At 59.5% G+C, this 230,686-nt stretch carries 199 protein-coding genes, 1 tRNA gene and 1 pseudogene (2 of these 201 cut by a window edge); 81 read left to right on the forward strand and 120 right to left on the reverse strand.

The genetic code is table 11. The features are described from left to right. The 10 genes from G4923_RS01385 to G4923_RS01430 all read right to left on the reverse strand — a co-directional run. A protein-coding gene (locus G4923_RS01385) for a flagellar basal body P-ring protein FlgI (protein ID WP_025327534.1) crosses the window boundary here: on the reverse strand, positions 1 to 272 show its 5' portion. Its footprint begins 826 nt before the window's first position; only the first 272 of its 1,098 coding nucleotides appear in the window; the start codon lies at positions 270 to 272; its stop codon lies off the left edge, out of view. A 61-nt stretch (positions 273 to 333) separates the two neighbouring features. Next, positions 334 to 1,005, reverse strand: a complete 672-nt coding sequence (flgH, locus tag G4923_RS01390; RefSeq protein ID WP_106886360.1) for a flagellar basal body L-ring protein FlgH — start codon at positions 1,003 to 1,005, stop codon at positions 334 to 336. A 26-nt stretch (positions 1,006 to 1,031) separates the two neighbouring features. Beyond that, positions 1,032 to 1,820 (reverse strand): flagellar basal-body rod protein FlgG, encoded by a 789-nt coding sequence (flgG, locus tag G4923_RS01395; protein WP_033131136.1) that lies wholly within the window; start codon positions 1,818 to 1,820, stop codon positions 1,032 to 1,034. A gap of 93 nt (positions 1,821 to 1,913) precedes the next feature. Then, the gene (gene flgF / locus G4923_RS01400; protein WP_111910120.1) at positions 1,914 to 2,660 is read right to left on the reverse strand and encodes a flagellar basal-body rod protein FlgF; all 747 of its coding nucleotides are present in this window, start codon (positions 2,658 to 2,660) and stop codon (positions 1,914 to 1,916) included. Between the two features lie 146 nt (positions 2,661 to 2,806). After that, entirely contained in the window at positions 2,807 to 4,165 is a 1,359-nt protein-coding gene (gene flgE / locus G4923_RS01405; protein WP_106886358.1) for a flagellar hook protein FlgE, read from the reverse strand. Between the two features lie 10 nt (positions 4,166 to 4,175). After that, positions 4,176 to 4,910 carry a flagellar hook capping FlgD N-terminal domain-containing protein gene (locus G4923_RS01410; RefSeq protein WP_163135149.1) on the reverse strand — a complete coding sequence of 245 codons (735 nt, stop codon included), beginning with the start codon at positions 4,908 to 4,910 and terminating at the stop codon, positions 4,176 to 4,178. Between the two features lie 105 nt (positions 4,911 to 5,015). After that, positions 5,016 to 5,435 carry a flagellar basal body rod protein FlgC gene (gene flgC, locus G4923_RS01415; protein ID WP_005329775.1) on the reverse strand — a complete coding sequence of 140 codons (420 nt, stop codon included), beginning with the start codon at positions 5,433 to 5,435 and terminating at the stop codon, positions 5,016 to 5,018. Continuing rightward, on the reverse strand, positions 5,435 to 5,833 hold the full coding sequence (gene flgB, locus G4923_RS01420) for a flagellar basal body rod protein FlgB (protein WP_005329774.1): 399 nt from the start codon (positions 5,831 to 5,833) through the stop codon (positions 5,435 to 5,437). The genes flgC and flgB overlap by 1 nt, the downstream gene beginning before the upstream one ends. Before the next feature lie 62 nt (positions 5,834 to 5,895). Further along, a complete protein-coding gene (locus G4923_RS01425) occupies positions 5,896 to 6,720 on the reverse strand; it encodes a CheR family methyltransferase (RefSeq protein WP_005329773.1) in 825 nt (274 codons plus the stop codon). A 17-nt stretch (positions 6,721 to 6,737) separates the two neighbouring features. After that, positions 6,738 to 7,649: a chemotaxis protein CheV gene (locus G4923_RS01430; RefSeq protein WP_025327540.1), complete on the reverse strand. Its 912-nt coding sequence runs from the start codon at positions 7,647 to 7,649 to the stop codon at positions 6,738 to 6,740. A gap of 237 nt (positions 7,650 to 7,886) precedes the next feature. On the opposite strand from G4923_RS01430, the gene flgA reads away from it, so the two are divergent. The 3 genes from flgA to G4923_RS01445 all read left to right on the forward strand — a co-directional run bounded on the left by flgA (position 7,887) and on the right by G4923_RS01445 (position 9,320). Continuing rightward, a complete protein-coding gene (gene flgA / locus G4923_RS01435) occupies positions 7,887 to 8,492 on the forward strand; it encodes a flagellar basal body P-ring formation chaperone FlgA (protein ID WP_316044153.1) in 606 nt (201 codons plus the stop codon). Between the two features lie 94 nt (positions 8,493 to 8,586). Further along, positions 8,587 to 8,907: a flagellar biosynthesis anti-sigma factor FlgM gene (flgM, locus tag G4923_RS01440; protein WP_163135153.1), complete on the forward strand. Its 321-nt coding sequence runs from the start codon at positions 8,587 to 8,589 to the stop codon at positions 8,905 to 8,907. After that, positions 8,904 to 9,320: a flagella synthesis protein FlgN gene (locus tag G4923_RS01445; RefSeq protein WP_163135156.1), complete on the forward strand. Its 417-nt coding sequence runs from the start codon at positions 8,904 to 8,906 to the stop codon at positions 9,318 to 9,320. The genes flgM and G4923_RS01445 overlap by 4 nt, the downstream gene beginning before the upstream one ends. Positions 9,321 to 9,353: 33 nt before the next feature. On the opposite strand, the gene yfcE is transcribed toward G4923_RS01445, so the two are convergent. Beyond that, the gene (gene yfcE, locus G4923_RS01450) at positions 9,354 to 9,908 is read right to left on the reverse strand and encodes a phosphodiesterase (protein ID WP_163135158.1); all 555 of its coding nucleotides are present in this window, start codon (positions 9,906 to 9,908) and stop codon (positions 9,354 to 9,356) included. 10 nt (positions 9,909 to 9,918) lie between these two features. Continuing rightward, the gene (locus G4923_RS01455; protein WP_163135159.1) at positions 9,919 to 11,556 is read right to left on the reverse strand and encodes a peptide ABC transporter substrate-binding protein; all 1,638 of its coding nucleotides are present in this window, start codon (positions 11,554 to 11,556) and stop codon (positions 9,919 to 9,921) included. 300 nt (positions 11,557 to 11,856) lie between these two features. On the opposite strand from G4923_RS01455, the gene G4923_RS01460 reads away from it, so the two are divergent. Next, positions 11,857 to 12,768 carry a DMT family transporter gene (locus tag G4923_RS01460; RefSeq protein WP_163135161.1) on the forward strand — a complete coding sequence of 304 codons (912 nt, stop codon included), beginning with the start codon at positions 11,857 to 11,859 and terminating at the stop codon, positions 12,766 to 12,768. A gap of 186 nt (positions 12,769 to 12,954) precedes the next feature. Here the strand turns inward: G4923_RS01460 and rsuA are convergent, their stop codons facing one another. Further along, the gene (gene rsuA / locus G4923_RS01465) at positions 12,955 to 13,647 is read right to left on the reverse strand and encodes a 16S rRNA pseudouridine(516) synthase RsuA (protein ID WP_041206053.1); all 693 of its coding nucleotides are present in this window, start codon (positions 13,645 to 13,647) and stop codon (positions 12,955 to 12,957) included. Between the two features lie 174 nt (positions 13,648 to 13,821). On the opposite strand from rsuA, the gene G4923_RS01470 reads away from it, so the two are divergent. Then, the gene (locus G4923_RS01470; protein ID WP_163135163.1) at positions 13,822 to 15,009 is read left to right on the forward strand and encodes an HD-GYP domain-containing protein; all 1,188 of its coding nucleotides are present in this window, start codon (positions 13,822 to 13,824) and stop codon (positions 15,007 to 15,009) included. Here the strand turns inward: G4923_RS01470 and G4923_RS01475 are convergent. Continuing rightward, entirely contained in the window at positions 15,006 to 15,194 is a 189-nt protein-coding gene (locus tag G4923_RS01475; RefSeq protein ID WP_005331455.1) for a hypothetical protein, read from the reverse strand. The two genes, G4923_RS01470 and G4923_RS01475, sit on opposite strands and share 4 nt — an antisense overlap. A gap of 215 nt (positions 15,195 to 15,409) precedes the next feature. On the opposite strand from G4923_RS01475, the gene G4923_RS01480 reads away from it, so the two are divergent. Both G4923_RS01480 and G4923_RS01485 read left to right on the forward strand, forming a co-directional pair. Next, positions 15,410 to 16,303 (forward strand): EamA family transporter, encoded by an 894-nt coding sequence (locus tag G4923_RS01480; protein WP_163135165.1) that lies wholly within the window; start codon positions 15,410 to 15,412, stop codon positions 16,301 to 16,303. A 137-nt stretch (positions 16,304 to 16,440) separates the two neighbouring features. After that, positions 16,441 to 18,246: an extracellular solute-binding protein gene (locus tag G4923_RS01485; RefSeq protein WP_205596953.1), complete on the forward strand. Its 1,806-nt coding sequence runs from the start codon at positions 16,441 to 16,443 to the stop codon at positions 18,244 to 18,246. A gap of 86 nt (positions 18,247 to 18,332) precedes the next feature. Here the strand turns inward: G4923_RS01485 and G4923_RS01490 are convergent, their stop codons facing one another. Both G4923_RS01490 and G4923_RS01495 read right to left on the reverse strand, forming a co-directional pair. Continuing rightward, on the reverse strand, positions 18,333 to 18,725 hold the full coding sequence (locus G4923_RS01490; protein ID WP_005331447.1) for a DUF2750 domain-containing protein: 393 nt from the start codon (positions 18,723 to 18,725) through the stop codon (positions 18,333 to 18,335). Positions 18,726 to 18,819: 94 nt separating this feature from the next. Further along, on the reverse strand, positions 18,820 to 19,377 hold the full coding sequence (locus G4923_RS01495; RefSeq protein ID WP_042649464.1) for a hypothetical protein: 558 nt from the start codon (positions 19,375 to 19,377) through the stop codon (positions 18,820 to 18,822). Between the two features lie 248 nt (positions 19,378 to 19,625). On the opposite strand from G4923_RS01495, the gene G4923_RS01500 reads away from it, so the two are divergent. Next, complete coding sequence (locus tag G4923_RS01500; protein ID WP_025327553.1) at positions 19,626 to 19,874, forward strand: TIGR02647 family protein; 249 nt, start codon at positions 19,626 to 19,628, stop codon at positions 19,872 to 19,874. Here G4923_RS01500 and G4923_RS01505 read toward each other — a convergent pair. The 7 genes from G4923_RS01505 to G4923_RS01535 form a co-directional block, all read right to left on the reverse strand. Then, positions 19,861 to 20,157, reverse strand: coding sequence for a hypothetical protein (locus G4923_RS01505; protein ID WP_163135410.1), 297 nt, complete (start codon positions 20,155 to 20,157; stop codon positions 19,861 to 19,863). The genes G4923_RS01500 and G4923_RS01505 overlap by 14 nt on opposite strands. Before the next feature lie 95 nt (positions 20,158 to 20,252). Further along, positions 20,253 to 20,462 (reverse strand): cold-shock protein, encoded by a 210-nt coding sequence (locus tag G4923_RS01510; protein WP_005331438.1) that lies wholly within the window; start codon positions 20,460 to 20,462, stop codon positions 20,253 to 20,255. Positions 20,463 to 20,667: 205 nt separating this feature from the next. Then, positions 20,668 to 21,768 (reverse strand): dihydrolipoamide acetyltransferase family protein, encoded by a 1,101-nt coding sequence (locus G4923_RS01515; protein WP_139744487.1) that lies wholly within the window; start codon positions 21,766 to 21,768, stop codon positions 20,668 to 20,670. Positions 21,769 to 21,862: 94 nt separating this feature from the next. After that, positions 21,863 to 22,849 carry an alpha-ketoacid dehydrogenase subunit beta gene (locus tag G4923_RS01520; RefSeq protein WP_163135169.1) on the reverse strand — a complete coding sequence of 329 codons (987 nt, stop codon included), beginning with the start codon at positions 22,847 to 22,849 and terminating at the stop codon, positions 21,863 to 21,865. A 68-nt stretch (positions 22,850 to 22,917) separates the two neighbouring features. Next, positions 22,918 to 24,015, reverse strand: coding sequence for a pyruvate dehydrogenase (acetyl-transferring) E1 component subunit alpha (gene pdhA, locus G4923_RS01525; RefSeq protein WP_163135171.1), 1,098 nt, complete (start codon positions 24,013 to 24,015; stop codon positions 22,918 to 22,920). Between the two features lie 261 nt (positions 24,016 to 24,276). Further along, a complete protein-coding gene (gene astE / locus G4923_RS01530) occupies positions 24,277 to 25,293 on the reverse strand; it encodes a succinylglutamate desuccinylase (protein WP_111910133.1) in 1,017 nt (338 codons plus the stop codon). 273 nt (positions 25,294 to 25,566) lie between these two features. Then, positions 25,567 to 25,776, reverse strand: coding sequence for a DUF1127 domain-containing protein (locus tag G4923_RS01535; protein WP_005331430.1), 210 nt, complete (start codon positions 25,774 to 25,776; stop codon positions 25,567 to 25,569). A gap of 523 nt (positions 25,777 to 26,299) precedes the next feature. On the opposite strand from G4923_RS01535, the gene G4923_RS01540 reads away from it, so the two are divergent. After that, the gene (locus G4923_RS01540) at positions 26,300 to 27,193 is read left to right on the forward strand and encodes a DNA replication terminus site-binding protein (RefSeq protein WP_163135173.1); all 894 of its coding nucleotides are present in this window, start codon (positions 26,300 to 26,302) and stop codon (positions 27,191 to 27,193) included. Between the two features lie 119 nt (positions 27,194 to 27,312). On the opposite strand, the gene G4923_RS01545 is transcribed toward G4923_RS01540, so the two are convergent. From G4923_RS01545 to rfbB, 34 genes are all read right to left on the reverse strand, one after another. Next, positions 27,313 to 31,155, reverse strand: a complete 3,843-nt coding sequence (locus G4923_RS01545; protein ID WP_163135175.1) for a DEAD/DEAH box helicase — start codon at positions 31,153 to 31,155, stop codon at positions 27,313 to 27,315. A 217-nt stretch (positions 31,156 to 31,372) separates the two neighbouring features. Then, the gene (locus G4923_RS01550; protein WP_163135177.1) at positions 31,373 to 32,026 is read right to left on the reverse strand and encodes a YceH family protein; all 654 of its coding nucleotides are present in this window, start codon (positions 32,024 to 32,026) and stop codon (positions 31,373 to 31,375) included. 172 nt (positions 32,027 to 32,198) lie between these two features. After that, positions 32,199 to 32,651 carry a glycine zipper 2TM domain-containing protein gene (locus tag G4923_RS01555; RefSeq protein WP_139751828.1) on the reverse strand — a complete coding sequence of 151 codons (453 nt, stop codon included), beginning with the start codon at positions 32,649 to 32,651 and terminating at the stop codon, positions 32,199 to 32,201. Between the two features lie 177 nt (positions 32,652 to 32,828). Beyond that, complete coding sequence (locus G4923_RS01560; RefSeq protein ID WP_163135179.1) at positions 32,829 to 34,556, reverse strand: PglL family O-oligosaccharyltransferase; 1,728 nt, start codon at positions 34,554 to 34,556, stop codon at positions 32,829 to 32,831. An 86-nt stretch (positions 34,557 to 34,642) separates the two neighbouring features. Continuing rightward, the gene (locus G4923_RS01565; RefSeq protein WP_163135181.1) at positions 34,643 to 36,727 is read right to left on the reverse strand and encodes a YjbH domain-containing protein; all 2,085 of its coding nucleotides are present in this window, start codon (positions 36,725 to 36,727) and stop codon (positions 34,643 to 34,645) included. Continuing rightward, positions 36,724 to 37,413, reverse strand: a complete 690-nt coding sequence (locus G4923_RS01570; RefSeq protein ID WP_163135183.1) for a capsule biosynthesis GfcC D2 domain-containing protein — start codon at positions 37,411 to 37,413, stop codon at positions 36,724 to 36,726. The genes G4923_RS01565 and G4923_RS01570 overlap by 4 nt, the downstream gene beginning before the upstream one ends. Before the next feature lie 62 nt (positions 37,414 to 37,475). Next, positions 37,476 to 38,147 carry a YjbF family lipoprotein gene (locus G4923_RS01575; RefSeq protein WP_163135185.1) on the reverse strand — a complete coding sequence of 224 codons (672 nt, stop codon included), beginning with the start codon at positions 38,145 to 38,147 and terminating at the stop codon, positions 37,476 to 37,478. A gap of 70 nt (positions 38,148 to 38,217) precedes the next feature. Then, positions 38,218 to 38,523: a hypothetical protein gene (locus tag G4923_RS01580; RefSeq protein WP_204356787.1), complete on the reverse strand. Its 306-nt coding sequence runs from the start codon at positions 38,521 to 38,523 to the stop codon at positions 38,218 to 38,220. 100 nt (positions 38,524 to 38,623) lie between these two features. Further along, positions 38,624 to 40,801: a polysaccharide biosynthesis tyrosine autokinase gene (locus tag G4923_RS01585; RefSeq protein WP_163135186.1), complete on the reverse strand. Its 2,178-nt coding sequence runs from the start codon at positions 40,799 to 40,801 to the stop codon at positions 38,624 to 38,626. Positions 40,802 to 40,863: 62 nt separating this feature from the next. Continuing rightward, positions 40,864 to 41,292 (reverse strand): arsenate reductase/protein-tyrosine-phosphatase family protein, encoded by a 429-nt coding sequence (locus tag G4923_RS01590; RefSeq protein WP_163135194.1) that lies wholly within the window; start codon positions 41,290 to 41,292, stop codon positions 40,864 to 40,866. Positions 41,293 to 41,357: 65 nt separating this feature from the next. Beyond that, positions 41,358 to 42,473, reverse strand: a complete 1,116-nt coding sequence (locus G4923_RS01595) for a polysaccharide export protein (RefSeq protein ID WP_338120425.1) — start codon at positions 42,471 to 42,473, stop codon at positions 41,358 to 41,360. A 103-nt stretch (positions 42,474 to 42,576) separates the two neighbouring features. After that, on the reverse strand, positions 42,577 to 43,386 hold the full coding sequence (locus G4923_RS01600) for a glycosyltransferase (protein ID WP_163135198.1): 810 nt from the start codon (positions 43,384 to 43,386) through the stop codon (positions 42,577 to 42,579). A 6-nt stretch (positions 43,387 to 43,392) separates the two neighbouring features. After that, a complete protein-coding gene (locus G4923_RS01605) occupies positions 43,393 to 44,310 on the reverse strand; it encodes a glycosyltransferase (RefSeq protein WP_163135201.1) in 918 nt (305 codons plus the stop codon). Continuing rightward, positions 44,310 to 45,080: a glycosyltransferase family 25 protein gene (locus tag G4923_RS01610; RefSeq protein ID WP_205596943.1), complete on the reverse strand. Its 771-nt coding sequence runs from the start codon at positions 45,078 to 45,080 to the stop codon at positions 44,310 to 44,312. Before G4923_RS01610 ends, G4923_RS01605 begins: the two co-directional genes overlap by 1 nt. Further along, the gene (locus G4923_RS01615) at positions 45,070 to 46,215 is read right to left on the reverse strand and encodes a hypothetical protein (protein ID WP_163135203.1); all 1,146 of its coding nucleotides are present in this window, start codon (positions 46,213 to 46,215) and stop codon (positions 45,070 to 45,072) included. The genes G4923_RS01610 and G4923_RS01615 overlap by 11 nt, the downstream gene beginning before the upstream one ends. A 64-nt stretch (positions 46,216 to 46,279) precedes the next feature. Continuing rightward, the gene (locus G4923_RS01620; RefSeq protein WP_163135205.1) at positions 46,280 to 47,446 is read right to left on the reverse strand and encodes a CDP-glycerol glycerophosphotransferase family protein; all 1,167 of its coding nucleotides are present in this window, start codon (positions 47,444 to 47,446) and stop codon (positions 46,280 to 46,282) included. Between the two features lies 1 nt (position 47,447). Further along, complete coding sequence (locus G4923_RS01625) at positions 47,448 to 48,683, reverse strand: oligosaccharide flippase family protein (protein ID WP_163135207.1); 1,236 nt, start codon at positions 48,681 to 48,683, stop codon at positions 47,448 to 47,450. Between the two features lie 98 nt (positions 48,684 to 48,781). Continuing rightward, positions 48,782 to 49,408: an SDR family NAD(P)-dependent oxidoreductase gene (locus G4923_RS01630; protein ID WP_163135209.1), complete on the reverse strand. Its 627-nt coding sequence runs from the start codon at positions 49,406 to 49,408 to the stop codon at positions 48,782 to 48,784. Continuing rightward, positions 49,405 to 49,890, reverse strand: a complete 486-nt coding sequence (locus G4923_RS01635) for an FAD synthase family protein (protein ID WP_205596944.1) — start codon at positions 49,888 to 49,890, stop codon at positions 49,405 to 49,407. The genes G4923_RS01630 and G4923_RS01635 overlap by 4 nt, the downstream gene beginning before the upstream one ends. Before the next feature lie 74 nt (positions 49,891 to 49,964). Beyond that, the gene (locus G4923_RS01640; protein WP_240455237.1) at positions 49,965 to 50,981 is read right to left on the reverse strand and encodes a sugar transferase; all 1,017 of its coding nucleotides are present in this window, start codon (positions 50,979 to 50,981) and stop codon (positions 49,965 to 49,967) included. Positions 50,982 to 51,743: 762 nt separating this feature from the next. Further along, positions 51,744 to 53,729: a nucleoside-diphosphate sugar epimerase/dehydratase gene (locus G4923_RS01645; protein ID WP_163135213.1), complete on the reverse strand. Its 1,986-nt coding sequence runs from the start codon at positions 53,727 to 53,729 to the stop codon at positions 51,744 to 51,746. After that, complete coding sequence (locus G4923_RS01650; RefSeq protein ID WP_163135215.1) at positions 53,726 to 54,751, reverse strand: MraY family glycosyltransferase; 1,026 nt, start codon at positions 54,749 to 54,751, stop codon at positions 53,726 to 53,728. The genes G4923_RS01645 and G4923_RS01650 overlap by 4 nt, the downstream gene beginning before the upstream one ends. After that, complete coding sequence (locus G4923_RS01655) at positions 54,751 to 55,707, reverse strand: NAD-dependent epimerase/dehydratase family protein (RefSeq protein WP_163135217.1); 957 nt, start codon at positions 55,705 to 55,707, stop codon at positions 54,751 to 54,753. The genes G4923_RS01650 and G4923_RS01655 overlap by 1 nt, the downstream gene beginning before the upstream one ends. Then, entirely contained in the window at positions 55,707 to 56,474 is a 768-nt protein-coding gene (locus G4923_RS01660; RefSeq protein ID WP_240455238.1) for a glycosyltransferase family 2 protein, read from the reverse strand. Before G4923_RS01660 ends, G4923_RS01655 begins: the two co-directional genes overlap by 1 nt. 32 nt (positions 56,475 to 56,506) lie before the next feature. Beyond that, a complete protein-coding gene (locus G4923_RS01665) occupies positions 56,507 to 57,592 on the reverse strand; it encodes a glycosyltransferase family protein (RefSeq protein ID WP_163135221.1) in 1,086 nt (361 codons plus the stop codon). Further along, on the reverse strand, positions 57,589 to 58,698 hold the full coding sequence (wecB, locus tag G4923_RS01670; protein WP_163135223.1) for a non-hydrolyzing UDP-N-acetylglucosamine 2-epimerase: 1,110 nt from the start codon (positions 58,696 to 58,698) through the stop codon (positions 57,589 to 57,591). Before wecB ends, G4923_RS01665 begins: the two co-directional genes overlap by 4 nt. A gap of 4 nt (positions 58,699 to 58,702) precedes the next feature. Then, positions 58,703 to 60,712 (reverse strand): glycosyltransferase, encoded by a 2,010-nt coding sequence (locus G4923_RS01675; protein ID WP_163135225.1) that lies wholly within the window; start codon positions 60,710 to 60,712, stop codon positions 58,703 to 58,705. 46 nt (positions 60,713 to 60,758) lie between these two features. Beyond that, positions 60,759 to 62,180 (reverse strand): glycosyltransferase, encoded by a 1,422-nt coding sequence (locus G4923_RS01680; RefSeq protein WP_163135227.1) that lies wholly within the window; start codon positions 62,178 to 62,180, stop codon positions 60,759 to 60,761. Between the two features lie 17 nt (positions 62,181 to 62,197). Then, positions 62,198 to 63,445 (reverse strand): ABC transporter ATP-binding protein, encoded by a 1,248-nt coding sequence (locus tag G4923_RS01685; RefSeq protein WP_240455239.1) that lies wholly within the window; start codon positions 63,443 to 63,445, stop codon positions 62,198 to 62,200. Positions 63,446 to 63,485: 40 nt separating this feature from the next. Further along, positions 63,486 to 64,313 carry an ABC transporter permease gene (locus G4923_RS01690; protein WP_205596945.1) on the reverse strand — a complete coding sequence of 276 codons (828 nt, stop codon included), beginning with the start codon at positions 64,311 to 64,313 and terminating at the stop codon, positions 63,486 to 63,488. A 71-nt stretch (positions 64,314 to 64,384) separates the two neighbouring features. Then, positions 64,385 to 64,930: a dTDP-4-dehydrorhamnose 3,5-epimerase gene (gene rfbC, locus G4923_RS01695; protein WP_163135231.1), complete on the reverse strand. Its 546-nt coding sequence runs from the start codon at positions 64,928 to 64,930 to the stop codon at positions 64,385 to 64,387. 61 nt (positions 64,931 to 64,991) lie between these two features. Next, positions 64,992 to 65,870 (reverse strand): glucose-1-phosphate thymidylyltransferase RfbA, encoded by an 879-nt coding sequence (rfbA, locus tag G4923_RS01700; protein WP_163135233.1) that lies wholly within the window; start codon positions 65,868 to 65,870, stop codon positions 64,992 to 64,994. A gap of 112 nt (positions 65,871 to 65,982) precedes the next feature. Beyond that, complete coding sequence (gene rfbD, locus G4923_RS01705) at positions 65,983 to 66,870, reverse strand: dTDP-4-dehydrorhamnose reductase (protein WP_163135235.1); 888 nt, start codon at positions 66,868 to 66,870, stop codon at positions 65,983 to 65,985. A gap of 29 nt (positions 66,871 to 66,899) precedes the next feature. Further along, positions 66,900 to 67,955: a dTDP-glucose 4,6-dehydratase gene (gene rfbB / locus G4923_RS01710; RefSeq protein WP_163135237.1), complete on the reverse strand. Its 1,056-nt coding sequence runs from the start codon at positions 67,953 to 67,955 to the stop codon at positions 66,900 to 66,902. Between the two features lie 447 nt (positions 67,956 to 68,402). Here rfbB and G4923_RS01715 point away from each other — a divergent pair. The 3 genes from G4923_RS01715 to G4923_RS01725 all read left to right on the forward strand — a co-directional run bounded on the left by G4923_RS01715 (position 68,403) and on the right by G4923_RS01725 (position 72,389). Next, positions 68,403 to 69,565 (forward strand): IS3 family transposase gene (locus G4923_RS01715; protein ID WP_163135240.1). Its coding sequence is split into 2 segments (ribosomal slippage): positions 68,403 to 68,658 and positions 68,658 to 69,565, totalling 1,164 coding nucleotides; the frame shifts between segments, so codons are not numbered across the junction. Between the two features lie 767 nt (positions 69,566 to 70,332). Further along, positions 70,333 to 71,007 (forward strand): response regulator, encoded by a 675-nt coding sequence (locus G4923_RS01720; RefSeq protein WP_025327574.1) that lies wholly within the window; start codon positions 70,333 to 70,335, stop codon positions 71,005 to 71,007. Further along, positions 71,007 to 72,389: an ATP-binding protein gene (locus G4923_RS01725; RefSeq protein WP_025327575.1), complete on the forward strand. Its 1,383-nt coding sequence runs from the start codon at positions 71,007 to 71,009 to the stop codon at positions 72,387 to 72,389. Before G4923_RS01720 ends, G4923_RS01725 begins: the two co-directional genes overlap by 1 nt. A gap of 387 nt (positions 72,390 to 72,776) precedes the next feature. Here G4923_RS01725 and glk read toward each other — a convergent pair whose 3' ends face one another. After that, positions 72,777 to 73,745 (reverse strand): glucokinase, encoded by a 969-nt coding sequence (gene glk / locus G4923_RS01730; protein WP_163135242.1) that lies wholly within the window; start codon positions 73,743 to 73,745, stop codon positions 72,777 to 72,779. Positions 73,746 to 74,093: 348 nt separating this feature from the next. Here glk and G4923_RS01735 point away from each other — a divergent pair, with 348 nt between their 5' ends. Both G4923_RS01735 and pyk read left to right on the forward strand, forming a co-directional pair. After that, positions 74,094 to 74,948: a MurR/RpiR family transcriptional regulator gene (locus G4923_RS01735; protein ID WP_167402227.1), complete on the forward strand. Its 855-nt coding sequence runs from the start codon at positions 74,094 to 74,096 to the stop codon at positions 74,946 to 74,948. A 161-nt stretch (positions 74,949 to 75,109) separates the two neighbouring features. Beyond that, a complete protein-coding gene (gene pyk / locus G4923_RS01740) occupies positions 75,110 to 76,549 on the forward strand; it encodes a pyruvate kinase (protein WP_106886329.1) in 1,440 nt (479 codons plus the stop codon). A 66-nt stretch (positions 76,550 to 76,615) separates the two neighbouring features. Here the strand turns inward: pyk and G4923_RS01745 are convergent, their stop codons facing one another. The 4 genes from G4923_RS01745 to psrA all read right to left on the reverse strand — a co-directional run bounded on the left by G4923_RS01745 (position 76,616) and on the right by psrA (position 83,915). After that, on the reverse strand, positions 76,616 to 77,650 hold the full coding sequence (locus G4923_RS01745; RefSeq protein ID WP_163135244.1) for an efflux RND transporter periplasmic adaptor subunit: 1,035 nt from the start codon (positions 77,648 to 77,650) through the stop codon (positions 76,616 to 76,618). 14 nt (positions 77,651 to 77,664) lie between these two features. Further along, entirely contained in the window at positions 77,665 to 80,727 is a 3,063-nt protein-coding gene (locus G4923_RS01750) for an efflux RND transporter permease subunit (protein WP_163135246.1), read from the reverse strand. Positions 80,728 to 80,889: 162 nt separating this feature from the next. Beyond that, positions 80,890 to 83,214 (reverse strand): acyl-CoA dehydrogenase, encoded by a 2,325-nt coding sequence (locus tag G4923_RS01755; RefSeq protein ID WP_106886327.1) that lies wholly within the window; start codon positions 83,212 to 83,214, stop codon positions 80,890 to 80,892. A 47-nt stretch (positions 83,215 to 83,261) separates the two neighbouring features. Then, the gene (gene psrA / locus G4923_RS01760) at positions 83,262 to 83,915 is read right to left on the reverse strand and encodes a TetR family transcriptional repressor PsrA (RefSeq protein WP_139744455.1); all 654 of its coding nucleotides are present in this window, start codon (positions 83,913 to 83,915) and stop codon (positions 83,262 to 83,264) included. Positions 83,916 to 84,378: 463 nt separating this feature from the next. Here psrA and G4923_RS01765 point away from each other — a divergent pair, with 463 nt between their 5' ends. Next, a complete protein-coding gene (locus tag G4923_RS01765; protein WP_106886325.1) occupies positions 84,379 to 85,119 on the forward strand; it encodes a phosphatase in 741 nt (246 codons plus the stop codon). Between the two features lie 86 nt (positions 85,120 to 85,205). Continuing rightward, a tRNA-Thr gene (locus G4923_RS01770) sits at positions 85,206 to 85,281 on the forward strand. A 246-nt stretch (positions 85,282 to 85,527) separates the two neighbouring features. Here the strand turns inward: G4923_RS01770 and G4923_RS01775 are convergent. From G4923_RS01775 to G4923_RS01790, 4 genes are all read right to left on the reverse strand, one after another. Continuing rightward, positions 85,528 to 86,523 (reverse strand): sulfate ABC transporter substrate-binding protein, encoded by a 996-nt coding sequence (locus G4923_RS01775; RefSeq protein ID WP_106886324.1) that lies wholly within the window; start codon positions 86,521 to 86,523, stop codon positions 85,528 to 85,530. A gap of 341 nt (positions 86,524 to 86,864) precedes the next feature. Then, positions 86,865 to 88,280 (reverse strand): efflux transporter outer membrane subunit, encoded by a 1,416-nt coding sequence (locus G4923_RS01780; protein ID WP_163135248.1) that lies wholly within the window; start codon positions 88,278 to 88,280, stop codon positions 86,865 to 86,867. After that, positions 88,273 to 91,422: an efflux RND transporter permease subunit gene (locus G4923_RS01785; protein ID WP_059168624.1), complete on the reverse strand. Its 3,150-nt coding sequence runs from the start codon at positions 91,420 to 91,422 to the stop codon at positions 88,273 to 88,275. The genes G4923_RS01780 and G4923_RS01785 overlap by 8 nt, the downstream gene beginning before the upstream one ends. Positions 91,423 to 91,439: 17 nt before the next feature. Then, positions 91,440 to 92,633 (reverse strand): efflux RND transporter periplasmic adaptor subunit, encoded by a 1,194-nt coding sequence (locus tag G4923_RS01790; RefSeq protein ID WP_163135250.1) that lies wholly within the window; start codon positions 92,631 to 92,633, stop codon positions 91,440 to 91,442. A 152-nt stretch (positions 92,634 to 92,785) separates the two neighbouring features. On the opposite strand from G4923_RS01790, the gene G4923_RS01795 reads away from it, so the two are divergent. The 3 genes from G4923_RS01795 (at position 92,786) to G4923_RS01805 (ending at position 95,490) form a co-directional block, all read left to right on the forward strand. After that, a complete protein-coding gene (locus G4923_RS01795) occupies positions 92,786 to 93,427 on the forward strand; it encodes a TetR family transcriptional regulator (RefSeq protein ID WP_059168626.1) in 642 nt (213 codons plus the stop codon). A 99-nt stretch (positions 93,428 to 93,526) separates the two neighbouring features. Further along, positions 93,527 to 94,195 carry a class I SAM-dependent methyltransferase gene (locus G4923_RS01800; protein ID WP_163135252.1) on the forward strand — a complete coding sequence of 223 codons (669 nt, stop codon included), beginning with the start codon at positions 93,527 to 93,529 and terminating at the stop codon, positions 94,193 to 94,195. Between the two features lie 116 nt (positions 94,196 to 94,311). Beyond that, entirely contained in the window at positions 94,312 to 95,490 is a 1,179-nt protein-coding gene (locus tag G4923_RS01805) for a dicarboxylate/amino acid:cation symporter (protein WP_025327613.1), read from the forward strand. Between the two features lie 74 nt (positions 95,491 to 95,564). On the opposite strand, the gene tesB is transcribed toward G4923_RS01805, so the two are convergent. From tesB to rnm, 6 genes are all read right to left on the reverse strand, one after another. After that, positions 95,565 to 96,428, reverse strand: a complete 864-nt coding sequence (tesB, locus tag G4923_RS01810) for an acyl-CoA thioesterase II (protein ID WP_139744958.1) — start codon at positions 96,426 to 96,428, stop codon at positions 95,565 to 95,567. Positions 96,429 to 96,633: 205 nt separating this feature from the next. Continuing rightward, entirely contained in the window at positions 96,634 to 97,557 is a 924-nt protein-coding gene (gene rluB, locus G4923_RS01815) for a 23S rRNA pseudouridine(2605) synthase RluB (RefSeq protein ID WP_103244558.1), read from the reverse strand. A 111-nt stretch (positions 97,558 to 97,668) separates the two neighbouring features. Then, on the reverse strand, positions 97,669 to 98,241 hold the full coding sequence (gene scpB / locus G4923_RS01820; RefSeq protein ID WP_163135254.1) for an SMC-Scp complex subunit ScpB: 573 nt from the start codon (positions 98,239 to 98,241) through the stop codon (positions 97,669 to 97,671). Positions 98,242 to 98,334: 93 nt separating this feature from the next. Continuing rightward, positions 98,335 to 99,231, reverse strand: a complete 897-nt coding sequence (locus tag G4923_RS01825; protein WP_205597008.1) for a segregation and condensation protein A — start codon at positions 99,229 to 99,231, stop codon at positions 98,335 to 98,337. Continuing rightward, positions 99,224 to 99,844, reverse strand: a complete 621-nt coding sequence (locus tag G4923_RS01830; protein ID WP_103244556.1) for an L-threonylcarbamoyladenylate synthase — start codon at positions 99,842 to 99,844, stop codon at positions 99,224 to 99,226. Before G4923_RS01830 ends, G4923_RS01825 begins: the two co-directional genes overlap by 8 nt. Before the next feature lie 138 nt (positions 99,845 to 99,982). After that, positions 99,983 to 100,864, reverse strand: coding sequence for an RNase RNM (gene rnm, locus G4923_RS01835; RefSeq protein ID WP_163135256.1), 882 nt, complete (start codon positions 100,862 to 100,864; stop codon positions 99,983 to 99,985). A gap of 421 nt (positions 100,865 to 101,285) precedes the next feature. Between rnm and G4923_RS01840 the strand changes: the two genes are divergently transcribed. The 11 genes from G4923_RS01840 (at position 101,286) to G4923_RS01895 (ending at position 113,149) form a co-directional block, all read left to right on the forward strand. Further along, on the forward strand, positions 101,286 to 102,923 hold the full coding sequence (locus G4923_RS01840) for an anthranilate synthase component 1 (protein ID WP_163135258.1): 1,638 nt from the start codon (positions 101,286 to 101,288) through the stop codon (positions 102,921 to 102,923). Next, positions 102,916 to 103,515, forward strand: coding sequence for an aminodeoxychorismate/anthranilate synthase component II (locus tag G4923_RS01845; protein ID WP_163135260.1), 600 nt, complete (start codon positions 102,916 to 102,918; stop codon positions 103,513 to 103,515). Before G4923_RS01840 ends, G4923_RS01845 begins: the two co-directional genes overlap by 8 nt. A 9-nt stretch (positions 103,516 to 103,524) precedes the next feature. Further along, positions 103,525 to 104,538 (forward strand): anthranilate phosphoribosyltransferase, encoded by a 1,014-nt coding sequence (gene trpD / locus G4923_RS01850; protein ID WP_163135262.1) that lies wholly within the window; start codon positions 103,525 to 103,527, stop codon positions 104,536 to 104,538. Continuing rightward, entirely contained in the window at positions 104,535 to 106,034 is a 1,500-nt protein-coding gene (trpCF, locus tag G4923_RS01855) for a bifunctional indole-3-glycerol-phosphate synthase TrpC/phosphoribosylanthranilate isomerase TrpF (protein WP_240455240.1), read from the forward strand. The genes trpD and trpCF overlap by 4 nt, the downstream gene beginning before the upstream one ends. A gap of 197 nt (positions 106,035 to 106,231) precedes the next feature. Beyond that, positions 106,232 to 107,425, forward strand: coding sequence for a tryptophan synthase subunit beta (trpB, locus tag G4923_RS01860; RefSeq protein ID WP_163135267.1), 1,194 nt, complete (start codon positions 106,232 to 106,234; stop codon positions 107,423 to 107,425). Beyond that, positions 107,422 to 108,228: a tryptophan synthase subunit alpha gene (trpA, locus tag G4923_RS01865; protein ID WP_163135269.1), complete on the forward strand. Its 807-nt coding sequence runs from the start codon at positions 107,422 to 107,424 to the stop codon at positions 108,226 to 108,228. The genes trpB and trpA overlap by 4 nt, the downstream gene beginning before the upstream one ends. A 1,490-nt stretch (positions 108,229 to 109,718) precedes the next feature. Next, positions 109,719 to 110,327: a DUF4365 domain-containing protein gene (locus G4923_RS01870; protein ID WP_163135271.1), complete on the forward strand. Its 609-nt coding sequence runs from the start codon at positions 109,719 to 109,721 to the stop codon at positions 110,325 to 110,327. Beyond that, positions 110,324 to 111,484: a hypothetical protein gene (locus G4923_RS01875; protein WP_163135273.1), complete on the forward strand. Its 1,161-nt coding sequence runs from the start codon at positions 110,324 to 110,326 to the stop codon at positions 111,482 to 111,484. Before G4923_RS01870 ends, G4923_RS01875 begins: the two co-directional genes overlap by 4 nt. A 318-nt stretch (positions 111,485 to 111,802) precedes the next feature. Further along, positions 111,803 to 112,114 carry a hypothetical protein gene (locus G4923_RS01885; protein ID WP_163135275.1) on the forward strand — a complete coding sequence of 104 codons (312 nt, stop codon included), beginning with the start codon at positions 111,803 to 111,805 and terminating at the stop codon, positions 112,112 to 112,114. A 108-nt stretch (positions 112,115 to 112,222) separates the two neighbouring features. Continuing rightward, complete coding sequence (locus G4923_RS01890; RefSeq protein WP_163135277.1) at positions 112,223 to 112,666, forward strand: hypothetical protein; 444 nt, start codon at positions 112,223 to 112,225, stop codon at positions 112,664 to 112,666. Positions 112,667 to 112,822: 156 nt separating this feature from the next. Continuing rightward, the gene (locus G4923_RS01895) at positions 112,823 to 113,149 is read left to right on the forward strand and encodes a hypothetical protein (protein ID WP_163135280.1); all 327 of its coding nucleotides are present in this window, start codon (positions 112,823 to 112,825) and stop codon (positions 113,147 to 113,149) included. On the opposite strand, the gene G4923_RS01900 is transcribed toward G4923_RS01895, so the two are convergent. Then, a complete protein-coding gene (locus G4923_RS01900; protein WP_163135282.1) occupies positions 113,143 to 113,679 on the reverse strand; it encodes a metal-dependent hydrolase in 537 nt (178 codons plus the stop codon). The genes G4923_RS01895 and G4923_RS01900 overlap by 7 nt on opposite strands. Positions 113,680 to 113,959: 280 nt before the next feature. On the opposite strand from G4923_RS01900, the gene G4923_RS01905 reads away from it, so the two are divergent. The 3 genes from G4923_RS01905 to G4923_RS01915 all read left to right on the forward strand — a co-directional run bounded on the left by G4923_RS01905 (position 113,960) and on the right by G4923_RS01915 (position 115,894). Further along, a complete protein-coding gene (locus G4923_RS01905) occupies positions 113,960 to 114,253 on the forward strand; it encodes a helix-turn-helix domain-containing protein (RefSeq protein ID WP_232301917.1) in 294 nt (97 codons plus the stop codon). Then, positions 114,237 to 115,553: a HipA domain-containing protein gene (locus G4923_RS01910; RefSeq protein WP_205597007.1), complete on the forward strand. Its 1,317-nt coding sequence runs from the start codon at positions 114,237 to 114,239 to the stop codon at positions 115,551 to 115,553. The genes G4923_RS01905 and G4923_RS01910 overlap by 17 nt, the downstream gene beginning before the upstream one ends. 98 nt (positions 115,554 to 115,651) lie before the next feature. After that, entirely contained in the window at positions 115,652 to 115,894 is a 243-nt protein-coding gene (locus tag G4923_RS01915; protein ID WP_042040288.1) for a DUF3297 family protein, read from the forward strand. Between the two features lie 357 nt (positions 115,895 to 116,251). Here the strand turns inward: G4923_RS01915 and G4923_RS01920 are convergent, their stop codons facing one another. Continuing rightward, a complete protein-coding gene (locus tag G4923_RS01920; protein WP_163135284.1) occupies positions 116,252 to 116,740 on the reverse strand; it encodes a DMT family transporter in 489 nt (162 codons plus the stop codon). Positions 116,741 to 116,807: 67 nt separating this feature from the next. On the opposite strand from G4923_RS01920, the gene G4923_RS01925 reads away from it, so the two are divergent. Both G4923_RS01925 and G4923_RS01930 read left to right on the forward strand, forming a co-directional pair. Beyond that, the gene (locus G4923_RS01925) at positions 116,808 to 117,734 is read left to right on the forward strand and encodes a LysR family transcriptional regulator (protein WP_240455241.1); all 927 of its coding nucleotides are present in this window, start codon (positions 116,808 to 116,810) and stop codon (positions 117,732 to 117,734) included. Between the two features lie 148 nt (positions 117,735 to 117,882). Continuing rightward, positions 117,883 to 118,986 (forward strand): YdcF family protein, encoded by a 1,104-nt coding sequence (locus tag G4923_RS01930; RefSeq protein ID WP_163135419.1) that lies wholly within the window; start codon positions 117,883 to 117,885, stop codon positions 118,984 to 118,986. A gap of 155 nt (positions 118,987 to 119,141) precedes the next feature. On the opposite strand, the gene G4923_RS01935 is transcribed toward G4923_RS01930, so the two are convergent. The 7 genes and pseudogenes from G4923_RS01935 to cyoA all read right to left on the reverse strand — a co-directional run bounded on the left by G4923_RS01935 (position 119,142) and on the right by cyoA (position 126,067). After that, the gene (locus G4923_RS01935; RefSeq protein WP_103244539.1) at positions 119,142 to 119,510 is read right to left on the reverse strand and encodes a DUF1428 domain-containing protein; all 369 of its coding nucleotides are present in this window, start codon (positions 119,508 to 119,510) and stop codon (positions 119,142 to 119,144) included. Positions 119,511 to 119,567: 57 nt separating this feature from the next. Further along, positions 119,568 to 120,929, reverse strand: a complete 1,362-nt coding sequence (locus G4923_RS01940) for an MFS transporter (protein ID WP_163135286.1) — start codon at positions 120,927 to 120,929, stop codon at positions 119,568 to 119,570. Between the two features lie 189 nt (positions 120,930 to 121,118). Continuing rightward, entirely contained in the window at positions 121,119 to 122,012 is an 894-nt protein-coding gene (cyoE, locus tag G4923_RS01945) for a heme o synthase (RefSeq protein WP_106886300.1), read from the reverse strand. A gap of 10 nt (positions 122,013 to 122,022) precedes the next feature. Then, positions 122,023 to 122,352, reverse strand: a complete 330-nt coding sequence (locus G4923_RS01950) for a cytochrome o ubiquinol oxidase subunit IV (protein WP_025327639.1) — start codon at positions 122,350 to 122,352, stop codon at positions 122,023 to 122,025. Then, positions 122,353 to 123,000, reverse strand: a pseudogene (locus G4923_RS01955) (cytochrome o ubiquinol oxidase subunit III); the annotation flags it as partial. Further along, positions 122,969 to 124,945 (reverse strand): cytochrome o ubiquinol oxidase subunit I, encoded by a 1,977-nt coding sequence (gene cyoB, locus G4923_RS01960; RefSeq protein ID WP_163135290.1) that lies wholly within the window; start codon positions 124,943 to 124,945, stop codon positions 122,969 to 122,971. The pseudogene G4923_RS01955 and the gene cyoB, both read right to left, overlap by 32 nt. Positions 124,946 to 124,948: 3 nt before the next feature. After that, positions 124,949 to 126,067 carry a cytochrome o ubiquinol oxidase subunit II gene (gene cyoA, locus G4923_RS01965; protein ID WP_163135291.1) on the reverse strand — a complete coding sequence of 373 codons (1,119 nt, stop codon included), beginning with the start codon at positions 126,065 to 126,067 and terminating at the stop codon, positions 124,949 to 124,951. A gap of 142 nt (positions 126,068 to 126,209) precedes the next feature. On the opposite strand from cyoA, the gene G4923_RS01970 reads away from it, so the two are divergent. After that, on the forward strand, positions 126,210 to 126,452 hold the full coding sequence (locus G4923_RS01970) for a hypothetical protein (protein WP_163135293.1): 243 nt from the start codon (positions 126,210 to 126,212) through the stop codon (positions 126,450 to 126,452). A gap of 114 nt (positions 126,453 to 126,566) precedes the next feature. Here the strand turns inward: G4923_RS01970 and G4923_RS01975 are convergent, their stop codons facing one another. Further along, positions 126,567 to 127,010 carry a carboxymuconolactone decarboxylase family protein gene (locus G4923_RS01975; RefSeq protein WP_163135295.1) on the reverse strand — a complete coding sequence of 148 codons (444 nt, stop codon included), beginning with the start codon at positions 127,008 to 127,010 and terminating at the stop codon, positions 126,567 to 126,569. A 120-nt stretch (positions 127,011 to 127,130) separates the two neighbouring features. On the opposite strand from G4923_RS01975, the gene G4923_RS01980 reads away from it, so the two are divergent. Then, positions 127,131 to 128,039: a LysR family transcriptional regulator gene (locus G4923_RS01980; protein ID WP_163135297.1), complete on the forward strand. Its 909-nt coding sequence runs from the start codon at positions 127,131 to 127,133 to the stop codon at positions 128,037 to 128,039. A gap of 91 nt (positions 128,040 to 128,130) precedes the next feature. Here the strand turns inward: G4923_RS01980 and G4923_RS01985 are convergent, their stop codons facing one another. Together G4923_RS01985 and G4923_RS01990 are read right to left on the reverse strand one after the other, a co-directional pair. Next, the gene (locus G4923_RS01985; protein ID WP_163135299.1) at positions 128,131 to 128,460 is read right to left on the reverse strand and encodes a DUF3634 family protein; all 330 of its coding nucleotides are present in this window, start codon (positions 128,458 to 128,460) and stop codon (positions 128,131 to 128,133) included. A gap of 93 nt (positions 128,461 to 128,553) precedes the next feature. Next, positions 128,554 to 129,522 (reverse strand): nucleoside hydrolase, encoded by a 969-nt coding sequence (locus tag G4923_RS01990; protein ID WP_163135301.1) that lies wholly within the window; start codon positions 129,520 to 129,522, stop codon positions 128,554 to 128,556. Between the two features lie 265 nt (positions 129,523 to 129,787). Between G4923_RS01990 and G4923_RS01995 the strand changes: the two genes are divergently transcribed. Beyond that, on the forward strand, positions 129,788 to 130,345 hold the full coding sequence (locus G4923_RS01995) for a HutD family protein (RefSeq protein ID WP_163135303.1): 558 nt from the start codon (positions 129,788 to 129,790) through the stop codon (positions 130,343 to 130,345). 32 nt (positions 130,346 to 130,377) lie between these two features. On the opposite strand, the gene G4923_RS02000 is transcribed toward G4923_RS01995, so the two are convergent. Then, positions 130,378 to 130,581, reverse strand: a complete 204-nt coding sequence (locus G4923_RS02000) for a hypothetical protein (protein WP_106886293.1) — start codon at positions 130,579 to 130,581, stop codon at positions 130,378 to 130,380. A gap of 209 nt (positions 130,582 to 130,790) precedes the next feature. Next, positions 130,791 to 131,231, reverse strand: coding sequence for an azurin (azu, locus tag G4923_RS02005; protein WP_139744933.1), 441 nt, complete (start codon positions 131,229 to 131,231; stop codon positions 130,791 to 130,793). Positions 131,232 to 131,532: 301 nt separating this feature from the next. Between azu and G4923_RS02010 the strand changes: the two genes are divergently transcribed. Then, complete coding sequence (locus tag G4923_RS02010; protein ID WP_163135305.1) at positions 131,533 to 132,570, forward strand: FAD:protein FMN transferase; 1,038 nt, start codon at positions 131,533 to 131,535, stop codon at positions 132,568 to 132,570. Positions 132,571 to 132,612: 42 nt separating this feature from the next. On the opposite strand, the gene G4923_RS02015 is transcribed toward G4923_RS02010, so the two are convergent. Further along, entirely contained in the window at positions 132,613 to 133,038 is a 426-nt protein-coding gene (locus G4923_RS02015) for an Hsp20/alpha crystallin family protein (RefSeq protein ID WP_163135307.1), read from the reverse strand. A 257-nt stretch (positions 133,039 to 133,295) separates the two neighbouring features. On the opposite strand from G4923_RS02015, the gene G4923_RS02020 reads away from it, so the two are divergent. The 7 genes from G4923_RS02020 to G4923_RS02050 all read left to right on the forward strand — a co-directional run bounded on the left by G4923_RS02020 (position 133,296) and on the right by G4923_RS02050 (position 142,846). Next, positions 133,296 to 134,942, forward strand: coding sequence for a tetratricopeptide repeat-containing response regulator (locus G4923_RS02020; RefSeq protein WP_111910192.1), 1,647 nt, complete (start codon positions 133,296 to 133,298; stop codon positions 134,940 to 134,942). A 59-nt stretch (positions 134,943 to 135,001) separates the two neighbouring features. After that, positions 135,002 to 135,964: an ion channel gene (locus G4923_RS02025; protein ID WP_163135309.1), complete on the forward strand. Its 963-nt coding sequence runs from the start codon at positions 135,002 to 135,004 to the stop codon at positions 135,962 to 135,964. A gap of 113 nt (positions 135,965 to 136,077) precedes the next feature. After that, positions 136,078 to 136,884: an exodeoxyribonuclease III gene (gene xthA / locus G4923_RS02030; protein ID WP_106886287.1), complete on the forward strand. Its 807-nt coding sequence runs from the start codon at positions 136,078 to 136,080 to the stop codon at positions 136,882 to 136,884. A gap of 183 nt (positions 136,885 to 137,067) precedes the next feature. Next, complete coding sequence (locus G4923_RS02035) at positions 137,068 to 137,508, forward strand: hypothetical protein (RefSeq protein ID WP_163135311.1); 441 nt, start codon at positions 137,068 to 137,070, stop codon at positions 137,506 to 137,508. A 297-nt stretch (positions 137,509 to 137,805) separates the two neighbouring features. After that, complete coding sequence (locus G4923_RS02040) at positions 137,806 to 139,323, forward strand: efflux RND transporter periplasmic adaptor subunit (RefSeq protein WP_163135312.1); 1,518 nt, start codon at positions 137,806 to 137,808, stop codon at positions 139,321 to 139,323. Next, positions 139,320 to 142,448, forward strand: a complete 3,129-nt coding sequence (locus G4923_RS02045; protein ID WP_163135315.1) for an efflux RND transporter permease subunit — start codon at positions 139,320 to 139,322, stop codon at positions 142,446 to 142,448. Before G4923_RS02040 ends, G4923_RS02045 begins: the two co-directional genes overlap by 4 nt. 44 nt (positions 142,449 to 142,492) lie before the next feature. Continuing rightward, positions 142,493 to 142,846 (forward strand): copper-binding protein, encoded by a 354-nt coding sequence (locus tag G4923_RS02050; protein WP_163135317.1) that lies wholly within the window; start codon positions 142,493 to 142,495, stop codon positions 142,844 to 142,846. Between the two features lie 69 nt (positions 142,847 to 142,915). On the opposite strand, the gene G4923_RS02055 is transcribed toward G4923_RS02050, so the two are convergent. From G4923_RS02055 to G4923_RS02105, 11 genes are all read right to left on the reverse strand, one after another. Beyond that, positions 142,916 to 144,610, reverse strand: a complete 1,695-nt coding sequence (locus tag G4923_RS02055) for a pyridoxal phosphate-dependent decarboxylase family protein (protein ID WP_163135318.1) — start codon at positions 144,608 to 144,610, stop codon at positions 142,916 to 142,918. 173 nt (positions 144,611 to 144,783) lie between these two features. Next, a complete protein-coding gene (locus G4923_RS02060; protein ID WP_163135420.1) occupies positions 144,784 to 145,800 on the reverse strand; it encodes a lipoate--protein ligase in 1,017 nt (338 codons plus the stop codon). A gap of 213 nt (positions 145,801 to 146,013) precedes the next feature. Continuing rightward, positions 146,014 to 147,213 carry an ABC transporter permease gene (locus G4923_RS02065; RefSeq protein WP_163135320.1) on the reverse strand — a complete coding sequence of 400 codons (1,200 nt, stop codon included), beginning with the start codon at positions 147,211 to 147,213 and terminating at the stop codon, positions 146,014 to 146,016. A 63-nt stretch (positions 147,214 to 147,276) separates the two neighbouring features. Continuing rightward, a complete protein-coding gene (locus G4923_RS02070) occupies positions 147,277 to 148,485 on the reverse strand; it encodes an ABC transporter permease (protein ID WP_163135322.1) in 1,209 nt (402 codons plus the stop codon). Further along, positions 148,486 to 149,175, reverse strand: coding sequence for an ABC transporter ATP-binding protein (locus G4923_RS02075; protein WP_163135324.1), 690 nt, complete (start codon positions 149,173 to 149,175; stop codon positions 148,486 to 148,488). It lies immediately after the preceding gene. Then, entirely contained in the window at positions 149,168 to 150,307 is a 1,140-nt protein-coding gene (locus tag G4923_RS02080; RefSeq protein ID WP_163135326.1) for an efflux RND transporter periplasmic adaptor subunit, read from the reverse strand. The genes G4923_RS02075 and G4923_RS02080 overlap by 8 nt, the downstream gene beginning before the upstream one ends. A gap of 82 nt (positions 150,308 to 150,389) precedes the next feature. After that, positions 150,390 to 153,551 carry an efflux RND transporter permease subunit gene (locus G4923_RS02085; protein ID WP_163135327.1) on the reverse strand — a complete coding sequence of 1,054 codons (3,162 nt, stop codon included), beginning with the start codon at positions 153,549 to 153,551 and terminating at the stop codon, positions 150,390 to 150,392. Beyond that, a complete protein-coding gene (locus G4923_RS02090) occupies positions 153,544 to 154,578 on the reverse strand; it encodes an efflux RND transporter periplasmic adaptor subunit (protein ID WP_163135421.1) in 1,035 nt (344 codons plus the stop codon). Before G4923_RS02090 ends, G4923_RS02085 begins: the two co-directional genes overlap by 8 nt. A 41-nt stretch (positions 154,579 to 154,619) precedes the next feature. Next, positions 154,620 to 155,066 (reverse strand): YeeE/YedE family protein, encoded by a 447-nt coding sequence (locus G4923_RS02095; protein ID WP_163135329.1) that lies wholly within the window; start codon positions 155,064 to 155,066, stop codon positions 154,620 to 154,622. A 13-nt stretch (positions 155,067 to 155,079) separates the two neighbouring features. Further along, positions 155,080 to 155,493 (reverse strand): YeeE/YedE family protein, encoded by a 414-nt coding sequence (locus G4923_RS02100; protein WP_163135331.1) that lies wholly within the window; start codon positions 155,491 to 155,493, stop codon positions 155,080 to 155,082. Next, positions 155,490 to 155,804 (reverse strand): ArsR/SmtB family transcription factor, encoded by a 315-nt coding sequence (locus G4923_RS02105; RefSeq protein ID WP_163135333.1) that lies wholly within the window; start codon positions 155,802 to 155,804, stop codon positions 155,490 to 155,492. The genes G4923_RS02100 and G4923_RS02105 overlap by 4 nt, the downstream gene beginning before the upstream one ends. A gap of 92 nt (positions 155,805 to 155,896) precedes the next feature. On the opposite strand from G4923_RS02105, the gene G4923_RS02110 reads away from it, so the two are divergent. The 3 genes from G4923_RS02110 to G4923_RS02120 all read left to right on the forward strand — a co-directional run bounded on the left by G4923_RS02110 (position 155,897) and on the right by G4923_RS02120 (position 157,759). Continuing rightward, positions 155,897 to 156,082 (forward strand): YgaP family membrane protein, encoded by a 186-nt coding sequence (locus tag G4923_RS02110; protein WP_106886276.1) that lies wholly within the window; start codon positions 155,897 to 155,899, stop codon positions 156,080 to 156,082. Positions 156,083 to 156,447: 365 nt separating this feature from the next. Continuing rightward, positions 156,448 to 156,813 carry a hypothetical protein gene (locus G4923_RS02115; protein ID WP_163135335.1) on the forward strand — a complete coding sequence of 122 codons (366 nt, stop codon included), beginning with the start codon at positions 156,448 to 156,450 and terminating at the stop codon, positions 156,811 to 156,813. Between the two features lie 217 nt (positions 156,814 to 157,030). Then, on the forward strand, positions 157,031 to 157,759 hold the full coding sequence (locus G4923_RS02120) for an MgtC/SapB family protein (protein WP_025327670.1): 729 nt from the start codon (positions 157,031 to 157,033) through the stop codon (positions 157,757 to 157,759). Between the two features lie 69 nt (positions 157,760 to 157,828). Here G4923_RS02120 and G4923_RS02125 read toward each other — a convergent pair whose 3' ends face one another. The 8 genes from G4923_RS02125 to grpE all read right to left on the reverse strand — a co-directional run bounded on the left by G4923_RS02125 (position 157,829) and on the right by grpE (position 168,776). Further along, positions 157,829 to 158,839, reverse strand: a complete 1,011-nt coding sequence (locus G4923_RS02125; protein WP_163135337.1) for a substrate-binding domain-containing protein — start codon at positions 158,837 to 158,839, stop codon at positions 157,829 to 157,831. Positions 158,840 to 158,866: 27 nt separating this feature from the next. Beyond that, the gene (locus G4923_RS02130) at positions 158,867 to 160,282 is read right to left on the reverse strand and encodes a glycoside hydrolase family 32 protein (protein ID WP_163135339.1); all 1,416 of its coding nucleotides are present in this window, start codon (positions 160,280 to 160,282) and stop codon (positions 158,867 to 158,869) included. Then, on the reverse strand, positions 160,282 to 161,646 hold the full coding sequence (locus G4923_RS02135; protein WP_163135341.1) for a sucrose-specific PTS transporter subunit IIBC: 1,365 nt from the start codon (positions 161,644 to 161,646) through the stop codon (positions 160,282 to 160,284). Before G4923_RS02135 ends, G4923_RS02130 begins: the two co-directional genes overlap by 1 nt. Positions 161,647 to 161,728: 82 nt before the next feature. Further along, a complete protein-coding gene (locus tag G4923_RS02140) occupies positions 161,729 to 162,685 on the reverse strand; it encodes an aminoimidazole riboside kinase (RefSeq protein ID WP_205597003.1) in 957 nt (318 codons plus the stop codon). A 115-nt stretch (positions 162,686 to 162,800) separates the two neighbouring features. Then, positions 162,801 to 164,291: a carbohydrate porin gene (locus G4923_RS02145; protein ID WP_205597002.1), complete on the reverse strand. Its 1,491-nt coding sequence runs from the start codon at positions 164,289 to 164,291 to the stop codon at positions 162,801 to 162,803. Positions 164,292 to 164,553: 262 nt separating this feature from the next. Continuing rightward, a complete protein-coding gene (gene dnaJ / locus G4923_RS02150; protein ID WP_042649830.1) occupies positions 164,554 to 165,681 on the reverse strand; it encodes a molecular chaperone DnaJ in 1,128 nt (375 codons plus the stop codon). Between the two features lie 253 nt (positions 165,682 to 165,934). After that, on the reverse strand, positions 165,935 to 167,866 hold the full coding sequence (dnaK, locus tag G4923_RS02155) for a molecular chaperone DnaK (RefSeq protein ID WP_163135343.1): 1,932 nt from the start codon (positions 167,864 to 167,866) through the stop codon (positions 165,935 to 165,937). 334 nt (positions 167,867 to 168,200) lie between these two features. After that, positions 168,201 to 168,776: a nucleotide exchange factor GrpE gene (gene grpE, locus G4923_RS02160; RefSeq protein ID WP_042649832.1), complete on the reverse strand. Its 576-nt coding sequence runs from the start codon at positions 168,774 to 168,776 to the stop codon at positions 168,201 to 168,203. Positions 168,777 to 169,040: 264 nt separating this feature from the next. On the opposite strand from grpE, the gene nadK reads away from it, so the two are divergent. Beyond that, a complete protein-coding gene (nadK, locus tag G4923_RS02165) occupies positions 169,041 to 169,925 on the forward strand; it encodes an NAD(+) kinase (protein ID WP_106886269.1) in 885 nt (294 codons plus the stop codon). A gap of 39 nt (positions 169,926 to 169,964) precedes the next feature. On the opposite strand, the gene G4923_RS02170 is transcribed toward nadK, so the two are convergent. Further along, positions 169,965 to 171,125 carry a GGDEF domain-containing protein gene (locus G4923_RS02170; protein ID WP_163135345.1) on the reverse strand — a complete coding sequence of 387 codons (1,161 nt, stop codon included), beginning with the start codon at positions 171,123 to 171,125 and terminating at the stop codon, positions 169,965 to 169,967. A gap of 323 nt (positions 171,126 to 171,448) precedes the next feature. On the opposite strand from G4923_RS02170, the gene recN reads away from it, so the two are divergent. The 8 genes from recN to G4923_RS02210 all read left to right on the forward strand — a co-directional run bounded on the left by recN (position 171,449) and on the right by G4923_RS02210 (position 182,809). Beyond that, positions 171,449 to 173,113, forward strand: a complete 1,665-nt coding sequence (recN, locus tag G4923_RS02175; protein ID WP_163135347.1) for a DNA repair protein RecN — start codon at positions 171,449 to 171,451, stop codon at positions 173,111 to 173,113. Between the two features lie 781 nt (positions 173,114 to 173,894). After that, positions 173,895 to 174,788, forward strand: coding sequence for a DHHA2 domain-containing protein (locus G4923_RS02180; protein WP_163135349.1), 894 nt, complete (start codon positions 173,895 to 173,897; stop codon positions 174,786 to 174,788). Positions 174,789 to 175,175: 387 nt separating this feature from the next. Then, positions 175,176 to 175,616, forward strand: coding sequence for a universal stress protein (locus G4923_RS02185; RefSeq protein ID WP_163135351.1), 441 nt, complete (start codon positions 175,176 to 175,178; stop codon positions 175,614 to 175,616). A gap of 247 nt (positions 175,617 to 175,863) precedes the next feature. Then, entirely contained in the window at positions 175,864 to 177,027 is a 1,164-nt protein-coding gene (locus G4923_RS02190) for an efflux RND transporter periplasmic adaptor subunit (protein ID WP_163135353.1), read from the forward strand. Next, entirely contained in the window at positions 177,024 to 179,084 is a 2,061-nt protein-coding gene (locus G4923_RS02195; RefSeq protein ID WP_163135356.1) for a MacB family efflux pump subunit, read from the forward strand. The genes G4923_RS02190 and G4923_RS02195 overlap by 4 nt, the downstream gene beginning before the upstream one ends. Positions 179,085 to 179,086: 2 nt before the next feature. Continuing rightward, complete coding sequence (locus G4923_RS02200; protein WP_240455242.1) at positions 179,087 to 180,502, forward strand: efflux transporter outer membrane subunit; 1,416 nt, start codon at positions 179,087 to 179,089, stop codon at positions 180,500 to 180,502. A gap of 133 nt (positions 180,503 to 180,635) precedes the next feature. After that, complete coding sequence (locus G4923_RS02205) at positions 180,636 to 181,442, forward strand: siderophore-interacting protein (protein WP_163135358.1); 807 nt, start codon at positions 180,636 to 180,638, stop codon at positions 181,440 to 181,442. Positions 181,443 to 181,702: 260 nt separating this feature from the next. After that, complete coding sequence (locus G4923_RS02210) at positions 181,703 to 182,809, forward strand: 3-deoxy-7-phosphoheptulonate synthase (protein ID WP_163135360.1); 1,107 nt, start codon at positions 181,703 to 181,705, stop codon at positions 182,807 to 182,809. A gap of 476 nt (positions 182,810 to 183,285) precedes the next feature. On the opposite strand, the gene G4923_RS02215 is transcribed toward G4923_RS02210, so the two are convergent. Then, a complete protein-coding gene (locus tag G4923_RS02215) occupies positions 183,286 to 183,693 on the reverse strand; it encodes an H-NS family histone-like protein (protein ID WP_025327689.1) in 408 nt (135 codons plus the stop codon). 393 nt (positions 183,694 to 184,086) lie between these two features. Next, the gene (dsdC, locus tag G4923_RS02220) at positions 184,087 to 185,031 is read right to left on the reverse strand and encodes a DNA-binding transcriptional regulator DsdC (RefSeq protein ID WP_163135362.1); all 945 of its coding nucleotides are present in this window, start codon (positions 185,029 to 185,031) and stop codon (positions 184,087 to 184,089) included. Between the two features lie 230 nt (positions 185,032 to 185,261). On the opposite strand from dsdC, the gene dsdX reads away from it, so the two are divergent. The 3 genes from dsdX (at position 185,262) to G4923_RS02235 (ending at position 188,449) form a co-directional block, all read left to right on the forward strand. Continuing rightward, positions 185,262 to 186,599 (forward strand): D-serine transporter DsdX, encoded by a 1,338-nt coding sequence (gene dsdX, locus G4923_RS02225; RefSeq protein ID WP_163135363.1) that lies wholly within the window; start codon positions 185,262 to 185,264, stop codon positions 186,597 to 186,599. A gap of 16 nt (positions 186,600 to 186,615) precedes the next feature. Further along, on the forward strand, positions 186,616 to 187,947 hold the full coding sequence (locus tag G4923_RS02230; protein ID WP_163135364.1) for a D-serine ammonia-lyase: 1,332 nt from the start codon (positions 186,616 to 186,618) through the stop codon (positions 187,945 to 187,947). 325 nt (positions 187,948 to 188,272) lie between these two features. Further along, positions 188,273 to 188,449 carry a hypothetical protein gene (locus G4923_RS02235; RefSeq protein ID WP_106886258.1) on the forward strand — a complete coding sequence of 59 codons (177 nt, stop codon included), beginning with the start codon at positions 188,273 to 188,275 and terminating at the stop codon, positions 188,447 to 188,449. Positions 188,450 to 188,533: 84 nt separating this feature from the next. Here the strand turns inward: G4923_RS02235 and icd are convergent, their stop codons facing one another. Together icd and G4923_RS02245 are read right to left on the reverse strand one after the other, a co-directional pair. After that, positions 188,534 to 189,787, reverse strand: a complete 1,254-nt coding sequence (icd, locus tag G4923_RS02240; protein ID WP_106886257.1) for an NADP-dependent isocitrate dehydrogenase — start codon at positions 189,785 to 189,787, stop codon at positions 188,534 to 188,536. A gap of 190 nt (positions 189,788 to 189,977) precedes the next feature. Further along, entirely contained in the window at positions 189,978 to 190,853 is an 876-nt protein-coding gene (locus G4923_RS02245) for a helix-turn-helix transcriptional regulator (RefSeq protein WP_162520191.1), read from the reverse strand. Between the two features lie 129 nt (positions 190,854 to 190,982). On the opposite strand from G4923_RS02245, the gene manA reads away from it, so the two are divergent. Both manA and G4923_RS02255 read left to right on the forward strand, forming a co-directional pair. Beyond that, positions 190,983 to 192,182 (forward strand): mannose-6-phosphate isomerase, class I, encoded by a 1,200-nt coding sequence (gene manA / locus G4923_RS02250; RefSeq protein ID WP_163135365.1) that lies wholly within the window; start codon positions 190,983 to 190,985, stop codon positions 192,180 to 192,182. Between the two features lie 162 nt (positions 192,183 to 192,344). Beyond that, the gene (locus tag G4923_RS02255) at positions 192,345 to 193,436 is read left to right on the forward strand and encodes an alpha/beta hydrolase (protein WP_163135366.1); all 1,092 of its coding nucleotides are present in this window, start codon (positions 192,345 to 192,347) and stop codon (positions 193,434 to 193,436) included. Between the two features lie 100 nt (positions 193,437 to 193,536). Here the strand turns inward: G4923_RS02255 and G4923_RS02260 are convergent, their stop codons facing one another. After that, positions 193,537 to 193,686, reverse strand: coding sequence for a hypothetical protein (locus tag G4923_RS02260; RefSeq protein ID WP_106886253.1), 150 nt, complete (start codon positions 193,684 to 193,686; stop codon positions 193,537 to 193,539). 673 nt (positions 193,687 to 194,359) lie between these two features. Between G4923_RS02260 and G4923_RS02265 the strand changes: the two genes are divergently transcribed. Next, positions 194,360 to 196,261, forward strand: a complete 1,902-nt coding sequence (locus G4923_RS02265) for a PTS fructose transporter subunit EIIC (RefSeq protein WP_163135367.1) — start codon at positions 194,360 to 194,362, stop codon at positions 196,259 to 196,261. 230 nt (positions 196,262 to 196,491) lie between these two features. Here G4923_RS02265 and G4923_RS02270 read toward each other — a convergent pair whose 3' ends face one another. The 4 genes from G4923_RS02270 to G4923_RS02285 all read right to left on the reverse strand — a co-directional run bounded on the left by G4923_RS02270 (position 196,492) and on the right by G4923_RS02285 (position 204,754). Beyond that, positions 196,492 to 198,813: an Ig-like domain-containing protein gene (locus tag G4923_RS02270; RefSeq protein ID WP_163135368.1), complete on the reverse strand. Its 2,322-nt coding sequence runs from the start codon at positions 198,811 to 198,813 to the stop codon at positions 196,492 to 196,494. Between the two features lie 275 nt (positions 198,814 to 199,088). Further along, complete coding sequence (locus G4923_RS02275; protein WP_163135369.1) at positions 199,089 to 199,946, reverse strand: aldose 1-epimerase; 858 nt, start codon at positions 199,944 to 199,946, stop codon at positions 199,089 to 199,091. Further along, on the reverse strand, positions 199,943 to 201,394 hold the full coding sequence (locus G4923_RS02280) for a sugar porter family MFS transporter (RefSeq protein ID WP_163135370.1): 1,452 nt from the start codon (positions 201,392 to 201,394) through the stop codon (positions 199,943 to 199,945). The genes G4923_RS02275 and G4923_RS02280 overlap by 4 nt, the downstream gene beginning before the upstream one ends. An 81-nt stretch (positions 201,395 to 201,475) precedes the next feature. Then, on the reverse strand, positions 201,476 to 204,754 hold the full coding sequence (locus G4923_RS02285; protein ID WP_163135371.1) for a DUF5107 domain-containing protein: 3,279 nt from the start codon (positions 204,752 to 204,754) through the stop codon (positions 201,476 to 201,478). Between the two features lie 119 nt (positions 204,755 to 204,873). Between G4923_RS02285 and G4923_RS02290 the strand changes: the two genes are divergently transcribed. Both G4923_RS02290 and G4923_RS02295 read left to right on the forward strand, forming a co-directional pair. Continuing rightward, complete coding sequence (locus G4923_RS02290) at positions 204,874 to 206,088, forward strand: ROK family transcriptional regulator (protein ID WP_163135372.1); 1,215 nt, start codon at positions 204,874 to 204,876, stop codon at positions 206,086 to 206,088. 130 nt (positions 206,089 to 206,218) lie between these two features. After that, a complete protein-coding gene (locus G4923_RS02295; RefSeq protein ID WP_163135373.1) occupies positions 206,219 to 206,500 on the forward strand; it encodes a hypothetical protein in 282 nt (93 codons plus the stop codon). A gap of 544 nt (positions 206,501 to 207,044) precedes the next feature. Here G4923_RS02295 and G4923_RS02300 read toward each other — a convergent pair. Continuing rightward, positions 207,045 to 207,917, reverse strand: a complete 873-nt coding sequence (locus G4923_RS02300; RefSeq protein WP_163135374.1) for a LysR substrate-binding domain-containing protein — start codon at positions 207,915 to 207,917, stop codon at positions 207,045 to 207,047. A 98-nt stretch (positions 207,918 to 208,015) separates the two neighbouring features. On the opposite strand from G4923_RS02300, the gene G4923_RS02305 reads away from it, so the two are divergent. The 15 genes from G4923_RS02305 to pgl all read left to right on the forward strand — a co-directional run bounded on the left by G4923_RS02305 (position 208,016) and on the right by pgl (position 228,014). Beyond that, positions 208,016 to 208,429: a hypothetical protein gene (locus G4923_RS02305; protein WP_080741044.1), complete on the forward strand. Its 414-nt coding sequence runs from the start codon at positions 208,016 to 208,018 to the stop codon at positions 208,427 to 208,429. A 975-nt stretch (positions 208,430 to 209,404) separates the two neighbouring features. Next, entirely contained in the window at positions 209,405 to 211,309 is a 1,905-nt protein-coding gene (locus G4923_RS02315; protein ID WP_163135375.1) for a fructose-specific PTS transporter subunit EIIC, read from the forward strand. A gap of 453 nt (positions 211,310 to 211,762) precedes the next feature. Beyond that, positions 211,763 to 213,169, forward strand: coding sequence for a hexose-6-phosphate:phosphate antiporter (uhpT, locus tag G4923_RS02320; protein WP_163135376.1), 1,407 nt, complete (start codon positions 211,763 to 211,765; stop codon positions 213,167 to 213,169). 226 nt (positions 213,170 to 213,395) lie between these two features. Continuing rightward, positions 213,396 to 213,701 carry a PTS fructose transporter subunit IIB gene (locus tag G4923_RS02325; protein ID WP_106886241.1) on the forward strand — a complete coding sequence of 102 codons (306 nt, stop codon included), beginning with the start codon at positions 213,396 to 213,398 and terminating at the stop codon, positions 213,699 to 213,701. Then, positions 213,702 to 214,469, forward strand: a complete 768-nt coding sequence (locus tag G4923_RS02330) for a PTS sugar transporter subunit IIA (RefSeq protein WP_163135377.1) — start codon at positions 213,702 to 213,704, stop codon at positions 214,467 to 214,469. It begins immediately after the preceding gene. A gap of 119 nt (positions 214,470 to 214,588) precedes the next feature. After that, positions 214,589 to 215,536 carry a pseudouridine synthase gene (locus tag G4923_RS02335; RefSeq protein ID WP_163135378.1) on the forward strand — a complete coding sequence of 316 codons (948 nt, stop codon included), beginning with the start codon at positions 214,589 to 214,591 and terminating at the stop codon, positions 215,534 to 215,536. After that, positions 215,533 to 216,000 carry an NUDIX hydrolase gene (locus G4923_RS02340; RefSeq protein ID WP_163135379.1) on the forward strand — a complete coding sequence of 156 codons (468 nt, stop codon included), beginning with the start codon at positions 215,533 to 215,535 and terminating at the stop codon, positions 215,998 to 216,000. Before G4923_RS02335 ends, G4923_RS02340 begins: the two co-directional genes overlap by 4 nt. Before the next feature lie 319 nt (positions 216,001 to 216,319). After that, positions 216,320 to 217,426, forward strand: a complete 1,107-nt coding sequence (mnmA, locus tag G4923_RS02345; RefSeq protein WP_106886237.1) for a tRNA 2-thiouridine(34) synthase MnmA — start codon at positions 216,320 to 216,322, stop codon at positions 217,424 to 217,426. Between the two features lie 23 nt (positions 217,427 to 217,449). After that, a complete protein-coding gene (hflD, locus tag G4923_RS02350) occupies positions 217,450 to 218,061 on the forward strand; it encodes a high frequency lysogenization protein HflD (RefSeq protein WP_025327710.1) in 612 nt (203 codons plus the stop codon). A gap of 190 nt (positions 218,062 to 218,251) precedes the next feature. Then, positions 218,252 to 219,622: an adenylosuccinate lyase gene (gene purB / locus G4923_RS02355; protein WP_163135380.1), complete on the forward strand. Its 1,371-nt coding sequence runs from the start codon at positions 218,252 to 218,254 to the stop codon at positions 219,620 to 219,622. Between the two features lie 152 nt (positions 219,623 to 219,774). Beyond that, complete coding sequence (locus tag G4923_RS02360; protein ID WP_163135381.1) at positions 219,775 to 220,905, forward strand: ribosomal protein uL16 3-hydroxylase; 1,131 nt, start codon at positions 219,775 to 219,777, stop codon at positions 220,903 to 220,905. A 380-nt stretch (positions 220,906 to 221,285) separates the two neighbouring features. After that, positions 221,286 to 222,698, forward strand: a complete 1,413-nt coding sequence (gene pykF / locus G4923_RS02365) for a pyruvate kinase PykF (protein WP_025327713.1) — start codon at positions 221,286 to 221,288, stop codon at positions 222,696 to 222,698. A 148-nt stretch (positions 222,699 to 222,846) separates the two neighbouring features. Further along, positions 222,847 to 226,167, forward strand: a complete 3,321-nt coding sequence (gene mscK, locus G4923_RS02370; RefSeq protein ID WP_163135382.1) for a mechanosensitive channel MscK — start codon at positions 222,847 to 222,849, stop codon at positions 226,165 to 226,167. Between the two features lie 130 nt (positions 226,168 to 226,297). Further along, on the forward strand, positions 226,298 to 226,906 hold the full coding sequence (locus tag G4923_RS02375; RefSeq protein WP_025327715.1) for a LysE family translocator: 609 nt from the start codon (positions 226,298 to 226,300) through the stop codon (positions 226,904 to 226,906). A gap of 97 nt (positions 226,907 to 227,003) precedes the next feature. Next, positions 227,004 to 228,014, forward strand: a complete 1,011-nt coding sequence (gene pgl / locus G4923_RS02380; RefSeq protein WP_163135383.1) for a 6-phosphogluconolactonase — start codon at positions 227,004 to 227,006, stop codon at positions 228,012 to 228,014. Positions 228,015 to 228,086: 72 nt separating this feature from the next. Here pgl and G4923_RS02385 read toward each other — a convergent pair whose 3' ends face one another. The 3 genes from G4923_RS02385 to G4923_RS02395 form a co-directional block, all read right to left on the reverse strand. Continuing rightward, the gene (locus G4923_RS02385; RefSeq protein WP_106886231.1) at positions 228,087 to 228,653 is read right to left on the reverse strand and encodes a lipid-binding SYLF domain-containing protein; all 567 of its coding nucleotides are present in this window, start codon (positions 228,651 to 228,653) and stop codon (positions 228,087 to 228,089) included. A 248-nt stretch (positions 228,654 to 228,901) separates the two neighbouring features. Continuing rightward, positions 228,902 to 229,642 carry a dienelactone hydrolase family protein gene (locus G4923_RS02390; RefSeq protein ID WP_163135384.1) on the reverse strand — a complete coding sequence of 247 codons (741 nt, stop codon included), beginning with the start codon at positions 229,640 to 229,642 and terminating at the stop codon, positions 228,902 to 228,904. Between the two features lie 157 nt (positions 229,643 to 229,799). Then, on the reverse strand, positions 229,800 to 230,686 hold the 3' portion of the coding sequence (locus G4923_RS02395; RefSeq protein ID WP_162520060.1) for a uracil-xanthine permease family protein. The gene runs 352 nt beyond the window's last position; the window shows 887 of its 1,239 coding nt (coding positions 353-1,239); the start codon falls outside the window, past its right edge; its stop codon occupies positions 229,800 to 229,802.

The following is a 230,686-nucleotide window of genomic DNA, read 5'->3' on the forward strand; positions in this document are numbered from 1 at the left end:
GCGTGAATGGCCACGGGCGCCACGTCCTTGATCTTGGGCTTGATGTTGTCCGGCACCTTGATGCCGAAGTTGTTGAGCATGGTCCTGAAGGTCTGCTCGGTGAAGGCGTTGTTCTTCTCGCCCGTGCCGGGCAGACCCACCACCAGACCGTAGCCGATCAACTGGTTGCTGCGCACCCCTTCCACCGAGCTGAGATCCTTGATGCGGGAGGCGTGCGCCAGCCCAAGCGGCAAGATACAGCACAGCAGGCCGAGCAAACGGAGTCGGTTCATGACATCTCCTAACTAAACCATTCCGGCTCCGGGTCGCCACTGACGACCCGGAGCCCGAGTATTAAATGGGCCACCAGGGACCGTTGAAGAAGCTGGTCAGCCACCCCTGTTCCTGGGTGTTGGCCAGATCGCCGGTGCCGCCGTAATGGATGCGCGCATTGGCGACCCGCTGGGACGAGACGCTGTTCTCCGAACTCACGTCCTCCGGGCGCACCAGACCGGTGATGCGGATGTATTCGTTGCCGTTGTTGAGCATGATCCACTTCTCGCCGCGCACCAGTAGGTTGCCGTTCGGCAATACCTTGATCACGCTGACCGAGATGTTGCCCTGCAGGCTGTTGCTCTGATCCGCCTTGGCCTGGCCCTTGAACGCGCTGCTCTGGCCGATGGAAGCCGACAGATCATAGGCGCCTGCCGTCACCGGCACCCCGCCCAGAGTGACGGGTTCCAGCTCCATCTTGTTGTCCTTGCCGCTCTGGGTATTGGCCTTCTTCGACGCCGAGGTCGATTCCGCCAGCTCTATGGTGATGATGTCACCCACTCTATGGGCCTTGATGTCCGAGTAGATGCCGTTGACCTGTTCGGGCTGGAAAATGGCCCCGGTCGGGCGTACCGACACCGGCTCCGACTCGCCATACACGGGGGCGAATTCGGGGTCGTCGGGTCTGGCGGTATTGGGGGTGCTGGTACAGCCTGCCAGTGTCAGCAGGCCCAGCATCCATAGGGCTTTCATCATGGGCCTCCGCTTATGTTTCAGGATTAGGTGCGTTGGGTCAGGAAGGACATCATCGAGTCTACTGCCGAGATGACCTTGGAGTTCATCTCATAGACGCGCTGGGCCTGAATGAGGTTCACCAGCTCCTCGGTCACGTTGACGTTGGAGGTCTCCAGCATCCCCTGCTTGACGACCCCCAGGCCGTCCGCACCGGCCGTGCCCTGGATGGGGGCGCCGCTCGACTGGGTCTCGAGGAACAAGTTCTCCCCCATGGGTTGCAGGCCGGTCGGGTTGACGAAGTCGGTGGTGTTGATCTGGCCCACCACCTGGGACTGGCCATCCCCCTTGAGCTGGACGGACACCTGGCCATCCTCCCCCACCGTCACGCTCTGGGCATTCTCGGGGATCTGGATCTCCGGCTGCAGCGGGTAGCCGTTGCCCGGGGTGACTATGGTGCCCTCGTCATTGAGGGTGAACTGGCCGTTGCGGGTGTAGGCCGCGCTGCCGTCCGGCAGCTGGATTTCGAAGTAGCCGCGGCCGCTTATCATCAGATCCAGGGAGTTGTCCGTGGTCTGGACGTTGCCCTGGCTGTGGTTTTTCTGGGTGGCGACCACCTTGGCCCCCGCCCCCAGCATCAGGCCGGAGGGCAGCTCGGTATCCGCCGAGGAGCGACCACCCGGCTGGTTGATGTTCTGATAGAGCAGATCCTCGAAGATGGCGCGGGCCTTCTTGTAGCCCACTGTGCTGGCGTTCGCCAGGTTGTTCGAGGTGACCGAAATGTTGGTCTGCTGGGCATCGAGGCCGGTCTTGCTGATCCAGAGTGCAGGATTCATTTCATCTTCCTTAATTAGCGGATCTAGGGTGCAGGGTCATGTCATCTTTTGATGTGCGAATCCAGAGTGCAGAGTTCATGTCATGCTCCTTGATTAGCTGATACGCAGCAGCTGGGTTTGTGCCTCGTCATTCTCCTCGGCGGTCTTCATGATCTTGACCTGAGTTTCGAACTGACGTTGCAAGCGAATAAGGTTGGTCATCTCGTCGACCACGTTGACGTTGCTTCCCTCGAGGGAGCCGGCGATCAGGCCCACCTCGGCAGAGGCTGCCTCCTTCTGGCCATCCTTGCGACGAAACAGGCCATCCTGGCCCTTCTCCACCGCATCGCTCGGCGGATTGACCAGCTTGATGCGCTGGAAATCCTCCGGCAGGTTGGCGGCGGCACCCTCGGGACGGCCGCTGATGGTGCCATCCCGGTTGATCTCGATCTTCTCCATGGGCAGCGGCAGCACTATGGGCTGACCGGCGTCATCCACCACGTTGAGCCCGGTGGAGGTCTGCAGATTGCCGGTGGCATTGAGCTGCAGATTGCCCATGCGGGTATAGGCCTCTGCCCCATTGGGATCCTGCACCGCAATCCAGCCCTGGCCGTCGACGGCGACGTCAAGATCCCGCCCCGTGGTCTGCAGCAGGCCGTGCTGCAGATTCTGACCCGGCCGCTCGGTCATGGCGAACACCCGCGTGGGCAGTCCTTCGCCAAACGCCTGCATGCTGCGCGCCTGCTCGAAGTCAGACTTGAAGCCTATGGTGTTGGCGTTGGCCAGGTTGTTGCCACGCACAGCCAGGCTGTTCATGTTCTCCTTGGCCCCGGACATGGCGATATAAAGCAGGTGATCCATGGGATCCTCCGTCAAACAGATGACTCTCGCAGGACAACTGCAAATTGAGTGCCAAGAGATATGGGAAGGGCGAAACAGCGGAGGAAAAAACGCCGCGCCGGAAACGACAAGGGGCGCATGAGCGCCCCTTGCAACCGCGAAAAACCTTAGCGGATCTGCAGTATGTTCTGCTGCAGTGAGCTGTTCACTTCCAGCGAACGGGAGTTCGCCTGGAAGTTGCGCTGGGCGGTGATGAGGTCCACCAGCTCAGTGGTCAGATCCACGTTGGACTGCTCCAGGGCCGACGACTTGATGGAGCCGAAGGTGCCGGAGTTCGGGGTGCCCGGCAGGGCATCACCGGAGAGCAGGGACTGGCGCCAGGAGGTGTCCCCCACCTGGGTCAGCCCCTGGGAGTTGGCGAACTTGGCCATGGCCACCATGGCCACCTTGACGGTGGTGGCGTTGCTGTAGGTCGCCGAGACTATGCCGTCTGCGGTGATTTCAACCTTGGTCAGCCGGCCGACGGTGGAGCCGTCCTGGGTCAATTTGTTGACCTCGAACGGCGAGGCGTACTGAGTCACTGTACCGAGCTTGAGCTCGATCTCCTGGGTGCCATCGGCGCCATTGTTGATGATGCCGGCGCCCGGGGTGCCCAGCGGCTCTGTCTTGATGATGGCCGGCGTGGTGGGGGTCTGCATCTTGCCGGAGGCATCGAAGGTGACGCGGGCGCTCAGGGGGGCCTGGCTCAGGCCGGTGGCCATGGTGGTGGCGGCACCACCCACGACGTCGATGGGCTTGTCCCCTTCATACATATACATGCGCCAGGCCGTCGGGCTCGCAGGCTGGGTCAGGTTCGCGGGATCAGCTTCCTTGACGAAGTACTGGGTGATGGTGTGCGGCTCCCCCAGGGAGTCGTAGACCACCACAGAGGTGGAGGAGGAGTAGGTGCTCGAATCCTTGGGGTCGAACTTGGAGGCATCGGCGGCGCCATTGCCCGCCGCCAGCGGCGAGGCGGTGGACGGCAGGTTGAAGCTGGCCTCTATCTGCGAGGTCTGGACCGGCTCACCGGCCTTGTCCGGGATCTGGATGGGCTTGGTCGCGTTGATGCTCACCGCCTTGGGAGTGCCATCAGAGTTGATCTCGTACCCCTGCAGGTAACCGCCGGAGTTGCTGACCATGTAGCTGCTTTCGTTGAGCTTGAAGGCGCCGGAGCGGGTGTAGCTGCGATCCAGGTTGGTCAGGCCATCGGAAGTCACGAAGAAGCCGTTGCCCTGGATGGCGAGATCCAGCGCGTTGTTGGTGAATTGCAGCGCCCCCTGATGGAACTGCTGCGCCACCGCCCCCGTCGCCACCCCGTTGCCGACCTGGGTCTTGGCGTTGACGAAGATGGAGTTGGCGTAGACGTCGGCGAACTCGGCGCGGGACTCCTTGAAGCCGGTAGTATTGACGTTGGCAATGTTGTTCGCGGTGACGTTCAGGTCTTTTTGAGCCGCATTGATGCCGCTGAGGGCATTGTTGAATGACATGTCTTTCTCCTTACACTGCGTTAGGGGTCGGCGTCGGTGTCGCAGTCGACTTGCCGGTCGTCCCGCCAATTTCCAATACGTCGGTCAGATAGATGCCACCCAGTCCCTTGAGCTTGAGGGTGCTGGGGTTGGTGCTGGTGCCCAGGGTGACGCTCTCCACCTTGGCATAGGTCAGGGCCGGCACGCTCTCGGACTTGCCATTGACGGTGGCGTGCGCCTCTATCGAATACTTGCCGCTCTTGGCCAGGTTGCCGTCCTTGTCCTTGCCATCCCACTCGAAGGCCACATTCCCCTTCTGGTCTCCTTCGATGGAGAACTCCTTGATCACCTGACCGCTTTCGTCCTTCACCGTCACCTTGACGTTGCTGCCACCGTCCCCGGTGGCGATGACGCCGGAAAGGGTGCTCCCCTTCTCCAGATAACCGGTGTTGGAGGGTATGAGCACGTTCTGACCCACCAGGGCTGAAGCCTGCAGCGCCTGGCTGGAGGTCATCAGGCTGTTGAGGCTCTCCATCTGAGTGGAGAGGCTGCTGATCCCCTGGGACGTCGACATCGAGGTCATCTGGGAGAGCATCTGGGCGTTATCCACCGGCTTGAACGGATCCTGGTAGGAGAGCTGCATGGTCAGCAGCTTCAGGAAAGACTCCTGATCCAGCTCCTTCTTCTGGGTCGGGGTGTTGGTGGTATTGGTCTGGGCGGACGACGTCCGGTTGACCCCCAGCAGGCTGTCATAGGTATCTGCCACTTATGATTCCCCCTCTGTCCGGGTTTGCCGGGCGCCGTACAGGTCGAACCCATGGTCGCGGTCATGCAGACCGTCACTGATCTCTCTCATCCGGGTTCACCTCTATCAGGACTTACCGAGGCCGAGCGTCTGCTGCAGCATCTTCTTCGCCGCATCCGCCACCTGGACGTTGGTCTGGTAACTGCGGGAGGCGGCTATCATGTCCGCCATCTCCTCCACCATGTTGACGTTGGGCTTGAAGATGAAGCCATCCTTGTCCGCCATGGGGTGATTCGGGTTGTACTCCTTGAGCAGCGGCGCATCACTCTCGACGATGCCCTTCACATCCACCCCTACCGAGGCCTGCTTGTCTGACATGGCCTGATCCAGCTGGGCGGCAAAGACTGGCCGCCTGGCATGGTAAGTTTTTTCCACGCTGGAGCTGACGCTGTCGGCGTTGGCCATGTTGCTGGCCACCGTATTGAGGCGGACGGACTGCGCGCTCATGGCAGAGCCTGCAATGTCAAAGACCTTGAACAAACTCATTACTGATCTCCTTTCAATGCCTTGAGCAGGCCGCTTATCTTGCCATTCATGAATTCGAGGGAAGCCTGGTACTCGAGGCTGTTGCGCAGGAACTCGCTGCGCTCCTGTTGCACATCTACCGTGTTGCCGTCACCTGTATCCGGTTGCAGGGGGTTGCGATACTGGGTCGACCCGGGGGCATCCATCTGCAAGGCGAAATGCTTCTCGCTGGTGGTGGACAGCCCGAACCCTTGCTGGCTCTGGGCATCCTGCAACGCCTGGGAGAAGTTGATGTCACGGGCCTTGAAGCCCGGCGTATCCGCGTTGGCAATGTTGCTCGATAACACCTCCGCACGCTTGGCGCGAACGCTCAGCGTGTACTGGTGAACACCGAATGCCTTGTCGAATGAAATTGCCATAGCGCACCTCCTGCTTCACGAATGTTTAGCAAGAGGTGTGCCAAAGAGGGACGAGGGGGGAGTTATTTGACCTTGTAGACGATACCGGGGTTGCAGCGGATCATCTCGAACTTGTCGGTGAGGCCCGCCAGGGACTCCGAGGCCCCCAGCATCAGATAGCCGCCAGGATTGAGGCTGCTGGCGAACTGGTTGAGGATCTTGGACTTCACCTCAGGCGCAAAGTAGATGAGCACGTTGCGGCAGAAGATGATGTCAAACTTGCCGAGCAGGCTGTAGCTCTCCAGCAGGTTCAGGGGCCGGAAGCTGGTCAATTTTCTGACACGCTCAGATACCCGCATCTTGTTGTCGCCGCAGGGCTCAAAGAACAGCCGCTTGCGCTCGGGTGACAGACCGCGAGCCAGTGCCAGGCTGTCGTAGACCCCTTCCTTGCACTGGTTGAGCATGGTGCTGGAGATGTCGGTCCCCACTATCTGCACCCCGCCCGGCAAGGTGCCGGGACGTTTGACCTGCTGCTCCAGCGCCGTCATGGCGATGGAGTAAGGCTCCTGCCCGGAGGAGGAGGCCGCAGACCAGATCTTGATGGGACGACCACTCTTGCCGAGCTCGGGGAAAATCTTGTCACTCAGCAGCTGGAACGGGTAGGTATCGCGAAACCACAGGGTTTCATTGGTGGTCATGGCATCGACCACGGCCATCTTGAGCTCCCGTTCACGCACGTTCATAGCCCGGGTCACCAGTTCAGACAGACTCTCGATACCAAACTGAGTCATCAAGGGCGACAGACGGCTCTTGACCAGATACTGTTTGTTGTCACCCAGCACTATGCCGCTCTGCTGCGCCAGAAAATTGCTGAATTGCCTGTATAAGTCGTCCGAAAGTGTCTTCATGCAGTTGTTCTTCTTTATTAGAGAGCGCCTTGTACGGCCTTGGCCAATTCATCAGGCTGGAATTTGGCAATGAAGTTGTTCGCGCCAACTTTCTGCACCATAGCCTGATTGAACACCCCACTGAGGGATGTGTGCAGGATAACATGCAAATCCTTGAGGTTGGGATTGTTGCGGATCTCGGCGGTGAAGGTGTAGCCATCCATCTCCGGCATCTCGATGTCGGAGATGACCAGGGCAATCTGATCGAGGATCGGGCCCTGCTTGGCCATCTCCAGCAGCATGTTGAGGGCCTCCCGTCCATCCTTGGCCAGCACGCACTGCACCCCTATGGCCTCCAGCGCCCGCTGTACCTGCTTGCGCGCCACCGAAGAGTCGTCGGCGACCAGCACAGGACGGCCGTGGGGATTGCGCTCCACGCTGGCTTCCACCAGCTCGGCACTCACCTCGGTGGAGACCGGCGAGATCTCGTTGAGAATGCGCTCCACATCCAGGATCTCCACCAGCTCGCCATCCACCTCGGTCACCGCCGTCATGTAGTTGATGCGACCGGCGCCCTTGGGGGGCGGCAGTATGGACTCCCAGTTCATGTTGATGATGCGCTCGACCGAATGGACCAGGAACCCCTGAACGGATCTGTTGTACTCGGAGATGATGATGAAGCACTTGGAGATGTCCTGGATGGGGCGCTTGCCCATCGCCATGCTGAGATCGATCACCGAGATGGTCTGGCCGCGAATGTGCGCCACACCGCGAATGCAGGAGTTGAGCTTGGGCATGACGGTCAAGGGAGGGCACTGCAGCACCTCACGTACCTTGAATACGTTGATGCCAAATCTTTGACGTCCGTTGAGACGAAACAGCAGCAGCTCCAACCGGTTTTGTCCCACCAGCTGGGTCCGTTGGTTGACCGAGTCCAGAATACTCGCCATAAACACTCCCTAAAAAAACGCTTGGCACTGATCGTGCATGTTGTGTGTGCATGCACATTGGCTTGCATCAGACTATCGATGTCTCGACAACCGAAATCTGCAGCAAGCATAGTTAACTGCGATGGTGTACGTGAACAACTTATCGACCGGTAAGCAAAAATGATTAATAGACTTTTCCTCATCTTACTGCCGTTTTGCAGCCTCTCTCACGCCATGGCATCCGAGGTGACCGACTATCTGCAGGAGCAGGCACAGACGTTCGTCCTCGACCAGCTGGATGTTCCCCTCGATGCCCAGGCCGAGGTGACCGCCGGCACCATAGATGAGCGCCTCCCCCTGAACCACTGCGAAGAGGGGCTGACTATCTCCCTTCCGGCCAAGATGGAGATCCGCCGCAACACCACCGTTTACCTCAAATGCGAGGGAGACAAACCCTGGGATCTCTATCTCCCGGTGCGGGTCAGCATCCAGAAACCCTATGTCACCGTCGCGGCTCCCGTAGCCAAAGGGGACATACTGAGCGAGTCCATGCTGACCCTGGCCTACCAGGATCAGACCCTGATCCGCGGTGACTATCTCACCGACCCGGCCTCCCTTATCGGGGTGCGCAGCAAGCGTGAACTCAAGCCGGGCCAGCCCATCAGGCTCACCCAGGTCTGCGTGGTCTGCAAGGGGGACCAGGTCACCCTGAGTGCGGAAAACAGCAGCATGCAGATCAAAACCATGGCCCGAGCCTTGCAAGATGGCAGCTTCGGAGACATGATCAGGCTCGTTAACATTCGTTCGGGCAGAGCGGTGCAGGGCCAGGTGAGTGCCGTCGGCTCTGTGGTGGTCACATTCTGACTGCTTTATTAATGCAGCAATTTTTTTCTAAAGTTCTGACCGCCGTCACCGATAAACAGGTAAGCGAACAGCAAAGCAGACGAAGGTAAACCGTATGGCTATCAACAATATCAACAACTTGGCAAACAGCCGGTTGCAAAACAGTGGGACCAGTCAAGGTGTAGCCACCAAGTCCGCGACCTCTGCCGAAAGCAATCGCGCGGCGACCGTCAAGACCGACTCTGTCTCCTTGACCAGTGAGGCGCAGCAATTGCAACAGATGCAGAAGTCCCTCAACACCGCCTCCACCGGTAACGAGAGCCGCGTCGAAAGCCTGAAGAAGGCCGTGGCCAGTGGTGAATACAAGGTCAACAGCGAAGCCGTGGCCAGGAAGATGTTCAGCTTCGAAGCGGATCTGGACAAACGGCTGGGATGATGGAACTGCCTTCGCTGCTGCACGCCCAGGACGACAACCTCTCCCAGATGCAAGGTTTGCTGGCAGAGGAATTTGACCTGCTCAAGGCACACCGGGCCCTGGCCTTGCCGGCGCTGGCCGAGCGCAAGCAGCAACTGCTTGAGGCCATAGAGACCCTGGACAAGAGATTGGCCGAGCTGCCCGATCTGCAGCAACAACTCGGCGCCTTCCCGACCCAGTTGCAGGCCCTGCAAGCCAAGCTGGAAGCCTGTCAGGAGCAGAACAACCTCAACGGTCGGCTGCTCGAGCTCAGCATCATCTCCAATCGCCGCCTGGCGAGCTTTCTCAGCAAGTTGCGAGACAGCAACTCCCTGACCTATGACGCCAAGGGCAATACCCGGTCCGGTACCCGCTCCCTGGGGATCAAGGCCTAATTCTCTCTCCTTCCTTCTCTTGATACCCTGCCGTCAGAGCACCAGTTCCATCAGCCTTGCTCCATCGCGGCAGGCATGAATGCTCATGACGCCATCCTCATAACGGCCATAGCTGGCCGCCCATTCTCCCCTCGGAAAGCAGATGGAACCCGGGTTCACCAACACCAGTTCCCCTTCTTGCCGCGCTTCTCGTCGCAATACGGGCAGGTGGGTATGGCCGCTGATGAAGAGGCTGCCCGCCGGCAGGGGCACCGCCTCGGGATCATAGAGATGTCCATGGCTGACGAACCAGCGCCGCCCGTCCACCAGCAGCTGGTTGTAGGGGGCCGTGATGGGGAAGTGCAGCAGCATCTGATCCACTTCGGAATCGCAGTTGCCCCGCACCGCCATGATCCGGGGGGCCAGCTGGTTGAGCCGCGCCGCCACGGCGGCAGGATCATAGCCCGCCGGCACCGGATTGCGCGGGCCGTGGTTGAGCAGATCCCCCAGCAACAGATAGTGATCCGGCTGCCAGGGTGCAAGCTGCGCCAGCACCTGCTCCAGGGCAGGCAGGCTACCGTGCAGATCGGAAATGATGGCTATCTTCATCGCGCACTCCTCATGGCTGGCTGAAGTAGAGATCCTTGGTGGCGATCGCCCCCTTCAGGTTGCTGCTCGGCAGGCCGCGCAGGGCGGGGTCCACCAGCCTCATCTGGTTGTAGTGATAGACGGGGATGACAGGCATCTCCTCCATCAGCAGCTGTTCGGCCTTGCGGTAGAGCCCGCTTCGGGCGGCGCCATCCAGGGTGTCCGCGGCCTGCTGCAACAGGCCGTCGAAGGCCGGGTTGCAGTAGCCGCTCTCGTTCTGGGGATCCTGACAACGGAAACTGCCCAGCATGGACGAGGGCTCGACATAGTCACCAAACAAGAAGGAGCGAGCCAGCATGAAGTCGCCGCTGTCCTTGGCCACCTGATAGGCATTCCACTCCATGTTGTTGAGGCTGACCTCCACCCCCAGCGGCTTCCACATGGCCGCGACCGCCAGGGCCAGCTTCTTGTGGTTCTCCGAGGTGTTGTAGGTCAGTGTCAGCTTGAGGGGGTGGGCACTGTTGTAGCCCGCCGCCGTCAGCAGGGCGGCAGCCCTGGCCAGACGGGTCGGCATGTCCTCTAGGGCCAGCGCCGAACCCAGCTCTTCGTAATCCGGCATGCCGGGCAACAGGGACCAGGCCGGCCGCTCCCCCTGGCCGCTCACCTTCTCGGTCAGCAGGCGGCGATCTATGGCCATGGAGAGCGCCTGACGCACCCGCACATCCTGCAGCTCGGGGCGGCGCAGGTTGAAGGTATAGAGGTAGGTGCCCAGCAACGGCAGACCCCAGATCCGCTCCGGGGTCTCTTCCATGGTCTTCTGGTAATACTCCAGCGCGACCTTGTTGGTGAGCTGGATCTCCCCCGCCTCGTAGCGCAGCCGCTCCGCGTGCTGGGAAGCCAGGGGCAGATAGGTCACCCGCTGGATCCGGGTGTGGGCATCATCCCAGTACTGGGGATTGCGCTCGGCTTCGATACGCTCGTTCGGCACCCAGTTCACCAGCCGGTAGGGGCCGTTGCTGACCAGCTTGCCAGGCTGGGTCCACTGCTTGCCAAACTGGGTGATGGCCCGCTCGTTGACCGGCACGAAGGGACGCTGGCTGATGAGCTGCAGGAAGTAGGGCACGGGCCGCTCCAGGGTCACCTTGAGGATCTGATCGCTCTCGGCCTCCACCCCCAGGGCATCGAGATCGAGGGCACCGGCATAGATGGACTGGGCGTTGTTGATGCCGGTCGCCAGCAGGAGACCGGCGGAGGGCGAGGCCTGTGCCGGGCTCAGCAGACGCCGCCAGGCGTAAACGAAATCCCGGGCGGTGAGCGGCTCGCCGTTGGACCATTTGAGTTGCGGACGCAGGAAGAAGCGCCACACCAGGCCATCCTCGCGGGTCTCCCAGCGCTGGGCCTGAGCCGGTACTATCCTGCCCTGCCCATCCTCGCTGACCAGCCCCTCGAACAAGTCCACCAGCACCACCTCCCCCGGGAAACCGGAGCGGATCTGGGCAGGGTCGAGGGACTCGGGTTCGGCGCCGTTGCCCTTGACCAGGGTCTGTCTGTCGGAGAGCGCAGGCTGCTGCACCACTGTGGTCGCCTGCAACGGCGGCGCCAGCATCAGTCCGAGCAGCAAGGGAGAGAGCCAGCGACGGGCTGGCCGGGCGGCGAAACGGTAAAGCATGACATCAACCTCGTTCAATTCACTTTATTTCAAGAAGGGGAAGGCCGGCGGCGCGCCTTAAAACGAATGCATGATGCCGCGCTTGTTATCCCCGAAGACGCCCCGTATTGTATCGGGCTTGCCCGGCAGATGGAGTCTTTCGGGCTATTTTTTTCAGGGGATTTTTCCCAACTATCAGCCATGGGTGCGCAAGATCGCCTGAGGGCCCCCTCGACCCGCCTCGCATGAAGGCAAGTCAGGCCGCCATGGCGCTCGATACTGGCATCAGCCCGGCTGATTTTTACCGTTTCAGGGGTCTTTATGGGGTATGAGTGGCTGGCGCTGGCAGCGGCCAGTTTATGGGCGATCGCCGCCCTGATTTCCGTCAAACCGGCGCGCCATCTGGGGGCCTTTACCTACAGTCGCTGGCGGATGTTCCTGGTCAGCCTGATGCTGGCCAGCGCCAGCCTGGCCACGGGCGGCTGGCAGACCCTCACCGAGAGCGCCCTGCCACTGCTGGCGTTGTCGGGGCTCATCGGCATCTTCGTCGGTGACACCGCCCTGTTCGCCTGCATGAACCGGCTGGGCCCCAGGCGCAGCGGCTTGCTGTTCTCCTGCCATGCGCTCTTCTCCGCCCTGCTCGGGCTCTGGCTGTTCGGGGAACAACTCGGTGGCTGGCGTCTGGTGGGGGCCTTGCTGGTGCTGGCCGGGGTCATGCTCGCCATCCTGTTCGGCCGCCGTGGCAACCCGCAGCAGGCCCAACAGCACAACGAGTGGGAGCAGGTGCGCGGCCACCTCGCCGTCGGCATCGCGCTCGGCCTGACCGCGGCCCTGTGTCAGAGCCTGGGGGCCATCATCGCCAAACCGGTGATGATGGCTGGCAACGTGGACGCGGTGAGCGCCTCCGGCATCCGCATGGGGAGCGCCCTGCTGGCGCACTGTGCCCTGCGGGTGCTGCGGGTGCCGCTCGCCATGCCGCACAACCCGATCAACCGCCAGGTGCTGGGCATGATAGGCATCAACGGTTTCCTGGCGATGGCGCTCGGGATGACGCTCATCCTGGTTGCCCTGCGCCAGGGGGACGTGGGCATGGTGGCCATCCTCTCCTCCACCACCCCGGTCATACTGCTGCCCCTGCTGTGGTGGCACTCAGGGATGCGCCCTGCCCTGCCCGCCTGGGCCGGTGCCCTGCTGGCCACCCTGGGCACGGCCATGGTATTGGGAGCGGGGTAAGTCGGGGGCTGATGTTGGGCTTAGCTTAGCTTCGCGCCAACCTACGCCCAATCCTCAGGATCGTCCGAACAGGCTTCGCTATTCAAACCTACAAAATTCAATTGGTTCTGCAGGTTCGATTAGCCGCGTCGCGGCGTAATCGGACGCGGTAACATCATTGCGAACGTTCGCCGTCGGATGGCGTGATTAAAACTGGGCCACTTCCTCGGCGGTCAGCTCCCGGTATTCCCCCGGAGCCAACTCGTCGTCCAGGCCGAGCGCCCCGATCCGCTCCCGATGCAGCCCTATCACCTTGTTGCCGATGGCGGCAAACATCCGCTTCACCTGGTGGTACTTGCCCTCGTGAATGGTCAGCCTGGCCTCGCACTCCCCCAGGATCTCCAGCTGGGCGGGGCGGGTCTTGTCGGTCTCGTTGCGCAGGTAGACGCCATCTTCAAACAGCGAGATGGCCTCTTCGCTCACAGGGTCGGCCAGCCAGACATGATAGGTCTTGGCACACTCGTGGCGCGGCGAGGTGATGCGGTGGGACCACTTGCCATCGTCGGTGATCAGCACCAGGCCAGTGGTATCGAGATCGAGCCGGCCCACCACGTGCAGCTTGCCCATGGCGGGCTCATCCAACAGGTGGAAGACGGTGGCGTGATCGGGGTCCTCGTTGGAGCAGACATAGCCTTCCGGCTTGTGCAGCATGAAGTAGCGATTCTGTTGATTCAGGGTCAAGGTCACGCCATCAAACTCGATCAGGCTCTGCTCATTGATGTGGAAGGCGGGCTGCTTGACCAGGATACCGTCCACCATCACCTCCCCCTGACGGATCAGCTTGCCCGCCTGGGAACGGGTCAAATCGGAGCAATCGCAAAGAAATTTATCGAGCCGCATGCACAAAACCTCGGAATCCAACGTTATCAAGGGGCGTCATTATATAGGCCGGCCCCCACAACGCCAGCACTAAGGGAGAAGTTAGGTAGATGGCGCCTGACGCCATGATGTGCCAGTGATAGACTGCCGACAGAGCGCCGACACCACGCATAATAATAATCCCAGGAAGCCACCATGAAGCCGACTCAGCCTCATCCCGTCATCCCCGTCAACCAGTTGCAACCTGGCATGTACGTGCTAGCCATCGCCAGCCAGACCGGCGCCATGGAAATCGCCCAGACGGGGCTGGTGACCAACCGTCAGCAGGTGGATGCGCTGATCCGGCGCGGCGTGCTGACGGTGCGGGTGGATCTCGCCCGCAGCAAGCTGCCCGGGATAGAGCAGGTCGTCTCCCCGAGCCCGGCCCACAGCGCCGGCTCGGCGCGTCCAGCAGGCAGTGGCGAAGGGCGCGAGCTCAAGATCCGCCGTCTCTATCAGGAGGCGCGCGAGCTGCAGGGCAAGTTCATTCGCCACCTCAAGGCCGGGGAACCCATCGACATCACCCCGCTGGCGGCGGTCGCCGAGGAGATGGTGGACACCATGTTCACCCATGGCGACGCCATGCTCTGTCTGGCGCGGATCCGGGCCAAGGATGCCTACCTGATGGAACACTCCATGAACGTGGCCATACTGCTGGCGAACTTCGGCCGCTATCTCGGGCTTGAGCGCAACGTGCTCAAGGAGCTGACCCTGGGCGGCCTGCTCCACGACGTGGGCAAGATCATGACTCCGGACGAGGTGCTCAACAAGCCGGGCAAGCTGACCGACGAGGAGTTTGGCGTGATGCGTCAGCACGTGGTGCACAGCTACGACATCCTCAGCAATACCGCCGGCATCACCCCCACCATGCTGGAGGTGGCCGCCAACCACCACGAGCGCCTCGATGGCACCGGCTATCCCCAGCGGCTCAAGGGGGAACAGCTATCCCTCTATACCCGCATGAGCGGCATCGTCGATGTCTACGATGCGGTGACGGCAGACAGGGTCTACAAGCAGGGGATGCAGCCGACCCAGGCGTTTCGCATCCTGCTCAAAGGCATCGATCAGCACTTTGATGCCGAGCTGGTCACCAAGTTCATCAAGTGCATGGGGGTCTATCCGGTGGGCACCCTGGTGCAGCTCTCCAACCAGCGGCTGGCGGTCGTGATGCAACGCAACGAACAGCAACCGCTCAAGCCGGTGGTCAAGGTGATCTATCACGCCACCCAGCGCCACTACCTAGAAGTGCAGTGGCTGGATCTCGCCAGAAACGGGGGGCAGGAGAGCATAGAGAACACGGTCGATCCCAAGGAGTTTGGCATCAACCTGGCCAACTTCGTCTAGCGAGCCTGGGACTCAGGTGCCTGCTCGCGGCAATAGCGGAGGAGGAACTCCTCATCCAGCGGGGAGAGATCGAAGCGGACGCAGGCCTCTTCGATGGCCCGGATGTCGTGTTCATGGTGTTCGCTGAGCCAGCGTACGGCGCGGCGCAGATCCTCACCATGGGGCAGCAGGGTATGGTCGCTCATGGTACACCTCCAGTCAGCCATAGAAACCCGCCCGTCACATCGGGCGCTCTCCTACTAGCTTAGTCCTCCCCCGACATGCCGCCCTCTCCTCCCGAACCACCCGGCGCGATCGCACGCCACCCAGCTTGCGGCTTGACGCCGACCACCCCATCGAGGGTATGCTCGTTCCCTTCCGGCGCCATCTCATGGCTCTGCTTCTCACACAAGGACGCTGTATGCAAGCCAAGGACAAGTGTCTGGCCGCCCTGGTCATTCTCTGCTGGGGACTCAACTTCGTGGCGATCAAATGGGGGCTGGAGGGCATACCGCCGCTGCTGCTGGGGGCGCTGCGCTTCGTCGGCGTTGTCTTCCCCGCCATCTTGCTGGTGCCCAGACCCGCCATGCCCTGGCGCTGGCTGCTGGCCTATGGCGGTGCCATCAGCCTGGGGCAGTTTGCCTTCCTGTTCTGTGCCATGAAGTTCGGCATGCCGGCGGGCATGGCCTCCCTGGTGCTGCAATCCCAGGTGGTGTTCACCCTGCTGTTCGCCATGATCTGGCTGGGAGAGCGTTGGCAGCCCCACCACTGGGTGGCGCTGCCGCTGGCGGGGGCCGGCCTCTATCTCATCGCCACCAACGGCGAGGGCAACCTGACCCTGCTCGGCTTCGTGCTGACCCTGTGCGCCGCCGCCTGCTGGGGCCTTGGCAACGTCATCAATCGCCAGATTGGGCTGCGCTATCAGACCTCATTACCCAGCCTCATCGCCTGGGGCGGCCTGGTGCCCATAGTGCCCTTCTTCGCGCTCTCCTGGCTGTTCGAGGGGCCCGATGTCATTGCCACCAGCCTGCTCAACTTCAGCTGGCAGGGGCTCTTGTGCGTGCTCTATCTGTCGCTGGTCGCCACCTGGCTTGGCTACGGCCTCTGGGGGCGGCTGCTGATGCGCTATCCGGTGGCCCAGGTGGCGCCACTCTCCCTGCTGGTGCCCTGCGTCGGCATGGTGGCGGCCGCCCTGCTGCTCGATGAGCACCCCACGACCCTGCAGTGGCTGGGCTCGGGCCTGGTGCTGCTCGGCTTCGTGGTCCATCTGCTGGGCGGAAAAATGAGGCTGTTCAAGGCACAAGCCGAACATTGACCTCGATGGGGAAACTTCCCATGATGGATCAGGCCCTCACGGGCCTCACAGCTTGACCCCGGCCGGACGCCAACCATCAGGAGAGCAAGGACATGCTGCACAGTTCACCCTCGGTCATCCCCACTTTGCCGCGTGTCATGCGGGTCGCGGCCATGATGCTCCCCCTCTGCTGGAGCGCCTTCGGCTGGAGCGCCACCCTGCCGGCGGATCTCAAGTGGGAGAGCAACGACACAGACCCCGTCTATGCCGATCCACAGGCCAAACGGGGCGGCACCTTCCGTGACTTCATGTCGAGCTTCCCGCTCACCTTGCGCAAGTACGGGCCTGACTCCAACGGCAGCTTCGCCGGTTACGTCCGTGAAACCAATCTGCCCCTGCTCGCCACCCATCCGGTGACCGGCAATCCCATCCCCATGCTGGCCAACCAGTGGGCCTTCGGCGCCGATCACAAGACCCTCTATTTTCGCCTCAACCCCAGGGCACGCTGGTCGGACGGCCAGCCAGTCACCGCCGATGACTGGCTCTTTACCCTCAAGATGATGCGCAGCAAGGAGATCAACGATCCCTGGTACAACAACTACTACAGCACCCAGATAAGCGAGGTGACCAGGTTCGACGATCACACCCTCGCCATCACCAGCGGCACCGAGAAGAGCCGGGAGGATTTGCTGGAATCCCTGCCGTTCAGCCCGGAGCCGAGCCATGCCATCCAGCTCACGGCCAACTGGGTCAAGGAGTACAACTGGAAGGTGCTGCCGGTCACCGGTGCCTACCAGATTGGCGAGCTGAAGAAGGGCAAGTCGGTCACCTTCAACCGGGTCAAGGATTGGTGGGGTGACGGGGAGCGCTACTTCCAGCACCGCTTCAACCCGGACCGGATAGAGATCAAGGTGCTCAGGGATCAGAACATCGCCTGGCAGCACTTCCTGCGTGGCGATCTCGACAGCTTCCCGCTGGTGATGCCCAACTGGTGGCACGACAAGAGCAAGACAGCCGAATTCGAGAAGGGCTATATCGAACGGCTCTGGTTCTACAACCAGACCCCGCAGTCCCCCATGGGGCTTTACCTCAACACAGCAGACCCCCTGCTCAAGGATCTCAATGTGCGGCTCGGCATCCAGTACGCCCTCACCCTCGACAAGATGATCGCCACCCTGCTGCGGGGAGACTACCAGCGCCTCAACAGCTACGGCTCGGGCCAGGGGGCCTTCACCAACACCGACATCAAGGCACGCCCCTTCGATCCCAAGATCGCACGGGACTACTTCGCCAAGGCGGGCTTCACCAAGACGGGGCCGGATGGCATCTTGCAAAACGACAGGGGCCAGCCCCTCTCCCTCAGCATCACCTACACCACGGCCGAGCATGCCCAGCGCCTGACCCTGCTGCGGGAAGAGGCGAAGAAGGCGGGCCTCAATCTGGAGCTGAACCTGATGGATGCCTCCGCCGGCTTCAAATCCATGCTGGAGAAGAAGCATCAGAGCGCCTGGATGGCCTGGAGCAGTGGCCGCTATCCCGCCTACTGGGAGCACTTCCACAAGGTCAACGCCAACAAGCCCCAGACCAACAACATCATGAACCTCGATGACGACGCCATCTCGGCCCTGGTGGAGCAATATGACAAGGCCTTCGACTTCGGCAAGAAGGCCGAGCTCTCACGGCAGATCCAGCAGCGGCTCTATGAGCTGGCCAGCTTCGTCCCTGCCTATCAGGTCCCCTATACCCGGGCAGGCGCCTGGCGCTGGATAAAACTGCCCAAGATCCCGGCAACCCCCCAGAGCGATCTGCTCTACTGGCCCCTGGATGGCGCCAACTCGGGCTACAGCTTCGGCGGCCTGTTCTGGATTGACGAGGAGCTGAAAGCGGAGACGAAAGCCGCCATCAAGCAGGGCAAGACCTTCCCTCCCGTCACCCTGATCGACACCCGCTATCAAAAGCCCTGAGCCCTCTCCACGCTCTGGCTCGACACAAACAAAAGACCCCGCACTGTGGCGGGGTCTTTTTTGTGGCAGCAGCGCCTGGGCGGGACTTAGCCGCGCTTGGCCTGCTTTTGCGCGATGGCGTCGGCCACGTCGGCCGGATCCAGCACTATGCCTTCCTGCTCCGGGGTCGGGAACACGGCCACGCAGAGCTCGTCCTGCTCCATGCCGTCGACCCAGCGATCCAGCCACACCTTGAGGGTGATGGACTGCGGCTTGCAATCTGCCCACTCGCCTTCGGCCCACGCCTTGGCGTATTCCGGATGCGGCCAGACCGGGATGCAGTCTTCGTCTTCGGTGGTCAGCATCATGACGCCGTGCTCGTCGGTCAGAACAAACAGCTCTTCGTGCTCGACCAGCTTGCTGATGAAGTGATCAAAGCGGTAGTCGGCGTTCAGTTGCAGCGCGGCATTGCGCTCGGTGTCGCTAAGTTCATAGCTCATTGGTCAAGTCTCTCATTCAATAAAGGGCGACATGTTCACATCTTGCTGGCGCCTTGTCCAGCAAGAGTGCTCAGTCACTCCTGTTTCGGCTATCTCAGCCCAGCACCGGGGTCACCAGGGTGATCTCCGCCGTCTCGCAGAAACGCTGGCGCAGCCAGTAGGCGGACTCCACCTCCACGAAGCAGAGCTGATCCCGACCGGCCCAAGCCCCTGCCATGATCTGCTCGAAGCGTCTCTGCTGCTGCTGCTCCCAGGCGACCGCCAGCTTGGAGCCATGGGCTTCATCCACCACCCCACGGCGCAGCTCGAACAGGTTATCGGTGATCGGGCTGTTGATCTTGCCAGGGCTGTGCCAGTACATCAGCAGGTTGTCCAGCATCTCTTCGTCATAACTCGCCAGCGCGTCCAGCTCGGGAGTCTCACCCTGGCCGCCAGCCCCGAAATCGCACCATCCTGCCGCCAGAGGGGCCAGACTCTGCGCCTCGTGCCCCTTGGCATGTTGGCGCAGGGCGGTGACATCTGCCCCCTTGATGGATGGCAGCCAGAGATCCCCCTGATGCTCATCGAGCAAGGGGAGCAACAAGGAAGGTGCATAAACAGGAAAGCGGGGACCTAGGGTGTGCAGCAGAGATACCAGTGTGACAGTGATCATGAGACGCGCCTTGAGCTGGAAGACCTGGGTTCATACCTGGCCAGGGGGACAAAAGAGAGACTATTCTACCATGTTTGCCGGCACGCGGACTCTGCTCGTCCAACCAGCCGGGGCATGACGCTTCCGGCCAAAAAAGCAGCGTTCGGGCAACCCCGGCCCAGACAAAGCCCAATACTTTGAGCCAGCGCCCACTAAAGTCAAACCGGGAATGCTAGTTTGCATACATCTTTAGCGTAAGGAGTGCATCCATGAGTGGGATCGACCAGGTTTCTGACGATTTTGTGAATGAGCTGAAAATACTGGCATGCTTTGATCCGGCAAACATGAGTCTGGGGATCAAGTTACGCAGCGACATGTCTGAAGAGTTGTGCCTCGCGGCGCAGCGTCTGCATCAACAAGGCATGATCAGTGCCGTCGATGGTGGCTATCTGACCCCCTTCGGCATGACCATGCTGGAGCATCTTCAACACCTGCTGGTGGCGCTCAAGCCGAATTGAGTTCCTGCGGCGCCCAGAGCGAGAAGTTGAGCAATTCCCAGCGCTTTCCCTGCCGCAGAAGACAAGCAAACAACAAAGGACCTTCGGGTCCTTTTACCTTGCCATCGATCAACCACTCCCCCGCCCGCTTCGGGACAGGCTGTGCCTTGATCTCCTCGGGCTGCTCAGCCTTGCCCAAACGGACCTGCACGAATTGCTGGCACACTGTCACGGCCTCGTTTGCCGCGGGATCCGGCACGGGAGTATTGGCAAGCGCCATGGTCAACAAGAGTGATGGGAGCATGATGATGGTCATTGGCAAAGGTGACTTATGAATATGCCATAAAACAAAAAGCCGTGGCACCAGAGGTACCACGGCTTTCTTAAATTCTGTAAGAATTACAGAGCAGTTACGTTCTCAGCCTGCGGGCCTTTCTGACCTTGGGTCACGGAGAACTGTACGCGCTGACCTTCAGCCAGGGTACGGAAACCGTTACCGCTGATAGCGCTGAAGTGAACGAAAACGTCCGGGCCGTTTTCTTGCTGGATGAAGCCAAAACCTTTGGTTTCGTTGAAAAACTTAACGGTACCGGTGATCATGTTAGACATATCTTTAACCTGTATTCAAAATAATTACTTATGCTTTTCAGCGGATAAAGCTCAAAAACGGGATTAACTTATGAACAACAGGAAAAGATGCAAAACATCATATTCATTGACATAACTAACGCCCTTTCAAGCTGGTTTAGATTATACGTGCCTTTGTCGATTACGCAACCAAATTTGCACCCCGCCGGGGGCAGGGTGCAATCACTTACGCATCCGCCGCTTCCAGTGCCTGAACCAGGGCTTTGAGGAAGCGCGCCGCCTCTCCGCCGGTACAGGCTCGGTGGTCAAATGTCATCGACAAGGGCAGTGCCCGGACCGGTCGTGCCTCCCCATGGATGAAGACCACTTTTTCGAACAGCTTGCCCGCCCCTATGATGGCCACCTGGGGTGGCGTGACGATAGGACTGGCATAACGGCCTGCAATGGCGCCGAAGTTGGTGAGGGTGATGGTCGCCCCCTGCAACATCTCCCGCGGCACGGCGCGCGCCTTCACATCGGCGATCATCCGATCAAGCCCGTGCCGAATGTCCGCCCTCTCCCGCTCGGCCACGTTCTCCATCACCGGCACATAGAGCCCGTGTTTGGAGTCGACGGCAATGGCCACGTTGACTTCCTTGAACAGCCTCCTCGACAGGGTATCACCGTCAAACCAGGCATTCATGGAGGGCTCGGCACGACAGGCCACCCCGATGGCCTTGATGAGGCGCACCGTCACGTCTTCGTCTGCCCGCCAGTGACGCAGGTCCACCTCGTCGGTGATGCTGACCGGCACCACAGTCTGATGGGAGTGCTCCATCGCCTTGGCCATGGCCCGGCGCGAGCCCTTGAGGAACTCGTTGCCGCTGCTCTGCAACGCTTCGAAGGCGCTCTGCACATCCTGCTCGGTCACCATGCCGGCACTGCCAGTGCCTTTGAGTCTGTCGATGTCCAGCCCCAACTTTTGCGCCAACAGACGCACCGCCGGCATGGCCTGCACCAGGGCGCCACCGGGCGCCATGGCACCCACTACGAAGTGATCCTCGATGTGCTGTTGATGGGCGCTGACCTTGCCCACCACGGTGCCGTCGTCCTCACCCCCCTCAAACTCCACCAGGGGGGCGCCGATGTGGAGTATGTCTCCCTCCTGGCCGCACAGCCTGGCGATCACCCCCGCCACCGGCGAGGGCACATCCACCAGTGCCTTGGCAGTTTCCACCGACAGCAGCACCTGATCGACACTCACGGTGTCGCCGGCACTGACCTTCCATTCGACTATCTCGGCCTCGGCCAAGCCTTCGCCCAGATCCGGTAATTTGAAAAATTTCATGACCAGTTCTCCATCCGCGGGAACATCACCAAAGGTTGACCGACTTCATGGCTCTTCCTTGCTCGGGCGCCTGGGCGCCAACAGTTGAGAAACGTCATAGCCACTTGTTCTCCATCAGTTGGTGAGCCGCATCCGCGATATCCTGCTCGGTGATGAGGTAATACTCCTCGTTGCGATAGTAGGGAACGGCGGCATCCACCCCGGTGAGCCTTCTTGGCGGCGCCTTGAGGGAGGTCAACGCCTCCTCGGTGACCCGCGCCACTATTTCGGCGCCCACCCCGAAACTGCCGCACGCCTCGTGCACCACCAGCAGACGCCCGGTCTTGCGCACCGAGGCCAGGATGCTCTCCATGTCCAGCGGCTTGATGGTGGCAAGATCCAGCACTTCACACTGGATGTCCTGCTCCGCCAGCAGGGCGGCGGCTCTCATCACCTCCTGGATGCAGGCCCCCCAGGCGACCACGGTGAGATCCCGTCCGGGCCTCAGGGTGAAGCAGACATCCAGCGGCAGGCCGACGCCGTCATCCACCACGTCCGACTTCATGGAGCGGTAGATGCGATCCGGCTCGAAGAACATCACGGGATCCGGGTCGCGGATGGCGGAGAGCAGCAGACCATACGCGCGCTTGGGGCTGGAGGGGATCACCACTCGCAGCCCGGGAATATGGGCGAACAACGCCTCCACGCTCTCGCTGTGGTGCTCCGGCGAATGGATGCCGGCGCCATAGGGAGAGCGGTAGACGAGAGGACAGGAGAGCCGACCACGGGTGCGATTGCGCATCCGCGCCGCCTGGCAGATGATCTGCTCCATGCCGGGGAAGATGAAGCCCTGGAACTGGAACTCGGCCACGGGCTTGAGTCCCTGGGTGGCCATGCCGACCGCCACCCCGGCGATCAGCCCCTCGGCGAGCGGGGTGTCTATCACCCGCTTGAAGCCGAACTTGTCGCGCAGGCCCACGGTGGCGCGAAACACCCCGCCGTTGACCCCCACATCCTCGCCGAGCACCACCACGTCAGGGTCTCGCTCCATCTCATGATGCAGCGCCAGATTGATCGCTTCGAGCAGCGTTATTTCACTCATGCAGCCTCCCCGGACCCAGAACCATCTCGTGATGCAATGTCAGGTGAATCGCATCGCGCAGTGTCATGTCACTCATGGCGTGTCTCCCCGCCGCGCTGCTGCATGCCCTTGGCGATGATGCGCTGACGCTGGGCACGGTACTCCCTCGGCAGCTCGGCAAACTGGTAATCGAGCAGGGTTTCCGGCGCCTGCGGCGCCATGCCTTCATAGGCTGCCACGGCACGCTCGATCTCCCGGCTCGCCTCCGCCAGCAACGCCTGCTCCTGATGCTCGTCCCACCAGCCCTGATCGGCCATGAACTGGCGCAGCCGCTTGACCGGCTCCTTGGCCCAGGCGGCTTCCACCTCGGCGGCCTCGCGATAGCGGGTCGCGTCATCGGCAGTGGTGTGATCCCCGAGCCGGTAGCTGACGGCTTCGATAAGCGTCGGCCCCTTGCCGCTGCGGGCCCGCTCCATGGCGACGCGGGTCGCCTCATAGACGGCCACCACGTCGTTGCCGTCGACCTGCAGGCTGCGAACTCCGGCCCCTATCCCCTTCTGGGCCAGGGTCGGTGCGCTCGACTGCAGCTTGCGCGGCACCGAGATGGCCCACTGGTTGTTGTTGATGATCATCACCATGGGGAGGTGCCAGACGCCGGCGCAGTTGAGCCCCTCGAGAAAATCTCCCTTGGAGGTGCCGCCATCGCCTATGGTCACCACGGCGACCCTGGGCTGGTTGCGCAGCTTGAAGGCGGCAGCTATGCCGGCGGCATGGGTGATCTGGGTGGCGATGGGGACGCAGATGGGCAAGTCTTCCGACAACTCGCCATCGGCCTTGTAGAAGACACTGCCCCGCTCATCCCCGCCCCAATATTGCAGGTTCTGCTCCATGGGCACGCCCCGCACATAGAGGGTGGGCATGTCCCTGTAGTAGGGTACATAGACATCCTCCGGCCGCATGGCGAGACCGACCCCAATCCCCACCGCCTCAGCCCCCAGATGGGAGGGAAAGGTGCCGAGCTTGCCGGTTCGCTGCAGTGCTATCGCTTTCTTGTCGTAACTGCGCACCATCACCATGTTGCGGTAGAAGGTGTGCAGCATCGCCTTGTCCAGCCAGGTCGGCAGTGTCGCGACCGGGCGCCCCTCCTCATCGAGGTAACGAAGGAAGGGGATGTCGACATGGGTCATAACTGGCTCCTTGCCGTTGTCAGCGTCACCACCATGAGGTGACCCTTAGAATGTAAATAATATGTTAATCAAAGGACAAGGTGATTCAGTCAGGTAAGACCAGTAGAAACTTCTTTAATTTCAGAAAGAAGATGAGATTTTCGGCGAGCAGAAACGAAGAAGGGAGCCCTTTCGGGCTCCCTGTCAGGGCGAGTTCGGGATCACGTCCATCCTGGCCACGCCGCCTGGGGCGCAGGGTTGACGTGAAAAGATAGGCTCAGATCACTCCCACAGACGGGTCGGCACCACCAGCAGCATGGTCCGCTGGCCGATGGCCACGTTGGCATTGGGGAAGACCACCGCCTCCCGCGCTTTCTCTACCCTGTACTGCCGATCCCCGTCTTCCGCCAGCACAAACCCCTGGGGAAATTCGGTGAAATTGTCCACATCGCTGGCAAACAGGAAACGAAACGCGGCCGTTTGCTTGTTGATCACCCGATCGATGGCAAAAATCGTGAAGTCATCCGCCCGCCAGGGCTCAAGCACCACCTCATCCTGGGTCACCAACTCCTGCAACGCCTGACGCGCCTCGATGAAGCGGGTCATGTCGTTCTCGCCAAAGGGGCGCACCTTGCCGAGCTCCACCGTGAAGGCATGGGCGCCATGCTGATGCGAGCTGTAATAGCTGAAGGTGGTGGTCGGGCCGCTCGAGAGCAGTATGGTGCGCACCCCGCAGGCCCCGAGGAACTGCACCTGCTCCTTGCAGTGCGGCCGCTCGTGGGGGAAGGGGTAGACCGCAAACTTCTCGTGGCGGGAGCCGCGAATGGCGGTGTGCAGATCGTAGTGATAACGGGGCCGGGCGGGATCGGCGAAGAAGCGGCTCACATACTGCTCCAGGCGCATGGCGCGAATGCGCTCCCTGTTGCACAGCCCCTCCCCCTTGCTGTGGGCTCCAGAGAAGAGCCGGTTCATGTTCTCCTCCACCTCGCGCGCGCCCTGATTCATGGCGGCCGGGTTGCCAAAGAGGAAGAGCACCCGGTGGCGGGCCTGAAGCTCCCCGCCGAGCAACCGGGTCAGCAACTGGTTGCAGATCTCGATGGGGGCAGTCTCGTTACCGTGAATGCCGCAGGAGAGCACTATGTCCTTGCGCCCGCCAGGCGACTCACCCATGGGCTCCAGGCAGAGCACGCCGGTGTCCCACACGCTCACCCGGGTGCCGTTGGCCAGGTCGAAGGCAAAGGGCTCAAGCTGCCACTCATGGCGGCGGGTCAGGGCCAAAAAGTCATGCTGGGGAATCATCCATCTCACCCTCTTGTCTGGAATGCTATGGCCGGATTATACGCAAGGCAGGCGGGCTTAAAATCAATTTTTAAACAAATTCAAACAGTAAGGATACAAAGTTGGCGAGGGATGATGACAACTCGTGCCACAGGGGGCAAACAGAAGGAAAAACAGACAAGGGGAAATGACAGGAAGCGGTAACAAGGTAAGAGTCAGGCCCGTTTGAGGGCGAAAAACATCAGGCGGAGCAGTTCAGATCAGCAAGAAAACGAGGCATCCATGCCTGGTATATCAACCACGCCAGAACGGCTTGGTGGTCTCTTGATAGCGGTCAGCTTCGTTCAGACCGATGTCCTTGAGCAGGTAGGCGGGCAGCTCGGAGAGCTGGCGACGGCTGCGGCTGCGTTCCAGCCAGGTCAGGACGGTCATCTTGACGCGAGCAACCAGATTCGATTCGCTGGAATCCTGGTAACCGGCTTCGGTATAAGTCATGTTGGCCATGATATGGCTCCTCTCTCTAGTTCTGCGCAAGGCTCGGATTTGATGCGCAAAGCTTAGTCAGGGCGAGGAGGCGCCTCAATTGACGAATTTTGATACATGAGATTAGTAAAAGTAATGGTTGATCTCGCCATGGGGTAAAATACAACTGATTGATTTATATGTAAAATCCTGACCAGATATTCCCTCCCCCAGCCGTGCAGCATTTTCTCCTGCCCCATCGGCTTCTAACTATGCAGTTTCCCACGTTAGCTATGCAGAGCCCGAGTTCGAGGCAGAACGCGATCCCCCCTGCCGCACCGCCAATTGTTAACCATTGGATCACTTAAAGATCGTTATTTAACAGGATGATACAGACAGGCAACCCCCGAAAGGCGGCCACGGCTGCCGCCCCCGGACGGCACTTGAAAGGCGGCACTTGGCGCCTTTCCGTCATGCTGGTATGGTTATTTATACAGTAGTTTAATCATACCCCCTGATCGCCGCCTTTAGGGCGACGGATTGAGGGAACACACAGGATATGCCGATGGACACCTTTACCCCCACCGCCGCCCTGCGTCAACAGATGGACGCGCTGGAAGACGCCCTTGCCCGTCTCGCCAGACAGCTCGGCCAGCTCGAGTTGCTGGAGGCCCATGTCTATCCCCTGCCCGCCGTACCGCAAGGGGAAGAGCATGATCCCATCGAGGCCATAGAGGTGGGTTATCTCTCGGACGAGGCGGCACTGGCCGCGGCCTTGACGGCCTTTCAGGATCACAGCGCCCGCCCCGGCTGCTCCACCAAGGCGACTCACCGCCTGCCTGGCTGGTTGCGCTTCCCCGCCGCCAGCGCCCCCTTGCTGCACCCACTGCTCGACGAGATCAACGGCCACAAGCTCGCCTTCAAGGCCCTGGTGCAGGCCGCCGGCGGGCGAGACGAGAAGTTCGAGCTGGTGCACAGCGCACTGCCCGGGGTCATCACCCTGCAGGTCTATCGCAAGCTGACCCTGCTCACCGGAGAGCTGCATTCCCTTGGTTTCACCTGGGCCGACAAGCAGAGCATCAGCCGCATCAGCCGCGAGCAGGTGCTGGAGATGCTGGAGCGCAGCCGCCGCTATGTACCGGCGCTCTCCAGCAACGAGGAGTGGAGCAAGATGGTGGATCAGGAGGTGTATGACATTCGCCGCCTGCCCGCGGATGCGCAGCTGCGGATCCGCCGACCGGTCAAGACCCACCCCATGATCAACCTGCTCTGGCAGGACAGGGAGCCCCGCAAGCAGCAGCTCAAGGCGAGCCTGCCCCTGCTGCTCTGCTCGGACAACCCGCCCAGCGTCACCCACCTCGGTCACTATCCACCCAAGCTGCGCCAGGCGCGGCGGGATCGCAAGATTGGCGGCGAGGCCATCATAGAGCGGCTGCACCTCTATCGCTATCAGGGCTAGCGCCTCTTAACCGTACCCATGAGAGGGGCCCCAGACGCGGGCAATAAGCCCCTGAAACAGAGAAGGGGGATGGTCACCAGGACCATCCCCCTCTCGTATACAGGCAGGCTGCACCTCTCCTAGCTCATCAGCAGGGCACGCAGGCTCTCCACGTCCAGGCCGCGCACCTCGGACTGGCCGCTCAGCAGGCCATCGGCCAGGGCCCGCTTCTCGTCGTGCAGCGCCACTATCTTCTCCTCCACCGTCTGCTCGCACACCAGTCGATAGACTGTCACCGGCTGGGTCTGGCCCATGCGGTGCGCCCGATCGCTCGCCTGATCCTCCACCGCCGGGTTCCACCAGGGATCCAGGTGCAACACTGTATCGGCCTGGGTCAGGTTGAGGCCTGTGCCCCCCGCCTTGAGGCTGATGAGGAACAGGGGAACCGGTTCATGACGAAAACGCAGTATGGACTCCTGGCGGGACTTGGCGGAGCAGCCCCCGTCCAGATAGCAGTAGTCCCATTTTTTGAGCTCGATGCGGGCTCGCAACAGGCTCAGCAGATCGACGAACTGGCTGAACACCAGCACCCGGTGGCCGCCATCGATGGCTTCCTCCAGGAGCGCCATGGCCTCGTCCAGCTTGCTGCTGGTCTGGGACCACTCCGGCATCACCAGCTCGGGGGAGCAGCAGAGCCGCCGCAAGCGGGTCAGGCCGCTCAGCACGTGCATCAGGGCGCGGCCATCGGCGCTTTGCACCTGCTGGACCACCTCGCGTCTGGTCGCCTCGTAGAGCTGACGTTCCTCGGGGGAGAGACTGATGTGGTGGATGATCTCGGTCTTGTCCGGCAGCTCGGTCAGCACCTGCTGCTTGAGGCGGCGCAGGATGAAGGGGCTGATCACCGCCCGCAGCAGCGCCATGTGCTGGGGATCCTTGACCGCCTTGCCGAAGCGACGCTTGAACTCGCCGAGGCTGCCGAGCAGGCCCGGGTTGATGAAGGTGAACAGGCTCCACAGCTCACCCAGATGGTTCTCGATGGGGGTGCCGGAGAGGGCCAGGCGAAAATCCCCCTCGAGCTGGAACAGCAGCTTGGCACGCTGGGTGCCGGCATTCTTGATCTGCTGCGCCTCGTCCAGCACCATGCTCGCCCAGCGGCGGGACTTGAGGGACTGGGCCAGACTGCCGAGCATGCCGTAGTTGACCAGGATGATCTGGCCCGCCTTGGCCTCCTGGATCAGGGTCTCCCGCTCGGCGGGATTCTCGAACACCACCACCTCCAGCTCGGGGGCGAACCGGGTCACCTCCTCCTGCCAGTTGGTGACCACGGACTTGGGCACCACTACCAGAGCGGGGCCGAGGTGCTGGCGCATGCGCAGCACCATCAGCGCCTGCAGCGTCTTGCCAAGACCCATGTCATCGGCGAGACAGGCGCCAAAGCCATGGTGGGCCAGGGTCGCCATCCAGCGCACCCCGTCCTTCTGATAGTCCCGCAGCGCCGTCAAGAGCTCGGGGGCACACTCCACCTCCTGCTGCCACTCCTGCTGCAGGGAGTGCCAGGCATCATCCCCGGCCGTGGTTACCGCCGACAACAGGCGAGCCAGGGGATAGGCCAGCTTGTTATTGATGCGCTGCTCGGTGTCCAGCATGGCCCCCAGCATGGTGAGGCGCTCCACCAGCTTGTCGCTCAGCATCAGGCTGGTCTTCTCGTCGAGCTGAACGGTGCGCTGGCCCGGGGTCAGCTGGCGCAGGATGAGGCGCAGATCGAGGATCTGGTGCTCGTCCAGCGCCAGCGCCCCCTCCACCTGGAACCAGTCCTGGCGACGCTCGATGCGCAGGCTCAGGGCCGCCTCATCGAGGCTCTTGAGACGGGCGCTGTCCTGATGCCAGTGAACGACCACTCCGGCGTCCACCAGCTCGGGCAGCGCATTGACCAGGGTCAGTGCCTGCTCACCGTCCAGCTTCCATTCGTTGCCCGGCAGGCCGATGGGCAGCTGGTTGCGCAGCAACTGGGCCTCGGCCTTCTCGGCAGCCAGATCCCGTTGCCAGTAGTGATAGTCCCTGACGCCCTGGCGCACTATGGCCTCCCCCTTGCCAAGGGGCAACGGCGGCAGCTCCCCCTCCCGGGTCACCAGCTGGACCAGCAGCTGACCATCCTGCCAGTCCAGCTGGACCGAGGGCACTCCGGGCCAGGGGGTCAGTTCGGCATTGCCACTGAGCCCCTCGACCTGGCTGTGCCAGGGCAGCTCGGGAATGGCGTCCAGGGTGCGTTGCAGCTCGGCGAGCCCATCCGCTGGCAGCAGCGGAATGGATTCCAGCGCAGGCAGTCTGTCCAGCAGGGCCTGCGGGGTCAGGATGAGCTGCCACAGATCCTGGGCAAGCGGCACTATGTGCGCCCCTCGCGCCGCGGCGGCCGGGCTCAAAACGGCGCTCATGCCATGCTCGGTGGCGACCACCTGCAGCAAGGGGGCGCTGATGGCCAGTTGCAGCTTCTGCCCCTTGGCGTTGAACAGACGTGGATGGCTGGCCAGGGGAGCCCAGGCATCCCGCGGCAGCTTGCTCATGCCCCTTGGCAGCGTGCGCACCAGGGCCCAGTCCGCTTCGTCGAGCAGGGCGGCATACTGGGTGGAGAGCAGGGCAGGATCGACCCGGCGCCCGGCGGTCCACTCCCCCTTGGTGCTCTGCTTCTGGATCTTGCACTCGAGCTCGGGCCCTTCCGCATGGAGCAACCATACCAGCCGCTCCTGCGCCTTGCGCACGCCGCTGGAGCGCCCCAGCCCCTGCAGCCAGTTGAGCCAGCTGGCCGAGGCGGGGGTCTTGTCCTCGTCCTCTGCGTCGCTGGCCGCCTCGGGGGCCGGGGTGGCACGCAGTTGCTGCAACGGGGGGCGCTCGGCCCCCTCTCCCAGCAAGAGGCGCAACAGATCCTGGCAGAAGGCCATCAGGCGATGACGGGGCTCGGCCTCCAACACATGGGAGAGATCCCACTTGTGCAGTATGGCCACCTGGGGGCTCTGCTCGCCGTGGCGCGCGAGGGCGCAGAGATCCAGCCAGAGGTAGCCCCAGTGGAGCTCCTCCAGCGGCAGTTGCAGGGTATCGAACAGGCCTATCGCCTGACCGTGGCGATCACCGGCCCACTGTCCCAACAGATCCGAAAGCAGGGGGAAATGGTTGCCAAGGCTGCGTTGCCACTTCTTGCGCTGCTCGCTGGCGAGCACGGGATCGGCCTGCTGCAGCCAGCCAAGCCAGAGCAGGGCGCTGAACATCCTGGGCCAGGGCTCTTGCGCCGCCGCGGCCTGCCACTGTCCCAGTGCGCCGAGCAGCCGCTCCGCCAGGGGCTGTTCATCCCCCCGCTCGGCCAGTTGCTGCAGGGCCGGCCAGTGAGTGGTCACCTCGCCGGCCAGCGGGCCGCAGAGCCAGTCCCACTCGCTGGCCAGCGCCTCAAGCCGGCTTGCCAGCGCAGGGGCGCAGGCCGCGGTCACGGACGCCAGCGGCCAGTGCGCTTCGGGCTCGGCATCAAGCAGGGTCTGCAGGGCGAAGTGTTCCAGCAACAGTTGTTGCCAGGCGGGGCTTGAGCCCGGCAGCAGGCGGTGGGCATCGGGCAGGTCCAGCAGGCTCAAGAGATCCGCGCTCTGGTAGTAGGCGGGGATCTGCCCCGCCTCCCCCAGGCAGAGTTCGCGCACCACCCCTTGTGCCATCTCCTGACCCGTGACCGAGGGGACCCGGGTCCAGTCTGGCATGGGGCAGGCGCCTCCCCGCACCGCCAGGATCAGGGTCAGGGTGCCCTCCGCCGTCAGGCTCCACTGTTGCTCGTTGCGCAGCCGTATCAGTCCCTGTTGCTGCAACTGGTTCAGCGCGTCCGTCAGCGCCTGCCCGGGCGAGCGCTGCGCGTACAGCGTATCTTGCAAATAACGGGTACTGGCGGCGCGCTGCAGTTGCAGCTCGCTGAGCAGGGCATGGCAATCCGAAGAGAGGGTGAAGGCTGACATCAGAACTCGCGGGCAGGTGCAAAGGCGGAATTTTAACGGGAAAGCGGCGGCGGCTCGACCCTTAACCGCGAATTAGTACAAAAAAAGCGGCCAGGCTCATAAAAGCGGGGACAGGGGGCCGTCGGACCATCCTCTGCGAGGCGCTCTGCGGGCGGCCAACGGGGCATGAAAAAAGGCGCCGCAGCGCCTCTTGATGGGGTAAGCAAACTCGCTGAATTCAGCCTTCCAGGTGCGCCAGACGGGCCGCAAGGGCCTGCAACTGCGACTTGAGGCGCTCAACTTCCTCTTCCAGCTGGCTCAGGCGATCGGCGGCAGGAGAGGCATAGCTGCTGGCGGGGGCGGCCTCGGCCAGGGCTTCCAGATCGATCTCGCCACCAAACAGGTGGGCATAGCGGGATTCCCGCTTGCCCGGCTCCCGGGGCAGCTTGACCACATAGGGGCCCCGCTCGACCAGCGCGGCCAGCACCGCATCCACCTCGGTCACATCGTCGAAGCTGCACAGCCGGTTGGTGCGCGAGCGCAGCTCGCCCGGGGTCTGGGGGCCCCGCAGCAAGAGCTCGCAGATAATGCCGAGCTCCTGGGCGCTGAACTTCAGTTCACCGAACTCGGTGTTGCAGAAACGGTGCTGATAGCGGGGCACCCGGGCATTGAAGCCGGCGGTGTTGACCACCAGACGGCGGCGGATCAGCTCGTCGATGACGGCGCGGATATCCAGCTCGGCGAGCTCGAGCACGGGTTCGCGGTTGCTCTTCTGGTTGCAGGCATTGACCAGTGCATTGAGAGAGAGAGGGTACTGATCCGGCGTGCAGATCTCTTTCTCTATCAGGCAGCCGATCACGCGAGCCTCTAATGGGCCTAGTACTATCTCCATTTCATACTCCCTTGCCAAACAAGACGTTAAGACGGTTATCTTAGCCAAGGTGCTCTCGCCGTCCAGCACTGAACCGCATTTTTGCGAGCCGATGAAACCCTTGATGAAACATCGTACAATCCGGCCGCAACCAGGGGGCTAGCCCCTGGCATCATACCGCCAGGCAACCCCCCTAGACGGACTTGTCGACCCGGGTATCCGTTCCCGTGGTCAGGATGCGCACCTTGTCCCCCTTGTTGAACGTGAGCGCGGGCTCCTGATCCTGCACGACGTTGAGCAGTTTTCCCGCCTCGGTCTTGATCAGCAGCTCGACCGTCTGCTTGCCCTGCACGCTCTGCTGGTTGCCCTGACGGCGACGGGAAGCCTCGGCCCCCGCCACTGCCCCCACAGTGGTGGCGACTGTCTGACCCGAGCCACCACCAAATTGGCTGCCGACGGCCGCCCCCAGGGCCGCGGCCCCTATGGTGCGAAGTGGCCGGGTTCCGCCTTGCTGGGGCGCCGCCTCCTGGGTCAGGATGCGGCTCTCTTGCACCGTGCCGTATTCCACCTGGGCGCTGGTGCCTGCCAGGGCCGGTGTGCCCATCAGAATGAGCAGGCTGGTAACCATGAATGCAATCTTCTTCACTATGTCGACTCCGATGACGACTGAGACCCGATGGCGCCGGCACCGCACCTGCGCGGTCCCGCCATCCCCATTCGGGAGACTACACCGCCGATCCTGACTGTGAGCTTGCCTGAGGTGGAAATGATCACGGCCGCAAGGCGGCCGTGATGGGAGAAGGGAAAGCGGTGCCCGGCCCGCTCATGAGGAGGGCTTGGGCTCCAGGGTCGCGGCGACCGACTTGGCCGCCGAGGCGGTGAGCAAGGGCTCACCCGGATAGAGCATCAGCGCCTGGGTGAGCAGGCGGCTGGCCTCTTCGGTCCGCCCCAGCGCATTGAGGGCAATCACCATGTTGGCGTAGATGTTGGCCCTGGGGGTATGACGCACGAACGCCTGCCCCCAGTCGAGATAGGCTTCCAGTTCTGCCTTGTTGTTGGCCTGCAAGCCCACCATCAGGCGCACCGCGTTGACGTCGAACTCCACCCGGGTCAGCCAGGCCATGGGGTTGACGATGTCGAGCAGCAACGCAGGCTGCTTGTAGCCGCCGCGCTCATACTTGGTCACCACCCAGGCGGTATGCAGAGCCGTCAGCATGAAGGGGACGACGATCAGGGGAATGCCAATGGCCAGGAAACGCAGTAAGAGCCAGGGGCGGTAGACATACTCCCGCCAGTTGGCGTGGCCAGCCGTTCCCCCCTCCTCCACTTCCGCATCCAGCACATGGATGAGCAGCAGCAGCGCCCACCACAGGGCGATGGCGTGGTAGAAGGGATACTCGGTCTGGGTGTGCAGCAGTATGGGGATCACCAGCGCCAGCAAGGCTGCCCCCTTCACCCAGCCAGCCCTACCCAGTCGCCACAGCAGAGCCCCGCCCATCAGCGCCATGCCGAGCATGGGGGCGAGCCCCCCTTCCACCGCCCAGTAGAGAAACTCGTTGTGGGGGTGATCCAGGTTGTACTCGATCTGCACCATGGCGGGATTGAGCGCCTTGTCCGCCATGTAATGCTGGAGGAACACGGACTCGAAACTGCCATAGCCCCAGCCGCTCCAGGGCACCTCGGCGATAAGCTTGGCGGCATAAGGCCAGTAGATGGATCTCATGCCTCCGGACTGATATATCTCCAGCCCCCGCCTGGCCCCCGCCATCCAGTACTGGGATGCCAGCCCGAGCGCTATGCCCAGCCCAACCAGCCCCAACACCCGGCCCAGCTGCCGCTCGCGATGCAACTGCGGCAGCAGCAGGATCAGAGCCAAGGCCCCGCCCAATTGGCCCACCCGGGACTGCAGTACCACCAGCAGCAAGGCGGTCGCCAGGATCACGGCATGACGCAGCCCCTTGAGCCAGTGGTTGGCGTGCCCCCGCATCTGAAGCCAGATCGCCAAGGCAAGCCCGGTCGCCATAAAGGTCGCCATCACGTTGGGTTGCTGGAAGATGCCGTAAGGGCGATTGGTCCGGGTGTCGTAGCCTATCCAGTTGCCCGGTACCAGCAGGTAGTACTGCACTAGGCCGAGCAACGCCTCTATGGCCACCGCCCCCAGCAGCAGGTAGAGCAGCCGATCCCGCATCTGACGGTCCAGTCGCCATTGATAGAGACAAGCGAGAAACAGCAGGCCGGCAAACAGCCCCAACAGGCGGGGGATAGCGTAATCCTTGAGCTCGAAGCCCGGATAGGCCATGGGCAGCAGCAGCAGCAAGGCCCCCAGCCACAGGACCGTCAGCAGCGGCGAGACCACCAGCCGCTGGCTGAGGGTGACCTGCCACAGTCCCAGCGCCATCACCAGGCTCGCGAATATCCAGCCCCAGGCGTTGAAGGGCAGATAGAGCCCGGCCCCGCCCGGGTTGTGCATGAAAAAGTGCATGCCCAGCAGCCAGTACAAGACCGATGTTCCCCAAAAAACCTTATGAACCAAACTGCACTCTCTTCCCATCTATGCCTCATCATGCATAAAAAAGCCGTGACAGTGAAAACACTATCACGGCTCATCAGACTAGCGAATCAATACCGAGAAAGGATTTACAACGGCAGGCGTTCAGTCATGTCATACAAGGTATGACTACGGCTGAGCATTTGCCCCCCATCTCTTGTCAGAGGAACCCACCCAATGGTTCCTTTGGATGTGGTGGGGCGAATCAACATGAGATCAAAGGGAATCGTGATGTAAATGCCTTTGGTGAAACTGCCTTCCCCATACTCTTCGGCCGAAACATCCGTCAAAGTTGCGTATGCACCCATCACAATCCCGGAGTCAAAGCGCTTGGAGAAATCAAAAGTGGCACCCAGGTCACCAGCCAGATAGCGTCCGACAGCTACCTTGGCGGTGACATTGTCCATGAAAGGCAACTGCCAATAGCCAGTCAGGTGACCTGTTGCGACATCGTAGTCAGCCATCTTCAGGGTATTGTTCCAATCACGCTGCTTGACCCAGTTAGTATCCAGCCCCAGAGCCCATGACTGACCGAAAGGACGATAAAGCACCTCTCCCCCGACCCCGGCGTACATCATTTCCAGATATCCACCGTATGCCTGGCCATACCACTCCTGACCAAATTGCTCCATATGGGTTAACTGGAGATTATTCAGCAGGACATTGGACGAGTCGACATACTCTCTCACCCAGGTTCGCACTCTCGGCAGTGCATCAGTGTCTGCTGGTGGTGTCTTGTAATTAAATTTGTCGTAGTTATTAGCGATATTGAAGAACAACGTACCCTGTAGCCAGTCTTTATCAGTAAGGCGCAGCTCGCTATTGGCATTGATACCGATCTGATACATATAAAATGATTCAGGACCACCGAAAGATTGGGTCAGGGTAGGATCAAATGAATAAGAGAACCACTCTGGTTCAGATTGGTAGCGAACATCCCCCTGAACAGGGTCTGGCACTTTTTGATGATCTACTGCCACCGTCTCCTGCCCAAGGATCTGGGGCTGGTTAGCCTTTCGTACAGAATCAAGATCAATCACTGTCTCTTGCAGCTGGAAGTCACGCTGGCGTTCGATGACTCTCAATTCGTCGATAGTCTCAGGCAGATGGTTAACCGCAACCAAAGCCGTACGGTCGAGAGCTTCTTGCTGGTCTCTGTATTTATGCTGTTGTCCCAGCAAGGTTACAGTATTCTGTCCACTATAAAGTGATGCCGAATTCCAACCAGCATTGCTTTCAAACTGCCCCGCCATTCCTGACCAATCGACCTTAGAGGTATCAGCTGGGACCTTATTCTCTGAATATACAGGGCGTGGTTCATCCAAATGATTCTGGCGTAGATCATTAAAATTGGTACGAAGAGTGACACCCCACATCAGAGTGTTTCCTCTCTGATAACTAAGATGAGTGTCCATATAATCAAACAGGCGATAAACAGCACCTATATTGATGGGTGATGAATGGTCTATTTTCCCGGCAAATTCATTACTATAATCATTACCATCATATTCCAATTTTAACCTAAGTGGCTGCCAAGGCGTTTGGTATTCCACACCACCAAACAATGCAGCATTGCCATGAAACATATTCCCAGTTTCAAACTTACCACCACCACTGGAATAACTACCATCGCGGGAGCACCAATCATCCTTCCACTCGCAAAAAGGATTAGTGATATTTCCGCTCTCTCCCATATTCCCCCAGCCCATGCCAAGGGTGAAGTCAAACGGGCCAACACGTTTGCTGCCAACAACATACTCGCTGTCAAACAATCCCGTTCCCATCAGGTCACGGAATCCCAGAGAAATATTCGGAATCCAGGTAGACTCTTCCAGCAACCTGACTTTGACATCCATTCCTTTGTCTTTGTAAGTCTGGTCACCACTGAAATCGGGGTTTGCACTATAGAGGCGGGTTCTCACATCGGTATAACGCAGCGTGGCCTCAAGCCAGTCGAACGGCTGCACTGACATGGACCAGCGACGGTACTGATCATCATCAAAATAATTGACACTGAATTCACCCGTCTTAGCCATTCTGGCGGTTGGCATTTGCAACAGGCCAACTCCGCCGAAGTCACTTTGTGATGGTCCCAACGGCTCAAAAATGTCAGCATCGGCGTGGGTTGCAAAGGATACCAGCAGGGCAATCAGTGAGAGTCTTGGGTAGGTCATTTGGGCATCCGATTCGCTAACAACGTCAACATGCGTTTATTCAAGTCTTGATACTGCTCAGGCAGCACACTTGGCGCAAAACCGACAAACAAGGTTGCTCCCGGCATGGCTTCGACATGGCGTTCATTCCAAATAGCAACGGGGATCCATTCAGGTTTTCCACTGGGTGCAATCAGATAAGCACCGGTGTCATCACTTCCCGACAAGAGATCCAGCTTCTTCCAATACTCTCGCAACCCTGCTGCAGGCAAAACGGGGCCTTCGCCAGGGTGACCGATCAAACCGGCCAGATAAATTTGCGGGCGACGAGGGGCCAGATAGAGCTGATAATCCCCTTGCAATACGGGATTGACGCCTGAAGGTACCAGGCTGATATCCGGATCCACAGGCAATTCGAAACGCCCCGTCAAATGCAATTTCTGTAATTGTTGGTGCAACTGTAAAGCGGAATGAGCGAGTTCATCTTCCTCATGCTGTTGCCAGTACGTTGCCAACAAGGTGAGATCTTTCAGCAAGGCTTGCTGTTGATACTCAATATCCTTTTGACGCGCAGGCGTAGATATATGCGTGACAGGCCAATAGTTATCGTACTGTGAGACCACGGGGTCTAACAATGCCTCACTCAACAGCATGGACTGGGAATGAGTCAGTGCTTCTCTCGGCTGACCTTGCCACCAAATAGACACGGACACATCAGCCATAACGGGGGAAGGCCCCAAGGTGGCGAGCAATATGCTATATATTATTTTCATGATGAATAGGGCTTAAGGAATGTCATTTCTATCATTGGCAAGGAAGGGCCTAATTGCTGCTGGAATTTACGAACTTGACCTGTCTGCTCATCAATCCAGAAATGATTCAGCCATCGCTCTTCATTCGGGGCTGTAACGACGTGTTCTTCTACAATCGTCGTCTTATAGGGACGATCCATAATATTCAGGACCTCATGACCCGCCTGAGTGTAATGCATGCTCAAGGGATAGCCACTGGTGTATTGCTTCGACCACTCAGCTACGCTATACCACACCATTGATGGCGTCTTATCTACACGAGAGGCCTTCAATGGATCCTTGTCCAGACTCCCCAGATAGCGCAAGTCATTTGGCAAACCCACTGTTTTAATCAAGCGCCCATGTTGGGTCACGAACATAGCACCATCGGCACTCATCCATGACATGCGCGGGCCATTGACATAAGCCAACACGACCAAGGCCTGGGGTAAATCCCCCACCTTGATATAGGCACTCGCATAGGGCAACGCTCTCAATTCGGATGATGTCAGTACAATATCATCAGGCTTGTTAAACACATAACCCAGGGTTTCGATTGTCTGATGGGTCGAGGTGCTGCAGCCAGCCAATAAAAAAGTGGCTGACAATGCCAATAATCGGGAGGGGGAATAAGAGAAATACTGTGCCACGTGCAATAAACCATCCATGAGGGATAAGAAGAAAAACAAGGCTGCTCAGACCGAGCAGCCTTGTTGAATGTTATCGGGTTGACGTGGTAGTGCTGGTGTTATCGTTACGGTTATTTGACTCAGATACGGCAACAACAGCCACCAGTGCGGCAGCAGCGCCAACGACGATGGTAGTGGTAGCCACACCAGCAGCCGCAGCCGCAGCACCCGCACCGGCAGCACCGCCACCAGCGCCAGTGCCAGCGCCAGCAGCTTCTTCTACTGCCATGGCATTGGCGGATACGGCCAGCAGAGCGGCCAAAGCAAACGCAGTCTTCTTCATATTATCTTCCTTTTTGTTGACACAGCTAAAACCTAATACTGAGACGATGAGCATTCCCAGCCTTATCTAGTATCACTCAAAGTAGGCATCAATTGAACCTTCAATTTCGCCTCACTGACTATTACCAATCCCTTATCTATTATCTGCGGCCGGATCAGGCTTTGGTTTTATCACCATAGCTATATTGATAATATCCGTAATTGCCGTAATAACTGCTGGCTTTCTTTTCAACCGCGTTGAGCAGAATGCCCTTGATCACCACGCCATTTTGCTCGAAGCGACGAATCGCCACTTCCACCTCTTTCACCGCTGTCTTGGCAAAACGCGCCACCAGCAAGGAGGCCCCCACATGCTGCCCGACGATGGCCGCATCGGTGACAGCCAGGATCGGCGGAGAGTCAACGATAACAAAGTCATAATGCTCGCTGGCCCAATCCAGCAAGGCCTTGAAACGAGGGTGCATCAGCAGTTCAGATGGGTTGGGCGGCACGGCGCCACGACAGACAAAATCGAGCCCATCAAAGCCGGTCTTGCTGATCACCTGCATCATCTCGGTCTGACCAGCCAGATAGGCGCTCAAGCCCGCCCCCATCTCCTGTCCCATGACTTTTTGCATATATCCCTTGCGCAAGTCAGCATCGATGACCAACACCTTTTTGCCCCCCATAGCCAGGGTGGCGGCAAAGTTGGTAGACACAAAGGTTTTGCCTAAGCCGGGACCTGGACCAGAGATCATCACTATGTTGTTTTTGGCCTCCATCATGGCGAAATGGAGACTGGTACGCAGGCTGCGCAGCGACTCCATCGCCAGGTCGGCCGGATTACGGGCAGCCAGCAAGGCTTCATTGAGTGGCATCGCCTGGCGCCGTTTCTTCTTCTGTTGCTGCTCTATCTTGGCCTGATCCTCTGAATAGGGGATCGTGGCATAGACGGACAGCCCCATCTCTTCCAACTGCTCGGGGCTCTCGACACCGCGGTGGAATGCTGCACGCACCAGGATGAGGCCCACAGACAGCATGCCCCCAAGCAGAGTGGCCAGTACCACGATCAGCGGCTTCTTCGGCTTGACTGCCCGGGTTTCGACTGCAGCATCGTCGATGATCCGCACATTGCCGATGGTGCCCGCCTTCATGATATTGAGCTCCTGCTGCTTGTTGAGCAGCTGGACGAAGATCTCCTGACCAACCTGCACATCACGGGTCAGACGCAAAATCTCCTGTTGGGTTTTTGGCAGACGCTTGATCGACTTGTTGATCACATTTTTGGTATTCATCAAGGTCTGGCGCTTTTCCATCAGAGCGATGTAAGCGGGGTGCTGGCGGGTATAGAGTTGCTGCAACTCGGCTTCACGGAAGGTCAACTCATTGAGCTGCTTCTCGAGGCCCACCATGGTATCCAGTGCGGCTTTAGCTTCCAGCGACAGATCGACCGACTCATTCTGCTGGCGATATACATTCAACAGCTCTTCAGAACGATTCAGCTCACCTTTGACCTGAGGCAGATGAGTCTGCAAGAAATCCAGGCTCTTCTGGGCCTCTTCGGTCTTGCGCACCACGTTCTGCTGCAGGTAGTTCTGGCTGATGTTGTCGAGCACCGCACGAATGCGGCCCTTGTCTTCCCCTTCCAGCGCCAGCGAGATGATCCCGGTATTTTTGCCCTTTTCACTGACCTGAAGATCACGCTGCAGCTCTGCGATCACATCCAGTACTGGCTGCTTGACTAGCGTGAATACTTGCCCCTCATCGGCAGCCACATCAGACAGCAACAGGGTCACATCATCTTTCTCAAGCAGCTTACCTACTTGCCCTTCCAGCACCCGCCCTTCAATTTCGAGGGTAAAGTGTTTGTCTGCGTCAACCGTCAGCGTTAGCGGCGTCCCCACCAACTCTGGCGCCACCTCAAAACGGCTTACCGCCATCTTGGGATAAGGATGCCCCATCAGCCGCGACAGGCCACGGCCAACCAGCGGGAAGAAGTCGGGTGTCACTACAGTATCGAGATGAAGCTCTTGTACCGTACGGCCAAGCACCATACGAGAAGTCAGTAGCTCAATCTCGGCGGCAGCATCAGGCTGTTCACCGCCCAATACATCAGCCATATCCCCGAGCAGCGCAGCACCACTGGCTTTTTTCTCCACCTGCAGTAAGGCGTTCGCCTTGAAGACTGGGGTTGCCAACAGGGCATACGCAACGCCAAGTATCATAAACAGAGCGGTGATAGTCACAATCCACCAACGGCCATCGATCAGGTAGCCCAGCAGGCGCCCCAGATCGATCTCGTCATTCTCCACCGCGGCACTGCTCTGCCGGGACGAAACAGAAGAAGTCGTCATTAAACACAATCCATTTTTATTGTCAGATAGAACCTGAACACAGACCCAGACTGCAGCTGTTGTTACAGTTTTTTCGCCCACCCATCGGCACTACGCACCAACAGCTGGTAAACATGTTCGTAAGCTTCCCGGCTCAGACGATAGGGATCGGGCACTTCGCTCTCCCCCTGCCAGTGGCCAAATAGCATGGTTTTGCCACGGGCCCCCGGGTCAATGGCCGTGACGGCAGAAATATGCCCTTTCTCCATCACCAGGATCAGATCGGCATCCTGACAGAGTGCGCGGGTCAGTTGGCGCGCCGAGTGTCCATCAAGAGAGAGACCATGCAGCTGTGCCACCTCGCTCGCGACCTTGTCGGCTGGTTTATCAACCAAGGCACTGACCCCGGCAGAACTGATATCACGGCCGGGTAAACGCTCGCGCAGCAGGCGCTCACCTGTCGGGGAGCGGCATATATTGCCCACACACACGACTAGAATCTTCTCAAACATATTGCTGTCGCTCTTTCATCTTCCACTTGGCGCCAGAAAGACGCCAAGTCAACACCCATGGCGATTTACCAGTTGCGAACCCGCAGCATGCCTTCCGTTAACTCGTTAAAGCCAGTAATAGAAGGCACCAGTTGACTCAACACGCGATTCCAGCGGGTCACCGGCGCCGTGGTGACATAAACCACATCGTAAGGTTGCAGCGCAAACTCGGTGCCCATCACCAGCGCGGTGGCATCACTCAGGTCGAGCTGATAAATGGCGGCTTTCTCTTGCGCTTTCGCGGCGGGGCGCAATACAAAGATGCCGGTCGCATTGGCGGCATTCTGGTTAAGGCCCTCGGCACTGCTCAATGCTTCGGTCAGGCTCATCCCCTCACGGCCAATGGTCAGGGTAGATGCCTTGTTGACCTCACCCATCACAAAGACTTTCTGGGCATCGTTGCGCGGCACATAGAGCATGTCGCCGTCACGCATCAGCTGATTGTGAGAGAGATCCCCATACTGCAGCAGATCCTGCATGGAGAGCGGGAATTCCTTGCCTTGGCGGGTCAACACCACATGGTGCCAATCCGCGGTCGGGGTCAGCCCGCCAGCCAGATTGAAGGCATCGAGCAGGGTCATCGGCACATTGGTGATGGGCTGGGCGCCCGGTTTGGTCACCTCACCGGAGATATAAACCTTCTGGGAGCGGAAAGCCGCAATGCTCACATCCACCTGCGGGCTTTCAATAAACTGGGCCAGCCGCTTGGCAATATCGGCCCTGATTTCAGACACCGTTTTCCCCACCACGGCGACCTTGCCGATATAGGGGTAGAAGATGGTGCCATCGGCATGCACCCAGTTGCCCGCTTCGCTGGCACTGCGGTAAGAACCGGCCGGGATGGTCAACTCGGGGTGATCCCACACGGTGACATTGAGGATGTCACCCACACCAATCCGGTACTCATAGCTGCTGATCTGGCTATTGAGCTCGGGGTTGGCCTTGCCCACCACCGGCGCTTTGCGCAACTGGCTGACCAGTGCGGGGGTGACCGGATAGACATCGGCCAGCTGATCAACATCAACGGAACCTGTGACCACCTCGGTTTTGCCACTGGTGGAAAGATTGGTACCAGGCACCACAGTGCATGCACTGAGCAGGGCCACGGCCGACAACAGAGGAATGAGCTGAATCCTTTTCACTACCACACCTTATTAAGCTTGCCATCAAGAACTGAACGGAAAAAATCGCTGTATGATAGCGGAACTTGCAGAAAAGACTGAGAGAAATTTCCCAGGAAATCACTTATTTTCTCAAGAAATTACGATATACCGACTTGCGGACATCTCCTGGCAATAATCTTACCGGCACACGCACAAGAAGATTTTTACAAAGTTGTAATTCATTTATAAACCCAGATTTATAAAAACCCATCTGCGCAGAAACTTCTGAACAAGCGTATTTGAAACCACCACGCCGAATCTCCATCCCATTACCGGTTCTGGCATAAACAAGCACCTCAGGTATATTGGCGGTGACAGCGCCATTATTTATCATCCTCACCCACAACGCATAATCCTCATACAAATAGTTATCTTGATAACTACCCGCTTCCAGTACTTTAGATTTACGGTACATAACCGTCATATGATTGAATGGATTACGTGACTTTGCGTACACAACAATCTCATCATGATTTATAGGCGGTTTACGATACGCGTGAATATCATCTTTACTGCTTTCAAATTCAGCAATAGCTGTGCCAATTATATCAATACTCTCATGCTGCTGAATAAACGCGACTTGTGTGTGGAATCGCGCAGGATGGCAAATGTCATCACTATCAAATCGGGCGACCCACTCATGACTACACTCTCGCAATCCGATTGACAGAGCTTTGCCCAAACCTACATTGCTTGCCAGTTTAACATTTTTAACAGGCAGTTTATCTGAAAATGATGAAATAACTGATTGTAACTCACCTCCTAACGGCCCATCCTCGACAAGCACGACTTCATCAGGACTCACCACTGAATTCACAAGGCTATCCAGCGCTTCTTTAAACGCACTAGGAGAATCTTTGTGATACACAGACATCAAAAGTGAAAACTTCATTTTATATCACTTCCCCTGTTTACTTGACACAATCTTTTTAACATAAAATAACAACGCCGGATTTATTAAGCAAAGAATTGAAATTACCAGGTACTGAAGTTTTCTTGTTAATAAAAAGGCATTTTTATAATTCAATGCGGCCATGCGGCTTTTATTCATGACTTGAGCATATGCACACATCAACTGTTCATTGACACTGAAGCGTAGTGCATCATCCCCAACGAGAGTATATTTAGTTTTAACGTAGTCACACGCCAGTTTTGTATTGATTGCTGACTTTGAAACAGATGATTTATTTGTTACATATTGACAGTGAGTTAATGGCTTCTCGATATAAAACATTTTTGTCTCTGGATAATGCCGTGCCAGTCTAATAATAAACTCGTAGTCTTCTATCGCTTTCATCTGACTGTCGAACATACCTGCGCTGAGAAATAATGCTCTACTGATAATAAGGTTGGGAGCACCACCAATAGGATTACTATCCAGAACTATCCCTTGTATCTCTTTAAATGCAGAAAACCGATTCTGTTTGGTTTGGTAACTAAAGCCTTCATTCTGCATGTCGATACAAGCAAGATGGTAAAACAACTCGCACTCTGGGTTATCAGTGATGGCCCTTTTTACATCAACGAGTTTACTTGCAAGAAAACGATCATCATCATCCAAAAAGAGCAGCCAATCATATTTGGCCCTCATCGCCCCGGTGTTTCTGGCAACAGATGGCCCCCCGTTCTCCGCTAATCGAACATAAGAGATGTCAATACCAAAGGTTGTTAGGTCGAGATCATAAATCTGCGTTGAACAATCATCCACGACGATCACTTCAAAAGCACAGCCACAATCATCAAGCTCAGTGATGGATGCCAGACTGTCCATCAACTCATCTTTTCTATTATACGTTGGAATAACAATAGAAAACATTAATAGAACCTTTTCAATTGTCTAATTTTTGATTTGCAGGTGCGCAGCAATGCTCTTAATTTCGATCGTTTCCAGGAAGACTGTTTGGCTTGTCGTTCTTGTTCTATCACACTTCCGGCCAAATCTTCTGGGTGATAAGCGACATTGGTAAGATATAATTTTTTAAATACGCCGAGTGCACTCAAATAGTTCCAGTCATCCGCGATATAAAAAGCGTTATCATAAGTACACTTCAACTCTTTTGCCAAGTCACGTGAAACTACATAGCTGCATGTTCGATATATATATTTGGCACTATCATTCAACCTCACAAATGAGACATCATTCGACACATTGATTTTGTCCTTCACGGAACGAACCAACATATCCTGGCTGCTCAACCCTTCTTGACCACCCAAGATATATAAATTTTTATCACCTAAAGATACAGCTATAGATTTAAAGTACTCGATGACCGCAGAGATATTGTCAGATAGTTGAATATCATCTTCAAAAATGATTGCATAATCTACTGAGCTTTCAGCTATCGCCTGATATATCTTTTGATGACTCAATGTGCAACCGATCTCTCCCAAACCGATTTGACGCCTATATCTGGATTGCACATCTTTATTATTGATGGAATCCACGATAGATTTTGGTAATAATCGTCCATTAACGGCTTCAACGAACTCAAAATTAACACTAAGTTTTGCAAACTGATTAATTATATCAATACGTCGTGATGAATCTAATAATGAAACAACGTAGATACTTATCTTATTCCTCATTCTTCTTGACACCTAACATTAAGAAAAATAAATTCAACAACAGAGCTGGGTACATATATACATCAGCTTTGACATTCCCTAAAAAAGTGATTATTGATGTCGATATAAAGAACACCCAAGCTTGGTTCCTAATGAACCACTTAAAAGAGACCTTATAAACAATGTAGCTAAAAACAAATATGCATGAAATGGAATAGAACAAACCACCATATAGTGCTTGTCTTACAAAACCAGAGTCCGTGTGACCATAATAGCTACCATCTGAATTGTAATAGATACCATCTCCGATCAATAACTGCTTATCGCTTGGCCAAAAAAGATGCCTTTCCATTAATGAGTCTGAGGATGTAGTCTCTAGCTCACCATTGTTTATAAAATTAAGAACGGGCTCCATAGCATGCTCAACATATACATTATCCTGGAAATGGAAAAGAATATATGATATTACTGATAGCGCAATTGCATAATATGGTATGTATTTTATCTTGAGCCCATAAAAGAGTACACTTATGGCGGCAAATACCATGAAACTACGACCTGACATTATCCCGCAGAAGGCTATAGCAAAGATCGCTACTAATGTTTTAGTGCTTTTATTTTGATTATATATAGCCATAAACAGATTGAATAAAACCCCCCAAAACAAGCTGAACTGGAAGAATGCTGAGGAAGTAATAAAAAACAATCTATATGCTTGTTCTGAATCGTGAAATTTATTATCAGCAGTGTGTACAGAATAAACAAATTCAATAATAAATGGGAACGACAACAAGCATATTAAAATAACAACGGTTTGAACATAAACGCTATGTGTTAGCTTGTTACAAAAGTCTTCTCTATCTTTAATAACACAAGCTATGAGTGAAGATATAATAAAGTAAAGGGTCATTTTTATATACATAAAAAACACCCCTGACTCGGAGGTACCGTTATATAAAGCTGGAAGAATAGATAATACAGTGAAAGCAATGAGCATTATCATTACTTTCACATCAATGTATATCTCCTTATGCTTTACAAAAAGTAATCCGCATACCAATATTCCAGCGATGACAACTCCACGTCCAACGCCAAAAAACCAAGGGTCAAAAACATATAAGAAAAAGGAAACGAATATTAATAATTTAGTAATCATTATGTGCCCTTAATAGAAAGTAGCATTATGAAATTTACTTACGATGTCATTTAATAATATAACATCAACTATTAAGGATAGTTCCTTTAATTTTGTCTACAATAATTAAATTCCCTTCAATTTCATTAGGCATGAATTTACTCATTAATGCTTGACGCAAACCATTATAACTGTCATCACCAGTACAGATACTTTTCATCGCACAGAGCAAAGACTCAAAATCAAATGCCTTCACTCCGGGGGTATTATTATCGTACTCTAAATAAAACTCTCTCTCCTTTAAATATTCATCTTTATCAAAAGCAAAGAAAATAATGGGTCGTTCCAGCACCATATAATCAAAATACATGGAAGAATAATCAGTGATCAAGCAGTCAGCTTGCGCCATCAACTCACAGGGATCTAATTTATTATTTGCCATTAATATATGCTGATAATGTGATAAATCACACGCGATCTTTGTGGCAGGATGCAACTTGACGACCAGTTTTGCGTCAAATGTAGCAAGCAATCGCTCTAATGCATCGAAGTCAATTCCTGATGAGACAATAAAATCGCCACCAGAATCACGCCATGTAGGTGCATATAAGAAGGTAATACCTTGTTGTGTATCAGGGTTCATTGGCGTAGTTTTGGCAAGCTCCTCAATTTTGGTCACCCGGGGATACTGGCTAATGACAATCTCCGCCTCACTTCTTAAACGAAAAGCGCTCTTGAACGAATACTCATACACATACTGAGAAGGCGATAAGACCAGATTGTGGCGAATATGTGCGTGTGGGTGTTTGAAATAAGCAACAAGGTTTGCGTTATGAAAAACATGAACTAGTGGTGGAGTCCTAATATCAAACTCAATCTTTTTTAGTGGGATGCCATGCCACAGGTTGACTTTATAGGCTCCACCTGACGCATACCAGCATATGTCTCGGGTATAGGCTGCATAGACATAAACTTTGGCTCGTAGCGCATAATATAATCCTTTGAATGAATGTCGCTGATATGCTTCACCATACCTGGAGGCTAATAGTACAGACTGGTCATCAGATGATATCCATATAGCTCTTATGTCTTTATGCTCTTGAATTACATATTCGAATAGGTATCGACTATTGTCATTATAAGTACCAAAACTGCCAAAAACCCATATCTTTTTGTCTCTTGGGATTAAAAATGAAAATCCATAAACAATGAACTGGAGACATCTTGAAACGATTTGAAATATAGTTTTCATATTAATTACGACACTTATTATACTCATTACAAAAGTAGTAAAATGAGCAAACACGAATGACCATAACCACAACCTCAACACATAGCACACTCAATACTACGTTATATGCATTGACATTATTGGTCGAGAATAGATAACCAAGACTGCAAAGCTGAGCAATACCACCTATATATACACTTCGATTTACAATATCTAAACGACCGATAGTAGAGAAAGCAGGATAACCAAAATTAACACTAACAAAATTAACAACAGAGCATATTAAAAACATTCTTAGAATAGAGTATGCCGATGAAAATTGCTCTCCATAAAATATCCGAAGTATATCTTCCGCAAAAAGATAACATACCGAACAGCCCAGCATTAATGGCACCAATAAAATTAATACAAATTTATAGAGAACCCTGATATCACCTGATCGAGCCAGATAAGGGTAAAGTGCTTGACTTACTGGAGCGGTAACCCCTTGGCCCGCTTGGTAAAGCTTCTCAGCACTAGAATAAAGTGCCGCTTGCTGTATCCCGCTGATGCTACCAACAATAAATGTACTTGCACTGGTATATAAACCCACAGCCGCTCTGGAGAGAAAGAATGAGAAACTATCCTTGAAAGCAGAAACTACCTGTGCCCAATCAGGTTTTTCCAGAGAGAGCCCTTCTTTATATAAAAGTATGAAGCCAATTATTGTTGATATTATATTGCTAACAGCTAGACATAACAGCACAGTAGCCGTATCTGATTGTTCTTTTACTATTAAGACAATAGCGATTACGTAAAATAACTTTGCAACAACCATGCTTGCGGTAACATTTTTCATCTTTTCAATCCCTTGGAAAAACCAAGTCAACTGAAAACCCTGAGAAAATATTATTGCAACAACAGCGACTAAAATACTGGCACCAAAATCAATGTCAGTGTAATAGCTATAAATCAGAACAGAAAGAGAGGATATTATACATAGTAAAAACTTGATGGCGGTTACTGCACCTATGTATTTAGATATTTCTTTTTTGTTATCTCGGTGTTTAGATATCCAATAGGTTCCTGACAAATTAAACCCAAAATCGGTCAAGATCATGGCGATACCACACATTGAAATCGCCATTACAACTAAACCGAAACCGTCAATACTCAGAATTCGAGTAAGATATGGTAAAACCATCAGAGGTGCTACATAGTTTGCAAACTGCACTAATAGCAAATATCCAATATTCTTATATACTTTTTTTTGAGACACAAGGTATAACCTGTAATGAAAATATATAAAATACGCGATACGTTAGTATTTATCTAGCCGCACCACGTATTTAATATATCCACTAATATATGGACAACTCATACACCATCAAGAATAAATTCAGGGTTAATAATGATACTACCTTTACGGTAGAATACTATATCCCCAGAGTTATACTCATTTGTCGTGATAGCGTTAATAATTGGCCCAGCCCCTTCCTCAATCGACATCACATTTAGATTGTTAATTGAGAGCTTACCACGGAGTTTGGTATCAATCGCACCAGGACAGATGGCTACAATATTGTAGCCATCTTTAGCCAATCCCTGAGTCAATTTGATCACCCCGGCCTTGGCTGCACAGTAAGATGTCCAATCCTTATAGGCATTAAAGGCTGCCGTTGAGGCAATATTGACAATACGACAGTGAGGATTATTTTTCAGTGCCATACGGGAGACCAGATATGAACCGATGAGGTTTGTCTGAATATCATTGATCCATAACGCAGGATCTGATTCCACAACAAGACTTGAATATAACGAGCCGGCACAGTTCACCACGACATCAAAGTGATGCGCAGCAAAATATCTCTCCACAGATTCCGGACTCGTCACATCCAGTTCAGCTCGCAAAGGGGTATTAACCCGATAGTCGGCAAGCTGACTCAATTTGGAGGATACGTATTTGGCCAAATCCCCATTACCGCCGGTAATCAATACGTTCATGGCGCAGTTGCATCCGGATTGTTTTCATCGAATTCATGTGTATCAGGCTCAGGAATTGGATGAATATCTACATCAACCAGTAATTTTTTATACTGGTCATAGACTCGTTTTTTCAAATCGGTCGAGCTTACCCCGGCCCCATATGGGAAGTAGAACACTTTGACCCCAAGCTCTTTCAAATAATCATATTTTGGATACCAATCATCTCCGATCACAAAGATATCAACATTCAATTTCTTTACAGTATCTTTATGATTAAGTGTGCGCTGTGGAATAACCAGATCAGGATCACGTAAACCAGAGATGATTGCAATCCGTTCCTCAAAGGGAACTATTGGCGGCTTTTTATAGCTTGATACAAGTTCATCTGTACTCACACCCACAATCAACGTATCGCCCAGTCCACGCCCATAGTTAATCATTTTCAGATGATTATTATGAAATAAGTCAAATGTGCCAGAAACGTAAACAACCTTACTCATATACAACCGCCCTTATACACCAGATAATTATATTTTTTCTTTGCGTTATATTAATAGCATAAATATTTAAAGCGCTACCGCCCCATGCCAAACAGCACAGTCTTGACCGTCAGTAGCAGGATCTTGATATCCAACATCAGGCTTTGATGCTTGATATAGAAGATATCGTATTTATGCTTCCATACCCCATCTTCAATAGATGCCCCGTAGGGGTATTTGACCTGAGCTAGACCGGTAATACCGGGCTTGACCGCGTGACGGAAGCGATAATACGGAATAACAGTTTCCAGCTCTTTGATAAACACTTCCCGCTCGGGTCTTGGGCCAACCAGAGACATTTCGCCTTTAAAGACGTTGATCAGTTGCGGCAGTTCATCAATACGGGTCTTGCGAATAAAACGGCCAACACGAGTGACTCGGGCATCATTCTTGCTTGCCCATTGAGCACCATTTTTTTCGGCATCGTTTCGCATTGAGCGGAACTTGATTACGTCGAATTCCTGATTGAACAGGCCAACCCGGGCTTGACGATAAAAGATGGGACCAGGTGATTCCAGTTTGATGGCCAGCGCAGCAAGCAGGCCAATGGGAATGGCAACCAGACTGAGCGCAATGGCAGAGACCAGATCCAGCGCACGCTTGACAATGCGGTTGGATGGGCGGGAGAGGATGGAGAAAGATTTCATGTGCAGGAAGTAGCCGCTGTGCAGCAACTCCACTTCAGTGCGGCCAAAACGACGGTCCAGATAACTGACCAGCGGTTCAACGTAGGCGCCATATTTGGTGGCCAATACCAGCATTGCGGCCAGTTCATCGGGAAGATCACCGCTCTTGTAATGCACAAGGGTTTTGCCTTTCAGGGCCGAGAGTTCTGTCACATTGAAGTTCAATTTGAACGGATAATCAGCAAGCACCCGTTCAATAAGCTTTATGTCATTGTCACTGCAGTAAACATAAAGCTCATCACTTTTCATATGAACTCGCTTAAGCTCATGTACTAGATTACCAATATCCTGTGAGTGGATTTTTTCGGTCAATTGTTCATTCGCTGCATTCCATAAGGCAGCACTACTGTTGATTTTATTATCCATTTCCCTTAGCTCTCTTTATGTCTAGCTACTGATAGAAAAGTCCTATGTTTTTTATAAAAAATAGACGTCAAGCTACCGCGTGATATAGATCGTTCTTTTTTCTCTGCGAGTGTGCTACATACGCTCGTGAGAGCTTGCAAAAAAAGGTCGACGTCATTGGGAAGCAAGAGGCTAAATCGGTACACGACGGTTGGAACATCTGCCACTATGGATATCACCACACCGCATTTCAGTTGCAGAATTTTGCCAATCCATCTGCGCTACATTCGCGTTTAGGCACACACCTTATTGATATCTCTCTCCCATATAATACGCCAGATAACTGCCCACAATCCTTTCTACTATTGACACAAACTCGGTCTCCAGTACCAACTGGACAACAAAAATGTCAATTACAAGACAAAAAACAGACTTCCCATAAAAAACAATAGCTACCGCCCCTGAGTTACAGCCCTCAGTGTGCTTGCAGTTTTGAATATTGTTAATTTTGCCAAAGATTTATGGACAGTTTTTGTTCCTGTACACCTTGGCAAGCGAGACGGCAAGGTGCTCGCTATGCTTGTCCGTCGTTATAACCATGATCATTCAGGCCCTATTCAGCACAAGAAGAGACAGGATTAATTTTGAATCGACGGGCGTGATTCTACCTGCGGTTTGCTCAAAATGGTAGCCAATCTGGCCTACTCAGGACTCAGGCGGTCAAAAAGCAACCAATCGGCTCATATACGAAAAACGCCCAATGATGGGCGCCTAAAAAGTGGGTCAGTGATTCGCAAGAGAAAAGTCTATGCTGTGTGTGGGGAGTGGCACAACATTGTCACTTGATAGACCGCGCTGTTTGGCCAGCCAGACCAGGTCACAGATGCCATCCGTTGGCTCAAATGCGGCAGGTGCATGCATTAAGATCTCTCGTACTTGCTGCTGATCAAAATGGTGACAAGCCTCATCCAGCGAGGTCAACAAGGAACGCAAACGCTCCCATGGCAGCCAGCTCTCTTGTGCCACCATGACCCTGGGATGTTCGGTTCCTCTGGCATCATCACCAATCAGTAACTCTTCATAGAGCTTTTCACCCGGCCGCAAGCCGGTCACTTCGATGGCAATATCGCCATCGGGTCGCTGCTCATCACGCAGAGTCAGCCCGCTGAGCCGGATCATCCGTTTAGCCAACTCCATGATCCGTACCGGTTGTCCCATATCGAGCACAAACACGTCGCCCCCCTTCCCCATGGCTCCCGCCTGGATTACCAGCTGGGCAGCCTCTGGAATCGTCATGAAGTAACGAATGATGTCGGGATGCGTCAGGGTTATCGGCCCACCTTTATCAATCTGCTGTCTAAACAACGGGACCACTGAACCGGAAGATCCGAGTACATTGCCAAAGCGAACCATACAAAAACGGGTGTTATGCTTCTCACGGGTCAAAGCTTGCAATACCAGCTCGGCTAGGCGCTTGCTGGCCCCCATGGTATTAGTCGGTCGTACCGCCTTATCGGTGGAGATTAGTACGAAGGTCTCTACCCCTGCCTCAATGGCAGCCTGAGCTGCGTAGAGAGTTCCAAAGACATTGTTGCGGACACCTTCGATGATGTTGAACTCGACCAGCGGCACATGTTTGTATGCTGCGGCGTGGTAGACAGTCTGGATGTGAAAGCTCTGCATCACAGTCTTGAGACGATGCTGGCGCTGTACTGACCCCAATAAAGGAACTAGTTCAGTTTCAATATCTTCACGCTGACACTGCTCCCGCAGGTTCTTGTGCAGGACATAGAGGGCATATTCGGATAGTTCGAACAGAACCAGAGTGGATGGCCGGCACCGCAAGATCTGGCGACAAAGCTCAGAGCCAATAGATCCCCCAGCACCAGTCACCATGACCGCCTTGGCCGTTATATTCGCCTCCATCAATCTGGTTACGGGTTCTACTGGATCTCTGCCCAAAAGATCGTCTATGGAGACCTCCTTGAGTTGATCGATACGAGCAGAACCATTGACCAAATCGGCCATTCCTGGGATAGAAAGCACTTCGCAAGAGAGGGGTTCAAGTGCATTGATCACTTCCTGACGACGAGCCCTGGTGCTGCTCGGCATGGCCAGCAAGATCTTCTGTACCCCATGGTGGTCAATCAGGGTTGGCAGCTGAGCACTGTGATAAACGGTACAGCCCTGGATCACGCACCCCTGTTTGGCGGGATCGTCATCAATAAAGGCGACGGGATAAAACTCATTGCCTTGCAACAAGGCCATTTGCAGCTGTCGGCCAGAAGAGCCCGCGCCGTAGATCAACACCTGAGTACGAGCCAAACGGGTGGTATTAAGGAGCGCTCTGAAAAATAGCCGAACACCACCGACCAGCAGCACCAGAAAGGAGAGATAGATAACCGATACCGTTCTGGGCAGGAAGATATCGAAATAAAACGCAGAGATAACGAAGAAGCAGGTTGAAAGAAATGCCCCTAGTGAGATTGTCCATAACACCCGAAAGCTGACATATCGCAACACAGCGCGATACAGCCCCAGCCGCACAAACACACTGATACTAACGATAATAATTACGCCGAGCAGTGCCCAGTGATGGGGGCTATCGATTGGCCAGTTATGTTCAAGCCGGATCCAGTACGCACCCCAATAGGTCATGGTGATCAGGATCATATCAACGGTGACAGATACGGCACGCTTGCTGGCACGTGAGAGGGAGCCCAAGCAAGTCAGTAGCCAGCTTCCACCGGGTAAAAGCTCATTTCTCATTCTGGTACTCCTGCATTCAGGTGATACGCAAGAAACGCTAACGGCAAGTAGGCAATGACCAGACCGATCACACCATCGAGCTGGCCCAATACAATCATGACAGCGATCGGTGCAAGCCAGAGGCAATTTATAAGAAGCGCAGCCAATGTCACGTTTCGATGGCTCTGCCAACGCCTCGCCAGATATTGATAGCCATGAGTACGATGAGCCTCGCTCAGACGACACTTCAGACGATAGCGATTCAGCAAAGTCCAGGTCGCATCAACCACAAATACCCCGAGCATGACGAGCCATGCCCACAGGAATTGAGGTGCAGAAGCGGCATCCAGCAGCATCAGGGAAGCCAACATCAAGCCAAGAAAACCACTGCCACCATCCCCCATAAAGATCCTGGCGGGCGGAAAATTCCAGCACAAGAAGCCCGCCGCCGAAATCCCCAGTAGCAGGATCAAGCTGGCAGACGACCACTCCCCCCCAACCAGATAATGAAATAACGCCATGAACAGGCAGACGACAACGGCCTCGCCTGCCGCCAAGCCATCGATGCCATCCATAAAGTTGTACAGGTTGATAAACCAGATCACCCCCAGCCAGGCCAGTAGATAACCGAACCAGGCGAGATCTAACTGCCAGCCAAAGAAAGTCAGCGCTGGCAAACCATCAACCGCAGATACCACCAAGGCTGCCGCCATGCTCTGCACAATCAGGCGGGTTCGGGGCTTGAGAGAGATGTGGTCATCGATAAAACCAACCAGTGCAATGCCCAGCGCCGCAGCCCATATCAATGCGAAGCTGCTCTGGGATATGCCGGAGGACAGTGGGATCAGGGTGACAAACAACGGGGCTGCCAGCAGAAAGGTCGCCACGATAGCCATTCCACCGCCTCTCGGGGTAGGCACCTGATGCGAACTGCGATGATTGGGTTGGTCAAGCAAGCGGGTCTGGGCGTAGCGCCTGAGCAGGCCGGTCATGGTGATTGAAAGAAAAAGACAAAACATCAACAACAAAACAAATGCCAGCATCAAGACGACTCACTATGGGAAGATGCCATCAGAGATAGGGTCTGAGAGAGCGAATAGGGTGCCGACCATTGTAATCGGCTCTGAGCCTTACCGGTATCCATTTCCAGAGAGCCATAAATCCGTTGTAGCTTGGCATCAATCCCCAAACAACGACCAAGCCCTCTTATCACTCCTGGTGGGAGATAAAACAACCGACAGGCAACCCCTTCTGTTTCTGCAATCGCCGCCAATAACTGCGACGTCGACACTGCGACGGGATCTGCGACTAAAAAGACCTGGTTCACTGCGGCAGGGTGCGCTATTGCATGGGCAATGAAGTCACACAGATTAGGCAACGCCAACAAACTGCGCGCATTGTTCAAACGGGCAAAAGGGAGTGGGATCCCTTTGCGCACCCACGTCATCATGCTGGCAAAGTTAGCCTTCACCCCTTCCCCGTAAATAAGAGGAGGACGAATGATGGTTACCGCCATACCACACTCTTTCGCGAGTGCCATCAGCCCCTGCTCCGCCTCATACTTCGAGCGTCCATAGGGATCTTCTGGCGGACTCTGCACATTCTCATCAAATGGCTTGCCTGGCTCGGTCTGCTCGCCATTCACTTTGATCGAGCTAATAAAGATGAAGCGCTTCACCCCTGCCTCAGCAGCCTGCCGAGCAAGCGTGAGGGTGCCCTCTGTATTCACCGCTCGAAAAGCCGCCAGGGGATCTGTCGCGGTATCTGACATCACATGCACCCTGGCTGCACAGTGAACAACCACATCCACTTGTTGCAATTGGGCTGTCCAGTTGGCATCCGCAGTCAAAGAGGGAGCCTGAACCTGGTACGAAGCAAGCGGGTGACTTCGCACCGCACCTTTCACATTAGCCCCCAGACTAAGCAGGTGTTCACAGACCGCCTTGCCTACAAATCCGTTGGCACCTGTGACGAGAACAGTTCTGTTGAATTCTGCCATTACCACCAACGCCAGCCGTGAATATTGAAGAAAGTCACCATGGAACGCCCAAACATCCAGATATGACGCCAGCCTTTGCGTGATGCATGACCACCGTGATGGACAACCTTCACCTGAGGGACATAGGCAATCCGGCTGATCTTTCCTGCCCGCAAACTGATGTCAAAATCTTCAAAATAGAGGAAAAAGCGAGGGTCAAACCCTCCGAGCTGTTGCAAAACATCTGTGCGAAACAGCATAAAACAACCACTGACAATAGGTGGGTCCCACAACACATCATCATTGTTGAGGTGTTCAGCCATCTCATATTTCGCCAAGCGAGTCTGGAATAATTTCTTCACGAATGCAGGAGCAAAACCACGCAGCAATAAATCAAATACGGTTGGATAGCGTTTGCAAAGCCGTTGTACCTCACCATCTTCCCATGTAGCAAAAGGCGTCAATAATCCGCAATCCGGATGTTGCTCCATAAATTCGAGCGCATTTTTCAGTGCATCTGGGGCAACTTCAAGATCAGGGTTAAGAATGAGATGGTATCTCAAGCCGTCACCATATCGAATAGCTTGGTTGTGTGCGATACCAAAGCCTGGGTTATCAACACGACTAATATATTTTATTGAGTTAAAGCATCGAATGGACTCTATATACTCTTTAATTTCTTTAGATGGTTCACCACTATTATCCACAACAATTAACCTAGTGGATAAATTATGATAACTGAATGAACTTAACGCATCAAAAAACTTATCAAAAACTGTACTTAACAATACCTTCTCAGGATTAAACAAAACCATTGATATTAAGAGCAACTTTGAAAAACCTCATTAAATAACACGGCGAAACGATCACTCCATCTGGGAACTCCTGCTTTGATATGGTCATGCGCGAAAAATAACGTCCCGATAGGCACGAGATAATGACAATTGCTTTTGCTTTTAATCTCTCTATGATGCCAAGCCATTTCACCAAAGTTAGTAGAGAGAATAGGTGTTTCTGCAAGCGCATATTCATAGTATTTTACCGGATCAACAAATCTAGTAATGTCATTGACCACAAAAGGAATAATTGCCACATCAAACTTCGAAATTTCTGACATGACTTGACTATGAGGTATGGCACCTTTCAAAATAATATTTTTAGGCAAAGACTTCGGAATTCTGCTCTTTACCGGGCCAAATAAATGAACAGACGAGGTTGGATTTAAACTAGCAAGCTCGATTACCCATTGCCAATCAAACCAACTGGCAATAGTTCCAATGTAACCAAAAACATGCTCTTCACCTTTGTCAGTACCTTGTTCTTTGGTTAACCCATCAGCACAGGCATTTAAAACTAGCAGCTTTTTATCATGAATAAACTTGTCATATAATTCATGACTAGAGCACATTATAATATCAACCTCTTTGATGAGATTAGCCTCCATTAGAGTCATGTGTGTTCTAGATAGGCCATGATAAAAAGATGGAAAGTCATCCATAGCATCATAACAGGAGAAGTCCCAGCCTCTTGCCTTGAGTAAAGCAAGAGAAAGGCGACATGGCTTACCTATAACAATACCAGCCTTTTCCGTTCCGACAAAATCAAGAACTGAGTTAATTAACTTATTAATACGACTACCATTGAAGAAATTAAATAATATTTCAATAGGTTCTAATGGAATTAAAGAACCTGCCGAAACAATCTCCACATGTTCTATATTTGCAAGACCTGATGGTTCCGGGGCATGGCGCCCCGGCAGAAGATCTCCAAAATCAGGAAATCGGCTTGGATATGGCTCAACCCATAGTAACTCATCAACTCCATACTTAACTGCCATTTTCGCAAAAAAGTGGGGACGTTGATTTATACTACGCCAAGGTACAGGTGATATATATACTAGTCTCATATTGGCTTGCTATTAAAGTAATTTCTTACTATTTCTACAATGCGCTTGCTAGCATTACCATCGCCATAAGGCGATGCACCAATAGCCATCTTATCGTATGCAACTTTATCGGATAGTAACTGAGATGCCTCACGAACAATATCTATTGTCTCTGTACCGATTAATCTGACAACCCCCTCTGTTACGGCTTCAGGACGCTCTGTGTCACGACGCAAAACCAGTACAGGCTTACCAAGCGCCGGAGCTTCCTCTTGAACTCCACCTGAATCCGTAAGAATAAGATATGCGGACTTCATCGCCGTCACAAATGGACCATAGTCAAATGGCGAAACTAGCTGTATACGCTCATGGCCACGCAGATAACGATCAGTAACCTCACGGACATTCGGGTTGGGATGCACAGGGAAAAGCACATAAATATCTTCGTGCTTTTCTATTAACTCCAAAATCGCCTTACAAATATTTACTATTGGTTGACCAAAGTTCTCTCTTCGATGAGATGTTACTAATACAATTCGCTTATCTTTAGGGATCTCGATACCAAGATTAAAGTCAGTCTTGGCTGTTTCCAGGAGTGCATCAATAACTGTATTTCCAGTTACAGTAATCTGCTCTTGTGAAATTCCCTCACGAAGCAGATTTTCTCTGGAAACGGAAGTTGGTGCAAAATGCAAGCATGCCAAGTGGCCAGCTAGTACTCGATTTGCCTCTTCAGGGAAAGGAGAATATAGATCATGAGTTCTTAGCCCTGCCTCCAGATGCGCAAACGGTATCTTTTTGTAAAAGCATGCAAGAGCGGTAACAAACACTGTTGTTGTATCACCCTGAGCGATAACCATGTCGGGCTTCGCCTCATCCAGCGTTTTATCTATGCTCAACATTAGACGTGATGTCAGCTCTGGTAGCGTTTGTCCCGGAGTCATCACATTAAGATCATAGTCCGCTTGAATATTGAATAGGGCAAACGCTTGATCTAACAAATCGCGATGCTGAGCCGTTGCCAGAACAATAACATCAAAGTCATCAGCATTCTGTAACGCTTTAACCACTGGAGCCATCTTAATGGCCTCTGGCCGAGTCCCAACAACACACATTATCTTCTTCATATTATTATTCTCCAGTATAATCCAAAAAGAAATCGCTATTTTCACCCCATTTATTTTTAAAATAGGATGCATTACGATTGAAAAGATTTACATAAAAATCGCTTTCTGAATTTGCCTTCGTGGTTTGATGCGGTTGATGTCTAATGCCAGATAGATCTCTATAGCATATTTTGAATCCAATATTTTTTATCTGGAAAGAAAGATCTGTATCCTCAAAACATGTAGGATCATATTTTACATCGAATCCATCTATAGAACAAAAAATAGATTTTGGCATAAACATACCACAAGTCGCAAGATATCCTATGTCATTGCGATACCCTACTTGGATTGCTGTCGAATTCATAGCTCTATTAGGACAATAATCTGTTATCATACCCCCCAAATCTGAGCGGTGCTTATCAAACCACCCAGCACCCCATCCAATTGCACCAATCATGACATCTCGGTTCATAAGTGATAACGCCTCCTCAAAACATGAGGAAGAAGTGAACCATTGGTCAGAATCGAAAAATACAATATATGGAGCAGTTGCTAACGAGGCCCCCAGATTTCTACCAGATGAGCACCCATTAATAGGATTCTTAACGATTCTCACTGTTGGGAAGTTGTCTCTTACATACTCATATCCACCATCACTACTATTATTGTCTACAACTATAATTTCTTTAAGATAAAAACTACAATGCTCGATTAAAGTTGTAAGACACCTACCAATAATTCCTGCGTTGTTGTGAATTAATATTATCGCACTGACTGCATTAGAATACTCAGGCTTGGATGATGGCATTAGCTTGTCAAGACGAGCAAACCAAGAATTATTAGAAATAAAAATATCATTAGCTTGAGCAACATCAAGGGTATTTGTTTCTAACAATACTGATTTACAGAGATCACTAAACTCCTTCTTATCGTTAGCAATGCACACACCTGGATAATCAACAATTTCAGGAAGAAATGAAGAAACGACTTTCTTACCCATAAAAAGATACTCAAACACTTTGATAGGAGAAACGGCATCCGAAATTTTACCAGGAACAAAAGGCAATAATGTGAAATCACAGTAATGTAAGTAACTAGGTAATTCTTCGATATTCTTTGCACCGAGATATATTATATTATGGTAGTCATTTATTTTTTTATCTTGTGGTTTATCACCAATAAGAATGAAGGCAGTCTTAGGATTATTTATCGCAGCATGTTCAAGATAATCCCATGCAAACCACTCCCCATAAAGAGAACCAAAATACAATGCAATGAAATCAAATCCTGATGGATAATCGATTGGCTTTACGAACCGCTTGTATTTATCAAAAATGTATTCATTTGCAGCATTAGGTAAATACATAGCATCTGCTCTCCCCCTTTGCTTCAACTTCTCAACAAGAACTTTTGCTGTCCCTACGACAAGCACTGACTCAGTAATGAAACGTTGATAAATATTAATATCAAACCAGTCTCCACCTAAACTTGTCTCCCAATCATCAATTAACTCAAAAACTGTTTTTAAACCACGTTGATTAAACTTTTCGAAAAAAGGTAATGCAGCAGGATGAGGATGCTCAATAATAAGTGTTGCCGTAGACGATATTTTCTCCATAAGAGTAGTAGCATCTATGCTATTAATATAGAGGTGCTCAATGCCTTGAATACTTACCTCCGAGTCTAGGTGGCATCCTTTTTCAAAGTCAAACTTTTTATAGATATAAAGGTAAACAACTTTCCTGCCTGCTTTTACCGCCGCTCGCGCTAACTGAGCTGAACGTTGTCCACCACCGACATCATCAAATGGGACACCTGAGATAATTACTACATCATCACCAATATTGGTGCCAGCACTTTCATGAACAATTTTAATAGGGCTTGTGATATAACTATACTCTACCCCATTTAATCTTCTATTGATCCACTTGGCTGCAACTCTAGTTACACCTTTAACGCCACTTTTTTTATATACAGGAATAGCTCTTTTTACTAGATAGCTGGCATTTTTAACATACCGTGAAAATGACATAGTATTTTACCTAAATTTTCGACTCGGTGGATATAAACTTTTAAAATTAAGGATTATTGACGATTACAGAACTATCTATATCCCTTACAGACATTATCTTTTGTAACTCCGCCTTTAATTTTGCAATGTAAATCTCTTTATCCTCTATATATTCACGTGCTTGTTTAAGTTGTTTTTTATAATCTTCAATTAAAACATCATTATTATTAATGGACATAATATTAATTAATGGCAATAATTGCCGCTGTTGCAAACTAAGACTTTCATATTGTACATATATTATTTCAGATAACTTTAACAGCAGGTGATTACTATTAAAAAACTCAAAGTAATCATTTGATTTTTTCAAGTTAACGAATAAATCAACCAATAAAATCTCTTCTGTAATATTGGCTTTCGTCAACTCATTTATGAAAGTCCCCCATACGTTAGCTTCATTTGCGTATTTATATATATAGCACCTGTTATATTTTAAATTTCCTTCATGAAAGGTAGTGTTTAAGTCACTACGCATTTCCTCTGCAGATATGTTATCTAACCCCCGTCCAGAATAATTTTCCCTTCTTGCATGTAAAAGCAAAGTAGTCTGTACTGCACCTTTCACTCCATCATAGCCAACTAAAAATGCAGGTTTGCCAGAAGCACAAGCCTCTAAAATAACTCTCCCCATACCAGCGACACCCGAATATTTGTGAATGTTGCTCTTTATATCTAAACTTGCAGGTTTGAGTTCTACAAAATCTGATAATGATAACTCGTTTAGCTTTAACATTAAGTCGACTTTGTATGGTCCATCCCCTATAACAGTGAGCCCCGTAATACCGATTGACTTTGCCTTTATAGCAAAATCTATCAAACCAGTAGATTTTTCTTCATCTAATCTACTAATAAAAACCCACTGACCATATAGAGATAACTTTTGAGTAGTATTCTCTGAAGGTATAAAACTGTGTACATCTACGGCATTTCTGCAAATCAATAACTTATCTTTTTTCAAAAGACTTAATGGTAATAAGTCTCGCGTTTCCTCCGAAACACATAGTATTTTTTCTGCAGATGGCAGTATGATATACTTAAATAAAAAAATATATATGTAACCAAAATAGTTTGGTATTGATGCGGGGCCATGTAGACTTATTACATGCATCTTCTTTTCTAACTTAGCAGCAAACCCTCCTATAATATGTGATATAAAAGGATGTGTATGTATCACATCTATTTCCCATTCTGATATACAGCGCCTAACATTTTCGATTATTTTTATGAATTCACATGAATTTAATTTATTACTTAACTCACCTAAATACTCTACGTCTTTGAAGCCACTATTAGCAATATACTTACGGTCACCATCACCAACAGCTAGATATAATTCATGCCCTAAAGATGAGAGATGATTTACATAACCGATAATTTGGCTTTCTAAGCCTCCTAATATAAATTTATCTGTAATAATCAATATTTTCATATAAGTAATACCTACAATTAGCTATTGATAGTCACCTCTGTATCTAAAGATGCAATGCCACTACTTTTTAACTCTGGTTGTACAACTTTAAATATCAACGCATCCGTTCTCCTATCAAGATAGGACATTTCTAAATTCAGCAATTTTTCCGCTATTGCAAATGTCACAAAATATGTCCCTGGACATAAGTCAACTTTTATATTAAAAGTAACTTTATATTTTTCACCCGGTTGTGCTTTAGTAATATTCTTCTTATGATACATCGTACTGGTACCAAAGACACTGACCCCCTCTACAGTTCGAATTAAGATGCCTACTTGAATTTCATCAATCGGTGTTAGCACCTCAAAAAACACATCAAAAAACACTCTATTACCAGTATAGAAAAATTCTTTTACTTGTCCACTGAGGTCCTTTATTGAAAAATCTCTTATATGTGCAGCTGATACAACTTTACGCTCTGAAGGACAAGAGTCATTAATATGCTCTTGCTGTATTACTTTATCCTCAGAATAGGATTCTAATTTTCCATATTCAGAACTGTTGGATTGGTTCAAAAACCTTAAATAAGTACTTTCATCTGAATAGAGCAATGCATGGTATTGATCTATTATATCTTTTGTCTGCCCAATACCATGAATAATGCCTTTATGTAACAATATTGCTCTCTGACAGAATTTTTCTATAGTTGCGGTCGAATGAGTCACAAGCAATATGCTACAACCATTGAGACGTAGCCTTTCTATATAGTCATAACATTTTCTCTGGAACTTCTCATCTCCGACAGCAAGGGCTTCATCAACTATCAGTATTTCTGGTTCAATGCATGCTTGAACAGCAAAGGCAAGTCTGACAGCCATACCACTTGAATACGTCTTTACTGGTTGCTCTAGATGTTCCCCTATATCAGCAAACTCTATTATTTCTGGCAGTTTACGTTCCATTTTTTCACGGGAGATACCTAATATTGAGCCATTTAAATATATATTTTCTCGCCCTGAAAACTCCGGATTAAAGCCAGATCCTAATTCTAAAAGAGCAGCAACAATACCGTTGGTTTGCACATGCCCTAAAGAGGGTTGCAGTGTCCCGGTTATTATTTGCAGCAGTGTGCTTTTACCACTTCCATTTCGTCCTAAAATCCCAACAGTTTCTCCTTTTTGGAGCTCAAATGAAACATCTTTTAACGCCCAAAACTCATTATAGTATTTTTTCCCCGAACGAGAAAAGATCTGCTTTAGCCGATCTTTCGGATTGGTATACATCTCATAACATTTTGAGATACTTGAAACAACTATGGATGGATTATATGACATCAGCAAAACCGTCTCTTGTTTTTTTAAACCAGAAATATCCTAAGTAAAACAGAAATAGTGAAAAACACAGCCATCCAAACCATGCGGTCCAGTCAATGCCAACCCCAATAATCATCAGGGCCCTTACCTGCTCAACAATAAATGTCAATGGATTCATCTTCATAACAAATTGATAGTCAATAGGTAAAGATGATACAGGATAAAAAATTGGAGACAAAAACATCATCATTGTTGTGATTAATACAACCACTTGGCCTATATCTCTCAGATACGTCCCTAGTGAGGCTAGAAAAAATGAAATACCCAATGTAATGAATATCAAGGGAACTATTGCGACAGGAACCAATAATATTGTCGGGTTTACATACCCAAATACCATAACATAAAACGTAATCCAAACCACTAAGCTTGCACAAAAATTAAACAAAGATGATAACAACACTACTGGTGGTAAAAGTTCTAATGGGAATATAACTTTCTTGACAAAGTTAGCATTGGAGACTATTAGTCCAGGAGCTCGATTTACACATTCTGAAAAAAGATTATAAACAATAAGTCCGGAAAATAATACTAGAGCAAACTCTGTCTTTGAATCACTCCCCCCAGGCCACCTGGCCTTAAAAACAACACTAAATACGAAGGTATATACAGCTAACATCACAATAGGAGTTATTAATGACCAGAGAATACCTATAATTGACCCTTGGTATTTAGAAAACACATCCCTTTTTGCTAAATTAAAAAAAAGCTCTCTGTATTTATACATAATATGAAAGAAATCAAATAAATTATAATTTTCTTTTTTCCTATTATTCATAATTCTTATCAAACTCCACTATAGGAAATATACTGTCGCATTTTTCACTTACTGAAAACATTTCAACACCTTCATTTACTATTGTAAGAAATCGGATTAGCATCCTTTTCTGACATTATATAAGAACTAACATTCTTCAGTTCAGGCCAGCTAATAGCAATTTTTTCATCACACCAATTTACTATACGCTCTGATTGAGATGAATAGTAATTAGTAACCTTATAAACCACCTCGGCTATTTCGCTCATTGTAAGAAAGCCATGTGCAAATCCTTCTGGGATCCATAACTGTCGCTTGTTATCAGCTGATAGAGTAACGCCAACCCATTGCCCAAAGGTCGGCGAGCTTTTGCGAATATCTACCGCTACATCAAACACTTCACCCACAACACAGCGAACCAGCTTGCCCTGAGCATGGGGAGGCAACTGATAGTGCAAGCCACGTAATACCCCTTTTGAAGACTTAGAGTGATTATCCTGCACGAAAGTCACCGGATATCCTACCGCCTCTTCAAATAGCTTATTGTTGAAACTCTCAAAGAAAAAGCCACGCTCATCGCCAAATACTTTTGGCTCAAAGATAAGCACGCCAGGAATAGCGGTTTTGATTACATTCATCTGTGTATCCACATCAAATTCAATCTTGATTAGGGGAGCATATTCCCTCCCCCATATCACATCAGGCTTTGGCAACCATTCTTAACAAATATTGCCCATATGCATTCTTTGCCAACGGTGCGGCAAGTTCACGGACCTGGTCGGCATTGATAAACTTCTGGCGATAGGCAATCTCTTCTGGACACGCGACTTTCAACCCCTGACGTGTCTCAATGGTCTGAATAAAGTTACTCGCTTCAATCATGCTTTCATGGGTGCCGGTATCAAGCCAGGCATAACCACGGCCCATCATGGCCACCGACAGATTGCCTTGCTCCAGGTAGATACTGTTCACATCGGTGATTTCCAGTTCACCACGCGGCGACGGCTTCAGGCTCTTGGCGATCTCCACCACGCTGTTGTTGTAGAAATAGAGGCCCGTCACTGCATAATTGCTCTTGGGCTCCAACGGCTTCTCCTCCAGTGAAATAGCGATGCCCTGCTTATCAAATTCCACCACCCCATAACGCTCAGGGTTATTCACGTGATAGGCAAAGACGGTGGCGCAGCTCTCTTTGGCCGCAGCCGCCTCCAGCTGTTTCTGCAGATTATGGCCATAGAAGATGTTGTCGCCCAACACCAATGCACAAGGGTCTGAACCGATAAATTCTTCGCCCAAAATAAAGGCTTGCGCCAGGCCATCCGGGCTCAGTTGCACCTTGTATTGCAGATTCAAGCCCCACTGGCTGCCATCACCCAGCAGTTGTTCAAAGCGGGGGGTATCTTGCGGTGTGCTGATGATCAAAATATCGCGAATACCGGCCAGCATCAGGGTGCTCAGTGGGTAGTAGATCATCGGCTTGTCATAGATGGGCAGTAGCTGCTTGCTGACAGCCATGGTGACGGGATAGAGACGGGTGCCAGATCCACCGGCCAGAATAATACCTTTACGTTTGGTCATGTTGCTTACTTCTTATTTTTTAAACTGCAAAATAAAAGGGTGGCCTGATGCCACACCTTTACATTTTATCCCTGCCGACAAGGGATGCGTTCAACACATCCTTGCCAGTGATTTACTTGCCCAATATCTCGGCCAACATCCTCTCCACACCGACTTTCCAATCCGGCAGTACCAATTCGAAGGTTCGCTGGAATTTGCTGGTATCAAGGCGGGAGTTATGGGGGCGTTTGGCCGGAGTCGGGAAGGCGCTAGTCGGGACCGCATTGAGCTGCTTGACCGCCAGTTCAACCCCTGCCTCTGTGGCTTTGGCAAACACCAACCGTGCGTAGTCAAACCAGGTGGTGGTACCGGAGGCGATCAGGTGGTATAGCCCAGCGACCTCAGGTTTATTCTGCGCCACGCGGATCGCATGAGCGGTGCAGTCGGCCAGTAGTTCGGCTCCGGTTGGGGCGCCAAACTGATCATTGATGACCGACATTTCACTGTGCTCCTTGCCAAAGCGCAGCATGGTCTTGGCAAAGTTGGCACCACGGGCGGCATATACCCAGCTGGTGCGGAAGATAAGATGGCGAGCACAAAGCGCTGCTACCTGTTCCCCTGCCAACTTGGTCTCCCCATAGACGTTGAGCGGTGCTGTCTCATCGCTCTCGACCCAAGGGCGTTCGCCACTGCCATCGAAGACGTAATCGGTGGAGTAGTGAACCAGCCAGGCACCCTGCGCTTCGGCTTCTTTGGCAATCGCGGCCACGCTGGTGGCGTTGAGCAGCTCGGCGAATTCCCGCTCGCTCTCCGCCTTGTCGACGGCGGTGTGGGCCGCTGCATTGACAATCACATCCGGCTTGAGCAGGCGCACTGTTTCGGCCACCCCGGCAGGGTTGCTGAAATCACCGCAATAATCGGTGGAATCGAAGTCGACGGCGGTGACTCGGCCCAACGGGGCGAGTGAGCGCTGCAACTCCCAGCCTACCTGGCCATTCTTGCCGAACAACAGGATATGCATCAGGCACGCTCCCCGTAGTTTTGCTCGATTCAGGATTGATAGGCCCCGCTCTTGACGTTACCGACCCACTGCTGATTTTCCAGGTACCACAGCACGGTTTTGCGAATTCCGGATTCGAAAGTCTCTTGTGGTTGCCAATCCAGCTCGGAGCTCATCTTGCTGGCATCGATGGCATAACGGCGGTCGTGACCGGGGCGGTCGGTCACATAGGTGATTTGGTCGCGATAAGATCCTGCTTTCGGCACCATCTCATCGAGCAGATCGCAGATGGTATGCACCACCTCCAGGTTCTGCTTCTCATTGTGACCACCGATGTTATAGGTCTCGCCCACCACACCAGTGGTCACCACCTTGTAGAGGGCACGAGCGTGATCTTCCACATAGAGCCAGTCACGGATCTGATCTCCCTTGCCATAGACAGGCAACGGTTTGCCATCTAGTGCGTTGAGGATCACCAAGGGGATCAGCTTCTCGGGGAAGTGGAACGGGCCGTAGTTATTGGAGCAGTTGGTGACCACGGTCGGCAAGCCGTAAGTACGACGCCAGGCACGGACCAGATGGTCGCTCGATGCCTTGGAGGCAGAATAGGGGCTGCTAGGAGAATAGGGGGTGGTTTCGGTAAAGAGCGGCAGTTCAACGCCGGGGGCCACCTCATCGGGATGAGGCAGGTCGCCATACACCTCGTCAGTGGAGATATGGTGGAAGCGGAAGGCCGCCTTACCCATCTCGTCCAGACCATTCCAGTAGGTGCGAGCAGCTTCCAGCAGCATGTAGGTGCCGACGATATTGGTTTCGATGAAATCGGCAGGGCCGGTGATGGAGCGATCGACGTGGCTCTCTGCCGCCAGATGCATCACGGCATCGGGTTGGTGGGCGGCAAAGACGCGATCCAGCTCGGCGCGGTTGCAGATATCTACCTGCTCGAACGCATAACGAGCGCTGGCTGAAACCTCTGCCAAGGACTCCAGATTACCTGCATAGGTCAGCTTGTCGAGGTTGATCACTGAGTCTTGGGTATGCTGGATAATATGGCGAACCACGGCAGAACCAATAAAACCGGCACCACCAGTCACAAGGATTTTCATTGGAAGGTTCCTGATTTCAATATAACGAAATGGAAAGGCAAGATTTTTTGTAATGATTTACTGCTGTACGCCACCGTAATTTCTCTGTGAGAAATAAAAATGCAGCTGTGGTGACATAGTAAAATGTTGGTCTACTCACGGCGAAACACTTTGAAGGTGTGTTCCTAAAGTGCTTGAAAAATGGCCTCCTCACTTTATTGAGCCCAATTATTCCAAAAGTATCGCTTTCATTTACTTCAAAACTACCTAAATGGGCCTCCTTAGAGGCCCAGTTGATGGCTGAGAATTGCTGCGCATGAAATCTGAACACTTTGAGAACACAACCTAGCCCAGCAAATAAGATCAAAAGAGTATGTGGCACAACACACATGAGTATGTTTGTAGTGGTCTAATCATCCCGGACATCATTTTAGGTGGTACAGTCGCCACCATGACTTGAGGTGTTCAATGACAAGATTACGTCGCTCATTTACTGCTGAATTCAAACTCGAAGCCGCATCCCTGGTACTCGACCAGGGATACTCTGTCCCCGAAGCCAGCCGTTCACTGGATGTCGGTGAAACCATACTTCGCCGATGGGTTCAGCAGCTTCAATCCGAACGAACCGGCACCACCCCAATCGGCAAAGCGCTGACCCCGGAGCAGCAGAAAATCCAGGAGCTGGAAGCCCGTATCAACCGGCTCGAGCGCGAAAAGGACATTCTAAAAAAGGCTACGGCTCTCTTGATGACGGACGAGTTCAAACGTACGCGCTGATAGACCGATTAAGAGAGCAAGCCCCCATCACTCTGGTCTGCTGCGCTTTCGATGTTCCAACATCCTGCTTTTACGACTATCTGGCCCGCAAGCGGACGATTAACCGTGAGCGGATGCAGCAACGCAGCGAGTTGCGCCGTTTGTTCAAAGAAAGCCGGAACTCAGCGGGCAGCCGCGCCTTGATGTCGATGATGCGGGAGTTGGGGTATCAGATTGGCCGATTCAAAGTGCGCAGTCTGATGAAGGAGGTCGGTCTGGTATCCAAGCAACCGGGCGCTCATCGCTATCAGGTCGCCCGGTCTGAGCGACCGGATATTCCCAATCTGCTGGCCCGTGAATTTGATGTCCAGCAACCCAATCAGGTGTGGTGTGACGATATCACCTATGTCTGGGCCGGTGGCCGTTGGCATTACCTGGCCGCAGTGCTCGACCTTCATACCCGGCGGGTCGTGGGCTGGGCGATATCTGACAAACCTGATGCGGAGCTGGCAATAAAAGCGCTCGAGATGGCCTATCAGCAGCGGGGTTGCCCATCAGGTGTGCTGTTTCACTCCGACCAAGGCAGCCAATATGGCAGCCGGGCATTTCGGCAGCGGCTGTGGCGCTATCGCATGACCCAGAGCATGAGTCGGCGTGGTAACTGCTGGGATAACGCACCGATGGAGCGGTTGTTCAGGAGCCTGAAGTCAGAATGGCTCCCGGCAACGGGCTATATGAACCAGCGAGAAGCGAAGCGGGATATCAGTTACTACCTGATGGATTACTACAACTGGCGGCGTCCACATCAACACAATGACGGGATCGCGCCCGCAAAAGCCGAGGATCGGCCTAACCAAGTGTCCGGATTTAGTTGACCACTACAGTTCTATGTCAGGCAAAACTATTCAAACAGGCAAAGACATATGCTACCGCCCTTGAGTTACAGCTCCCAACATGCTGCTTTTAACCTGATTTTGCGCGCTGTTGGTCATCATATCCTCCAGCTTCTTGTTTTACTTGATGTTTGACAATGGCGTCACATCACATTGCTCACCAGGTATTCCTGGTGCCTGCATTGCCCACATCTTGGGCAGTTAACCCGATTTTGGGCCAGATTCTATCTCGTTTGGCCTGTGAATGAACAGTCAAAACATCACAGGCTTCATATCCACGACGGACTCATTGATATCTTTATAGCTATTGTTAACGCTCCACCAAAGAATCCTAATCCCAACAATGGGAGACATAGACTTACCTGGCCGTAACTATTATAGAAGAGAAAAGTCACTTGTTTTCAAATTCTTACAAACGATGTGAGTGGACATGACATCAGAACCAAGATTGTGTTGCCAGGCATGGCCTCCACGCTGTAAACCGCCTAAAGCATGAGGATTCCTCGGCCCCGGCCCGTGCGATAGGAACGGTCGCAACCCTTGGTACTGAAGTGCTGGGTGAGCCCAAGGTTGCCGTTAGCTTTGGTTGAGGGGTCATGAATCCGCCAGGTACGGAGTGAGGCGGAGCGATGATAATAAAGGCAGACACGATTCAGTCCCGATACAGGGGGGTTATGTAGGATCCTCGTTGACTCTCCCCCTTAGACACCCTCTAATTGACAGCCTGGACCCTTATCATCATGCATCTTATGAAAATCCTACTGGTCGAAGACGACAAGCTGCTCAATCATCACCTCACCACGCTGTTGACCGAGGCCCAGAATCAAGTTCACAGCACCGACAGTGCCCAGGTGGCGCTGCACTATGCGGCCGACTACCCCATCGACGTGGGCATCATCGATCTGGGCCTGCCGGACATGGACGGTCTGCAGCTCATCAGCCGGCTGCGCGAACAGCAGATCCCCTTCCCCATCATAGTCCTGACGGCCCGGGGCAACTGGCAAGACAAGGTGGAGGGTCTGGAGGCCGGTGCCGACGACTATCTGGTCAAGCCGTTCCAGAAAGACGAGCTGCTGGCCCGCCTCAATGCCCTGGTTCGCCGCAGCGCCGGTTTCATCTCCCCCAGGGTGAAGGCGGGTGACTACGAGCTGGATCTCTCCCGCAAGGAGCTCACCGTCGCCGGCGAAGTCACTGTGCTCACCAGTTTCGAGTATCTGATCCTGGAATACCTGATGCGCAACGCCCGCCAGGTGGTTTCCAAGCAACAGCTGCTGGATCAACTCTATGGCGATGGCGAAGGGGATCCGAACACCATAGAGGTGATGGTGAGCCGACTGCGCAAGAAGCTGGATCCGGAAGGGGTCATAGCCCCCATCTCCACCATCCGCCGTCAGGGTTACATCTTCAATCTCTCCTGCAGCTGATGCCCCGTTTCATGCTGCACCCCATGCAACTGATCCGCCGCTCGCTGCACCTCAAGCTGATGCTGAGCGCCATGCTGGTCATCGCAATCATCATGACCTTCTCCGTCTATATCCTCTATCTTGGCCACGCCGAGGAGCAGGCGCAGAAAGCCAGCATCCGCATGCAGGAGAATCTCTCCAAGCTCTTCTCCTCCAAGCAGCCCGATCCCCATGCCATTACGGATCTTGGCAACATCACCCCGGATGCCATCGACCCCAATCTCGACACCCTTATCTGCCGCTCCGACGGTGAGCTGAGCTGGTCCAGCCTGCACATGCCTGAGGTGATCACCATGAAGGGGACCATCTGCCGGGATCTGATGAAATACCTTGGCGGTCTGGATCAGGACTATTTCTTCAAGCTGCACACCATCAAGAACGGCGAGAGCTACTTCATCTACAGCCTGCGCTTCCTGCGCAACCACGGCGACGGCCCCACCACCTACTACGTGGTCATGGTCGATTCCGCCAAGCGTTACCAGGCCCAGACCCGGGAGTATCTCTACCGCTGCATTCGTCAGGCGCTGCTCTCTTATTGCCTGCTCGGGGCCCTGCTGCTGCTCACCAGCTTCTGGAGTCTCTCCTCCCTGCGCACCATGGCGCGGCAGATTGACGAGATCCGCGCAGGCTCCCGGGAGTCGCTCTCCAACGACTACGAGCGGGAGCTGACGCCGCTGACCGAGTCGGTCAACCAGCTGCTGGAGAACGAACGCCAGCAGACCCAGCGTTATCAGCACGCCCTGAACGATCTGGCCCACAGCCTGAAAACCCGGCTGGCGCTCATCCAGATCACCGCCCAGGAGCTCAAGCTCGGCCACGATATCCATGACAATATCAGTGAGCAGATCACCACCATGGATCAGATCATCCAGTACCAGCTGCGCCGGGCCGTCACCGGACGAAAACGCCTTGCCAGCAAGGGTACCGAGCCTGTGCCCCTCATCGAGAAGCTGCTGGCCAGCCTCACCAAGGTCTACCGCCACAAGAAGCTGCAGACCGTCTTCCAGTTTGATGACGACGTCTTCTTTCACGGTGAACAGGGCGATCTGATGGAGTTGATGGGCAACCTGCTCGACAACGCCTGCAAGTTCGCCATAAGCGAGATCCAGGTGCGGGTCAACCGCCAGGGCAGCGGCCTGCTCATCGTGGTGGAAGACGACGGCCCCGGCATAGACCCCGGCAAATCGCAGCAGATCTTCCAGCGCGGCGTGCGGGCAGACAGCTCCCCCGGCCAGGGAATAGGGCTAGCGGTGGTGACCGAAATCGTGCACAGCTATGGCGGCAAGATCCGGGTTGACGAGTCACCGCTTGGCGGCGCCAGGTTCCATATCACCCTCCCCTGATACCGCGATAAGGGCTCATCCCATGGGCCCTTCCTTACCTCTATCTCCATGCAGGCTCTGCCCTGCCTGGATCCAGCACCTTCCAGATCCTTCCATCATTCCCAGACCACTTTATGAGGATTCACCGGCCCTGCCACATCCTCCTGGATACGGCGTCACCTATGGTTCCCTCATAGGGGGAATGCCACGACACCAGGTGGACAGACATAAAAAAACCGGCCGCAAGGGCCGGTGAAACAGTTCAGGCTTGTCAGGTGACAATTCGCACCCAGCGGATGAAGACAGCTTCCAATTCCCTGTGAAACCCTGCCCTCTTGAGTACGTGATGTCACTCTACGCCAGGGTCACTGAATCGGGACTGAACCATTTGTGCATTCTTTATCCGCCTCAGAGGCGGAACCCGAGGGACTGGCGCAGATAGGCGCCCGCCCCCAGCAGGCCGGGGCCCTCATGGGTGATGAGGAACACCGGGATGTCTTTCAGATAAGGCTTGAAGCGACCCTTGTCCTCGAAGGCGACCCGAAAGCCGGAGCCGATGAAGAACTCCTGGAAGCGGGGCACAATACCGCCGGCGATATAGACGCCGCCGAAGGTGCCCATATTGAGGGCCAGGTTGCCGGCAAAACGGCCCATGAGCACGCAGAACAGGCTCAGGGTGCGGCGGCAATCGAGGCAGTCACCCGCCAGCGCCCGCTCGGTGATGTCTTTGGGGGCAAAGGGCTCGGGTTCACGGCCATCGGATTTGACCAGGCCGCGATAGAGATTGACCAGCCCCGGGCCTGAGAGGAAACGCTCGGCAGACACATGGCCCAGCTCGCCACGCATCACCTGCAGCACCGCATCTTCCTCTTCCGTGTTGGCGGCAAAGTCCACGTGACCGCCCTCCCCCGGCAGACTGAGCCACTGCTCGCCCGCCTGCACCAGGTGCGCCACCCCAAGGCCGGTGCCTGCGCCATAGATGGCGATGGGCTTGCCGGCCACGGGGGCGGCCCCCCCGAGCTGGATGCGATCCGCCTCAGCCAGCACCGGGACGGCCATGGAGACGGCGGTGAAATCGTTGATCACCTGCAGGCGATCCAGGCCCAGGTTGCTCTGCATCTCGTGGATGGAGAACTCCCAGCTGTGGTTGGTCATGGCGACCCAGTCGCCGTTGATGGGACAGGCGATGGCGATGCAGGCTTCGCCCACCTTGACGCCATGCTCCTCCAGATAGAGGCGCATCACGGCCTCGAGGCTGGGGTGGGCCAGCCCGGAATAGGTCTTTGCCTGGGAAATGGCGCCGGTCGCCAACTCGCAGAGGGCCAGCCGGGCATTGGTACCGCCTACGTCGCCCACCAGCGCATGGGTATGCTGCATAACAAACTCCTTCGTTACCGACTCGGGGCGGCCCTTACCGTCCCGACATTGTTATTTGGTTGCAATACTACCCGAGCCCCTTCCCTTGCGGCGCGTCGGATGAATGCAACTGTGCGCCCGCTCACAGTGTTGTTGCTTTGCAACATTTGTAAGCGTTTTCAAGGGTCGGATGGAAGTTTGTAACCAAAAGCACGAAATAATTAGACATGAGTCATACTTTGTGGGGACGAGATTAGTTCCGATAAGCGCTTGTCTTGTATAGTCATCAAGTAGATTGGAAACCTGCTTGAGCTGTGAATTTAGTGCACAGACACTGAAGTTAAATTACAAAAATGCCTGGTGGTAATGATGAATACCCTCGATAAAATTACGAACAATTTGGAAAGTTTCAGTAAATCAGAGCGTAAGGTGGCTGAAGTGATCCTGGCGTCGCCCCAGACCGCCATTCACTCCAGCATTGCCACCCTCGCCAAGCTGGCCGATGTCAGCGAACCGACCGTCAATCGCTTCTGCCGTCGTCTCGATACCAAGGGCTTCCCCGACTTCAAGCTGCACCTGGCCCAGAGCCTGGCCAACGGCACCCCTTATGTGAACCGCCACGTGGAAGCGGAAGACGGGCCCGATACCTATACCGCCAAGATCTTCGAATCCACCATGGCCTGTCTCGATGCCGCCAAGAACAGCCTGGACATCTCCGCCATCAACCGCTGCGTCGATATCCTGACCCAGTCCAAGAAGATCAGCTTCTTCGGCCTGGGCGCCTCTTCCGCCGTGGCCCGCGATGCCCAGAACAAATTCTTCCGCTTCAACATCCCCGTGGTGAGCTTCGACGACATCGTCATGATGCGCATGAGCTGCATCAACAGCAGCGAAGGGGATGTGGTGGTGCTGATCTCCCACACCGGCCGCACCAAGGCGCTGGTGGAAATCGCGGCCCTGGCCCGTGAAAACGATGCCACCGTCATCGGCATGACCGCCAAGGATTCCCCCCTGGCCCGGGAGTGCAACCTGGTGCTCTCCATGGATGTGCCGGAAGACACCGACGTCTATATGCCGATGGCGTCCCGCATCGCCCAGCTGGCCCTGGTGGACGTGCTGGCAACCGGCTTTACCCTGCGCCGTGGCATGAAATTTCGCGAAAACCTGAAGAAAGTCAAAGAAGGTTTGCGCGAATCCCGCTTTGATACCCCGCATAATTCCTGAATCATTCGGGGGTCCGCCCCCGACTGTCTATGCCACCGGGCTTGGTGTAGTATCGTAATTTAATAACACAAGGCCACCCAGATGGCCTGCAAGCAGGCGCCATGCCACATGCTTGACGGGGCAGTATTTCAAGTCATATCAACTTCACATTGGAGTCTTTCATGCCAAGACGTACAAAGATTGTAACCACACTCGGTCCGGCGACCGATCGCGACGGCATCCTCGAGGGGATCATTCGCGCCGGTGCCGACATGGTGCGGATGAACTTCTCTCACGGCACTCCTGAAGATCATATCCTGCGCGCCAACCAGGTGCGTGAAATCGCCGCCAAGCTGGGCCGTCATGTGGCCATCATGGGGGACCTGCAAGGCCCCAAGATCCGCGTTTCCACCTTCAAGGATGGCAAGATCTACCTCGCCATCGGTGACAAGTTCATTCTCGATGCCGCCCTCGGCAAGGGGGAAGGCTGCCAGGAGCAGGTCGGCATCGACTACAAGAGTCTGCCAAACGACGTGGTAGCCGGCGACATCCTGCTGCTGGACGATGGCCGCGTGCAACTGAAAGTCGAGCAGGTCGAAGGCACCCGCATTCACACCACAGTCACAGTGGCCGGGCCTCTCTCCAACAACAAGGGCATCAACAAGAAAGGGGGCGGTCTCTCCGCTCCGGCCCTGACCGAGAAGGACAAGGAAGACATCAAGACCGCCGCCCGCATGAACGTGGACTACCTGGCCGTCTCCTTCCCCCGCAGCGGCGATGATCTGCGCTACGCCCGCGAACTGGCCCGCGAAGCCGGCTCCAACGCCAAGATAGTGGCCAAGGTCGAGCGCGCCGAAACCGTCGCCAGCGACGAGGCGATGGAAGACATCATCCTCGGCTCCGATGCCGTCATGGTGGCCCGTGGCGATCTCGGCGTCGAGATCGGCGACCCCGAACTGGTGGGCGTGCAGAAGAAGCTCATTCGTCACTCCCGTCGCCTGAACCGCGTGGTCATCACCGCGACCCAGATGATGGAGTCCATGATCAACGCCCCGCTGCCGACCCGCGCCGAGGTGATGGACGTGGCCAACGCCGTGCTGGACGGTACAGATGCTGTGATGCTCTCCGCCGAGACCGCCGCTGGCCAGTTCCCCATAGAGACGGTCACCTCCATGGCCAGCGTCTGCGTGGGTGCCGAGAAGCACCCTAGCCTGAACGTCTCCAACCACCGCATGAGCTACACCTTCACCTCGGTGGAAGAGGCCGTGGCCATGTCCACCATGTATGCCGCCAACCACCTGGAAGGGGTCAAGGCGATAGTGGCACTGACCGAGTCCGGCACCACACCGCTGCTGATGTCCCGCATCAGCTCAGGCCTGCCGATCTTCGCCATGTCTCCCCACAACAAGACGCTAGCCTGGACCAACCTCTACCGCGGTGTCACCCCTGTGCTGTTCGACGGCGACGAGAGCAAGCCGGTCTACGAGGTGTGCCGCGAGGCGCTGGACGTGCTCAAGGCCAAGGGCCTGGTCCAGAGCGGCGACATGGTGCTGCTGACCCACGGCGACAAGATGGAAACCGTGGGCAGTACCAACACCTGCAAGGTGATGATGGTCGAGTAATCCCTCGCTTGGACATAGACAACAACGGCTCCCGCGGGAGCCGTTTTTTATGGCGCCAAACCAGGTTCAGCCACGAAACAGCTCCACCTTGTCCCCATCCTGCAGGCTGCCGGCGCCGCGTACCACCACCCTGTCCCCCTGCTTGAGGGCCCCGCTCACCGCCACCTGCCGATTGTCCCCGAACAGCACAGTCACCGGCACCCGGTTCACGGTCAGTGCCTCACCGCGCTGCTCCACCTGATAGACCACGCTCCCCTCGGTGCCGAGCACCAGGGCATCCCGCGGCAGCAACATGGTCTGCTGCTCCACGAGCGGCAGCGCCACTCGCACCGGCGAGCCTATGATGAAACGACCCGGCTCTGGCCTGAGGCGCAGCTCGATGAGGCGCGACTTGGGATCGGCGCTCGCCGCCCGCTGGTAATAGACGGCGTGGCCGCTGAGCTGCTCCCCTTCCACCCGCAACCTGGCCTTAGCTTCCAGCTGGCTGGCCCAGACGATGGGGGCCCGCAGCCGGATGTCAGGCTGCGCCGGGTTGACCAGCTCCAGCGCCCGCTCCCCCGCGTCCACATGCTCCCCCGGCTGGATGAAGTGCTCGTTCACTACCCCATCGAAGGGGGCGAAGATGTGGGTTCTTTGCAACTGCTCCTCGATCTGGCGCACCTGTACCCGGGCCAGCTGCTCCGCCAGCTCGGCCTGCTCTACTTCATAGCGCGCCTTGTCGTACTGGCTCTGGGAGGCACTCTTCTGCTGGTGCAGCCGCTCGAGGCGCTGGAACTCGGCGCGGGCGTAGCGCAGCTTGCTCGCCTCCCTCGCTTGCTCGGCCCGGGACTGCTCCAGGGAGAGGTGCAGGGTGGCGGCGTCCAGGCGCAGTAGCTCGTCCCCCGCCTTCACCCGGCTGCCGAACTCGGCAATCCACTCCACCCGACCACTCACCTCTGCGCTCAGCGCCGCCTGCTGGCGGCTCGCGACAGTGCCGCTGACCCAGATGCTGGCCCCCGCCTCCCCCTGGGTCACGGCCGCCAGGGTCACCACCTTTGCCCCGGCAGGCCCTGCTGCCAGCAGGGCCAGGGTCATCATCATCCTTGTGAACATCTGTATCATCGATAGGCTCCTTCTCAGGCCCGCTGCCGGATGGCGTGGGGCGCGTCGACCCGCTCACCCAGCCGCAGGAAGGCGGGTAACAGGACCAGGGTGAACAGGGTACTGCAACTCATGCCGCCGACGATGACGGTGGCGAGCCCGCGGTAGATTTCGCTGCCCTCGCTCGGGCTCAGCATCAGCGGCAGCATGCCGAAGATGCTGGTGAGGCTGGTCATGGCAATGGGCCTCATCCGGCTTTGCAGGGCATCGGCCACCGCCGACTGGCGGCTCATTCCTTCCCGCTCGGCCATGCGGGTCTGGTGCACCAGCAGGATGGCGTTGTTGACTACCAGCCCCAGCAGGATCACGAAACCGATGATGGTGAGCAAGTCCATCGGCAGCGGCACCAGCAGGCCGCTCAGGTGCAGCGCCAGCACGCCGCCCACTGTGGCGAGCGGCAGGGTCAGCAGCACCAGCACGGCATCCTTGAGGGAGGCGAAGACCCCCCACAGCAAGATGAGCAGTATCATCACGGCGAACAGGAAGATGCCGCCGAGGTTGTCCAGGGCCTGCTGCAGGCTGTCGGCGTTGCCGGCAACCCTCAGCTCGCCCCCGACCGGCAACAGCGGCCGGATGGCGGCGAAGCTCTTGGTCTGCAGGGTCTCCAGCACCTGCTCCATGCTCATCCCCTCAGGCGGGGTGATCTGCAGGCTGATGCTGCGCCGCCCGTCGGCCCGAAAGATGCTCTCAGGCCCGAGGCCAGGCTCCACCCGCAGCAACTCGCCGAGGGGGACTATGCGCCCGGACGGAGTCGCGAGCGGCACCGCCTTCAGCTCGTCCGGATTGGCGGAGGCCTGGCCCATCAGCAGGATGTCGAGCCGCTCCTCCCCGTCGAAATACTCGCCGACCCGCAGGCCGTCGCCGAAGGTCTGGATGATGGCGGGCAAGGGGCTGCGATCCCAACCCACCTCGGCCAGACGCCTGTCCTGGGGCACCAGCCGCAGCTCGGGGGCGGTGAAGTCGAGCCCGGGCTCAGGCCTTATCTGGGCCCCCGGCAAGTCGCGCTGCACCATGGCCATACTCTCTCTGGCCGCCTGATAGAGCGCTGGCAACTCGCCCCCCTGGATCAGCAACGAGATGCCGTTCTCGCTGTCGAAGCCGCCAAACAGGGAGCCCTGACCACCGAAGACCCGGGTATCGGGTATGCCCACCAGCAGCTGTTTCATCAGGAGCTGCTCCAGCGCCTTGATCCGGGTCTCGTCCCTGGGGCGCACCCCGATCTGGGCGCCGCCCGGGTAGCGCAATATGTAGTAGTTCTTGAGGGCCGGCTCCTGCTCCCCCTTCATGTAGGGATCCAGCCTGGCAATGAGCGTGTCTATCACCTCCTCCCGCTGGGCCTTGAGATTGACCCCTGGGGTGAAGCTCATCCACACATCGATGGCATCACGCTTGACGTCCGGCAGGTAGTTCATCTTGGGCAGCAGCAGCCAGCTGGCCAGCACGGGCCCGCTCATCATCAGGACGATGAGGGTCCAGCGCCGGGGGGCAGTGCCGGTCCAGCGGATCACATGGCGGGTGGTGCGCTGCCACAGTGATTCATAGGGATCGACCAGTCGCTCGCGCCCCATCCAGCGCGCCGCGACCGCCGGCAGCACGGTGACCGCCACCAGCATGGAGACGGTGACGGCGCAGGCGATGGTCAGCGCCAGATCGGCAAACAGTTGACCTTCTACGTCGTTGAGCAAGAGTACCGGCAGGAAGATGGCGACAGTGGTGAGGGTGGAAGCCACCAGGGCGGTCCACACCCGGCTGGTGCCTTCCAGCGCCGCCTCGGCCTTGCTCAGATCCCCCCGCTCATGGCGCCGGTAGATGCTCTCCAGCACGACGATGGCTGCATCCAGCACCATGCCGACGGCGAAGGCGATCCCCGCCAGGGAGATGATGTTCAGCGTCCTGCCCATCACCTTGAGCAGGCAGAAGGTGAGCATGATGCTGATGGGGATGGCGATCGCTATCATCAGGGTCGCCTTGAGCTGGCGCAGGAAGACCCAGAGGATGGCGCAGGAGAGCAGCACTCCCAGCCCCAGGTTGGCGGTCACCATGCCCACCGCCCGGTTGATGTAGAGGGAGGCGTCGAACGACTGCTCCATGTGCAGACCGACCGGCTCCAGCACCTCGCGGTTGAGCTCCTCCACCTTGAGCTTGATCCCCTCCAGCGCCGCCAGGGCATTGGCCCCGCTCTCCTTGAAGATCTGCGCCGCTATGGCGGTGTTGCCGTTCTGGATGCGCAGCACAGGGTTCTCCTCCCGGGCCAGCCGCACCTCGGCCACATCCCGCAGGTAGATGGGCAGACCATCGCGCCAGTCCACCACCTTGTCCCCCAGCGTCTCGACATCGTAGCGACCGGCGAAGCGCAGCTTGTACTCCCAGCGGCCTATATCGAGGGTGCCGGCCGACACGTCCCAGCCAGTGGTTGCCCGGCTGGCGAGCACGGGTATCTCCACCCCCAGTTCGGCGGCACGATAGGGGTCGAAGCGGATCTGGATTTGACGCTCGTTGATCCCCTCCACCTCCACGGTCGACACCCCGGGGATGCGCTCAAGCTCAGGCTTGACCCTCGCCTCGATCAGCGCCTGATGATCGTCGATCGCCCCCTTGGCACCCGGCAATTGCTGGATGAAGAAGAAGGTGAGGGTGTCGTTGCTGCTGTAGTTGTTGACGTAGGGGCCGCCGATCTTGTCCGGCAGGCCGGAGACCCGGTTCAGGCGCGAGATGACGTCGAGCTGGGCCCGCTGCATGTCGGTGCCGAGGGCAAACTCCATGTCGATTTCGGTAAAGCCGGGATAGCTGTTGCTGGTGAGGTTTTTCAGCCCCTGTACCCCCTGCATCTCCTGCTCTATGGGGTCGGTGATTTCCGACTCCATCTCCTGGGGCGAGGCCGAGCGCCAGTCCACCGAGATGTTGAGGTGAGGACGATCGATGTCGGGAAACAGCTGGACAGGCAGTCCCCGGATGCTGAGCAGGCCCAGCAAAAAAATAAGCACGACCGAGACCGCCACCCAGATGGGGCGTTCGATCGCCGTTTTGGCGAGGTTCATTCACTCTTCCTGAGTTGTTGTTATCGGCCATTCCGCTGGCCTTGCTTCCTGCCCCAAGGGTGGGGGCCATTGCATTTAACTGGAATTAATCGAGGTTGTAAATGCCTGGTTAACAAACAAAAAAACCGGCCACATGGGCCGGTTGTCAGTTCACTCTCGGGGTCAGGCGGCGTGCACAACCGGGTTCGGTTGAGACAACCCTTCCAGCTCGCCGGGGGCGAAGTTGTCCACCTGGATCGCCTCGTAGCGCAGGGCATCGGCGGCCAGCAGCTTGTCCGCCTCCTCCTTGCCGAGGATGGACTGGGACAGGGCCGCGGCCACCAGCTCCGGCAGGGCCATCTTGCGGGGCAACTTGCCCTCTTTCTGGGCCTGCACCAGCTTCTTCTCGATGGGTTGCACCGCCACCATGGCCTGGAAGGCGCGCTCCATCAGACCGACCGGATCAGCGTCATCCTTGCCCACGTAGCAGAGTGCAGTCAGACGATCGCGGAACTCGCCCGGGGTCATCATGGCCAGACAGATGGCGTGGCAACGCTCGTCTGCCGGCATCTTGTAGCCCACGCCAAACGGGAAGACCACGCGTTTGAGCACTGCGCCCACCACCTTGTTCGGGAAGTTCTGGAAGAAGCCCTCGAACGCCTTGCCGATGAGATAGAGGTTGCGCTCCACCGCGTACTGCACGAACGGCAGATCCGAGACCATGCGGCCCTGATCCTCGTAGTGCTTGAGGGTGGCGGAGGCCAGGTAGAGGTGGCTCAGCACGTCGCCAAGACGGGCGGAGATCATCTCCTTGCGCTTGAGATCGCCACCCAGCATCAGCATAGAGACGTCGGCGCACAGGGCCAGCCCTTTACTCATGCGAGAAAGCTGCTTGTAGTAGCGGGCGGTTTCGCCAGCCACAGGGGCATTGTTGAACTGACCCAGGGTCAGCCCCTGGAACAGGGCGCCGAAGAAGTTGCCGGTACCGAAGGCGATGTGCTTCATCAGCAGGGCATCAAACTTCTCGAGGCCGCGCTCCACGTCGGTGTCGGCGGCGGCTTCCAGCTCGGCAAACACATAAGGATGGCAACGGGTGGCCCCCTGCCCGAAGATCATCAGGTTGCGGGTCAGTATGTTGGCCCCTTCCACCGTGATGGCGACCGGAATGCCCATGTAGGCGTAACCGGTGTAGTTTTTCGGGCCCAGCTGAATGGCGCGACCGGCGTGGATGTCCATGGAGTCATCCATGATCTGGCGGGCCATTTCGGTCATGTGGTACTTGGAAATGGCAGTGACTATGGCAGGTGCCTGACCCAAGTCCAGGGAACCTGCGGTCATGCGACGGGCCCCTTCCAGCTGATAGGTTAGGCCGCCGATGCGGGCCAGCGCTTCCTGCACTCCTTCAAACTTGCCGATGGACATGCCGAACTGCTTGCGCACGTAGGAGTAGGCCCCCACAGTGCGGCTCGCCATGTGACCGCAAGCGGTGCCGAGGGCAGGCAGCGAGATGCCGCGACCGGCGGAGAGGCATTCGACCAGCATGCGCCAACCACGGCCGGCGTAATCCGGGCCACCTATGATCCAGTCGAGCGGAATGAACACATCCTTGCCGAAGGTCGGGCCGTTCAGGAACGCTAGCCCCATGGGGTAGTGGCGATCACCGACCCGCACGCCCGGGTGGCTGGTGGGGATGAGGGCGCAGGTGATGCCGAGCTCTTCCTTGTCACCCAGCAGCTTCTCCGGGTCATAGAGCTTGAACGCCAGGCCCAGCACTGTGGCGCGCGGCGCCAGGGTGATATAGCGCTTGTTCCAGTTCAGGCGAATACCCAGTACCTCTTCACCCTTGTACATGCCCTTGCAGACGATCCCCTTGTCAGGAATGGCGCCAGCGTCCGAGCCCGCTTCCGGCCCGGTCAGGGCGAAGCAGGGCACTTCCTTGCCGTTGGCCAGCCCCGGCAGCCAGAAGTCCTTCTGGGCCTGGGTACCGTAGTGCATCAGCAGCTCGCCCGGGCCGAGGGAGTTCGGCACCATGACGGTGACCGCCACGCTCAGGCTCTTGGTGGCGATGCGGGTGACTATGGTGGAGTTGGCAATCGCCGAGAACTCGCGACCGCCATAGGATTTCGGAATGATCAGGGAGAAGAAGCCTTCCTTCTTCAGATAGTCCCAGACCGGCTCTGGCAGGTCTTTGGTTTCGTTGACGATCTTGAAGTCGTCCACCATGGCGAGCAGGGTCTCGACCTGATTGTCGATGAAGGCCTGCTCCTCGGCACTCAGTTCGGCCTTGCCGTAACCGTGCAGTTTCTTCCAGTCCGGATTGCCGCGAAACAGCTCGCCATCCCACCAGACGGAGCCGGCTTCCATGGCCTCCCGCTCGGTGGCCGACAAGGGTGGCAGTATCTTCTTGAAGATGCCGAACACAGGACGGGTCACCACCTTTTTACGGATGGCGGGCACGCCGAGTACCACGGCTATCGCCAGCACCAGCAGGACAAGCAATGTGATCATACCGAAGTTCCTTCTATTTCACTGTTTCCGTTGATTATTGTTAGGTGTTACACGGCCAGGGAGAGCCTGGTCGACTCCACGGGCGCCCCGACACCGGACGCCAGATAAGGAATAACGTTGCGCACCAGCCCTTCCACATCGAGCTGCTGGCCAAAATCGGCCTGGGCGATGTCACGCAGGGCATCGGCGGAGGCCATGGTGAACACGACTGTGCCCAGGGTGAAGTGCAGGCGCCAGAAGAGATCCGCCGGCGACAGGGCCGGGTTGGCCTTGGAAATAGCCTGGGTGATCCCGTGCAGCGTCGCCCCGTAGTGGGTGGTGATGAAGCGACGCAGGTGGCCCTGGCTGTCAATGTAGCCGCGCCCCAGCAACTGCATGAAGAGCGCCGGGCCGTTGGCCCGCACCGCCACCAGCTTCATCAGGGGCTCGACGAAACTTTCGAACACCTGCAGCAGGGTCAGCTGCTCCTGGGCCATCAAGGTCTGAAGGCGAGCATCCAGCTCAGGCATGAAGATACTCAGGTAGCGATCGAGCACCGCCTGGATCAGCTCCTTTTTGGAGCCGAAGTGATAGTTGACCGAGGCCAGGTTCACATCGGCCTCACTGGTGATCAGACGCAACGAGGTATCGGCGAATCCCCGCTCGGCAAACAGCACCTCGGCGGCGTCGAGAATACGGTTTTTGGTATCGATTTTACTCACTGGACACCTCACTTAAACGAATGTTTAAAAAGTACGTTTCACGCCCAGTCATGTCAAGAGAATGTGAACAGGTGTTGGCGAAATGTTTTCAACCAAAAAAGCGGGAACAAGATGGGAACTTAGCGGCCAGGCAGGACTCTATATCTATGCCACTGCAATTAAACATTAAGTCTCGCCCAACTTGCGCCATGCTAGTTGGGCATTTTTTTATCCGGATGGCGGCGAGAATTGCGGGCGAAAAAAAACCGTCGCAGGGGCGACGGTGGGGAAAAGTGAGTCGAATCATCCAGTTTCGACTCATCGATGAGAGTTCAGGCTTGCATCGATGGGGCTATGCTCGCAGACAAAGATGGTCAGACTTTGTCAGTCCTGGCGTAATTTGTGACAAAGTATGGCAGGCCGCCACATGGCCCGACTCCGCCAATCTTGCTATGCTGGCGCCTCATGCCAGAGGGGAGAAAAGATGAAGTACCAGGTCGATACCCACACGCACACCGTCGCCAGCACCCACGCCTACAGCACCATCCACGATTACCTGCCCATTGCCAAGGCCAAGGGGATCAAGCTCTTTGCCACCACGGATCATGGTCCCGACATGGCCGATGCGCCCCACTTCTGGCATTTCGTCAACCTGCACGTCCTGCCACGGGTGGTGGACGGGGTCGGCATACTGCGCGGCATCGAGGCCAACATCAAGAACATAGACGGCGAAATAGACTTCCCCGAGCGCTACGAGTCGCGCCTTGACATGATCATGGCCGGCTTCCATGAGCCCGTGTTCCCCCCCTGCGATCAGGCAACCCATACCCAGGCCATGATCAACGCCATCCGAAGCGGCCGGGTCGACATGATAAGCCACCCGGGCAACCCCGCCTTCCCCATCGACATCCAGGCCGTGGTCAGGGCCGCCGCCGAGTACAGGGTGGCGCTGGAGATCAACAACTCCTCCTTCAGTCACTCCCGTCCGGGCAGTGAAGGCAACTGCCGCGCCATTGTCGAGGCGGCGAGGGATCTGGGTGCTTACCTCACCTTCGGCTCAGACTCCCACGTGGCCTTCAGCCTGGGGGATTTTGACCACTGCCACCGGCTGGTGACCGAGGCTGGCTTCCCCGAGGAGCGGATCCTGGCACGCACCCCCCGCGCCCTGCTCGCGTTTCTCGAGAGCCGTGGTCGCGCCCACATTCCGGAATTTGTCGATCTCTGAAGTGTGCCTGTAACTCCATGAGCAGGCTCATAAAAGCAGTCCTGGCTCATTGACTTGCCAGCACATTTTCGGGAATCTAGGGACAAGCCGGTGTAGCTCAGTTGGTAGAGCAGCGCATTCGTAATGCGAAGGTCGCAGGTTCGACTCCTGTTTCCGGCACCAGGTAAAACAAAGGGTTAGCTTCATCCAGACGCTAACCCTTTGTGCTTTTTGTGATGTGGGCCCCCGCCAGGGACCCTGCTTGTCCCGCGAGCGCCCAGCCCATTTCTTTCATATACCGGCGATGTCCGGTTCTTCCATTCTGCCCCTTGCACGCCAGCCGGGAGGCTCAGCAGTCAAGGCATGAGCCCCAGGCGAATGGTCCCAAGATGGCGGCACCTGGCCGGGCTTTGGCCGCTCGGGCACCTCTTACCGCACGGCATAGATCTGGTCGAACACCCCTCCCTCCTTGAAGTGGGTGCTCTGGATAACAGGCCACTCGCCAAAGGTCTTCACCACGTTCAGGAAGGTAGCGTTCGGGAAACGATCGGCAAATTCGGCGAGGATAGCCGGGCTTCGCGGGCGCAGGTAGTTGTTGGCGGCGATGCGCTGGCCTTCGTCAGACCACAGGTAAGTCAGGTAGGCCTCAGCCTCCTTGCGGGTGCCCTGCTTGTCGACCACCTTGTCGACGACCGCCACCGGGAGCTCGGCCACGGCGGTGACGCTGGGGTAGACAACCTCGAAGCTGCCACGACCGAACTCGCGGGCTATCATCTCGGCTTCGTTCTCGAAGGTGATCAGCACGTCGCCTATGCGGTTCTGGATGAAGGTGGTGGTAGCCGCGCGGCCACCGGTGTCGAGCACGGGGACTTGCTTGAACAGCTTGCCGACGAACGCCCTGGCCGCCTGCTCGTCGCCCCCCTGCTCCAGTACATAGCCCCAGGCCGACAGGTAGGTGTAGCGGCCGTTCCCCGAGGTCTTGGGGTTGGGCACTATCACTTGTACCCCCTCCTTGAGCAGATCAGGCCAGTCCTTCAGCCCCTTGGGGTTGCCCTTGCGCACGATGAACACAGTGGCCGAGGTGAAGGGCGCGCTGTTGTCCGGCAGGCGGGCCGCCCACTCTTTCGGGACCAGGCCGCCATGCTCGGCCAGGGCGTTGATGTCGGTGGCCATGTTCATGGTGATGACATCGGCGGGCAGGCCGTCGATGACTGCCCGCGCCTGCTTGCTCGAGCCGCCGTGGGACATATTGATCTGCAGCGGCTCGCCGCCTTCCGCCTGCCAGTGTTTCTGGAAGGCGGCGTTGTAGTCCTTGTAGAAGTCACGCATCACGTCGTAAGAGGCGTTGAGCAGGGTGGCGGCCTGGGCCAGCGGGGCCAGGGCCAGTCCTGCGGCGAACAGGGTGGCGGGCAGGAGTCGTTTCATTGCACGTCCTTGGAATGAGAGTCGAGTGACCAACTATAAGATCCCCCCATTTATTCTTTGAAAGAATAATTAGTGCGTAGCTTATGCGATTAATAGCATCCCCTCGGCCGGACTCAGCGAACGAACCGGATGCTGACTGCGAGCCGGTCGCCGGTTTTCTCTGGCCGGTGATGACGGTAAGGGCTGGTGCACATCCTAGAAGGCGCTTGTGCAGGCTTGCTCCCGGTCTGGGCGGGTTTCTCCCCGCAACCAGGCTGGGCTTTGCATGGTCAATCGCACCTAAAAAAACAGGGCGAACCAGATGGTTCACCCTGTGGCTGTCACGTTGTCAGCGAGAGAGACTAGCCCTGCCCTTCGGAGGCCGCCGGGGCCTCCTTGGGTGCCTGCCAGCCGCCACCGACCGCCTTGTAGAGGGCGACCTGGTTGCTGAGCTGGGCCAGGCGGGTGCTGATCAGCCCCTGTCTGGCGCTGAACAGAGATCGCTGGGCATCCAGCCTCGTCAGATAGCTGTCCACCCCTTGCTCGTAGCGGAACTCCGCCAGCTTGAAGTAGGTCTGGTTGGCATCCACCAGATCCTGCTGGGCCTGCAGCTGCTGCTGGTAGTCCGCCTGGGCACCGAGGGTATCCGCGACCTCCTTGAAGGCGGTCTGGATGCTCTTCTCGTAGCTCGCCACCGCCTGCTTGGTGCCGACTTCGGCCACGTCCAAATCTGCCACCCGCTTGCCACCGTCGAAGATGGGCAGGTTTATCTGGGGCATGAAGGTCCAGGTGCCGGTGCCGCCGTCAAACAGCCCGCTCAGCTGGTTGCTGGCGGTGCCCGCCGTCGCGGTGAGCGAGATGGTCGGGAAGAAGGCGGCACGGGCCGCGCCTATATTGGCGTTGGCCGCCTTCAGGCTGTGCTCCGCCGCCAGTATGTCGGGTCTCTGTTGCAGCAGGCTGGAAGGGGCCCCCACCGGGATGGCGGCCAGTTGCACCTCGGCCAGGGTCGCCGGTTGCCCCTCCAGTACCGGCACTTCTGTGCCGAGCAGCAGGGCCAGACCGTTTCTGTCCTGTTTCACCTGACGCTGGTATTGCGCCTGGCTGACCCGGGCGTTCTCAAGCGCGGTGCGCCCCTGCGCCAGCTCCATCTCGGAGGCCGCCCCCAACCGGTACTTGTGCTGGGTCAGGGCATAGCTCTCCTGCTCGGTCGCCAGCGTCGCCTGGCTCAGCGCCAGCAGCTCCTGATCCGCCAGCAGGGTGAGGTAGGCATTCGCCACCGAGGCGATCAGCGCTATCTGGGTGCTGCGCTGGGTCTCGATTTGCGCCAGGTAGTTCTCCAGCGCCTGATCTTTCAGGCTCTGGATCCGGCCAAACAGGTCCAGCTCATAGGCGGTGATGCCGATGTCGGCGCCGTACTGGCTGCTGATGCTCCCCTGCCCCGTGCCGCTGAGATCGTCGGATCCCTGCTGACGGGTGCCTGAGCCGCTGGCGGCCAGGGTCGGCAACTGGGCCGCCCGCTGGATCCGGTATCTGGCCTCATAGGCCTCGACGTTGAGGGCCGCGAGCCGCAGATCCCGGTTGTTCTCAAGGGCGGTGTCGATCAGCTTTTGCAGCGCCGGATCGAGGAACTGTTGCTGCCAGGGGGCCAGCGCCCCCTGGGTGGCGAGGTTCTCTTGCCAGGAGGCGCCTTGCGGCACCTCGGGGCGTTGGTAATCGGGGGCCATGGAGCAGGCCCCCAGCAGCAGCGTCACACTCAGGGCGACCAGGGTCTTAGTCATGTTGGGTCTCCTTGGTCAGCGCGGCGCGCTCCTCGGCTGAACTCTGCTTGGTGAAGTAACGCATCACCAGCACGAAGAAGAGCGGCACGAAGAAGATGGCGAGCACTGTGGCCGTGATCATCCCCCCCATGACGCCGGTGCCGATGGCGTTGCGGCTGCTGGCGCCGGCACCTGTGCTTATCACCAGCGGCAAGACGCCGAGGATGAAGGCGAGGGAGGTCATCAAGATCGGACGCAGACGCTGACGGGAGGCTTCCACCACCGCATCGCCGAGCTTCATCCCCTTGTCATGGAGCTCCTTGGCGAACTCCACGATCAGGATGGCGTTCTTGGCCGACAGCCCGATAGTGGTGAGCAGGCCCACCTGGAAATAGACGTCATTCTCCAGGCCCCGCAGGGTGGCCGCCAGTATGGCGCCCAGCACCCCGAGCGGCACCACCAGCATGACAGAGAACGGAATGCTCCAGCTCTCGTACAGCGCCGCCAGACAGAGGAAGACCACCAAGAGCGAGATGGCGTAGAGCGCCGGCGCCTGGGAGCCTGCCTGACGCTCCTGGAAGGAGAGCCCCGTCCACTCTATGCCTATGCCTTCCGGCAGCTGTTTCACCATCTGCTCTATGGCCGCCATGGCGTCACCCGTACTCTTGCCGGGGGCCGCTTCACCGACTATCTCCATGGCGGAGACGCCGTTGTAGCGCTCCAGACGGGGCGAGCCGAAGCTCCACTCGGTGCTGGCGAAGGCGGAGAAGGGCACCATCTGGCCCGCACTGTTGCGCACGTACCATAGCTTCAGATCCTCCGGGTTCATCCGGAAGGGGGCATCCGCCTGCAGATAGACCTTCTTGACCCGGCCTCTGTCGACGAAGTCGTTCACGTAAGAAGAGCCCCAGGCCGCCGACAAGGTGTTGTTGATGTCGCTGATGGAGAGCCCCTGGGCCAGCGCCTTCTCGTAATCTATCTTGATGTCGAGCTGGGGGGTGTCTTCCATCCCGTTCGGGCGTACCCGCACCAGGTTGGGATCCTGCGCCGCCATGCCGAGCAACTGGTTACGGGCCTGCATCAGCTTCTCGTGCCCCAGACCACCGCGGTCCTGCAGGAAGAAGTCGAAGCCGGTGGCCGTGCCGAGTTCCGGGATGGGAGGCAGGTTGAAGGCGAAGACCTGCGCCTCCTTGATGCTGAACAGATAGCCCATGGCGCGGCCTATGATGGCATTGGCACTGCGCTCCTCGCCTTTACGCTCGCTCCAGTCCTTCAACTTGATGAAGGCCATGCCGCTGTTCTGGCCGCTACCGGCGAAGCTGAAGCCCGCCACCGTCAGCACCGAATCGACGTTGTCCTTCTCGTTCTTGAGGAAGTAGTCGCGCATGTCGGCCAGCACAACCTCGGTACGCTCCTTGGTGGCCCCCACCGGCAGCTGCACCATGGACATGATGACCCCCTGATCCTCTTCCGGCAGGAAGGAGGTGGGCAGGCGCATGAAGAGCACCGCCAGCACCGCCAGCATGGCCAGATAGATGATGCTGTAACGGGTCCCCTGCTTGATCACCTTGCGCACGCCGTTCTGGTAACGGTTGGCATTGGTGTCGAAGAAGCGGTTGAACCAGCCGAAGAAGCCGCGCTGGGCACCGAACTCCCCGTGTTTCATGGGTTTGAGCAGGGTGGCACAGAGCGCCGGGGTCAGGATCAACGCCACCAGCACAGAGAGCACCATGGCCGAGACTATGGTGAGGGAGAACTGGCGATAGATGGCGCCGGTCGAGCCGCCGAAGAAGGCCATGGGCACGAATACCGCCGACAGCACCAGGGCTATGCCCACCAGGGCGCCGGTGATCTGGGTCATGGACTTGCGGGTCGCCTCAAGCGGGGAGAGCCCCTCCTCGCTCATCAGCCGCTCCACGTTCTCCACCACGACGATGGCGTCATCCACCAGCAAGCCGATGGCGAGCACCAGACCGAACATGGTCAGGGTGTTGATGGAGAAGCCGAAGGCCGCCATGACCCCGAAGGTACCGAGCAGCACCACGGGCACCGCTATGGTCGGGATCAGGGTCGCCCGGAAGTTCTGCAGGAACAGATACATGACGCAGAACACCAGGAAGATGGCCTCGATCAGCGTCTGCACCACCTCCTCGATGGAGATCTTCACAAAGGGCGTGGTGTCGTAGGGGTAGACGATCTTCATGTTGGCCGGGAAGTAGCCCGACAGCTCATCGAGCTTGCCGCGCACCTCGTCCGCGGTATCCAGGGCATTGGCCCCGGTGGCCAGCTTGATCGCCAGCGCCGCCGTGGCCTGACCGTTGTAGAGGGCGGAGGCATCGTAGCTTTCGCCGGCGAGCTCGACCCGGGCTACGTCCTTGAGCAGCACCTTGGAGCCATCCTGGTTCACCCGCAGCAGTATGTTGTTGAACTCCTCCGGGGTGGAGAGACGGGTCTGCCCCATGATGGTGGCGGTGAACTGCTGATCGTTCACCGCAGGGGTGCCCCCCAGCTTGCCGAAGGCTACCTGGGCGTTCTGGGCCTGGATGGCGGCCTGCACGTCTCCCGGGGTCATCTGTACCCGGTTGAGCTTGTGGGGATCCAGCCAGACTCGCATGGAGTACTGGCTGCCGAACAAGGTGATGTCACCCACCCCATCCAGCCGACTCAGGGGCTCCTTGATGTTGGAGACCACGTAATCGGCCAGATCGTCGTTGGTCATGCTGCCATCGGTGGAGATGAAGGCCGCCACCATCAGGAAGCTGCTGGAGGTCTTCTGGACCCGCACACCCTGCTGTTGCACCTCTTGGGGCAAGAGCGACATGGCCTGCTGCAACTTGTTTTGCACCTGCACCTGGGCGATGTCGGGATCCGTGCCCGGCTTGAAGGTGAGGGTCACGCTGACGTTACCGGACGAATCCGACTGGGCAGACATGTAGAGCAGGTGATCCAGCCCCGTCATGTTCTGCTCGATGATCTGGGTCACCGAGTCTTCCACCGTCTTGGCGGACGCCCCCGGGTAGCTGGCAGAAATGCCGACGGCCGGCGGGGCTATGGTCGGGTACTGGGCGACCGGCAGGCCTATGATGGCCATGGCCCCGGCCAGCATGATCACCAGGGCAATCACCCAGGCGAAAATGGGTCTGTCTATGAAAAATCGTGCCATGAGGCGACTACTCCATCCTACTGCTTGGTGACCTGGGTCTGATCGGCTTGTGCTGTCGTGGTGTTGCTGGCGCGCTCAGCGGGCGCCACCAGGGCACCGGGTTTGACCTTCTGCAGACCAGCCACTATCACCTTCTCGCCGGCCTTGAGGCCGGACTCCACCACCCAGCTGTCGCCAACCACGCGGCTGAGCTGCACTTCCCGCAGCTCGACCTTGTTGTCCGCGGTCACCACCATGACGGTGGCACCGCCTTTGGGCGTGCGGGTCACGGCGGTCTGTGGCACCAGCAAGCCTTGCGGGCGCTCGCCCTCTTGCAGGGTGGCGCGCATGAACATACCGGGCAGCAGCAGATCATGGGGATTCGGGACCAGGACCCGCAGGGTCACCATGCCGGTGGTCTCGTCCACTGTCACATCGGAGAACTGCAATGAGCCCTCTTCGCTGTACTGGCTGCCATCTTCCAGCTGGAAGCGCACCTTGGCGCCCTTGCTCTCGTCCTGGACGAGCTTGCCGGCAGCGACCTGGCGCTTGAGGCGCAGCAGATCGGCGGTGGACTGGCGCACGTCCACATACATGGGATCGAGCTGCGAGATGGAGGTGAGGCTGTCCGCCTGCTGGGCGGTGACCAGGGCACCCTCGGTCACCGCAGACTTGCCGATGCGGCCGCTGATGGGGGCGGTGATCTTGGTATAGGCCAGGTTGATGTTGGCGCTCTGCAGGGCGGCCTTGGCGGCCCCGATCTCGGCAACCTGCTGTTTCCAGGCTGCGTCGGCGTCGTCATACTCCTGACGGCTGATGGCTTTCACCTTCACCAGCTCGGCATAACGCTGGGCCTTGAGACGGGCGCTCTGCTCGTTGGCCTGTGCCTTGGCCAGATTGGCCTTGGCGCTGGCGACGGCGGCCTGATAGACGGCGGGATCGATCTGGTACAGCAACTGGCCGGCCTTGACGTCGCTGCCTTCGGTGAACAGGCGCTTGAGGATGATGCCATTCACCTGGGGACGCACCTCGGCCACCCGCAGGGGGGCGGTGCGGCCGGTGAGCTCGGACATGAGTTGCAGCGGTGCGGCATGGAGAGTGACCACGTCCACGGCGGCAGGCGGCATCTCGCCCGCCCCTTGCCCGGCCTCGCCCTTGTCGCCACAACCAGCCAGCAGGCCGCTTGCCAACAAGGCAAGGCCCACCGAACGTGCGAGAATGTGTTTATGCATGGAGTTTCTGAGCCTCTGTTTCAAACAAAAAAAACCACAAAACCACAGGGTTTATAGGGCCCCTGTTGGTAAAACTGCGAAGATGAGGCAATATACATACATTCATAAATGTATGTAAGTAACTTTTTCCCCTTTTAACAGGTACAGATCCGATGGCCAGAAGAACCAAAGAAGAAGCGCAGCAGACCCGCTGCCACATCATGAGCACGGCCCTGAATCTGTTCTGCCAACAGGGATTGGCGAAGACCAACCTGACCGACATCGCCAAGGCGGCAGACCTGACCCGGGGTGCCATCTACTGGCACTTCAAGAACAAGGAGGAGCTGTTCGTCACCCTGTGGGAGGAGCTGTGCGCCCCCCTCTCCCACCAGCTCGATGCCTGTGTGGATGAGCAGGAGCCGGATCCCCTCGGCAAGCTGCGCCTCTTCCTCAAGGAGGTGATATGCAAGATCAGCACAGAACCCGCCCACCAGCAGATGTTCACCATCATGTTCAATCTGGAGTCGCTGGAAGGAGAGGCCATCTCCCTGCGGGATCACATGCGTCAGCAATCCATCAACTTCTTCCGGGATCTGGAGATCACCCTGGGCAACGCAGTGCGCCTCGGCCACCTGCCCCAAGGGCTGGATCTGCGCCGCGCCACCACGCTGCTGCACTGCACCCTGGATGGCTACATCATCAACTGGCTGCACTTCCCGGAGCGCATCAACCTTGTTCAGGAGGCCGACTTCCTGCTCGACACCCTGTTCGGCCTGCTAGCCAACCCCTCTCCCTCGCTTCTGCGCCGCCCCTGATGGCGCTGGCGCCGCCAAGGGCCGGGGAGGATCCTCAGCAGATCTGAACAGAGCGGGGCAAATTTGCTAGAGTAGCCGCCCACCTTAGAGACGAGCCCTATGCCACTGTCACTCTCACCCGCCCAAGGCACCCAAAACGCTGCCCTTCAGGCGCCCCGCCCCGCCCTCATCGGCCAGGCCCACTCCCCCTTCCTGGCCCGCCTGCAGCCGGGCGCCCATCTGCTGGAAGCGGGCTGCGGCGCGGGGGAGGATCTGCACCATTTTCGGGAGCTGGGGTTCATGGTCACCGCCTTCGATGCCAGCCTGAGTCAGGCCAGCGCCGCCTCGCGCCTGTGCGGCCAGCCGGTGCGGGTCTGCCGCTTCGAGCAGATGCACAACGTGCTGCCCTATGACGGCATCTGGGCCAGCGGCTCGCTGCCCTGCCTGACCGAGGACGAGCTGGCCCCCGCCCTGATGCACCTCGCCGGCCTGCTCAAACCCCAGGGGCCCCTCTACTGCTCCTTCCCCTATGGCGAGAGTGAACCCGCCAGCTCCTTGCCCCCCTCACAGGAGGAATATCCGCTGCTGACCCGGCTCGATGAGGCCCGGTTGACGCAATTGATCGCCCCCCTGCCGTTTGAGCTGCATCAGAGCTGGTGCAGCCAGGATGCGGTGCATGGCCGCTGGCTCCATGCCCTGCTGATCCGCGACCCCAATACCGCCACAATTAATCAATATCGCGGCCGTCGATCCAGACAGGGTGCCCGACGTGATTCAGCATCCAGGTAACAATATTTAACTCTGAGTTAACCAGGTGATGGCAGACAAGATGCGGCATTTGTGTTAAAAAGCGGCATTAAAATCAAGATTAAATAACAAAACAGACACCAACACCTGGATTCCCCATGAAACTCGTCCTCAATCTGATTGCCGGCATCCTCGCCGGTCTCCTGCTCGGCCTCTACGCCCCGGAATGGGTCGCACGGGTGCTGTTCACGGCCAAGACAGTGATAGGTCAGCTGATCACCTTCACCATTCCGCTCATCATCCTGTTCTTCATCATGAGCGGCATCGCCAGCCTGCCGAAGAACTCCGGCAAGCTGCTCGGCAAGACGGTGGCCCTCTCCTACTGCTCCACCATACTGGCGGGCCTGTTCGCCTTCACGGTGGCGAGCCAGCTGATCCCGCAGCTGACCACGGCCGCCGAGCCCACGGCGCAGGCCGCCATCAAGCTCAGCTCCTACATCAATCTCGAGATACCGCCGCTGTTCGGGGTGATGTCGGCCCTGGCCGCCGCCTTCGTGTTCGGCATCGGCATCAGCGCCACCCAGGCCACCGACCTGCGCCGGGTCGCCGATCAGGGCCGTGACATCATAGACCGCCTGCTGGCCCGCGTGATCATCCCGCTACTGCCCTTCTACATCGCCGGCGTCTTCGTCGAGATGACGGTGGAAGGAACAGTGTTCGCCACTCTCAAGACCTTCGGCGTGGTGCTGGTGATGGCCATCGTCATGCACTGGCTCTGGCTCTCCGTGCTCTTCATTGGCACCGGGCTGGCGCTGGGCCGCTCCCCCGCCATGCTCATCAAGAACATGCTGCCCGCCTACTTCACCGCGCTCGGCACCATGTCCAGCGCCGCCACCATCCCGGTGGCCCTGCAGGCCAGCAAGAACAACGGCGTGAGCGACGGCATCGCCAACTTCACCGTGCCCCTGTGTGCCACCATTCACCTCTGCGGCTCCACCATCACCCTGGTAACCTGCGCCACCGCTGTGATGTTCCTCTCCGAGCACCTGGCCATCCCGGGCTATGGCACCATGCTGCCCTTCATCATGATGCTCGGCGTCATCATGATTGCGGCGCCGGGTGCCCCCGGCGGCGGCGTCATGTCGGCGCTCGGCCTGCTCACCTCCATGCTCGGCTTCGGGGAGGCCTCCATCGCCCTGATGATCGCCCTCTACCTGGCCCAGGACAGCTTCGGCACCGCCTGCAACGTCACAGGTGACGGCGTCATCGCCCTCTGGGCCGATCGCTTCGCCCAGGGCGAAGAGACCCTGGCCGCCCCACAGCGGGACGCCGCCTGAGGGCCTGCGCCGCAATAAAAAAACGGGAGCCACTGGCTCCCGTTTTTTTTGATGGACTGCCTGTGATGGAAGGCTCAGCCCCGGCGACGGATAACCCCCTCCTGCGCTGTGCTCGCCACCAGCACGCCGTCGCGGGTGAAGAACTGACCGCGTACCAGACCACGGCCGCCGCTGGCGCTCGGGCTGTCCACCACATAGAGCAGCCAGTCATCCAGCCGGAACTCCCGGTGGAACCACATGGAGTGATCTATGGTCGCTACCTGCATGTCCGGCTCCCAGTAGGAGACCCCGTGGGGCTGCAGGGCGGTCAACAGGAAGTTGAAATCAGAGGCATAGGCCAGCAGGTAGTTGTGCACCCGCTGGTCATCCGGTATCTGCCCATTGGCCTTGAACCAGACGTGACGCAGGGGCGCCTCTATCGCCGGACGGATGGGGTCAACCAGGGTCACCGGGCGGATTTCGATGGGCTGCTCGCAGAGGATCTTGTCGCGCAGGGTGGCCGGGATCAGCTGCTCGTAGGGACGCACCAGCTCCAGCTCGCTCTTGAGCAGTTCAGGCGGGGTGATCCCCACCGGCATTTGGGCCTGATGCTCGAAGCCGCTGGCCTCCACCTGAAACGAGGCATTGAGGTAGAAGATGGGCTTGCCGCCCTGAATGGCCTTGACCCGGCGGGTGGAGACTGTCTGACCGTCGCGGATATTCTCTACGTCATAAACGATGGGACGAGTCACATCCCCGGGGCGCAGGAAGTAGGAGTGGAAGCTGTGGACCTGACGATCGCTGGCCACCGTCTGCTTGGCGGCTGACAAGGCCTGCCCCATTACCTGTCCGCCAAACACGGCCCGCAGACCGAGATCCTGGCTCTGGCCCCGAAACAGGCCCTCCTCTATTTTCTCCAGCGCCAGCAGTGCCAGCAGCTCATCCAGTACCTTGCTCATTCTTATCTCCTGTATTCAGTGCGGGAAAGGCTAACAAGCCCGCCCCGCCAGGGCAACCTTGCTGACGCCCATTCTCCCGAAGCCACCCTTTTCCGACCTCCTCCTTCAAAAGGGGGAGGATAATCGCCACAAACAAAAAGCCCGCACCAGAGGGTGCGGGCTTTTGCCTGGCCCGGGCCGACCACGTCATGCCACAGGCATCGGCTTACTTGCTGCCGGTGCCGGAGTTGCGGGTCGAGGCTTGCGGCTTGCGACGGGCCGTGGTGCTGCGAGCGCGCGGCTCCTTGCCCTGCATATCCTTGTGGCGCTTGACGGCACGACGGATCTGGGCGGCCTGCTTGTGGCGGGTGCTCTTGCCATCCTGCTGCAGGTCGACCTTGGACTCGGTCTCGTTGGGCAGGTTGACCAGGCCGCGCAGGTAGTTCACCTCGGGCAGTTTCAGCTCCTGCCAGCCACCGCGGGGGATGCCGCGATCCAGGGTGACGTCACCGTAGCGAATGCGCATCAGGCGGCTCACCTGCACTTCCTGGGATTCCCACAGGCGGCGCACTTCACGGTTGCGACCCTCGGTCAGGGTGACGTTGAACCACTGGTTCAGCCCTTCACCGCCGGCCGGCTTGATCTTGTTGAACCTGGCCATGCCGTCTTCCAGCTGCACGCCCTTGCGCAGGCGCTGCAGCATGGCTTCGGTGATCTCGCCAAAGACGCGCACCGCGTATTCCCGCTCCACTTCGTGGCTCGGGTGCATCAGCCGGTTGGCCAGCTCGCCGTCTGTGGTGAACAGCAAGAGGCCGGAGGTGTTGACGTCGAGGCGGCCGACCGCAATCCAGCGGGCCCCGTCCATCTTGGGCAGACGATCAAACACGGTGGGACGACCTTCCGGATCGTGACGGGTACACATCTCCCCTTCGGGCTTGTGATACGCCAGCACGCGGCAGATCTGCTCCTCGGCCGCACGGGTCTTGACCTGGTGACCATCCACCCGGATCACGGCGTTCACTTCGACGCGATCCCCCAGCATGGCGACCTTGCCATCCACGCTGACCCGACCTGCGGTGATCAGGGCCTCCATCTCACGACGGGAGCCTTGACCCGCGCGGGCCAATACTTTTTGCAGTTTTTCACTCATCGGGTTTACCTGATTGTTGATCGCTGCCCGCTGACATAGCGGACAACATTGACTCCTGTGACGCGCCCTCTGGGCATCGCCACCACGTTAATGCGCAAGACGGCCTGCCGCTTATTGACCGTCGCTCCCCTCGCCCAGCATGACCGGCAAGGGGGAGTGCAGTTCGGGATCCAGCTCGGGGAGCTGCTCCAGACTCTGCAGATTGAAATAGTCCAGAAATTCTCGGGTGGTGGCGAGCAGCTCGGGGCGACCCACCACCTCCTTGTGACCTATGCTGCGCACCCAGCCGCGCTCTTTCAGGGTATTCACTATCTGGCTCGATACCGCCACCCCGCGGATGGCTTCTATCTCGGCCCGGGTGATGGGCTGACGATAGGCAATCAGGGTCAGGGTTTCCAACACGGCACGGGAATAGCGGGGCGCCCGTTCGCTCCACAGGCGCGACAGCTCCTCCGCATACTCCTGGCGGGCCTGGAAGCGCCAGCCGGAGGCAACCTCCTTGAGCTCCACCCCCCGCTCGCTGTAGTCCTGCCTGAGCTCCGCCAGCAGCAACTGCACATAGCGGCTGGTCACCGGATAATCGCCCAGCACGCTGCTTTTCAGCTCGCTGACATTGAGCGGACGACCGGCCACGAACAGCGCCGCCTCGATCAGGGTTTTTAAGCGTTCAGCAGGCAGCGCCATCACGCATCCCTCCCTGAATCAGGGTCTTGAGTCGTTCAGCGGGCAGCGCCACGGTTGCCCTCCCCGTCCGGACTGCCCGGAGCGAACCGCCACTCAGTGTACCTGCTCATGCTCTCCCCCTTCCCCCTGGCTCGCCAGGGCAAAATGGATCGGCCCCAGCGGCTCGGCCTGCAGGATCCAGATCAGCTGCTCCTTGCACAGCTCCAGCAAGGCCAGAAAGGTCACCAGTACCCCCATGCGCCCCTCTTCGGCCCGCAGCACCTGCTCCAGCCGCAGGGTCTGGCCCAGGGAGAGCATGGCGAGGATCTCCGCCATCCGCACCCGGGTCGGGATCTGCTCGCGGCGGATCTGGTGATGTTCAAAATGAGTCGCGCGTTTTACCACACTTTGCATGTAAAGGGCGAGCTCAACCAGCGAAACATCGGGGGTCAGCGGCTTCAAGGCGCCAAAATCCGGTGGCAGGGCGGTGGCGATGAAGATCTCCCGCTCCAGCCTCGGCAAGGCGTTGACCCGCTCAGCGCCCAGCTTGTAGCGCTCGTACTCCTGCAGCCGGCGGATCAGGGTGACGCGAGGGTCTTCTCCCTCCTCCTCGTCTTCCAGCTCCGGGGCCTTGGGCAGCAGCAGGCGGGATTTTATCTCCGCGAGCCAGGCCGCCATCAGCAGGTATTCCGCCGCCAGCTCCAGATTGAGCCCCTGCATCAGCTCCACGTACTCCATGTACTGGGCGGTGATCTGCAGGATAGGCAGGTTCAGGATGTCCAGCTGCTGACGCCGGATGAGGTAGAGCAGCAGATCCAGCGGCCCCTCGAAGGTGTCGAGGAACACCTCGAGCGCATCGGGCGGAATAAACAGATCCTGGGGCAGCTCATGGTAGGGCTGCCCCAGCACTTTGGCGATGGGCGAGGGGGTGATAGGCGGGGGAAGCAGGCCCTCCCCCGTCGCACCCGGCGAGATCATCGCCTCGGGTACGGGCTCGGCAGTATCACTCAAACGGCGTCGGATCCCCGGCACCGCGACGGCGCAGCACGGGCTCGTCGTCGGAGAAGTCCACCACAGTGGTGGGCTGCTCGCCCAGATAGCCACCGTTGACCACCAGATCCAGCTGCTTGCCGAGCTTGTCGGCGATCTCTTCGGGATCGAACTCCGCCATCTCGGAGCCCGGCAGGATCAGGGTGGTGGAGAGCAGCGGCTCACCCAGGGCCTCCAGCAGGGCCAGCGCTATGTTGTTGGCGGGCACCCGGATGCCGATGGTCTTCTTCTTCTCGTTCATGAGGCGGCGCGGCACCTCCTTGGTGGCCTTGAAGATGAAGGTGTAGGGGCCTGGGGTGTTGTTCTTCACCAGCCGGAAGGCGGTGTTGTCCACCTTGGCGTAGGTGGAGATCTCGGATAGATCCCGGCACACCAGGGTGAAGTCGTGGTTCGGATCGATGCGGCGGATGCGGCAGATGCGCTCCAGCGCGTCCTTGTTGCCCATCTGGCAGCCCAGGGCATAGCCGGAGTCGGTGGGATAGACGATGACGCCGCCGTTTTGCAGTATCTGCACCGCCTGACCGATGAGGCGAACCTGGGGATTGTCCGGATGTACGTAAAAATGCTGACTCATATGCTCTTCTCGCGATAGGGGCACACCGGGTGCCCGCTTCATGGTCACGGGCCGCCTGGCCCATGACACTACCTTAACCTGTTTGGCACAGACTCGCCCGTACCAAAGACGCGATCCGACCGGATCGGCCTCCTCCTGTCAGCGGCTGGCCAACAGGCTGGCATGCTGCTCCTGGCTGAGCCCGAAGTGATCGGGGTGGCCGAGCCAGAGTGGCATGCCCTCCTTGGGCAGCCACAGATGGCGGCCCAGCTCGGTCCAGTTGGAGGGGAAATGAAAATCCGATCCCACCGAGATGTAGAGATCGTGATCCTTGGCCCACTGGCCGAGATTGGCCCGCTCCTGGGGGCTCTGCTGGGGCAGGGAGACCTCCATGGCATCGCCACCGGCCGCCTTGAAGGCGACCAGCAGCCGCTTGATCCACTTGGCGGTGAGGCTGTAGCGGCTGGGGTGGGCCAGCACCGCCAGCCCGCCCGCGGCGTGAATGGCGGTGATGGCCTCGCCCATCTCGGGCCACTCGGCGGGCACATAGCCCTTGTTGCCCCGGCTCAGGTACTTCTTGAATACCTTTTGCATGTTGTCGGCCACCCCGCGCGCCACCAGCACCCGGGCAAAATGGGCGCGGGTCACGGCGGCGTCACCGGCGAGCTGCTTGGCCTCTTCATAGGTGCCCGGGATGAGGCACTTCTCCAGACGGCGCCCTATTTCTTGGGCGCGCGCCTCGCGGCGGGCCCGCTGACCGGCCAGGAAAGCGACCAGCTGCGGATTTTTTTCATCCACCCCGAGCGCCACTATGTGGATCTCGTGGTGCTCCCAACCGCTGGAGATCTCGACCCCGCTCACCAGTCGCAGCGGCAACTGCTCGTGCTGGATCGTCTGACGGACTTCATCAAGCCCGTCAAGGGTATCGTGGTCAGTGACCGCTAACACTTCCACCCCTTTCTCGGCGGCGCGGCGCACCAGATCGGCGGGGCTCAGCACGCCATCCGAGGCCGTGGTATGACAGTGAAGATCGAATCTCATCGGCTTGTTTCGCTCTCATCAGGGGGCCTGCTTGGGAAAAAGAAGGCAAAAAAGCGACTTGACTTGGCCGCGGCTTTATCGTTTTCTGTAGGCACTTCATTGCAAACATCTTTTTACAGGACTCTATCATGCAAACGACTTCCATCCTGACCATCTGGTGGTGGCACACTCCCTGACATGCGGGCGTGTGGTCGTTGCTGTACCTGTAATCTGACAGCAAATTAAGAACCCAAAGAAAAAGCCCGCTGACCCCAGCGGGCTTTTTTATTATCCGGCAAATGGACCTGTGATGAAACCGACAATTCAGACAAGTGCACTGACATGGCGATGGCGAACTCGCTGACGTGACGAAAACCCAATCCCAATTCGAGAGAAACGCCATGACCATCGGTTACACACAACACATGCAAGGGAAGGCATTATGACAGGCAACAAGACCCGGTTACCCCTGGGCGAATTCGATACCATCAGGCTCAATGCCCCTTATGTGACAGATCCCCTGGCGCTCTACACCCGGCTCTGCCAGCACAACCCCAACAACCTGCTGCTGGAATCGGTGGAGATAGACTCCAAGGCCGGCACCCAGAGCCTGCTGCTGGTGGATGCCTGCCTGCGCATCGAGTGCCGTGGCCGCACGGTGCGGGTCCGCGCCCTCACCAGCAACGGCGTCCAGTTGCAGCGCCTGCTCGAGCAGCGTTTACCCGCCGTCATCACCCAGACCCGGGTGGCGGACGAGCTGCAACTCGACTTCCCGGCCTCCGATCGCACCCTTGACGAAGACAGCCGCCTCAAGGGGAGCAGCGTGCTGGACGTGCTGCGCACCCTGCAACGGGAGCTGCAGTGCCAGCAGGGTAAAGAGGCCCTCTTCATGGGAGGCAGCTTCGCCTACGATCTCATCGCCTCCTTTGAAGACTTGCCACAAGTGCCGGAAGGGAGCAACGACTGCCCCGACTACTGCTTCTATGTGGCCGAGACCCTGATCACCATAGATCACATCAAGCAGAGCACGGCGCTGCTGGCCTGCCTCTTTGGCGGCGAGCAGGACGAGAGCCAGCTCGATGAGCGTTACGCACAGCTGACCGCGCGCCTCGAGGCCTTCAAACAGGCCTGCCAGCAGCCGCAACCGGTGGCGCAAGGTGCCAAGCCGCTCACCGGCAACCTCCATATCGACAAGAGCGACAAGCAGTTCTGCGCCGAAGTGGAAAAACTGAAGGGCTTTATCCGCCGCGGCGACATCTTCCAGGTGGTGCCGTCCCGCAGCTTCTCCCTGCCCTGCCCCGACCCGCTGGCCGCCTATCGCCGCCTCAAGCAGACCAACCCCAGCCCCTACATGTTCTATGTGCAGGATGAGGGCTTCACCCTGTTTGGCGCCTCCCCGGAGAGCGCGGTCAAGTTCTGCGCCGCCAGCCGCCAGGTGGAGATGTACCCCATCGCCGGTACCCGCCGCCGCGGCCTCAACCCCGATGGCAGCATCAATCTGGATCTGGACGGCCGCATCGAGCTCGAACTGCGCCAGGACGAGAAAGAGGTGGCCGAGCACCTGATGCTGGTGGATCTGGGTCGCAACGACATCGCCCGCATCTCCGAGCCCGGCACCCGCTACGTGAAGGATCTGCTGAAAGTGGATCGCTACAGCCACGTGATGCACCTGGTCTCCCGGGTGGTGGGCCGCCTGCGCTCGGATCTCGATGCCCTGCACGCCTATCAGGCCTGCATGAACATGGGCACCCTGACCGGCGCCCCCAAGCTGCGGGCCAGCGAGCTTATCCGCATGGTGGAAGGCAAGCGCCGCGGCAGCTACGGCGGCGCCGTGGGCTACCTCAACGGCGCGGGGGAGATGGACACCTGCATCGTCATCCGCTCCGCCTTCGTGAAAGCGGGTCTGGCCCATGTCCAGGCCGGTGCCGGCGTGGTCTATGACTCCAAGCCCCAGGCCGAAGCGGACGAAACCCGCGCCAAGGCGGCCGCCGTGCTGGCCGCCATCGCCGCCAGCCATGGCACCTCCCTGCAAGCCCTGAGCGCCCAGCAGGAGCAACATAAGGACGTGAGCCATGACTAACATCTTCCTGCTCGATAACTTCGATTCGTTCACCTACAACCTGGTGGATCAGTTCCGCACCCTGGGCTATCCGGTGCGCATCTACCGCAACAGCCTGCTGGCGACCCGCATCATGCAGGAGATAGAAGCCTGTGACGGCGATGCCGTGCTGGTGCTCTCCCCGGGACCGGGCGCCCCGCACGAGGCCGGTTGCCTCATCGATCTCATCAAGCTGGCCCGCGGCCGGGTGCCCATCCTCGGCATCTGCCTCGGTCATCAGGCCCTGTGCGAAGCCTACGGCGGCACTGTCGGGGCGGCGGGCGAGATAGTCCACGGCAAGCGCTCCCTCATTGAGCACAACGGTCACGGCGCCTTCGCGGGGCTGCCAAGCCCGCTGCCGGTGGCCCGCTATCACTCCCTGGTGGCGACCTATGTACCCGAAGAGCTGCAGGTGATTGCCCACTATCAGGGCATGCCCATGGCCATCGAGCAACGGGACGAACGGGTGCTGGGATTCCAGTTCCACCCGGAATCCATCATGACCTCGGAAGGGGCCCGCCTGCTGACCCAGGCGCTCGCCCACATCACCCGTCCAGAAAGCCACGTGCGGTAAGGAGACCCCATGCATCATCATCTCAACACCCTCTATCAGGGGCAGTCTCTCACCCGCGACGCCGCCCGCGACGCCTTCGGCCAGGTGGTCCGTGGCGAAGTGGATCCCATCGTCCTCGCAAGCTTGTTGACTGCTCTCAAGATCAAGGGGGAGACCCCGGAGGAGATCGCCGGCGCCGCCGAGGCGCTGCTGGCGGAGGCCCGTGATTTCCCGCGCCCGGATTATGCGTTCTGCGACATCGTCGGCACAGGTGGCGATGGCCTCAACACCATCAACGTCTCCACCACCTCGGCCCTGGTGGCTGCCGCCTGCGGCCTCAAGGTGGCCAAGCACGGCAACCGCTCCGTCTCGAGCAAATCGGGTTCCAGCGATCTGCTGGACAAGATGGGGATCAAGCTCGACATGAGCCCGGCGCAGGCCCGCCACTGTCTGGACCAGCTCGGCATCTGCTTCCTGTTTGCCCCCCAGTACCACGCCGGGGTGCGCCACGCCATGCCGGTGCGCCAGGCCTTGAAAACCAGGACACTATTCAACGTCTTGGGGCCGCTTATCAACCCCGCCCGCCCCAGCTACCAGTTGATGGGGGTCTATGCCCCCGAGCTGGTGCGTCCCATCGCAGAAACCCTGCTGGCACTGGGGCTGAAAACCGGTATGGTGGTACACGGCGCCGGGCTGGACGAAGTGGCCATTCACGGTCCGACCCAGGTGGCCGAGATCCGTGACGGCGAAATTCGCGAATACCTGCTCACCCCGGCAGACTTTGGCCTCGAGACCTACCCGGTCAGCGCCATTCAAGGGGGGGAGCCGGAGGAGAACCGCGCCATCACGGACGCCATACTGGCGGGCGAAGGCACAGCGGCCCACAACGCCGCCATCGCCGCCAACGTGGCGCCGCTCCTGGTGATGGCGGGCAAGGCCCCGGACTTCAAGCAGGCGGCCGCGCAGGTGCTGGCCAAGCTTGCAAGCGGTGAAACCCGCCTGCTCGCCCAGGCACTCGCCACCCTGAGCCATCAGGAGGCATGATGTCAGTCACTACTCACGGCAGCCAACAAGGCAGTACCACTCTTAGCAAGGATATCGAGATGCCCGACCCCCTCTCCTCCCCCGATGCCTTCCTGAATCGGGCTTCCATCAACCAGACCATTCTCGGCAAGATAGTGGCCGCCAAGCAGGAGTGGGTCGCGGCCCGCAAGCTGGCCCAGCCCCTGGCGAGCTTCCAGGGCGCCCTGGTGCCAAGCGATCGGGACTTCGAGGGAGAGCTGCGTGCAGGCTCCACCCGCTTCATTTTGGAGTGCAAGAAGGCCTCCCCCTCCAAGGGGCTGATACGCGATGACTTCAGCCCCGAGGCCATCGCCGACATCTATGGCAACTACGCCACCGCCATCTCTGTGCTGACCGACGAGCAGTTCTTCCAGGGGGATTTCGCCTTCCTGCCCAGGGTGCGTGCCCGGGTCAAGCAGCCGGTGCTGTGCAAGGACTTCATGATTGACCCCTATCAGGTCTATCTGGCCCGCCACTATCAGGCGGACGCCATCTTGCTGATGCTCTCGGTGCTCACCGACGAGGGCTATCGCGCCCTGTTCAAGGTTGCCAGGGAGCTGGGCCTCGGGGTGCTGACCGAGGTGAGCAATGCAGAGGAGCGGGATCGCGCCCTGGCCCTCGGCGCCCCCGTGATTGGCATCAACAACCGGGATCTGCGGGATCTCAGCGTGGATCTCGCCCGCACCAAGCAACTGGCCAAAGATATTCCGAGCGATCGGGTGGTGATCAGCGAGTCCGGCATCAACCACCGCGCCCAGGTGGCGGATCTGCGTGCCCATGCCAAGGGCTTCCTGGTGGGATCCTCCCTAATGAGCGAGCCGGATCTGGAGGCGGCGGTACGCAAGCTTGTGCTCGGTCAGAACAAGGTGTGCGGCCTCACCCGCCCCGAAGATGCCGCCGCCGCCCATCAGGCAGGTGCGGTATTTGGCGGCCTTATCTTCGTGGCCAAGAGCCCGCGCTACGTGGACATCCCCGCCGCCCGCGCCGTCATGGCCGGGGCACAGCTCTGTTACGTCGGGGTGTTTCGCAATGCCCAGCCCGCCACCATCGCCAAGACGGTGGAGGCCCTGAACCTCGCCGCCGTGCAACTGCACGGGGATGAAGACGCCGCCTATATCGAGAGCCTGCGTACTCTGCTGCCTGCGGGTTGCCAGATCTGGAAAGCGGTAGGCGTCTCTCTTGGCAAGGAAAGCGGCGAGCCCCTGCCCGCCCTCGACTACCCGGCGGATCGCCTGCTGCTGGATACGAAAGTCGGCAGCCAGAGCGGCGGCACCGGTCAGGCGTTCGACTGGGCCATGCTGGCCAATCTCGATAAAGCCAAGCTGATGCTGGCGGGGGGGCTCAATCCCGACAACGCCCTGCAGGCCGCCCGGGTGGGTTGCCTCGGCCTTGATTTCAACTCCGGGGTGGAGAGTGCCCCGGGCCAGAAGGATGCGCACAAGATAGCGGCAGCCTTTGGCGCCCTGCGCCAACTGTAAGAGTGCCCTGCGCGCCCTCTGAACATGCACCAAATTAATGAACTGCATTTGCCTATAAGCACAAGGAATAATCTATGACTCTGCTCAATCCGTTTTTCGGTGAATTTCGTCGATGACATGTATGTGCCCCAGCCATACGCCTCAGCCCGCCAAGGCTCATACCTGATCTCAATTGCAGAATGTAAAGGAAGATAACCATGACCCTGCTCAATCCGTTTTTTGGTGAATTTGGTGGCATGTATGTGCCCCAGATCCTGATCCCCGCCCTGCTCCAGCTGGAGAAGGCCTTCGTCGATGCCAAGGATGACCCGGCCTTCGTTGCCGAATTCCAGGAGCTGCTCACCGAGTATGCCGGTCGCCCGACCCCGCTCACCCTGACCCGCAATCTGACCAAGGGCACCAAGACCCGGCTTTACCTCAAGCGTGAAGATCTGCTGCACGGCGGCGCCCACAAGACCAACCAGGTGCTGGGTCAGGCCCTGCTCGCCAAGCGGATGGGCAAGAGCGAGATCATCGCCGAGACCGGCGCCGGTCAGCACGGGGTCGCCACTGCCCTGGCCTGCGCCCTGCTCGGCCTCAAGTGCCGGGTCTATATGGGTGCCAAGGATTGCGAACGCCAGAAGCCGAACGTATTTCGCATGAAGTTGATGGGAGCCACCGTCATTCCTGTGCATTCGGGCTCATCCACCCTGAAAGATGCCTGCAACGAGGCGCTGCGCGACTGGGCTGCCAACTACGACAGCGCCCACTACCTGCTCGGCACCGCCGCCGGCCCTCACCCCTTCCCCACCATAGTGCGGGAGTTCCAGAAGATGATCGGCGAGGAGGCCAAGGCCCAGTGCTTCGAAAAAGAAGAGCGCTTGCCCGACGCCGTGATCGCTTGCGTCGGCGGCGGATCCAACGCCATCGGCATGTTCGCTGACTTTATCGATGAGCCTTCGGTGCGTCTCATCGGGGTCGAACCCGGTGGTCACGGCATCGAGAGCGGCGAGCACGGCGCGCCGCTGGGTCACGGCAGCAAGGGGGTCTTCTTTGGCATGCACTCCTACCTGATGCAGGACAACCAGGGTCAGATCCAGGAGTCCTACTCCGTCTCGGCGGGGCTCGACTTCCCCTCCGTCGGCCCCCAGCACGCCCATCTGGCTTCCATCGGCCGCGCCGAGTATGTCTCCATCACCGACAAGGAGGCGCTGGACGCCTTCCAGGAGCTGGCCAAATCCGAGGGGATAATCCCTGCGCTGGAGTCCTCCCACGCCCTGGCCCACGCCCTCAAGATGGCCCGCAGCGAACCTGAGAAAGAGCAGGTGCTGATCGTCAACCTCTCCGGCCGTGGCGACAAGGACATCTTCACCGTTGCCGACATTTTCGAGAAAGAAGGAACCCTGTCATGAATCGCTACGCACAACTCTTCTCCCGTCTGGACAAGGCCAATCAGGGCGCCTTCGTGCCCTTCGTGATGCTGGGTGACCCCACCCCCGAACTCTCCCTGGCCATCGTCGATGCCCTGGTCGAAGGGGGCGCCGATGCGCTCGAATTGGGCATTCCCTTCTCCGATCCGGTGGCGGACGGCCCCACCATTCAGGGGGCGGCCCTGCGGGCCTTTGCCAGCCACACCACCCCGGACGACTGCTTCGGCCTGCTCGCCCGCATCCGTGCCAAGTACCCGGAGCTGCCCATTGGCCTGCTGGTCTACGCGAACCTGGTCTATGTGCGCCACATCGACGGCTTCTACGAGAAGTGCCAGCAGGCAGGGGTGGACTCTGTGCTGGTCGCCGACGTGCCGGTGCAGATGTGCGCCCCCTACAAGGCGGCGGCCGACAAGTTCGGCATCGACAGCATCTTTATCGCCCCGCCCAACGGTGACACCGAGACCCTCAAGGCAGTTGCCGAGCTCGGCAGCGGTTACACCTACCTGGTGAGCCGCGCCGGCGTGACCGGCGCCGAGACCAAGGCCGGCATGCCGGTGGATGGCCTCATCAACACCTTGCGCGAGTTCAATGCGCCGCCCACCCTGCTCGGCTTTGGCATCAGCGAACCGGCCCAGGTACGCGAGGCCATCAAGGCCGGCGCCGCCGGTGCCATCTCCGGCTCCGCCGTGGTGAAGATCATCGAGACCCACCACCAGAACCCGGAGCATATGCTCACTCGTCTGAAGGAATTTGTGGAAGGGATGAAGGCCGCGACCAATAAGTAGGGGCAGGTATGCAGGTATAGGGTCAGATGCCGTTGACCCTGACCAGCCAGCCAGCATAAAGGGAGCCCACTTGGGCTCCCTTTTGTTATCCGGCATCAGCGGTTGGCTTCTCTGTAGGTTTGATTAGCGAAGCGTAATCAGACGTTCGCGGAGTTGATATGGTGGCGCGGCTTCGCCACGCAGTGGAACACCGTAGGGTGCAATAAGCGCAGCGCATTGCACCGCAGCAAATTCCCTTTCCACGGCGACGGACTCTAACCGGATTCCCGAACCAGCGGTTAACCCCTTGATGCGGCTTCGCCGCATGGAACGCGAGGACTTTGTCCTCGACAGGGTTTCGCCCGCCCCCTGGTGGATTTTGACCGAATTCCCGAGCCTGCGGTTGACCCCTTGATGCGGCTGCGCCCCATGGGACGCGAGGGCTCTGCCCTCGACAGGGTTTCGCCCGCCCTTCGGGCCTGGGCGAGTGACTTTTCTTTGCGTGGCCAAAGAAAAGTCACCAAAAGAAAGGCCACCCCCGCTTATTCGCCCGACTGATGTCGGGTTCCTTCGGCTCACCCTCTTGTCCAACGGCACGCGCCGATGGGCCGTCCATGGCCCAACGCCACTCGCTCGGCATCCTGCCTCGCGGCCTGGACAAGAGGGCTCACCTCAGCGAACAAGAGGGGGATCAAAACCGTGCCGGCCCTCAGCTTCCGCCTAAACCGCAGATATGCACCCTCTCCCCCTGGGAGAGGGCTGGGGTGAGGGGAGTTTTCGCACTTCTGCTCACCCAACAGCCCACTTAAAACGGCAGTTGCTCACTAATTGATTGAACCAGCTCAGGTTTCTATCAACTTCCTCTTTCCATGTCTCAATCCGGCCCCTTAAGATAGACAAACGACAATCAACCTCTGGGGAGAGCCCCATGACAGCGATGGTTGCTATCTCGCAGGTGAAAAGCAGCGAACTGGGAGCTGTAACTCAGGGGCGGTAGCGTGGTTTTTTGTAGGTTGACGCAGCGTGTAGTAAAGCCCAACAGGCGAGCCTTATTGCCCCCACCAGAGCGGGATAAACAAGGATGTGGCTGAACCGTAAAACAGATTTACAGATATATTTCGCAGTAAATGTTGGGCTTCACTTCCTTCAGCACCAACCTATGATTTTTAGCCAAGCATACGCGATCTATATGTCTTACAAATCGAATAGATTAGATTAATAAAGAAACATCTAATCTGGATAAATAAATTAAAAAGTAGCCTTGGGAAGATTCACCTAAGGGGAAGAGTAATGACTATAAGAGAACTAAATGCCAAAGACCGTCAACATTTACTGGATATTTTCGGAATACACGTATTGGAGCTAAAGAGATGAGAATAAAAAATTGACAGACCGCTCAAGTACACTCCGACCTCAAAAAGCACAACCTCCGCAGACCGGCCAAACAATTGATTTGACCTCCCCTTAGCAAAACGTTCGGGCTTTCATAGAGCATTTTTATTGTGTTTAGAATGATGTATGAAGTCTCTATACTTGATTTGAGAATATTAATGGAAAATGAATCATTGGTGGAAACTGGACAAAGCTTGGCTAGGCTTCCTGCTTCCTATGGCTTGCATATTACAGATGCTCAAGAGCGATTTAGCTCTGCCTATGTAAAGTTGATGTGCGCAGCTGCGAAGATTAATTATAGTGAGCCCACGACTGATAATGAGAGTATCGATATCGAACTCATTGGTAAAGGCTTTCAAGGTCGTTGGAAAAAACCTCGCATTTTGGCACAACTCAAGTGTACGTCTAACTACAAATATATAGACATGGAAAAACAAGAACTGAGCTTTCCTCTGCCTATAAAGAATTACAATGACCTAAGAGAAGTTGACGACCTCCCAAAGATTTTGATCGTGGTTTTCTGTCCTCAGGACAATCATGAGTGGGTTCAACATTCATCACTCCAGTCGAATGTAAGATTTTCAGGTTACTGGGTTAGCCTTGAAGGTGAACCAGAAGTCAGCAATAAAACTAGTGTGACAGTTAAAGTTCCTTTTTCTCAAGCGTTTAACAATCTCACTCTGATTGAGTTGATGGAACAATACAGCGCTAGAGGGTTAATAATATGAGTATACAATTACCCTTGAATGATGTAACCAAGTACCTAGCGGAAAATGGCTGGCACAAATCATCTGAAATTAGAGACACATTTCAGATTTGGCATAGTCACGAGTTTCCTGAGTCAGAGGTAACGCTACCTTTGAGTGAGGATCATAAGCGTTATGATGCACTTCTATTAGATACAATAGAAGAGCTATCCGTATATCTGAAAGTTCCCCATGACGCATTGATCAAACAAATATCACCGTTGGACTTTGACGCCATAATGGTTAGGGCAATTGCTGATGATGTTCAAAATGGATCAATTCCATTTGATGATGGTATAAAGCTTTTATCTTCTTCTTACCAGTTACTTAAACACTGCTCGAGCAAGATGAAAAAATTTAAGAACAAGAACAAGCACTTGGGCAGTTATTATAGCCATATTGGGATGGGACAAACTCAGATAGGTAGTTATGTTGTAGCTATCCATTCTCCTCTATACCGTATAAATAGTGATGAAGAGCCTAACTTGTTTGATAGCACTTCATCCCTTGGCAGGATAATCAATAAGCTGTTTTATTCAAAGCTGTCTAAAGTTTCTTCTGTTTTTGAGCGTGAATCAGATATTGAAATGATTAATCAGAAACTACTTGAGCTAGGAATAGACAACAAGGATTGCGATGCTTTAATCGATATTTTTGGTTTCAAATCCCATAGGGATATTGAAATTAAAGTTAATTGGTCGTCAAAAGAGTTCATCGAAGAAAAATTCCATAACCCAATATCATTATACTCTAGAGATGCTCAGAAAATAGTTGAATATCGAGAAGTATTGAAAGCAAAGAAGACCGAAAAAAGCATTCAACTTTCTGGTGAAGTTGCTGATTTACATAGAGGTTATGACGATGATTTGGGGCGAGCTAAGCTTAGGGCTAAATATCATGGAAGGGAGGTCAGCGTTTCATTCACAGTTAGTGAAGACCTTTATCCAATAATAGCTATGGCTCATGTGGACAAAAAAGTATTGACTCTAACTGGCGAGTTGGAAGTGCTCAAAATGAAAAATAGAATGTCTGCTAATTTTAAATCTCTTTTTGACTGTCAAGTATGTGAGAACCTAGAATTCAAGGAACTAGATAGGGTGCAGGAAAGCTCTAATAAAGCGTTTAAGGGTGATTCGTAACGCGTGGCATTTTTACTATGCGTTACGTTTAGTGTTTAAAGCGATATACGGCGGCTATGGTATTGCGTCAAAAAATCAGGACACCCACCTTTCTGAGTAAGGCGCTGTATAGCCAGCGCACAAAAAGATGGGTGTCCACGTTTTTTCAGGCATCAGAGATGCAAATAAACATAACAAAGAATTTAAGTCTGGATAGTGCCGCCTAGCATTTTTATTATTTAGGTTTTTTGTAGTGTAGCTAGAATACTTAAATTTGACTTTGTACTATTTCCTTTAAAATTACACTATTTTTAACTTTAACCAAAGAGGCATTAAATAATGGATCGTCAGTTAGCAAAAAACCTAATCAGGTCAATTGGTGAAGAATATGGCTATGAAGTGTCTGGTAATGAAACAGATGCTGAATTCGATGTTTATTTAGCTAGAGAAAAGCATGGGATAGCCTTTCAAATTAAAAATTCTACACATGACTCTGCACGACAGGGCGGTTGGTTGCAAGTTCACCATTATGAAGGTGAGCCAGCTAACTGGGGGCCTGCTCTGCATTCTCTTAGAACTATGGGAGACGTTGTTGCATTTTGCCAAACACTTATAACATTTTCTCAAATTAAGTCAAAAAGACAGGCATAAAGGTTGAAAATTAGGACACCCACCTCTGAACATGACTTTTCATAGCCAGAATCCAAGTGATGGGTGTCCCAATGTTATTATTTAAACATTATGAGTCATAAAATTATCATGACAGGACCGTTATTCATTGCCACATTACTATTCTATAGTACTGTCAGCTATGCGGAGCAGCAAGAAACTACACCTAAAAACATCGACAATCTAATTCTAGGTGAATGGGAAGCTCACGTATCAGGAACTGATTGCTATGAGAGGCGTAATTTCAGGGGTGATGGCGTTTTATATTCTCATGCATCGGAACAAGTTTTAACATCGAAATACAACATCGCCTCCACACCGTCTCCATCCGGCTTTTATACTTTAGAGGAACATATTCTAACTGACAATGGTGGCAATGACTGCCTTGGTATGCAAATGCCAGACATGAGTGACTATACATTTCATTTAGTATTTTCATCATCTGGGAACGAACTTTTAATGTGCTTAGAAGAAAAGTATGACTCATGTATTGGCCCCTATATCAGGGTGTTGAATAGCGGATCACAAAAATAATAACAGAACATAATAAAAATATTTATCTTCGTTCAGCCATTACTTTCTCTATAGGCATCAGGAAATTAGGATCTCTACCTTTTTGAGCTCATCATTGCATAGCCAAGCCACAATAATTCGAGTGTCCCAGTATTTTCTCCATCTGACCCTGGCGGAATGACAAATATCAACCGAAAAACAAAACGATTGGCCATTCTCTGCACTTTCCTGTTTCTGATCAGACTCGGATTTCGTGCATTTGGCTATGACCTGCTTTATCACAATCCGAATGATCCCTACGGTATCTCGGATTTGATTGAAGTGGCGTTAGCTCTCATATATCTGGTGAGCCTGGGTCTTTGCATAGTACATGCGTTGCGGATATTGCTACGGCACTGGGATCAAGGTGCCTTGGGGGCCTCAGCCCTGCTCGCCCTCTGCGCAGTACAGTGGCACAGTTATGACTATCTTCATCACCTGGCCGCCAGTCTCAGCATTCACTGACGACCCCAGCCCCACACCCGCCACCCCATCAACACCAGCATCACTACAACCCCCGGCAGCCAGACCCAGTAGAGCTCGGAGAGAAGCACCGCTTCCCCACGGGCAGTGAGATAGGCCTCCAGCTTGAAGGGGGCGACCCGGATCACCTGCCAGGGAGCGAAGAAGCGTTCGTCCCGCCACGGCCAGAGCCAGCCAACCCCCTTGCCGCCAGTGGTGAGGGAATCGAGCAGGCTGTGGGAAAGTAGCGAGACCAGCAGAAACGACCAGACAGTGGCGGCACTCGCCCTAAGCTGGCGGTGAAACAGCATGGCCAGAGTGGGCAGGGCAAAGGCGAACAGCAATGAGTGTGTAAAACCGCGGTGGCCAAAGACATGGCCGTAGGCGACTCCCAGTTTGAAGGCGAGCACATCGGCATCGGGCAGCATGGCGATGGCAACCCCCACCAGCAGCAGACGCGGCGGAATAATCCGGCTGCCAAGCCCGAGCCCTAGGCAGAGGGGTACGGCGGCGTGGGTAACTATGGCGGGCATAGGGTAAAGCTCCAACTGAAAACCGGTTCCTACCCTACCCCCGCTCGGTGAAGTGAACATGAAGTGCACTGCGGCTCTGCAAGCGAGCCCCTCCCGGCCCCTCGATCACCCCCCGGACCATCACTAACCACCTTTCTGTTCTAAAAAGTGAACTCCTCTACACTTTTATCTCGCAACCAGCACCAGGACCATAAAAAGTGCACCATCGTACACTTTTTATTGCTGTTTGCTCTTACCATGGGTTAAGGTGTAATAACCTACACTTTTTTCCGTGATCATGATGGCAGACGCATCGTTGCAAACCGGCCCGAAAGAACTGGATCCCGCCTCGCTGGGGCTGGCGATCCGCGAGAGGCGCAAGGCCGCCAGGATGACCCAGGAGGTGACGGCCTCACTGTGCGGCATCTCCAAGAAGACCCTGATCAAGATTGAAAAGGGGGGTGATGTCTACCTCTCGACCCTGTTGCAAGTGATGAAGGCGCTGGGGCTGAGGTTGCAACTGGTGCAAGAAACGGGCTCACAGGTAGCGAGCGGCAACAGCCAACCAGAGGTCGGTGATGATGAGTGGTTCTGAGCACCATCGGCTGGAACTTCGGCTGGGTAACCAGCTGATCGGTCATCTTGAATATGACTCCCAACGGGATACTTTTCAGCTCGGCTATACACCTGAGTGGCAAGCACGTGGCTTCCCGCTCTCCCCCCCGCTGGCGCTGGATGGCTCAGCCAGCAGCGCCCAAGTCCGGGCATATCTCGGCAATTTGCTGCCAGAAAATCGTGGGCTGGAGCACCTGATTGAGGCGCTCTCCGTTTCGCGCAGCAATCTCTTTGCCCTGATCCACGGCATCGGCCGCGATGTCTCCGGGGCGGTCACCTTTACCCTGCCCGCAGAGCCCGACGTCCCCACCCATTTTCGCCCCATCACCCCGGAAGAGCTGTTGCTGCGCCTCGATCAGCCCGAGATCTGGCCGCTGGAAGTCTGGGATGGTCGCCCCCGCCTCTCGGTTGCGGGCGTGCAGGCCAAGCTCAACCTGCTGCGACTCGAGGGGACGCTGGGATTTGGCGAGGGCGAGCTCTGTTCCACCCACCTCCTCAAGTTCGAGCATCACCCTCATCTGGTGATCAATGAGTTTGTGACCATGCGACTGGCCGCACTGCTGGGCATGCCGGTGGCACAAGTCGAACTGCACAGGGTCGGCCAAGGCGATAAGTCCCACCGAGGTTTGCTGGTAGAACGCTTCGATCGGCGCCTCGATGAAGATGGCTTGAGGGTGCGCCGTCGCCATATGATCGATGCCTGTCAGGGGCTGGGGTTTCCCGTCGCCCGAAAATATGAACGCAACTTCGGTGACGGGCGGGACGTGGCCCATATTCGGGAAGGGGTCAGCCTGCCACGGCTGTTCAGTCTCAGCGTCCTCTGTGTCAATCCGGCGCAGGCCAGACTGGACATGCTGCAATGGCTGCTCTTCAACCTCTGCGTCAACAATCACGATGCCCACGGCAAGAACTACAGCTTCTTCGTATCAAAAGCCGGGCTGATGCCCACCCCCTGGTACGATCTGGTCAATGTGGGGCTTTACCCCGAGTTCAACCAGCATCTGGCCATGGCCATAGGCGACGAGTTTGCCCCCGAGGCGATCAACGCATGGCAGTTGCTGGAGATGGCCGAGGCGTGTGAGCTGCCCAAACGCCTGTTGCAGCAGACCTTGCACAAGATGGCCAGCGACATCCTTCACCATCTGGATGCCGCCATCGCCCTGGTTGAGACAGACAATCCCGCCGAGCTGGCTTATCTGGCAGGCTACCGAGACGACGTTGAGCGCCGTTGCCACCATTTTCAGGAGCAGGCGACGCTGTTGCCCGAGCTGCAACTGTAGCCGGGCCTTGTCCACTCCCATGGGACGCAGCCCAGCCTTGAGCCCATGGCGGGCATTGCCTACAATGACCCACTTTTTATCAAACTCAGGTCTATAAAATGAGCGACAACAAACCTGCACTGCCCGACCGTCTGGCGGCCAACCCGCGCAGCCCGCACCACGTGGCAGAGTGCTTCGAGCACGAGATCGGCATTCGCCTCAACGGCAAGGAGCGCACCAATGTCGAGGAGTACTGCATCAGCGAAGGTTGGGTGAAGATCCCCTCCCCCAAGGCCAAGGATCGCTACGGCAACCCCATGCTGATCACCGTCAAGGGCACCGTCGAGGCCTTCTACGCCTAAGCGGCCCTGACCGCGCGCCCCGCTGGGCCCGCCGCCATGCTGTTCAGAACACCGGCCTTGCGCCGGTGTTCTGCTTTTGGGCTGGCCCTGCTCGCGGGTGGCTTCCCTTCCTTCATTTCTTTCCCTTCAGCCAGTGCCGTGAGCTGGTTGGCGTGCGGTGTCACCCATCAAGGCAAGGGCGGCGCTCTTATCACCCCGGCCTGCTGGTTTATCCACGCCATCACCGCTCATCCTCGGGAGCGTGGCTTGCCAGTCTGCCAACGTTGCAGTGCGGCACCCGCCAGCACCAGCAGGATGCCGAGCAGATCACTCGCGGCGAGCAGTCCCAGCAGGATCAATATGGTCATGGTGTTTCTCCTAATGCAGCACGATTAGCAGGGCGCCGGCCATCACCAGCAGGGCGGCGAGCACGTCCTTCCCCGAGGGGCGGCGGCGGGCCAGCCCGAACCAGCCTCTGGCGTCGCACAGGGCGCCAAACAGCAGCTGGCCGAGCAGCAGCAGGGCCAGGGTGCCCGCCATGCCGAGGGGCGAGTTGAGGCAGAGGGCCGCCAGCACCACGGTGAGCGCCCCCGGCAGGCCGCCGAGCCAGGCCCAGGGCGGGGCGGCTTCTGGCTGTGGGGGCCGTGGGGCCAGCCACCACAAGAGCGCGGCCACCAGGCTGCCGACCCCGTGGGCCAACCAGCTCCCGAGCCAGGGGTCGGTGGCGCGGGCCAGGGCGCCGTTCTGGGCGATCATCAACGCCAGCAGCAGGCCGGCGGCGAAGGCCGCCAGGGCACCTATGGTCTGGCCAAGAGTCTGGCCGAGGGCGAGGCGTCCGGGGCGGCGGTCGATAAGAGGGGGGATCATGGGGTCACTCCTTGGTTGAACTGAGGAGCAGGGTAAATTGTTTTCGATATGGGGATAATCTACCCTTATGGAACAACATTGTTTCCGCTTTGAGAACAACATGAACCAGGATGCCTTCGCCCTGCTCCCCGCCTTCGTCGCCGTGGTGGAGGCGGGCACTTTCTCCGGCGCCGCCCGCCAGCTCGGTCTCAGCAAGTCGGTGCTGAGCAAGAAGGTGAGCCAGCTCGAGCAAACCCTCGGTTGCCAGCTTATCTACCGCACCACCCGCTCCCTCGCCCTGACCGAGGCGGGGGAGCGCTACTTCGAGACGGTGCGCCATGCGGTGCGCCTGGCAAGCGAGGGGGAAGATGCCATCGGCGCCCTGCAATCGGCGCCCCGCGGCCTGCTGCGGGTGACTGTGCCCATGGTCTATGGTCGGCGCCACATAGCTCCCCTTATCCCCGAATTTCTCGCCCTCTATCCCGAGCTGCAGTTGCAGCTGGAGATGAGCGACGCCCTACAGGATCTGGTGGCCGAGGGGTTCGATGTGGCGGTGCGCATCGGCGAGCTGGAAGATTCGAGCCTGGTCGCCCGCCGCCTCGCCCCCTGTCACAGCACATTGTGCGCCGCCCCCGCCTACCTGGCGCGGGCCGGCACGCCCCGCACCCCGGCCGATCTCGAGCGCCACAACTGCCTCTTCTACTCCCTGTTTCGCGGTGGCACCCAGTGGCGGCTGCAAGGCCCCGAGGGGGAGGTGGCCATCACCCCGCGGGGCAATTTCGAGGTCAACAACAGCGACGCCATCCACACGGCGCTGCTGGCGGGGCTTGGCATAGGCAACATGCCGGACTTTATCGTGGAGCGGGATCTCGCCACCGGTCGGCTGGTGCCCCTGCTGCCAGACCACGCCCTGCCCGAGCACGGCATCTGGTGCGTCTATCCCAGGCGCCGTCACCTGCCCGCCAAGGTGGAGGCCTGGCTGGGGTTTCTCCACGAGCGTCTGGGTCTGCGCTAGGGGGTGACCGGGATAACCGAAGCGGTTCACGTTTTTTTCATCGGGAAAGGAGTAGAGTAGGCAATTACCAAGCGCCTGTTTTAATTGAAAAAGGCTCCAGGGGAGCATGCCATGGCATAGCGCCCCTCCCCCTAGGTGGAACGCCATGATGAAGAAAACTGCGATTGCCCTGACCCTGGCCAGCCTGCTGGCGCTGCCGGTGGTCACCGCCTCCGATGCCTGGGCCGCCCCGGTGCGCTCCCTGCAAAAGGAGCAAAATTACGACCAGTACATCAGCAAACGCCAGGTGGTGGACCAGCTGCTGGCGGATGCCGCCCGCATCTTCCACTCCCCCGCCCGGGTCTCAGATGCCGGTTTCACCGCCAAGATGCCGAGCAACATGGAGCAGGTCACCGAGCTCCTGCTGCAGGCTCACCAGCTCGAGCCCTACCGCACCGACCTGCTCATCTCGGCGGCCAACGCCCAGATCTACAACGGCAACGTGGACAGAGCCATCGCCCTGTTCGAGCAGGCCCTCAGCACGGCGCCGGACGATCTGGATCTCAACACCTATCTGGCCACCTGGCAGCGCTTCAAGGGCGATCAGGCCAAGTCCGACGCCTATTTCAAGCGGGTCGGCGAGCTCAATGCCGGTCGGGCCGCCGATCTGCAGCGGCTGTTCGACACCGTCGACCGGGTGATCGCCACCCCCCTCAAGGAGCGCCAGGGGCGCGGCGAGAAGAAGGGGCGACAGGCCATCGTCACCCTGGGCTATGCCCTCAACCCCGATGGCAGCATGCACGAGATCCTGCTGGGGCGCCTCGAGACCACCCGCGCCCTGGCCCAGGCCAACCCGGCGGCCCTCATCATCCTCACCGGCGGCGTGCCCCAGAACCGCCAGACCGAGGGCAAGCTGATGGCGGACTGGCTGGCGAAGAAGGGCATAGACAGATCCCGCATCATCGAGGAGAACTACGCCACCAGCACGGTGGAGAACGCCCTCTACAGCGGCTATGCCCTCGCCCGCCACGAGATTGAGTACGCCACCCTGGTAAGCTCGGCGAGCCACGTGCGCCGGGGCCAGACCCTGCTGGAAATCGCCTGCTGGCAGAGCGGTCCGGCCAATATCCGCATCGACAGCGTCGCCTACCCGGACAAGCCCCTCTCGGCCCTGGCCAAGGCGAGCCCGGAGGAGCTGCTCGGCATCTACCGCGATGCTCTGCGCACCTATGGCCTCTGGAGTTACCGCTCGGCCCCGCTGCTGGAGCGCTGATCCCATGAGATAACGCCCAGCAAAAAGCCCGCCGAATGGTGGGCTTTTTCATCATCTGGCGGGCTTGGGTGTCGCTGGCGTGCCTCAGCTCTTGAGATCCAGCCACAATGGTGAAGCCCTCAAAGACCAGTCGGGCTTTTGGCTCTGGCGGCCCCTCAGCCCTTGAGCTCCAGCACTGTGGTGAAGCCCCCGAAGATCATCCGGGCGCCATCGAAGGGCATGGTCTGGTGCATGGGGCTGGCTGGATCCATCCTGGGGTCCTGCATCATCTTGGTCATGGCCTCGTCCCGTACTGCCTTGCTCGGCCACTCCACCCAGGAGAAGACCACGCTTTCGTCCTCCTTGGCCGCCACCGCGCGGTAAAAGTCGGTCTGCTTGCCGTGGGGCACGTCATCCCCCCAACATTCCAGCACCCGGGTGGCCCCATATTCGAGAAAGATGGGGTCAAACAGCCCCGCATGGTCGATCAGGGCCTGCTTGTTGACCGTGGGCACGGCGATCACGAATCCGTCCACATATGACATGAGCCTTTCCTCCTGTGATTGAGGATCTCAGCATAGCAGCCGCGCCCCTGGCTGCCCTCAGAGGGCCACCAGCCGCTCCAGATCGCTGCGGGTCAGGCGCTTGCTGTCCACCTTCACGTAGAGGGAGTGCTCCTCAGGCACCAGCAGCACGTCGCTCACCCCGTCACAGGCGCGGATCTTCTGCTCCAGGGCCGGACTCGCGGCCACCCCTTCCGGCAGCACTATGCGCAGGCTGCTGACGTAGGGAGGCTCGGCCATGGTGAGGCTGACCCCAAACCAGAGCAGGGCAAGCAGGGCGCAGCCGCCAAACACCAGAGGGCCGCCCCCCAGGCTGTAGAGCAGCCCCCCCAGGCTGCCGCCGATGGCGACGCCGAGGAACTGGCTGGTGGAGTAGACCCCCATGGCGGTGCCCTTGTAACCCGGCGGGGACTCCTTGCTGATGAGCGACGGCAGCAGCGCCTCCATCACGTTGAAGCCGACGAAGAAAAGCTGCAGCCCCAACAGCAGGCCCCAGAGCTGCAGGCCTGCCTGCCACAGCACCAGCTCGGCAACCAGCATCACCAGCACGCAGGCCTGGAACACCCGCTTCATCTGGCGGTGCTTCTCGGCATAGATGATGAAAGGCACCACGCTCACGAAGGCGATCAACATGGTAACTAGATATGCCTGCCACTGGTGCTCCCGGGCCAGTCCTGCTTGTTCGAGCAGGGGCGGCAGCGCCACGAAGCTCGACATCAGCAGGGTGTGGACGCAGAGGATGCCGAGGTTGAGCTTGAGCAGACGCCCATTGGTGAGCACGGTGCGAAAACCGCCGCGCACCATGGCGGACTCGCGATTTTGCAGGTGGGCCGCCGGGGTCGGCACCACCCAGATCACCATGGCGATGGCCGCCAGCGCCAGCAGGGCGATGAGCCAGAAGAGGCCGGATAACCCCACCGCCTGGGTGATCAGGGGGCCTGTCACCATGGCGATGGCGAAGGTGATGCCAAAGCTCACCCCGATGAAAGCCATGGCCTTGGTGCGGTTCTGCTCCCGGGTGAGATCAGACAAGAGTGCCATGACGGCGGCGGAGATGGCGCCGCTCCCTTGCAGGGCGCGGCCGACGATGACCCCCCAGATGGAGTCGCTCAGGGCGGCGATGACGCTACCGAGGGCAAACATCAACAGGCCGCCGACGATAAGGGGCTTGCGGCCGATGCGATCGGAGAGCAGCCCGAAGGGGATCTGGAACAGCGCCTGGGTCATGCCGTAGATGCCGATGGCAAGACCGATGAGCGCCTCCGAGGCGCCCGCCAGGGACATGCCGTAGGTGGTCAGCACCGGCAGGACCATGAACATGCCGAGCATGCGCAACGAGAAGACGGAGCCGAGCGCCCAGGTCGCGCGGCGCTCGCCCCTCGTCATGGTGAAATCATTCATGATGGCCTCGATAGGTCAGAGAGAGGAGACACAAAGGGGCGGATGACAAGGCACGCCACACCCGAAAAAGCCGACAATGCGCCCCGTGGGGCGGGCCTCATAATAACAGAGCCGGGAAGGTTCCCGGCTCTGGATTCTATTGATTTTCCTGTGTTGCATCACAGCCTTGGGGTCCGGCAACGCGGGCCATCAGGGCAGCATGCTCACCAGCACGGGAGTTGCATCCGGCTGGAAGTCCACCGACATCATCACGCTCAGACAAGTAATGGTGACGATGGAGAACATGAACAGCTTGCGGGCCCAGAGGGAGTCATCCACCGCCGCCTTGTAGCCAGACAGCGCCATCCCCAGCCACCAGACGCTCACCGCGGTGGCGACTATCAGGTACTTGTAACCGGCGTAGCCGCCGAGGAACAGCATCAGGGTCGGCACCATGAAGGCCAGTATGTAGAGGGTGATGTGGTGCTTGGCCACAGAAATCCCCTTCACCACCGGCAACACAGGGATGTTGGCGGCCTGGTAATCCTTGAAGCGGAAGATGGCAATCGCATAGGAGTGCGGCATCTGCCACAGGCTGAAGATCGCCAGCAGGATAAGCGCACCGGAGTCGAACTGGCCGCTCACCGCGCAATAGCCGATGACGGGTGGCGCGGCGCCGGAGAGGCTGCCGACCAGGGTGCCATAGACAGAATGACGCTTCATGTAGAGGCTGTAGACCCCCACATAGACCAGGAAGCCCAGCACCGCCAGCAAGGCGGCCAACGGATTGGCCGCAAAGTAGAGCAGTGCAATGCCCGCAACGCCCAGCGCGCTCGCATACCAGAGCGACACACCGGGGGCGATGAGCCCCCTCACCAGGGCGCGGTTCTTGGTGCGCTCCATGATGCAGTCGATGTCCCGGTCGATGTAGTTGTTGAACACACAACCGGAGGCGACCACCAGTGACACCCCCGCCATGGTCAGGATGAACAGGGGCACATCCAGGCTCCCCTTCGAGGCCAGCAGGAAGCCGCCGATAACCGAGATGAGGTTACCGAAGATGATGCCCGGCTTGGTCACTTGCAGGTATTGCTTCATCATCACATCAAGCCGCTCAGTGAACCATCATGTTGATGTTGAGGTTGTACATGATCCACAGGGAACCCACGACCACGATGGCGATGATGAGCACGGTAAAGACCAGTGCCACCAGGTTCCACCGCTCCTCGGAGGAGGTGTTCATGTGCAGGAAGTAGATCAGGTGCACGAAGATCTGCACCACCGCCATGGCCACTACGGTGCCGAGCACCATGGCATGGGAGGCGGAGCCGTCCATCACCATCCAGAACGGGATCGCGGTCAGGATGAGTGACAGCACGAAGCCGGTCATATAGGACTTGACGCTGCCGTGGCTGGCGCCGTGATTGTCAACAGAATGACTCATTTACATGACCCCCATCAGATAAACCACGGTGAAGACGCAGATCCACACCACGTCCAGGAAGTGCCAGAACAGGCTCAGGCACATCAGGCGCGTGCGGTTGCGCTCGGTCAGCCCCTTCTTGCTGATCAGTACCATCATCACGATGATCCAGATAAGGCCGCTGGTGACGTGGATACCGTGGGTACCGACCAGGGTGAAGAAGGCGGACAGGAAGCCGCTGCGATCCGGGCCCGCATCATTGACGATCAGATGATGGAACTCGTAGATCTCCATGGCGATGAAGCCGGCGCCAAGAATGAAGGTGACCAGCAGCCAGGTGTTGACCGCAGAGACCTTGTTCTTGTTCATGGCCAGCATGCCGAACCCGAAGGTGATGGAGCTCAGCAGCAGCAGCATGGTTTCGGCGAACACGAACGGCAGTTCGAAGATGTCCTTGCCGGTGGGGCCGCCGGCGGTGCCGTTGACCAGGACTGCATAGGTTGCGAACAGGGTCGCAAACAGGATGCAGTCGCTCATCAGGTAGATCCAGAAGCCGAACACCTTGGTGGCACCGGCATCATGGTGCCCATCCTCATGGGCACCGTGAGAGTGATGTAGAACGTCAGTCGCCATGGAGTTAAGCCACCTTGTTGATATTGTCGAAATGCTGACCTTCGATGCGCTCGATTTCGTCAACCTGTACGTAGTAGTCCACATCGTCGTTGAAGCTGTGGATGATCCAGGTGGCGATCATGCCGACGAAGCCGGCGATGGCCATCCACCAGATGTGCCAGATCATGGCAAAGCCAAACACCACGCTGAAGGCGGCGATGATGACACCGGCACCTGAGTTCTTCGGCATGTGGATGGGGGCGTATTTGGCCGGCTGGCGATAGGCGCTGCCGTCCTCTTTCGCTTCCCAGAAGGCGTCCAGACCGGTCACCTTGGGCTCGATGGCGAAGTTGTAGAAGGGGGGCGGAGAGGAGGTGGCCCACTCCAGGGTACGGCCACCCCAGGGATCACCGGTCCAGTCACGGTTCTTCTCGCGGTCACGGATACTGACCACGACCTGGATCAGCTGGCACAGTACGCCGATGGCGATGAGGCCGGCGCCGCAGGCGGCAACCACCAGCCAGCCGTGGAACTCGGGATCTATGTTCTGGCTGACACGACGGGTCATGCCCATGAAGCCCAGCACGTAGAGCGGCATGAAGGCCACGAAGAAGCCGGTGATCCAGAACCAGAAGGCACGCTTGCCCCAGACGTCATCGAGCTTGAAGCCGAACGCCTTCGGGAACCAGTAGGTGATACCGGCGAAGCAACCGAACACCACGCCGCCGATGATGACGTTGTGGAAGTGGGCGATCAGGAACAGGCTGTTGTGCAGCACGAAGTTGGCGGCCGGCACGGAGAGCAGTACCCCCGTCATGCCACCCACGGTGAAGGTGATGATGAAACCGACGGTCCACAGCATGGGGGAGCTGAACTCGATGCGACCACGGTACATGGTGAACAGCCAGTTGAAGATCTTCACCCCGGTCGGGATGGAGATGATCATGGTGGTGATGCCGAAGAAGGCATTCACGTTGGCACCTGACCCCATGGTGAAGAAGTGGTGCAGCCAGACCACGAAGGAGAGCACTGTGATGGCCACGGTCGCCCACACCAGTGAGGTGTAGCCGAACAGCTTCTTCTTGCAGAAGGTCGCCACGATTTCGGAGAAGATCCCGAACACCGGCAGCACCAGGATATACACCTCGGGGTGACCCCAGGCCCAGATCAGGTTGATGTACATCATCATGTTGCCACCCATGTCATTGGTAAAGAAATGGGTACCCAGGTAGCGGTCTGCGGTCAGCAGGGCGATGGTGACGGTCAGGATCGGGAAGGAGGCGATGATCAGGATGTTGGCGCACAGGGCGGTCCAGGTGAACACCGGCAGACGCATCATGGTCATGCCGGGGGCACGCATCCGGATGATGGTGGCAAAGAAGTTGACACCGGTCAGCAGGGTACCCAGACCCGAGATCTGCAGACTCCAGATCCAGTAATCGACCCCGACCCCGGGACTGAACTCCAGCCCCGACAAGGGCGGATAGGCCAGCCAGCCGGTCTGGGCGAATTCACCGACCCCGAGGGAGACGTTGATCAGCACCACGGCCGCGGCGGTAAACCAGAAGCTCAGGTTGTTCAGGAAGGGGAAGGCGACGTCACGGGCACCGATCTGCAGCGGCACCACTATGTTCATCAGGCCGATCACCAGCGGCATGGCCACGAAGAAGATCATGATGACGCCGTGGGCGGTGAAGATCTGATCGTAGTGGTGCGCGTTCAGGTAGCCTTCGCTACCGGCGGAGGCCATGACCTGCTGGCCACGCATCATGACCGCATCGGCGAAGCCGCGCAGCAGCATGACCATGCCCAGGATGAGATACATGATACCGAGGCGCTTGTGGTCCACCGAGGTGAACCACTCTTTCCACAGATATTGCCACTTGCTGTAATAAGTGATGAGACCGGCAATCGCCAGCCCACCCAAGATGATACCGGCTATCGTGACCATGATGATGGGTTCATGGTACGGAACAGCCTCGAGTGTCAATTTTCCAAACATCGATTATTCCTCGGATCCTGCTTTCACACTCTTGTCAGCCATAGACGTGGCCATGTGTCCGGCATGCTCGTCATGACTCATGGCCGCGTGGTCCATGGTCTCTTCTTTCGCAGCGTCATGGTTCATGGCCTTGTGGTCCATGCTCCCTTCTTTTGCAGACTCATGGTTCATGGCCTTGTGGTCCATGGCGCCGTCTTTTGCAGCATCATGCTTCATGGCCTCGTGGTCCATGGCGCCGTCTTTTGCAGCGTCATGGCCGCCATGGGACATGCCACCCATGAACTTGTTGATCACGTTGACGAACAGCTTGGGATCGGCGCTGGCGAAGTACTCAACCGGGTGGTTTTCGCTCTTCTTGGCCAGGGCATCGAACTCACCCATGGTGCTCAGCATCTTGGGAGACTGTTTCACCTTGGCGACCCAGGCATCGAAACCGGCCTGGTCCTGGGTGGCAATCGCCTTGAACTTCATGCCAGAGAAACCGGCGCCGCTGTAACTGCCGGAGATCCCCTTGTACTGACCCGCCTCGTTGGCAATCAGGTGCAGCTTGGTCTGCATCCCGGCCATGGCGTAGATCTGACCGCCCAGCTGGGGGATGAAGAAGGAGTTCATCACAGTGTCAGAGGTCACCCGGAAGTTGATCGGGGTGTTGACCGGGAAGGCCAGCTCGTTGACCGAGGCGATACCCAGCTCCGGATAGACGAACAACCACTTCCAGTCGAGGGAGATGACATCGACCTGAATTGGCTTGACGTCAGATTCCAACGGCTTGTAGGGGTCGAGGGAGTGGGAGGTTTTCCAGGTAATCACTGCCAGGATGGCAACAATAATGACGGGCACGGTCCAGACGACCGCTTCAATCTTGTTGGAGTGGGACCAATCCGGGGTGTATTTGGCAGTGGTATTGGATGCTCTGTATTTACGAGCAAATGCCACCGTCATAATAATCACAGGAATCACCACGATTAACATCAACCCAAGTGCGGTCAATATCAGTGACTTCTGCTCCAGACCAACCTGCCCCTTGGGGCTCATCAGAGCCATGTCGCAGCCACTCAGCAAGCCAGCGGTTGCCATCAACAGCAAAGCGCCCAAGCCCCTCTTTACTTCAAAAGGTCTCATGCAATGTCCTCATCGTTTCAAGGCTTATTGGTATAATAAAAATGCCGCATTTTATTGCATCAGACCGGCATGTGAACAACATGAAAAATTAATCCCAAAAATGTTCCAAGGGTGGTGAAAACAGGTATCAGATGTTAATCGCTTGACAGCGACCAATTTATTAAATTCACAGACCCTCGATTCATCTCCCGTTAATTTATCTCCCCGCCAAAATCGTTCACCAATTAATCAATCAGGCTCATTACCCTTATTTTTTGAGGGAAAAACAGGACAAAAAAGAGCCATTCAGACCCCCCTTGATGCACAGGTGCCCTCTCCATTCCTTGATCTGGATGCGTATATTCCGAGGGAGAATAAAAAATTAATTAATCAAACGAATGTATGATTAACTTCCCGAGGCCGACGGAAGCGCAGAAAGAGCTGCCCTGTCTGAGACCCACCATGAAAAACGGGCCTCGGATAGACCCGTTTAAGACGACTCCCCACCGGAGGGTCTCCCTCAGGGGTGTTTATGCTCCATTCGGGTCGCCACTGCGATACGGTTCCAGGCGTTGATGGTGACCACCTGCATCAGGCACTGGGCCAACAGAGTTTCCCCCAGCAGGGCCAGGGCCTGCTGGTAGGTCTCCTCGGTGAGCCCGTTTTCGGCTATCAGAGTCACCTCGTCGGTCATGGCCAGCACCGCCCGCTCCCGCGCATCGAACAACGGGGATTCGCGCCAGGCGGACAACGCCAGCAAGCGCTGGGGGCTGTCACCCTGCTTCATCGCCACCTCGGCGTGCATCTCGATGCAGTAGGCGCAGCCGTTGAGCATGGAGGCCCGCAGCTTGATGAGCTCCTTGAGCGACAGCGGAATGTCGGTCCCGCCGAGATAGGACTCGAGGCCCATCATGGCCGAGATGGCGGCGGGCACCTGGCTGGCAAGCTGGATACGTTCTGACATGGCAATACTCCCGTGAAGAGGCCCTCAGGTGGGCGATGAGCACATTGTTCACACTTTCATCCATGGATAGAATACCGCCATAACCTGCAACAGTTTTGCATTTACCGCAAAGGTACTCCCATGCTGGATCGCGTCCGTATCCTGGCTCAGGTGGTGGAGTCGGGGAGTTTCTCCCGGGCCGCCCGCGCCCTCAACCTGGCCCCCTCCTCGGTGACCCGCACCATAGATGCGCTGGAGCAACAGCTGGGGATCCCGCTGTTCAAGCGCAGCACCCGCCAGCTGGTGCTGACCGAGCAGGGGGAGTACTTCCTTGCCCGCTCGGTGCGCCTGCTGGAGGAGGCCGATCAGCTGGTGCAATCCCTGCAGCCCCTGCCGGTGGCGCCAGAGGGCCCGCTGCGGGTCTCGGTGTTCGAGAGCTTCGGGACCAGCTGGCTGGCGCCGCGCCTGCCGGCCTTCCTGGCCCGCTACCCCGGGGTGCGACTCGAGATCGAGCTCGACAACCGGCTGGTGGATCTCGACGCCGAAAACGTGGACGTTGCGGTGCGCGTCGGACGCCCCGTGGACAGCGGCCTCCATAGCCGCCACCTGCTCACCAACCGGACCCTGCTGGTCGCCTCCCCCGCCTATCTGGCCCGCCATGGCGAGCCCGCCCATCCCGATGAGCTGGCGCACCACAACTGCCTGATCCGCGGCCATGGCCGTCAGCGCCAGCACTGGTATTTCCGGCAAGGGGCCCAGCGGCACAAAGTCCCGGTGCGGGGCAACCTCGCCTCGGTCGGCGGCACGCCCCTGCTGTGCGCGGCCGAGGCGGGCTCCGGCATACTGCTGCTGTCGAGCTGGATGGTGCAACAGGGGCTGGACAAGGGCACATTGCAACCCCTGCTGCCCGAGTGGCAGGCCTCCCCGTACGAGGATCGGCATGACGAGATCCATGCGGTGTTTAGGGGCGGCCGCTTCTTGAAGCCCCAGACCCGCGCCTTCATCGACTTTCTGATAGAGGTGATGAAGCCCTTGCAAGGGCCGCGCTGATAACGGCGGCCTGTCCAGGGCTTATGGGAAATGAAAACGCCGGGCAAAGTGCCCGGCGCCGGAAGTGAACGACAGCATCAAGAGAACGCGGTCAGCGAGCATTACGCCCATCCGGGGTCTGGGCCGCGCCTCTATAGTCCCCGTAAGGAAAGACGTTGCGCAGGCGCTGGGCCACGGGCTCCGGGATGGAGCGGGAGAAGACGAGCCTGACCCCGTTGCCATCGCGCTGACCCAGGATGCGCCCTCGCACCGGCTCCTGCTGCAGGATCTGTTTGGCCTGGGCCAGGAAGCGCGGCGGCACCGAGCCTCGCTTCACCTGCACCTTGCCAGGGGCAAGCCGGATCTCGAACAGGGCGCCGCGCCCCAGGGTCATCAACCACCCAATCAGGGCGACTGCCACCAACAACGACAACCAGGCCATCTCTCTCTCCCTTTGCCAGCCTCGATGTGCGTCAGTATATGTGGCGACGGCCGGCGAGGAGTGGGCGGACATCACGTTTTGCCCATCCCCGAGTCAGCAATCCTTGCCCCAGGCCACCAGGGTGTCGCGATAGAGCGCCAGCAGGGCTTGATCCCGCACCGCCACCCCGACCCGCTGGGCCGGGTAGTCAGCCCACTCATCGTGGGGATGGGACTTGCCGTCGAACTTCTGCAGGGTGTGGCCTATGGCGGGGCCATGGTCGATGACCCGCACCGGGCCCTCCCGCAGGGTGAACAGCTCGGGATCGATCACATAGGCGATGGCGGACGGATCGTGCACGTGGCAGCCATTGAGGCCGATGCGCTCGGAATAGAAACGCAGGTAGAAGCGGCTCACCGCCCACAGGAAGCGACCGGGCTCACCGGCATCGTCCCGCAGGGCATCCAGGTAGGCGCTGCTGAAGAAGCTCTGCTGGGTCACGTCCAGCCCTATGATCACCACGGGCCAGGGGGCGGTGAACACCCGATCGGCCGCCTCGGGATCGTCGTGAATGTTGGCCTCGGCATAGGGGGTCACGTTGCCGCGATGACCGTTGACGCCAAAGGCGCCTCCCATCACCACCACCTGCTTCACCAGCGCGGTGATCTCGGGGGCAGCCTCGAGCGCCAGCGCCAGGTTGGTGAGCGGCCCTATGGTCACCAAGGTGATCTCGCCGGGGTTGGCCTTCAGCGTCTCGACGATGTATTGCCAGGCCGGGCGGGGATCCGGGATCAGGGTCACCTCCCCCGCCTCCACGTCACCCAGCCCGCTCGGGCCGTGCACCACTGTCGTCGGCCCCACGGGCTCGCGCAGCAACGGCGCGGCGGCGCCCTGGGCTACGTCCGCCTTCATGCCGTATTTCTGCTTGAGCCAGAGGGCGTTGCGGGTCCCGTTCTCTATGGTGGCATTGCCAAACACCGTGGTGATGGCGAGCAAGTCGATGACGGGGTGGGCCTCGGCAAAGAGTATTGCCATGGCGTCGTCGATACCGGGATCGGTATCCAGAATGATCTTGTGGGTCATGGGGCCTCCATACGGCAGAAGTGCCAGTGTAGCGACCTCGGGCCCGTTTAACAGCGTCAGGATCACAGCCTCGACCTTTGGCCTGCCATCCCCCCGCCGACCGGCGATATCTTGAGCACTTCATCCGGGGGCCCGTCAGGGTCAGGGGCCGCAGTGGCGACATTCTGGGCAGTCGGCCCGCCCCCAGGCCCCCGCGCCTTGTGGGCGGGCCTGCGGGATGGTATCACTTGGCCTCACTCTCCCCACTCCTCGCCGAGGCGCCAACGTGATCACCCTGATTAAAGAGTCTGACCAGCTGAAGATGCCCTGGAAAAACAAGCAGGGCACCACGGCCCAGATCCTGGTCTCCCCCCCGGGCTCGAGCCTGGAAAAGCTCGACTTTGACTACCGGCTGAGCTCGGCCCCCATCAAGGCGGCGGGCCCCTTCTCCAAGTTTCCCGGCTATCAGCGCATCCTGCTGCCCGTCAGCGGCGCCGGTTTCGTGCTCAACGGCCACCCCTATGCCACCTTCGAGGCGGCCCACTTCAGCGGGGATGACGAGACCCACTGCGAGCTGCTGAAAAAGGAGGTAACGGATCTGGGGCTCATCTACGATCCCGCGCGCATCAGCGCCAACGTGCGGGTGCTCAATGTGCCCTTCCCCCTGACCCTCACCCTGGAGGCGGACAAGACCTACCTCTGCCACCTGCTGAGCGGCCAGCTGACGGTGGCAGACCAGGCCGTGGCCATCAACGAGACCCTGGTGGTCAAGGGGGAGGAGAGCATCCGCTTCGAGTGCGGGAAAAAGACCACACTAGCCTTCTTTACCCTGCAAGCCCGGTAAGGGAGACACCCGCGTAGGCCCTGGGGTCTGGCTCAACGTTTGGGTGCTCGGCCGCCGCTGTCGAGACAGGCCTGCATGCTGTCGTAGGGAACATAATGCTTGGTGCGGCCGTAGTAGGTGCCACCCTGGGGGTGGCAGATGCCGTTGCGGCTCTTCTTGACCGGGGGCTCTGCCGCCAGCGCCAGGGCGCACACCAGCATCAGGCAACAGCTGACCACCCATTTTACTGCTCTCATCACCTAAATCCGTCCAATCGGCGTTTGGGCTAACAGGCCCGTTTGAGGCTTATTTTATCCTGTTTGCACCGCAACCACCCCTCGCAAGATCACGAAACGCACCATTCATTCAATCGCTTGGCTCATCTGTACCGCGCGATCGACACAAGGTTTCCGCTGGGACAAAAAAGCCGGGATATCCCGGCTTTTTCCTGTCAGGCCAGCGCGGCTCAACCGACCTTGAAGGCCCCCTTCATCATGGCGAAGTGGCCGGGGAAGGAGCAGAAGAAGGTGAGATCCTTGCCCGCCAGCCCGTCGGTCTTGAAGGTGACGCTGGTGCTCTCGCCACCCCCCACCAGCTTGGTGTGCGCCAGGATACGGGCGTCGTCCTTGGGCAGGTAGTCGTGATCGGCGCCGGCGCTCATGCCCGCGGTGGCGACGGCCTGATAGTCGGCGGTATTGGCCAGCACCCAGTTGTGACCCATGTTGGCCACCGGCAGCTTGCCCGTGTGATTGAGGGTGATGGTCACCTCCTTGCAGGTGGCCGGCACGCTCATCTCTTTGAGGTTGAACTGCATGGCGTCATTGCCTTCGATGACCAAGGCGCACTCATCGGCCAGCGCCGGGGCAGCCAGGGAACTCAGCAGCAGCAGGGTTAACACCTTTTTCATCATCTTCTCCTTTGATTGGCGAGGAATGGCAACCCCCTTGTCTGTCGCATCGCACGGCGACACGCAAAGATGCTGTCATGATCGATCTTCATTGTACCCAAATGTCACCGGATGGCAGCGGCTTTTGCTCAAAGCTGCGGACCAGGTCACTCCCGGGGTCCATTGAACTGTGGAACAGATTTGCCGGCGTCACCCCGCCGCGGCTTAATTATTTCCACCCAGACCCGGCGCCAGGGGCTCGTCAATTGCGGCGCCCTTGGCTAAGCTGCTCCCCCGTCGATGACTCCCGCGAGAATGCAAGATGAAGACCCTCTCCCTGGCCCCCCGCGGCCTGCTGCTCTCCCTGATGCTGCTGTTGACCGCCTGTCAGCCGGCGCCGACCCAGATCCGCATTCAGGGCAACACCATGGGCACCTACTATGCGGTGACCCTGAGCGACCCCTTCCCCGGTGGCCAGGCCGCGCTGCAGGGGGAGGTCGATACCCTGCTGGCACGCATCAACCAGGAGATCTCCACCTATGATCCTGACTCCCTCATCTCCCGCTTCAATCAGGGCTCAGGCAAGGCTCCCATGGTCATACCGGCCAGCATGGCCAGGATAGTGCAGCAGGGCATGGATGCGGGGCGCCTCACCCAGGGCAAGCTGGACGTCACAGTGGGCCCCCTGGTCAACCTGTGGGGCTTCGGGCCGGACAAGCGCCCGGTCAAGCGGCCCACCGCAGAGCAGATTGCCAAGGCGCGGGAGCGAGTCGGCATCGACAAGCTCAGCCTGACGCCGCAAGGGGATCACTTCCTGCTCGGTAAGGCCATCCCCGACCTTTATCTGGATCTCTCCACCCTGGGGGAAGGGGCGGCGTCCGACGACATCGCCGCACTGCTCGAGCGCAAGGGGGTGCACAACTACCTCGTCGAGGTGGCGGGCGCCGTGCGCAGCAAGGGACACAACGACAAGGGCAACCCCTGGCGGGTGGCCATAGTCGAGCCCTCGGACAGGCCGGGCGCCATCGAGGATGTGGTCACCCCGAACGGCATGGCCCTCAGCACCGCCGGCAGCTATCGCAACTATTACGAGCTCGATGGCCGGCGCTACTCCCACATCATAGATCCCGCCACCGGCGAGCCAGTCACCCACAAGCTGGTCTCCGCCAGCGTCATCACCCCCACGGCGCTGGAGGCCGATGCCCTCGACACCGCCCTCATGGTGATGGGGCCCGAGCAGGCGATGGCCTTTGCCACCGAGCACAAGCTGGCGGTCTATCTCATCGAGAAGACGTCCACGGGTTTTGCGGCGCAGCACACTCCCGAGTTCGCCCCCTACCTGGTACGCAGGCAGCCATGAACGACGAGGCCCCGCAATGTGGGGCCTTTTCATGACGGCGCGCTATTCGATGGGAACACGATGGGGCGCCGGGGTGACCGCCTGCTTGGGCAGTTGCAGGGTGAGGATGCCGTTCTCGAAGCGGGCGCTGACCTGATCCGGCGCCACCTCCACCGGCAGATCGACGGTGCGCGACACGCTGCCATAGTAGCGCTCGCTGCGCAGGGAGCGATCTTCCTTGCTCTGGCTGTCGTGCTGGCGAATCTCCGCCTTCAGGGTCACCAGTTTGCCGTGCACATCTATCTGGATGTCCTCCTTGGCCACCCCGGGCAGCTCGGCCTGCAGCAGGTAACCGCCGTCGCTCTCCCTCAGATCCAGCGTGATCCGGCTGGGCAGGGGATCCCCGTGCAGGGGCCGGATGTAGAAGCCGGAGGCCATGTCGTGGAACAGGTCATCAAACAGGCTGGTTCGGCTCGGTAGCAAACTCATTTGATTCCTCCTTGTGGTACGGGTGATGGCTGCAGATCGCCGGGATCTGCCTCCCTTCAAGTCTAAAAACCGGGCCGAACCGCGCCACTGCCATCTCGCGCCCAGTTGACGAAGATCAAGGGCGCGCCATGATTTTTTGCAGGCCGCCTCTTGTCTTGGCGGGAAAAACAGGGCCCCCTTCCCATGTTCAATTGCCTGTCTGCGGACTTTGGTGGCACACTTCTCCCACCAGCCCGCAGCGCCTCGATGCAAGACAGATGCAGACACCGGATCCCGCACCAGAGAAGAAAGCCCAGCCCAAACCCAGGCGCATCCTGCTGGTCAACGAGCAGCGTTCCTTTCAGATGATGATGAAGGCGATGCTGATCAACATCGGCATCAACCGCATCACCTACATCAATTCCGCCGACGAGGCGCGCCGCCGCTGCCAGAAGGAGAGCTTCGACATCTATCTGCTGGACTACGAGCTGGGGGCGGGCGAGAACGGTCGCCAGTTGCTGGAGAGCCTGCGGGACCAGCAGCTGATCCCGCCCCAGAGCGTGGTGATCATGGTCAGCAGCGACAGCTCCCGTGCCATGGTGCTGAGCGCGCTGGAGGCCGAGCCCGACGAATACCTGATGAAGCCCTTCTCCCAGGAACAGTTCTCGTTTCGCTTGAAGCGCGCCCTCGCCCGCCGCCAGTCCCTGGAGAGCGTCTTCATCGCCCTCACCCAGAACGATCTGCCGGCCCTGGTCGAGGCCTGCGCCAGACAGGCCGATGCGGTGCCGCGCTTCGCCAACTTCTGCCGCTGCCTGCAGGCCGACACCCAGCTCAAGCTCGGCCAGGCCAAGGAGGCGCGCAGCCTGATGCGCCAGCTGCTGGCCGGCCAGGAGAACAGCTGGGCCAGGTTGACCCTGGGCAAGGCCTGCTACCGTCTGGCGCTCTATGACGAGGCGGTGAGCCACCTGCAGGCGACCCTGAAGAACACCCCCCTGATGGTGGAGGCCCACCTCTGGCTGGCGGAGTCCCTGCTCTCCCTTGGCAAGGAAGAGCTGGCCCAGCAGGAGCTGCGGCGGGCAGCGGACATCTCCCCCCAGTCGGTGCAGCTCTCCCGCCGGCTGGCAGAGGTGTGCCTGCAGCGCCACGACTACGGCCAGGCCAAGGATGTGCTGCTCGCCCTCATCGATCTGTCGCGCAACTCCATCCACCGCACCCCCCACTATCTGGGGGCCTACATCCAGACCCTGACCCTCTACGCCCTCAACAGCAACGACGGCTATCACATCGCCAACCTGCAAAAGCAGGTGAACTCGGCCCTGTCGCGCATCCGCGATTCCCTGATGATGTCGGAGTTCAACTACCCGGTGTTCGAGCAGATCTGTCAGGCCAGGGTGCGCATCGCCCTGGGGGAGCTGCTCAAGGGCAAGAAGATGCTCTATCGCGCCAACCAGAACTGGCTGGACAAGCCCGAGACCATGCCCCCCGCCCTGCTCGGCGAGACCATACTCGCCCTCTACCAGCTCGGGGAGTTCGAGTACGCCGAGAGCCTGCAATCCCTGCTGGCGGAGGATGAAGACCGGCTGCTCACCACCTGCATCCAGGTGACCCGGGACGACAAGACGGTGCAGGAGCGCCGTCAGCGCTACCAGCAGCTCAACGATCTCGGCATCAAGGCCTACCAGAGCGGGGAGCTGGAGCAGGCCCTCGGCCATTTCCGCGAGGCCCTGCGCCGGGCTCCCGCCAATACCGGCGCCGCCCTCAACAAGATCCAGGTGCTGCTGCAACTGATGCAGAAGAACCGCAAGAGCCCGGAATTCGGCGCCGAGTGCAAGGAGACCCTGGAGGTGCTGGAGGGCATCCCCCTGAATCCCGCCCAGCAGGATCGCTTTCGCAAGCTGCGCCAGGAATTTAACCAGCTCGCCTAGCCAGCGGCGCCTCTCCCTCACCTATGCTGATACAGACTCAGGCAAGGAGGGGCGACAGCATGGCGATGTGCCGATACCTGGTGGCAGATGGCCGCCACTGCAGCGAAGAGGCGGGGGATCACGACCTGTGCCACTGGCACGACCCCCATGCCTCTCACTCATCCCCGGACACAGCCGCGGCGCTGGAGCACTATGTGCGCCAGGGGGGCCTGTGCCACGGGTTGCAACTGGCCCGCGCCGATCTCGCCGGTCTCAACCTGGTGAACAGAGAAGGCCCCCGGGGATTCCTGCTGGAGCAGTGCAACCTCTATCGCGCCAACCTGCGGGGCGCCCACCTCTACGGCATTCGCATCAAGGGCGGCAGCCTGATGAAGGCCGATGTCAGTGACGCCAACCTGCACTGCGCCGAGTTGCACGACGTCAACCTGCTCGGCATCCGCTGGAAGAACACCCGGCTCGACAACCTGGATACCGGCAAACGCCTGATGCAGGACAGGAAGGGGCGAAGCGAGCGGGATCCGGTGCAGTCCCGCGTCTGGTTCAAGGAGGCGGAAGAGACCTACCGAGATCTGCGCAAGGCCTCGGAGGCCCAGGGGATCTTCACCATGTCAGGCCGCTACATCCAGCAGGAGCTCACCATGCGCCGCCTGCAGATGCCGTTCTGGTCCTATCACCGCTTCGCCTCCTGGATAGTGGATCTCTTCTGCGGCTACGGTGAGGCCCCCATGCGGGTGGTGCTCTTCTCCCTGCTGCTCATCTTCATCTGCAGCATCTTCTACTTCTTCTGCGGCCTCAACTTCGCGGGCAACCACCTCATCTACCGCCCGGAGGCGACCCTCGAAGAGAACGCCATCTTCCTGCTCGAATGCCTCTACTACAGCGTGGTGACCTTCACCACCCTGGGTTACGGCGACTTCACCCCGGTCGGCCTGTCGCGGATCTTCGCCGCCTTCGAGGCCTTCACCGGCAGCTTCACCCTGGCGTTGTTTGTGGTGGTGTTTGTCAAGAAGATGACCCGCTAAGCCCGGGGCCGGGGCACAGGGAGGCTGCACGCCCCCTCCCCTGGCCCCTCTTGCATCCAGACCGGATTCCTAGTCCAATAGCGACTAATAAAAACGACATGAGCATCCCTGACATGAAGATCATCTCTTTCAATATCAATGGCCTGCGCGCCCGTCTTCATCAGTTGCAAGCCATCATCGACAAGCACCAGCCGGATGTGATCGGCCTGCAGGAGATCAAGGTGCACGACGAGGCCTTCCCGGTGGCGGACGTGGAGGCCATGGGCTATCACGTGGTGTTCCACGGCCAGAAAGGTCACTACGGGGTCGCCATCATGAGCAAGCAGCCGCCCCTCGACGTGCAGAAGGGGTTCCCCACCGATCCCGAGGATGCCCAGCGCCGGATGATCATGGCCAGCTTCAAACGGGAAGACGGCTCCCTCATCAAGGTGATGAACGGCTATTTCCCGCAAGGGGAGAGCCAGGATCACGAGACCAAGTTCCCGGCCAAGCAGAAGTTCTATGAGGACCTGCAGCACTACCTCGAGACCCACCACACCCCGGACGATCCCTTGGTGCTGATCGGCGATGTGAACATCTCCCCCACGGATCTCGACATCGGCATCGGCGAGGCGAACCGCAAGCGCTGGCTGCGGGATGGCAAGTGCTCCTTCCTGCCCATAGAGCGGGAGTGGATGGAGCGCCTCAAGGGGTTCGGGCTGACCGACACCTTCCGCGCCGCCAACCCCACCGAGTGCGAGCGCTTCTCCTGGTTTGACTACCGCTCCAAGGGCTTTGACGAGAACCGGGGCCTGCGCATCGACCTCATCATGGCGTCCAATGCCCTCAAGGACAAAGTGACCGAGACCGGCATCGACTACGAGCTGCGCGGCATCGAGAAACCCTCGGATCACGCCCCCATCTGGGCCTGCTTCGCCTGATCCCGGCTGCCGAGAAGACTGTCGTCCCTGACCCTGAGCCCCCGCCGATGCGGGGGCTTTTTTGTTCACAGCCCGCCATTTCTTAATCCATATCAACTCTTTGGCAGACGGGCTTTGCCACGCCTTGACCTTCACCTTTCGGCAAGGTTTACATTCGGCTCATCCGTCGCAGGGAAACCGCCCATGTTGTCATCGAGATTGCCCACAGTGCTCATCGCCCGGCTGTTGCTGGCGCTGCTGCTCGTCTGCAATCTCACCCTCTGCATCAGCTGGCATGGCGCGGCGGCAAGGGAGGAGGCGACATCCCCATCCCTCGCCATGACCAGTGCCGCCAATCTGCCCGCGGCCATGCAGGGGCTCCCCTGCCACAACGGCGGTGATGGCTACGCTGCCGCCGACCTCAATCAGGACGAGTGCCAGATGCACGGCGGCCTCACCTCGCCAATGGGCGCCGGCCTGCCACTGCTGGCCGCCCTGCTCGCCCTGCCCCTGTTGCTGCTGCCCCCCGGGACCGTCAGCCAACAGCTGGAAAACTGGCTGCGGGATCCCTTCCTGCGCAGTCGCGGTACCCACCCTCCCTCCTGGCCGCGCCGACACCTGATGCTGTCGGTGCTGCGTCACTAGAACGATCTTCTCCTGTGCATGAGGCAAGGCTCACCTTGCCCCTATCTGCACACCTTGCCTGACCCTGTGACCACTGGCCCCGCCAGCAACAGGGAGCCGTGCGTCCGCTGACTCGTCAGCAGCGCCCCGTTTGCCGCCAGCCCCTTGGTGATGCCTTGTCCATCACCCGCCCTGCGGCCTGCACAAGAGAAGACGTATGATGTCACCAGCCCACTGTTCACCCACCCAGGTTGCCGCCTTAGCGGGCGCCCTCTCCTCCTGCACTTTCTGCATGCAGATCCGCGCCGGAGGCCAGTCATGAACAAGAGAGTCCTGATGTCGGCCCTGCTGCTCGCCCTCGGCGCCGGTGGCGGCTACTGGGCCGCCAAACAGAGCACTGATGGAGCCACCGTCAAAGAGAAGACGCCGCTCTACTGGGTCAACCCCATGGATCCCCGCGACAAGCGCGACGGCCCTGCCAAGGACAACATGGGGATGGACTTTATCCCCGTCTATGAGGAGCAGAAAAACGGCTCGCCCGGTACCGTCACCATCAGCCCCGAGATCCAGCAGAACCTGGGGGTACGGCTGGCCAAAGTCGAAAAGCTGCCCATCCACCAGCAGATCGAGACGGTGGGCTATGTCGGTTATGACGAGGACAGGCTCGAGGCCATCAACGCCCGCATGGCGGGCTGGATCCGCACCCTGGCCATCAAGAGCGAGGGGCAGAAGGTGGCCAAAGGCACCCTGCTCTACGAGATCTACGCCCCGGACCTGGTCAACGCCCAGCATGAGTACCTGCTCGCCCTCAACACCAGCAATCCCCTGCTGCTGCGCGCCGCCGAGGGAAAACTGAAGTCCCTACAGGTGCCGGCGGATCAGATTGCCGCCCTCAAACGCAGCCGTCAGGTGCGTGAAACCATTGGCATCTATGCCCCCAGCAGCGGCTATGTCTCGGAGCTGAAGGTGCGCGAGGGCCAGTATGTGGAACCCGCCGCCGCCCTGTTCAACATCAGCACCCTCCAGCAGGTGTGGGTCAGTGCCGAGGTGTTCGAGCGCCAGGCTGCCCAGCTGAAAGTGGGGGATCCGGTCACCATGACCCTCGACTACGCCCCGGGCCGCCGCTGGCAGGGCCGGGTCGATTACCTCTACCCGACCCTCGACGCCGCCACCCGTACCCTCAAGGTGCGGCTGCGCTTTGACAACCCGGACGAGTTCTTGAAACCCAATATGTTTGCCAAGGTGGCGATTCAGGCGGGCAAGGGAGAGCCGCAACTGGTGGTGCCGAGCGAAGCGGTGATCCGCACCGGCAGTCAGGACAGGCTGGTGCTGGCACTGGGGGATGGCAACTTCAAGTCGGTCGCCGTCACCCTGGGCCCCCAGTTTGGCGACAAGGTGGCCATCAAGGCGGGAGTCGAAGCGGGGGACAGCATAGTCAGCTCGGCCCAGTTCCTGCTCGATTCGGAATCTGCCATCGACTCGGACTTCCAGCGCATGACGGCGGTGCGCCCGGCCCAGGTGTGGACCCAGGGGACTGTACAGAGCATGGATCTGGCCAGCCGCACCCTGATGGTGGCCCACCAGCCCATTCCCGAGTGGCAGTGGCCCGCCATGGAGATGGAGTTCACCGTCGCCGAAGGGGTCGATATCAGCAAGCTGGCCGAGGGGCAAAGCCTCCACCTGCAGGTGATGCAGGAGGGGGACGAGTACCACATCACCAGCATCCATCAGGAGAAAGCACCCGCAAGCGGCGACGCAGCCAAGCCTGCGGCGGGTGAGATGGAGAAGATGGAAGGCATGGACCCTAGCCAGCACGATATGGGGGCCAAGCCATGATCCCTTCCATCATTCGCTGGTCCGTGGGCAACCGCTTTCTGGTGCTGCTGTTGACCCTCATGCTCACCGCCTGGGGGCTCTGGTCGGTCAAGCAGACCCCGGTGGACGCCTTGCCGGATCTCTCCGACGTGCAGGTGATCATCAAGACGGCCTACCCGGGGCAGGCGCCCCAGGTGGTTGAGGATCAGGTGACCTACCCGCTCACCACCGCCATGCTGGCGGTGCCGGGGGCCACCACGGTGCGCGGCTACTCCTTCTTCGGTGACTCCTTTGTCTACGTGCTGTTTGACGACAGCACGGATCTCTACTGGGCCCGCGCCCGGGTACTGGAGTATTTAAGCCAGGTTGCCCCGAGTCTCCCCGCCTCCGCCCGTCCCCAGCTCGGCCCCGACGCCACCGGGGTGGGCTGGGTCTATCAATACGCATTGGTGGACAGAACCGGCAAGCATGACTTGAGCGAGCTCACGTCGCTGCAGAACTGGTTCCTCAAGTACGAGCTGCAAACCGTCAATGGCGTCTCCGAAGTCGCCAGCGTCGGCGGCATGGTGCGCCAGTACCAGGTACGGGTCGACCCGGACAAGCTGCGCGCCTACGGCATCCCGCTCTCCCTTATCGAGACCGCCATCAAGCAGGGCAATCAGGAGACCAGCGCTTCCGTCATCGAGATGGCGGAAGCGGAGTATATGGTGCGCTCGAATGGCTATCTGAAGAGCGTGGAGGATCTGAAGCAGATCCCCCTCGGTACCACTGTGCGCGGCGCCCCGCTGCTGCTGGGTGATGTGGCGGATGTGGTCACCGGCCCCCAGAGTCGGCGCGGCATCGCCGAGCTCAACGGCGAAGGGGAAGTGGTGGGCGGCATCATAGTCATGCGCTATGGCGAGAATGCCCAGCACACCATAGACGGGGTCAAGGCTCGGTTGGCCCAGCTGAAAAGCAGCCTGCCGGAAGGGGTGGAGATCGTCACCGTGTACGATCGATCCGACCTTATCCAGCGCGCCATCGACAACCTCTCCGGCAAGCTGCTGGAGGAGTTTGCGGTGGTGGTGCTGGTCTGCCTCGCCTTCCTGTTCCACCTGCGCTCATCCCTGGTGGTGGTCATCACCTTGCCTATCGCCATTCTGGCGGCCTTTATCGTCATGCACCTGCAGGGGATCAACGCCAACATCATGTCGCTCGGGGGCATCGCCATCGCCATCGGCGCCATGGTGGATGGCGCCATAGTGATGATCGAGAACGTCCACAAGCATATGGAGCGGGAGGCGCTCACCGACAAGAACCGCTGGCGCATCATCACGGAGGCGAGCATAGAGGTGGGGCCCGCCATCTTCTTCTCCCTGCTGATCATCACCATGAGCTTTTTGCCGGTGTTTGCGCTGGAGGCGCAGGAGGGACGCATGTTCCATCCCCTCGCCTACACCAAGACCTACGCCATGGCCGCCGCCGCTGCGCTCGCCATCACGCTGGTGCCGGTGATCATGGGGTACTTTATCCGTGGCAAGGTGCTGGCGGAGCAGGTCAACCCCCTCAACCGGATGCTGACCCGCGGCTATATTCCGCTGCTAGGAGCCGTGCTGGCACGCCCGAAAACCACCCTGGCCATCGCCGCCGTGGTCACGGTGGCGGGCTTCTGGCCGCTCAAGTACCTGGGCTCGGAGTTCATACCGCCGCTCGATGAGGGGGACATCATGTATATGCCCACCACAGCAGCCAATATCTCGGTGGGCAAGGCGCGGGAGATCTTGCAGCAGACCGACAAGCTCATTCGCACCGTGCCCGAGGTACAGAACGTGTTCGGCAAGGCGGGGCGCGCCGAATCGGCCACAGACCCTGCCGACCTGGTGATGATGGAGACCAGCATCCAGCTCAAGCCCCGCGATCAGTGGCGCCCCGGCATGACCCCGGAGAAGCTCAAAGAGGAGCTCGACTCCCTCATCCGCTTCCCCGGTCTCACCAACGCCTGGGTGCCCCCCATCAAGACCCGCATCGACATGCTGGCCACCGGCATCAAGACCCCGGTCGGCATCAAGATTGCGGGGCCCGATCTCAAGGTGGTCCAGCAGCTTGGCCAGCAGCTTGAGCAAATCGTCGGCAAGGTGGAAGGGGCTGCGTCGGTCTACGCCGAGCGGGTGGCGGGCGGTCGCTACGTCAAGGTGGACATCGACCGGCTGAAAGCGGCCCGCTACGGCCTCAACATCGCCGACGTGCAGGCGGTGCTCGCCACCGCGGTGGGCGGCATGGAGGTGGGGCAGACCATAGAGGGGCGCGAGCGCTACCCCATCAACCTGCGCTATCCCCAGAGCTACCGGGACTCGGTGGCCAGCCTGGAGCTGCTGCCGGTGGTGACTCCGAGCGGCGCGCGCATCGCCCTGGCGGACGTGGCCCGGGTCTACATCAGCGACGAAGCTCCCATGCTGCGCAGCGAGAACGCACGGCTCAACGGCTGGGTCTACGTCGATATTCGCGGCCGCGACATCGGCTCCTTTGTGGCAGAGGCCAAGGCCGAGGTGGACAAGCAGCTGGTGCTGCCGGCGGGTTACGCCCTCACCTGGTCCGGTCAGTACGAATACATGGAGCGGGCCAAGGCGCGTCTCGCCTACGTGGTGCCATTGACCGTCGCCATTATCGTGCTGCTGCTCTATCTGGCGTTTCGCCGCTTTCAGGAGGTGCTGCTCATTCTCACCACACTGCCGCTGGCGGTGGTGGGCGGGATCTGGACCCTCTGGCTGCTCGACTTCAACCTCTCGGTGGCGGTGGGGGTGGGCTTTATCGCCCTGGCCGGGGTGGCGGTGGAGACCGGTGTCTTGATGCTGGTCTACCTCAACCACGCCTGGGATGACCTGGTCGCGAGCGGCAAGCCGGACAAGGCGGGCCTGCACCAGGCAGTCATTCACGGCGCCGCCCTGCGCCTGCGCCCCAAGATGATGACTGTGGTGACCATTATCGCCGGCCTCTTGCCCATCATGTGGAGCCAGGGCACCGGCTCCGAGGTGATGCAGCGCATCGCCGCCCCCATGATAGGCGGCATGGTGAGTGCACTGGTGCTGACCCTGCTGGTGCTGCCCGCCGCCTACTACCTGTGGCGCAGCCGAAGCCTTGGCAAGGCCGAAACCCGGCAAGCCGACTGACCCGCATTCACCACCGACTTTGAATAAACGACGAGGAAAAGATCATGAACTACAAGACGCTGACCCTGACCCTGCTGCTCGGCCTTGCTACCCACACCGGCCTGCAGGCCGAGGAGATGATGAACCACCAGGGCCATGACATGAGCCAGATGGGACAAATGGATGGCATGGGCGAGATGACGATGACCAGAGGGGTCATCACTCGCGTCGACGAGGCCAACGGCAAGGTGGGGATCAAGCACGAGACCATCGCCAACCTCAAGATGCCCCCCATGACAATGGTGTTCCTGCTGGCGGATCCGGCCCAGCTTCAGGGGCTGAAAGTGGGGGATGCGGTGCGTTTTCACGCCGAGAACCCGGCGGGCAAGCTGACGGTGACGGCCATCCAGAAGCAGTAACGGCTCACCACAACAATAAAAACGGCGGGCACCATGCCTGCCGTTTTTTATCTGCGATCTCGGCCGGAGTCAGCCACGAATATGGTCGATAAAGGCGTCGATCTGCTCCCGGGTGCAGGCGGGGTTCATAAAGACCGCCTTCTCCCCGGCGATATAGGAGTACTTGCCGCGGGCGTCGTACTCCGAGTGCGCCACCGCCTCCACCCAGTTGGTGTAGAGTCCCACCTTGCCGCGTTGCTTGAACAGGTTGCGGTGGTATTCGGTGTTGCGGGCCAGCCGCGCCTTGTAGGCCGCGTCCGGGCTGCGGGCCAGCTCGAAGGCGAACTCGGCTTCCGGATCCTGCACCCACTCGGGGTTGTAGATCTTGAAGCCCACGCTCGGCCCCTGGTTCTCCTGGGCCACCAGCTTGACGTTGCCGAGCTGGCTCAGACGGAAGCGGAAGTAGTTGGCGTTCTGCAGGCAGTGGGCCAGCACGGTGCGATAGCCCTCGACCCCCAGGTAGTTGAGGGCCGCGTAGGCGCCGAACAGGCCGCTCGCCCCCCGGGAACACTCTATGGTGGACTGCAGGTGGGTCTGGCCCTGGATGTCCCGCTCGAAGTAGGAGAAGTTCTCCGGATCGTTCTCCATCGCCTTGAGGTCGTCCTGCTCCTTGATCATCACCAGGCTGGAGGTGTAGGGCACATAGCCCCACTTCTGGAAGTCGACGGTGAAGGAGTCGGCGTATTTGAGCTCAGCGAAGCGGGCCACGTTGCGCTCTATCCCCGCCAGGGTGGCGCCGTTGATGGCGAGCGGGTTGGCGGCAAAGTCGTAATCCAGGAAGAAGATCATCGACCAGCCGATGGCGGCATCCACGTGGATGTGGGGCTTGACCGCCACCTCGAAGCGCTCGCACAGCCTGTCCCGCAGGTCCACCACGGGTTTGACCTGGTCCACCCCGAAGGTGTCCGTGGTCCCCATGGTGAGCATGATGGTGGGCACCACGTGTTTGAGGGCGAAGCAGGCGGTCAGGGTGCGCTCGAGATCCAGCAGATCTATGTCGTTGTTCTCCCCCACCTGGATGCGGATGGTCTTGTTCTCTATGTCCACCCCGAGCAGGGAGAGGTTGGTGATGTTGGAGTAGTGGCCGCCCTGGGAGTTGATGATGCGATAGTCCTGATAGTGGCCTAGCCCCTTGTGCTTGGCCTCCGGCAGGCTCTTGCGAATGCCGAGCAGGTAACCGTAGAGGTTACAGAAGGTCCCTCCCTGGGTGAAAATGCCGGTGGCGCGGGCCGGGTCGTAACCCGCCAGCAGGGCAATCTGGCGCACCACCTTTTTTTCGAGCTCCTCGGCCACCCCGGCATACTCGGAGTAGACCAGGTTGGGATTGGCGAGGATCCCCATCTGGGCGCCGTAGATGGCGGGATCCGCCGACATTGTGATGACGTTCTCGACGCTGGAGGGGTTCTCCCAGTCTTTCGACAGGGCGCCGGCGAACAGCAGCTCCGTCATGGGCTCCCCCGGGGTGCGCATCTGCGCGGGCACCGGCATGGTCTCGCAGAGATCGGCGAGGCGGGCGTGGCCATCTGGCCAGGCGTTGAGGCGCGCATCCGGGGCCAGGCCACGGGCACGAAACTCGTTGAGGGTGGCAAAGCCCGGTTCGCGAAACACCGGCCAGAGATCGGGATTGCGGGAGAAGAAGTTGGCTTTGACGGTGGCGAAACGGGCGGAGAACTCGGGGTGGACGGCGTTGACGCCGTCATCTTTCAGATAGACAAGATCGCTCATGATAAGACCATTAGTACTGCAAATGTGCCCCGGTTATACCCCCGGGGCGGCGCAGGAGACAGCGACAATAACTAATGGCCTGCCCTACTTTTTATCATGACCACGGCAGTCGGGGGCTGGCGGCACCCTGGCGCCGGAGCCCGTGCTCCGTTTCGTGATCCGGGTCATGCCCCTTAGCGCAGGGCAGTCACCAGCCAGGCCTCCAGCTCCGCCAGCTCATGGGCCCTGGCCGGGAAATCCCCCATCAGCGAGTGCAGCAGCGCCGCCATCGCCTCAGGCTTGTAGGGCGCCCCCACCAGCCGCTCGGCCAGGGCATCCAGGGGCGCCGGATCCAGGCTGTCGCTGAAGATCTGCGCCCGGCCTATCACCCCCTTCTCCACGTCGAAATGAAGCTCCACCCCGCCCCAGCCGAAACGCTCGTCCAGCTGATGGCTGAACGCCGGGGCATGGCCGAAGTTCCACTCCCAGCTGCGCTGGCGGGCGAAGGTTTCGGCGAAGCCGGGCAGGTCCGGCATCTGCTCGGGGGAGATATGCTCGGGCGCTACCCGCTCACCGTAGTAGTGGAAGAAGGCCTCAATGAGGGCGTCATTCACCTGCTGGTGATCTATCCCCGGCAGCAGCTCGCAAAGATTGGCCACCCGGCTGCGCACCGAGGTGATCCCCTTGGCCGCCAGCTTCTTGGGGTCGGGGTTGAGGTAGTTCGCGAGTCGGCCGAGGTCTGCGTCCAGCAGCAGGGTGCCGTGGTGAAAGCCGCGATCCTGGGTCTCCCGGTAGGCCGAACCCGACACCTTGCGATCCCCGTCCGCCGTGGCCACCAGCAGATCGTTGCGCCCCGAGGCAAAGGCCGCTATCCCCAGTCGCCTGAGGGCATCCAGCACTATGGCGGTGGAGACGCTCTTGTCATAACCGGGCTTGCCCGCCATGAAGGTGAAGCAGCTGTTGCCGAGATCGTGAAACACGGCCCCGCCCCCGCTGCTGCGCCGCGCCAGGGTCACGCCGTCCTCTTCCATGCGGCGGGTGTTGCACTCCTTCCACGGATTCTGCGCCCGGCCTATCACCACGGTGTTGGCGTTGCGCCACAGGAAGAGCACCCGCTGGGCGGGATCCATCTGGCGGAAGATGCACTCCTCCACCGCCAGGTTGAACAGGGGATCCTGAGAGTCGGAAACGAGCAGGCGTAACGGAGAGATGCGAGGAGACATAGGGGGACCTCATTGGAAAAGGGGGAGATTACCATAACACCCTGCTCCCGGGGCGTCGTCCCCTGACATCCGAGATAACCCAAGCCCTGACCAGCGGCTAAAAGAGACGCACCAGCGGGAGCCCGCCCCTCATCTTCATCGCTCTCGACCACGTCAAGCCGTTCAAGAGCGGCGCCTCTTGCAGATTAGGGAGGTAGTCGCCTAGTCACCCCGCAGGGCGACCACGGGGTCCAGGCGCACCGCCCGCAGGGCGGGAGCGACCCCGGCCAGCAGACCGACCAGGGCGCTGCACCCCAGGGCCAGCAAGAGATAGAGGGGATGCAGGCTGAGCGGCAAGCCGGCCGCCAGCAGTGCGAACAACAGCTTGAGCCCCCCGAGCAGGGCCAGCCCCATGGCTCCCCCCAGCAGTGCCAGCACCACGGCCTCCAGCAGAAACAGCAGCAATATGCGGCGCCGTGGGCAGCCCAGCGCCATCAACAAGCCCACCTCGGGGATCCGCTCCTGCTGGGCGATGCTCATGATGCTGAAGATGCCGACCGCCCCGATCAGCAGCGAGATGATCCCCAGCCCACCGACCGCCAGCTTGATGATGGAGAGTATCTTGTCGAGGCTGGTCAGCATGTCCTGCTGGGAGGTGAGGGTAAAATCCTCGGCGCCGTGGCGAGCGATCAGCACCCGCCGGATTTGGGCTGTGATCTCGGGCTCCGACTGCCCGGCGCCATAGATGACGTCTATCTCCTGCAACCCCTCCTTGTTGAACAGCGCCTGGGCATGGGCGGCAGGCAGATAGATCATGTCATCCAGATCGAAGCCGAGAAATTGTCCCTTGGGAGCCAGCACCCCGGCCACCCGAAAGCGGCGATCCCCGGCCCGCAGCAGACTCCCCGGCGCATCGCCACCGGGAAACAGCTCAGCCGCCACCTTGGCGCCCAGCACCGCATAGGCGCGGGGCATGGCACTGTCATCTGCGGGCAGAAAACGCCCCTGCACCAGGGTGAGGCGCCAGCCGGAGAGCGCCGCCGAGCCTGTGCCCAGAATGGCGGTGCTGCGGGTCAGTCCGCGGCTGCGCACCTCTCCCTGCCCCTGCACCACAGGGAGCGCCGCTTCTACTCCTGGTAATCTGGCGAGGGCGTCGGCATCCTCCAGCAGCAGGGGACGGCTGCTGGAGAGGATGCCGGGCGGGCCGCCGGCGGTCTCGGTCTTGCCCGGGGTCACGGCAATCAGGCGTGTACCGAACTGGGAGAAGCTGTCGAGCAGATAGAGCCTGAGCCCCTCGCCTATGCCGGTGAGCAGGGTCACAGAGGCGATCCCGATGGCGATGCCGAGCGCCGACAACAGGCTGCGGCTGCGCCCTGCCAGCAAGGCGCGCCAGAGCCAGAACAGCAGATCAGCGAGGCGCATCGGCCACCACGCCATTGTCCGCTACGTTGGTCACTGGCTCGCGCCCCATCAGATTCATCAGCCTCAACTCCATTGTCCGCTGCGCAGACTGGTGACCGGATCCTGCCGTGCCGCCCGGGAGGCGGGCAGCCAGCTAAAAAAAAGCCCGGTCAGCAGGGCCGCCGGTATGGTGCAGAGGGTCGCGAGCCAGGGCACGGCCGCCGGGAAGCCGGGCCAGATCAGCGCGGCGAGGGCCACCAGGGCATAGCCCAGCAGGGTGCCGATGAAGGCGCCACCGCCGCTCAGCAGCAGCGCTTCCCACAAAAACAGCTGGCGGATCTGGCGACTGTCGGCCCCCAGCGCCTTTAGCAGGCCGATCTCTCCGGTGCGCTGGCGGGTGCTGATGAGCGCCAGATTCATCATCATGATGCCGGAAACCAGCAGGCTGATGGCACCAATGCCGGCGACCGCCAGGGTGAGGGTGGCCAGAATGGTGGAGAAGGTGGCCAGCATGGCGTCGCGCCTTACCAGAGTTATATCGAGCACCCCGTGGCGCGCCTGCATCAGCAGCTCCAGTCGCGTTACCAGCGGGGGCACCGCTTGCCCGTCCAGCGGCTGGATCAGCAGGCGAAACAGCCCCTCGGTATTGAACAGCCCCATGGCGCTGCCCACCGGGATCAGCGCCGCCTCGGCCATGTCCATCCCCAGATTGCTGCTCTGGCTGGTGAAGACCCCTACCACCCGAAAGCGGCGATTGTCAAAACGCAGCCACTGGCCGACCGGATCGGCCTGACCGAACAGCTCCCGGGCCACCACGGCCCCGAGCAGGACGACCGGTCGATCCTCTGCGGCATCCCCAGGCAGCCAGCGGCCGGAGAGCAGCTCAAGTCCGTGGGTATGCCGCAGCCCGTTGCTGCTGCCAAGCAGCATGGTCTGGCGCACCCGGGCCCCCTGCTTGGCCTCGGCAAAGCCCATCACCAGCGGCACCAGCCTGAGCTGGGGTTGATGCTGGCCCAGGTAGTGCATGTCATCCAGGGTGATCTCCCTCAGGCTGTTACCGGTGACCGGCGGCAGCCCGCCTGTGGTCTCCTTGCGCCCTGGGAACATCACCAGCAGATCCTTGCCAAGGGAGCTGAACTGCTCGGCCACATAGCGCCTCGCCCCCTCCCCCAGCGCGGTGAGCAGCAGCACCGAGGTGACGCTCAGACTCACCGCCATGATCAATACCAGCGCTCGCGTGCGCTGGCGCAGCAGCGCCACGGCGGCGAAGCGGAGAGCATCGGGGCGCCGCATTCAGCCCCCACCGCTGTCGCTGCTGATGCGGCCGTCATCCATCGAGATCCGCCTGCCCGCCCGCTCGCCGAGGCGGGGATCGTGGGTCACCACCATCAGGGTGATCCCCTGCTCCCGGTTGAGCCCCTCGAGCAGGGTGATCACCTCCTCCCCGGAGCGGGAGTCGAGATTGCCGGTGGGCTCGTCCGCCAGGATGAGGCGCGGCGCCATGGCCATGGCCCGGGCGATGGCCACCCGCTGGCGCTGACCACCGGAGAGCTCGGCGGGCCTGTGGTCGGCCCGGTTGTCCAGCCCCAACTCCTCCAGCAGACGCTGGCTGCGGCGGTGGCGCTCGGCGGGGAGGACGCCGCACAGCATCAGCGGCAGCTCGACGTTTTCACGGGCGGTGAGGCGGGGGATGAGGTGAAACGACTGGAACACAAAACCGATGCGATGGCCGCGCAACTGGGCCAGCGCGGGTTCTGACAGGGTGGCAATGTCCTGGCCCCCCAGCCAGTATTGCCCTTCGTCTGGCCTGTCCAGCAGCCCCAGCACATTGAGCAGGGTCGATTTGCCGGAGCCCGAGGGGCCCATCACCGCCAGATACTCCCCCTCGGCGACCCGAAGAGAAACGTGTTCGAGGGCCGCCACCTCAGTGCCCCCCAAGGTGAAGCGACGGCTGACGGCATCCAGGCGAATGAGCTCACTCATCCATCTGCTCCGTGGCGGCACTGAAGGGCCCCTCCCCGACTATCTGGCCGGGCTGGGCCGCCAGCTGGTCACCGGCGGCGAGCCCCTCTGCCACCTCAATCCAGTTCCAGTTCTCCACACCCCAGCGGGGCAGCACCCGCACCAGCTTATCTCCCTCCAGCCGCAGCACGCTGCCATCGTCGGCCCGGCTGCTGGCCGCCACCCGCAGCACATCGGTGGCGCGGGTCACCTCCACCTCGAGATCGGCGCTGTAGCCGATAAGCAGGGGCACGTCGGTGGGCGGGGCTGTGAGTACCGCCTCCACCTCCACTGTGCGGGCCTGTTTCTCCAGCTCCTTCACATAGGGGGCGATGCGGGTGACGGTGGCGGCAAAGTCGCGCCCGGGCATGGCGTCGAGCAAGACCCGGGCAGACTGGCCCACCTTGAGGCGGGCGGCATCCACTTCATCTATGGGAGCTGAGACGTAGAGGCAGCGATCGTCGATGAGATCGATGACGGGGGGCATGGCCACCCCTGGGGGTGAGGGGGTCATGTATTCGCCAAGCTTGCTGTTGACCTCGGCCACCACGCCGGCAAAGGGGGCCTGCAGGCGGCGCTCGGCCAGGCGGGCCTCCACCTGGGCGACCAGCGCCTCGTCGACCCGCTCCTGCTGGCGGGAGGCACGGCAGATATAGCGACGGGTATGGGCCAGGTTCTGGGCCTGCTCGGCCAGGGTGCGGGAGGTGAGGTTCTTGGCGAGCAGGGTGGCCAACCGCTGGGCCTCCCGCTCGTAGTAGGTGGCCTCGCTGCAGCGCTCCTCGCGCTGGGTCTTGCCGAGGGCCTGCTGGGCACGGGCGCGGCTGAGATCGGCGCGAATGTCCTCGCTCCAGAGGGTCAGCAGCAGATCCCCCCTGGCCACCCTGTCCCCGGCCTTGACGGCGATCTGCTCCACCACGCCGCCGCCGGGCAGACTGAGCCCGGCCCGCTGGCACGACTTGATGGTACCGGCCCGGGTGTTGACCAGGGTCACCAGCACATCCCCCCGCCCGACCGCCACCAGCTTGACCGGCGTCGCCTGCGGCCACCACCACAATGCCAGGGCCGCTAGCGCCACCCCGGCGCCCGCCGTCCACCACAGCCAGCCTCTCTTCATCGCGCATCCTTTCGCTATCGACCCCCGTCACGACTGACGGGAGAGCAGGGCATCATTTCGCCTTAGCTAGTGACTCCCGTCATCAGCGTCGGGAGAGCAGGGCGTAATAGAGCAAGGGTATCACCACCAGGGTGAGCAAGGTGGAGACCAGGATCCCGAAAATCAGGCTGATGGCCAGTCCGTTGAAGATGGGATCATCGAGGATGAACAGGGCACCTATCATGGCCGCCAGCGCCGTCAGCATGATGGGTTTGGCCCGCACCTGCGCCGCCTCGATCACCGCCTGCTCAAACGCCATCCCGGCTCTTCGCTGCTGTTCGATAAAGTCCACCAACAGTATGCTGTTGCGCACTATGATCCCGGCCAGCGCTATCATTCCGATCATAGAGGTGGCGGTAAACTGCGCCCCCAGCAGGGCGTGGCCCGGCATCACCCCTATGAGGGTGAGCGGAATGGGGGCCATGATAATGAGCGGCACCAGATAGGAGCGGAACTGGGCCACCACCAGCAGGTAGATGAGGATCATCCCCACCCCGTAGGCAATGCCCATGTCGCGGAAGGTCTCGTAGGTTACCTTCCACTCCCCGTCCCACAACAGCGCCACCTCCCCCAGCTTGTCGGGCTGCCGCACGTAATATTGGGGCAGCGCGATGTCGGCACCGGCGGCAAACATGCCGTAGAGCGGGCTGTCGGTGTGGCCGCCCATGTCGGCCACCACCATCACCATGGGCTGCATGTTCTTGTGCATGAGGTAGCTGGGGGCCACCTCGCCTTTGCGACTCACCAGCTCGGAGACTCGCACCAGCTGGCCGCTCTGGCTGCGCACCTTGAGAGCCAGCACGCCCGCCAGATCCCGCTTGTCACCGGGGGCCAGTTCGATGCGCACTGGCACCGGATACTTGGCGCCGTTCCCCTGCAGCCAGCTGGCATCCTGATAGCCCACCCCGCCATTGAGGGTGCTAACCAGGTCGCCGAGATCGACCCCGAGCAGGGCCGCCTTGCTGCGATCCACCACCAGCCGCCACTTGGGCTGCGGGTCGGTCAGATAGATATCCACATCCACCAGATCCGCGGTGGCCACAAAGCGGGCCTGTACGGCGCGCGCCGCCGCTTCACGGGCGGCCGGTGTCGGGCCATAGATCTCGGCGACTATGGAGGACCAGACCGGCGGGCCGGGGGGCACTTCCACCACCTTGAGGTTGCCCCCCGCCGCACTGGCGATGGCCTGCAGCGGTGCCCGGACCGACTGGGCAATCTGGTGACTGCTGCGATCCCGCTCATGCTTGTCTACCAGATTGACCTGAATATCCCCCACATTGGCGCCGCTGCGGATGAAGTAGTGGCGCACCAACCCGTTGAAGTTGATGGGGGCCGCACTGCCGGCATAGATCTGGTAATCCTTCACCTCCGGCACCTTGGCAAGCTCCCGCCCAACCGCCAGCAGGGTGCGCTCGGTCTGCTCCAGGGTCGCCCCTTCCGGCATGTCGAGCACCAGCTGGAATTCCGACTTGTTGTCAAAGGGGAGCATCTTGAGCACCACCCACTGCACCACCGGCATGGCGGCGGCCGCCCCGACCAGCAGCAACACTACCAGCCAGAGTTTGCGTCTAGCCCTCTTGGCGCCATCACCGATCAGGAAAGGGGTCATCAACCGGTGAAGGAGCCCGGCCTTGGCCTCACCGTGGGCAGCCTGCGCCTCCCCTTTGAGCAAATGGCTCGCCAGCCAGGGGGAGAAGATAAAGGCCACCAGCAGGGAGATGAGCATCCCCATGCTGGCATTGATGGGAATGGGGCTCATGTAGGGGCCCATCAGACCGCTGACAAAGGCCATCGGCAGCAGTGCCGCAATCACGGTCAGGGTCGCCAGTATGGTCGGCCCCCCCACCTCGTCTACCGCCCCCGGAATAAGATCCTTGAGCGCCCCCTTGCCCAGACCGCGATGACGGTGGATGTTCTCCACCACCACGATAGCGTCATCCACCAGGATGCCGATGGAGAAGATCAGCGCAAAGAGCGACACCCGGTTGAGGGTAAAGCCCCATGCCCAGCTGGCAAAGAGAGTCAGTGCCAGGGTGATGACGATGGCCACCCCCACTACCAGCGCCTCGCGCCAGCCCATGCTCACCAGTACCAGCAGCACCACAGCCGTGGTGGCAAAAATCAGCTTGCCGATGAGGGTGTTGGATTTGGTCTCGGCGGTGACGCCGTAGTCCCGGGTCACCGTTACCTCGACCCCAGCCGGGATCAGCCGGTTCTGCAAACTCTCGACCCGCGCCTCCACCCGCTTGGCCACATCGACCGCGTTCTGGCCCGGCTGCTTGCCGATGGCCAGGGTCACCGCCGGATAGCTCTGCTCCCCCTGCCCCATCCAGCTGCGCTTGGTCGGGGTCTCCTGACCCAGAGAGACCTTTGCCACATCGCCGAGATAGACAGGCTTGCCGTCGTGCAGCCCCACCACCAGTTCTCGGATCTGCTGCTCGCTTTGCAGGAACTGCCCGACCTGTACCTTGATCTCCCGGTTATCTTGCTCGATGGCCTGTGTCGTTCCTACCTGATTGGCGGCGGCCAGCCGCTGGCTCAGCTCGCCCCAGCTGATGCCGTGGGCGCTGAGGGCCGCCGGATCCGGCATCACCCGCAGCACGGCGCTCTGACTGCCGAGCGTGTAGATATCGCGGGTACCGGGAATACGCTTGAGTTCGGTCTCCAGCTCATGGGCGACCCGGGTCAGCTCGGGGGCGCCCAGTTGCTTGCTCCCCTCTTTGCTCCATAAGGTGAGACTGACGATGGGGACATCATCGATCCCCCGGGGTTTCACCAGTGGCTGACCGACCCCTAGCCCCTGTGGCAGCCAGTCCCGGTGGGAGTCGAGCTGGTTGTTGAGATCGACGATGGCCTGCTCGCGGCTCACACCCACCTTGAACACCACCACCAGCAGGGCGCCATCGGGTTGGGAGAAAGAGTAGAGGGTATCAATTCCCTTTATCTGGGAGATCACCTGCTCGGCAGGGGTGGTGACGAGAGATTCCACCTCAGCCGGAGTGGCACCCGGGAAGGGGATATAGACATCGGCGAAGGTGACATCGATCTGCGGCTCCTCCTCCTTGGGGGTCACCAGCACCGCAAACAGGCCGAGCAAGAGCCCCACCAGCGCCAGCAGCGGGGTGATGGCCGAGCCCTGAAACAGCGCCGCCAGCCGACCGGCGGGCCCCAGCCTCTCCCTGTTGCCGTTCAGCTCGTTACTCATGGGCCAGCTCCTGCTGCTGTGCCCAGGCATCGGGGGCCAGCTTGTCGCCGGCTTGCAGCCCGGCCAGGATCTCGCACTGCCCATCCATGCAGTGGCCGACCCGCACCGGCGTCAGGGCCCAGCCAGCGGGCTGCTGCAGATAGACGCCGTCGAACTCCCCTTGCCGCAGCAGGGCGCGATCCGGCACCTGCAACACCTGACGCTCACCCTGTTTGAGCCGCACCTTGAGCCACATGCCGGGCAATACCCCGGCGGTTTGCGGCGGCAAGTCGAGGCGCAACCTGAAGGCGTGGCTCTGGCTGTCGGCGTAGTTGAAGCGGGTCAGTTTAACCGGGGTAACGGTGTTGCCATCAGGCAGCAGCACCTGCACATCCGAAGGCTGGCGAGCGAGCGTCAGGGCGGATTGGGGCAGCTCCACCTCCACCCGCAAGGTGTCGAGGGAGAAGCCCGACAGCAGGGGGGTGCCGGGGGCCACCGTCTCCCCCAGCTCCACCAGCCGTTTGGTCACCACACCTGCGTAGGGGGCCAGAATGCGGGTATAACCGTAAGTCTCGCGGGCCTGGGTGAGGGCCGCCTCGGCCGCATTGACCTCGGCGCGGGCGGCGCGGTCAGTCGCCTCTGCGTTATCGAGCTGGGCGCGGGTGATCACCCCCTTGGCGATCAGCGCCTGAAAGCGGGCGAGCTGGCGCTCGGCCTCCACCTGCTGGGCCTGCGCCCGGGCCAGCCGTGCCTCGGCACCCGTGACGGCGGCAAACTGCTCCTTGCCGCTAATCTCCAGCAGCGGCTGCCCCGCCTGCACCTCGTCGTTCACATCCACCAGCATGCGGGAGACCCGACCGCTGGTCTGGGCCGCCACCGTCCCCTGATTGATGGCACTGACGGTACCATCCAGCGTCAGCCAGTCGGTCACCGGCTGTGGCGCTACTGTCAACGGGGCCTGACTCTCCCCTTCTGCGGCCAGGGCGGATGTCATGGCCTGCGATGTCATCACCAGCAAGGTGATACCCAGCAACCGGATGTTTTCCATCATCACTCTCCTTCCCTGGCGTAATCAGTCACTTCACGGGATCAGGCGGTATGGGACTGGCGAGCCTTGTTCCATGCGCGCACCAGCCCCCGATCGACCAGCAGGATCCCGGCCACCATGGCCGCAATGAACAACAGTATCATGGGCTGACCGCTGGAAATGAGGCTCAGAGCAGGCCCGGGGCAGATGCCCACCAGCCCCCAGCCTATGCCAAACAGCGCGGCCCCGCCGATCAGACGGCGATCCAGCCTGGGGGCCGGTACGGCGACTATGGGCTCCCCCAGCAGACTCCGGCGACGGGGTTTCACCAGCAGAAAATAACCCGGCATAAAGACCAGCAGGGCGCCCCCCATCACGAAGGCGAGGCTGGGATCCCAGGCCCCCGCCAGATCGAGAAAACCGGTGACCCGGGCGGGATCCACCATGCCGGAGATGGCCATCCCCAGCCCGAACAACAGGCCCGCAAGCAAACTTGTCAGCAACTTCATGGCGATCAGCCTCTTACAACAGATGATGAGTGACGAAGACGGTGATAAAGCCTGCCGCCATAAAGGTCAGGGTGGCGACAATGGAGCGCACAGAGAGCCGCCCCATGCCACAGATGCCGTGACCGCTGGTGCAGCCATTGCCAAGACGGGTGCCTATCCCCACCAGCAGACCGGCCAGCAACACCACCGGCCAACCGGGCAGGCTGGTGAATGCAGGCATGCTGGCCCAGTCCAGGGTCAGCGCCAACCAGGCGCCCGCCCCCAGCCCCAGCAGAAACAGCACCCGCCAGGGCGCCCGCTGTTGCAGGGCACCGGCCAGAATGCCGCTGATCCCGGCTACCCGGCCGTTGAACAACATCAGGATCAGGGCCGACAGCCCCGCCAGCATGCCGCCGCCCAAAGAGAGCAGCCATTGGCTTTCAATCATCGAATTTCCTCATCTGCGTGACAAAAATGGGTTTGCAGCGCCCCCAGCACATCGGCGGCCGCCTCGCTCACCAGGGAGTAGTAGATCTGCTGGGAGACCTTGCGCGAACGGATCAGGCCATGGCGCTTTAGCACCGACAACTGCTGGGAGAAGGCCGACTGCCCCAGTTGACTGTGGGCAAGCAGCTCCCCGACTCCTTTCTCCCCCTCCACCAGCTGGCAGAGCACCATCAGGCGTTCGGGATGAGCCAACGCCTTGAGCAGGGCGGCGGCGGCCGTCGCGTGTCCGTTCATCTCGTCGAATGGGCTCATAAGCATAAATTAGCAATTGCTGATATTTAGTCTATTGTATAAATCAACACTAAATTAGCAACTACTAAATAACAGAGAAAAGGGAGAGAGACATGACAGTTGATAACGGAGTCAGAGTGGTCGCGGGCTGCATCTTGCTGCTCTCGCTGCTGCTCACCGCCTGGGTCCACCCGGGCTTCGTCTGGCTGAGCGTCTTTGTCGGGGCCAACCTGATCCAGAGCGCCTTCACCGGCTTCTGCCCCGCCGCCATGATCCTGAGGCGCCTGGGCATGAAATAGCCCCGAGCGGACGATAATAACGAGGGAGCTCGGGCTCCCTTTTGCTAAAACCTCATTTTGTTTCAATATGTTGCTGCCGGGGGCCCAGGGTTTACCCCGGCGGCCGTATCGGCTACCATGTCGCCTCTAATCAATAGCGGAGACCGTCGGTGGGCAACTCATCAAGTGACAGATCCACGCCGACTCCTGTCGTCGGCACCCAGGTCGCGAGCTAGCCGCAGAGTCCCTCTGCCGTAACTCGCAGCCCTGCGAGAAGCGGAAATCCACTCCCCTCTTCTCTTTTTACACTTGACGTCGGGTGACTCCTGGCCAACTGCCATGGGCGCCTTGCCTGCATAGTTTCTGCTTCCCACAAGGAGGCTGCTATGCGTTTGATTTCAACCCAGTCTGTATCGACTCACCCCCTGCTGAACAAGCTGGGCCTTGGCATGTTGCCGCGCTGGCTGCGGGGCAAACGGCGCCAGCACCACTACCGGCTGCAGATCCGCTGCGAGGATCGCGCCGATTTGGATCAGGTGCTGGAGATGGTGAGCCACACTCTGCAACCGGCCGGGCTGCACCCGGTGCAGTCCATGACACCGGGTCGCAGCGGCGGGCGTGAGCTGGTGCTCAACCTGCGGTGCACCCCGCCCCAGCGCCGCTATCTGGTGCAGTTTGTCCATCAGGTCGGGGCTGCTCACCCGGTTCGCTGGGAACTGCGCCCTCGCGGTGGCGATCCCGAGCGCACCTGACAGCACCATACTCTGTCAACCAGCGTTCAGGGGGCCGGCCATGCTGGCCCCCTGAACTGTCAGCGGCGCCCTATGGGGCATGCGCAGAGGACGCCCCGCACGCCGTGTTTCATTTTTTGCTGGCCAGCAGCACAATCATCGCCGGGTTTTTCAGCCCTCTTGTGCGGCGTTTCATCATGGATTGCGCGCAGCCATCACTCATCAGAAGGAGTACCCCATGAGAATGTGGCAACAATTTGATCTGCTTGCCCTGCTCGACACCCTGGCCAGCCTGCTGCTCGCCTTCGTGCTCGGCAGCCTGGTCGGGCTGGAGCGCCAGTACCGCCAGCGCACTGCCGGCCTTCGCACCAACGTGCTGGTCGCCGTGGGGGCGGCCCTCTTCGTCAACCTGGCCCAGCGCATCTATGACCTGCACGGCGGCAGCTATGGGGTGGTGCACGTGGTGGCCTATATCGTCTCCGGCATCGGCTTTCTCGGCGCCGGTGTCATCATGCGCGAATCGGGCAACATCCGCGGCATCAACACCGCCGCCACCCTCTGGGGTGTGGCGGCGGTGGGGGCGGCCAGCGGCGCCGGCTTCGCCATGGAGGCGGTGCTCGGCGCGCTCTTTGTGCTGGCGGCCAACACCCTGCTGCGCCCCCTGGTCAATCAGATCAACCGTCATCCGGTGGACAACACCGACACCGAGGTGACCTACCGCGTGACGGCGCTCATCCGCCGAACTCACCAGAAAGAGGTGCTCCCCTGGCTGGAGCAGAAGCTGGAGCAGGCCAACTACCCCCTGAGCGAGCTGGATATAGAACCCTTCGGGGAGCAGGACATCGAGATCTCGGCTGTGCTGCTCGCCACTTCCATCGACGGCGACGAGCTGGACGCCCTGATGAAGACGCTGGGGGAGCATCCCCGCATCAAGCAGATCTTCTGGCGTGCCAGCACCACGGATTGAGCCCGCAGCCAACAGCAAAAAGCCCCGCCAGTATTGGCGGGGCTTTTTCATATGAGACGTGATGAGTGACTAGCGGCGGCTGCGCCAGCGCACTCTGGGGGGGATCACCTGGGCGGTCTGTGCGGGGGGATTGCCCGCGATCAGTTGCTGCATCAGCTCGAAGGCGGCCCGGGCCAGGGCCGGACAATCCTGGGCCACGGAGTCGATGCGCATGGGAATGCAGTCGAGCAGATCGTGATCGTCGAAGGTGCAGAGCCGCATCCCCGTCTCCATCAGGCCCGCCTCGTTGAGGTAGCGCAGCACCCCTTCCAGCAGAGTAAAAGAGGCGGTGAATAGCCCGCGGGGGGGCGCTCCCAGCTCCTCCACCAGCTCGGCCATCAGCTGATAACCCGAGCGCGGCTGATAGTCGCGATGGCGCACTCGGGCGGCATCCGCCTCAAAGCCGGCGCGATGGAGCCCCAGCTCATAGCCAGCCAGCCGGTGGCGACTGGGGGAGAGATCCAGCAGGCCGCCGAAGTAGTAGATCTCCTCGTCGCAATCGATCGCCATGTCCTGCACCAGCTCGGCGGTCGCCTTGCAGGCGTCCGAAATGACCATGGGCAGGCGCGACTCGCCGATATGGCGGTCGAGCTGCACCACGGGCAGGCGGTCGTGAATGCGGGCATAGATGTCATCGCTGTGGCCACTGGAGGCAACGATGAGCCCATCCACCTGACGGCTGATGAGATTGTCCACCACCCGCTGCTCCAGGGTGGGATCATCTTCGGAGCAGGCAATGAGCAGCTGGATCCCCGCCTCCCGGCAGTGGGCCTCGAGGGCGCGCGCTATGCTGGCGAACCCGAAGTTGGTGAGATCGGGGATCACCAGCCCCCAGGTGTAGCTGCGGGTCTCGCGCAGGGAGCGGGCATGAAAGCTCGGCTGGTAGTGGCACTCATCCGCCACCGCCTGGATCCGCTTGCGGGTATCGTCGGCAATCCTGTACTCCGCACTCTTGCCATTGAGCACCAGACTGGCGGTCGCCTTGGAGACCCCCGCCAGTTCGGCTATCTGGGCAATAGTGATCCGTTTCTTCTTCTCCACCTGGCCTCCCGGCTGACTAGCACCGGGCTATTGTACTAGGCAAGCCGCCAGCGGCCAGTGATCAAGGCAAATTTTGCAGCCATCATCGCCGTTACCCGATGAAAGTTGCGGCTTTTCCCCTGGGAAGTAGCGCGCCGACAGGCTCTGGCGACCCTGATCCACGAAACACTCCAGGCTGGAGCTGTCGCACAGCACTGTGATCTTGCCTCCGAGCCAGGGTGTGGATCTATCCTCCCAGACCCCGCTCTGCCAGTTCTGGCGCCGCAGTGTGATGCGCCCCGGCTGCCACACCAGCTCCGCCACGGCGCCGAACCAGAGGCTGCCCTCACCGCAAAGCGCCAGATCGAGCCAGGCCGAGTCGATGGCGAGCCCCGGAAACTCCCTGAGCGTCCCCTCGAAGCGGGTCTGCTCCCCCTTCAATGCCGCGAGCTCCGCCACCGGCCGCTGGCAGAGCCAGTCGTCCTGCCAGAACAGCTCTCGCGGGCAGCTCATCTGATGGATCCAGCCATAGGGGATGGTGGGCTGGCTCATCTCGTTCTCCTCCGGCAGCCCCAGCCAGCCGAACAGCAGGCGCCGCCCCTGGCTGTCTTGTGTGGTTTGCGGCGCATAGAATTCGAAGCCCCTGTCCAGCTCGTGGAAGGCCCCGTGCTCGAACTGCTCGCCATCGAACTGCCCCGCCAGCCAGCCGCACTGGTAGAGGTTGCGATAATACTCCCCCACCGAGGCAATCCCCTGGGGACAGCAGATCAGCAGATGGCGCTCCCCTAGGGGGAAGAGATCCGGGCACTCCCACATGTAGCCAAAGTCGCCGAGCCCACCGTGCCCGCTGCCGGCGATGGGGCCCACCAGCGTCCAGGCATCAAGCGCGTCGCCGCGATAGAGCAGCACCTCACCCTTGTCGTCCAGGGTGCGGGCGCCCAGCACCATGAGCCACTGCTGGCCGTCGTGCCACACCTTGGGGTCGCGCACATGGCCGCTGTAGCCTTGGGGCAGATCGAGCACGGGGCCCAGCTTGTCGAAACCGCCCTCACCGTCGGCGCGGGCCAGACACTGGAAGGCGGTGCGGCTGCCATCCGGGTATTTGACGTTGCCGGTGTAGACGAGGGTCAGGCGCCCCTGCTCGTCGCTCACCGCCGACCCCGAATAGCAGCCGTGGCTCTCATAGGCCTCGGTGGGCAGGAGCGCCACCGGCTCGTGCTGCCAGTGCAGCAGATCGGTAGAGGTGACATGCCCCCAGCCCTTGTTGCTGTGCTCGCAGCCGAGCGGATTCCACTGATAGAAGAGGTGGTAGCGCCCGTCGTGCTCGATAAAGCCGTTGGGGTCGTTGAGCAGCCCCACCGGGGCTGCCAGGTGCCAGCGGGGCCTATGGGGATCGGCCGCCGCCTTGAGCTGTCCGGCCAGCAGGGACCGGACAATCTGGTTGAGGAGATAGTGTTCCTTCATCACTCCACCTTGTACTTGAGCAGGTAGGAGGCGACAAAGGCGGCACCGAAGGCGATCACCAGTCCGATGACGTAGTGGATGAGGCTCATGGGCTGGACTATTGCCATGCCCGGAATGCCGGTCAGGCCCACCGCCGTCATCCCCACCTTGGCCGCCACCACGTAGGCGCCGCCGCAGGCACCGCCGAACAGACCGGCCAGGAAGGGTTTGATGTAGCGCAGGTTGACCCCGAAGATGGCGGCCTCGGTGATGCCGAGCAGGCAGGACATGGCGGCCGGCACGGTAATCGCCTTGATCTTCACATCCCGGGTCTTGAAGTAGACCGCCAGGCAGGCGCCGCCCTGGGCCACGTTGGCCATGGCCCAGATGGGCAGCAGGAAGTTGACGCCTATGGCCGGGTTGGTGAGCAGCCCCGCCTCTATGGCGTGGAAGCTGTGATGGATGCCGGTGATGACGATAAGCGAGTAGGTGCCGCCGAACACCAGCCCCGCCAGCCAGCCCGCCTGCTCATAGAGGGCGCTCAGACCAAAGGAGATGCCATCCCCCAGCACCCGACCCGCCGGGCCGATAAAGAGCAGCGCCACGAAGCCGGTGATGATGACGGTCAAGAAGGGGGTGAGGATAAGATCCAGGGCGTCAGGGATGCGCTTGCGCAGCTGTTTCTCCAGATGGGACATGAACCAGACCGCCAGCAGCACCGGGAAGACGGTGCCCTGATAGCCGATCATGGCCACATCCAGACCGAAGAAGTCCATGGTCTTGAACCCCCCCGCCACGCCCCAGGCGTTGGTCAGCGCCGGGTGGGTGAGGATGCCGCCAAGGGTCGCCCCCAGATAGGGGTTGCCGCCAAATTCGCGCGCCGCGGTAAAGCCAATCAGGATCGGCAGTATGATAAAGGCTGCCGAGCTGAACATGTCGAGCATGACGAAGAGGGCGCTGTCGGCGTTGACCCAGCCGTAGGTGCGCACCATGCCGAGCAGCCCCATCAGCAGGCCGGAGGCGACGATTGCCGGGATGATGGGGACGAAGATGTTGGAGAGGGTCCGCGCCAGGCGCTGGGCCACATTGAGCTTGGCCGTCGCCATGTCGGTCAGCTCCGCCTTGCTGGCGGTGCCGGTCCCGGTAATAGCCACGAACTCGGCATAGACCTTGTTGACCAGGCCGGTGCCGAAGATCACCTGGATCTGGCCGGCGTTGCTGAAGCACCCCTTGACCCCGTCCAGCTTGTCGATGGCGGCCTTGTTCACCTTGCTGTCGTCCGCCAGCACCAGCCGCAGCCGAGTGGCGCAGTGAGCGGCGCTGACGATGTTCTCCTTGCCCCCGAGCAGGGGCACCAGATCCTTGGCTATCGCACTGATATTCATAATCTTCCTCTTATGACCCGCCGGCTGGCGGGCCCTTGTCACATGAGAGTAGGGGCTGTTGACCCGGGCTTCTAGCCGCAGATCAACGGCCGCTTGTGCTCGATCGCAAAAAGGCATCCAGCTGGGGGCGGGTCGGCAGCGCCGTCATGGCCCCCTTGGCGGTGGTGGCGAGCGCCCCGCAGCCGTGGGCCTGAGCCAGGATGGCGGGCAGCTCGCTCAAGGCAGGCAACTGATCCCCTTCTGCCAGCGCCGCCAGGAGACCGGCGACGAAGGCGTCCCCCGCCCCCGTGGTGTCGAGCGGGGTCACTTTCTGCCCCACCCACTCCAGCAGCTCGCCACCCAAACGGGCTACCACACCGGCCGCCCCCCGGGTCACCAGCACCAGGGCCGGGCCCGAGAGGGTGGCAAGCCCAGCGAGCAGATCATCCTCGCCGCTCAGCAGTTGCAGCTCCTCCACCGAGAGCTTGACCACGTCCGCCAGGGCCATGGCCGCGCTTACCTGCGGCAGCATCTCGGCGGGGTTGCCCCACACCTCGGGGCGCAGGTTGGGGTCGAAGCAGACCCGTCCTCCCGCCTCCCTGATGGCGGCCATGGCTTGCAGGCAACTGCTGCGCACAGGTTCGTTGGCGAGCGCGATGGAGCAGCTGAGCAGCCACTGACCGGCCTCGAAGCGGGGCAAGTCAGCCGGAGTGAGAAACTGGTCGGCACTGGGGCGCACCATGAAGGTGAAGCTGCGCTCCCCTTCTTCATCGAGCTCCACCAGCACAGTGGAGGTTCGGTGGGCCGGATCCTGAGTCAGATGACGGATATCGACGCCCTCTGCCACCAGGGTATCGGCCATAAAGCGGCCGAAGGGATCCGCGCCGACCCGGCCAATAAAGGCCGATTCACCGCCGAGCCGCGCCACTCCCACCGCCACGTTGGCGGGGGCACCGCCCGGACACTTGAGGTAGTGCAGCTCCCCTTCCGGGATAAGATCCACCACCGCATCCCCCATTACCCACACACGATTCCCCACCTTGCTACTCCACTGCTGCATCGGATCCACTGCCAGAGCCGGGCTCTGTTCTCTTGGTCGGCATTATCAGCTAAACCGTTTTAGCTAACCAACAGATCCCGGCGCCGTCTGCCATTTTTGTGATCGGGATAACGAACTAGAACCAGGTTTCCATCTGCACGCCAAAGTTCCACTCGCCACCGGCGGTGAAATCGCTCTGGCCCATGGCATCTGTGCTGGCGTAGTTGTCGAGCTCGGAGGACCAGTCCATCCAGGTGGCGAATACCCGCAGCTCGGGCCGCTCGAAGAAGCCGGCGGTCTGCGCCTTGAAGGTGGGGGCGAAGGTGAGCTTGGTGAAGTTGCCGCTCACCGCCTGACGCCCCTTGTAGCCCTTGGGATCCAAGTCCATGTACTGCCAGGCGGCCTCGTAGACCAGCTCGACGTTCTGGCTCAGCACCTGGGCTACCCGGGTATTGAGGGTCAGCCACTGGTATTCATCCCCTTTCACGTAACGATCCTGGCTCTGCTCCGCCAGCAGGGCCGGAGCCAGCCGCCAGCGCGGGTTGAGGTCGGTGGCGCCAAAGACCGCCACCCGCACCGCGTCGGCATCCGGCAGCAGCTCGCTGTCAGAGCCCAGCCCCTTGAGCTCGGCCCCCAGGCCATGGCCGTAGAGCACGGCGGCCTTGGAGAAGCCGGGATTGATGCCGAAGAAGCTCTCGCCGTGGTAGGCCACCAGGGTATGCGCCCCCTTGTTCGCCGCCTCGCTGCCAACGCCGCCGTCGTTGATGCGCGCCTCGTTGTCCTTGGCCGAGAGGCCGCTGAGCATCCACTGCCAGTTGCCGAACCTGTTGTTCATGGTGAGGATGTAACTCTCGATGTCCGAGAGGCCGCTGGCGCTGATGTCGCCGTAGTCACGGCCGTAGAGGGAGAAGTTCGCCTTCCAGCTGTCGGCCAGCTGCACATCGTAGACGCCGCCGCCGGTACCGGCCAGGAAGACCACGTCCGAGTCGAGCCAGTGGATGTCGAAGTTGTCCCGATCGAAGCGCTTGCCCGCCCAGAGCACAGAGTGCTGGAAGGGGCCGCTGAAGCTCGCCAGGTCGCCGATTTCGGCAAACACCTGACGGGTGTTGAGGCTGGAATCGCTGGCGGTCCAGTCGTTGCTGGTCTCCACTCCGTCCGCCAGCATCAGCTTGTAGCGGGCCCAGCTGCCGTCATCGAAGGTCTGGGTCTTCAGCAGATTCGCCTCCATGTAGGTGTCGTCTTCGTTGCCAAGGCGACCCACGGCCCCGCCCACAGAGCCAGCCGGCGTCACGTAAGGGCCGCCGCGCCCGCCGTTGCCGTTGCTGTTGACCAGGAGGCCCGAGCGGGCATAGCCGTGAAACTCGAAGCCCTGGGCACCGGCGGTTTGCTTGTCCACCTTCTCGCTCTGGGCCTTGGCCACCACGGCTGTCTCCCGGGCCTCGCTCGCCTTGCTCTGGGCCTCGTCGGCCCGCGCTTCGGCGGCGGCGGCGCGGGACTCAGCCGCCTGCACCCGTGCCTCCAGCGCCGCCAGACGCGCCTCTATACCGCCCTCGGTCGCCCACAGCGGGCTGCTCATCCCCAATCCCAGCGCCACCGCCAGCGCCAACTTGCTCTTGAACATCGTCATCTTCCTCACCTGTCATCTGCCGCCCGTCCGGGCGCTGTTGTTATGGACGAGCAGAGAATAGCTAAACCGCTTTAGCTAACTCAATATGCCAGCTAAACCGTTTCAGCCACTTGTGATCAGAGTAACGTTTGCACAGGAAAAACCGCCGGGAGTTGTGAGGAGGATCCCTCATCGGGATCCACTCAATAGGGCGGATCCGGGGCAAATGGCAGGCAAAAAGAAAGCCGGCACTGAAGGCCGGCTTGGGTCACGCGGGTAGCGATTACTTGGTCAGATCGTCGAAGAAGCGTTTCACCCCTTCGAAGAAGCCTTCGGATTTCGGCTTGTGGGTCTTGGCGGCGGCACCGCTGAAGGACTCGTCCAGCTGGCGCAGCAGATCTTTCTGGGTCTCGGTCAGCTTGACCGGGGTCTCGATCACCACCTTGCACATCAGATCCCCCACCTGGCCGGAGCGCACGGACTTGACCCCCTTGCCCCGCAGGCGGAACAGCTTGCCGGTCTGGGTTTCCGCCGTGACCTTGAGCTTGACCCGGCCATCCAGGGTCGGCACTTCGATCTCGCCGCCGAGCGCTGCCGTGGTGAAGCTGATGGGCACCTCGCAGTAGAGATCGTTGCCGTCACGGACGAAGATCTCGTGCTCCTTGACGTGCACCTGTACATAGAGGTCCCCAGCTGGTGCGCCGGCCTCCCCCGCTTCCCCTTCGCCGGAGAGACGGATGCGATCGCCGGTATCGACGCCCGCCGGGATCTTCACCGACAAGGTCTTGGTCTTCTGGTAGCGCCCTTCCCCATGGCACTTGCGGCACGGATCCTTGATGATCTTGCCGCGACCGTGACAGTGGGGGCAGGCCTGTTGCACCGCGAAGAAGCCCTGGCGCATCTGCACCTGACCGGAGCCGTGGCAGGTCGGGCAGGTATGGGCCTGGCTGCCGGTGTGGGCACCGGACCCGTTGCAGACCTCGCAATGGACCTGGGTCGGGATCTTGATCTCCTTGGAGACCCCGCGCACCGCCTCTTCCAGGGTCAGCTCCATGTTGTAGCGCAGGTCGGAGCCACGGGCCGGGCCGCGACGACCACCGCCACGACCACCGAAGATGTCACCAAACACATCACCGAAGATGTCACCGAAATCGGCACCACCGCCGTGGCCGCCGCCCTGGCTCTGATCCACGCCGGCATGACCGTATTGGTCATAGCGGGCACGCAGGTTCTCGTCGGTCAGGACCTCGTAGGCTTCCTTGACCTCTTTGAACTTCTCTTCCGATGCGGCATCACCCTGATTGCGATCCGGGTGATACTTCATCGCCAGACGCTTGTACGCCTTCTTGATCTCGCGCTCGTCGGCACCTTTCGATACCCCGAGCACTTCGTAGAAATCGCGCTTCGACATACTCATCCTGTTCTACTTAAGCCGTTATGCAGACGGGCGTTGGTTACCCAACGCCCGTAAATTCATTGACGAATCTGCTCACTCTCTTACTACGAAGCCGTGATCAAGGCTCATGTGCTGCTCGGAATCCTCATGTATTCACATACACTCCGGTTCCTGCGCTGCTCTTTACCTTGCTGACGGCCTCTCGCGACAGACCGCGAACAGATTCTGAGCCGATGGGCAGAGTCTGCTCTGCCCATCTGGGTTGGGCTTATTTCTTGTCGTCTTTCACTTCTTCGAACTCGGCGTCGACCACGTCGTCGTCAGCCTTGGCGGAAGAAGAGGAGTGACCGGCCTCGGCACCGGCACCGGCGCCTTGCGCCTGAGCCTGCTGCTGGGCAATCTCCATCAGCTTCTGGGACGCTTCCATCAGGGCCTGTTGCTTGGCTTCGATGGCAGCCTTGTCGTCACCCTTGATGACGGCTTCCAGCTCGGACAGTGCAGTCTCGATCTTGGTCTTGTCGTCGGCAGGCAGGGCGTCACCGGCTTCGGTCACCTGCTTGCGGACCGAGTGGACCAGACCGTCAGCCTGGTTGCGGGTCTGCACCAGCTCTTCGAACTTCTTGTCTTCCGCCGCGTTGGCTTCGGCTTCGCGTACCATGCGCTCGATCTCGTCATCAGACAGACCAGAGGAGGCCTGGATGGTGATCTTCTGCTCCTTGTTGGTCTCCTTGTCTTTCGCGGAGACGTGCAGGATACCGTTGGCGTCGATGTCGAAGGTCACTTCGATCTGCGGCAGACCACGCGGTGCCGGACGGATACCCTCCAGGTTGAACTGGCCTAGGGACTTGTTGTCGCTGGCACGCTTGCGCTCACCCTGCAGCACGTGAATGGTCACGGCAGACTGGTTGTCTTCGGCAGTGGAGAACACCTGGGACTTCTTGGTCGGGATGGTGGTGTTCTTCTCGATCAGCGCAGTCATCACGCTGCCCATGGTTTCGATACCCAGAGAGAGCGGGGTCACGTCCAGCAGCAGTACGTCGGTCTTGTCACCGGACAGTACGGCACCCTGGATGGCAGCACCCATGGCCACGGCTTCGTCCGGGTTGACGTCTTTACGCGGCTCTTTGCCAAAGAAGTCGGCAACGGTCTTCTGAACCAGCGGCATACGGGTCTGACCACCCACCAGGATGACGTCGTCGATCTCGCCAACCGCCAGACCGGAGTCTTTCAGGGCGACACGAACCGGCTCCAGGGAGTCTTTCACCATGTCTTCCACCAGGGATTCCAGCTTGGCGCGGGTCACCTTGATGTTCATGTGCTTCGGACCTGTGGCATCTGCGGTGATGTACGGCAGGTTGACGTCGGTCTGCTGGGCGGAAGAGAGCTCGATCTTGGCTTTCTCGGCGGCATCTTTCAGACGCTGCAGAGCCAGCTGGTCGTTGCGCAGATCGATGCCCTGCTCACGCTTGAACTCGTCTACCAGGTAGTTGATGACGCGGTTGTCGAAGTCTTCACCACCCAGGTGGGTGTTACCGTTGGTCGCCAGTACTTCGAAGGTGGTTTCACCTTCCACTTCGTCGATCTCGATGATGGAGATGTCGAAGGTACCGCCGCCCAGGTCATAGACGGCAACCTTGCGCTCGCCCTTGACCTTGTTCACGCCATAGGCGAAGGCCGCAGCAGTCGGTTCGTTGATGATGCGTTTTACATCCAGACCGGCGATGCGACCGGCATCCTTGGTGGCCTGACGCTGGGCGTCGTTGAAGTAGGCCGGTACTGTGATGACCGCTTCGGTCACCGGCTCGCCCAGGTAATCCTCGGCGGTCTTCTTCATCTTCTTCAGCACTTCGGCAGAGATCTGCGGCGGTGCCATTTTCTTGCCTTTGACTTCTACCCAGGCGTCACCGTTGTCAGCCTTGGCGATGGCGTACGGCATGATCTTCAGATCGCGCTGTACTTCTTCATCTTCGAAACGACGGCCAATCAGACGCTTGATAGCGAACAGCGTGTTCTTCGGGTTGGTGATGGCTTGGCGCTTGGCCGGCTGACCAACCAGGATTTCGCCGTCATCGGCATAGGCAATGATGGACGGAGTAGTACGGTCGCCTTCCGCGTTCTCGATCACGCGAGCATGGTCGCCATCCAGAATAGCAACGCAGGAGTTGGTAGTACCCAGGTCAATACCGATGATTTTACCCATTTGACGAATCTCCAAATACTTTGAATAAACTGGCGAGGGGCTCGCCTTAAATACGTTAACGGCTAGGTGGGGCCTGCCACTGTGGCTTTCAAGCACCCGACATCAAATTCTTTCCGTGTCACCTAAGTTTCCATGCCACTGAAATCAGATGCCGCCGTGGCCTTGCCACCTATATGGGGTCTCGAGCCGACGCTTCAAGCCCTGACCTTAAAAAACCGCGCATTCTTGCCCCTTGGGCGCAAGAGTGCTTGCCAAATGGCGCCAGAAAATACACTGATGGCGCCGCTACCAATAAAAAGCCCGCCGAGCGGCGGGCTCAGCACAGCGACGGGACTCAGGCCGGGGCCTTGGAGACCATCACCATGGCCGGACGGATCACCCGACCGTTGAGTTCATAGCCCTTCTGCATCACGGCGATGACGGTGTTCGCTGCCACTTCGGCATTGTCGATCATGCTGATCGCCTGATGGGCGTTGGGATCGAACGGCTGGTTCAGCGGATCCAGCGGGAGCAGGCCAAACTTGGCTACCGAGCTCTGCATGGATTTGAGGGTCAGCTCGACCCCTTCGATCATCGGCTTGAGCGCCTCATTTTCCTTGTCGGCCAGCTCGATGGCACGCTCCAGGTTGTCCAGCACCGGCAGCAGCTCGCCGGCGAACTTCTCCAGCGCGAACTTGTGGGCCTTCTCCACGTCCTGAGCGGCGCGGCGACGCAGGTTTTCCATCTCGGCGACGGCACGCACGGCGCGCTCACGCTCTTCCAGGGAGGCCTGCTGGGCTGCCTCCAACTGGGCCTCCAGCTCGGCAATGCGGGCCTGCTCGGCTGTCACTTCACTGTCTACATCGGTCGGCTCGACTGGCTGGGCTTCCACTTGCTCCATCGCTTCAACCTTTTGTTCTTCGTGGCTCATGACATCTCCAATATTCAGGGGTTACTTACGAGGGGTTGCTGACGTTCAGGTAAGCGACACGCGTCAACGGACCCTGTGTTGGCGCTATTATGGGGACGCAGCCCCGTCTTTCAAGGGGAAAAGGGCATATCAGGCGCAATGCCTCTCGCCAGCCGGCCAGCTTGCCGCTTTTCGGGGCCGATTGCGCCAAGGGCCATGGAGACAGACAAATCCCCGGCAAAGCGCGGTATACTCCCCGCAAGACTTCCCCAGACCCGATAACCTATGGATTCTCCGTTCAAAACCGTTGCCCTCATCGGCAAGCCCCATCATGAAGGGGCCAACCAGACCCTCAGCGGCCTGCATCAATACCTGAGTACCCGCGGTTTTCGGGTGCTGCTGGAGAGCCGGGTCGCCCAGACCTTAGGGCTCTTGGGTGACAACGTGATGGATCTGGTGCAGCTCGGTGAGCAGGCGGATCTGGCCATAGTGGTCGGCGGTGACGGCAACATGCTGGGGGCGGCCCGGGTGCTGTCCCGGTTCGATGTGGCTGTGATAGGGGTGAACCGGGGCAACCTCGGCTTCCTGACCGATCTCTCCCCCCAGGATTACCTGCTGCCCCTGGAGCAGGTGCTCTCCGGCCACTTCAAGAGCGAGCACCGCTTCCTGCTGGAGGCCGCCGTCTATCGCCACGGCGAGCGCAAGTCGAGCAACCTGGCGGTCAACGAGGCGGTGCTGCACCCGGGCAAGATAGCCCACATGATAGAGTTCGAGGTCTATATCGATGGCAGCTTCATGTACAGCCAGCGCTCGGACGGCATCATAGTGGCCACCCCCACCGGCTCCACCGCCTACTCCCTGTCGGCGGGGGGCGCCATCCTCACCCCCAAGCTCAACGCCATCACGCTGGTGCCCATGTTCCCGCACACCCTGAGCAGCCGCCCCATAGTGCTGGATGCGGACAGCGAGGTACGGCTGCTGGTCTCCCCCGACAATCAGGACGACGCCATGCAGGTGAGCTGCGACGGCCAGGTGACCCTGGCGGTCCACCCGGGGGACGAGATCCTCATCAAGAAGAGCCAACACAAGCTGCATCTGGTGCACCCGCTGGATTACAGCTACTTCCACGTGCTGCGCAACAAGCTCGGCTGGGGTAGCAAGCTGTTCTAGCCAGCGGGCCCGGGCCGCAACAAGGCTGGCGGCGAGAGCCTAGCCCTCGCCGCCCTCAACCAGCCGAAGCGGTCCGGGTTCGAGCTGCAGAAGCACGCCATTTCGCCCCGCCGCCTTGACCCTGTACATGGCCTCGTCGGCCTTCGTCAGCAAGTGCGCCAACCCTGTATCAGCACAGGCGCAGACGCCCCCCACACTGACAGTCACCCCCTCGCACGGCGGGCAGGCCCCCTGACGGGAGCCCGTCTCTATCTGGCGGCGGATCCGGTCGCAGATGTCATGGGCCATCTGGCCGTTCACCCCTCCCATGATGATGGCGAACTCCTCGCCACCTATGCGCCCCACCAGATCATCCTTGCGCGCCTCGGCCACCAGCACCCTGGCCACGAACCGGATCACCTCATCACCACAGCCGTGACCAAATCTGTCATTGACGCTCTTGAAGTGGTCTATGTCGAGCACCACCACGCAGCGCATCTGCCCCGGCCGCGCCCGCTCCCCCTGTCTGAACAGGCCCCGCCGGTTGAGCACCCCGGTGAGGGGATCCCGCTCCGAGAGGGCCAGCAGCGCCTGCTCCGCCTCCACGTAGGCCACCAGGGGCAGCAGCAATACCGAGCCTATGGTCAGCACCATGTGCATGAAGAAGATGCCATCGAGCAGCCAGTCTCCGTTACCCATGGGACTATCAGGCCCCAGCAAGAGCAGCAACCCCTGGCTCAGCAATATGGTGAAATGCAGCAGGTAGATGACGGCGACGGCATGAAGTACCCGCTTCTGGTGGCGGCTGAGGGAGACGATGAGACAAGCACACCAGAGGTAGACCACAGACTCCATCAGGGCCAGCACTATGCGCACCTCGAAATGGCTCGACAACCCCAGATAGGCAAGCAGCAGCAGGGCAGCCCCTCCCCACAGGGTGCGGGGGCGCCATGACAGGCCGTAGAGGGCATAAAAGCCGGCCAGCAACAGCAATATGCTCATGAGGGAGACCAGGCCACCGACCCTGATCCCCAGGGCCGGATGGCCACTCCCTATCCCCAGACTGAGCAGCAAGATGGAGAGGGAGAAGAGGAAGGCAGACAGGGACCAGAACAGGAAGTTGCGCCGACCAGGCTTCAAGAAGTGGATGAACAACATGAGCAATGCCGACATCAGATTGATTGCCAGGGAGATCAACAGCAGGGTCGGGGTGTGGATCATCTAGACGCATCCTTGGTGAAGAGCATGGTGGCCTGCCCGCTGAACCTGAGCCAAGCCTGTCTCGAGTGTGTCTCAGCCACCCCGACTCCACAAGTTCACTGCCTCGACAAGACCTCAAAAAGGTGAACGAATACAGTCTGATCGCGCGCCTGCCCTCCAGGGACACATCACCCATGGGATGCCATGACGGCCAGTTGTGACCCCTCGCACAGCCCCTCATCCCCTTGCCCGGCAAAAAATCCCGCCCCGCACACTTTACTGTATATAAGACCAGTATATACTGGATACATACACAGTAATGTTGACCCATACAGGATGAGACCATGCTGACCCAGCTGACCGTCAACAACTTCGCCATCGTCAAGTTTCTCGAACTCGATCTGCAATCCGGCATGACCTGCATCACAGGGGAGACGGGGGCAGGCAAATCCATTGCCATCGACGCCCTCGGCCTCTGCCTCGGCGAGCGGGCCGAAGCCAGCATGGTGCGGCCGGGCAGCGACAAGACGGAAGTCAGTGCCCGTTTCCTGCTGGACGGCAACCCTGCCGCCCGCGCCTGGCTCGCCACCAACGAGCTGGAGAACGAGGGTGAGTGCATAGTGCGGCGGGTACTCTCCGCCGAGGGGCGCTCGCGCAGCTACATCAACGGCGTCCCCGTCCCCCTGGTGCAGCTCAAGAGCCTGGGTCAGTTGCTGGTTAACGTCCACGGCCAGCACGCGCATCAGCTGCTGCTCAAACCCGACTATCAGCTCGCCCTGCTGGATGGCTATGCCGGTCACCACCTGCTGCTCGATGAGGTGCGCCAGCACTATCAGCTGTGGCGCCAGCTGCAAAACGAGCTCAACCGCCTCAAGGCCGAACAGCAGCAGCGGGAGGCCCGTCGTCAACTCATCGAGTATCAGGTGCAGGAGCTGGATGAGTTCGCCCTGCAACCCGGGGAATTTGAGGCCATCGAAGAGGAGCACCAGCGCCTCGCCAACGGCACCGAGCTGATGCAGGAGTGCGGCTATTGCCTCGACCTGCTCTATGACAACGAGGAGACCACCATAGCCGGCCTGCTGCAGGTGGCGGTGGACAGGGCTGAGACCCTGGCCGGCATGGATAGCCGCCTTGGCAACGTGCTCGGCATGCTGAACGAAGCCCTGATCGGGGTGCAGGAGAGTCACAGCGAGCTACGCAGCTATCTGGATCTGCTGGAGCTGGATCCCGAGCGTTTCAACGAGCTGGAGGCCCGCCTCTCCAAGGCGATCAATCTGGCCCGCAAGCACCACGTCAAGCCGGCGGATCTCCCGTCGCACCATCAGGAGCTGGCCAAGGATCTCGCCCGCCTCCACTCCGATGAGGAAAGGTTAGAAGGGATGGAGGATGAACTGGCCGAGGCCCGCCAGGCCTTTGTCCAGGCGGCAGAGGTGCTTAGCCAGAGCCGTCAGCGCTACGCCCAGGAGCTGGCCACCCAGGTGACCGCCAGCATGCACGAACTGGCTATGCCCGATGGTCGCTTCGCCATCGAGGTGCGCCCCGACGCCCAGAGCAGCCTGTCGCCACTCGGTATCGATCGAGTGGAATTCATGGTCACCACCAACCCTGGGCAGCCCATACAGCCGCTGGGCAAGGTGGCCTCCGGCGGCGAGCTGTCACGTATCAGCCTCGCCATAGTGGTGATCAGCGCCCGCAAGATCTCCACCCCCACCCTGATTTTCGACGAGGTGGATGTGGGGATCAGCGGCCCGACGGCGGCAGTGGTGGGCCGTCTGCTTCGCCAGCTCGGCGAATCCACCCAGGTGATGGTGGTCACCCACCTGCCCCAGGTGGCTGGCAAGGGCCACCAGCACATGGTGGTCAGCAAGCACACGGACGGCAAGACCACGGAGACCCAGATGCAGGCGCTCAACCAGGGTGCCCGCCTCAACGAGCTGGCCCGTCTGCTGGGGGGGGATCAGATCACCGACAACACCCTGGCCAACGCCCGCGAGCTGCTTGCCTCCTGAGGGCCGCGCGGCAAGCCCTCGCCGCCCCTGAGGCGGCGAGCCATCAGCCCCTTCGATGACCTGACCGGGAGTGAGTCATCAGCCTTCCGGCGCCAGCCCTGGCATGTCATCAACCTTTTCGATTCCCTGACCGGGGAGGTGAGTAACCACTCTCCGGCAGCCTGCCTTGAGTGGCGAGCCATCCGGCCTTCGGCCACCTGACTGGATAAGCGAGTAGCAAACCTCTCCGGTAACCTGCCCGGAAAGGCGAACCATCCCCTTTGGCGGCATGCCCAAATTGGCGGGTCTTCAATTCCTTCGGGGATCTGACCGGGAAGACGAGTAGCAAACCTCTCAAGCAACCTGCCCAGAGAGGCAAATCATCCTCCTCGGCGGCTCGTCCGGAGAGGCGGGTCTGCTATCCTGCCGGTGACCTGACCGGGAAGGCGAGTAGCGAACCTCTCCGGTAGCCTGCCCGGAAAGGCGGACCATCCCCTTTGGCGGCATGCCCAGAGAAGCGGGTCTTCAATTCTTTCGGTGATCTGCCCGAAATCACGAACCCAAGCACGCCCACGCAGTCACCCCATGCCCCGGACCCGCCGCCAGCGGCCCTGGTCAATGACGGCGGTGCGCCCTCTCCTTCTCCGACTCTCGGTGCCCCAGGCCAGAGGCCAGAGCCTGGCCGGATTTGCCCCCATCACCGCCAGACAGTAGAGTGGAACCAACTCGGGCCCCATGGCCCTCTCTGGCCCGGCGCCGCGACATGCGACCGAGCCCATCACCCCACATCAGGAACCGCCTCATGCTTCATGTCTTTGGCCACAAGAATCCCGACAGCGACAGTATCTGCACCGCGCTGGTCACCGCCGACTGGCTCAACCGTCAGGGTCGCCCCGCCCAGGCCTATGCATTGGGTGAGCCCATTGCCGAGACCCGCTTCATCCTGGAGACGGCAGGGGTGGAGGCCCCCCCGGTTCTGACGGGCAGCATCGCCAACAAGCCGGTCTTTCTGGTGGATTTCAGCGAACTGGAGCAGGGACCTGAGGGGCTGGCCGAGGCCGATGTGCAAGGCCTCATCGATCACCACCGCATCGGCACCCTCATCACCCGTGGCCCCCTCGATGCCTGGGTGAGGGCGGTCGGGTGCAGTGCCACCGTGCTGCTGGAGCTGATGGGCCATGCCAATCTGTCCCGCGCCCAGGCCAGGTTGTTGCTGGGGGCCATCATCAGCGACACCTTCAACTTCACCTCCCCCACCACCACGGCAGAGGACAGGCTAGCGGTCGACCGGCTGCTGCCCATCGCCGATCTGGCCCTGGCCCCCTTTGCCCAGACCCTGCTGGAGCGGCGCACCCAGTTGGGCGATACCCCCCTGTGCGAGCTGCTCGTGGCCGACGAGAAGGCTTACCAGATAGCGGGCCATTCCCTCATGGTCAGCCAGATCTGCGTGATGGATCCGAGCCAGGTGCACAGCCGGATGGAGGAGCTGCATCAGGCCATGGAGGAGAGGCTGACCCTGGACTCGCTGGATGGCTATGTCTTGATGCTGACCGATCTGGCCAAGGGAAGCAGTGAGCTCCACTTTGCCAGCAGGGGCATACTGCCCGCCGAGCCGGTCCAGCTGGCGGGGGCCCTCAGCCGCAAGAAAGAGGGGCTTCCCTGGTTGACCCAGCAGTTGTCAAAAGTGCCCCGCTAAGCCCTGTCACAGTGGCGGCCCACCGACCGCCACTGTTATTGCCCGCCCTTAGACACCAGATCCCGGCACCTTGGCTTGAAGCCGGGCGAGCAGCATGATCACCAGGCACATCCAAGATAAACCCCACTGCTGTGCTGCCCATAGACCATTTTCCCATCTCATTCCTCCATCAAGGGGGCCATGGGCGGCATGTCTTCATTCTCCGTTCAACTGCGTCTGTTATGCTGATGTAAACGAAGATGATCTTGCGCGCCCTCACCGACAAAGGATGACGTCTGGCGCCCACAGACAGACAAGTGAGTACCATGCAATACAGAGCGGGATCACTGTGGTAGGGGACAGCTCCTTTGTCCCCGGTGACCCGCGCCATGCCAAGGAGAACTGCTTATGACCCACACCAACATAGTGCTGTTGCTGGAAGGCAAGGATTACGAGCAGGAGACGCTGGCCAAGGCGAGCCGCCTGGCACAGGGACTGGGCTGCGACCTGACCCTGCTGCACCTGACGCACAGCAGCAAGGTGCGCCGCAAGAGCCTGTCACTGTCCGAGGAGGAGCGCAGTGCCCAGGGCACACTGGATGCCAAGGCCATCATCAGCGAACTCATCACCCTGCTGCCTCATCCTGTGGATTACCACTGCCTGGTGGTCGATGACGTGGTCAGGGATCTGGGCCAGTGGCTGAGCTCCCACTCGACCTCGCTCCTGCTGGTCGGCAGCCGCCACCACTGGATGGAGGGATCGCTGGCCCGCCTGCTCATCTACAAGCTGCCCGTCGATATCCAGATCTGCCACGAGCCCTATGCCGAGCAGCTCAAGGCCGTCGGCTGAGTACCCGGGAGCCCGCTCAACGAGCGGGCTCCCTGCATTTATCCCCTCGGTAGACCTCCCAAGCCCCTTGCTCCGCCCCCAGCGGGTATCATGCAGGTCTGGCCTTCCCTCCCCCGGCTGACACTCGCCCACCTTAATTGATAACTTCATCTACATGATTTCTTACACATTGCTCGCTTCTTTTTAAGTGCCATTTGCTGCAGGATATCGCCCTTGCACGCCTTCACTCGTTTCGTTCAGGTGATAAATGAAGACTCTTCCAAAACCAGGCAAATATGCCCTGCTTGCCCTGGCGCTGCTGGCCTTCGTGGTCTGGCTGGCCTGGCCCGGCAAGACCCCGGACCCCGTGCTGACTGCGACCGTGACCCGTCAGGACGTGGAGCAGACGGTGCTGGCCAGCGGCGCCCTGCAGGCCATAGAGCAGGTGGATGTGGGGGCCCAGGTCTCGGGTCAGGTCACCTATCTGGCGGTGGAGGCCGGGCAACAGGTCAAGCAGGGGGATCTGCTGGCAGAGATAGATCCCCTGATAGCCCAGAACAACCTCAAGACCGCCGAGGCCGAGCTGGCCAGCCGCCGTGCCCAGCTCAAGATCAAGCAGGCGCAGCTCAAGCAGAACGAGCTGGCCTGGCGCCGCCAGCAGCAGATGTTCAGGCAGGAGGCGAGCTCCCGGGCCGATCTGGAGAGTGCAGAGGCGCAGCTGGCCGTCACCCGGGCCGAGTTGCAGAGCGCCCAGGCGGACATCGACAACGCCCTGATCAAGGTGGAGCGCACCAAGACGGAGCTCGGCTATAACCGCATTCAGGCCCCCATGGATGGCACCGTCGTCAGCATAGTGACCCGCCAGGGGCAGACCCTGGCCGCCAGCCAGACGGTCCCGACCCTGCTCAAGCTCGCCAACCTGGACACCATGACGGTCAAGGCGCAGATCTCGGAGGCGGACGTCACCAAGGTCAGGGCCGGCATGCCGGTCTACTTCACCCTGATAGGAGACCCGGACCGCCGCTATCACGGCACCCTGCGCACTGTCGAGCTGGCCCCCACCAACATCAACGAGCAGAGCGCCAACACCACGACCACCAGCAATGCCGCCATCTACTACTACGCCCTGTTCGATGTGCCCAACCCCGACCATCAGCTGAGGGTCGCCATGACGACCCAGGTCACCATAGTGCTGGGTGAACGCAAACAGGTATTGGCCATCCCCCAGACAGCCCTCGGCAAGAAGCTGGGGGAGAACGAATATGAGGTCACCCTGCTCAAGGAGGACGGGCAGAAAGAGACTCGCCGCATCAAGACCGGCATGAAGGATGACATCAAGATAGAGGTGGTGAGCGGCCTGAACGATCAGGACAAGGTGACTCTGGAGCAGGGCAAGCCCGTCCAGAACGACGAGATGGAGATGGTGCCGTGAGCGAGCCCCTGATCCAGCTCAAGGGCATAGAGCGCCGCTACCAGAGCGGGGAGCACGAGGTGACTGTGCTGCATCCGCTGGATCTGACCATAGCGGCGGGGGAGATGGTGGCCATAGTCGGTGCCTCCGGCTCCGGCAAGTCCACCCTGATGAACCTGCTGGGCTGCCTCGATCGCCCGAGCGGCGGCCAATATCTGTTTCGTGGTCAGGACACCGCCGGCCTGGATGCCCTGGCCCTGGCGCGGCTGCGCTGCCACCACTTCGGTTTCATCTTCCAGCGCTACCATCTGCTGCCCCATCTGGATGCGGCCGCCAACGTGGAGATCCCCGCCATCTATGCCGGCACATCCCGCCCCGAGCGCCAGATACGTGCCCGCACCCTGCTGACCCGCCTGGGCTTGAGCGATCGCAGCCACCACAGGCCGGGCCAGCTCTCCGGCGGCCAGCAGCAGCGGGTCAGCATAGCCCGGGCACTGGCCAATGGCGGCGAAGTGATCCTGGCCGACGAGCCCACCGGCGCCCTCGACAGCCACAGCGGCAAGGAGGTGATGGCCATCCTGAAGGAGCTGCACGAGCAGGGTCATACCATCATTCTGGTGACCCACGACATGGCGGTGGCCAACCACGCCAATCGCATCATCACCCTGCGGGACGGGCGCGTGGTGGAAGACAGCGGCCAACCGGCTGCCAGCCTCGCCATCTCTGCGAGTCAGGCCCACGGGGAGGAGAGTCAGCAGAGCCCGCAGGCCGCTGTCGAACAGGTATCTTCCGGCCTCCCCGGGCAAGCAGCGAATCAGGAAGTGCGCGAGCCGGTGCCGGACCGGATCGCCACTGCCTCAGTCGCCAGGCGCGGCAGCCAGGGCTGGGATCGCTACCGGGAGGCGGGTCGCATGGCGCTGCACGCCATGCTGGCCCATCGCATGCGCACCTTCCTCACCATGCTCGGCATCATCATCGGCATCGCCGCCGTGGTCAGCGTGGTGGCGCTGGGCCAGGGGGCCCGCGCCAAGGTGATCGACGACATCAACGCCATGGGCACCAATACCATCGACATCTTCCCCGGCAAGGATTGGGGCGACGAGAAGGCCGCCAGCATCCAGACCCTGAACGAGCGGGATCTCGACGCCCTGCTCGGCCAGCCCTATCTGGAGGGGGCCAGCCCCCAGATCGCCACCTCGGGCCAGCTGCGCTACCGCAACAAGACCAGCAGCGGCAGCGTGGTGGGGGTCGGCAGCGACTTCTTCCGGGTCAAGGGGATGACCCTCACCCAGGGCCGCCTGCTCGATGAGCGGGACATCCGCAGCCGGACGGCGGTGGCCGTGGTGGATGGCAAGACCATAGCCAGCCTGCTCGGCAAGACGGATCCCGTCGGCCAGGTGGTGCTGGTCGGCACCCTGCCGGTGCGCATCGTCGGGGTGGTGGCCCAGGAGACCGGCTTTGGCCCCAGCAGCCAGTCGGTCAACGTCTGGCTGCCTTACAGCGCCGTGATGAGCCGCCTCATCTCCCAGAATCACTTCAGCCAGATCACCATAAGGGTCAAGGACGGGGTCCAGCCCGCGCTGGCCGAGCAGGCCGCCGTGGCGCTGCTGACCCAGCGCCACGGGGTGAAGGATTTCTTCACCTTCAGCAGCGACAGCATCGTCAAGTCGGTGGAGAAGACCACAGCCACCCTGACGCTGCTGGTCTCCGCCATCGCGGTGATCTCCCTCATCGTCGGCGGGGTCGGGGTGATGAACATCATGCTGGTGTCCGTGGTGGAGCGCACCCGCGAAATAGGGATCCGCATCGCGGTCGGCGCCCGTCAGTCCGACATCTTGCAACAGTTTCTGATCGAGGCTGTGATGGTCAGCCTGCTGGGGGGTCTGCTCGGCATCGGCCTGGCCATGTTTATCGGTTTTATCTTCTCCCTGCTTGTGGAGAGCTTCCAGATGCGTTTCTCGCTCTTCTCCATCCTGATGGCCTTCGGTTGCTCCTCGCTCATCGGGATCCTGTTTGGTTACCTGCCCGCCCGCAATGCGGCCCGGCTCGATCCGGTCGAGGCACTGGCGAGGGAATGATGATGCACAACTTATCCGGCCGGGGGCTGCGCCTCTCGTCCAACCAGGAGCGCAGCCGCTTGTCAAAAACGGCGCTTAGCCTGGTTCTCACCGCCTGCCTCAGTGCCTGCAGCCAGCAGAGCACCTACCACAGACCCGAGCTGGACGTGGCGCCAGCGTGGCAGCAGGACGCCCGGGATCTTGGCAGCCAGCAGGCCGGGCTCTGGTGGCAGGGGTTCCAGGATCCCGCCCTCGACCGACTTGTCGATGAGGTGCTCGCGGCCAACCCGGACATGCAGGTGGCGGGGCTCAGGCTCAAAAGTGCCCTGCTCGGCGCCGATCTCGCCGACACCAACCTCACCCCGTCGGTCAACGCCAGCCTGGGGGCGAGCGGCAACAAGAACATCAAGGACGGCAGCGCCAGCAGCAACCTGGGCCCCTCCTTCAACCTGAGCTATGAGGTGGATCTCTGGGGCAGGCTCGCCTCGGTGCGGGATCAGGCCCAGTGGGAGGCAGAGGCCAGCGAGCAGGATAGCGCCGCCACCCGCCTGATGCTGGTAGGCAAGACCCTGGAGCAATACTGGCAGCTGGCGTATCTCGGCTCGGCCCTCTCCCTTGGCGAGCGTCAGCTGGCCAACTACGAGCGGATAGAGCGGCTGACCCGGGCAAAATATGACGCCGGCGCCGTCACCCGCCTCGATCTGGTGCAGGCCAGCCAGCAAAAAGCCGGCAAGCAGGCGGAGCTCGCCTCCCTCACCCTGCAACGGGAGCAAGCCGGCAACGCCCTGCGCCTGCTGCTCGGCCGCAGCAGCGGCCCGCTCACCTTTGCCCCGACGTCCCTCGCCATGGGCCCCATTCCGACGCTGGCGGTTGGCATCCCCGCCGATGTGCTGGCCAGGCGCCCAGACGTGCGGGCCGCCGAGCTGCGCCTTCGCAAGACGCTGGCCAGAGGGGACGAGATCCGCACCGGTTTCTACCCCACCCTCAGCCTCACCGGTGGTGCCAGCACCACCTCGGACACCCTGACCCAGGTGCTGCAAAACCCGGTGGGGACCCTGGGGGCGACCCTGGCGCTTCCCTTCCTCGAGTACAACAAGACCCGGCTCTCCATCGCCAGCTCCGAGATTGACTATCAGATAGCCGAAACCGAGTTTCGCAAGCAGCTCTATACGGCCCTGCTGGAGGTGGAAGACGGCCTGGCCGCTCGTCAGCAGGGGGAACAGCGGCTGCGTTATCTCGAGCAGCAGCTGGCCTATGCCAAAGAGGCCGAGCGGCTGGCGGGGGCCCGCTTCCTGGCGGGCGCCACCGGGGTTCAGCCCTGGCTGGACGAGCAGAATCGACTGTGGGATGCGGAGCTCGGCGTGCTGGCCCAGCAACAGAGCCAGCTCAAGACCATGGCCGGGATCTACCGGGCGCTGGGAGGGAGCGATCGGAGCTAGGGCCCGGTCAACCCTCAGGGCAGCTGGCATGGCCTCCATGCTGGCTGCCCTTGCCCCTTCCCTGCCACAAAGCAATTGATAATAATTTTCATTTAATGAAAAATGAGCGCTCTCGTCTGTCAGGAGTACTCAAATGTCACAGTCCGCCCCGGTCAATCGCCCTCGCCTGCTCACCGTCAAGCATGTCCATGATGTGAGCCCCCATCTGCGCCGAGTCTGCCTGACCAGCCCCGAATTGGCGGATTACCCCTTCAGCTGTGGCGGCGCCCATATCAAGATCATGCTGCCCCGACCGGGCCAGAGCGAGATAGTGCTACCAACCCCGACCCCCAAGGGGCCCCGTTGGGAGGATCCGAGCCAGAAGCCCATCATCCGCACCTTCACCATCCGCGCCTTCCGCCGCGAGGCCCTGGAGATCGACATCGACTTCGCCCTGCACGGTGATGTTGGCCCCGCCAGCCGCTTCGCCCTCCACGCCAAGCCGGGGGACAGGCTCGCCATCTCGGGTCCGGGCGGCCCGGACCCCATGTTGCAGCTGGCCGATCACTACTACATGGCCGGCGATCTCACCTCCCTGCCCGCCATCAGCGCCATGGCCGAGGTGATGCCGGCAGAAGCCCGGGGCCATATCGCCCTGCTGGTGCCCCATCAGGAAGATGTGCAGGATCTGTCGCTGCCAGTAGGCGTCAGCCTGCGCTGGTTTGTCGGCACGCAGGACCAGACCGGCCCCCTGGTGGAGTACTTCACCGCCCAGCCTATGGCAGCCGAGGGAAGTTATTTCTGGTTCGGGGGGGAAGAGGGTCTGGTGGTGCCCCTGCGTCGTCATGTCAGGCGAACCCTGGACACAGATCGCCAGCGGGTCTATGCCGTGCCTTACTGGCGCAGCGGCAAGGATGAAGACGCCTACCATCAGGATCGACACGTCGTGATGGATAGCTGATAACCATCTGTATTCCTTGTACTTATCAGGCCTTCTCCCGCTCGGGGGCGGGCCTGGTTGCCATTCTCCCCTCCCCTCTTACGGCCCGCCCCCCCATCTCTGGTGATCCTCTCGGTAGTGCTTGCATTTGAGACTGGCAGCAAGATAATGATAATCACTCTCAACAAAGATGATATGTCCTAGGCGCAGATCCCCTGAACCAGACACCCGAGCGTTACGGGCCCATCGTCGACCCCATTTCCACAGCAAGGTAATCCCAGATGGCTGTTTTGAATTCGGTAATGCGCGCCTTCGCGGTGGAGGCGCTCCCCACCCCTGCCGACCTGTTGGCACAGCACCCCTGCTTGGCCGATATGGCGCAGCATATTGACCAGCACCGCCACCAGGTGCGCCAGATCCTGAGCGGGGCGGACGATCGCCTGCTGGTGGTGATAGGCCCCTGCTCCATCCATGATCCCGTCGCCGCCCTCGACTATGCGAAAAGGCTGGCACGGCTCGCCACCGAGTATCAGGAGAACCTGCAGATAGTGATGCGCACCTATTTCGAAAAACCGCGCACCACTGTCGGCTGGAAGGGGCTGGTATTCGACCCTCATCTCGATGGCAGCAACGACATCGGTCACGGGCTCCACCTGGCCCGTCAGCTGCTGCTCGACATCAACCGGCTGGGGCTGGCCACCGCCACCGAGTTCCTCGATACCACCAGCTTCCTCTATCTGGCGGATCTCATCAGCTGGGGGGCGATCGGTGCCCGCACCACCGAATCCCAGGTACACAGGCAGCTGGCCTCGGCCCTGCCCTGCCCGGTCGGCTTCAAGAACGGCACAGACGGCAACATCCGGGTGGCCATCGATGCCATTTTGGCCAGCGAGGCCTCCCATCTGTTCACCGCCCCTGGCAGCCAGGGGGGCATGGTGGTGATCAAGAGCGAAGGCAATCCGGGCGGCCACATCATCTTGCGCGGCGGCACCCTGCCGAACTATCACCAGAGCGACGTGATGGATGCGGCCGAGCGCCTGGCGTGCCAGGGGCTCAACCCTCGGCTGATGGTGGATTGCAGCCACGGCAACAGCCAGAAGCTGCACCAGAACCAGCTCCTGGTCGCCGGGGAGCTCTGCCGCCAGTTGCGAGGCGGGAGCACTGCCGTTGCTGCCGTCATGGTCGAGAGCTTTCTGCAAGGGGGCAGCCAGAAACCGGCGCCACTGAGTGAGCTGCAATATGGCTTGTCGGTCACCGATGCCTGCCTCGGCTGGGAAGAAAGTGAGACCCTGCTGGCCATGCTGGCCGATGGGGTCATGGCGCGCCGTCAATTTGCACACAGTCGCTCCATTCCCCTTCGCAATGATCTCGGCCAGCCAGTCAGCTGACCTATTTCCTATTTATTCGCAGCGGGGTCGCCAGGCCCCTATTCAATCTCCAACCCGATAAATGACATTCACACATTGTCTGAACAGGGGTGTCAAATAGGGCAGTCACGGGGAAAGAAAAATAGTGCGAGAAGGACAAGCACTTCCCCATTGATAGAAAAATGGGCGACCAGGCAAAGCGGGAGGCATGCCCGCAAATCCATCTATTTCATCCCACAGCGACGGGCCATTATTTGTCATCTTGTGTCATCAGAGATAACAAACGGGCTGTATGAGTCCTCATTGTGTCACAGGGGAGGTCCGACAGCGATTGGCTTACCGCCAATGGATAGTTTTTATTGGCCCATGATGGTCATGGCTATTGTGGACGGGCGACCCAAATTAGGTGGCTTCCTGGATGGGCAATAGATAGACAGGATCCTGAAAATAATAATGCCGCCCCTTGGGCGGCATTATTGACGACGCTATCCTGGCAATCAGATCAGGAAGTCGTTCAGATCCTTGCCCAGCGCAACTTGCTCGGCAATGGCTTTGGGCATGCGGCCCTGGCCGGTCCAGGTCTTCTCCTGGCCATCTTCCTGATACTTGTATTTGGCAGGGCGCGGAGCACGCTTGCTCTTGGTCGCGCCAGCAGCGGCCGGAGTGGCCACGCTGCCGATCAGCTCGCGCGGATCTATGCCAGCCTGTTGCAGCATCTCGGTAAACTCGCTCAGCTTGCGCTGACGCTCTTCCTGCTCGGCCCGCTCTTGCTCTACGGACTCGGCACGCTCGTTATATACCAGATCAAACTTTTCTTTCGCTTCTTGCAGTTGCTCAAACGGCAGTTCACGAATAGCAGCGCGCAAGCTGCGAATGTTCAGCAGAACCTTCAGAAACTCGTTCATTACTTCCTCACAGAATTATTTTTGTATGTCACAGGGATAACTCATTTTGAGAATAGCATGCCCACTCGATAACAACATAATGATTTTATAGTGCCAGCGCTATTCCTGACAATCTCATGGTGATTATTCACTGTGGTTAATTCACATCAGGGATCTTATCGGATCACCGCTCAACAGACATTATTTCTTCAACATGGGTTAATCGGTCCCACTTGCCCAGGTATTTGTCACAGAGATAAAAGGGGTGTCATCCAAACACCTGCATTCATATATAACAAGCCATAGCGCAGCCCACAGCCGCCAGCACAGAATGTACAAATATTGGCCACCTCATTCTAAGGTCGAATGAAATGAGAGCGAGACCGGGCAGCACTCTGTATCCCTCTCCCTGATTCAATCAATTTCCTTTGCCTGGGCGCTTATCCATTCGATGAATGCCTGGATCTTGGGGCACTGGCGATGGGGGAGCGTGGCCATGTAGTAGCGCTGATGGCAGCGGACCGCCTTGCCCGGGAAGGGCTCCACCAGTTCGTTGCGCTCCAGCCGCTGGCGCACCAGGTTCTTGCGGCCCATGGCCACGCCGGCGTGATTCATGGCGGCGATGATGGCGAGATCGGAGCGATCGAACCCCATGCTCGACTGGCAGCCATCGAGGGAGATCCCGGCCTGGCGAGCCCAGCTGCACCACTCGTCGGTGTCGGAGTCATATCCCCAGGCCTGCCTGTCGTGCAGCAGGCGGCAGTGGTTCAAGTTATCCGGGTTATCGAGCAACTGGTGCCGCTCGGCATATTCGGGGCTGCACACAGGCACCATGTATTCATCCATCAGCGGGTGGATGGCGAGCCGCTCCGGCACCTTGTCGTCGAAATAGATCGTCAGGTCGATGCCATAGCCGTGCAGGTTGACGTTCTCGTTGCCGGTCATGATGTTGAGATCGATCTGGGGATGCAGGCGGGAAAAATCCGCGAGCCGCGGCACCAGCCAGCACTGGGCGATGGAGGGGCGGGAATAGACGGTCAGGGAACCGGAGAGCTCCTGATTCTTGATCTCCAGGATCTCCTGATTGATGAACTCGAGCGACGACTTGAGTGCCCAGAAGACCCTTTGCCCCTCAGTCGTCAGCATCACCTTGCGGTGAAAGCGCTGGAACAGCTTGAAGCCGAGCTCCTCTTCCAGCGCACCTATCCGGTGGCTCACCGCGCTCGGGCTGAGCGCCAGCTCATCCGCCGCCAGGGCGAAGGAGCTGTGGCGGGCCGCAGCCTCGAAGGTGTGCAGCTTTGAGAGCTGATAGCCGCTCAGCAGCTTGTTTCTAGATACGTAGTTGTCTTCGGTATACATCCGCCTTCCCCATCACAGGCTCAACATCGCCGTCATGATATCCCGGATGCCCCTATTTAGGATGACGTAACCGAACCCAAGTCACATAAATACCGCTAAATGTGATGAATGTGGCACCTTTGCATCAACCCATCTCATCCAAGAGGCCATTTTCATCATTTGTCAGCCCGGCGCCCTTGCCGTTCAATAGGCCCATCATTCATCTCTTACCATCCTTGTCGAGGCGCAGTATGAATTCTGAAGTGTGGGTCGTCGGTACCTTGCTGACTAGCATCATTCTGATTGTCTTCACCATAGTGAAGGGCAAGGTGCATCCTTTCCTCGCTCTGCTGCTGGCAAGCTTCTATGTCGGCACCATGATGGGGATGAACCCGGTCAAGATGGTCAATGCCATGGAAGAGGGCATAGGCGGCACCCTGGGCTTTCTCGCCGCCGTCATCGGTCTTGGCACCATACTCGGCAAGATGATGGAGGTGTCGGGGGCGGCGGAGCGCATAGGTCTCGCCCTGCAAAAGTGCCGCTGGCTCTCGCCCCAGGTCATCATGGTGCTGGTCGGTCTGGTGTGCGGCATCACGCTGTTTGTCGAAGTTGGTGTGGTGTTGCTGATCCCGCTCGCCTTCTCCATCGCCCGCAAGACCAAGACCTCGCTGCTGACCCTGGCCATTCCGCTCTGCACCGCCCTGATGGCCGTGCACTGCATAGTGCCCCCCCACCCCGCTGCGCTCTATGTCACCAATCAGCTGGGTGCCGACATCGGCTCCGTCATCGTCTATGGCCTCGCGGTCGGGCTGTTTGCCTCCCTGGTGGGCGGCCCCCTGTTCCTGAAACTGCTGGGCAAACGGGTGCCGTTCAAGGAGGTGCCCGCCGCCTTTGCCGACATCAGGGCCCGGGATGAGGCAAGCCTCCCAACCTTGAGCGCTTCGCTGTTCACCGTGCTGCTGCCCATCCTGCTGATGCTGGCCAAGACGGTGGCCGAGCTCAACATGGATCACGCAAGCCACCTCTACACAGTGCTGGAGTTTATCGGTAACCCCATCACCGCCATGTTCATCGCCGCCTTCACCGCCTACTACGTGCTGGGGATCCGTCAACGCATGAAGATGGAAGGGCTGCTGGACAAGACCGAAGAGTGCTTCTCCTCCATCGCCAACATCTTGCTCATCATAGGGGCGGGCGGCGCCTTCAACGGCGTGCTCAAGGCCAGCGGCCTGGGGGACAGCCTGGCGACCATACTCTCCCAGCTGGACATGCACCCCATACTGCTCGCCTGGCTGGTGGCCATAGTGCTGCACGCCGCCGTGGGCTCCGCCACCGTCGCCATGATGGGGGCCACCGCCATCGTCTCCCCCATCATGGTGCACTACCCGAACATCAGCCCCGAGATCATGACCCTGGCCATCGGCTCAGGCGCCATCGGCTGCACCATGGTGACCGACTCCCTATTCTGGCTGGTCAAACAGTATTGCGGTGCCACCCTGAATGAAACGCTCAAGTACTACACCAGTGCCACCTTTGTCGCCTCCCTGATGGCGCTGGCCGGTACCTTCCTGCTCTCCTATATCGTGTAAAAGACAGAGACATCCCATGAAAAACATCGACGTCCAACAGCTCATTACCCAATTCCCGCTGGTGCAATCCCTGATAGCACTCGAGCCTGTCACCTGGTTCAACCCCAATGCCACTACGCTGGCGGTCGGCCTGCCCTATGTGGGGCTCGATGGCAACGATGTGGCGGATGCGTCGGCTCGCCTGGCCCGCTTCGCCCCCTATATGTGTGACGCCTTCCCCGAGACCCGTGTCAGCAAGGGCATTCTGGAGTCCGAGATAGCGGCCATCCCGGCGATGCAGGCAACGCTCAATGCGCGCTACGGCGTCGAGCTGACCGGCAAGTTGTTGCTTAAAAAAGACAGTCACCTGCCCATCTCCGGCTCCATCAAGGCCCGTGGCGGCATCTACGAGGTGCTGACCCATGCAGAGCAACTGGCGATCAAGGCCGGTCTGCTGCGCGAAGAAGATGACTATCGCAAGCTGTTCACGGACGAGTTCCGTCAGTTCTTCGGTCAGTACAGCATTGCGGTGGGTTCCACCGGCAACCTCGGCATGTCCATCGGCATCATGAGCGCCAAGCTCGGCTTCACCGTCACCGTCCACATGTCCGCCGATGCGCGGGAGTGGAAGAAGCGCAAGTTGCGCGAACACGGGGTGATCGTCGTGGAATATGCCGAAGATTACGGGGTAGCTGTGGAGCAGGGGCGCAAGGAGGCCGAGCGCGATCCCAACTGCTTCTTCATCGACGACGAGAACTCCCGCACCCTGTTCCTCGGCTACTCGGTGGCCGGTGAGCGGGTGAAAAAGCAGTTCGATGAGATGGGCATCAAGGTGGATGCCGAGCACCCGCTCTTCGTCTACCTGCCCTGCGGCGTCGGCGGTGGCCCGGGGGGCGTGGCATTTGGCCTCAAGCTCGCGTTCGGGGACAACGTCCACTGCTTCTTCGCAGAACCCACCCACTCTCCCTGCATGTTGCTCGGGGTCCACACCGGATTGCACGACGCTATTGCGGTGCAGGATCTGGGCATAGACAACCTCACCGCCGCCGATGGTCTGGCGGTGGGGCGTGCCTCCGGCTTCGTCGGCCGTGCCATGGAGCGGCTGCTCGATGGCTTCTATACCCTGAGCGATCAGGAGATGTATGACCTGCTGGGGCTGCTGGCCCGGGACGAGCAGATCCGCCTCGAACCCTCGGCCCTGGCCGGCATGCCGGGCCCCTGGCGGGTCAGCGCCGATGGCGACTGGCAGGCATCGCGCGATCTGGATGCCCGGTGCATGGCCCAGGCCACCCACCTGGTGTGGGCCACCGGCGGCGGCATGGTACCCGCCGAGGAGATGGCAAAATACCTCGCCACCGCCCAGCTCTGATCTTTTTTTCAACCGAAAAACCCGCCACCCTGGCGGGTTTTTCTCTTCTGGGATCAGCAAGATGGCATGCTCTTTGCCAAAGCTTTGCTACCCCCCGTGCCCCTCCCCTTGCCGTCAATCCCCCCAAGTTGGTTATTTTGTGATACGATAGAGGCCGTTTTTTGACATCTGCGCCCCGTTGTCGCCTTGATCCTGCAAGATCACCACCCAGTCCGGTGGGCACAACGAGCTTGGGCGCAGCACCACAAGTGACCCGGTTGAGTCAATGCTGGCGGCCTGTGCCGGCGAGCGACACCAGGGGCACCTTAGATAAGGAGATCGGGCTATGAAACAGTATCAAAGCTGGCTTGGACAATATCTGATGAGCCGTCGCGATGGCGATCACGCCATGGCTTCCGAACTCGCCAACTCCATCTGCGAGTTCTGGCAGGCGCAGGGGGATGAGGCCGAAAGCAGCAAATGGCAGCAGCTCTACCAGCAGCACGTGGAAAAGACCACCTGAGGGCGGCACCTTCAGGCTTTCTGGCCTGTCACCCATAAAAAAACCGGCGCTCATGGCGCCGGTTTTGCTTTTTCGGATTTCCGATCACATCTGGTCGACCATGTCCTGGGCGAACTGGGAGCAGGAGCGCAGGGTGGCGCCTTCCATCAGTCGCTCGAAGTCATAGGTGACTGTCTTGTTGGCGATGGCAGCTTCCATGCCCTTGACGATGAGGTCGGCCGCTTCGGTCCAGCCCAGGTGGCGCAGCATCATCTCGGCGGAGAGGATGAGGGAACCCGGGTTCACCTTGTCCTGACCTGCGTACTTGGGCGCGGTGCCGTGAGTCGCCTCGAACAGCGCCACGCCGTCGCCGATGTTGGCGCCCGGGGCTATGCCGATACCACCGACCTGAGCGGCCAGGGCGTCGGAGATGTAGTCACCGTTCAAGTTCATACAGGCGATGACGTCATACTCGGCCGGACGCAGCAGTATCTGTTGCAGGAAGGCATCGGCGATGACGTCCTTGACGATGATGGTCTTGCCGGTCTTCGGGTTCTTGAAGGAGCACCAGGGGCCGCCGTCAATCAGCTGGGCATCATACTCTTTCTGGGCCAGGGCATAGCCCCAATCCTTGAAGGCACCTTCGGTGAACTTCATGATGTTGCCCTTGTGCACCAGAGTCACGGAGTCGCGATCGTTGTCGATGGCGTACTCGATGGCGGCACGGACCAGACGCTCGGTACCGGCCTTGGACATGGGCTTGATGCCGATGCCGCAGGACTCGGGGAAGCGGATCTTCTTCACGCCCATCTCGTTTTGCAGGAAAGCGATGACCTTCTTGGCTTCATCGCTGTCCGCCTTCCACTCGATGCCGGCGTAGATGTCTTCGGCGTTCTCGCGGAAGATCACCATGTCGGTCAGCTCGGGGTGCTTGACCGGGCTCGGGGTCCCTTCGTAGTAACGGACCGGGCGCAGGCAGACATAGAGGTCCAGCTCCTGGCGCAGGGCCACGTTGAGGGAGCGAATACCGCCACCGACCGGGGTGGTCAGCGGGCCCTTGATGGCCACGCAGTATTCACGAATGAAATCCAGGGTTTCGGCCGGCAGCCAGGCACCTTCGCCATAGACATGAGTCGATTTCTCGCCGGTATAAATCTCCATCCAGGCGATTTTGCGCTCGCCCTTGTAGGCTTTCTCGACCGCAGCGTTCACCACGTTCAGCATGGCCGGGGTCACGTCCACACCTATGCCATCCCCTTCGATAAACGGAATGATGGGGTTGTGGGGAACGTGCAGCTTGCCGCTGGCATCGACTGTGATTTTCTGACCCTGGGTCGGGATAACTACTTTGCTTTCCATCGGCATCTCCTAACTTCCGTTTGTTATCAATCTGATCGTTGCGCGCGGCCATCTTAGCCCATCCATTTGCATAATCAAATGGCGGGCGTGCATGTCCGACCATAGTCGGGGACTGGATCACAATGCGCCACTTCTGTCCGCGCCCCATGAGGCGCAAGCCCGTGCAGTTCCGCCATGGCGAGCGCCGCCGTCATGGCGTCAGGCTCTCGCTCTGCCCCTGGGGCTGGCTCAGGGCGCGGTACTGGGAGGGGGTCAGCCCTGTCTTTTGCTTGAACACCCGGCAGAAATAGTTCACATCGCTGTAACCACAGCGGCTGGCCACCTCTTCCAGCCGGAAGCGGTATTTTTTCAGCATGAACTTGGCCCGATCGATGCGAACCCAGCTGATGTAGTCCGCCAGGCGCATGTGTCCCTGCTCGCGAAACAGGTGGGAGAGATGGCTGGCCGAGACGTTGAAGCGGTGGGCGATGGAGTCACGGGTGATGGGGCGGTGAAAGTTCTCCTGGATATAGATGCAGATGCCGTGAAACAGGTCAGCCCCTCTCGGCCGCTCGAAGGTGGACTCCGCCAGCAATTGACGGGCACTGGTGAGCAGCGCCTGCAACAGGTGGTTGTCGGTGGGGGAGCGACCCGGGTCTTCCACCAGCACGTTGAGTGCCGCCAGTATGTGTTCATTCACATGGCCGGCCCGGGCCATGATGCTGTGCTTTTGCACATCGAAGAAATCCGGGTCTTCCCGGCGCTTGCTCACCAGGCTGAAACCGAGCTGGCGCTTGCCAAACAGCAGGCTCAGCACAGAGCAGTCGGTGGTCCAGAGCGGCTTGTTCCAGCCGTTGGGGGGTATGTAGAGCGCCTGCCCCGGCAGCACGCTGACCTCCTGACAACCCGACTCCCTGTCCCAGATCTGGTTGAGGTATTCGCCGCTGAATACCAGCTCGAGGCGGGGAAAGTTGACCTGGTAGCTGAAGCCGGGTGGCACCCCCTGATCCTGGGCAAACCAGATCTGTTCGAAGGGAACCTGGTCGTGGAGGGCGCCGTCGAGCAGCTGGCTGAAGATGAGTGACATGATGATCCCGATCAAGAGAGAGGCAAGCGATTGCGGCGGCAAAGGCCGCCCATGTTATAGTCCGGGCCGGACCGTCAATTCCACCCTTTTCTTCAAACCACTTTCTTCACGACAAATGAGGCGTCCCTTATGAGCAGTCGAGATCTGCCCTCCTTTCTGTTGATGCAAAATCCGATTCAAGGTTATGACTGGGGCAGCCATGACGCCCTCACCACACTGTTTGGCATCCCCAATCCGGCTGGCAAACCCCAGGCGGAACTCTGGATGGGGGCCCACCCCAACGGCTGCTCCGAGGTGACCCTGGCGGGAGATGTGCAGAAACTCTCGACCCTGATAGAGCGCGCCCCCGCCGCCGTGCTGGGGGACGCCACCGTCGCCCGCTTCGGCAGCCTGCCCTTCCTGTTCAAGGTGCTGTGCGCCGAGAAGGCCCTCTCCATCCAGGTGCACCCGAGCAAGGCCCAGGCCGAAGCGGGCTTTGCCAGGGAAGAGGCCGCCGGCATCGACGCCAAGGCAGCCAACCGCAACTACAAAGACCCCAACCACAAGCCGGAGCTGGTATTTGCCCTCACCCCCTATCAGGCGATGAACGGCTTTCGCGCCATCCCGGCCATACTGGCGCTGTTCGATGCCATGGCGCTGCCGGCGCTGGCCGAGCTGACCGCGGCGCTGCGCCAGTCACAGGATGAGGCTGGCTTGCAACACTTCTTCCACCAGATGCTGATCCTGGACGGCGTGCGTAAGGAAGAGGCCCTGACTGGCCTGCTGACCTATGCCGCCGCCCGTCAGGATGACGAGACCTTTGCGCTGATCACCAGCCTGGCCGCCCAGTACCCGGGGGACGTGGGGCTCTTCTCGCCGCTGCTGTTGAACGTGGTGACCCTGCAGCCCGGTCAGGCCATGTATCTGGACGCCTGCACACCCCACGCCTATGTGCGCGGCACCGGCCTCGAGATCATGGCCAACTCCGACAACGTGCTGCGCGCCGGGCTCACCCCCAAATACATAGACGTGGCAGAGCTGCTCGATTGCACCCGCTGCCTGCCCAAGCCGGACCATCAGATCCTGCTCAGCCCCCGCATGGAAGGCGCGGTGCAGCACTTCGAGGTGCCGGTACCGGACTTCACCTTCAGCGTCTACCCGGCCGGTGAGCATGCGCTCACCACCGCCAGCGCCGAGATCCTGTTTGCCATCGATGGTACCGTCATCCTCCGGCAGGGTGAGCAGTCACTGCGCCTGGAGAGAGGCCAATCCGCCTTCGTCCCCGCCGCCACCGGCAGCTACCAGCTGCTGGCCGAAGGCCGGGTCGCCCGCGCCGGCAACCGCTGCTAAGGGGCGCCATGCCCCCCTGAATGCCCAAGGGCCATCTTCGGATGGCCCTTGTCGTTTCTGCCCCAAGGAAGAACCGATGGACCCCGGCTAGGCTCTTCTCCATCGGTCAGGGCTTCGAACAAGTCACTGACCATGGGAGAGCACGAGAAAAAGGAGAACAGCATGTTTATCGTCACCAACCGCATGGTCAACGAGCAGGGCAGGACCCCCAGCGAAATCTTCGGCGAAAAGCCACAGGCAGGCCCGAATGAGCTGCGCCTGGCCGAGGGGCGGCGCCAGGGAGACAAATGGCAGCTGGACTTGCTGCCCGACCAGATCACCCCCGAGATGGCCGAGAGCGTGGGGCTGGATCCCGCCGCCAGCTACCCGGCCAGCGCCTATGTGGCGCGCAAGCTGCTAGAGCGCTGCGCCGGCACAGGGACGGGCAAACAGAAGCTCAAGACCGGCAAGCACCTGCTGCTGTTCGTCCATGGCTTCAACAACGATCTGCAGGATGTGCTGGAGCGGGCAGCCCGTCTCGAGGCCCAGTATGGGGTCGAGGTGCTCTGTTTCAGCTGGCCCGCCAATGGCGGGGGCGACGCCGAGGGGGTATTGAGCTACAAGAGCGACAAGCGTGATGCGTTGGCCTCTGTCGGCGCTCTGGATCGGGTGCTGGAGAAGATGAGGTTGCTGCTCGAGGAGTTCAATGCCCAGTATGTGACCGAGCTGGAGGGCAAGGCCCAGAAGAAGTTTGCCGGCAACGGCGAGGCCTGGGATCGCTACTTCTCGAAGGAGGTGAACAAGCGCTGCCCCTTCACCATCAACCTGATGCTGCACAGCATGGGCAACTACCTGTTCAAGCACCTGCTCGGCAGCAGCACCTACAACGCCAATCACCTGCTGTTCGACAACGTCGTCATGGTGGCCGCGGACACCAACAACGAGCACCACGCCGAGTGGGTCGACCGGATCCAGTGTCGCAACCGCCTCTACATCACCATCAATGAGAGAGACAGCGCCCTCCTGGCGTCACGGATGAAGATGGGGGAGCAGCAGAAGGCGCGGCTCGGTCACTACACCAAGCAACTGGACTCCAAGACGGCCACCTACGTCGACTTCACCGATCAGCCCCAGGTGGGGGACTCCCACGCCTACTTCGAGGGGGACGCCATCACCAACAAGAAGGTGGCGGCCTTCTTCCACACAGTGCTCAACGGCGGTACGGGGGAGAGTGCGGCGCACTTCGATATAGCCCAGAATGTCTATCGCCTGTAAATCAGGGGCAGCCTTGCACCTTGAAAAAAACCACCGCCCTGAGTCAGGGCGGTGGTTTTTCATTATCTGCTCAACCGATGGCCATCATGGCCGTCGAGGGCTAGTGTTCTGCCGCTTCCGGCTGGGGAACTTCCGAGCGTTCCCGCTGCAGTTCATCGACCCTGGCTTGCCATTTGTCATGGGCCTGTTTTTGCCCCTGTGACTCAAATTCCTGGCGCATGGTGTCGATTTCTTGGTCAAGTTTTTCCATCAGGATGTCTCCTTACATCTCGGGTTACACACTGGCTGACGGCACTGTTGGCCAACCTGCTCTACCCGATTGGACACCAAGTCTTCCCCGATTGTCCAACTAAATAAACGATTTATTATGCAAAAACCAATCTAAAAAACAGTTTCAGGCCCCTTATGAAACCATATAAAAGCCATCTGAAGCAATCTGGTTAAATTCAATATTTTCGTTGATTATCAATGCATTGAAATTTCACACCTCGGCCTTGTCACCGCCCTTGCCCGGGGCTTCTGGTTATGCACATTTTTTTCACGACCTCCGCTTGGGCCCGCTTCGCCCATGCGAAGCCGCTCCCGGGCCGCACTTTTGCCGGACGGCTCACATTTCAGGGCGCGGCCACAGCACACAAATCTCCAACCCGCGCTCCTGGTGTGGGATAGGTATATCGTCGCCCACCTCTGACAATTGCATCAGAAACACACTTAACCAATTGTTTTTAAATGAATTAAAAACTAACCAATCAAACTGAAAAGACGACCTCAAAATGCGAGCGGGGTCACAGGACGGGGGTGCTGACACAAAAATCCAGTAAAGGGCACATATCTCCGATTTCTACTCTGGGGCAAGAGCGAAACAATAGGCGGGTCAATTGTTACCCATCGCAACGGCTCCACGAAGGAGCCAGGAGACACCTATGCTCACCTCCTTGATAGACGAAGGATTGATCTGCCTCGACATAGCGGCCAACGACAAACAGGGGCTCTTTGTCGAGCTGGCCGCCCGGCTCAAGGCCTGCGGCAAGATAGCCGATCAGGATCAGTTCGTGCGCGACCTCTGGGCGCGGGAAAACCTCGACAACACAGGGTTTGAACAGGGGGTCGCCCTGCCCCACGCCAAGAGCGAGACGGTGCTGCAGCCCGCCATCGTCATCGGCATCAGCCGCCAGGGAATAGACTACGGCGCCGAAGATGGGCAGCCCTCCAAGCTGTTCTTCATGATTGCCTCCCCGGCAGGGGGCGCCAATCACCATATCGAGGTGCTGGCCGAGCTCTCCACCAAGCTGCTGGAGCCCGGCTTTATCCCGCAGGTGCAAGCAGCCACCAGCAAGGCCGAGGTGCTCAAGCTGCTGGCGGCCCAGGCTCCTACCAGTGCGGCCGGCAACAAGCCAGCCCAGATCAGGGCGCCGCAACCCAGCGCACCCGAACCCCAGGATCGCAGCATCAAGGGCCAGCTCAACACCCTCAAGCAGCACCTGCTGTTTGGCACCTCCCACATGATCCCCTTCATCGTCGCGGGAGGCGTCTTGCTGTCGCTCTCGGTGATGATGAGCGGCAAGGGCGCCGTGCCCGAGGCGGGTGTGCTCAAGGACATGGCCGACATGGGCATCGCCGGGCTCACCCTCTTTACCGCCGTGCTCGGCGGCTACATCGCCTACTCAATGGCGGACAAGCCAGGCCTGGCACCCGGCATGATCGGCTCCTGGATAGCGGTGCAGCAATTCCACACAGGTTTTCTCGGCGCCATCCTGGTGGGCTTTATCGCCGGCCTCATCGTCAATCAGCTCAAACGCATCAAGCTACCGGACTCCATGAGTTCGCTCGGCTCCATCTTCATCTATCCGCTGATCGGCACCTTCCTGGTGTGCGGCATAGTGATGTGGGTGATAGGTGCGCCCATCGCCGCCATGATGGAGGGGATGAACCACTGGCTCTCCAGCATGGCGGGCTCCGGCAAGGTGATGCTGGGGGCCATCCTCGGCGGCATGACCGCCTTTGACATGGGCGGCCCGGTCAACAAGGTAGCGACCCTGTTCGCCCAGACCCAGGTCAACACCCAGCCCTGGCTGATGGGCGGGGTCGGTATCGCCATCTGCGTGCCACCGCTCGGCATGGCGCTGGCGACCCTGCTCTCCCCCCGTCGTTACAAGAAGGAAGAGCGTGAAGCGGGCAAGGCTGCCGCCATCATGGGCATGATAGGCATCAGCGAGGGGGCCATTCCCTTTGCCGCCGCCGATCCGGTGCGCGTCATCCCGGCCATAGTCGCAGGCGGCATAGTCGGCAACATCACCGGCTTCATGATGCACAGCATCAACCACGCCCCCTGGGGCGGCTGGATAGTGCTGCCTGTGGTGGAAGGCAAGATGGGCTACATCCTGGGCACAGTGCTCGGCGCCCTGACCACGGCCCTTATCGTCAACCTGCTGAAAAAACCGGTGACCGACGAGGAAGAGGTCACCACCCCGGATGGCGGTTATGAGGTCATCGAAGCGGAAGGTGAGGCAGACGTGCTCGCCATCACCGCCTGCCCCTCAGGGGTGGCCCACACCTTCCTCGCCGCCAAGAGCCTGCAAAAGGCGGCCGCCAAGGCAGGCATCAAGCTCAAAGTGGAGACACAAGGCGCCAACGGCATCATCAACCGCATCACCCCCAAAGACGTGGCCAACGCCCGCTGCGTCATCCTGGCCCATGACGTTGCCATCAAGCACAGGGAGCGCTTCAATAGTATCGAAATAATCGATGTCAAAACGAAGGATGCTATCCACAATCCAGATGGATTGCTGGCCCGCACCCTGGCTGGCAGCAGCAAGGTCGCCTGACGAGACCGGGTTTGCCGTTGCTAAACATAAGGGGCCGCCAGGCCCCTTTTTGCGGTGGCAGAAGATGAGTGCGCAAGCTCGCCTCCCCCCCAGCCCCCTTGCCAGCCCCATAAAAAATCCGGAGCCAGTGACTGGCTCCGGATGATTGTCCCTCACGGGCGGGCGGCATCGGCCATGTCACCCGTCCGTTCGCGGCGCGATCGGACGCTCGCGCCTGGTGCACAGCCGGATTAAGGGGTCGGCTTGACCAGGGTATCCAGCCCGTTCACCGTCAGGGTGCCTCTACCTCGGGTCATCTTGTGGAAGTTGGTGCCTTGCTGGGACGGGTTGTCTGTCCGGGTCAGCAGGGTGGCCCCGTTGTTGTAGTTCTGGATCTCGGTGGCGGTGAGCGGCCGATCAGACAGGATCAGCAGCAGGGTACGAAACGCCCTCTGCGAGGTGGCCGCGCTCGGCACCCTGGGCTTCTGGTCGGCCGGGATCAGGGCATAGGCATCGAGGCTGGCGGGATCCGTCATCTCGGAGGCGTCCATCAATCCCATCAGGTAGAGCTCGATGTCGGCGTAGTTGGCACTCACGTTGTTCAGCTGGCCGACGATACCGAGCCAGGGAGCCCAGTGCCCGGTAACGGGTGGCACCACCCAGTTCGCCCAGCGATGGGCCATCTCGTGCAGTATGGGGCCATAGGTCGAGGTCGACAGGTACTTCTTCTTGTAGAGGAAGAAGACCCCCTGCAGCTTGCCGTCCGAGTGAAACGCCGCCGTCTCATCAAACATACCCAGGCCTATGCCCGCCACATCGTTTCTGACGTGGGCATATTCACCTGTGGGCATGTCCGGGGGGACATCGTCGTTGTTCATCACCACAGTGATGAAGTCGAAGGCATCGCTGAACTGGTTGTAGACCTGTCCGGTCAGATCCTTCAGGGCACTCTGCCCCTCGAGGGAGTTGATGGAGGTCGTATTCCAGAATGCAAAGGCTTCCGGGCTCAGTTGCAACGAGGCCAACTGGTTTTGCCGTGGCTCGATGATGATGGGGGCCTCGGGGGCCGTTGGCATCACGCTCAGCCGGGCCGCCGTGCTGGTGACTCCCCCCAGGCTGGCGCTGATGAGTGCCACCCCCTCGCTCAGGCCGCTCGCCTCCCCCCGGCTGCCAGAGGCATTGCTGATGAGTGCGACGGCGGGCGCATCGGAGGACCAGAGGATGGCGTCGTCGTCCGTCACCTCCTGGTTGCTGCCATCGGAGAGGCTGGCCATGGCCTGATATTGCACCTTGTCTCCCACCATCACAGAGGCAGCCGCCGACGTTACCTCCAGGTTGGTCACCACGGCGGATGAGACGGTCACAGGGGCAGAGGCGGTGAAGGCAGTGCCATCCAGGGTGCCGCTCGCCATTATGGTGGCAGTTCCCACCGTCTGGCCCGTCACCAGCCCCTTGCTGCCCGCCTGGTTGCTGACGCTCGCTATCCCGGGTTGATTGCTTTGCCACTGAATGAGGGCGTTGTCGGTGACATCGAACGAGGTGCCATCGGTGAGATAAGCCGTGGCGACATATTGTGTTTGCAGGCCAGCCGCAATGGCGCTCCCCATGGACTGCACCTCAAGTCCGATGACGGCGGCCGAGCTCACCCTGAGCGGCTCGGTCGCCTCGAGGGAGACACCGTTGATCATGCCGCTCACCCCTATGGTGGTACTCCCCGGAGTCAGCCCGGTGACCAGCCCGGTCTCGCTGATGCTCGCCACCGCCGGATCGCTGCTGTGCCAGGTCAAGGCGTCATGCTCGGTCACCTCTATGGGATCACTGTCATCGGACAGGGTGGCGAAGGCGTGCAACTGCGCACTCAACCCCATGGGCAGCGGATCCTCGGGGGCATGGATGTCCAGCCCGGTGATCACCGCATCCGTCACCGTCAGCGGGGCCGACGCCTGGAAGGAGACGCCGTTGAGGGTGCCGCTGGCCTCAATGTTCGGCTCCCCGACCGCCACCCCGGTGGCGAGGCCCTTGTTGCCGGCCTCGTTGCTGACCAGGGCGCTACCCTCGTCACTGCTGCGCCACTGCAGACCTGCGGCCTTGGTCACGTCTCGCGACTGGCCGTCGGAGAAGGTGGCGATGGCCACGAAGGGCTGGTTCAATCCCACCGGCACCCTGGCCGTGGCCGGGGTCAGTTGCAGCTCTGTCACATAGGCATCGATCACCTCCACCCTGGCGGTGGCGCTATGAGACTCACCATTGACTGTGCCCGTGCTGGTCAGGGTGGCCGTGCCCGGGCCGACCCCCGTGGCGAGGCCCTGCTCATCCACCCTGACCACGGCGGTGTCGCTGCTGCTCCAGACAATGTCGGGATGCCCGGTCACATCCTGCACGGCGCCATCATCCCAGGTCGCCTGTACCTGGAACTGCTGCTCGACGCCGACGGGCACCCTGATCTCTTCCGGACTAATCCGCAACGAGGCGAGGGTGGGACCCTCCCCCGTTGCGCCCTCCTCGTCATCACTGCCACACCCCAGCAGCGCCAGCGCTGCCAATCCTGCTATCAACCACTTGCCCACTGCCATGCCCATTTCTCCCTAAACCATTCCCTTGCCCGGTGCGCTTAGCCTGCCGGGGCCGCCTGTCGCTGCGGTTGTTTGAACCTGACGGGGAGTAGAGCAAGGGGGTATTTTACCGTCCACCGAAAGCCACGGCGCAGACAGCCTGGGTTAAGAAAACCGCGATGAAACCCGGCAACCCGCCCCCAAGTCCCTGACCAGCCGCCCTTTATCCGTCGCCGAACCGCGGCATACGCCAAGGAGTGAGGCCCTTTCGGGCCCCTGTCATTGCCTGCCCGGAGTCATGGCGCCGGGCGCAGGCTGAGGGTCATGCCAAGGCTCATGCGATCCCCTCGGCCGAGCAGGCGCAAACCGGGGTGACCGGCCAGGTGGTGGGCATTGGCGGCGTGACTCTGGGGCTCCAGGCAGACGAAGCCGCTCCCCTCGTCGGGCTGATAGAGCATCAGGAAGGCGCACTCGCTTGAAACCAGCAGGCGCTGCTGGCGGGCAGGTTGGTCAATCTCCGCCTGACCGCGCCAGCCGCCGTAACAGTGGTTGAGCCACCCTTGTGGCCGCTGCCACTGGCGAAAATCGAGGTTTGACAGCAATTCGCTGCTCCAGCTAGTCGGCAGATGATCCGGCCCCTCCTGCCAGACGCCGCTCGCCAGAAAGCGAATGCGGGTCTTCTCGTCACGCCAGAAGAAGGGATGGAAACCCGCGCCGTAGAGGCAGGGCACCTCCCCCAGATGGGTCAAGCCGAGGCGCGCCACCAGGCTCGCCCCCTGCAGCCGATAGTCGATCTCCGCCAGATAGTGAAAAGGGCCATTCTGGCTGGTGAGCTGCAAGGTCATCGAGCTGTCGGTCAACGCTACCGGTTGCCATGGCTGTAGCCAGCCATCTCCATGCAAAAAGAAGTCGGGATCGCGCTCGCTTTCGGGCAACGAATAGTCCTCTCCCCACAGTTCGAACCGGTTGCCGGCCACCCGATTGGCCAGGGGCAACATGGGAAACAGGGCGCTCTGCCCGGGATGCCAGGGCTGCGCCGGGTCTGTGCTTCGCAGCAGCGGGCGCCCTTGGTCATCCTCCAGCCCCAGCAGGCAGGCCCCCAATGCAGAGACCCGCATCCGAAGATGCGGGTTACCCAATGTGTATACAGTCATACCGCCGTGCTCACCTTGGCCGGGGTCAGCTCGACCTTGCCCTGAGCCAGCTGGGCTTCCAGCGCTTCCAGGGTGATCCCCTTGGTCTCGGGCACCTTGCGATAGATGAAGATGAGGCCGGCGAAACAGATGAGGCCGTAGAGCAGGAAGCTGCCAGCGGCGCCCAGCCCGGCGTTAAGCAGCGGGAAGGTGTAGGTCAGCACGAAGCAGGCAATCCAGAGCGCCAGGGTGCCCGCCGACATCGCCAGCCCGCGCACCCGATTGGGGAAGATCTCGGAGAGCAGCACCCAGGTGACCGGCGCCAGGGTCAGGGCATAGATGGCGATGGCCGTCAGCACCAGCAGCAGCACCGGCAGTCCCAGCACGCCGCTGGCATAGGCCGCCGCCATCATGCCGTAGATGATGGTGAGACCGGCCGAGCCAATCAGCATCAGCTTGCGACGGCCGATCTTGTCCACCATGGGCAGCGCGATCAGGGTAAACAGCAGGTTGATGAGGCCGGTGGCGACGATGGATTTGAGGGTGCTGTTGATGTCAAAGCCGGCGGAGGCGAAGATCTCCTGCGCATAGTTGAAGATGACGTTGATGCCGCACCACTGCTGGAAGACCGCCAGCACAATGCCGATGATGAGGATGGGGCGCACCGAGGGTTTGCCCAGATCCGACAGCGACACCTTGTGGGTCTCACCCACCAGGGTCTGGCGGATCTCGGCCAGGGTCTGCTTGGCATAGGCATCGCCGCCAATCTTGCCGAGCATGCGGGAGGCCTTCTCATACTGACCATCTTTGGCCAACCAGCGCGGCGACTCCGGCACGAAGAACATCAGCACCAGAAACGCCAGGGCGGGCACCAGTTCGGCACCGAACATCCAGCGCCAGCCGGACTGGCCATTCCAGGTCGCCAGAATGTCGGCCTGGGTGGCGTTGCTCGCCACCGGATCGGCGATCATCAGGTTCACCAGCTGGGCCGCCAGCACCCCCAGGACTATGGTGAGCTGGTTGATTGCCACGAACTTGCCCCGCTTGTCGGCCGGGCTTATCTCGGCGATGTACATGGGGGAGAGCGCAGAGGCCAGACCTATCCCTATGCCGCCTATGATGCGATAGACCACGAACAGATCGAAGTTGCCGGCTGCGGCCGTGCCCCAGGCCGATATGGTGAAGAGGATGGCGGCCAGGATCAGCGGCTTCTTGCGACCGAAGCGATCGGCGGTCCAGCCGGAGATGGCGGCCCCCAGCACGCAGCCCACCAGCGCCGAGCTCATGGCCCAGCCGGACTGGGCCGGATCCGTGATGGCGAAGTAGGCCTCATAGAAGGGCTTGGCCCCGCCTATCACCACCCAGTCGTAGCCGAACAGCAGGCCACCGCAGGCGGCCACCAGGCAGATCATCCAGATGTAGCCCATATTGAGCCCACCCGTATCCAATTGATTTCGCGAACTTTTCATGACGCACTCTCTCTATCTTGTCGATTGTAGGGTACTGGGGCGCTTCGCCACGGTGCGAAGCGCCGGTTTTTGTTATGAGTGTTATGAGTTGAGTGAAAGATCACGGCAGATCAGGGCAAAGAGGTGCCCCTTGTCGTGGGCCGGGTTCAGGGTGAGCAGCTCTCGCAAGCTCTGTTCACAGCCATAGTGCTGACCCAGCCCCAAGAGGCCGAGCGCCCTGACCAGCAGGCAGTGCTGGCGGTGTTTGTGCTGGGGGTCGTCATCGAGCACGATGAGATCGGGCAGGGAGACGGCGAAGAAGTCCGCCTCGACCCGCTCGCCCATGGCCTGCTCGGCCCAGCCGACCATGCCTTCAAACAGACGCTGCGCCTCCGCAGCGCGGCCGAGACGCGCCAGCGCCATGCCCTGATAGAAGAGGTAATCCACCGGCTGATCGTTGTAGTAGCGGCTGGCCCCCAGCGACCCCTGACCGAGGCAGGCCTGTTGCAGGCACTGGGCCGCCAGACTCTGGTTGTCACAGGCGAGGTGGCAGAGCGCCAGCAGGTAGTGGATGTCGTTGTCGGTCTGCCCCACCAGACGCCCCTCCCCCAGATTGAGGGGGTAGTGCAGCGCCTGTTGCAGCAGCGGAATGGCCTGCTCATGGCGTCCTTGAGTCATCAGTGCCAGCGCCCGGCGCTGCTGGTTGATGAGGTACTGACCTGTCACCTTGCCCTCGCCCCCCTCCCAGGGATGGAATTCGCGCAGCCGCAAGATCTCGGCCGCTGCATCCAGCTGGCCGGTGATGTGATAGAGGCTGAGCAGTTCGGCAGTCAGATCGTCGCGCTTGAGGGCCACCTCACTGTGTGCCTCCAGCAGCGCCAACCGCTCGGCGGGGGCCATGGCGCCGCGCTTGTGCAGCTGATCCAGTTCGAACAAGAGGCGGGCATCATCCGGCTTCAAGGCGAAGGCGCGACTCAGGCACTGCTCGGCCGCCGCTAGATCGCCGCTCTTGTTGAAGTGATAGATGCCAAGGTTGCGCCAGGCAGGGGCAAACCCGGGCGCCTGCTCGCACACCTGCTGCCACAGGGCGATGGCCTGCGGGTAGCTGCGCTTGCTGTAGTGGAAGCAGCCCAGCAGATAGCGGGCAAACCAGCTGTGGGGCAGCTGTGCCAGCATGGCCACCTCCCCCAGGGTATTGGGGAAGCGCACCTTGCGGCCAAAGGCCTGCTCGGCCCGTTGCAGCAGGGCATACTGCGCCTCACCTTCCGGCAACAGACTGGCCTGGAACAGCAGCGGCAGGGTCTCTTCCACCGGCAGCAGCGAGAGCAGTTGCTGCGCCAGCTCGGGGCGACCCAGCGCCAGCAGGTCACTTGCGAGGAAACAGAGGTTCACCCCGCGCCCGTTGCACAGGGTGCGCAGCGCCTCGAGATCGGTCGGCTGCTCGCTCGCCAGCCAGCGCAGTAAGGCCAGCTGATAGTGGAGCGGATAACGGACTCGCTGCTCGTCTATGTAGGCGAGGGCCGCCTCCCGCTGACCGCATTCCAGCAGCGCCAGCCCCTTGAGGGCGATGGCACCATAATGGGTACCGTTGACCGCGAGACTCTTCTCGACAAAGGGCAACGCCTGCGATGGGTCGCGGCGCACCATGGCGATGCGGGCCAGCCCGAGGAAGCCGCCGTCGCGGCAATTGCCGCTCCAGGTCGCCTTGTAAAAGTCATCGAAGGCGGCATCGAACTGCCCCAACCGCTCCTCAATGTGGGCCCGCAGCAAGCTGGCCTTGCCACACTGGGGGTTCTTGTTGAGCCGATGGGCACGGGTCAGCGCCTGATTGACGTAGACCAGCGCCTGCTCATAGTTGGCGCGGTTGTACTCCAGGGTCGCCAGCGCCAGGTTGCAGCGATAGTCGCCACTGTCTAGCTCCAGCGCCCGCAGGTAGTAATCAAAGGGGGAGCGGCTGGCGTGCAGATACTGCTCAAGATGCTGGCCGATGAAGTAGAGCTCGTCGACCGAGTCGAGATTGACGGCAGGCTCAGGTGCCGTGGCCGGATCCGGCAGGGCCTCGCCCGCGGGCAAATGCTCGAGATAACTGAGGATCGACTGGCCCTGCTCATCCAGCAGCCGCACCTGCAAACGTCCCTCGCTGGTGATGGCCTGCGGCTCAAGCCAGGCCTGGCCCGGTTGCAACTCCAGCGTCTGGGTGAACAGCACGCCGCCCTCGTCACTCACCTCGAAGCGGGCGTGGCACAGCGGCGCGATCGCGTAGGCACCGCACAGCAGGCCGTCCTCGGTGCGCTCCAGCTTGATGGCGGCGCGGGTGTTGGCGTTTTGCAGGGTGCCCAGGGTGTTGTAGGGCAGGAAGTTCTGCACGAACACCTTCTCCTCCCCCGCATCCAGCCAGGTGAAGTCGGGCTGGTTGTCGGTGTAGACCCCTGTCATCAGCTCTATGTAGGGGCCGTTGTGGTCGGTCAGGTTGCGATCCCAGGCCAGACCGAAGTCACAGTTGCCCCAGCTCCACTGCTTCTTGCCAGGGGAGACGTGGTGATCCGCCACGTGCAGCAGGCCGCCCCGCTCGTCATGGCAGTAGGCACCGACGAAGTCGTAGTCGGACTTGTCCGCCATATAGGAGGTGGGCACTGGGATGTTGCGGTAACGGGAGATATCGACCCCGGCGGAGTAATCCACCTTGTAGTAGGTGCCGCGGGCGATGGGGAAGGCGCTGACGTCGCGCTTGCCGTGGTCATAGACGGCGGTGACATCGGGCGGGAAGACGCTCTGGTGGGCATCGCCCCCCTTCACCGCCGGATTGGACCACCAGAGGAAGTGACGCGGGGTGTCGTTGCCGTTGAACACCTTGCCGGTGATCTCGATGAGTGCCTTGTCCGGGTAGAGGGTAAAGCCCGCCATCACCTGCAGGCCGCGCATCGCCTCCACCTCGCCGAGCCAGACTGTCTTGGCGCCGCCCTCGTGCTCCTGGATGGTGAAGTCCACCGGCATAAAGGTGGTGGGCCTGTGGTGCTGGGGCCAGTTGAACTCGATGCCGCCGGAGATCCAGGGCCCCACCAGCCCCACCAGCGCCGGCTTGATCACCTCGTTGTAGTAGACAAAGTCCCGCTGCATCACCTTGTCGTAGGCGCGGTGGATGCGCCCGCCCAGCTCCGGCAGCAGCATCACCTTGATAAAGTCATTCTCCAGCCAGACCGCCTGATAGGACTTCATCTGCTTCTGGCCGGTGAGGGTGTCGATCACCCCATAGGGATAGACGGCCCCCGAGGAGCCCTGATAGACCCGCTTCTCGAGAAACATGGGGTTGGGATCTTCGGCACCGACCTCGTAGGTCGGCAGGGTGACGGCTTCTACCCAGACTCTTACATCAGCTCTCATCAATCTCGCCTCATTCAACATTTATTAGTAAACGTTTCGATGAGGCCAGTTTAAGATGGCGATGACAGCGTTTTTCGCTTAAAGATCACGCAATACAGTAAGCGGAGTTTAGTGAACTAATGATCGTCGGCCTGAACAACCAGAAGGTACGCCACCACAACAAGCAGGTGCTGCTGGCGCTGCTCTACCAGCTCAAGGAGGCGAGCAAGTCCACCCTGGCCCGCCACTGCGAGCTCTCCATCCCGGCGGTCAGCAAGATCCTCGACGAGCTGGTGGCCGATGGCGCCATCAGCCACAGCGAGCAAAACCTCTCCCTGCGCGGCATCAACGGCGGCAGCTACCGCATCGCCAGCGGCAAGGGGGCCATCCTCTGCCTCAACATCAGCCCCACCAGCCTGGAGAGCATACTGGTGGACAACCTGATCACCCCGCTGGATGAGTTCAGCGGCCAGAAGATAGCCCCGCAGACCCCGGAGGAGCTGCTGCGCCTGATTGAAGCCCACTACTACCAGCACAAGCGCCGCCACAGGGGGCTGGCGATCCGGCTGGCGCTGGCGGTGCACGGCCAGGTCAACCCGGCCACTGGGGTATCCCAGACCATGCCGCAGGCCCCCTGGCACGCGCCGGTCGAGCTCAAGTACCTGCTGGAGGAGCGCCTCGGCTGCGAGGTGATGGTGGACAACGACTGCATCATGCTGGCGCTGGCCCAGAAGTGGCAGGGCCGGGAGAGTGGCGGGGATTTTTGCGTCATCAACGTCGACTACGGCATCGGCTCCGCCTTTATCATCAACGGCCAGATCTACAGAGGCGCCCTCTTTGGCAGCGGCCAGATAGGCCACACCATCATCAACCCGGACGGCAGCGCCTGTGCCTGCGGCCGCTACGGCTGCCTGGAGACGGTCGCCTCGCTGTTTGCCATCAAGAAACGGGCCAGGGTCTTTCTCAAGCAGCAAGCCAGCGCCGACAACCCGGCGCCGGCGGGCGGGGAGCTCGACACGGCCCAGCTGCTCGCGCTCTACCATCAGGGGGATGCCATGATCCGCGCCCTGGTGGACGAGGGGGCCCGTGCCATTGGCCTGAGCCTCTACAACTTCCTCAATATCCTCAACATCAACCGCATCTGGCTCTATGGCCGCAGTTGCGACTTCGGCGAGCCCTGGCTGCAGACCATCGTCAGCCAGACCGGTGCCAACCCCTTCGACTGCAGCGATGCGGTCAATGCGACCCAGCTGCGCTTTGGCGAACTCAGCCGCCCCCAGCAGGTGATGGGCATCGGCTATCTCTATGTGGAGCGGGCATTGGCGCAGCGTGATGCGGCAGGCTTTAGCCAGTGAAAACGGGTCGCCCCTGCCCAGACAAAGAAAGGGTCTCCTTCACTCAGTGGACCAACACCACATGGGGGTAGGAGAGCCAAGTGGAGAGGAATATGATGAGCGCACCATCCAGAACGGGAGCCAGCGCATTGTGACAACCCAGCGTGAACAGCAAAAACAGAGTGCACAGCAGGAGCAGAGCGAAATCCATCGCTGCGACCAGTGCGGGGAGCGCACCCGCCATATAGTGGTGCTGGTGGCCCGCGACCACAGTCAGGACATCATGCCCAAAGACCCGCGCAAGGCCTTCTGGCAAGCCTTTCGTGCCAGCACCCTCACCAACTGGGCATTTGGCGAGACCCTGGCCTATCAGGCCACCCATGTGAAGCACCTGATTTGCGAGCGCTGCGGCGAGAAATTTCTCGAGTATTGAGCGCCTGCCGCGTCCAGCAAGGGGATAGGGTCAGCCTGCAGCTGCACAAATAAGCCTGGCTCGCTCACCTGTTTGTCGATCCCCCACGTTGTCGATCCCCGACCGGTTTCTCGCCGCGTGCCGTTTTGCCCCCTCCGCCATCAGTTACCATGCCCCACTTTGCAACCTTGCTTCGGAGGGATCGCACCATGCAACCAACCCCTCCCGTCAGATCACCGATTAACCGCAGCAGACTGGAAGCTGTCGTCACTGGTGGTAGCGTGGTTTTTAGGTTGGAGCAGAGCGTAGCTAAGCCCGACAGGCGAGCATTATTGCGCCAGCCAGAGCGGAATAAAGGTGGATGCAAGAGATTGGCACACCAGAATTAACGATACATTTCGCGGTAAACCTTGGCTTCACTTCGTTCAGCACCAGCCCAATATTTTTAGCCCAGGATACGAGATGAGCCATATATCCAACGAGACGGCAATCGAAACGACGGCTCCTTGCTCATGAAGTGCTTCCTGATCGCACAAACCGGGCTGAACCTCCTTTATTCAGTGCTCTACTGTCCTTCACCATCATTTGGCGTTACAATATTATGCTGCATTTCTCTTAGAAACAGGTTGGTTAAATCTTGAACCGTTCCATCCATATCTCCCCGCTGGCGATAAACTGCGATTGTAATATTTGGGAGTGCAGGGAGCTGGGTCAATCTCTGGCTATGCTTTGGGGGTGTTTGAGAAAATAATGCGACGACGCCCAGCCCAGCCTCTGTAGCAGCCTGTAAAGCTGCAAGGCTACTGCTCTCAAATACTATATGCCAAGGAATACCTTCTCTATTCAATGCCTCTAATATACGATTACGCCATGAGCAAGGTTGACTGAAAATGACTAAAGGTAATGATTCACCTTGATGTTCGAACCCATGCGCTGCAAACCAATAGAGTGGAAAACTGAATTCCTGAATGGGTGCTGGCGCATTGGCAATCGGCATGCTGACCAACACATCCAACTCACCACGTTCAAACGCAGCAAATAGTGACTGCTTGTTCGCAACCTCAACCCGCAAGCTTAATCCAGGATGCACACAAGCAAAGTCTGCTAGTACGCGGGTAAAGTGATTACTCACAAGATCTTCAACCAAACCAATACTGCAATGCAGCTTACCTTGTGATGCAGGCTTTAGACTCAGTTGATCGGTCAGACTCAAAATACGTTCTGCATAAGGTAATAACGCCTCCCCCTCAGTACTTAAACGTATTCCTCTGTTGGAGCGAAGCAGCAATGCATGGCCTAGTTGCTGCTCTAAACGCTGAATTTGCTGGCTAAGCGCTGGCTGTGTTTTCCCTTGCAATATTGCGGCCCGGTTAATGCTGCCACATCGTACAACACTCACGAAAGAGCGCAGCAGTGCGGTATCAAAGTCATTTGTCATAAAGGAATCTTATAGCTGCCATTCATTTTTGCAGTCTACCTATGAACTGTGGCATCCGCTAGACTGAGCATGCTTTTATTTTTTAGCTGGAGTTCACGATGTATGTTTTAGCTGTCATTCTTGCGATCGCAGGTTCGGTCGTATACCACCTTTCGATTAAATTTGTACCTAGTGGTGTCAATCCATTTTTATCTCTGTCCTTGAGTTATGGCATCGCCCTTTTATTATGTTTACCTGGCATTTATTTTTATGACGGTAGTCGCAGCTTCCAAATATTAAACTGGAGTGTTGCGGGCGTGGCGCTGGGAATTTTGGGGATTGAGCTTGGATTCTTGTTGCTATATCGAGCCGGTGGTCATTTAGGAATATCTTCATTCCTGACCAATGCGGCAGGTACACTCTTGCTTTTACCTATTGGACTCTTGTTTTTTCGAGAAGCCTTTTCAGTCACTCGATTGCTGGGCATGGGTGTCGCCCTCTGCGGTCTATGGATGATGATGCCACGTAAATAATAAAGCCCATAGGTTCGACTAGCAAAGCTGATTCAGGTATTGGCGTATCTTGGATATTGAATTTTCGAACGCCACAGCAACCTTCAGCGGAGTAGGTGGATGCTTAATTTAACGGCACCTCATGTTCATTTAGAAATGGCAAACTGAAAAGCATCCAAATTAAAGCATGTCCTTACTTGCGCCAATAGAGCTAACTGAATTATACAAGAATGAATCTATACAGACGTCCCCCAATAACTAAACCAGATTGCTTGTGAAATTCATATCCAGCCTGGCCATTGCGGCGCCACTCGGCTTGACCCCGGAACTTATCCGGCAGGATTTTCATATGGATTTACTTTAGCGGGCGGTGGGACGCCTTTATCAGATCGCGATCGGTGTCGCGGCCGTTATGGTGGGAATTGGCTGGCTAATACAGCGCCACCACGCCAGATAACAGTTCAGTAGGGTGCAATAAGCGCAGCGCATTGCACCTCTACCTTTCTGCCACCACACAAGCGGTGCAATTCACTTCGTTCATTGCATCCTACGGCGCTGGGCGGTGCTATGGCTGCCCCCACAAATCCCGCTCGCCAAGCCCATTTCTCCAGTTTGCACTCCCCCAAGCTCCCCTGATGACAGCCATTTATGTGCGTTGTCTCACATCTAGCCCCATCATAAACCCTCACAAATTTACAGAATAAGCTTCTCTCTCCCGTCCAGACTGGTAGGGCCACAGCAATATAGCCGCAAGAAAATGCCCGCTAACGACATGATTTTATATGTAAAAACCAATTGAATTCGCTACTGCTGCCCAATTCCTCGCTTTGAGATCCCGCTCACACTCGGGATTTTACCGCACAAAAATCCAGTCATTCGCACATTTGTCCGATAGGGTTGCTTGCGCCCCGACGCGATAATAGTCGTGTCAATTTTGTCTGCATGCCGTGTGCACGGCATGCCAACAGGCTCCATCAAGGGAGCAGGGAGAACGCCATGATCACCACCCTTATCAACGAGCAACTGATCGCGCTCGATTTAAAGGCCAGCCGCAAGGAGGAGGTCTTCAGCGAGATGACCCGCTTGCTGGTCGCCCAAGGCAAAGTCAGCGACGAGCAGCAGTTCATCAAGGACTTGTGGGCCCGGGAAGAGCTGGACAACACCGGCTTCGAGGAAGGCGTAGCCCTGCCCCACGCCAAGAGCGCGGCGGTGAGCACTCCGGCGGTGGCCATCGGCATCAGCCGCAGCGGCATCGATTACGGCGCCGAGGATGGCAAGCCCTCTCGGCTGTTCTTCATGATTGCCTCCCCGGCGGGCGGCGCCAACCACCATATCGAGGTGCTGGCCGAGCTCTCCGCCAAGCTGATCGAAGAGGGCTTTATCGACGCCCTGCTGGCGGCCAAGAGCCCCGCCGCCGCGCTGGCACTCTTGCTTGAGAAGAGAGAGGAGCAAGCCGCCCCCGCCGCCGACAAGGGCCTCATCATAGGTGTCACCGGCTGCCCGGCCGGCATAGCCCACACCTATCTGGCGGCGGAATCCCTGGAGCGTGCCGCCAAGGAATTGGGTTACGAGGTGAAGGTGGAGACCAATGGCTCCATCGGCGTCAAGAACAGCCCGACCGCGGCCGAGATTGCCCGCGCCAGCGCCATAGTCGTGGCCTGTGACAAGCAGGTGGACATGGCCCGCTTCAACGGCAAGCCGCTCATCAAGACCGGGGTGAAAGCCCCCATCAAGGATGGCAAGGGACTGATCGAGCAGGCCCTCAAGGCCCCCGCCTATGTGGCGGACAAGGATGAGCGCAAGAGCGAGGAGAAGAGTTCGGGCGGCAGTTCCGACCTCTACCGTTACCTGATGAACGGCGTCTCCCATATGATCCCCTTCGTGGTGACCGGGGGCCTGCTTATCGCCCTGGCGCTCGCCATCGGCGGGGATCCGACCCCGAGCGGCATGCAGATCCCGGCAGGGAGCATGTGGAACCAGATCCTCAACGTGGGCGTGGCCGCCTTCACCCTGATGATCCCCATACTGGCGGGCTATATCGCCTACGCCATCGGTGATCGCCCCGCCCTGGCGCCGGGCTTTATCGGCGGCTGGATCGCCAACAACGGCAGCTTCTACGGCGCCGACGCCGGGACCGGCTTTATCGGTGCCATCATCGCAGGCCTGCTGGTCGGTTATCTGGTGCGCTGGATAGCGACCCGCCACTACCACAAGATGGTGCAGCCGCTGGTGCCTATCCTGATCGCCCCCATCGTCGGGTCGCTCTTTATCGCTGCCGTCTTCATCTTCATCATAGGTGCGCCCATCGCCGACATGATGACGGGTCTGAACGCCATGCTGCTCTCCATGAGCGGCGGCAGCCTGGTGCTGCTGGGCATAGTGCTCGGGGGCATGGCTGGCTTCGACATGGGTGGCCCGGTCAACAAGGTGGCCTTCCTGTTCTCGGTCGGCATGATTGCCTCGGGCCAGACCCAGTTCATGGGCGCCATGGCCTGCGCCATACCGGCGGCGCCGCTCGGCATGTCGCTCGCCACAGTGCTCGGTCGCAAGCTGGGCATCTTCGATGCCTCCGAAATCGAGGCGGGCAAGGCCGCCGGTGCCATGGGCCTGGTGGGGATCTCCGAGGGAGCCATTCCGTTCGCCGCCCGTGACCCGCTCGCCGTCATTCCCGCCAACGTGCTGGGCAGCATGACAGCCGCCGTGATGGCCTTCCTGTTTGGCATCACCAACAGCGTCGCCCACGGTGGCCCCATCGTCGCCCTGCTGGGTGCGGTCAACAAGCCGCTGCTGGCGCTGCTCTGCATGATCTGTGGCGCCATCGTCACCGGCGTGGTGGCGGTTGCCCTGAAAAAACTGCGGGTGAAGAAAACCGACCAGGTGGAACTGGCCAAGGCGGCCTGAACCTTGTCCACCACAGGCACTTGAGATGACAGTAGGCCACCCCCGGGTGGCCTCCTTGTTTTTTGCGCGCTCGCCCCCTTTTTGCGAGCCTGACGGCGCCTGCCCCTGCGGCGGCGCACCCATCCAGGCTCTCGGGCTCTTGAACAAACTCTGTGATCCCCTTCACGCTTCACGGCCACAAGCCGCCAAACTAGGAAATTTTCCTAATCCCCCTAGGCATGGCTCTCACGCCATCCACAGCCCGCCTCTTTACAGTCGACCTACCTGATGTAGTTACCCGGCACGCCATGGTGCGTTCGGGCATGGGTTCAATCGACAGGGGAGCGCTCTGCAGTTCGCCCTCTTCCTGTCGCCCTTCCCGTGGCGTGACCTCCCATAACAGATTGAACGAGTTCAATACACAAATGAGGAACGCGGCGGGAATAGCGTCTATCTCGCAGAGGATGAACGAAGATGTTTAAACTGCTCGAACAGGTCCGGATCCCCACCCTGGACCTGCCGGTCGAAGCCCGGCGCAAGCTCTGGTTCAAGCCATTCATGCAATCTTATCTGGTTGTATTCATTGGCTATCTGACCATGTATCTGATCCGCAAGAACTTCAACATCGCCCAGAACGACATGATCCAGGAGTACGGTCTCTCCATGACCGAGCTTGGTATGATAGGCCTCGGCTTCTCCATCACCTACGGGGTGGGCAAGACGGTCGTCTCCTACTATGCCGACGGCAAGAACACCAAGCAGTTCCTGCCGCTGATGCTGATCCTCTCCGCCCTCTGCATGCTGGGCTTCAGTGCCAGCATGGGGGGCACGGGTTTTAGCCTCTACTTCATGATCTTCTTCTATGCCCTGAGCGGCTTCTTCCAGAGCTGTGGTGGCTCTTGCAGTTACTCCACCATCACCAAGTGGACTCCCCGCAACAAGCGCGGCACCTACCTCGGCATGTGGAACCTCTCCCACAACGTGGGCGGCGCCGGGGCGGCCGGTGTGGCGCTGTTCGGTGCCAACTACCTGTTCGATGGCAACGTGCTCGGCATGTTTATCTTCCCGTCCGTCATCGCCCTCATCGTCGGCTTTATCGGCCTGCGTTTTGGCAGCGACTCGCCGGAAGCCTATGGTCTGGGCAAGGTAGAGGAGCTGTTTGACGAAGTCGCGAGCGAAGAGGACATAGCCACCGAAGAGCAGAAGTTGACCAAGGGTCAGATCTTCGTGAAGTACGTGCTGATGAACAAGGTGATCTGGCTGCTCTGCTTTGCCAACATCTTCCTCTACGTGGTGCGCATCGGCATCGACCAGTGGTCCACCGTCTACGCCCACCAGGAGCTCGGCTTCTCCAAGGAAGTCGCCATCCAGGGCTTCACCTTCTTCGAAGTGGGCGCCCTGGTCGGCACCCTGATGTGGGGTTATCTCTCGGATCTGGCCAACGGTCGCCGTGGTCTGGTGGCCTGTGTGGCACTGGCGCTGATTATCGCCACTCTGGGTCTCTACCAGCATGCCACCACCCAGTTCATGTTCCTGGGCTCTCTGTTCCTGCTGGGCTTCCTGGTGTTTGGTCCGCAACTGCTGATCGGCGTGGCCGCCGTGGGCTTCGTGCCCAAGCAGGGGATCAGCGTGGCCGATGGGGTCAAGGGCACCTTCGCCTACCTCATCGGTGACAGCTTCGCCAAGCTGGGTCTGGGCATGATCGCCGACGGCACCCCCATCTTCGGCCTGACCGGCTGGACTGGTACCTTCGCGGCGCTGGACATGGCCGCCGCCGCTTGCCTGGTGCTAATGGCCTGCGTGGCCGTGGCCGAGGAGCGCAAGATACGCCGCATCAAGCGGGAACTGAAAGCCGCCGAGCTGGCCACCCAGTCCGCCTGATAACAGCAACACATTTCACTCCGTAGTGTGCATTCGGCCCGCCTTTCTGGCGGGCCGTTTTTTCATGCAAAGCGCCAAGCGCCTGCCAATGACCCCATCTCTGCTCACCCCTTGCGCAGCCAAGGCCTGTGGGCGCGGCCAAGATCCCACTTTCACCCCTCACCTTTGGCAAACCCGCGCGCTTGGCGCTATCTTGTGGCCCCATCCCCACTTGCCTAGAGAGCCCATGAAGATCCTCGCCGTCACCGCCTGCCCCACCGGCATCGCCCACACCTACATGGCCGCAGAGGCGCTGCAAACCGCCGCCGACAAGCTGGGACTGAAAATCAAGGTGGAGACCCAGGGCGCCATGGGACTGGAGAACGTGCTGACCGCCCGGGACATCGCCAGCGCGGATCTGGTGCTCATCGCCTCCGACATCGAGATAGAGCAGAAGGAGCGCTTCCTCGGCTGCACAGTGCGCCAGGTATCCCTGGAGTCCGTGCTGCTGGACGCCGCCGCCGTGCTCAAAGCCGCCACCCCCGGCGCCTGAATGCTCCGCCGCGAGCTCACCTTCTGCTGCCACCAGGGCTTGACCATCACCCAGGCCAAGCAGCTCTGTCGACTGGCCGGGCTGTTCAAATCCCAGATCCTCTTCATCAACATCAGCCGTCGCCAGCGGGCAGAGGCGAGCAGCCAGCTCGCCCTGCTCACCCTGGCTACCCAGCCCGGGGATCTCTGCCAGCTGCTCATCGAAGGGCTGGATGCGGAGCTCGCCCACATGGCCTTCACCTGCTGGTGCGTGGAGCTGGGCCAGCCGCTGGGGCGCCCCGCCACCTCGGCCCGGGCCGAGCAGCGTCTCGCCGCCGCCCTGCCCGACTACGGCTTTTCCCTCGCCCAGCTCGGCCACAGCTCGGCGCCCCTCGACAAGGCGCTGGCGTTGCAGGTCCTGGTGGATCTGCTGCCAGGGGAGCGGGTGCGTGACAGAGCCGCGCTGGAGCAGGCCATAGCAGCGCGGGAACAACTCGCCGCCACCATCATCCGGCCCGGCCTTGCCATGCCCCATGTGATCTGCCCCGCCATCACCAAACCCGCCCTCTCGCTGCTTGGCTGCGATGAGCCCATCGACTGGGGATCGGCGCTCGGGCCTGTGCAGACCATCATATTGCTGGCCATTCCGGCCGGACTGGCCCCCGAGCAGTTGCGCCCCCTCACCCGGCTGGCCCGCGCCCTGATGGACGAGGTGGTCAGCACGGCGCTGCTGCACGCAAGCTCGGCCCCCGCCCGTCAGGCCATCGTCATCGACAGCCTGCTGAGCTGAGAGGCACTGCAAGGGCAGATCGCTCGGCTCATCGCCCCCAGGGCGAGCCCGTCCCCGATGACCCACGACAGGCGCCTCCGTGATACACTCCGGCATCCCCTGTTTTTGGTATGCATGCGATGAAACCTGCCCGTCCCCGCCTCTCCCTCTCCGGCCGCACCAGCGCCGCTGGCCGCCCCACACAGGATGAGGCCCACAAGCCCGGCCTTGCCCGCTCACGGGCCGGTACCCGGCAGGCGGGCGACGCCAGAGTGGCGGGGCAAAAACCAGAGGTGGCACCGGCAGATCGCAAGCTCTTGCTGCTGAACAAGCCCTATATGGTGCTCTGCCAGTTCACCGACGAGGCGGGGCGCGAAACCCTCAAGGATTACATCAAAGAGCCCGGCATCTATGCCGCAGGGCGGCTCGACCGCGACAGCGAGGGGCTCTTGCTGCTCACCAACGACGGCAAGCTGCAGGCGCGCCTCACCCAGCCGGGGGAGAAGACCCCCAAGACCTACTGGGTGCAGGTGGAAGGCATACCGAACGAAGAGAAACTGGCCGCTCTGCGCGCCGGGGTCGAGCTCAACGACGGCATGACACTGCCCGCCGGGGCGCGGATTATGGACGAACCCGAGCTGTGGCCGCGCAACCCGCCCATACGGATGCGCAAGGAGATCCCCACCAGCTGGCTCGAGATAAAAATTGTGGAGGGGCGCAATCGTCAGGTGAGGCGCATGACGGCCCATATAGGCCACCCCACATTGCGCCTCATCCGCTACGCCATCGGCGACTGGACCTTGGGTAACTGGCAAGAAGACGGTCTGGCACCCGGCCAGAGCCACAGCCTGCCCGCCCCCGAGCTGGCACCGGCCAGGCGCCAGCCGTCATCACCCCGAGCGAGTGGCAGCGCAGCCAAACCGGCAGGCGAAGCCCCGCGCCGGGCGAGCCAGCCCCAGCATCGGGACAAGCCGCGCGGCACGGGCAAACCCGGATCACCCACGGCGGGCGAGAACAAACCCCGCAGCAGCGGCCGGGGCACGGCCCGCCGACCCGCCCGTCATCCCGGCGACAAGGAGTCATCATGATCGAACACCCGCCCCTGCAGAGTCGCCTGACGGTGGCCGCCCTGGTGCACTGGCAGGGTCGCTTCCTGCTGGTGGAAGAGGAGATCAAGGGGCAGCGCCGCTTCAACCAGCCCGCCGGCCACGTGGAGCCGGGCGAGAACCTGATCGAGGCGGCCTGCCGCGAACTGAAAGAGGAGACTGGGCTGACTGCCGCACCCAGCGCCTGGCTCGGGGTCTATCTCTACAAACCGGCGGACAGCGAGGCCACCTTCGTGCGCACCGCCGTCATCTTCGACCTTGAAAAGGCGCCGGGTCAGCACCATCCAGAGGATCCCGACGGCGATGTGCTGGCCTGCCACTGGCTCACCCTGGCGGAGATAGCCGAGTGCAAACCGGCCCTGCGCAGCCCCCTGGTGTGGCAGTGCATCCAGGATTATCTGGGGGGCACTCGCCTGCCCCTGTCGGCGCTCAAGGCCTTTATCTGAGAACCTGCCTACGATCTTGCTGCGAGGCCGTGATCAAGGCTCATGTGCTGCTCGCTTGTTTGTAATCAGGAAAGCTCATGTGTATTTACACACTCCGGTTCCTGCGCTGCTCTTTACCGAGCTTCCGACCTCTCGTGACAGCTCCTGAACAGGCCATTTAGGATCATTTGGCACCATTTATTTCATCATGGTGCCGACAAACAGAAAAACGATTTCCCGTCGCCGGGCTCCCGAGGGGAACGGCGGCAGGGAGATGTGACCGGGGGCGCAAAACTCTGGTAGAATACGCCCCGTTTAAACGAACTGGTAACTTCGACTAATGACAGACAACAGCCAAATCAAGGTGATCGTCGGCATGTCCGGCGGCGTGGATTCTTCCGTCTCGGCCTACCTGCTCCAGCAGCAGGGTTATCAGGTCGAAGGCTTGTTCATGAAGAACTGGGAAGAAGACGACACGGACGAGTACTGCTCCGCCTCCCAGGATTTGGCTGATGCCAAGGCCGTCTGCGACAAGCTGGGCATGAAGCTGCACACCATCAACTTCGCCGCCGAGTACTGGGACAACGTGTTCGAGCACTTCCTGGAAGAGTACAAGGCGGGGCGCACCCCGAACCCGGATATCCTGTGCAACAAGGAGATCAAGTTCAAGGCGTTCCTCGAGTTTGCCGCCGAAGAGCTGGGTGCCACCTACATCGCCACCGGCCACTATGTGCGCCGTGACGACAGCACTGGCCGCCCGCGCCTGCTGCGCGGTCTCGACAACAACAAGGATCAGAGCTACTTCCTCTACACCCTGAGCGAAGCCCAGGTGGGTCAGAGCCTGTTCCCGGTCGGGGATCTGGAGAAGCCGGAGGTGCGCCGCATCGCCGAGCAGCTCGAGCTCATCACCGCCAAGAAGAAGGACTCCACCGGTATCTGCTTTATCGGTGAGCGCAAGTTCAAGGACTTCCTGGCCAAGTTCCTGCCCGCCCAGCCCGGCCCCATCGAAACCGTGGATGGCAAGGTCATTGGCGAGCACCAGGGCCTGATGTATCACACCCTGGGCCAGCGCAAGGGGCTCGGCATCGGCGGCATGAAGGATGCGACCGAAGAGGCCTGGTACGTGGTGGACAAAGAGGTGGAGCGCAACACGCTAGTGGTGGCGCAAGGGGAGCATCCCCGCCTCTACTCCGATGGCCTGATCGCGAGCCAATTGCACTGGGTGGATCGCACCCCGATCCGGGCGCCGCTTCGCTGCACCGTCAAGACCCGTTACCGCCAGCAGGACATCCCCTGCCTCATCCAGCCCATCGACGACGAGACCATCAGGGTCATCTTCGACGAGAAACAGGCTGCGGTGACCCCGGGTCAGTCCGCCGTCTTCTATGACGGGGAAGTCTGCCTGGGCGGCGGCATCATAGAACAGCGTTTCAGCCATCCGGTTTGAATCCTTAACAGAAGGCAGCAGACGTGAGCGACAAATTCCAAGACAGAACAATGGCTTTCGCCGGCATCTGCCAGGCGGCCTATCTGGTGCAAAAAGTGGCCCGTGACGGCAGCTGCGACGAGGCCTCCCTGCGCGAGAGCCTGCAAAGCGTGCTGGTGACCGATCCCAAGCAGCCGCTGGAAGTGTTCGGCAGCCACCTCGCCATCCGCGACGGCTACCGCGCTCTGGTGGAGCAGCTGGGGGCCGACGGCAGCCAGAAGAACGCCGAGCTGACCCGCTACGTGGTGAGCCTGATTGCGCTGGAGCGCAAGCTGGCCAAGCGCAAGGACATTCTCAACATGCTGGGGGAGCGGATCGGACAGATCGGCCGCCAGCAACAGCATTTCGATCTGCTCGACGAGCAGATCCTGGCCAACATGGCGAGCATCTACAGCGATCTTATCAGCCCAATTGGCCCCAGGATCCAGGTAGCGGGTACCCCGCTGTTCCTGCAGCAGCCCCTGGTGCAGCACAAGGTGCGCGCCCTGCTGCTGGCAGGCATCCGTGCCGCCGTGCTGTGGCGCCAGCTTGGCGGCAGCCGTACCCAGATCATCTTCGCTCGCAAGAAGATGGTGGAACTGGCCAAACGTTTTTAAGAATCGGCTCGAGCTCAGTCGTGAGAGGCCGGAAGCAAGGTGAAGCGCAGCGCAGGTACCGGAGTTTATGTCGATAAATGAGAACTCTCGGTTACCAACAAGCGAGCAGCACATGAGCCTTGATAACGGCCTCGCAACAGGAGCACGAGTTGATGAGAATCCCCCACACCAATCATCAGGAGTTCACCCCATGGAGCTGTCCGCGCTGACTGCTGTTTCCCCGATTGACGGTCGTTATGGCGACAAGGCCGATGCCCTGCGTCCCATCTTCTCCGAATTCGGTCTGCTGCGTTTTCGCGTCGAAGTCGAGGTGCGCTGGTTGCAAAAACTGGCCAGCCACGCCGGGATCCCGGAAGTCCCTGCCCTGAGTGCGGCCGCGAGTGCCCTGCTGGACGACATAGTCCTGAACTTCAACGAAGCGGACGCCGCGCGCATCAAGCAGATAGAGCGCACCACCAACCATGATGTGAAAGCGGTGGAGTACTTCCTCAAAGAGAAAGTGGAAGTGAACCCTGAGCTGGCCGCCGTCGCTGAGTTCATCCACTTCGCCTGCACCTCGGAAGACATCAACAACAACTCCCACGGCCTGATGCTGAAAACCGCCCGCGACCAGGTCATCAAGCCTTATTGCGAGAAGCTGATTTCCGAGCTCAAGCGCCTGGCCCATGAATACCGCGACATGCCGCTGCTGTCACGCACCCACGGCCAGCCGGCGACCCCGAGCACCATGGGCAAGGAGATGGCCAACGTCGCCTATCGCCTGGAGCGCCAGTACAAGCAGATCATGGCGGTGGAGATCCTCGGCAAGATCAACGGCGCCGTGGGCAACTACAACGCCCACGTGAGCGCTTACCCTGAAGTGGACTGGCACCAGTTCTCCGAGGAGTTTGTGACTTCCCTCGGCCTGACCTGGAACCCCTACACCACCCAGATCGAGCCCCACGACTACATCGCCGAACTGTTCGACGCCATGGCCCGCTTCAACACCATACTGATCGACTTCGACCGCGATGTGTGGGGCTACATCTCCCTGGGTCACTTCAAGCAGCGCACCATAGCGGGCGAGATCGGCTCCTCCACCATGCCGCACAAGGTCAACCCCATCGACTTCGAGAACTCCGAAGGCAACCTGGGTCTGGCCAACGCCGTGTTCCAGCACCTGGCGAGCAAACTGCCCATCTCCCGCTGGCAGCGTGATCTGACCGACTCCACAGTGCTGCGCAACCTGGGTGTGGCCGTGGGTTATTCGCTTATCGCCTATCAGGCGACCCTCAAGGGCATCTCCAAGCTGGAAGCGAACAGCGATGCCATGGCCGCCGATCTGGACGCCAACTGGGAAGTGCTGGCCGAGCCCATCCAGACAGTGATGCGCCGCTACGGCATCGAGAAGCCCTACGAGAAGCTCAAAGAGTTGACCCGTGGTCGTCGCGTGGATGCCGAAGGGATGCGCACCTTCATCGACACCCTGGAACTGCCCGAGGCCGTCAAGGTCGAACTGAAGAAGCTGACTCCGGCCAACTACCTCGGTCAGGCCCAGCGCCTGGTCGATCTGCTGAAGTAAGCGGCTAAACCGAACCGGCGGGGGCTCTGTCATGACGGCAGGGCCCCCGTTGATTTTGGCCCATTCGATAGCGTCGTAGACTATCGGGCCATTTCAGAGCCCTTGCCCAAGCCAAGTTTGGGCAAGATCTCTCACAAGATACGAGAAGCACCATGTACGAACTCAATCTGGATATTGCCCACTTCCTCGAGCATTACTGGCAGAAGCGCCCTCTCCTCATCAAGGGCGGCTTCAAAGACTTTCAGGATCCCATCAGCCCGGACGAGCTGGCGGGCCTGGCCATGGAGGAGGTCATCGAATCCCGCCTGGTGACCCGTTTCGACGGCAAGTGGGAGGCTGCCCACGGCCCCTTCGAGTCTTATGATCACCTGGGGGAAGAGAACTGGACTGTGCTGGTGCAGGCCTGCAACCACTGGGCCCCCGAGGTGCACGAGCTGGCGCTGCCGTTCCAGTTCATCCCGGGCTGGCGCTTTGACGATGTGATGGTGAGCTTCTCCACCCCTCACGGCGGTGTCGGCCCCCACATCGACAACTACGACGTCTTCATCACCCAGGGCCAGGGCAAGCGTCACTGGCGGGTCGGCGATGCCAATCCCCTCAACGAATTTGCCGCCCACGCCGCCCTGCTGCACTGCGAGCCGTTCGAGGCGATCATCGACGTCATCATGGAGCCGGGCGACATCCTCTACATTCCGCCCGGATTCCCTCACGAGGGCTACGCCATCGAGCCCTCCCTGAACTTCTCCGTGGGTTTCCGGGCACCGGACGCCAAGGCGCTCATCTCGTCGTTTGCCGATCACCTGATCGACAACGATCTGCGCACCGAGCGTTACGGCGATGCAGACCTCAAGCCCCGCGCCCGTCACGGCGAAATTCAGCCCCATGAGCTGCACCGCCTGCGGGAGCTGATGCAGCAGGCCCTGGATGACGAGACCCTGTTCAAGGAGTGGTTCGGCACCATGATCTCCGAGGCCAAGCACGATCTGGACGTGAGCCCCATGGAGCCTGACTACAGCGCCGAGGAAGTGGCCGACCTGCTGACCCAGGGCGAGCCCGCCATCAAGGTGCCCGGGCTGCGCTCTGTCTGGTTCAGCGGCGAGAGCCGTAGCTGCTACATCGACGGCGAGGCCTGGACCCTGCCGAGCGACGATGCAGCCGCCATTTCGCTCTTGTGCGACAAGGACATCATCACCCAGGCCGACATGGTGGAGCTCGCCGATCAGGCCGGCTTCCTGCAACTGCTGACCCGTCTCATCAACCGCGGTTACTGGTTCTTCGGCTAAGACTGCGCAACAGGCGCGCCGCCTGCCCGGGCGACGCGCCTGGTCGGACGCTGACGCCTCTCCTGCGTTGTTGCAGCCCAATGACTACACTGGGTGACGGCCAGAGGGGGAAAGGGGCCCAGGTTCCCTCGCTGGCGGTCTCATCCCTTGTTGGTCATTTAACTACATGGGAGCAGGCCATCGAGGGGGCGAGAAATGGGAACCAAATGGCCTCACTCGCGGAAAATCAATTATTTTAGCCCCTAAAATCAGCTGTGAGCGAAAACGTTATCTTTCAAATTGAGGCGTTTTTAGCTCAAAACGTTGTTTCTGGATCATAAAAAGTATCCAAAAACTGGTGTATATTGCACGGCGGAAACTCCTTAACCATGAAGACTGACATGAAAAAGACCAAAATCGTCTGCACCATAGGTCCCAAGACCGAATCCAAAGAAATGCTCGGCAAGATGCTCGACGCCGGCATGAACGTCATGCGCCTGAACTTCTCTCACGGTGATTACGAAGAGCACGGCACCCGTATCCGCAACCTGCGTGAAGTGATGGCCGAGACCGGCAAGCACGCAGCCATCCTGCTGGATACCAAGGGTCCGGAAATCCGTACCATGAAGCTGGAAGGTGGCAACGATGTCTCTCTGGTCGCCGGCCAGACCTTCACCTTCACCACCGACCAGACAGTGGTTGGCAACAAGGACAAAGTCGCCGTGACCTACGCCGGCTTCGCCAACGACCTGCGCGTCGGCAACCGCATCCTGGTGGATGACGGCCTGATCGGTCTGGACGTCATCGAGATCACCGAGCGTGAAGTCATCTGCAAGGTGCTGAACAACGGTGATCTGGGCGAGAACAAGGGCGTCAACCTGCCGGGCGTCTCCATCAAGCTGCCGGCCCTGGCCGAGAAAGACAAGCGTGACCTCATCTTCGGTTGCGAGCAGGGCGTGGACTTCGTTGCCGCCTCCTTCATCCGCAAGAAAGAAGACGTGCTGGAAATCCGTGAGCACCTGAAGGCCCACGGTGGCGAGAACATCCAGATCATCTCCAAGATCGAAAACCAGGAAGGCCTGGACAACTTCGACGACATCCTGGCTGTCTCCGACGGCATCATGGTTGCTCGTGGCGACATGGGTGTGGAAATTCCGGTTGAAGAAGTGATCTTCGCCCAGAAGATGATCATCACCAAGTGCAACAAGGCACGTAAAGTGGTCATCACCGCCACCCAGATGCTGGATTCCATGATCAAGAACCCGCGTCCGACCCGCGCCGAAGCCGGTGACGTGGCGAACGCCATCCTGGATGGTACCGACGCCGTCATGCTGTCCGGCGAATCCGCCAAGGGCAAGTACCCGCTGGAAGCCGTGACCATCATGGCCACCATCTGCGAGCGTACCGACGCCGTGATGCCGTCCAACCTGTCTGCTGCCAACGACAGCAACAAGCTGCGCATCACCGAAGCCGTGTGCAAGGGTGCGGTCGAGACCTCCGAGAAGCTGGATGCCCCGCTGATCGTGGTTGCCACCGAAGGCGGCAAGTCTGCCAAGGCCATTCGCAAGTACTTCCCGAAAGCCTGGATCCTGGCCATCACCACCAACAAGAAAACTGCTGCCCAGCTGGTCCTGACCAAGGGTGTGGTTGCTCACGTGGTTGACAGCATCGCCTCTACCGACGATTTCTATCGCATCGGCAAAGAAGCGGCACTGCAAAGCGGCATGGGCCTGAAGGGTGACGTGGTCGTCATGGTCTCCGGTGCCCTGGTACCGAGCGGTACCACCAACACCGCCTCCGTTCACGTACTCTAATCAGTCTTGAACCGATAAAACGGCGCCTTGGGGCGCCGTTTTTTTTATCTCTCCCCCCTGCTGCCTCTCTCGCGCCGGTGCTAGAATCCACGCGGATTTCCCCCCAGTGGGAAACCTCCCGAATCTCGCATAATCACCCGGACGTTTTATGCCCTCAATACAGTTCAGAAGAGCCTCGGCCACCCTGTTGCCGCTGCTCTGTTTACTCATCAGCCTCTGCGCCCCGCAAGCCATGGCGCAGGATCTGCCCCAGCGCGCCACAGTACAGCGGGCGCTCGATGCCCTCGGCAAGTCAGAGACCCTGACCGTCAGCCAGCAGGCGGATCAGAAGTTGCTGACCGATACCTTAGCCCTGCTCGACAGCATCGAGAAGGAGCAGGCCAAGGCCAAGGCGCTGACGCAGCGGGTACGCTCCCTGCCCGGCGAAATGAAAGAGATAGGCGCCAAGATAGACTCCCTGGCCCAGGACAAGGGTCCTGAGCAGCTCAAGAGTGAATACGCCAGCATGAGCCTGGCGGAGCTGGAGAGCCGTCAGCCGGAAGTGTTGGCCAACATGCAGGATGCCCAGGAGGCCCTCGGCACCATAGGCAGCCAGATCACCAGCCTGCAAACCCTGCCGGAGCGGGCCCAGGCCAACATGAGCCGCGCCTATCAACGCAGCCAGGAGATCCGCACTCGCCTGAACTCCGGGGACGGCGTGAGCAGCGCCGAGAAGATGAAGCTCAATACCGAGCTGGCATTGTTGGACCTGCAACTGGCCAACCTGCAAAAGGATCTGGACAACCGCACCAGCATGCAGGATCTGGCGGTCAAGCAGCGCGACTACCAGAGTGCGCGCCTCGCCCATGAGGAGCAAAAACTGCAGGCCCTGCAGGAGCAGAGCAGCGCCAAGCGCCTCGGCGACACCGAGAAGGCCGCCGAGCAGACCGGCGAACTGGTCGCCACCCAGGACAATCCGCTGGTGCAAAAAGAGCAGGAGATCAACCACCAGCTCAGCCAGCAGCTCATCAGCGCCACCACCAACCTCAACCTGCTCGCACAGAAAAACCTGCAGGCCAAGAGCTGGCTGGAGCGCGGCACCCAGACCGAGCGCAACCTGAACGAACAGGTGCAGATGCTCAAGGGCAACCTGCTGCTCTCCCGCATCCTCTATCAGCTCTACCAGCAGCTGGAGGCCGCCCCCTCCACCCTGGTGAAGAACCTGGAAGAGCAGATAGCCGACCTGCACCTGGCCCAGTTTGAACTGAGCCAGCAACGGGATCAGCTGTTCCAGAAGGGCCAGTATCTGGACAACCTGATCGCCAACGGCAGGGAGACCGTCAGCGAAGAGGACAAGGCTAACCTGGTCAAGCTGATCGACACCCGCATCAGCCTGCTGGATCAGCTCAACCGCCAGATGGATGCCCAGCTGACCAACGCCATCAGCCTGCAGCTCACCCAGCAGCAGCTGACGCGCATCTATGCCTCCATCGAATTCACCCTGCAACAGCACATCTTCTGGGTCAGCAGCAACAAGCCCATCGATGGCAAGTGGTTCATCAACTGGCCGGGCCATGCCTACAAGCAGGTCTCCGACTGGGTGCTCAAGCCGGATTGGCAAGGCTGGGGCGACATGCTGCTGGCAGTCTCCCTGCTCGCCTTGCCGCTGCTGCTGGTGGGTGGCCTGCTGCTGTGGAAACGCCCGACCCTGGTCAAGCGCCAGCAGCGGATCGCCAAGGACCTCGGCCGCTTCCGCCAAGACAGCCAGTGGCACACCCCGCGCGCCCTGCTCTACACCGTATTGCAGCGCCTGCCGGGTACCCTCTTCATCCTGGCCGCCGGCCTGCTGCTGGCCTATTGCGGCCTGCTGAGCCCGCGCCTCATCTTCCAGATCACCCTGAACCTGGCACTGGGCTACCTGGTGTTCAGCGTCTACCTGTCGGTGATGCGCCCCGGCGGCATAGGCGAGAGCCACTTCCGCATCCCGCGGGACGAGTTGCAGGCCAAGCGCACCAGCATGCGTTACCTCTGGCTGCCCCTGCTGCCCCTCATCATGCTGTCGACCAAGGCGGTGGTGGAACCCTCCTCCCTTGGCAATGATGTCATCGGCCAGGCGCTGACCATGCTGCTGCTGGGGCTGACCGCCTACCTGGTGCTGCCCATCTCCCGCGCCCGCATCAAGGGCGAGGCCAGCATGCTGCAGACCATGACGGCGGTCGCCCTGGCGCTGGCGCCTGTGGCCCTGATGGTGCTGGCGGCCCTCGGCTACTACTACACGGCCCTGAAGCTGACCGGTCGCCTGATCGAATCCTTCTACCTCATCATCATCTGGAGCCTGGTCTATCGCACCGCCCTGCGTGGTCTGGAGCTGGCGGCCCGCCGTCTGGCCTACCGCCGCGCCGTCGCCAAGCGCGAGCACAAGCCTTCGGAAGATGCGGAAGGGGGCGAGGCCATCGAAGAGCAGCCCATGGATCTGGAAGAGGTCAGCCAGCAGTCCCTGCGCCTGACCCGCATCATGCTGCTGCTGGTGTTCGGCGTCGCCTTCTACTGGCTCTGGTCCGATCTGGTCGCTGTCTTCACCTACCTCGACAGCGTGGTGCTGTGGCACAAGAGCGAGGGCACTGGTGCCAACGCCGTGCTCTATCCCATCAGCCTGAGCGACGTGCTGACCGGCCTCTTCCTGTTCGGGGCTGCCCTGTCGCTGGCCCGCAACCTGCCAGGCCTGCTGGAGGTGCTGGTGCTCTCCAAGCTGCGCCTCGCCCAGGGCACCGCCTACGCCTTCACCACCATGCTCAACTATGTGCTGATCGGGATGGGCTCGCTCACCGCGCTGGCCATGCTGGGGGTCCAGTGGGAGAAGCTGCAGTGGCTGGCCGCCGGCCTCTCGGTCGGTATCGGTTTTGGCATGCAGCAGATAGTCTCCAACTTCATCTCGGGCATCATCATACTGTTCGAGCGCCCGGTACGGATCGGGGATACTGTCACCATCGGAACCATCTCGGGCACGGTCAACAAGATCCGCATCCGCTCGACCACCCTCACCGACTTCGACCGCAAGGAGGTGATCATCCCGAACCAGCAGCTGATGATAGAGCGGCTGATCAACTGGTCCCTGTCCGATACCGTCACCCGGGTCATCGCCCGGGTCGGGGTGGCCTATGGTTCGGATCTGGAGCTGACCCGCAAGCTGTTGATGCAGGCCGCCACGGAGAACAGCCGGGTCTTGAAGGACCCTGCCCCCATCGTCTACTTCCTCACCTTCGGCCCCAGCACCCTGGATCACGAGCTGCGCTTCTTCGTGAGCGAGCTCGGGGATCGCAACCCGGCCATCGATGAGCTGAACCGCCGCATCGACGTACTGTTCCGTGAACACGGCATCGACATCGCGTTCAACCAGATGGACGTCCACATCAAGAACCGGCAAGGGGACGAGCAGAAGATAGAGTCCCGCCCGGCCCTGCCGCCGCCCAATGGTGGCAAGCCGGCCTGATGCCGACCTCCTCCCCCTGCAAACAGGCTCCTCATTGGAGCCTGTTTTTTTTACCCGGGCCGCCGGACTTGAAAGCGGGAGCAGGCCCCCAATATAGGGAAGACAACGGAATGTCACCCACGAGGATCTCATGGACTATCTCTACGCCGTGGTGCTCTTTGCCATCTCGGCATCGGTCACCCCGGGACCGAACAACATCATGGTGATGAGCGCCGGCGCCAACTTCGGGATCAGGCGCAGCCTGCCGCTGCTCATGGGGATCTGCGTCGGCTTCACCCTGATGCTGTTGCTGGTGGGGCTGGGTTTCGGCCAGCTGTTCACCCTCTTCCCCAGCCTGCACTTCGTCATCAAGTGTGTCGGCACCCTCTATCTGCTCTATCTCGCCTGGCTGATTGCCCGCTCCGCCGACGAGGTGACGGGAGACGCCTCTGCCCGCCCGCTGGGGTTCCTCAAGGGCGCCCTGTTCCAATGGGTCAATGCCAAGGCCTGGGTGGTCGCCACCGGCGCCATCGCCGCCTTCACCAGCGCGGGAGCCGACTTCCACCAGCAGAACCTGACCATAGCCCTGACCTTCTTCATCGTCTCTTTCCCCTGCGTCGGGCTCTGGCTCCTGTGCGGCACCCTGCTCAAACGCTGGCTGACCAATGCCCTCGCCCGCCGCCGCTTCAACCATGCCATGGCGGCCCTGCTGGCCCTCTCTGTGGTGCCCGTCATACAAGAGATCCTGAGCCGACCCTGACGCGGCTACATGAGGCTGTGGATGGCGGGCACCATCCATGGGACCATGCCTTATCTCCCTGCCCCTCGCTGGGCACTCTTTTTCTCTGGAGCGTGCAATGGAACAAGTGGTGTATGTGGCCAACCCGGTGAGCGGGTTGATCCATGTGTTTCGACTGGAAGAAGGCGAGCTGGCCCCGCTGCAGCAAGTCCAGACAGGCGGCGAGGTGCAGCCCCTGGTCATCAGCCCGGACAAGAACTGGCTCTATGCGGGGGTACGCCCCGACTTTCGGGTGCTGAGCTACCCCATAGCCACGGATGGCCGGCTCGGAGCGCCCTCCTCGGCGCCGCTCTATGGCAGCGCCTCCCACAGCTGCACCGATGGGGCCGGGCGCCTCTTCTTTGCCGCCTCCTACGCCTTCGACCATGTCAGCGTCTCGCCCATGGACGACGCTGGCCGGGTGCTGGCGCCCCACCAGCGCATCGACCGGCTGATGGCTGCCCATTCGGTGACCCTGTTGACAACGGAGCAGGGCGAGCAGGCGCTGCTGGTGGCTTGCCTCAAGGAGGATGTCATTCGCCGCTTCACCCTGGGAGAGGATGGTCAGCTGAGCCCCCATCCCCTGGGTGACATCCACACGGCCCCCGGCGCCGGGCCCCGCCATCTGGCGCTGCACCCCACCAACGGCGATCTCTACTGCCTCAATGAGCTAGATGCCACCCTCAACCGCTACCACAGGGAGGCGGATGGTCGCATCAGTGCGCGGGAGAGCCTGGATATGCTGCCCGAGGGTTATCAGGGAGAGCGCTGGGGGGCCGATATCCACCTGACCCCGGATGGGCGTTTTCTCTACACCAGCGAGCGAGCCAGCAGCCTGCTCAGCCTGTTCGGGGTCAACGAGGAGGACGGCGCCCTGACCCTGCTGGGCCACTTCCCGACCGAATCCTGTCCCCGTGGTTTTGCCATCGACCACAGCGGCCACTATCTGATCGCCACAGGGCAGAAGTCCCACAGCCTGGCCGTGCACCGCATCGCGGCGCAGACGGGGGAGCTCAGCCTCTCATCCCGCCAACACGTAGGGGAAGGGGCCATGTGGGTGAGGGTGCTGACGCTGGACAAGCCCGCCTAGCGCGGTTCAAGGCCGCAGGAATGCGCGCGGCGCTCTGATGAGCGCCGCGCAGTGGCCATTAATGTCTGGGCGTTATTTGGTGCCGTTGAGATCGTCATCCGGCCAGTATTTGTAGCCCTGCATGGTGGCCTGCACCGCCACCCCCTTCTCGGTGAGCTGGTACATCTTCACCTTCTGGAAGTCGGCATTGGCCGCCTCGCTGACCACCACCTTGCCATCGTCCGCCGACTTGGCGGCCAGATCCGCCTGGGCGCTGGCATCGAAGCCTGTGGTGATGAATCTGTCCAGGGCAGCGGCATCGTTGAAGATGATCACGGCCTGGAATTTCTTGATCCCCATGCCGATCCCCATGCCGGCGGTCGCCATCTTCATGTAGGTGTCGCGACCGGTGCGGTTGTCACGAAGCACCCCATAACCACTGCCGGCGCTCAGTACCAGCAGGTTGTTGTTCACATTGGTGAAGACGGCATAACCCTTGGATCTTGCCACCTCCTGTCTGGTGCCCGCATCCTGACCATACAGGGTGGAGAGGGTCTGCTGGCGCATCTGTTGAATGTGGTTGCGTTGCTCGGCGGGGGTATCCCCCTTGGCACAACCAACCAGCAGCAGAACGGCCAGAATATGAGTCCATAGACGCATGTCATTACTCCTTCGTGTCTCGTGTGCGGGGGCTGAGGGGGCCTCCCGCGCCAGAATCGGGTCAGAGGCCATCCCTGTGACCCGTTATCAGCATTCACCGTCCGGTGCCCCGGGCGCTGGCCAGATACAAGTACCTCATCGAGTCAGTATAACCAGCGCCACTGAACTCCTGCTGACCCGGCAAGCTGTGGTGCCCCGCCACGCGGGGCCATTGGCGGCATGAGCCCGCTTCGCCGCCAAAGGCTGCCCTACCCCTTGGTCACCTCGCCGAGAAACTCGGTGAAGCGCCGCCAGGACTTGGCATCGGCATCGGCGCGGTAATTGTCCGAGCCAAAGACGCTGAAGGCATGGGGGGCGCCGCTGTAGCTGGTCGCCTCATGCCGGATGCCGGCGCTCTCCAGCTCGGTGATGAGGGCAGCGAACTGGCCCAGCGACACCGCCTGATCCGCGCTGCCATGCTGGATCAACAGGCTGGCCCTGGTCTGCTCGTAGTTCTGACCGGCCGGGGTCTCCAGCCCCCCGTGGACGCTGACGATCCCCTTGAGGCTAGCGCCGCTGCGGGCCAGCTCCAGCACGGCGGCGCCGCCAAAGCAGTAGCCCATCGCCACCGCATTGTCGAGCCGGCCGCCCTGCCTGCCCGCCTCGGCGAGCCCTGCCTGCAACAGCTTGCGCATCCTGGCCCTGTCCTGATAAAGCGCCCCGGTGAGCTTTTTCCTCTCTTCCACGGCGGTCGGTCTGATGCCTGCCCCGAACAGGTCAACCGCGAACACGCTGTAACCGAGCGCCACCAGCATCTCGGCCCGCTTGACCTCATAGTCTGTCAGCCCGTCCCAGTCGTGAACCAGCACCACCAGGGGCGCCTGCTTGTCGGCGGCGGCCAGGTAATATCCTTCGAAGGGCTGACCGTCGACCTGGTAGCGCACAGCACCGGCCTGGGCCGCGCCCCCCCAGATAAGCCCAAGCAGGGCCAGGATCCATCTCGTCTTCATGTTCGTCTCCTTGACTGTGAACAACGCCACTGATTGTAGTCGCCGGGCCGAGCCCCGAGGGATCAAGGCTCTCCCGGCCGGGTGCTACAAAAGCAGGAGGCCACCCTGGGGTGGCCTCTTGTCATCACTGTGGCTGAGGGGTCGTCGCTCAGTGCGCTTAGTCCTTGGCCGACTCCATGGCACCCTCTTCGGAGTGCTGGGGCAGGATGAGGTTGAGCAGAATAGCGGCCACCGAGGCCAGGCCGACACCGGCCAGGGCGAAGTCACCTATCTTCATCTCCAGCGCGCCGACACCGACCGTCAGGGTCACGGCGACTATGGCGATGTTGCGGGCCAGCCCCAGATCCACCTTGGACTCCACCAGGGTCTTGAGACCGATGGCGGCGATGGATCCGAACAACAGCAGCATGATGCCGCCCATCACCGGCATGGGGATGGAGGTGAGCAGGGCGTTGAACTTGCCGAAGAAGGCCAGAATGATGGCGAACACGGCGGCCCAGGTCATGGTGACCGGGTTGAAGTTGCGGGTGATCATCACGGCACCTGTCACTTCCGCATAGGTGGTGACGGGGGGGCCACCGATGAAACCGGCGAAGCAGACGCCGATGCCGTCACCGGCCAGGGTGCGGTGCAGGCCAGGATCCTTGGTGTAGTCCTTGCCGGTCACACCGCCGATGGCCAGCACGCCACCTATGTGCTCTATGCAGGGGGCTATGGCCACCGGCAGCATGAAGAGCGCTGCGGCCCAGTTGATCTCCGGGGTCTCGAAGTGGGGCAGCGCCAGCCAGGGGGCGTTGACCATGCCATCGAAACTCACCTGACCCATCAGCACGGCGGCCACATAACCGGCGATGACGCCGGAGAGGATGGGAATGAGCTTGATCCAGCCCTTGCAGAACACGGCCGCGATCAGGGTCACCGCCAGGGAGATCCCCGCCAGGGTCAGCGCGGTGGCAGGCGCCACCACCTGCTCGGCCCCGGCACGGCCCATGGCCATGTTGCAGGCCACCTGGGCCACCGACAGGCCAATCACCATGATCACCG

Source organism: Aeromonas rivipollensis (assembly GCF_010974825.1).
In the GTDB taxonomy this organism is placed as follows: domain Bacteria; phylum Pseudomonadota; class Gammaproteobacteria; order Enterobacterales; family Aeromonadaceae; genus Aeromonas; species Aeromonas rivipollensis.

Coding starts and splice junctions, on each gene's coding strand:
- flgH (WP_106886360.1), bottom strand. CDS start 1,005: ATGAAAGCCCTATGGATGCTGGGCCTGCTGACACTGGCAGGCTGTACC.
- flgG (WP_033131136.1), bottom strand. CDS start 1,820: ATGAATCCTGCACTCTGGATCAGCAAGACCGGCCTCGATGCCCAGCAG.
- flgF (WP_111910120.1), bottom strand. CDS start 2,660: ATGGATCACCTGCTTTATATCGCCATGTCCGGGGCCAAGGAGAACATG.
- flgE (WP_106886358.1), bottom strand. CDS start 4,165: ATGTCATTCAACAATGCCCTCAGCGGCATCAATGCGGCTCAAAAAGAC.
- flgC (WP_005329775.1), bottom strand. CDS start 5,435: ATGAGTTTGTTCAAGGTCTTTGACATTGCAGGCTCTGCCATGAGCGCG.
- flgB (WP_005329774.1), bottom strand. CDS start 5,833: ATGGCAATTTCATTCGACAAGGCATTCGGTGTTCACCAGTACACGCTG.
- G4923_RS01425 (WP_005329773.1), bottom strand. CDS start 6,720: ATGAAGACACTTTCGGACGACTTATACAGGCAATTCAGCAATTTTCTG.
- G4923_RS01430 (WP_025327540.1), bottom strand. CDS start 7,649: ATGGCGAGTATTCTGGACTCGGTCAACCAACGGACCCAGCTGGTGGGA.
- flgM (WP_163135153.1), top strand. CDS start 8,587: ATGGCTATCAACAATATCAACAACTTGGCAAACAGCCGGTTGCAAAAC.
- G4923_RS01445 (WP_163135156.1), top strand. CDS start 8,904: ATGATGGAACTGCCTTCGCTGCTGCACGCCCAGGACGACAACCTCTCC.
- yfcE (WP_163135158.1), bottom strand. CDS start 9,908: ATGAAGATAGCCATCATTTCCGATCTGCACGGTAGCCTGCCTGCCCTG.
- G4923_RS01455 (WP_163135159.1), bottom strand. CDS start 11,556: ATGCTTTACCGTTTCGCCGCCCGGCCAGCCCGTCGCTGGCTCTCTCCC.
- G4923_RS01460 (WP_163135161.1), top strand. CDS start 11,857: ATGGGGTATGAGTGGCTGGCGCTGGCAGCGGCCAGTTTATGGGCGATC.
- rsuA (WP_041206053.1), bottom strand. CDS start 13,647: ATGCGGCTCGATAAATTTCTTTGCGATTGCTCCGATTTGACCCGTTCC.
- G4923_RS01470 (WP_163135163.1), top strand. CDS start 13,822: ATGAAGCCGACTCAGCCTCATCCCGTCATCCCCGTCAACCAGTTGCAA.
- G4923_RS01475 (WP_005331455.1), bottom strand. CDS start 15,194: ATGAGCGACCATACCCTGCTGCCCCATGGTGAGGATCTGCGCCGCGCC.
- G4923_RS01480 (WP_163135165.1), top strand. CDS start 15,410: ATGCAAGCCAAGGACAAGTGTCTGGCCGCCCTGGTCATTCTCTGCTGG.
- G4923_RS01485 (WP_205596953.1), top strand. CDS start 16,441: ATGCGGGTCGCGGCCATGATGCTCCCCCTCTGCTGGAGCGCCTTCGGC.
- G4923_RS01490 (WP_005331447.1), bottom strand. CDS start 18,725: ATGAGCTATGAACTTAGCGACACCGAGCGCAATGCCGCGCTGCAACTG.
- G4923_RS01495 (WP_042649464.1), bottom strand. CDS start 19,377: ATGATCACTGTCACACTGGTATCTCTGCTGCACACCCTAGGTCCCCGC.
- G4923_RS01500 (WP_025327553.1), top strand. CDS start 19,626: ATGAGTGGGATCGACCAGGTTTCTGACGATTTTGTGAATGAGCTGAAA.
- G4923_RS01505 (WP_163135410.1), bottom strand. CDS start 20,157: ATGCTCCCATCACTCTTGTTGACCATGGCGCTTGCCAATACTCCCGTG.
- G4923_RS01510 (WP_005331438.1), bottom strand. CDS start 20,462: ATGTCTAACATGATCACCGGTACCGTTAAGTTTTTCAACGAAACCAAA.
- G4923_RS01515 (WP_139744487.1), bottom strand. CDS start 21,768: ATGAAATTTTTCAAATTACCGGATCTGGGCGAAGGCTTGGCCGAGGCC.
- G4923_RS01520 (WP_163135169.1), bottom strand. CDS start 22,849: ATGAGTGAAATAACGCTGCTCGAAGCGATCAATCTGGCGCTGCATCAT.
- pdhA (WP_163135171.1), bottom strand. CDS start 24,015: ATGACCCATGTCGACATCCCCTTCCTTCGTTACCTCGATGAGGAGGGG.
- astE (WP_111910133.1), bottom strand. CDS start 25,293: ATGATTCCCCAGCATGACTTTTTGGCCCTGACCCGCCGCCATGAGTGG.
- G4923_RS01535 (WP_005331430.1), bottom strand. CDS start 25,776: ATGGCCAACATGACTTATACCGAAGCCGGTTACCAGGATTCCAGCGAA.
- G4923_RS01540 (WP_163135173.1), top strand. CDS start 26,300: ATGGACACCTTTACCCCCACCGCCGCCCTGCGTCAACAGATGGACGCG.
- G4923_RS01545 (WP_163135175.1), bottom strand. CDS start 31,155: ATGTCAGCCTTCACCCTCTCTTCGGATTGCCATGCCCTGCTCAGCGAG.
- G4923_RS01550 (WP_163135177.1), bottom strand. CDS start 32,026: ATGGAGATAGTACTAGGCCCATTAGAGGCTCGCGTGATCGGCTGCCTG.
- G4923_RS01560 (WP_163135179.1), bottom strand. CDS start 34,556: ATGGGAAGAGAGTGCAGTTTGGTTCATAAGGTTTTTTGGGGAACATCG.
- G4923_RS01565 (WP_163135181.1), bottom strand. CDS start 36,727: ATGACCTACCCAAGACTCTCACTGATTGCCCTGCTGGTATCCTTTGCA.
- G4923_RS01580 (WP_204356787.1), bottom strand. CDS start 38,523: ATGCTCATCGTCTCAGTATTAGGTTTTAGCTGTGTCAACAAAAAGGAA.
- G4923_RS01585 (WP_163135186.1), bottom strand. CDS start 40,801: ATGACGACTTCTTCTGTTTCGTCCCGGCAGAGCAGTGCCGCGGTGGAG.
- G4923_RS01590 (WP_163135194.1), bottom strand. CDS start 41,292: ATGTTTGAGAAGATTCTAGTCGTGTGTGTGGGCAATATATGCCGCTCC.
- G4923_RS01600 (WP_163135198.1), bottom strand. CDS start 43,386: ATGAAGTTTTCACTTTTGATGTCTGTGTATCACAAAGATTCTCCTAGT.
- G4923_RS01605 (WP_163135201.1), bottom strand. CDS start 44,310: ATGTTTTCTATTGTTATTCCAACGTATAATAGAAAAGATGAGTTGATG.
- G4923_RS01610 (WP_205596943.1), bottom strand. CDS start 45,080: ATGAGGAATAAGATAAGTATCTACGTTGTTTCATTATTAGATTCATCA.
- G4923_RS01615 (WP_163135203.1), bottom strand. CDS start 46,215: ATGATTACTAAATTATTAATATTCGTTTCCTTTTTCTTATATGTTTTT.
- G4923_RS01620 (WP_163135205.1), bottom strand. CDS start 47,446: ATGAAAACTATATTTCAAATCGTTTCAAGATGTCTCCAGTTCATTGTT.
- G4923_RS01630 (WP_163135209.1), bottom strand. CDS start 49,408: ATGAACGTATTGATTACCGGCGGTAATGGGGATTTGGCCAAATACGTA.
- G4923_RS01635 (WP_205596944.1), bottom strand. CDS start 49,890: ATGAGTAAGGTTGTTTACGTTTCTGGCACATTTGACTTATTTCATAAT.
- G4923_RS01640 (WP_240455237.1), bottom strand. CDS start 50,981: ATGGATAATAAAATCAACAGTAGTGCTGCCTTATGGAATGCAGCGAAT.
- G4923_RS01645 (WP_163135213.1), bottom strand. CDS start 53,729: ATGAGAAATGAGCTTTTACCCGGTGGAAGCTGGCTACTGACTTGCTTG.
- G4923_RS01650 (WP_163135215.1), bottom strand. CDS start 54,751: ATGCTGGCATTTGTTTTGTTGTTGATGTTTTGTCTTTTTCTTTCAATC.
- G4923_RS01655 (WP_163135217.1), bottom strand. CDS start 55,707: ATGGCAGAATTCAACAGAACTGTTCTCGTCACAGGTGCCAACGGATTT.
- G4923_RS01665 (WP_163135221.1), bottom strand. CDS start 57,592: ATGAGACTAGTATATATATCACCTGTACCTTGGCGTAGTATAAATCAA.
- wecB (WP_163135223.1), bottom strand. CDS start 58,698: ATGAAGAAGATAATGTGTGTTGTTGGGACTCGGCCAGAGGCCATTAAG.
- G4923_RS01675 (WP_163135225.1), bottom strand. CDS start 60,712: ATGTCATTTTCACGGTATGTTAAAAATGCCAGCTATCTAGTAAAAAGA.
- G4923_RS01680 (WP_163135227.1), bottom strand. CDS start 62,180: ATGAAAATATTGATTATTACAGATAAATTTATATTAGGAGGCTTAGAA.
- G4923_RS01685 (WP_240455239.1), bottom strand. CDS start 63,445: ATGTATACCAATCCGAAAGATCGGCTAAAGCAGATCTTTTCTCGTTCG.
- G4923_RS01690 (WP_205596945.1), bottom strand. CDS start 64,313: ATGAATAATAGGAAAAAAGAAAATTATAATTTATTTGATTTCTTTCAT.
- rfbC (WP_163135231.1), bottom strand. CDS start 64,930: ATGAATGTAATCAAAACCGCTATTCCTGGCGTGCTTATCTTTGAGCCA.
- rfbA (WP_163135233.1), bottom strand. CDS start 65,870: ATGACCAAACGTAAAGGTATTATTCTGGCCGGTGGATCTGGCACCCGT.
- rfbD (WP_163135235.1), bottom strand. CDS start 66,870: ATGCATATCCTGTTGTTCGGCAAGAATGGCCAGGTAGGCTGGGAGTTG.
- rfbB (WP_163135237.1), bottom strand. CDS start 67,955: ATGAAAATCCTTGTGACTGGTGGTGCCGGTTTTATTGGTTCTGCCGTG.
- G4923_RS01720 (WP_025327574.1), top strand. CDS start 70,333: ATGAAAATCCTACTGGTCGAAGACGACAAGCTGCTCAATCATCACCTC.
- G4923_RS01725 (WP_025327575.1), top strand. CDS start 71,007: ATGCCCCGTTTCATGCTGCACCCCATGCAACTGATCCGCCGCTCGCTG.
- glk (WP_163135242.1), bottom strand. CDS start 73,745: ATGCAGCATACCCATGCGCTGGTGGGCGACGTAGGCGGTACCAATGCC.
- G4923_RS01735 (WP_167402227.1), top strand. CDS start 74,094: ATGAATACCCTCGATAAAATTACGAACAATTTGGAAAGTTTCAGTAAA.
- pyk (WP_106886329.1), top strand. CDS start 75,110: ATGCCAAGACGTACAAAGATTGTAACCACACTCGGTCCGGCGACCGAT.
- G4923_RS01745 (WP_163135244.1), bottom strand. CDS start 77,650: ATGATACAGATGTTCACAAGGATGATGATGACCCTGGCCCTGCTGGCA.
- G4923_RS01750 (WP_163135246.1), bottom strand. CDS start 80,727: ATGAACCTCGCCAAAACGGCGATCGAACGCCCCATCTGGGTGGCGGTC.
- G4923_RS01755 (WP_106886327.1), bottom strand. CDS start 83,214: ATGATCACATTGCTTGTCCTGCTGGTGCTGGCGATAGCCGTGGTACTC.
- G4923_RS01765 (WP_106886325.1), top strand. CDS start 84,379: ATGAAGTACCAGGTCGATACCCACACGCACACCGTCGCCAGCACCCAC.
- G4923_RS01775 (WP_106886324.1), bottom strand. CDS start 86,523: ATGAAACGACTCCTGCCCGCCACCCTGTTCGCCGCAGGACTGGCCCTG.
- G4923_RS01780 (WP_163135248.1), bottom strand. CDS start 88,280: ATGACTAAGACCCTGGTCGCCCTGAGTGTGACGCTGCTGCTGGGGGCC.
- G4923_RS01785 (WP_059168624.1), bottom strand. CDS start 91,422: ATGGCACGATTTTTCATAGACAGACCCATTTTCGCCTGGGTGATTGCC.
- G4923_RS01790 (WP_163135250.1), bottom strand. CDS start 92,633: ATGCATAAACACATTCTCGCACGTTCGGTGGGCCTTGCCTTGTTGGCA.
- G4923_RS01795 (WP_059168626.1), top strand. CDS start 92,786: ATGGCCAGAAGAACCAAAGAAGAAGCGCAGCAGACCCGCTGCCACATC.
- G4923_RS01800 (WP_163135252.1), top strand. CDS start 93,527: ATGCCACTGTCACTCTCACCCGCCCAAGGCACCCAAAACGCTGCCCTT.
- G4923_RS01805 (WP_025327613.1), top strand. CDS start 94,312: ATGAAACTCGTCCTCAATCTGATTGCCGGCATCCTCGCCGGTCTCCTG.
- tesB (WP_139744958.1), bottom strand. CDS start 96,428: ATGAGCAAGGTACTGGATGAGCTGCTGGCACTGCTGGCGCTGGAGAAA.
- rluB (WP_103244558.1), bottom strand. CDS start 97,557: ATGAGTGAAAAACTGCAAAAAGTATTGGCCCGCGCGGGTCAAGGCTCC.
- scpB (WP_163135254.1), bottom strand. CDS start 98,241: ATGGCGCTGCCTGCTGAACGCTTAAAAACCCTGATCGAGGCGGCGCTG.
- G4923_RS01830 (WP_103244556.1), bottom strand. CDS start 99,844: ATGAGTCAGCATTTTTACGTACATCCGGACAATCCCCAGGTTCGCCTC.
- rnm (WP_163135256.1), bottom strand. CDS start 100,864: ATGAGATTCGATCTTCACTGTCATACCACGGCCTCGGATGGCGTGCTG.
- G4923_RS01840 (WP_163135258.1), top strand. CDS start 101,286: ATGACAGGCAACAAGACCCGGTTACCCCTGGGCGAATTCGATACCATC.
- G4923_RS01845 (WP_163135260.1), top strand. CDS start 102,916: ATGACTAACATCTTCCTGCTCGATAACTTCGATTCGTTCACCTACAAC.
- trpD (WP_163135262.1), top strand. CDS start 103,525: ATGCATCATCATCTCAACACCCTCTATCAGGGGCAGTCTCTCACCCGC.
- trpCF (WP_240455240.1), top strand. CDS start 104,535: ATGATGTCAGTCACTACTCACGGCAGCCAACAAGGCAGTACCACTCTT.
- trpB (WP_163135267.1), top strand. CDS start 106,232: ATGACCCTGCTCAATCCGTTTTTTGGTGAATTTGGTGGCATGTATGTG.
- trpA (WP_163135269.1), top strand. CDS start 107,422: ATGAATCGCTACGCACAACTCTTCTCCCGTCTGGACAAGGCCAATCAG.
- G4923_RS01870 (WP_163135271.1), top strand. CDS start 109,719: ATGATGTATGAAGTCTCTATACTTGATTTGAGAATATTAATGGAAAAT.
- G4923_RS01875 (WP_163135273.1), top strand. CDS start 110,324: ATGAGTATACAATTACCCTTGAATGATGTAACCAAGTACCTAGCGGAA.
- G4923_RS01885 (WP_163135275.1), top strand. CDS start 111,803: ATGGATCGTCAGTTAGCAAAAAACCTAATCAGGTCAATTGGTGAAGAA.
- G4923_RS01890 (WP_163135277.1), top strand. CDS start 112,223: ATGACAGGACCGTTATTCATTGCCACATTACTATTCTATAGTACTGTC.
- G4923_RS01895 (WP_163135280.1), top strand. CDS start 112,823: ATGACAAATATCAACCGAAAAACAAAACGATTGGCCATTCTCTGCACT.
- G4923_RS01900 (WP_163135282.1), bottom strand. CDS start 113,679: ATGCCCGCCATAGTTACCCACGCCGCCGTACCCCTCTGCCTAGGGCTC.
- G4923_RS01905 (WP_232301917.1), top strand. CDS start 113,960: ATGGCAGACGCATCGTTGCAAACCGGCCCGAAAGAACTGGATCCCGCC.
- G4923_RS01910 (WP_205597007.1), top strand. CDS start 114,237: ATGATGAGTGGTTCTGAGCACCATCGGCTGGAACTTCGGCTGGGTAAC.
- G4923_RS01915 (WP_042040288.1), top strand. CDS start 115,652: ATGAGCGACAACAAACCTGCACTGCCCGACCGTCTGGCGGCCAACCCG.
- G4923_RS01920 (WP_163135284.1), bottom strand. CDS start 116,740: ATGATCCCCCCTCTTATCGACCGCCGCCCCGGACGCCTCGCCCTCGGC.
- G4923_RS01925 (WP_240455241.1), top strand. CDS start 116,808: ATGGAACAACATTGTTTCCGCTTTGAGAACAACATGAACCAGGATGCC.
- G4923_RS01930 (WP_163135419.1), top strand. CDS start 117,883: ATGAAGAAAACTGCGATTGCCCTGACCCTGGCCAGCCTGCTGGCGCTG.
- G4923_RS01935 (WP_103244539.1), bottom strand. CDS start 119,510: ATGTCATATGTGGACGGATTCGTGATCGCCGTGCCCACGGTCAACAAG.
- G4923_RS01940 (WP_163135286.1), bottom strand. CDS start 120,929: ATGAATGATTTCACCATGACGAGGGGCGAGCGCCGCGCGACCTGGGCG.
- G4923_RS01950 (WP_025327639.1), bottom strand. CDS start 122,352: ATGAGTCATTCTGTTGACAATCACGGCGCCAGCCACGGCAGCGTCAAG.
- cyoB (WP_163135290.1), bottom strand. CDS start 124,945: ATGTTTGGAAAATTGACACTCGAGGCTGTTCCGTACCATGAACCCATC.
- cyoA (WP_163135291.1), bottom strand. CDS start 126,067: ATGAGACCTTTTGAAGTAAAGAGGGGCTTGGGCGCTTTGCTGTTGATG.
- G4923_RS01975 (WP_163135295.1), bottom strand. CDS start 127,010: ATGTCAGAACGTATCCAGCTTGCCAGCCAGGTGCCCGCCGCCATCTCG.
- G4923_RS01980 (WP_163135297.1), top strand. CDS start 127,131: ATGCTGGATCGCGTCCGTATCCTGGCTCAGGTGGTGGAGTCGGGGAGT.
- G4923_RS01985 (WP_163135299.1), bottom strand. CDS start 128,460: ATGGCCTGGTTGTCGTTGTTGGTGGCAGTCGCCCTGATTGGGTGGTTG.
- G4923_RS01990 (WP_163135301.1), bottom strand. CDS start 129,522: ATGACCCACAAGATCATTCTGGATACCGATCCCGGTATCGACGACGCC.
- G4923_RS02000 (WP_106886293.1), bottom strand. CDS start 130,581: ATGAGAGCAGTAAAATGGGTGGTCAGCTGTTGCCTGATGCTGGTGTGC.
- azu (WP_139744933.1), bottom strand. CDS start 131,231: ATGAAAAAGGTGTTAACCCTGCTGCTGCTGAGTTCCCTGGCTGCCCCG.
- G4923_RS02010 (WP_163135305.1), top strand. CDS start 131,533: ATGAAGACCCTCTCCCTGGCCCCCCGCGGCCTGCTGCTCTCCCTGATG.
- G4923_RS02015 (WP_163135307.1), bottom strand. CDS start 133,038: ATGAGTTTGCTACCGAGCCGAACCAGCCTGTTTGATGACCTGTTCCAC.
- G4923_RS02020 (WP_111910192.1), top strand. CDS start 133,296: ATGCAGACACCGGATCCCGCACCAGAGAAGAAAGCCCAGCCCAAACCC.
- G4923_RS02025 (WP_163135309.1), top strand. CDS start 135,002: ATGGCGATGTGCCGATACCTGGTGGCAGATGGCCGCCACTGCAGCGAA.
- xthA (WP_106886287.1), top strand. CDS start 136,078: ATGAAGATCATCTCTTTCAATATCAATGGCCTGCGCGCCCGTCTTCAT.
- G4923_RS02035 (WP_163135311.1), top strand. CDS start 137,068: ATGTTGTCATCGAGATTGCCCACAGTGCTCATCGCCCGGCTGTTGCTG.
- G4923_RS02040 (WP_163135312.1), top strand. CDS start 137,806: ATGAACAAGAGAGTCCTGATGTCGGCCCTGCTGCTCGCCCTCGGCGCC.
- G4923_RS02045 (WP_163135315.1), top strand. CDS start 139,320: ATGATCCCTTCCATCATTCGCTGGTCCGTGGGCAACCGCTTTCTGGTG.
- G4923_RS02050 (WP_163135317.1), top strand. CDS start 142,493: ATGAACTACAAGACGCTGACCCTGACCCTGCTGCTCGGCCTTGCTACC.
- G4923_RS02055 (WP_163135318.1), bottom strand. CDS start 144,610: ATGAGCGATCTTGTCTATCTGAAAGATGACGGCGTCAACGCCGTCCAC.
- G4923_RS02065 (WP_163135320.1), bottom strand. CDS start 147,213: ATGCGCCTCGCTGATCTGCTGTTCTGGCTCTGGCGCGCCTTGCTGGCA.
- G4923_RS02070 (WP_163135322.1), bottom strand. CDS start 148,485: ATGCGGCGCCCCGATGCTCTCCGCTTCGCCGCCGTGGCGCTGCTGCGC.
- G4923_RS02075 (WP_163135324.1), bottom strand. CDS start 149,175: ATGAGTGAGCTCATTCGCCTGGATGCCGTCAGCCGTCGCTTCACCTTG.
- G4923_RS02080 (WP_163135326.1), bottom strand. CDS start 150,307: ATGAAGAGAGGCTGGCTGTGGTGGACGGCGGGCGCCGGGGTGGCGCTA.
- G4923_RS02085 (WP_163135327.1), bottom strand. CDS start 153,551: ATGAGTAACGAGCTGAACGGCAACAGGGAGAGGCTGGGGCCCGCCGGT.
- G4923_RS02090 (WP_163135421.1), bottom strand. CDS start 154,578: ATGGAAAACATCCGGTTGCTGGGTATCACCTTGCTGGTGATGACATCG.
- G4923_RS02095 (WP_163135329.1), bottom strand. CDS start 155,066: ATGAAGTTGCTGACAAGTTTGCTTGCGGGCCTGTTGTTCGGGCTGGGG.
- G4923_RS02100 (WP_163135331.1), bottom strand. CDS start 155,493: ATGATTGAAAGCCAATGGCTGCTCTCTTTGGGCGGCGGCATGCTGGCG.
- G4923_RS02105 (WP_163135333.1), bottom strand. CDS start 155,804: ATGAGCCCATTCGACGAGATGAACGGACACGCGACGGCCGCCGCCGCC.
- G4923_RS02110 (WP_106886276.1), top strand. CDS start 155,897: ATGACAGTTGATAACGGAGTCAGAGTGGTCGCGGGCTGCATCTTGCTG.
- G4923_RS02115 (WP_163135335.1), top strand. CDS start 156,448: ATGCGTTTGATTTCAACCCAGTCTGTATCGACTCACCCCCTGCTGAAC.
- G4923_RS02120 (WP_025327670.1), top strand. CDS start 157,031: ATGAGAATGTGGCAACAATTTGATCTGCTTGCCCTGCTCGACACCCTG.
- G4923_RS02130 (WP_163135339.1), bottom strand. CDS start 160,282: ATGAAGGAACACTATCTCCTCAACCAGATTGTCCGGTCCCTGCTGGCC.
- G4923_RS02135 (WP_163135341.1), bottom strand. CDS start 161,646: ATGAATATCAGTGCGATAGCCAAGGATCTGGTGCCCCTGCTCGGGGGC.
- G4923_RS02140 (WP_205597003.1), bottom strand. CDS start 162,685: ATGCAGCAGTGGAGTAGCAAGGTGGGGAATCGTGTGTGGGTAATGGGG.
- G4923_RS02145 (WP_205597002.1), bottom strand. CDS start 164,291: ATGACGATGTTCAAGAGCAAGTTGGCGCTGGCGGTGGCGCTGGGATTG.
- dnaJ (WP_042649830.1), bottom strand. CDS start 165,681: ATGTCGAAGCGCGATTTCTACGAAGTGCTCGGGGTATCGAAAGGTGCC.
- dnaK (WP_163135343.1), bottom strand. CDS start 167,866: ATGGGTAAAATCATCGGTATTGACCTGGGTACTACCAACTCCTGCGTT.
- grpE (WP_042649832.1), bottom strand. CDS start 168,776: ATGAGCCACGAAGAACAAAAGGTTGAAGCGATGGAGCAAGTGGAAGCC.
- nadK (WP_106886269.1), top strand. CDS start 169,041: ATGGATTCTCCGTTCAAAACCGTTGCCCTCATCGGCAAGCCCCATCAT.
- G4923_RS02170 (WP_163135345.1), bottom strand. CDS start 171,125: ATGATCCACACCCCGACCCTGCTGTTGATCTCCCTGGCAATCAATCTG.
- recN (WP_163135347.1), top strand. CDS start 171,449: ATGCTGACCCAGCTGACCGTCAACAACTTCGCCATCGTCAAGTTTCTC.
- G4923_RS02180 (WP_163135349.1), top strand. CDS start 173,895: ATGCTTCATGTCTTTGGCCACAAGAATCCCGACAGCGACAGTATCTGC.
- G4923_RS02185 (WP_163135351.1), top strand. CDS start 175,176: ATGACCCACACCAACATAGTGCTGTTGCTGGAAGGCAAGGATTACGAG.
- G4923_RS02190 (WP_163135353.1), top strand. CDS start 175,864: ATGAAGACTCTTCCAAAACCAGGCAAATATGCCCTGCTTGCCCTGGCG.
- G4923_RS02200 (WP_240455242.1), top strand. CDS start 179,087: ATGCACAACTTATCCGGCCGGGGGCTGCGCCTCTCGTCCAACCAGGAG.
- G4923_RS02205 (WP_163135358.1), top strand. CDS start 180,636: ATGTCACAGTCCGCCCCGGTCAATCGCCCTCGCCTGCTCACCGTCAAG.
- G4923_RS02210 (WP_163135360.1), top strand. CDS start 181,703: ATGGCTGTTTTGAATTCGGTAATGCGCGCCTTCGCGGTGGAGGCGCTC.
- G4923_RS02215 (WP_025327689.1), bottom strand. CDS start 183,693: ATGAACGAGTTTCTGAAGGTTCTGCTGAACATTCGCAGCTTGCGCGCT.
- dsdC (WP_163135362.1), bottom strand. CDS start 185,031: ATGTATACCGAAGACAACTACGTATCTAGAAACAAGCTGCTGAGCGGC.
- dsdX (WP_163135363.1), top strand. CDS start 185,262: ATGAATTCTGAAGTGTGGGTCGTCGGTACCTTGCTGACTAGCATCATT.
- G4923_RS02230 (WP_163135364.1), top strand. CDS start 186,616: ATGAAAAACATCGACGTCCAACAGCTCATTACCCAATTCCCGCTGGTG.
- G4923_RS02235 (WP_106886258.1), top strand. CDS start 188,273: ATGAAACAGTATCAAAGCTGGCTTGGACAATATCTGATGAGCCGTCGC.
- icd (WP_106886257.1), bottom strand. CDS start 189,787: ATGGAAAGCAAAGTAGTTATCCCGACCCAGGGTCAGAAAATCACAGTC.
- G4923_RS02245 (WP_162520191.1), bottom strand. CDS start 190,853: ATGTCACTCATCTTCAGCCAGCTGCTCGACGGCGCCCTCCACGACCAG.
- manA (WP_163135365.1), top strand. CDS start 190,983: ATGAGCAGTCGAGATCTGCCCTCCTTTCTGTTGATGCAAAATCCGATT.
- G4923_RS02255 (WP_163135366.1), top strand. CDS start 192,345: ATGTTTATCGTCACCAACCGCATGGTCAACGAGCAGGGCAGGACCCCC.
- G4923_RS02260 (WP_106886253.1), bottom strand. CDS start 193,686: ATGGAAAAACTTGACCAAGAAATCGACACCATGCGCCAGGAATTTGAG.
- G4923_RS02265 (WP_163135367.1), top strand. CDS start 194,360: ATGCTCACCTCCTTGATAGACGAAGGATTGATCTGCCTCGACATAGCG.
- G4923_RS02270 (WP_163135368.1), bottom strand. CDS start 198,813: ATGGCAGTGGGCAAGTGGTTGATAGCAGGATTGGCAGCGCTGGCGCTG.
- G4923_RS02275 (WP_163135369.1), bottom strand. CDS start 199,946: ATGACTGTATACACATTGGGTAACCCGCATCTTCGGATGCGGGTCTCT.
- G4923_RS02280 (WP_163135370.1), bottom strand. CDS start 201,394: ATGAAAAGTTCGCGAAATCAATTGGATACGGGTGGGCTCAATATGGGC.
- G4923_RS02285 (WP_163135371.1), bottom strand. CDS start 204,754: ATGAGAGCTGATGTAAGAGTCTGGGTAGAAGCCGTCACCCTGCCGACC.
- G4923_RS02290 (WP_163135372.1), top strand. CDS start 204,874: ATGATCGTCGGCCTGAACAACCAGAAGGTACGCCACCACAACAAGCAG.
- G4923_RS02300 (WP_163135374.1), bottom strand. CDS start 207,917: ATGACAAATGACTTTGATACCGCACTGCTGCGCTCTTTCGTGAGTGTT.
- G4923_RS02305 (WP_080741044.1), top strand. CDS start 208,016: ATGTATGTTTTAGCTGTCATTCTTGCGATCGCAGGTTCGGTCGTATAC.
- G4923_RS02315 (WP_163135375.1), top strand. CDS start 209,405: ATGATCACCACCCTTATCAACGAGCAACTGATCGCGCTCGATTTAAAG.
- uhpT (WP_163135376.1), top strand. CDS start 211,763: ATGTTTAAACTGCTCGAACAGGTCCGGATCCCCACCCTGGACCTGCCG.
- G4923_RS02325 (WP_106886241.1), top strand. CDS start 213,396: ATGAAGATCCTCGCCGTCACCGCCTGCCCCACCGGCATCGCCCACACC.
- G4923_RS02330 (WP_163135377.1), top strand. CDS start 213,702: ATGCTCCGCCGCGAGCTCACCTTCTGCTGCCACCAGGGCTTGACCATC.
- G4923_RS02335 (WP_163135378.1), top strand. CDS start 214,589: ATGAAACCTGCCCGTCCCCGCCTCTCCCTCTCCGGCCGCACCAGCGCC.
- G4923_RS02340 (WP_163135379.1), top strand. CDS start 215,533: ATGATCGAACACCCGCCCCTGCAGAGTCGCCTGACGGTGGCCGCCCTG.
- mnmA (WP_106886237.1), top strand. CDS start 216,320: ATGACAGACAACAGCCAAATCAAGGTGATCGTCGGCATGTCCGGCGGC.
- purB (WP_163135380.1), top strand. CDS start 218,252: ATGGAGCTGTCCGCGCTGACTGCTGTTTCCCCGATTGACGGTCGTTAT.
- G4923_RS02360 (WP_163135381.1), top strand. CDS start 219,775: ATGTACGAACTCAATCTGGATATTGCCCACTTCCTCGAGCATTACTGG.
- pykF (WP_025327713.1), top strand. CDS start 221,286: ATGAAAAAGACCAAAATCGTCTGCACCATAGGTCCCAAGACCGAATCC.
- mscK (WP_163135382.1), top strand. CDS start 222,847: ATGCCCTCAATACAGTTCAGAAGAGCCTCGGCCACCCTGTTGCCGCTG.
- G4923_RS02375 (WP_025327715.1), top strand. CDS start 226,298: ATGGACTATCTCTACGCCGTGGTGCTCTTTGCCATCTCGGCATCGGTC.
- pgl (WP_163135383.1), top strand. CDS start 227,004: ATGGAACAAGTGGTGTATGTGGCCAACCCGGTGAGCGGGTTGATCCAT.
- G4923_RS02385 (WP_106886231.1), bottom strand. CDS start 228,653: ATGCGTCTATGGACTCATATTCTGGCCGTTCTGCTGCTGGTTGGTTGT.
- G4923_RS02390 (WP_163135384.1), bottom strand. CDS start 229,642: ATGAAGACGAGATGGATCCTGGCCCTGCTTGGGCTTATCTGGGGGGGC.